Genomic DNA, 225,115 nt, shown 5'->3' on the forward strand with positions numbered 1-225,115 from the left:
GAATGCCGGGCATGCTCATCGGTACGGTGACTTTCCAAAAGGCCCGCCACCGGCTGGCGCCAAGGCTGCGAGCGGCTTCTTCCAGCGAGGGGTTGATGCCCTGGATCACGCCGACAAGCGACAAGATCATGAATGGCAAGGCGAATTGCACCAGCCCGACGACAACGCCGAAGAAGTTGTACATCAACGGCACTCTGTCCCATCCGGCGGATTGCAGGACCTGATTGATCAGCCCGTTGTCACCCAAGAGCACCATCAGTCCAAACAGCCGGATCACCATGTCCAGCTGCATCGCGCTGAGGACGAGGATCATCAGGAAGGTGTTGCGCGCCGGATCTGTGGTCTTGGCGATCACATAGGCCAGCGGATAGCCCAGCAGCAGGGCAATCACCGCAACAAGCGCGGCCAGCCCAACCGACCGCAACGCCGCCTCGTAGTAGATCGAGCGGGTGAAGAACCGTTCATAGTTGCTAAAGTCGAACATCCAGCGAATGTCCACGATCCCGGTGGATGACTTGTCAAAAGAGATCAGAAACAGCGCGCCAAGCGGTACGAGGAAGAACACCAAAAAGAAGGTAAGGCCCGGCATCGCGAGGAGCCAAAGCCTTTTGCTTTCTTCGGTGCCTTGCATGTGGACTGCCCCTTTCTCGCTCTTCAAATGAGAAGCCGAGCGGGCGCCACGCCTCAAGACCAAATGCGGATAGGTCTCAGGTAGAAACGGCTAGGCTGACGCTGGACAACCAGAATGAAGGTGTCAACGTCTTGTTTTTGCAGGCCTCGTCGATCATTGACAAGAGCGACACCGCAAGGCCGCATCAGCAAAGCGTGGAGAACGAACGGAGTCATTGTCCAGGACCTGATCGTGGATGCTGGTTGCGACGCAAGAGCGTTCAGGAGCAGGGACCGGGCCGTGCCGCTATTGGCAGGTCGGGCGAAAATGGTCGCATCGCAACCTCAAAGGTTCTGCAAATGCGAGAGGAGGCTGCCTCGGCAATTGCCGCAACTGCGCAAGTCCCCTTCACCCGCGACGTGTAAATTCGTCGCCCGATTTGTGCCGTGACCATCCGGCATGGCCGCTAGGTCTGCTGGGCGGCCGCATCGCGACCTTCGCTCATCCCGGCTTTTTTGTGCTGCGAGCGCACGCAGCATTAAATCACAATGATCGGGCTGGACTCTTCTTGACGGCGGTCTATTCGGTTTTGCTGGTTTTGGTACTGCATCGCCGCATGACCGCTGAGAGCCCTAAAAGCCAAATTTTGTAGACGGATCGAATGTCGGCTTTCGGGCGTCCGCCTAGTCCTTCCAGTTCGCGACGTCCCTCGCGATCTTGTCCAGAATTGCGTGCAGGCGTCCGGTTTCGATCGGGGTCAGGCTGCTCAGCATGCGCGCCTCGGCGGATTTGAAGCGTTCCATAATCTCGTCATGCACCTTCTGGCCGTCCGCCGTGATGTTCAGGATCTGCTTGCGGGTATCGACGGCGTCCCGCGTCCTTGTCAGAAGGCCCTTTCGCTCAAGCGAGGCGACCCCGCGGCTGACCGTGTTGGACGGTTGCTCGGTGATCTCGCAGATGTCCCGAGCGTTCAGATTGTCCCGAAAGCTGAGGCAAATCAGAACGGTAAGTTCCGGGCGGATGATCCCAAAGTCCTTTTCCATCTGGCGCAGAATCGGCTCGCGCCAGAAGTTGGTGAGGAATGCGATGCGATACCCGATTGGGAAGGGCGTTGCGTCAAGGATGTCGATCAGCTTCATGGGATTCAGCCTAGCGCGAAGAAAGAGATTGCTCCATATAGAAATATATAGTTCCATATGGAGCAAAGTTGGGAGGAATGGTTGCAAGCGCGAGTCACAGATCTTGGCCTGAGAGCGCTGTCCTATGCGCTGCTCGTGTTGATGGGGCTGATCGTGCTGCAGGTCCTCTTCAGCGCGGTTGACCTGAACCCGGTCGCGACGTTCCAAGCCGCCTGGCCGCTCTTGGGCAAGGCAATCACGTTGAACTCTCTGTTGGATGCGCAGTGGCACCTGCTGGTGATCATCGGGCTGATGCCTGCCGGGCTGGTCTGGCTGATGGACCGGCATGTGCGGGTGGATTTCTTCTATCAGAGACGCGCGCTGCGCTGGCAGGCCCGCACAAATCTGCTGGGCAACCTGGCCTTTGCCGCGCCGTTCTTTGTGATGGCCTTGCAGGCGTCATGGAATTTCGCCGCGCGGGCCTGGGCCTCTGACGAGGGCTCGCGCAACGCGGGTCTGAACGATCTGTGGCTGATCAAGGCGGTGCTGCCAATTGGGCTGGCGCTGCTGGCCCTAGCGGTGCTGATCGAGACGGTCCGCCTCATACGGGACGCAAGATGAGCGACGTTATTCTCCCCCTCGCCATGGCGGCGCTGACGCTTGTGGGTATCCTTTCGGGCTACCGCGTGGCCATGGTGCTGGCGGGGTCGGCGGCCTTGTTCATCCTGATCGCCGGGCTGCCCATCGCGTTCTTTAACCTGCTGGTCAGCCGGATCTACGCCAACGTCTTGTCGAACTGGCTCTTGGTTGCGATCCCCATGTTCATCTTCATGGGGCTCATTTTGGAAGGCTCCGGGGTGGCGGAGCGGTCCCTGCGCGCGGCGCAGCGGGCCTTAGGGGGGAGCGCCGCCGGCATGGGCGTCTCGGTCTTGGTGATCGGGGTCCTGCTGGCGGCCTCTTCCGGGATTGTGGGCGCCTCGGTGGTGCTCTTGGCCCTGCTGGCCTTGCCGCGCCTGCAGGAGGCTGGGTTCGACAAGCCCACCTCGGCGGGGCTCATCGGCGCGTCGGGCACCCTGGCGATCCTGATCCCGCCCTCGGTGATGTTGATCGTGCTGGGCGACCAATTACAGACCCCGGTGCCGGACATGTTCGCGGGTGCCATTGGCCCGGGGCTGGTGCTGGTGGCGGTCTATGCCGCGATGGTGGTCTGGCGCGCACGGGGCTTACCGCGACTTCCGCGCAAGGAAGGCCCGTCACCCTTGCGCCTGCTCTTTGACCTGGGGCCATTGCTGGCGCTGGTGGTCTCGGTCCTGGGCTCGATCATCGCGGGCATCGCCACGCCCACCGAGGCGAGCGGGCTGGGCGCCTTTGGCGCGATCCTGATCACCATACTTTACCGCCGCTTTCGCTGGCCCATGCTGATGGAGGCCGCCCGCAAGACGGTGATCACCACCTCGCTGGTGCTCTTTGTGATGATCGGCGCGACCTGCTTTTCGGCCGTTTTCAACCGCATCGGCGGGGACGAGATGGTGGAGGCGGCGATAATGTCCTTCGGGTCCGAGCCCTTCACCGTGCTGGCCGTCGTGATGGGCGCCATATTCCTGTTGGGCTTCGTGCTGGACTGGCTAGAGATCACGCTGATCCTGATGCCGATCTTCGCGCCCATCGTGGCGGGGCTGGACTTTGGCAACGGGCTGTCGGGCGACGCCCTGCTGGTGTGGTTCGGCATCCTGGTGGCGGTGAACCTGCAGACAAGTTTTTTGACGCCGCCCTTCGGCTTTTCGCTTTTCTATTTGCGGGGCGCGGTCGGCGACGCGCTGACGACCCCAGAGATTTACCGCGGCGTGCTGCCGTTTATCGGGCTCCAGATCCTGGTTCTGGTGCTCTTGATCCTATTCCCCGGGCTGATCACCGGATTGATATGAGAGGGAGGAAACTCATGAGAAAGACATTGATGGCCGCCGCGGTGGCGGCGATGGCGACAAGTGCGGCGGCAGAGGAATACACGCTGCAAAGCGCCTTTGGCGGCTTGCCGGTGCTGCATCCCACCGCCGAGCGCTTCGTGGCGAATGTGAACGCGCTGACCGGCGGCGCGGTGGATTTCAGCTACCACAAGGCGGGCGAGCTTTCGCCGCCCTTTGAGATCTTTGACAATGTCAGCGCGGGCGCGCTGGACGCGGCCTGGTCCTACGCGGCCTATGCCAGCGGCAAAGAGCCGGCGGCGGCCCTGTTCGGCTCGGTGCCCTTTGGCGGTGACCCGCTGTCCTATATCAGCTGGCTGCATCACGGCGGCGGGCTGGAGCTCTGGCAGGAGATCTACGCGCCCTACGGTCTGGTGCCGATGGCCTGCGGCGTAATCCTGTCCGAGGCGGGCGGCTGGTACACCAAGCCGATTGAGAGCGTCGAGGACTTCCGGGGCCTCAACATCCGCATCGGCGGGCTGGGCGGGGCGATTGCCGCCAAGCTGGGCGCGAATGCGATGTCGCTGCCTGCGGGAGAGATCTCGACCTCGCTCGAGACGGGCCGCCTGGACGCGACAGAGCTGAGCTTTCCGCTGATCGACAAGCTTCTGGGCTTCGATAAGGTCGCCAAGAACTACTACTTCCCCGGCTGGCACCAGCCCGCGGGCTTCATCGAGTTCTACATGAACAAGGGCAAGTGGGACGCGCTGACCGATGCGCAGCGCACGGCTATCGAGGTCTCCTGCGCCGATGCGAACCTCTACGCGATGGGGATCGCCGCGGGCGCGCAATCCGAGGTGCTGCAGGGCTTCCGCGACAATGGCGTGAACGTGGCCCGCTTCCCGGACGCGGTGATGGACGCGCTGCGGGCCGCGGCGGACGAGGTCTATGCCGAGAAATCCGCCGAGGATGAGATGTTCAAGACGGTGATCGACAGCTACCGCGCCTATGCGGCCAGCTATAACGAGTACCAGGCGCTGTCCTCGCTCGACTGATCCCAAACGCAACCCCGGCCCCGGACCTGATCCGGGGCCTCCAACCTATGCGGAGGCGGCCCCATGCGGCTCAGCCAGGATAGAATATTGACCTCTCACGTGGGCTCTTTGCCCCGTCCGCCGGACCTGTTGCAGATGCTGGAGGCGGCGGAAACAGGCGGCAAAATAGACGCCGCGGAGCTGGAGGACCGGATCACGCAGGCGATCTGCGACATCGTCGAGGCGCAACGCGCGGCGGGCGTCGACATCGTCAATGACGGCGAGAACTCCAAGACCTCTTACACGCTCTACATCCAAGACCGGCTGAACGGCGTGGGCCCGGTCCCGCCCGAGAAGGAACGCCCCAAGACCGCGCAGCATGCCGACCTGATGGAGCATCCCGACCTGGTAGAGCTGATGGCGTCGAAGACGGTGGGGCTGAGCTGGTTCGACCGCATGGCCCCGCCCGCCGCGATTGGGCCGGTGAGCTATGGCGACATGGCGCCGCTGCAGCGGGACTTGGACAATCTCACCGCGGTCTGCGAGGCCCTGGGCGTGCAAGAGGCGTTCATGAACTCCGCCTCGCCCGGCGTGCTGACCAAATTCGTGCCGAACATGCATTACGCCTCTGAGGATGCCTATATCGAGGCCCTGTCCGAGGCGCTGCGCCCGGAATACGAGGCGATCACCCAGGCCGGGTTCATCCTGCAGATCGACGCGCCGGATCTGGGCTCGGCCCGGCACAACCAGTACCAGGACCTTGACGAGGCGGCGTTCCTGAAGATCGCCGCACGCAATGTCGAGGCCCTGAACCACGCCACCCGCAATATCGCGCCGGACCGGATGCGCATGCATATCTGCTGGGGGAATTACGAGGGGCCGCATACCCATGACATCGCCTTTGCCAGCCTGCACCCGGTGGTGATGCAGGCCCGGCCAGCTGGCCTGCTGATCGAGGGCGCGAACCCGGCCCATGCCCATGAATACGAGGACCTCAAGACCCTGGGCCTGCCCGACGAGAAGGTGCTGTTGCCCGGCGTGATCGACACGACGACGAACTTTGTCGAGAACCACCGCCTTGTGGCGCAGCGCATCGAGAAATGGGCCGACGCGGTGGGGCGCGAGCGGGTGATCGCCTCGACCGATTGCGGCTTTGCCACCTTCGCGGGGCCGAACAATCCCGTGGCGCCAACCGTGGTCTGGTCCAAGCTGCGCGCGCTCTCGCAGGGCGCGGCCCTGGCCTCCGAGGCGCTTTGGTGAGTTACAACCTAACCGACTTCGGATCGTATACCGCCGGGGGCCGAATTGCGCATGTGAGCGAGGGCGCGCCGCGCGAGATCAACTTCACCCGGTCCGTCAGCTACCAGGTCGACCCGCGCGGGGATTTCGCGGTCGAACATGCCTATGTGCAATATTTCGTCCCAGAGGCGCGAAACGATGAACCGCCCGTGGTCCTGGTGCATGGCGGCGGCATGTCGGGCAGCTGCTGGGAGACAACTCCGGATGGCCGCCCCGGCTGGCTGCAGCTGCTGCTGAAGCGCGGCTACGAGGTGCATGTGGTCGACGCGGTTGAGCGCGGGCGCGCCGGTTTCGCGCCGGGCCATTGGCAGGGCGAGCCGCTCTTGCGCAGCCTCCAAGAGGCCTGGACCCTGTTCCGCATCGGCCCCCGCGACGGGTTTGCCAGCAGAACGCCGTTCAAAGGACAGCGCTTCCCGGTCGATCACTTTGAAACGCTCGCGCAACGTTTCGTGCCGCGCTGGCTGACAACGACCCAGCTGCAAACAGAGGCGCTCTTGGCCGTCCTAGAGCGTACAGGCCCCGCGATTGTGATCTGCCACAGCCAGGGGGGCGAGGTGACCTTCGACGCTTTGGCGTCCAACTCTGAAAACATCGCCCGCGTCATCGCCCTGGAACCGTCCGGCGTACCCAAGACCCCAGAAGACCTAAATGGCACGCCGTTCACCTTGGCGGTCGGCGACTTTCTCGACTGCGATCCCTTTTGGGAGGCACGGTTGCGGGCTTGGTCCCAGTTCGCAGGCCTTGTCGGGGCCAGACTACTTGGCCCCGGAGAGTTCGGGGCAGGCAGTTGCCACCTATTGATGTCGGACCACAACTCCGACGATGTGCTCTCCGCAGTTTTGCAGCGCTAGGGACTTGGGGGAGACTGGCCCGGCTGGTGAAACCCGACACTAGCCACGTAACGATGAACATCCGCAAAGTCCCGCGATCTGTGAGTTGAACCTTTCCTATTTTCTGCGGTCAGCATGAATGGCTGAAAAGCAGGCTGCACGTGCAGAATCCAAGATCGACAAGCAATGTCGTCTGTGGGTGGCTACTGCATTGCAGATGTTTTCTGGCAATTTCTGCGGTTAGTTCGTCAGTACTGTCGTCTGTCCGGCCTGATTATGTTTTGGCATTGCCTCAACTGGCCTTCCCTCTCGGGACATTGCTGCGCAATGCCCTACCGGGCAGTGGATGAATTCCGCGAGCGAGGTTCCAATCGGCTTATCGACGTTAGAGGGCCGCTGCCATGGCCGGAGTGCCCTTGCTCTTGGTTGACCTAATTCCGCATCATGGTTTCAACGTCTCGCATCTCGTTTGCAGCTGGCGTGGTTAGAACGCTGGCTGCCGGTATTCCTGTTTCTTTGTGAGCATCGCCTAGAGTGAGACATTGACCGCCATTGGTTCGAGAGAAATGCCGAACCCGGGCTGCCTTGTTTGCCATGGCGACTGTTGCCAGCCGGAACGGTTTTTCGGCAATGATCTTGGCTGTCCAGAGATCGACTTTCTCCGGTGAACGTTTCGCCATGACCGCGCGCGATGTCATACCTATGACCAAAAGCTTGCGAATAAAGCGATCACACTGCTTGGTGATCTTTCCTAGACGTTCCTTAACGCCGCTGGATTTGTTGAGAGGCGTCAGTCCGAGCCAGGCCGCCTTCTTCGGTCGTGTACCGGTGTGTCAGCGCCTCGCCTGCCGGGCTGCGATAGACATCCGTCTCTGTGTCATAGGCAAAGTCGGCCTTCACATACATGCCCTTCTTGCGATTGTCCGAGGTCTCAGGCCGGGGGAGGGTCGTGGTGATGCCATCCTCGTGACAGGCCAGGATTTCGCGGCCGCTGAAATAGCCTTTATCCATTGCCCCCTCTCACACATCCTTCAGATGTGTTGCCGGGCAGCGGGCAGGGTATTGCGAAACAATGTCCCGAGCGGGTAGCGACCGCACTCATCTCGTCGCGACCTTGTGCGACCTTCGCCCCCTTGGCCATCGGCGAGAGTTGGTCGCGGTCATGTCCTGCGTTGATGACGTTATGCGCGACGATCAGATGGCCTGTACGGCTGGCGATCTTGCCTTTGGTGAAGTTCTTATCTCGGTTGTTGTCAGCCTTAAACTTGGAACCGTCAATGGCGACGCAATCCCCTTTCAGAACGCCAACCCGCCGACACATTTGGACGAGTTGTGCACAAGTTTGCCGAATGGCGGGGCCGTTATCACGACGAAAGTCGGCGATCGTTTATGATCCGGGGCTAACCGACCCGTCGTTGCCGGAACCGTGCGCCCAAATCCCAACCCCGCAAGGTCAATCTCACCCACGAAAAGGTCGATAACACGGACCAGAATATCCTCACCGATCCAATCCTCCAGCCGGTCTGAAAAAAGCGTCGCCTGACTGCGATCCGCGCCCTTGATTTATCCCGACATACCTGCCTCCGATCTTTGCCGAAAAGTATTCAGCATCCGGCGTGCCACGCTGGTGCGCCACCTTCAGGAGCGGCCCATGCCGGCCATTTGCCACGAGCCGCCGTCAGCGCGCTGCGGCCCGTCAAACCGGGCTTTCGCTGCGCTCGCGAAATCGAACCGACAGCGAACTGGTGATCTGCGGACAAATTGGACATTCGGTAAGCTTCGGCCAATGGCCGCTCTCACTTAGAGAGGCGTCCAGTTAACCTGCGCCGGGGTTGCAGCTTTTTGCGAGCATACTTTCCACAATAAAACGCAACCTACTGGGATGCCGACTAATTACTTGGTTCGTAAGCCCCTCGATCATAGGTTCGGCGGGGCCATTTGGCTCGTTGGCATCAAGATAGTTCTGAAATCTCTCTGAAGCAGTTTTTTGTGCTGGCGGTGCCGCAAAGTCTGCTCCAATAGACCCAACTTCACCGTCAGGAAACCGTACTTCCATCCACTCGGGAAATGCTCGGAAAGAGAAGGCGCTATGTGGGACGAACCCTGCGTTAACGTCGGCGTGAGCTTCAAGCCTGTGTTCTTCGCAGTCTATTGAGAATACGATATCAAAGCTACCCATTTCCTCTCGATGAGAAACGTCGCCACTAACTCGGTTTTCTCCTGCGGCCAATATTCTAAAAGTAGTTCTGCTTTGAACAATATGCCCGTTCGATCTCGAGTACGGCGTTCCGACAAATAGGTAGCCTTGATCGATTCCTGTGACATCTGCGAACGTAGTGGCGCACACCAAGAGGAGCGAACAGGACAGAAAAATCCTCAATCGAATTTTCATTCTGATGAGGTGTGTCAAAATATCTAACTCCGAGGTTTATATTGGGAATGCTTCAATGTTTGGATGAGAAGGTCCTTCCCCGTCTCTTCCCAAAAAGAGACCTTAGCTGCGGCACAGAAAACATGCAATTTGGGCTCTGAGCAGTCCTTCTCTGTGCGGGCTTGGTGACGGCCGGTTTCGTGAGGGCCCCTCGGGTGCGGGGGGCCGGGAGCGGGTCAGCCTCGGTTGTCCACCACGCGGCGGGCCTTGCCCTGGCTGCGTTCCACCCCGCCGGGGTCGCTCAGCACCACCTGCGCCGAGATGCCTACCACGTCCTTGATGCGCTGCCCCAGCGCGGCGGCCAGCGGTGCGGCGTCCCCTGCCGCCAGGGGCTCGCAATGCACCCGCATCGCGTCCATCGGACCGTCCTTGAACAGCTCGATCTGGAAATACGGCGCGAGGCCGGGCGTGGCCAGCAGGCATTCCTCGATCTGGGTCGGAAACACATTCACCCCGCGCAGGATGATCATATCATCCGACCGCCCGGTGACCTTCTCCATCCGCCGCATCGTGCGCGCCGTGCCCGGCAGGAGCCGCGTGAGGTCCCGCGTGCGGTAGCGGATGATCGGCATGCCCTCCTTGGTGAGCGTGGTGAACACCAGCTCTCCCAGTTCGCCGTCAGGCAGCACCGCGCCGGTCTCTGGGTCGATCACCTCGGGCAGGAAGAAGTCCTCCCAGATATGCAGCCCGTCCTTGGTCTCGACGCATTCATTCGCCACGCCCGGCCCCATGATCTCGCTGAGCCCATAGATGTCCACCGCGTGCATATCAAAGGCCTCCTCGACCTCGGCGCGCATCGCGTTGGTCCAGGGCTCGGCGCCGAAGATGCCCACCTGCAGCGAGGACGCGCGGGGGTCCAGGCCCTGCCGCTTGTACTCCTCTAGGATGTTGAGCATGTAGCTGGGCGTGACCATGATCGTGGTCGGCTTGAAGTCCTCGATCAGCGTCACCTGGCGCGGGGTCATCCCGCCCGAGACCGGCACCACGGCGCAGCCCAGCGCCTCGGCCCCGTAATGCGCCCCCAGCCCGCCGGTGAACAGCCCGTAGCCATAAGAGATATGCACCATGTCGCCGGGCCTGGTGCCGCTGGCGCGCATCGAGCGGGCCACCAGGTGCCCCCAGTTCTTCACGTCCTGGCCGGTATAGCCCACCACGGTGGGCTTGCCCGTGGTGCCCGAGGAGGCATGCACCCGCGCGATCTGGTCCTGCGGCACCGCGAACATCCCGAACGGGTAGTTCTGGCGCAGGTCCTCCTTCACGGTGAAGGGGAACTTGGCGATGTCCGCCAGCGTCTGCAGGTCGTCCGGATGCACCCCGGCGGCGTCAAAGCTGGCCCTGTAATGCGGCACGTTGGCGTAGGCGTGGCCGAGCGACCAGCGCAGGCGCTTTAGCTGCAGCGCGGCGATCTCGTCGCGGCTGGCGATCTCGATCGGGTCCAGGCTGGCGCGGTTGGGTGTTAGGTCCTTCATGACTCGTCCTCCTCGGGGAAGTGCTGTCCCTTGACGGTGCGCGAGCAGCCGCGCATCTCGGCCACGACCGAGCCGTCCTGGCGCGTCACGCGCACGTCATAGATGCCGCTGCGGCCCGTACGGCTGGTCTCGCGCGCGGTGGCGGTCAGCACGTCGCCCAGCTGCCCTGGTGCGACGAAGCTGATCGTGTTGTGCTGCGCCACGGCCAGCTGGTTGTAGCTGTTGCAGGCGAAGGCAAAGGCGCTGTCGGCCAGCGTGAAGATCACCCCGCCGTGGCAGATCTTATGCCCGTTGGTGTGGTGCGCCTGGACGGTCATCTGGGTCACCGCCTGGCCCGGCGAGACCTCCTGGAGCGTCATGCCCACCCATTTGGAGGCCTCATCGCTGGCCCACATCGCCGCGGCGGCGCGCGTGGCTCGATCCTTGGGGGTCAGTGTCATATTCTGCTCAACATCGCCTTTGACGCGTTACAAGAGTTGCCGATTGTTGGGGACATCTGTTACACAACAGCACGTCCAGGTCCAGTGTGATCATACCGAGGAGAGTGTCAAATGGGTGTCCAAAAGATCAAAAGCTTTGCAGCCGGGGCATGGGTCGCGCCCGACGCGGGCGCGCGCCCCATCGAGCACGCCGTCACCGGCGCCGTGATGGCCGAGGCCGGGGCCGCCCTGGACATGGGCGCCATGCTCGACCACGCGCGCAATGTCGGCGGGCCGGCGCTGCGCGCCCTGACCTTCCACGACCGCGCCCGCATGCTCAAGGCCCTGGCGATGTACCTGTCGGAGCGCAAGGACCCGCTTTACGACCTGTCCTTCAACACCGGCGCCACGCAGAAGGACCATCTGATCGACATCGACGGCGGCATCGGCGCCACGTTCGTCTTCGCCTCCAAGGGGCGGCGCGAGATGCCGGACGCGCAGGTCTATCTGGACGGCCCCGTAGAGCAGCTGTCGCGCAGCGGCACCTTCCTGGGCCGCCACATCGCCGTGCCCAAGCGCGGCGTGGCCGTGCATATCAACGCCTTCAACTTCCCCGTCTGGGGGATGATGGAGAAGCTCGCCCCGGCCCTGCTTGCGGGCATGCCCTGCATCGTGAAACCCGCCACCGCGACCTGCTATGTCACCGAGCTGGCGGTGCGGATGATGTTGGAAAGCGGCCTGCTGCCGGAGGGCGCGCTGCAGCTGATCTGCGGCGGCACCGGCGACCTGCTGGACCGGCTTGGCGGGCAGGACGTGGTCAGCTTCACCGGCTCGGCGCAGACCGCCGCGATGCTCAAGGCCACCCCGTCGATCCTGGCGGGCTCTGTCCCCTTCATCGCCGAGCAGGACAGCCTGAACGCCGCCATCCTCGGGCCCGACGCCGCGCCGGGCAGCCCGGAATTCGACATCTTCATCAAGGAGGCCACGCGCGAGATCACCGTGAAGGCGGGGCAGAAATGCACCGCGATGCGGCGGCTGATCGTGCCGGACCCCGCGCCGGTGATCGAGGCCCTGTCGGCGCGGCTTGCGGGGGTGCGGATCGGCGATCCGCGATCCTCGGACACTCAGATGGGCGCGATTGTGTCGGCGTCCCAGCGCGACGACGTCGCGGCCAAGGCAGCGATCATCGCAACAGAGGCCGCGCTGGTCTTTGACGGCAGCGCTCCGGAGGGCTTCGTGGCGCCGCGGCTCTTCCACTGCGCCGACCCCGACGCGGCCCAGCAGGTGCACGCCGTCGAGGCCTTCGGCCCCGTCAGCACCGTCATGGGCTATCGCGACCTGGACCACGCCGCAGAGCTGGCCAATCGCGGCGAGGGCTCTCTGGTGGCGTCGGTCTTCACCCGCGACCCGGACGCCGCGCGGCACCTGGCCATCGAGACCGCCAGCCACCACGGGCGGCTCTACTTCAACAACCGCGACAGCGCCAAGGAGGCCACCGGGCATGGCTCCCCCCTGCCCCATATGGTGCATGGCGGGCCGGGGCGCGCCGGCGGCGGCGAGGAGCAGGGCGGCATCCGCGGCGTGATGCATTACATGCAGCGCACCGCCGTGCAGGGCTCGCCCGACATCCTAACCGCCGTTGCGGGCGACTGGGTGCCCGGCGCGCAGGAGATCGACGCGGGCGAGCACCCCTTCCGGCGCGCCTTTGACACGCTTCAGATCGGCGAGACGATCCACACCGCCCCGCGGGTGGTCACGCTGGAGGATATCGAGCATTTCGCGCATTTCACCGGCGACACCTTCTATGGGCATATGGACGAGGAGGCCGCGGCGGCGAACCCGTTCTTCCCGGGGCGCGTGGCGCATGGTTACCTGCTGTTGAGCTTCGCGGCGGGGCTTTTTGTGGACCCCGATCCCGGCCCCGTGCTGGCCAATACCGGGCTGGACAACCTGCGCTTCATGAGCCCCGTCTCGCCCGGGGACGCCATTAAGGCCCGCCTTACGGTGAAGCGCAAGACCGGCCGCAACGAGGAATATGGCGAGGTGCGCTGGCACGTGACGCTGACCAACCAGGACGGCGAGATCTGCGCGGAGTATGAACTCTTGACGATGAACAGCTACTAAAGGGCGGCTCCTTGCGCCCTTGCGGGCCCGCGTCGCGAGGCGCGGCGCGCTACTCCTCCAAATACATAAACGTGGCCGTCGCCAGGGCCGCCGTCTTTGGGCTGCCCTCCGCCATGAAGGTCACCCGGCAGACCGCCAGCTTGCGCCCGTTGCTTTCCAGGTCCACCCGGATGCGCACCGCGCCGCCCGGCAGGGGCCGCGCGAAGCGCACTGACATATCCGTCGTGGTGCAGTTGCGGAACCGCCCGTTCGCGCCGGTCAGCGCATAAACGCAGGCCGTATCCGCCAGCGCCGCGATCGCCTGGCCGCAGATCACCCCCGCGCCGGGCCCGCCGCGCAGCTCTACCGACGGGTGCCCCGGGAACACCAGATCAGCCCCGGCACGGCCGGTCTCCACCAGCGTCAGGCCGAGATCGGCCACCCAGGGCGCGAAGGTGTAATCCACCTGCGCCATTGCCTCTTTCGCCGCCAGGCTCTGCTCTGTCATGTGCCACCCTTTTGCTTGCTCTGTTGTGGCGCAGCGGCCCGGACATGTCTATAACCTAAGGATGGCCGCAAAAACGCCCCCCACCTCGCCCGTTGAGATGATCGCCGCGCTGGCCGCGCTGGGCGAGATGCGGGTCTGGTCCGTGCTGATCACCATCTTCGGCGACGCGGTGGCCGCCCGCGGCGGGCAGGTCAGCGCGATGACGCTGCAGACCATCCTGGACCGGCTGCGGTTCAAACCCGAGGCGATGCGCGTGGCGATCCACCGGCTGGTCAAGGACGGCTGGATCTCGCGCGACAAGCAGGGCCGGCAGAGCTATTACAAGCTCTCCAAGGAGGGCCGGGCCGAGTTCCTTCCCGCCACGCAGCGGATCTACGCGGAGGCGCCCGCGCTTGCGGGGCCGTGGCAGCTCGCCATCCTGCCGCCCATGCCGGAAAAGCAGCGCGGCGAGGCCAAGAAGAGATACAGCGACGCGGGCTATCTTGCCGTCTCGCCCACCTGCTTCATCGCGCCCGCCGGCACCCCGGCGCCCAAGGACGACCAGGCGCTGAACCTTGACGCCCCCCTGGCGCAGGTCCCCAACTGGGTGCGCGAGACGCTTGGGCCGCCGCATCTACAGATAGAGTACCAGCAGCTTGAGCGCATGCTGGAGCGCCTCAGCCGCACCAAAGTCACCCAGGGCGACGAGGCCGCCGCGCTGCGCGTCATTATGATCCACCAATGGCGCCGCGTCTTGTTGCGCCATGCCGACCTGCCCGCAGAGCTGCTGCCCGCAACCTGGCGCGGCGAGGCCTGCCGCGCGCTGGTGCTGCAAGAGCACAAGCGCCTCTCGGCGCTCGCCGACCCCTGGCTAGACAACGAGATTGGTTCGGGGACGGCGGCGCTGGCCTGCTAGGGTCTTTGGGCGCTAGGGCTTTGGGGCATTAGGGCTTTACGGCTTGGGCGCGTATACGAACCGGTCGAACACCGCCGAGGCGCCCCCGCCGGTCAGATCAAACGCGAACATCCCGACAAAGCAGCCGGTAAAGCTGGCATGCGCGCCGCGCCCGCCCTCGTCCGACAATATGGCGTTCGACAGGACCGGGCCAATGGGCTGCCAGTCGCCGCCGGGCACGCGCCAGAAGAACTGAAGCTCGGCGTGATCCACCGCGACGCGCAGCTCGACGGGCCCATCCGGCACCGCCACCGGCGCCTCGGGGTAACGCGTCACCGCGCCGTCCGGCCAATCACCGGCGCAGGACAGGATCGTGAGCGCCCGCCCGCCATCGGCCTCGCAGGACAGCGCCAAGGCATGGAACTTATGCGCGTTATAATAGGCGGTCAGCCCCGCGGCGTGCTGGTAGGTCTCGGGCGCGGAATGCAGGCGCGTCTCGACAGAATAGACCAAGTGCTCTTGGCGGCGCGCGAGCAGCGACTGCTCGAAGGGGCTGCCCAAGCTCTCGCGCCCAAAGAGGGTCAGCCCCTCGGGGCCGGTCGTGAACAGGCGGTCCGGATAGGGGGTGCGCAGCCACTGGAACTCAGGCGGCAGGCCGTCGCGGAAGTCGTGCTCTGACGCCACCGTTGGCGCGGGCTCCGCATCGGCCAGACCCGGCAGCGCCTCGCGCGCGAGCATCCCGCCCTGTTCCAGATAGAGCCAATCATCCTCGCCCCAGACGCAGCGCTCGATCCCGGTCTCGCGCCCCAAGGGGCAGAACCGCCCCGGCAGGGGCCGCCCCATCAGGAAGGTGTGGTAGGCCTGACCGTCGGGCGTCTCGACATATTGCCCATGCCCGGTGCGCTGGATCGCATGGTCCGGGGCGTCCGCGGCGCAGAGCAGGTGGCCATCGGGCTGGGTCTCGTAGGGTCCGGTGATCTCTTTGGCGCGCGCCATGGTCACCGCGTGCCCGTAACCGGTGCCGCCCTCGGCCACGGTCAGGTAGTACCAGCCATTGCGTTTGAAGATATGCGGCGCCTCGGTTAGCCCGCGCGGGCTGCCGTCATAGATGTTCGTGATCGGGCCAAAGAGCCCCGCCTCGGGCGACCATTCCTGCAGCAGGATGCCATCGAAGGCCGCATGCGCGGCGTTGCCGCCCGTGCCGGGCCCGCGGTGGTTCCAGCGCATGTTCATGAACCACTTGCGCCCGTCCTCGTCGTGGAAGAGCGAGGGGTCGAAGCCGGAGGAGTTCACATACCACGGGTCGGACCACTCCCCGTCAATCGTCTCGCAGGTCACGATGTAATTATGGCTGTCCTTAAAGCTGACATCGATCCGCTTCATATCCGTGAAGACCAGCCAGAACTTGCCGTCCGCGTGGCTGAGGCAGGGCGCCCAGACGCCGCCGCTGTCAGGGTTGCCGCGCATGTCCAGCTGGGTCGCCCGGTTCAGCGGGCGGGCGACCAGCGTCCAGTTCACCAGGTCGCGGGAGTGGTGGATCTGCACGCCGGGGTACCACTCGAAGGTCGATGTGGCGATGTAGTAATCCTCGCCCACGCGGCAGATGGACGGGTCGGGATTGAAGCCCGGTAGGATCGGGTTGCGGATCAAGTTTCTTACTCCAGTCTATTAGGGAAGGCTTGGCTGTGCCATGCGCCCGCCGTCGATTGTCCAGACCTGCCCAGGCGTCCGGGCGGCCCCGACGGAGCCGCGCCATTGGATCGGCCGGGCCATGCTCACGGGCGCGCCGGTGCGGCGCATTGGCTGGAGGCCGCCAGCCGCCCCTGTGACCAGGGGCTTTATGCCCGTGAACCTCACGCTAGGCCCATTCGGGCCGGAACGTCACGCGAGAAAAATCGACCAGCATTCAGCAATTCTTCACCGAATCGCCCAACTATAAAGGGCGGTAGGGAGGGGGCAACCCACGCGGTTAACAAACGGTAAATTTCCCCCATAGCCTGTCCCTAGTGATCCTGATTCAACGCCTCGGCGGCCGGAATCTCGCGCTCGCGCCGCGCAATATAGTCCAGCAGCGCCTCGTCCACACCGGGGTCCAGCATTGGTTGCTCATAGTCCTTTAGCAGCGCCTTGGCATAGGCCAGCGCGCGCTCGGTGATCTCGACAGAGCCCTCCGCCGCCCATTGCTCGATCGCGTTATTGTCAAACAGCTCGGGCATAAAGAACGCCCGCTGGAAGTTCTCGAGCGTATGCGGATGGCCAAGGTAATGCCCGCCGGGGCCGATATCCTTAACCGCCGTAAGCGCCTCGTCAAAGTCGTCCCAGCGCACGCCCTCGGCCATGCGGTAGCCCATGGCGCATTGCTCGGCATCCACCACGAACTTGGCCACCGAGCAATGCATGCCCGCCTCGTTCCAGCCCGCCGAATGCCAGACATAGTTGCAGCCCGCATGCAGCACGCTCATCAGCGTTGTGGCGCTTTCATACCCCGCCTGCGCGTCAAAGGTCTTGGCCCCACCCAGCGTGTTCGACGACCGCCACGGCACGCCATAATACCGCGCCATCTGCCCGATCATGTAGTTCATCAGGCTGATCTCTGGGGTGCCCGCCATCGGCGCGCCGGACTTCATCGAGACGGTCGACAGGTAGTGTCCGTAGATCGCCGGCGCCCCCTTGCGCACCACCTGGGTATAGGCCAGCGCGCTGAGCGCCTCGGCGTTCAACTGCGCCACGGTCGGCGCCACGCTGGCCGGCGTGTTGGCCCCGCCCAGCACGAAGGGCGAGCACAGCACCGGCTGCTTGCGCCGCGCAAAGGCGCGCATCGCGCCCAGCATCGTCTCGTCCCACACCAGGGGCGAGTTGCCGTTGCAATTACCGGTGCAGACCGCGTGATCCTCCAGGAAGTCCTCTCCAAAGAGGATGGCGCACATCTCCATCACGTCCTCGGCGTTCTTGGGCGAGGTGGTCATCCCCATGAAGGTCTTGTCGGAATGCCTCATCGAGGAATAGGTGATGCGCAGATGCCGGTGGCTGATCGGGTGGTCCATCGGCTCGACAATGTGATGCGCGCTGGAGTGCAGCGCGGGCAGCATATGGCTGAGCTTGTGGAAATTCGCCAGGTCGTCCAGCGTCGGCGCGCGGCGCACATCGTCGAGGTCGCGCAGATAGGGCGCGCCGGTCATCGGCACGAAGATCGAGCGGTCGCCGCCGAAGGGCAGGCTCTTGTCCGGGTTGCGCGCATGGATCGTATACTGCGCCGGGATCGTGGCGATCAGCTCGCGCACCAGGCCGCGATCCAGATGCACCGTCTCGCCGCGCACATCGGCCCCCGCCCGGCGCCAATCCTCCAGCGCGATCTCGTCGCGGAACACCACGCCGACATCCTCTAGGATGCGCATTGAAGCCGCGTCGATGCGCTCGACCTGCGCGCCGTCCATAAGCTCGGTCAGCGGGATCCGCCGGTGCAGGCTGGGCAGCATCGTGATGTCGCGCGCCTGTCGGATCGCCTTGCGCGCGCGCCGTCCGCGCCGCTCTGTGCCAACTGCATCCACACTCATATTGTATACTCCTTGTATACTTTCAACATGAGCCGAAGGCTGCCTGACGGCAAGCTAGGGACGCTACAAGGATACCGACACCCCACGCCGCAATCAGGCTAGCAGATTTGCGGCCGCCCCTGGCCCCAATGCCTCGGGGCGTTCACAGGTCGTCGACAGATTGACAAACGCGCCCTCCTCGCCAGAGCGCAAGACCGAGGTCATCACGTCCACCGCGTGGATTGCCAGCTCTAGCGAGCAGCGATGCGCCCGGCCCTGGAGGATGCCCTGCGCCATATCCGCAAGCCCGGCGGTGCGGTAATTCGCGGTGCCGCGATCCTCGTTCACGCGCCCGAACGGGTGGTCCCAGGCCTCCACACCGCGGATCTCGCCATCGGTGCCCGCGACCTCCAGATCGCCCCCAAAGAAGTTCGGATCCGGCACGAATAGGCTACCCTCGGTGCCATAAAGCTCCATATTCGCGTGCCGATGCGCCCAGACGTCCCAGGAGGTCGACAGCGTTATGGTCGCCCCCTGCTCGAACTCCAGCAGCGCGTGGATATTCGTGGGCGTGTCCACCGGAATGACCTCGCCATTGCGCGGCTCGGAGGTGATGGTGCGCGTCGGCGTCGCGGCCGAGGCCAGCGCAGCCACGCGCTTTACCGGACCGAGCAGTTGGATCAGGTTCGTCACATAATAGGGCCCGATATCCAACATCGGCCCCGCGCCCGGCTGAAAGAAGAAATCGGGGTTGGGGTGCCACATCTCGATGCCATGGCTCATCACGTGGCAAGTGCCGGCCACGACGCGCCCCACCCCGCCATCATCGATCATGGCGCGGGCCTGCTGATGCGTGCCGCCCAGGAACGTGTCCGGCGCGGACCCCACGCGCAGGCCTTTCTCGGCGGCCAGAGCGCGCAGCTCCTCGCCCTCCTCCAGGGTCAGCACCAGGGGCTTCTCAGAATAGGCGTGCTTGCCCGCCTGCAGGATCTGGCGGGTCACCTCGAAATGCGCCGCCGGGATGGTCAGGTTGACGACGATGTCGATGTCATCGGCACCCAGCAGCCCGTTCACATCATAGGCCGTGACCCCAAACGCCGCGCCCTGCGCCTCGGCCGCCTGCAGGTTGATGTCCGCCACGCCGCGAACCTCGATATCGCGGAACATCGGCGCGAGCCGCAGATAAGCCGATGAAATATTGCCGCATCCGATGATGCCGACGCCAAGTTTGGTCATGTTCTAGCCTCTAATACGTATTCGTGGACGCAATCGAACGCTCGGCAAAGCGCGCGTGGTCGCTGGGATTGTCATGCTCCATGATGAACAGATCGCAGCGCGTCTTTCGCAGCGCGGTCGTCAGACCCGCCCAGTCCATCGTGCCGTGGCCGACATCGGCCCAGCCGTCCTCGTCCTCGCATTCGCCATCCGCGGCGATGTCCTTGATATGCGCGGTGGTGATGCGATCTGCGTAGCGCTCCATCCAGGCCAGAGGATCGCCGCCGCCCTTGACCACCCAGGCCACGTCCATCTCCCAGTCGATGCTGGGGGCCTCTTGCAGCAGGATCTCCATCGCGATGGAGCCATCTGGCAGCGGCATGAACTCCCAATGGTGGTTGTGCCAGCCGAAATCGAGACCCGCGTCGCGGAGCTTGGGCGCGGCGGCCTCAAGCCGGTGCGCGAGCGCTTTCCAATCCTCGGACGTCCCGTTATCGCGCAGGTCGTCCTCTGGCGCGGGGCAGAACACGCGCTTCATGCCCAACGCCTTCGCCGTGGCGAGACTATCTTCCAGCCCGTCCTCAAACGCGCCCGCCGGGAAGAAATGCCCCGACGGCATGGTCAGGCCTGCCGCGTCCAATGCGGCCTTGGTCGCGCCGGCGTCCTCGTAGACGCCGCCGAACCCCTCGACCATCGTGTAGCCGGCCTTGGCCAGCATGGCATAGGTGGCCGCCCAGGGCCCAAAATTGCGCGAAGAATAAAGCTGATAGGAAAATTCGGTCATGTGATTGCAAGCCCTAGATGCGGTTTTCAGAAGATTTGTCGAAAAGAGAGGCGCGCGAGGCGTCGATGCCAATTTGCATCCTATCGCCCTCTTTCACCTCCATTTGCCCGTCGACGAGGAACCGGAAATCGGTGCCCGCAAGCTGCGTCCAGACGAGCGTGTCGGCCCCCATGGGCTCGACGATGGACACGGTGACCTCGGCGGTCAGGCCGGAGACATCCGAGAAACCGCCGGTGAGAACGTGCTCGGGGCGGATGCCGATCCAGGCGGGGCCGCTGGCCTCGGCGGTGAAACCGTAGGTGCTAAGATCAATGACCGTGTCGCCGGTGCGGAAGGCTGTGCCCTCGACCACGCCCTCCAGGAAGTTCATCGACGGAGAGCCGATGAAATCCGCCACGTATTTGTTCACCGGCGCGTTGTAGATCTCGTTCGGGCTGCCCAGCTGCTGGATCAGCCCGTCCTTCATGATCGCGATGCGGTCGGCAAGCGTCATCGCCTCAACCTGGTCATGGGTGACGTAGATCATGGTGTTGTCGAGCGCATGGTGCAGCTTTTTGAGCTCCACCCGCAGATCGGCGCGCAGCTTGGCATCGAGGTTGGACAGCGGCTCGTCAAAGAGGAACACGTCCACGTCGCGCACCAAGGCGCGGCCAATGGCGACACGTTGGCGCTGGCCGCCGGACAGGGCGGCGGGCTTGCGCGCCAAGAGCGGCTCGATCTGCAGGATCTCGGCGGCGCGGGCGACCCGGCGGTCGCGCTCCTCCTTGGGGACCTTGGCGTTCTTGAGCCCGAACTCCAGGTTCCCGCGCACGGTCATCTGCGGGTAAAGCGCGTAGGACTGGAACACCATGCCGATGCCCCGTTTGGAGGGCTCCTCCCAGGTGACATTCTTGCCCGAGATAAAGATCTGCCCGTCGCTGACCTCCAAGAGCCCCGCGATGCAGTTCAGCAGGGTGGACTTGCCGCAACCGGACGCGCCGAGCAGCACCAGGAACTCGCCCTCGTGGATCTCGATATTGAGGTCCTTGAGGACCTCCACGGGACCAAAATTCAGGTCCAGATGTCTGATGGACACGCTCATTCTGCTTCTCCAGGGGCGGCGGGTCTGCGACCCGCGATCAGCCTGTCTTTGCTCACGTTGCGCTTGGTCATTCGCTCACCCCTTGACGGCCCCCGCCGCAATGCCCCGGACGAATAATCGGCCCGAGACGAAGTAGATTGTAAGCGGCACCAACCCCGTCAGGATCGTTGCGGCCATGTTGACGTTATATTCCTTCACCCCCTGCACCGAGTTCACGATGTTATTGAGCTGCACCGTCATCGGGTAGTTATCGGGCTTGGTGTAGATCACCCCGAACAGGAAGTCGTTCCAGATCCCCGTCACCTGCAGGATCACCGCCACCACGAAGATCGGCAGCGACATCGGCAGCATGATGCGGAAGTAGATCCCCCAGAACCCCGCCCCGTCGACGCGGGCCGCCTTAAAGAGCTCCTCGGGGATCGAGGTGAAGTAGTTGCGGAACAGCAAGGTCAGGATCGGCATCCCGAAGATCGAGTGCACGATCACCAGCCCGAAGAGCTTGGTATAAAGCCCCATCTCGCGCAGCATGATCACCAGCGGGTAGATCATCACCTGATAGGGGATGAAGGCGCCGAAGATCAGGATCGTGAAGAACAGGTTCGCGCCCTTAAAGCGCCAATTCGCCAGGGCGTAGCCGTTCACGCTCGCAATCGCGATCGAGACCAGCACCGAGGGCACCGTGATCTGCACCGAGTTCCAGAAGCCCCGGGAGAGCCCGTCGCAGTTCAGACCCGTGCAGGCCTCCCACCAGGCCTTCACCCAGGGCTCGAAGGTGATCTCGACCGGCGGGGCAAAGATGTTGCCCAGGCGGATCTCGGGCATGCCCTTCAGCGAGGTCATCACCATCACGTAAAGCGGGATCAGGTAGTAGACCGCGATCACGATCAGCGTGCCGTACAGCATGATGTTGCGACGGCTCAGCGTCTTCTTTGGCTTCGGCCCGCGGGGGCCGTCCATGATGGCTGCATCAACCACGCTTGCGCCCTCCGAATTCGAGATAGGCCCAGGGGATCAGCACCACCAGCACGCTCACCAGCATCATCGTTGACGCCGCAAAGCCCTGGCCCAAGTTCTGGCCGCCGAACATCAGGTCATAGACGTATTTCGCGGGCACCTCGGACGCGATGCCCGGCCCGCCCGAGGTCTGCGCCACCACCAGGTCGTAGACCTTGATGATCCCCGCCGCGATGATCACCAGCGCGGTCACGAACACGGGCCGCATCATCGGGATGACGATGAAGATATAGGTCTTCCACATCGGGATGCCGTCCACCCGCGCGGCCTTCCAGATCTCTTGGTCGATGCCGCGCAGTCCCGCCAGCATCAGCACCATCACAAAGCCGGTGCCCTGCCAGAGCGCGGCAAAGAGGATCCCATAGATCACCCAATCGGCGTTAAAGAGCGGGTCGAAGGTGAAGTTCTCGAACCCCAGATCGCGCACGATCTTCTGCACGCCGAACTCCGGCGTCAGCAGCCACTGCCAGACCAGCCCGGTCACGATGAAGCTGAGCGCGAAGGGGTAGAGAAAGATGGTGCGAAAGACGCTCTCGAACCGGATCTTCTGGTCCATCAGCGCGGCCAGGACGAACCCGATGACCAGCGAGAAAATCAGCATGCAGATGCCATAGATCGCCAGATTCTCGATCGAGACCAGCCAGCGGTTGGTGCTCCAGAGGCGCTCGTATTGGTCGAGGCCGATGAACTGGCTCTTGGGCAGCAGCTTGGAGTTGGTGAAGCTGTGATAGATCGTCCAGCCGGTCGAGATCACAAAGACCCCGATGGCGGTGAAGGCCATGGGCACGGCGGCGACCTTGGCGGACATGTTCACGGCAAAGGTGCGCTCTAGCCGGCCGGGCTGGTGCATGCCCTTGTCCAGCGTGCCGATGGCCAGAATGCCGATGGCGATCAGAACGAACAGCGCGGCGGCGAAGAGCGCGAAGGGCTCGAACACGTTCCACATCTTGCGGAAGGACTTCAGCGCGGGCCAGGCCGCCTGCACATCCTTCTGCGCCAGCGCCCATAGCCCCATCGCGACCACCGCCGCAACGACCCAGCCAATCGCGTACCATTTGAAGCGGTTGGCCGCCAAGGCCACCCCGCGCGCCTCTACGATCAACAGCACCGCGGCGATGCCAGCGAGCGCGAGAAGCACCCAAGGCGCCGTGACCAGCACCGCATAGTCCAAGCCGATTGTCACCAGAACGAAGGCGACAAAGGCCAGTGCTATGCACCAAAGATAGCCGCGTTCGGCCAGCTCTCGCATCTCAAACCCACCCCTCAAGATTCAGAAAGCGCCGCCGATCCGCAATGGGACCGGCGGCGCATGCACGCGCCAACTAGTCGGCGCTTGCCATGATATCGACGTAAGCCGCCTGAACCGCCTCGACGGTGACAGACTTGTCGTTCCAGAACTCGGTCATCAGCGACTCGATTTGGTTCCGCGTATCCGCGCTAAGCGTGTTCACGCTGTCGGGCAGTACATTGCCATCGGCCAGGATCTTTAGGCCTTTTTTCATGCAGTCATTGGCCGCCGAAAGGTCGATATCGCCGCGGATCGGCAGCGAACCCTTCTTGAGATTAAATGCGACCTGAACCTCTTTGGAGATCAGCAAAGACGCCATCTCCCTCTGCGCTTCTTCGATATCGGGGTCATCGTTCAGCGGGAAGTAGAACGCGTCGCCGCCGGTGGCGATGACCTCGTTAACGCCAAGGCCGGGGAGGCAGGTATAGTCCTCGCCTGCGACCTGCTCGGCCACCTGGAATTCGCCTTGCGCCCAATCCCCGTGGATCTGACCACCCGCTTGGCCGGTGATCACCAGGTTGGTGGCCTGGTTCCAGTCATTGACGTTCGATCCCTCGGACAGCCGGCGCGCGGCGTCGTAAGCCTCGAACACCTTGGTCATCTCAGCGCTGGCTGCGGTATCGGCGTTCTTGTTTGAAAGCACGTCCAGGTACAGCTCTGTTCCGCCAACAGCGACCATAATCGCATTGAAGGCCAGTTCTGTCTGCCAAGCCTGCTGGCCCATTGCCAGCGGCACAACGCCCACTTCTTTCAGCTTGGGTGCGGCGTCTACGAACTCGAACCAGTCGCTGGGCACGTCGACGCCGGCCTTTGCAAAGGCCTCGTGGCTCAGCCACAGCCATTGCGGCGAGTGGATATTGACCGGCACGCAGTAGACGCGGCCATCCAGGGTGCAGGCGTCCAGCAGGCGGACCGGGTTCACGATGTCGCGCCAGCCCTCGGCCTCGGCGATGTCGGTCAGGTCAAGCATCAGGCCCGCCTCGACCAGCTCCTCGGCCTGGCGGCCGTGGTTCAGCTGGGTGGCGCCCATCGGCTCGCCGCCGATGATGCGGCTGATGATGATCGGGCGGGCAACGCCGCCAGAGCCAGCGATGGCCCCGTCAACCCAAGTATGTTCCGTGGCATCAAAGGCCTTTGCGAACTCGGCCACAGCGGCGGCCTCTCCGCCCGAGGTCCACCAATGCGTGACCTCAAGTTCGGCGGCCGAAACCGCGCCCGCGGCACAGATCGCCGCGGCACTCACAAAAGATTTTAGGGCCTTCATAATTTCTCCTCCCATAGAGATCTATAACGTTATAGAATCGAGCTAAAACGATTTAGATTCCAATTTCAATCTAGAATTCTGTGAAATTGCCTGAAAGAATGTGATTCGAAATGAATTGGAACGCAACGGGGCGGCGACGCGAAATGCTGTGCCCCACGACCGCGAGATGGGACGATGCCAGTTACATCCCACGACAATCGCGGAGCCGACATGGCAAAGCGGCCAACGCAAAAGACCATCGCAAAGCTGACCGGCTTGGCGGTGGCCACGGTGTCGCGCGCCTTGGCGGACGCGCCCGATATCGGCGAAGAGACCAAGCGCAAGGTCCGCCAGGTCGCCGCCGAGATCGGCTATCGCCCGGACCGGGCGGGCGTGCGGCTGCGCACCGGCAAGACCAACGTGATCTCGCTGGTGATGTCCACCGACCACGACATGATGAACCACACCGCGCGGCTGATCTCATCGATGGCGGGCGAGCTGCGCGATTCGCCCTATCATCTGATCGTTACGCCCTATTTCTCGTATGAGGACCCGATGGATGCGATCCGCTACATCGTCGAGACGCGCTCGGCCGACGCGGTGATCTTCAACCAGACCACGCCGAAGGATCCGCGGGTCGCTTATCTGCTCAAGCAGAACTTCCCCTTCGCCACCCATGGCCGCACCGACTGGAGCGACGAGCACGCCTATTTCGACTTTGACAACACGCGCTTCGCCGAAATTGCGGTTCACGAGCTGGCCAAAAGGGGGCGCTCACAGCTTTTGTGCGTCCTGCCCCCGATGAACCAGAACTACGCGCAGCACCTGTGGGAGGGCGCTGGCAAAGCGGCGATAGAAAGCGGGATCAGCGTGCACCGGCTGCTGTCGGCGTCCAATGATGACCCGCGCGACAAGCTAGCCTCGGCGCTGAGCGCGGAATTGGCGCTGCAACCCAAGTTGGACGGCATTATCACCGCCGCGCCGAACGCGGCCATGTTGGCCGCGACCGCGGTCGAGGCGCGGGGGCTTGTTATCGGGCAAGACATTGACATCGTGGGCAAAGAGGCCGTTCCATTCCTAACGCATTTCCGCAAAAACATCCTGACCGTACGAGAAGACGTCGCGCGGGCGGGCCGGTTTCTTGCGAATGCCGCGATGCAACAAGCCGCCGAACCCTCTGAGCCGCCAATGCAGTCCCTGGACGTGCCCAAAGGGTTCACCTGAGCGCAGATATCTTCGCGACAGCGGATCGCGAAGAATCTGACTTAGTCTCTGAAGTGGAATGCGGCAGACCCGATTGCCTCAGTCAGCCCGCTCTTGATTTGCGAAGGGCGTCTGCATATGCGCCCTGCCGCCTGCGGAGGCCAAAGCGAAGACGTTTGGGGGCGGCTGCAGTTCCGCAAATTCGCCCGCGGACTTAATGTAGCGCTTCAGCAGCTCCAGATAGAACAACAGCTCGCTTTCCAACTCGGTGAAACGCGAGAGCCTTTCCTGGGCGGAGCGCTGCGCTGTGTCGTCGCCAAACAAGCCACCAAGCACGTTAGAGACCACGTCGAAGACCGGAATGCAGATGTCGTGCAATGCCGCGACCGCCAACGCCTCGCGGTGGTTCACCGATGGCAGGCTGAAATGCGTTTCGATGCCGAATGCGGCCTGAACACCGCCGATGAAATAGGCGAAGCGAATGATCACCTGACGCGCGAGGTTGGCCCCGGTATGAACCAGCATCCTGAGGCGCCCAAGCACCAGCCCAGGAAGCTCGACAACCGTGTCGGGTTCCGAGAAAACCATGGCGTCCTTGTTGATCGATCCCAGCAGCTTTTGGACGTATTTTGCCAGTTTCGGGCTAAGGATCGCGTCAACGCCATTTTGGTTCGAAAAGCTCAAACGGTGGCGAAAGTTCGGTTGCGCGATATCCACAGAGTCCACAATGAAACCAGCGTCGCCCGGAGCCTGGCTGAGCTGGATTGACAGCATATCAGGTTTGTTTTTCTCGACATTCATCCTTCGGCTCTCACAGGTCACAATTTAACGGGGTCCATGATTGCACAAGCCTAGTTAACAAATTCCTACTGATGGTACGCAGGTCGAATAAAATATTAGGCGATCTTAAAAAATCGTTTTGCTTTCGCATCGCTACGGGCGCTCTTCGTCACCGCTATCCGGAGATCTGAGTTTTTCGCAGCCCTGCCAAATACTTGAAGCCAGGATCCACCTCTTCCCCGAGCGCCGCCGCGCCTGGCGAGGTCACGGCGCGCGCCAACAGCTCCAGCCGGAACAAAAGATCGTCGCGACTTCTTAGGATACCGTCCGAGCAGGTCTGAAACACCGCCGGCGCTTCGGCCAGATTAAAATAATTCTCCTGCACGCGCGCCACATCATAGGCGCGGCCGACCACGCGCTCTAACGCGTCTACGGCAATCGCGCTTGGTTCGGTTCTTGTGCGCGAATGCGTGTCGCGCAGCAGGCTCTGGATGTTCCCCGAAACGCTGAGGAACCGGAAACGGTATTGCTGAATACCTTCGTGCGACTTGGTGGCCAGCACATGCAGGCCCTTGAGGGTCAGGGAACCTTTCTGAAAGCACTCCTCGACATTTGTCAAAATGGAGTGCGAAAGTGCGACCTCTTGGACGCGCTGCGCCAAATAGGTCGCAAAATCCTCTGCCAAAACGGATCCGATACCGCGGTCCGTTTTCAACGACGCGACGTGGTGGCGAATGCCCTGGCTTTGAATCTCGAGGTATTCGATCTCCAAGTGACCCGTCCGCTCGGATCGCAACAGTTTAATATTTAAGGTCACCGAACAGGAACTAGTATCGACCATAGCCCGCTTTCGCAAAGGAACGCATTAACAAACAGTTAACCTAAGACTCTTAACGAATCATTACCGCACCGTTCGGCACCGCGACGCAGAACGCCTTAGAGCCTCTTTCATTTCCGGATTAGGGACTTAAGAGATCCTCGCCGTTGCGCTGCGGCACGACCGTGACGTTCATACCAGAGGCCTGCCCCGCCGAATCAGAGAACGGGTGGATCCCCAGCCAATAGTGCTGCCCATCAACATGCACCTCGATCGACATTGCCTTGCGCAGGCGGAAGGCCTCGCTGCAGAGCTTTGCGAGTTCCGGAAAGTCGGGATGCGGCTGGGTCTGCGCCAGATGCATCCCCGTCACCGGCAGCTCGTCAATGCCAAAGAACGCGAGGGCGGGCTCGGACAGTCTTCGTATCAAAAGCGCGGGGTCCACGACCAGGATGGGATAGGGCACGTGATCCAAGACCGCGGTGAGCTCTGAGGTGACGGTCTCTAGCTCATACGTGCCGACATGCATCTCTTCGTTGACCGTGATCAGCTCTTCGTTGGTGGATTCCAGCTCTTCGTTCGAGGTTTCCAGCTCCTCGTTGGTGGCTTGCAGCTCTTCATTGGCCGATTGCAGTTCCTCGTTCACCGATTGCAGCTCTTCGTTCGACGTCTGTAATTCCTCGACGGTTTGCTCCAAAGCCTCACGGGTGGCGACCATCTCTCGTTCCATCTCGAGCACATATTTGGCGCGCTCGGCGGCGGAAAGTTCCGTGACCTTGGGAAGGGCCGCTTTGCCTTCACGGGACTCGACGGCGAACAGGACGTGGTCCTCGCCGCCATCCTCATTTTGGATCGGAAAGGCCCGGATTCGGACTTGTTTATCGCCCGGCTCGCCCATGTCGTGCCAACGGCCCGAGCGAGTCTCATTCATTTTCAACGACACTGAAATCAGGCTGCTGGCCTCGTCGCGCAGACCTTTCAGCAGGATCTTGGTGTCCATGTTCAGCGCGCTGTGTTCCGAAACCTCGACGATGTTCGAGATATTGCCGAAGACCCTAACGATTTCCCCGTTCCTGGTGGTTATGAACCCATTGGGCGCGACAGTACGCGCCAGGGTTTCGAACATCTGCCCGCGCGCGCCCTCCTGTTTGTCGGCGTTGCTGCGCTCCCAGGCCTGGCGCCGGGACCGGCTTAGGTTAAAGTTCGGCTCCTCGTATTTGGTGCGCACGTCGCGCCGGGAAAAGACCTTGTCCAATCCCACGCGCGCCTCGAAGTAAGCATGCGTTGCGCCAACCGTTTCGGAGGTCCCAAGGAACAACCTACCGCTGGGCAAGAGCGCGGAATGCACCCGGCGCAGGACACGCTCTTGCAGACGGGCGTTGAAGTAGATGAGGATGTTGCGCAGGCTGACAAGGTCCACATTCTTGAACGGCGGATCCTGCGCGACATTGTGATACGAAAACAAGATGAGCTTGCGCAGCGCCGGCTTGACGCGCAGGTTCGCTCCATCGACCTCAAAGTACTTCTCTGTGAGGTTGCTTGGGATGTCGCTGGCCGCACTGATCGGGTAGACCCCCTTTCGAGCCACCTCAAGAGCGCGGGAATCGATGTCGGTGGCAAATACCTGCAGGCCCATGCTGGACAGCGCATCCAGACCGCCCAGCGCCTCGGCAAAGAGTATCGCCAGCGAGTAGGCCTCCTCGCCGGTTGCGCAGCCAATGACCCAGACGCGCAACTGACCGCTGGAATGATCCCGAACGAGCTCTTCGATCACACGGGCGAACTGGTCGAAATGCATGGGATCGCGAAAGAACCGTGTCACCGAGATCAACAAATCCCGAAACAGGGCGTCCACTTCGGTCTCGGATCGGCGGCAATAGTCGACGTAATCGTCATACTCATCAATCCCAAGCGCGACCATGCGCCGAGCGATGCGCCTGTTGACCGTGTTCTCCTTGTAGTCACGGAAATCGACCTGGGTCCGCGCAAGAAGGATATGCATCAGATCCGTAAGCCGGACCGTGCGGCGGTTGAGCTGCTGCAGGTCCTGCAAATCGTCCGGCCGCGTCAGAATGCGGTTCAGATGGCGTCCGATTTGTTCGGGCGTCAGCGTCAGATCGACAAAGCCGGTCTCAATCGCAGAAGCGGGCATACCATCATATTTGGCCGAGCTGGGCTCTTGCGCGATCGTGATGCCGCCGGCCTCGCGCACCGATTGCACGCCGTAGCTGCCGTCACTTCCCGTGCCGGACAGAACAATCGCCAGGCATTTTGCGCCGACATTCTTGGCCAAGCTGTCGAATAAGCGATCCGCGCTTGGCTTGGGCGAAGAGGCATGCCCGCTTGGCGCCATCAGCCGCAGCTTGCCGTCCTTTAAGACCACGTCGTGGTTCGGCGGCGTCACATAGATTGTGTTTGCCTTAGGCTCCATCCCATCGGTGATATCAAGAACCGGCAGGCTGGTTTCGCGCGAGATGATCGAGGTAAGCAGGCTATTATGCGTCGGCGACATGTGCTGCGCCAGGATGTAGACAGAGCTCGCCGAGCCCGGCAGGTTCTGCGCGAGAAGGGTCGCGGCCTCCAAGCCGCCTGCCGAGGCCGCTATCCCGACATAGAATAATGGTTTCTCTTCTTTACTCTCCGCGGGCGACGACATCGTGGCAATTGGTTCCGTGCGTTGTTCTTGTTCCATTGATCCAAACCATGATGACGCTTATCGACCCAGGCGTGTAAAGAGGTATGTCGACACACGCAATTTCAAGAGCTCAGGAGTCCCGCCATACTAGGCCGGTATTGGGAATGTTGCGTCCGATCGCGCGCGCAGCGGTCATGGCTCTTTTTCCAAGCTGTTACTCACCCTCATTGGGCGGCGTCTCCGCCCATAAATAGAGGATTGCTTAAGCAGGGTTAACAATTTGTTAACCGCGATGATTCTCTGTGTACCAATTTTTAACGTTTTGGATTGCGGGATATCCGAAGCTAGTTTTTCACCGCATCGCAAGCGCGCGGGCGATCGGCGCCGCACCGTTCGCTCCGGGCAGATCAAAGCGCTAATCCAGCCAGCGGACGGCTTTTCGCCGGCCCTCTGGCTTGCGCCATCGCTGCTTTTTGATGATCCTGCCTGGGATACCTAGCAGGGACACCAGCAAAAATGCCAAGAGACTACATCAAAGCGGCGCCCAAGACGTCTCGTACCGATGCCGCGTCCGTTCGGGATACGGTGGCAGAGCTGCTGGCCGAGGTAGAGGCCGGACGCGAGGACGCCGCGCGCAGGCTCGCCGAGCGGTTCGACAAATACACCGGCGCCGTGGTTCTGGATGCCGAGGCCAAGGCCGCCGCCGCCGCCTTGGTGCCCGAGAAGCTCAAAGACGACATCCGCTTTGCGCATGATAACATCCGCCGCTTCGCCGAGGCGCAGCGCGCCGCGATGCAGGATTTCGAGGTCGAGATCGGGCCGGGCCTGGTGGCGGGGCAGCGCTCGATCCCGGTGCGCTCGGCGGGCTGCTATGTGCCCGGCGGGCGTTATAGCCATGTGGCCAGCGCGATGATGACGGTGACCACCGCGAAGGTGGCGGGCGTCAAGCATATCACCGCCTGCTCGCCGCCCCAGGGGAACGCGGGGATTTCCCCCGCAATCATCTTCGCCGCGGATTACTGCGGCGCGAACGAGGTGCTGTCGATGGGCGGCGTTCAGGCCGTGGCCGCGATGGCCTATGGCCTGTTCGACCTGCCCAAGGCCGACATCGTGGTGGGCCCCGGCAACCAATTCGTGGCCGAGGCCAAGCGGATGCTCTTTGGCTATATGGGGATCGACCTGATCGCGGGCCCCACAGACAGCCTGGTTCTGGCGGACGCGCACGCAGATCCGGCCATCGTGGCGCAGGATCTGGTGGGCCAGGCCGAGCACGGCTATAACTCGCCGGTCTGGCTGGTGACCGATAACCGCGCGCTGGCCGAGAAGGTCCACGCCCTGGTGCCCGATCTGATCGCCGACCTGCCCGAGCTGAACCGCCAAAACGCCGAGGCCGCCTGGCGCGACTATGCCGAGATCGTGGTCTGCGCCAACCGCGAGGAGATGGCCGCCACCAGCGACGACTATGCGCCAGAGCATCTGACCGTGCAGGCCGAGGACCTGGATTGGTGGCTTAACCGGCTGGAATGCTATGGCTCGCTTTTCTTGGGCGAAGAGACCACCGTTGCCTATGGCGACAAGGCCTCGGGCCCGAACCACGTGCTGCCCACGTCCGGCTCGGCGCGCTACACCGGCGGGCTCAGCGTGCACAAATACATGAAGATCGTCACCTGGCAGCGCGCCACCCGCGCCGGTTCCAAGCGCGTGGCCGAGGCCACGGCTCGGATCTCGCGCCTAGAGGGCATGGAGGGCCACGCCCGCACCGCCGACATCCGCCTGGCCAAGTACTTCCCCGGCGAGAATTTCGACCTCGGCGCCGAAGACTGATGAAGGCGCTCGTCTATACCGGCGTCAAGGCGATGACCTATCGCGACGCGCCAGAGCCGAACCCGGATATGGGCGAGAATCTGATCCAGGTCGAGGCCGTGGGCATCTGCGGCTCTGACATGCACGGCTATCTCGGCCATGACGAGCGGCGCCCGGCGCCGCTGATCCTCGGCCATGAGGCGGCAGGCACCGTGATCGAGGGCCCGCTGGCGGGCAAGCGCGTGACGGTGAACCCCATGGTGCCCTGCGGCACTTGCGAGACCTGTACCGAGGGGCGCGAGAACCTCTGCCCCGAGCGCCAACTGATCTCGATGCCGCCGCGCGAGGGCGCCTTCGCCGAGCTTTTGCGTATGCCAAGCGACAACCTGGTGGAACTTCCGGATGGGTTCCCGATGGATAAGGCGGCGATGGCCGAGCCGCTGGCCGTCTGTTGGCACGCGATCAAGCTGGCCGACCGGCTGACCATTCGGCCGCTTGAGCATTCGCGCTGCCTGGTGCTAGGCGGCGGGGCGATCGGGCTAGGCTCGGCGCTATGTCTGCAGGCGTTTGGCGCGGGCGAGATCGTCGTGGCCGAGACCAACCCTTTGCGCCGCACCTATTTGGCCGCGCATGCGCCCGGCGCGGTTGTGGACGCCGCGGATTTGGAGACGGGCTACGACCTTGTTGTCGACGCGGTGGGCTACCGCGGCACGCGCGAGGCCGCCAGCGCGCTCGTGAAACCCGGCGGAGCGATCTGCCATATCGGGCTCGGGGATGCGGATGCCGGACTGGATATCCGCCGCGCGACCCTGCAAGAGATCACCTTCTTCGGCACCTATTGCTACACCAAGGCGGATTTTCGCGAGACCGTGGATGCGATGACCTCGGGGCGGTTGGGCCCGCTGGAATGGACCAGCACGCGCGCATTGTCCGAGGGCTCAGAGGCCTTCGCCGACCTGCTTGCCGCGCGGGTCGAGGCGCCCAAGGTGATCTTGCACCCTTAAGTCTCGGAGCGGACCAAATCCCTTCCAAGGGATTTGCAACTTCCTTGAAAGGAAGTTGGCCCCGCTCGCGGCAAAGGTCTCACCACCCCCCTCTCAAAGGCGGCTCCCCCGGGTCCAAATCCCTTCCAAGGGATTTGCCGATTTCTTGCAAGAAATCGGGTCGCGTTAATCAAAGAGCGCGGTTCGCAAACGCTCGGCGCCCGCCTGTAGCACCGGCAGCTGCGTCACCGCCTCGTCCAGCGCCATGCGTTGCACCGGGCCGTGGAAGGCCAGCGAGGCAAAGTACCGCCCCTGGGTGTCTAGCACCGGCACCGCGATGGCCACCATGCCATCCATGAACTCCTCGTCATCCAGCGCGTAGCCGCGCTTGGCCGTCACGGCCAGCTCGTCCAGCAGGGATTGCGGCTCGGCGACCGTCTGCGCCGTCAGCTTTTGCAGATCCAGCCCCGCCACGAAGGCCCGCCGCGCCTTGGGCGCCATGCTCGCCATGAAGGTCTTGCCGCTGGCCGTGCAATGGAACGGAACGTTTGACCCCACGGGCAGCTGGATGCGGAAGGGCCAGTCGGTCTCCACGCGATCAAGATATGCCATGCCGGTGGTTTCAGGCACCACGTAGTTCACCGTCTCGCGCACCTCGCGCGCGATGTCGATCAGCACCTGATGCCGCGCGATGTGGCTTTGCGAGGTATGCAACAGGCCCGACCCCAGGGCGCGCAGGCGGCGGGCGGGTAGAAACCGGTTGGTGTTGCCCTGCCGGGCCAGAAAGCCTTCGCGCTCCAAGGTGGTGCACAGCCGATGAACCGTCTGCTTGGGCAGCCCCAGCTGCTCGTTGATCTCGGTCGCCGTCATCGCGTGGTCGCTCTTGCCCAGCACCTCCAGGATCAGAAGCGTGCGTAGGTTGGTTGGGATGCGGTCCGGGGCCATGGGCGATTCTTTGTTGTCTTATTGGAGAATCATTGTAACGTCATATTTAAATGAAAATCGAGACAAAAAGTCTCAATAATTGACAAAAGGTAGAGATGGAGTTTGATTTCGTCATAGTTGGCGCCGGTTCGGCCGGCTGTGTTCTGGCGAATCGCCTCTCTGCAAGCGGGCGTTACACCGTTGCGGTCCTCGAGGCCGGGCCACGGGACAGCAACCTCTGGATTCACGTGCCCGTTGGGTACTTTCGCACCATGGGCAACCCCAAGACGGACTGGCGCTACACGACGCAGCCGGACCCCGGGGTCGCGGACCGCGCCATGGCCTGGCCGCGGGGCAAGGTCCTGGGCGGGTCCAGCTCGATCAACGGGCTGCTTTACGTGCGCGGGCAGGCGCAGGACTTTGACCAATGGCGCCAGCTGGGCAATACCGGCTGGGCCTGGCAGGACGTGCTGCCCTATTTCCAGAAGTCCGAGACCTGGCATGGCGAGAATGGCAGCCCCTATCGCGGCACGGACGGGCCGCTCTCGGTGCAAGAGCCGCGCCTGAACCGCGAGATCGTGGACCGCTGGGTCGAGGCCGCTGTGGCGGCGGGCTACAAGCGCACCCATGACTACAATGGCGAGGACCAGGAGGGCGTTGGGTATTTCCAGACCACGATGAAGGGCGGGCGGCGCTGCTCTTCTGCCGTGGCCTATCTGCGCCCCGCCGAGCACCGCCATAACCTAGAAATCCTCACCGACGCGCAGACCGAGAAGGTGCTGCTGCAAGAGGGGCGTGCCATTGGGGTGCGGGCGCGGGTGAACGGTCAGATGACCGATATCCGCGCGCGTTGTGAGGTGGTGCTGTCTGCGGGGGCCATCGGCTCGCCGCAGATCTTGATGCTGTCGGGGGTGGGGGACCCCGACAGCATCTCCTCACACGGCATCGAGACCCGGCACGCGCTGACCGGCGTCGGCAAGAACCTGCAGGATCACCTGCAGGCCCGCCCGATCTATAAGACCGACCTTTCGACCATCAATGTCGAGATCAGCAACATCTTCAAGCAGGCCCTGATCGGGCTGCGCTACGTGCTGACGCAGAGCGGGCCGATGACCATGGCCGCCTCGCTTGGGACCGGGTTCCTAAAGACCGAAGAGCATATGGAGACCCCGGACATCCAGTTCCATATCCAGCCCTTCTCGGCGCAGGACCTGGGCAAGGGTCCGGTGCGGCACGGGTTCTCGGCCTTCACGGCCTCGGTGCTGCAAATGCGCCCTGAGAGCGCCGGGCATCTGGAGCTCACATCCGCCAGCATGGACGACCACCCGGCGATCCACCCCAATTACCTGGCGACCGAGACCGACCGGCGCACCATCGTCAAGGGCATCCAAGTGGCCCGCAAGATTGCGCAATTCGAGCCGCTGAAGTCCCACGTGACCGAGGAGTTCGCGCCGGGGCGCGAGATCGCCTTTGACGACGAGGCCGGCACGCTGGAATGGGCCCGCCAGACGGCGGTGACGATCTACCACCCCACCGGCACCTGCAAAATGGGCAGCGACGACCGCGCCGTGGTTGACGCGCGCCTGCGCGTGCACGGCATCCGGGGCCTGCGCGTGGCGGACGCCTCGATCATGCCGGTGATCACCTCTGGGAACACCAACGCGCCCTGCATCATGATCGGCGAGAAGGCGAGCGATATGATCTTGGAGGACGCTATTTGAAAAGCAGGTTTCGGGATTGCTGAAACTGCAAATAATCCGGCGACATGCTGGGTAGACTATGCCACCCTGGGTGGCAAACGCACGGCCCATTGGCCTTTTGGGGCGGCGCGCAAAATCAAAGACGTAAGGGCCGTGTAACCTATGGGAGGATATCCATGTTTAATTTCAAGACCTTGGCGATGGGGGCTGTGGCGGTTGCCCTGACCGCGTCGACCGCGATGGCAGAGAAGGTGCTGCGCATCCAGTCGGTTCTGCCGACCACCGCTGACGAAGTCGTCATGCTGAAGGCCTTCGGTGACGACGTCGCCGCCCTGACCAACGGCTCGCTGACCATCGAAGTGCTGCCCGCTGGTGCCGTTGTTGGTCCGCGCGACATCATGGACGCGGTAGATGCAGGCCTGGTCGAGGGTGGCTTTGCCTGGACCCACTACTGGGGCGGCAAGCACGTCGCGGCGAACCTCTTTGGCGCGCCCGTTGCGGGCGCCGGGGTTGGCATGGACAACATCGCGTTCCTGTCCTGGTTCCAGTTCGGCGGCGGCAAAGAGCTGTATGACCGCCTGTGGGACGAGATGGGCGTGAACGTCAAAGGCTTCATGCTGCAGCCGGTTGGCCCCGAGGCCCTGGGCTGGTTCCCTGAGCCGATCACATCCATGGACGACTTCCGTCAGATGCGCTTCCGCGCGCCTCCGGGCATGGTTGGCGCGGCCTATGCTGACATCGGCGTGCCTGCCGTGGCCATGGGCGGCGGTGACATCCTCCCCGCGCTGGAAAAAGGCACCATCGACGCGGCCGAGTGGTGCTGCCCAAAGCCGGACTCGGTGTTTGGCTTCCAAAAGGTGCTTAAGCACTACTACCTGCAGGGTCTGCACCAGGTGGTCGTGAACGCCGACATGTATGTGAACGGCGATTTCTACGACGATCTGTCCGATCTTGAGAAGAAGGCCCTGGAGGTCGCCGCAACCGCGTCGCTGTCCAAGTCCATGTCCTACCGTATCTTCGAGAACGGCAAGGCGCTTAAGGACCTGACCGAGAACCACGGCGTGATCCTCGAGGACACCCCGGCTGACTACTTCACCGAGTACTCCGCAGCCGCTGCCAAGGCGCTGCAGGCTGCTGCGGACGACAACGCGTTCTTCGCCGAAGTGTGGGCGTCCCAGCGCGCCTTCGCCGAGGTCGCGGTTCCGTTCTGGGCCGGCGCTCAGACCTCGAACGCGGGCCTTGGCCGCGCCTTCGCGGACACCCTGAAGTAAGAACCCATGCGTAGGATGGGGTTTAACCCCATCCTACCGTTCTTTCTCTCCAAGCGCCCCACCGCGGGCGTTTCGAAAAAAAGAACGCGGATAGCAAATCCACGTCTATGGGAATGGGAGGGAACGCCACATGGCAGAGGAACCGAATCCAGAAGACCTGGAAATCGCTGACGAGCTGATCGCCGAGCGACGCGCCGAGGCCCCCGGTGAAACGCCCGAGGACATGACGCCCTGGCAGCGCCCGATCACGGCGGTCATCGACGTCATAAACTATCGCGCCGGTCAGCTGATCGCGCTGCTGATGGTGCCGCTGATCGCGGTGGTGGTCTACGAGGTCTTCGCGCGGAACTCCTTCGCGATCCTGCAAAACGCGGGCTTTGAGGAGCTGGCGCGCTCGCTGGGGCTTGGGCCGACGCTCTGGGTCTACGACACCAGCCGGATGATCGCGGGCGTGCTCTTTATGGCCGCCGCCGGGTACGGGCTGATGCGCGGCGTGCATATCCGCGCGGATTTCCTCTACCGCAACTGGACGGACAAGACCCAAGCGACGGTGGATGCCTCGCTTTACCTGATGTTCTTCATGCCCTCGATGATCTTCTTCACGATCGTGTCGGCAGAGTTCTGGTGGCTGGCCTATTCGCGCGGAGAGACCATGCAGATCGACAGCGCCTGGGGACCGCTCCTGTGGCCCGCCCGGACGGCGATGCCCGTCGGTGGCCTGCTGCTGATGCTGCAGGGCATTCCCGAGATCTTCCGCGCATTCCACAAGATGGGCAAGGAGCGCGAGCGCATCTTCGTGCGCGCTTTGCCGTTCTATCTGATCGCGCTGGCTTGGCTGATCCTGGCCATCTTCGCGCCGGATTACGTGCCGGGCGGCGAGTGGTTCACCGAGCTGATGAAGGCCCGCCCGGGGCTTGATAAGCCCACCATCGGCCTGATCATGCTGACGGCGATGCTGTTCGTGATCTTCATCGGTTTCCCGATCTCGTTCACGCTGATCTTCCTGGCCTTCGTCTTCGGCATCTGGGGGGCGAATTTCAAGCTCACCACCCTGCTGATGACGCTGAACACCAACTCCACCATGCTGAACGACCAGCTGATGGCGGTGCCGCTCTTCGTGCTGATGGGCATCGTGATGGAGGCCGCGGGGCTGATGGAGCGCCTCTTTGCCTCCATCCAGATGATCATGGCGCGGGTCCGCGGGGCGCTGTTCATCGCGGTGCTGATCGTGTCGACGATCTTTGCCGCCGCGACGGGCATCGTGGGCGCCTCGGTGACGCTGCTGGGCATTATGGCCGGCGCCACGATGAGCCGCGCGGGCTATAACGTGCAGCTCGCGGCGGGCACGATCACCGCGGGCGGCACGCTGGGCATCCTGATCCCGCCCTCGATCATGCTGATCGTGATGGGGCCGGTGCTTGAGGTGTCAACGCTGGACCTGTTCCGCGGCGCATTCGTTCCCGGCGCGATACTTGCGTCTCTGTACCTGCTCTACACCCTGGGCCGCTGCTGGCTGAACCCCAGCCTGGGCCCGATCCTGTCGGAAGAGGACCAGCCGGAGACCTCCAAGTTCTACGGCGCCGAGGTGGCGTTGATCTGCCTAGGCGTGCTGACGATCTGCCGTATCTTCGGGCTCGGCATCGGCGGAGCGTTTGGCGGGGTGGTGCCCTTCGGCGGGCTGATCGTTCTGGCGATCACCCTGGCCGTGGCCTACGCCGCCTATCGCAACCTGAGCATCCTGCGGATCATGGTGCCGGTCGCCGTGCTGTTCCACCTCTACATGATCGTGGCCAATAGCGGCGACGGCGTGTCGATCTGGTCGATCGTCTTCGGGGCCTTCATCGTTCTCCTGGCGGTGCTAGGGCGCACGATCTACAGCAAGGACGCGGACGGTAACTTTTACTTCTCCGACCTGTGGGACGAGTTCTTTGCCGGGCTGATGCCGCCCACGATCCTGATCTCCTTCGCCTTGGGGTCGATCCTGCTGGGCTTTGCAACGCCCGCAGAGGCCGCGGCGATGGGCGCCTTCGGCGCGATCCTATTGTCCATCGGGTACCGCAAGTTCTCGGTCCCCAGCTTCTTTGACAGCCTGATCAAGGCGCTCGAGATCACGGTGCTGATCATGTTCCTGGTGGCGGCCTCGAACTTCTTTGGCGCGCAGTTCAGCGCGCTCGGCACGCCCAAGATGCTGACCGAGTTGCTGCTTGGCCTCGATATGTCGCCCTACCTGATCCTGCTCCTGGTGATGGCGCTGATCTTCCTTCTGGGCTGGCCGCTGGAATGGGTCCCGATCGTGCTGATCGTGGTGCCGATCCTGCTGCCGACGGTCGAGGCGCTCTCGGTGCATGGGCTCAGCCGCTACGACATGATGGTCTGGTTCGGCATCCTGGTGGCGGTGAACCTGCAGACGGCCTGGCTCAGTCCGCCGGTGGCCTTGTCCGCCTACTTCCTGAAGGGAGTGGTGCCGAATTGGGACCTCAAGGACATCTACCTGGGCATGATGCAGTTCATGCTGGTGCAGCTCTTGGGCCTGATCCTGCTCTTCATCTTCCCGCAGCTGGTGCTTTGGCTGCCCAAGGTGATGGGGGGCTAGGCGGCCTTATCATTCAAACAGCTGAGAGCGCCGATCCATCAGGTCGGCGTTCTTGCTTTGGGTGGCGCGGCAATGGGTGGTGGGAGTTTTGGGCTGGAGCGAGCTTCGACTTCAAGCACACCGCCCCAACAACGCTTGCCGACACCAGATGCTTCGGAACCCATACAGCGCAACCGCCCGAGCTTGCCTCGGGCAGCGGCCGACCTCCCCCAGGAGGCCGCTTTTGCCACGTCGCAACTCATTGGAACGCTTGCGCTTTCGAAGACCGCACGCAACACAGAACCGTAGCACAAGCGACCTCCAGGTCGGCCGCAGCCCGGGTTGTACTTGGTTCAAGCCGGAGGCCCCGGATCAAGTCAGGGGCGGCGGATCTTCAAGGCCCACTCCAAGCCAAACTCAACCACACCACAAAACACTCAGACAGAAAAACGGCGCCGGCCTGGGAGAAGGAAACCGGCGCCGTAGCTTACTGAAGCCGCGCTTGGAACAGCTCCAGATGACGCGAGACGATCTCTTGGTATCGGCCGTCTTCGCGCAGTTTGGCGAGACCCGCGTTGACCCGATAGAGATGGGTCGTCCCGCGCCAATGCCGCTTGGAGATCACAACATGCAGCCCCTCTTCCGAGACGGGCTTCTCCAGCTGCACGACCTTATTACGCAGCCCCATTTCCAGGATCACGCTGGCCCCCAGGAAGAGGTTGACCGTCGCGGCATCGACCTCGCCCTGCATGAGCCTGTTGAAGCAATCCCTGGGACTGTCGCCCGCAACGAAGGTGATCTTGCCCTCGCTGATCCACTTGCGGTCCTGCCGGTCCAGGTCGTGGGTGAAGTACCCGGCCGGGCGGCAAAGCGCGCGCCCAAGGATGTCGCTGTCATCGCGGAACTGGAACTGGTTGTCCTCGCGCACGAACAGCATGATCGGCATCAGCATCAGCGGCTCGGAGAACAGGAAGTTCTGGCAGCGCTCGTTTTCCGGCGCGGCGTCGCAGTCCGGCTTGAGCCAGGGAAAGCCCATGTCGAACGCTTTCTCGTCCAAGAGCGGGAAGAGATGCCGCGACCAGTCGTCCTCCCAGGCAACCGAGTAGGTCACCGGGTTGGGCGTGTTGTCGAGCGCGGCATGCAGGAGCTCTGTGACCAGCCCCTGCTCTGGCAGGGTCTTGTCGGTGAACGGGGCGTAGTTCCCACCGGTCAGCAGGCGCAGCTCCGCGTTGGCGGGATAGCTGCGTTCCAGTGGCGCGGCCGGGGCGGTACTTGCCAGCGAGGCCGCGACGTTCTCGGCGACCGTCGGCAGGTCCGCGGGCGGGGTGATTGGGGTGACCGGCGCCGCGGTCGGGGCCACATTCGTGACCTCCACGCTGCCCTCTGCACTGGGCGGTGCTGCCACCACCGCCGCCCCGCCGTCATTCAGGCAGGGGATGTAGAGCTGGTTGCCTGGCAGCAAACCCGGCACACCCGACGCGGCTTGGTTGGCCTGATAGACCAGCTGCCAATGCGCCCGCGTGCCGAAATGCTCTTGCGACACCGAATAATATGTATCACCGGCCTGCACGGTGTAGTCCACGTCACAGGCCGCCGACACCGCGCCCGGAGCCAGCGCCACCGCAAGCGGCGCCAGCAGGGATCGGGCGGGTCGAGAGGTCAGATGCCTCAGCATGGGCACGCCCTTTCGATTAATAGTCCGCATAGATGCGGGCCATGTGGTCCTCGATGATCTTCTGGTAGTCGCCGGACTTGCGGATGCCGCGCAGGCCCTCGTTGGCCATGGCCAGCATCTCTTGCGCCTGCGGGTGCGACTTGTGCACCACCACATGCAGGCCCGCGACGGCCAGCGGCTGCGGCAGGATGCGGATCTGGTCCTGCAGCCCGTGCTCTTTGATCGCGTCGCGCCCGGTGAACTCGTTGATCGCAACGGCGTCCGCCTCGCCCGACAGGACCTTGTCAAAGCAGTCCTTGACGCTGCGCGGCTTCAGAAGGGTAATCTTGCCCTCCTTCAGCCAGTTGCGCCCGTCCTGGTCCATGTCGGTATAGGTGTAGCCAACCGGGCGGCAAAGCGTCTTGCCGACCATGTCGGCGTCGCGGTTGAACACCATCGGGTTGTTCGAGGCGGTAAACAGAAGCTGCAGCATCTCGAACATCGGGTCCGAGAAGAGCAGGTTCTGGCAGCGATAATCCTCGCCCATCGTGGCGCAGTCAGGCTGGCGCCAGGGAAAGCTCAGATCCAAAAGCGCGTTCGACAAAAGCGGCTCAAAATGCGCGGTCCAGTCGTTCACCCAGTGGATCGCATAGCCTTGCTTGGGCGCGGCTTCCGCAAAGGCGGCGTTAACAACATCGGTCAGCATGCCGCCATTGTGCAGCGCCTGGTCGGTGAACGGCGCATAGTCGTTGCCGGTCAGCAGGTTGATCTTTTGGCGCACCGAGGCGTGCCCCGGCTGCACCTGCACCGGGGCAGAGGTCAGCGTGACATCCGTGATCGCCGTGCCTCCCGGCAGCCCGGTGGGCAGGCCGTCGAGGCAGGCCAGCTTCAGCTTCATGCCGATCCGCAGAAGGTTCGGCTTTGGCCCGATGGTCTTGAGATTGTTGTTGTGGATCGCGGTCCATTTGCCGGCATTCTCGTAATGCCGGTTGGCGATGCCGGAAAGCGTATCACCTCTGGCGACGACATATTCTCCGCCGCAGGTCTCGGCAGAGGCGCCCGCCGCGCCCAATCCGGTCAGCGCCACTGCGGCGGCGGCCAATAGGTTTCTCATATCTCTTCCCCCCTGTTGCTTTGATCCGCGCGGCAGGTTGCAGCGATCCGCGCATCTTTTCAGTTCTCTACTACCTTCTCAGTATTTCGCCCTCCGCAGGCAGCGCGCGCACGGGCGTCAGCGCCTTAGTTTCGCGGCAAGGATGGCTCTGCGGCAGGCGCGGCATCAGTTCGCCCCCGCCACGGCCGCGAGCACGGCCGCGGCATCAACGCGTCCGTCCGGGCGCACGAAATTCGGCGGCACATCGACAACGCGATTGCGCTGCGCCGTGGTCAAAAGCTGCTCCAGCCCCTCGGCGGTCTGCCCTTGCCCGATGGCGTCCTGCACGAACCGCACAAGCTCGCCGTCCAGGCCTTGCCCCTCGCTGGCCCCGCCATCGCCACGTAGTGCCGCCACGGTCCCAGAGGTGATCAACTCGATCAGGCTCCATTCTTCGGCGGGCGCGGCCGCTGGCGCCGTGGGCAGGCCAGGCGTCTGTCCGGGCGCCTCCCCTGGCGGGATGACGCTGGGAATGGTGCTCTCAGGAGGCGCGGCCAAGACGGGTTCAGGCAAGACGGGTTCAAGAAGTACTGGCTCTGGCTCGCTGATCGGCCGCGCGGTGGGCCGCAGCGCCACAGCGGGCGCAAACGACGCCACTTCACCGGTCGGACGCGCCGCATCCGCATCAGCAGGCGCGCTCAGCGGCACGACATCCGTCACCCCGACCTGCCCTGGCCTGGCAGACGCGGTATCCGACGATGCCGGGCCCGGCGCCGAGGCTCCGTTCACGTATAGCAGTCCGCACACCAGGACGGTGAGCCCCAACGCGGTAAATCCCAGCTTTCGCAGCGGGCCGCTCTGGTCCGTGTCGGCCTTGCCCTGGGGGGACATAAAGGTGTGCGCCTTGGTGGCGCCCGCAGCCTGAGGTTGATTGGCGACCTGCGCGCCCTCTGCGCCGCTCGGGAGGATTCTAACAGTCGAAGGCGCAATTATTCGGGTAAGCGCAACCGGCTTTGGCGTTTTTGGCTTAGGATTTGGCTCCAACCGCTTCATTATAATACGCTACACTGCTAGATAATTTGACCCGCCAGCGAACCACCATAAGAACAGCGCACACTACCAGATATCCCCGTATGGGTGAAGAATAGACGATGGCTCGCGTCAGGGTCAATATAATGTGGCATTTGCACCGCCCGCGTGCGCATATTGTGGCATTGTCACCTCACGCGGGAAATTATCCCCAGGCGCGGCGCGATTTAGCTCGTAAAATGTGGAAAAGTCGGTAGAAGCTGGCATGAACATGTAAACTATGACTGGACAGGCGGGCTTCAAACATCGCATCATGTGGGTAACTTTGCCAGAGTTTGTGGCGAGCTGGGTGAATGAGCGGCGAATTCTAAAAAGACCGCGCGATCCAGGGTAGTGAGGCGTAAAAAGAGCGGTAAGAAACCATGTTAGCAATCAACTATGTCGTCCGTGACGCGGCAGGCAGCGTGCGCACGGGCGCCTTCCCCGAAGGCAATCCGGCCACAATCTACGCGTCTTATTCTAAGGATGTGTCGCTCAATCTAAGCGCGAGCGCGGTCTCCAGCTACGCGCGTGAGGGCAACGACCTCGTCCTGAATTTGGCCGATGGTCAGGTGCTGGTCGTCAGCGGCTATTTCGACGAGGGAGCAACCGGCCCCAAGAACCTGTTCCTCAGCGAGCAGGGCGACCTGGTCGAGGTCTTTCTCGGTGACGCGCAAGAGGGTCCGCTTACGGCGTCTTATGCCGGGCTGGATGTCAGCGGAAAATGGAGCGCCTACGACGATCTGGTCTTCCTTGATCTTGGTCGTGTCGAGCCCGTGGTGGCGCCCATCGCTGCGCCTCTGTTTGGCGGGCTAAGCGGCCTTGGCGCGGCAGGCGGAGCCCTGGCTGCAGTGGCCGTCATCGGTGGCGGTGGCGGCGGTGATGGCGGCGGCGACAGCACGTCGACCGTGATCCAGCCGACCGTGGACGACCCCAATAGCACGCAGGAGGTCGGCGGCACGACCGGCGTTGCGCCGATTGTGTCCGGCACGGGTGCGCCTGACTCGTCGGTCACGGTCACTGTGGGGGACCAAACGGTGACAACGACCGTAGACCCCAATGGCGTCTGGGTCGCCACGTTCGATCCGAATGATCTGCCGGTGGACGGGGTGCACCCCGCGACGGTCGCGGTCGAGGACCCTGATGGCAACACGTTCGATCTGACCGGCCCGACCATCGACGTGGACACCACGCCACCGGATGTGGCCGTCACATCCGGCGCGCAGTCCTCGGGCGATTTTGTGAATGGCGCCTCGCATAGCGGCGGCGCCGAGATCAGCGGCACCGGCGAGGCCGGGGCCACGGTCTCTGTGACCATCGACGGCACCACGCATGTAACCACGGTAAGCGACAGCGGCACCTGGTCGGTCACGTTTGACGCGGCCGAGATCAAGACCGGCGAATACCAGACCGGCATAACCATTGTCTCGACCGATCCGCGCGGGAACAGCACCACGATCAGCGAAACGCTCGTGGTCGACACCGAGGCGCCGCTGGCGGCGCTGAACGCGGTTGAGGGCGACAATGTCGTGAACGCGGTCGAGGCCTCTGACGGGGTCACCCTTTCAGGCGCCGGCGAGCCGGGCGCCACGATTTCGATCGCGTTTCAAGGGATCACCCGAGAGGTCACCGTCGACGCCTCCGGCACTTGGTCGATGGGTTTCGCGGCCTCCGAGATCCAGCCCGGCACCTATGATAGCGACATCGTGCTGACCACGACGGACCAATACGGCAACTCCAGCAGCTTGACGCAGAGCATTCGGGTGGACACCGAGCAGGTGCTGACCATGGACGTCTCCTCGGGCGGGGATCACGTGATCAACGCCGCCGAGCAAAGCGCCGGTGTCACGGTGACGGGCACGGCAGAGCCCGGCTCGACGGTTGACGTGACGATGGGCACCGTGACGCATCAGATCGTGGCGAACTCCTCCGGGACCTGGGCCGCGACCTTTGCCTCTAACGAGATCCCCACCGGCACCTACGAAACGGTCGTCACCGCGGTTGCGACCGATGACGCGGGCAATGTGGAGACGACGACCAGCACCGTGCAGGTGGATACCGAGAACACGGTTGCCATCGACGCCGGCCAGGCCGGGGGCGATGATGTGATCAACGCCGCTGAGGCGGGCGCGGACATCACGCTCACGGGCTCGACAGAGCCCGGCGCCTCGGTGGATGTGACCGTCGCCGGCGCCACGGTGGCCGCCACGGTCGCCGCCGATGGCACCTGGACCGCGGTCTTCGGCGCGGGCAGCATCCCCTCGGGCGAGTATGACACCACGATCACCGCTGTTTCCACGGATGCGGCGGGCAACTCGGCGACCTCCACGGCCGCGATCACCGTTGATACGGTGGCGGGCGAGGTGGCGCTCTCGCCGCTGCCGATCGAGATCGACGACGTCATCAACGCGGTCGAGCGCGCCGATGGCGTGGACATCAGCGGCACCGCCACGCCGGGGATGACGGTCACCGTCACCCTGGGCAGGGCGGCGCAGGCCGTGGTCGCGGACGCCGCGGGCAACTGGACCACAACCTTCTCGTCCGGCTCGATCCCCACGGGGACGAGCTCGCTGCCAATCAGCGCGTCGATTACCGACGCCGCGGGCAACACGCGGACCGTGACGGACGCGGTGGGCCTGGACACCGAGGTCTTGAACTTCGCCCAGACCCCCGGCGCCATCGAGGGCGACGACGTGGTCAACGCGGCCGAGCTGGCCGACGGCATCCCGCTTTCCGGCACGGTAGAGCCCGGCTCGACCGTCAGCGTCCAGCTGGGCGCGGCCACCCTGCCCGCCTCGGTGGACGCCGCCGGGAACTGGAGCCTCACCTTCCCCGCCTCCAGCGTGCCCGCGGGCACCTATGACGCGGCGATCACCGTTTCGGCCACCGACCCCGCGGGCAACACCGCAACGCTGAGCGACACGATCCGCATCGATACCGAGGCGGCACTGACCGTAGAGGGCGACCAAACCGCCGATGACGTCTTGAACGCGGTCGAGCACGCCAATGGCATCACGCTTGAGGGCACCGCAGAGCCGGGCTCGATGGTCACGGTCGATCTGATGGGCGTGACCCGCGCGGCCTCGGTGGATGCGTCCGGCAACTGGTCGGCCAGCTTCGCCACGGCCGATCTGCCAGAGGGCACCTACACCGCCACCGCCACGATCACGGCAACGGACCCGGCGGGCAACATTGCCACGGTGGCCGAGACCTTCGGCGTGGACACCGAAATCAGCACGCCCGGCGTGGACGCGGTGACCTTCTCGGGCGACGACGTGCGCCGGATCTCGACCGAGGACACCGTCGACAACTACGCGGTCAGCTCGCTGAACAGCGACGGCTCGGTCTCTGCCCCGGCGGCGACGATCTCTAGCGATCCGACATTCGGCACAGAGTTCACCTTTGACACGCCAATCCCGGATGGCACCAACCTGGTGGTCACCCGCAATGACGATGCGGGCAACAACGCCTCGACGCTGCTGGTGCTCGAGGACGACGCGACCTCGATCTCTCATCCGGGCACGGGCAGCTTCGACATCGCCGCGCTGAACCTCGACTATGGCGAGGACACCAGCCTGGTGCTGACCGAGGCGCAGATCCGCTCTATGTCGGACGCCACGGACGAGCTCACGATCCACGGCGGCACCGACGACACGATCACCGTTTCCGGCGCGGTCAACACCGGCACGACCCGCGAGATCGACGGCCAGACCTACAACATTTACACAATCGGATCCGATGGCGCGACCCTGGTGGTCGAACAGGACGTCAACGTGATTATCTAGGCTTTAAGGACACTGCAGCACCCGTAACGAGTAAACACGTATCCCAATAACAGCCCGCCACAAAAATTATAATAAGCGGGCAGTGAGGCAGGTAAGAGCGCGTGATTAAGCGCAACGCATATCCGGCGGCAGACATGTGCCGCCCTCTTCGTGGCATCGCGCTCCTGGGCGCGGTCGGTCTTCTGGCCGGCTGCATGCAGGGGCCCGCTTTGCTTGACAGGTTCTCCGCCAAGAACGACCGGAATGACGCGGGCGCGACGGTGCGCGCCAGCAGTTTTGAGACCATCGAGGGCGAGCAAGGCTCTGACATCATCGACACCCTGCTGGCGCGGCCAACGCTGCTAAAGACCGGTTCGCCCTATCACGTTGTGGCCGAGGCCGCGCTTTCGGCCTCCGCCCGCGCCTCAGAGGCAGAGCTGCGCGCCGCGCGCCTGCGCGCCGAGGCGAAATCAAAGAACTGGCTGCCCACCCTGGGCGCCAGCCTGAGCCTGTCCAGCCTCGGCGATGTGGTCACCAGCCTGCTGGTCGAGCAGGTGCTCCTGGACAATGGCCGCCGCAAGGCCGAACGCGCCTTTGCCGCGGCGGATGTCGAGGTCGCCGCGGTCTCGCTCTCCACCGATATGAACGCGCGGGTCGAGACCGCGCTGGCGCTTTACCTCACCGCGCTGCGCGGCGACGAGAAGGCGGCGTTGAACGGGCGCGCGCTAGGCCAGATGCGCGAGTTCGACCGCATCGTGCGCGGCCGCGTCGAGGGCGGCATCTCGGACCGCGCCGATCTGCGCGTGGTCGAGGCGAAGGTGCATGACATCACCTCGGCCCAGACCAGCGCCGAGGAGGCCGCGCGCACCAGCCGCGCCGAGCTGCAGGCAATGACCGGGCGGAGCTTCCCCGCCGATTTTGCCAAGCTCTCGTTGGACACCCCGCCCGCCGGGTTGCGCAGCCTCGCCGTGCTGAACGCGCTGGCAGAGGCGAACCGCTCGGTGTCGGGCGCCAAGATCGAGCGCGCGGGGCTCCTGCCCGGCATCAGCGCGCAGGCGAATGTCACGGGCAGCGGCACCACCGCCGCGATCACATCGGGCACGGGCACGCCCATTGGCTTTGGCACGCCCGCGGCGCTCAAGGCCGTGGCGCTGGCGCAGGACACCGCGGATCGTTACGTGGCCGAGGCCGAAGAGGGCGCGCGCCGCGACCGCGCGCGCCAAGAGCAACGGCTCGCGTCGTTCCGTCGGCAGGAGACCGAGGCCGCGCGCCTCGCCCAGGAGAGCCGCGAAACCTTCCGGCTGTTCCAGCGCCAGTTCCAGGCCGGGCAGCGCTCGGTGATGGATGTGGTCTCGATCTACGAGACGATGGTGCAGCGCGAGCAGGCGCATGTGGACGCGAAATACGAAGTGATCCTGATCCAGCTTGAGATGGCAAAGGATCTGGGTTTGCTGGCCGAAGGGGGATCGATCTGATGGCGAAACCGACCCTGTCACTGAATACCGCGCGCGGCACGGCGATCGTACCGCGCCAGAAACAGGCGGCGCCAGCCGCTCTGGCGCCCGCACCAGAGTCCAATCCGAAAACCGACGAGGACTTTGTTCACTCGCTGGTCGAGAACGCCGACGCCCGCGTGCAGCACCGCGCCACGCTGATCGCCACCTTCGCCGCGCTGAACGGCAACAAGACACCGGCGCGTGATGTGGCCGAGTTCCTCTGGACCCACGCGCCCAATGACCTGACGATCAATGCGCTGGGCCGCGCGTTGGACACCACCGGCATCCGCCACAAGATCACGCAAAAGGCCGAGATCGCGCCAGAGACCTGGCCCGCCTTGACCATGATGACCAATGGGCAATGCGTGCTGGTGATGAGCCAGATCGACGACATCCTAACGATCTTCGACACGACCTGCGCTGACAATAAGGCCGAGGTGCCCGTGGCAGAGTTCGCGCCCTTCTTCACCGGCACGACCCTAACGGGCCGCACGCCGATGAAGGACGTGGTGGCGCGCAACATCCCGCAATTCGAGGGCATCCACTGGTTCTGGGGCGAGTTCCCGCGCTACCGCCGGCAGGTGGCCGAGATCATGGTGGGCTCGCTGGTGGCGAACCTCTTGGCGGTCGCCGTGGCGCTGTTCAGCCTGCAGGTCTATGACCGGGTGATCCCGCACCAGTCGCAAGCCACGCTTTGGGTGCTGACACTGGGCGTCGTGCTGGCGATCTGCATGGAGGGCGCCTTAAAGCTCGCCCGCGCCCGGCTGACCGACGCGGCGGGCCGCCAGATCGAGATGAACGTGCAAAAGAACCTGATGCGGCGCCTGGTCGGCATGCCCTCTGACAAGCGCCCCCTGCCCCCGTCCGGGCTCTTTGCGGCGATGCGCGAGTTCGGCTCGGTGCGCGAGTTCTTCACCTCCTCGACGCTGTCGACGCTGGCGGATGTGCCCTTCGTGCTGGTGTTCCTGCTTCTGATCGGCTCCATCGGCGGGCCCATCGTCTGGGCCATCGTCGCGGGCGGCATCCTGATGCTGATCCCCGCCTATTTCCTGCAGAAGCGCATGATCGACCTGACCCGCCAGACGCAGGGCGCGAACGCCAAGGCGGGGCGACTTTTGCACGAGGTGGTGACCGAGCTGGACACGCTGAAGACGCAGCGCGGCGAGGAGCGCATGATGCAGGTCTGGGCCGAGCTGACCGAGCTTTCCAGCCATTCCACCGCCGAGCAGCGCCGCCTGTCCAACGGGTTGACCTATTGGTCGCAGGCCGTCCAGCAGGGCACCTATATCGCCGCCGTGGTGATCGGCACCTTCATGGTGTTTGCCGGCGAGTTCACCGTGGGCACGATCATCGCCGTGGGCATTCTGACCAGCCGCACGCTTGCGCCGCTGACACAGCTTGCCTCCACAATGGCGCGCTGGGGCAACGTGAAGACCGCGCTAGAGGGGCTGGACGCCATCGCGCTGGCCCCGCAAGAGAAAGAGCAAGAGCGCTCTTACCTGCGCCGCGAGACCATCAAGGGCGCGTATGAGCTGCACGAGGTGAGCTTTCAGTATGACGAGGACGGCGCGCCGAACCTCGATGTGCCGACGATCAAGATGACCGCCGGGCAGCGCGTCGCGGTGCTGGGGGTGAACGGCTCGGGCAAGTCAACGCTGCTGAAGGTGCTGACCGGGCTCTACGCGCCCGACAAGGGCCGCGTTCTGCTGGACGGCACCGAGATCGCCCAGATCGACGCCCGCGACCTGCGCCGTAACATCGGCTATCTCAGCCAAGAGGTGCGGCTGCTCTCGGGCACGCTGCGCGACAACCTTAACCTGACGATGCTGGAGCGCGACGAAGAGCGCCTGTTGACGGCGCTGGACTTCGCCGGGCTGGGCCCCTTTGTGCGCGGCCACCATAAGGGCCTGGACATGGAGATCCAGGACGGCGGCGCGGGGCTCTCGGTGGGGCAGCGCCAGTCGATTGGCTGGGCGCGGCTCTGGCTACAGAACCCCGGCGTGGTGCTGCTGGACGAGCCGACCGCAGCGCTGGACCAGGCGCTGGAGAAGGCGCTTGTGGCCCGGCTGGACACCTGGCTGCATGGCCGCACCACGGTGATCGCCACGCACCGCATGCCGATCCTGGCGCTGACCGACCGCACGCTGATCCTGCAGGCCGGGCGGCTGATGGTGGACGGCCCGCGGGACCAGGTGCTCTCGCATCTCTCCGGCACTGCCGCACAACAGGCCGCAGCCGCATGACCGCGCTGACCGAGCAAACCCCGCTAGAGGGCGCCACCGGCGCCAGCCGCATCATCCTGCTGGTGGGCGGCGCGCTGGCGCTGTTCCTGGTCTGGGCCTCCGTCGCCTGGGTCGACGAGATCGTGCGCGCCGAGGGCGAGGTCGTCAGCAGCTCGCGCGCCCAGATCGTGCAGAACCTCGAGGGCGGCATCCTCGCCGAGATGCGCGTGCGCCAGGGCGACCGCGTCGAGGCCGGCCAGGTGATCGCGCGGCTGCAAGACACCAAGTTCCGCGCCAAGGTGGACGACCTGCAGGACCAGATCGACGCGCTTGAGATCAAGCGCCTGCGGCTCGAGGCCGAGCTGGCCGGGGCCTTCGACTTTAGCGTGCCCGCCGACCTGGCCCAGCGGTCCCCGGCCATCCTGCGCTCTGAGAAGGCGCTGCTGAACGCGCGCCAGACCGACTTTGCCTCGCGCCGCGACGGCGCCCGCAAGATCCTCGACCAGCTCAACGAGGAACTGGCCACGATGAAGCGGCTCCACAGCGAAGAGATCGTCGCCCTGATCGAGGTCAACCGCGCCCAAAAGGCCGCCTCGGATGCCGAGATCACCTATAACGAGATCGGCACCAAGGGCGAGCTGCAGATCGCCGAGGCCTACTCGGAGACGCTGCAAGACCTGACCTCGCGGCGGCAGGATCTGCGGCTGGCCCGCGACCAGCTGGACCGCACGGTGATCACCTCGCCGATGAACGGCATCGTCAACGCGCTGCAAATCACCACCATCGGCGGCGTGGTGCGCCCGGGCGAGGAGATCCTAGAGATCATCCCCCTGGGCGAAGAGCTCTTTGTCGAGGCCCGCGTGAAGCCCGAAGACATCGCCTCGGTGCAGCCCGGCCAGGAGGCCACGGTTAAGCTCTCGGCCTATGACTACACGATCTACGGCGCGCTGCAGGGCAAGGTGAACTTCGTCTCGGCGGACACGTTCGACGACGAGCACAACCCGCGCCAGGCGCCCTTCTACCGGGTCAGCGTGGAGGTCGACACCAGCGCCTTCACCGAGCGCCAGCGCGACATCGAGATCCGCCCCGGCATGCGCGCCACCGCCGAGCTGCAGACCGGATCCAAGACGATCCTGACCTATCTTTTGAAGCCGCTCTACAAGTCCCAGGAAGCGTTCCGCGAACGGTGATTCGAATTTTTGCGGCCGGGCGGCCCCACCCAATTTCATCTGAACCGCCAATCCCTAAGATTTTCCTAAATATTGCGGCCCTGCGTCATTTTGCCAAAACTGCGCGGGAGCCTCAACCAGGGCCGCGCGCTCCGCGCGTTCGCACCTTGGCGCATCCACCGGGCGCCACATCGCCAAGGCGAACCGGTCTGGCGCTCCGCGCATTCGGACCTTGGTCCGTCCACTGGACGGCCCATCGCCAAGGCGAACCGGTCCTCATTCTTTTCGGCCATAAATACGGGCTGCGACGCAATTGCGGCAGCCGAGCCGCCGATGTTCCGGCGTCGCCGCGCAGCTTGCATAAGAAAGAGCGTGCGGAAGCACACATTTTGGGAACGCCCCCTCAAGAAAAGCGCGACGCCCCACCCAAGCAGCCCCAAAAAAGGCGGGATCCACAGCGCCCGGCTCAAACCGGCAGCGCCGTGGTCTGCCAGACAGTGCGCAGCGAGAACGAGGAATGCATCTGCGCCACGCCCGGCAGGCGCGCCAGGTACCGCCGGTGGATGCGGGCGAAATCGTCGGTATCGCGCGCCGAGAGCTTCAGCAGGTAATCCGCCGTGCCCGCCATCAGGTGGCACTCCTGCAGGTCCGGTATGCGCGCCACCTCGCGCTCGAACGCGTCGAGTATCTCCTCGGACTGCCCGCTCAGGGTGATCTCCACAAAGACCGTCGAGGGCCGGTCCAGCTTGCGCGGGTCCAGCAGCGCCACATATCTGGCGATGATCCCCTCCGCCTCCAGCCGCTGCACCCGCCGGTGGCACGCCGAGGGCGACAGGTTCACCCGCTCGCTGAGATCGGCGTTTGAGATGCGCCCCGACTTCTGCAGCGCCTTCAGTATCCGCCGATCCGTGTCGTCAATTTCAACCATCGTGCAAGATTCTCCGGCCCATTCGGCGATCCACAGCTAACCCTTCGACAAATCTGCCCCGACCGCAGCGGTCTTTGCAACGCAATTCTTACCACTATGCCCGATGATTGGGCGGGATTTAGAGGAGTTTTCGCCATGATCATCGGTTGCCCTAAGGAGATCAAACCGCAGGAGTTCCGCGTGGGGCTCACCCCCAACGCCGCGCGGGACGCGGTGGCGCATGGCCACCGGGTGATCGTCGAGGCCGGGGCGGGCCAGGGCGCGGGCTTTAGCGATGCCGACTACGCCGCCGCGGGGGCCGCCCTGCGCGACACGCCAGCGGAGATCTTTGCCGAGGCCGAAATGATCGTGAAGGTCAAGGAACCGCAGCCCGGCGAGCGCCGGATGCTGCGCGAGGGGCAGCTGCTCTTCACCTATCTGCACCTGGCCCCGGACCCGGAGCAGACAAAGGACCTGCTGGCCTCGGGCTGCACCGCCATCGCCTACGAGACCGTGACCGACGCCGCGGGCGGGCTGCCCCTGCTGGCGCCGATGTCCGAGGTCGCGGGCAAGCTTGCGCCGCAGATGGGCGCCTGGACCCTGCAAAAGGCCAATGGCGGGCGCGGTGTGCTGCTGGGCGGGGTGCCCGGCGTAGGCCCGGCCCGCGTGGTGGTGATCGGCGGCGGCGTGGTGGGAACCCATGCGGCGCGGGTGGCCGCGGGGATGGGCGCTGAGGTCACCGTGCTGGACCGCGCGCTGCCCCGGCTGCGCTATCTCGACGATGTGTTCGCCAGGGACTTCCGCACGGCCTATGCCTCCGCCGGCAACACCGCCGAACTGGTCGAGGCGGCGGATATGGTGATCGGGGCGGTGCTGATCCCGGGCGCCGCGGCGCCCAAGCTGGTCAGCCGCGCGCAGCTTGCGGACATGAAGCCCGGTGCGGCGATCGTCGACGTGGCCATCGACCAGGGCGGCTGCTTCGAGACCTCCCGCGCGACCACCCATCAGGACCCGATCTACGAGGTCGACGGGGTGATGCATTACTGCGTGGCGAACATGCCGGGCGCGGTGGCGCGGACCTCCACCATCGCGCTCTCGAACGCCACGATGCCCTTCATGCTGGCGCTGGCGGATAAGGGCTGGCGGCGCGCCTGCGAGGACGACCCGCATCTTCTGAACGGGCTGAACGTGCATGCCGGCCAGCTGACCTATTTCGCCGTCGGCAAGGCGCTGGGCCTGGATGTGCTCTCGCCAAGCCTCGCGCTTAAGGCGTAAGCGCCGCTCCACAGATTGTCGGTTTGTGCGTTCTGCGCTATGATGGGGTCCTGTTGAGGAAGTTATTGTTATGCCGAAAGCACTGGGAATTGGTGGCTTCTTTATCCGTTCTTCTGACCCAAAAGCCCTTTCGGAATGGTATGAATTGCACTTTGGTATCAACAAGGTACCCCTGGATTATGAGACGCCGGTCTGGCAACAGGAGGCGGGCCCCACGGTCTTCGCCACATATGGTCCGGATGCGGAGGACCTGGGCCGCAAATCACAGCAATGGATGCTCAACCTGCGCGTGGCCGACCTCGACGAGGCGGTCCGCGAGCTGAGGGACGCGGGCATCGAGGTCACGATGGATGCCGAGGATTACCCCAATGGCCGTTTTGCCCAGCTCGAGGACCCGGAGGGCAATCCGATTGAGATCTGGCAACCTGCCAATGAGTGAAGGCTGCTGATCTCATGAACATCTCCGAACGCAGTCTCACTTATCCGGCCCATCAGGGTGCCCGCACCCCGCCACCCTATTGGCGTAAGTACTTAATATAGGCCCAGCCCTCGTCGCCGTACTCATGGAACACGCGCACCCAATTCCCGCGCCGCTCGAGGACTTCCACCCATGATCCATGATACATCCGGGTTATGATGGTAAAGCCAGAGCCCGGCCCGGTGCGCAGGTTCAAAAACCCATCCCCCGGCGAGTAAACAAAGAGCCTGGCGGGCGTCGCAACCGGTCGCACCATGTATTTGCGATGCGCCCAGCCCACCGCGCCGCTCTGATGCTCCACCCGCGCCCAATTCCCGGCGATCTCCAGCGTGTTCACCGAGGTGCCATGCCCCATGCGCATGATCACGTTGAACCCGCCCCCGGGCCCGGTGCGCAGGTTCAAGAACCCATCATTGGGCGAGTTCACATATAAAAGCTCCGCCCGCGCGGAGACCGCCATAACAAGCGCAATGACCAGGAAAGAGATGAAGCGAACCATATGTAGCCCCCCAACGGATAAACTATTCGCGGCGAGTTTAGCATGACTCGGGGCAAAACAAAAAAGGCCCGCCGTAGAACGGCGGGCCCCTGAACAGGTACATTAGGCAAATCGTTACGAAACTTGTTTGGCCAGTGCGTCCCTGATCTCTGCCAGAAGCTCCAGCTCGGTGGGCCCGGCGGGCGCTTCCTCGGCGGGCGCCTCTTCTTCCTTCTTGGCGGTGGCGTCTTTCACCTTGTTGACGTAGCGCACCAGCATGAACACCACGAAGGCGATGATCAGGAAATTGATGATCGCCATCAGGAAGGCGCCGATGGCGAAGACCGAGGCCCCGGCCTCGCGCGCGGCGGCCAGGCTCGTGCCGGCCGCGACCTCGCCCGAGATCACGATGAACCAGTTTGTGAAGTCCACGCCGCCCATGAACAGCCCGATGATCGGGTTGATCAGGTCGTCCACCATGGACTTGACGATGGCCGTAAAGGCCGCACCGATGATGATCCCGACCGCCATGTCCATGACATTTCCCTTGGCGATGAAATATCGGAACTCTTGCATCATATTTAGTCACCCCTAAAGACATGGCACCTAATCATTGTGCGCCAGTGCGCAGCCCATACCACATTTGCGCGCATCTCAAAGACTTTTTGACGCACGTCAAATGTTTACGTAACGTCGGAATTCCCAAAGGAGGCACGTAATGGCCGATCTGTCCGATTTTCCCATCACCAAGCGGTGGCCCGCCAGCAACCCCAATGCGATCCAGCTTTACTCCTTCCCGACGCCCAACGGCGTGAAGGTCTCGACCATGCTCGAGGAGACCGGGCTGGAATACGAGGCGCACCGCGTGACGCTCTCGGATGTGGACGTCAGAAGCCCTGAGTTCCTCTCGCTGAACCCCAACAATAAGATCCCCGCCTTGATCGACCCGAACGGGCCGGACGGCGTGCCGGTCGGGATCTGGGAAAGCGGCGCAATCCTGCTCTACCTGGCCGACAAGACCGGCCAGTTCGGCGGCGCCAACGCCACCGAGCGGGCGCGGATCACCCAATGGCTGATGTGGCAGATGGGCGGCCTGGGGCCGATGTTCGGCCAGCTCGGGTACTTCTCCAAATTCGCAGGCTCCGAGATCGAGGACCCCCGCCCGCGCGAGCGCTACATCACCGAGGGCAAGCGCCTCTTGGCCGTGCTCGATAGCGCGCTAGAGGGGCAGGACTGGATCGCCGGCGGCTATTCCATCGCGGATATGGCGATTGCGCCCTGGCTGCGGGCGCTGGACTATTACGGCGTGAAAGAGATGCTGGGCATTGCCGACAACAAAAACGTTGTGGCCTATCTTGACCGCTTCCTTGCGCGCCCCGCCGTGCAGACCGGCCTGGTGACGCCCCCGCGCGAGGGCTAGCCCGCGCGCATCCCGTCCGAGATCTTCTCGGCCATCATGATCGTGGGGGCGTTGGTGTTCCCCCCGATCAGCCGCGGCATCAGGCTGGCGTCCACGACGCGCAGCCCCTCCATCCCGCGCACGCGCCCCTGCGGGTCGCACACGGCCATCTCATCGGTGCCCATCTTGCAGGTGCCCACGGGGTGATAGATCGTGTCGGAGCGGGCGCGGATATCGGCCTCTAAAGCGGCGTCCGAGCCGTCGTGATCATAAAGCTTCTTACCCCGCCAGGGATCAAACTGCGGCGCGTCCAGGATGTCCTGCATCTTGCGCGCGCCGGTCTTCAGCAGCTCTAGGTCGCGCGCGTCGGACAGGAAACTGGGGTCAATGCGCGGCGCCGCCTTGGGGTTGGTTGAGTGAAGCCCAACGAAGCCCCTGGAATGCGGCCGCAGCACGCAGACATGGCAGGAATAGCCGTATCGGAAGTGGATCTTGCGCATGTGGTCATCGACAATCGCCACCACGAAATGCAGCTGCAGGTCCGGGCGCTCCACCCCGGGCGCGGATTTCAGGAACGCTCCGCCCTCGGCATATGGCGTAGCGAAGAGGCCCGTCCCATCCCGTCTCCACCGCAGCGCGGCGGCCCCAAGTGCCGCAAGGCCTTTCGGCCCAAGCCCGACCACGTCATCGCGCTTCGAGTGGTAGCTGATGATGTAGTCCAGGTGATCCTGCAGGTTCTGGCCCACCCCCGGCAGCTCATGCACCACCTGGATCCCATGGGCGGCAAGCTCGTCGCGCGGCCCGATGCCCGACAGCATCAGCAACTGAGGCGACCCGAAAGCGCCCGCCGATAGGATCACCTCGCGCCGGGCCGTGATCTTCTTGCCACCGGCGAGGATCCCCGTTGCGCGACCGCCATCGGTCAGCACCCGTTCCGTGCGCGTCTTGGTGAGGATCGTCAGGTTCGCGCGCGCCTGCACCTCATCGGGCAGATAGGCCATCGCCGACGAGCATCGCTCGCCCTTGCGCGCGCCGGCATGGAACTGCGTGACTTGGTAGAGGCCTATGCCCTCCTGCTCGGGCCCGTTGAAATCGGCGTTTTGGGGGATCTGCATCGCTTCGCCCGCCTCAACGAAGGCGCGCGAGATCGGGCGCGGCTCGGACTGATCCGCCACCGCCAGGGGGCCCGCAGCGCCGTGCAGCGCGTCGCCGCCGCGCTGGTTGCCCTCGGCGCGTTGGAAGTAGGGCAGCACGCTCTCCCAGTCCCAGCCCTCGCAGCCCAGATCCGCCCATTCGTCATAGTCGCCCCGGTGGCCGCGTATGTAGAGCATCGCATTGATCGCGCTGGAGCCGCCCAGCGCCTTGCCGCGCGGCTGGAACCCGCGCCGCCCGTTCAGGCCCGGCTGCGGCTCGGTCTGGAACGCCCAGTTGTTGATCTTGGGCCGGCCAGAGATCATCCCCGCGACCAGCCCCGGCGCCCGCACCAGGATGCCGCGCCCCGCGCCGCCTGCCTCGACAAGGCACACGCTGACCTTGGGGTCCTCGCTCAGCCGCGCGGCCATCACGCAGCCTGCGGAGCCGCCGCCAACGATCACATAGTCAAATTCCATGGAACCCTCCCGCCCATTGCCGAAAGGCTAGACGGGCTGGCCGCTATGATGCAACCGTAACCTGTCGTCGACGGCGCTATCCCGGCAGCGCGCCCGTCAAGGCGTAGCGCAGGATCTCGGCCACCTGCCCGGGCCTGTCACAGACCGCCAGCGCGGCGGCGTGGACCTCCTTGAGCGCGTGCTGATGCTCGGGCAGATTGATCACGATGATGGATTTGCCCAGCGCGGCGGCATAGCCCGCATCGAAGGCCGCGTTCCACTGCCGGTACTTCTCGCCAAAGCGCACCACCACCACGTCGGCATCCTCGATCCCCTTGCGGGTGCGGATCGCGTTGACCATCGCGCCCTTGTGGTCGTGCCAGTACTTGTTGGGCTCCGCGCCCAGGATCGCGACGCCGCAATCGTCGCTGGCCGCGTGGTCCGTGACGGGGCTGTTAAAGCTCACGTCGAGCCCCGCGGCGCCCTCGATGATCTGCGCGCGCCAATCGGTGTGGATCTCGCCGGAAAGATAAACGTTCAACGTCATTTTGTTCTCCTTGTCGGGGGCCGCTCATCCGCCCTGGCGGGCGTCTTCGCTGCGAGAGGCTACCCCCGCAAGCTCCCGCCGGTTGCCTTCTCGACCTTGGCGACGATCTTGGCGCCCACCGCCTCGATCTCTTCATCGGTCAGGGTCTTGTCCGACGGCTGCAGCCGCACCGCAATGGCGAGGCTCTTTTTGCCCTCGCCCAGGCTGCCGCCGATGAACTCGTCGAACACGCGCACCTCTGCGATCAGCGCCTTGTCGGCCCCGGCGGCGGCGTTCACCAAGGCGCCCGCCTCGACGCCCGCATCCACCACGAAGGCAAAGTCCCGCTCCACCGCCTGCAGGTCATGCAGCTGCAGCGCAGCCCGCGTCGGGCCCTTCGCCTTGGGGAAGGGGATCTTGGCCGGATGGATCGCGAAAGCCACGACATTGCCCTTGAGGCCATAGGCCTGGGTCACTTTGGGGTGCAGCTCGCCAAAGGCGCCCAGCACGTTCTTGGGCCCAAGCGACAGCTTGGCCGAGCGCCCCGGGTGCCACCAGTCGTTCACCTCGCGCAGATGCATCAGCTTGGCGGGCGCGCCTAGGGCCGCCAGCACCGCCTCGGCATCCGCCTTGGCGTCGAAGATGTCCACCGCGCGGCGCGCGCCGAAGCGGTCCCGCGCACCGCCATGCCCCACCAGGATCCCGGTGATCAGCGCCTCTTGGTCCTCGGGCTCGGCGCCATGGTAAACCGCGCCCACCTCGAACAGCGCCAGGTCCATGAAACCCCGCGCCTGGTTGCGCGCCGCCGCCTGCAGCAGCCCCGGCAGCAGCGAGGGCCGCATATGGCTCATCTCCGAGCTGATCGGGTTCTCCAGCCGCGTCGTCTCCTGCCCGCCGCCGAAGCGCGCGGCTGAGGCCGCGTCGATGAACGAGTAGGTCACGCATTCATTATAGCCAAGGGCGGCGCAGCTTCGCCGCGCGATCGCCTCGCGCTTTTGCCCAGGGGTCAGGATCGGGCGCGGCACACCGGGCTGGGTGCGCGCCATGGGCTTGCCCTCCAGCTTGGTCAGCGAGGCGATCCGCGCGACCTCCTCGACCAGGTCGGCCTCGCCTTTGACGTCGCCGCGCCAGCTCGGCGGGTGCGCCATGTCGCCCTCCAGCGTGAAGCCCAGGGCCTCCAGCGTGGCGCGCTGCGTCTCGGCGGGGATCTCCATCCCCACCAGCGAGGCCACGCGGTCGGTGTCCAGCTTATAGGCGCGGGCCACATCCAGCGGCGCCCCGTCCTGCACCACCTCCGAGGCCTCCCCGCCGCAGAGCTCCAGGATCATCTGCGTCGCGGCCTCCAGCCCCGGCAGGGTGTGCTCGGGGTCCACGCCGCGCTCGAACCGGTACTTGGCGTCCGAGTTCACCTTCAGCTTGCGCGCGGTGCCCGCAATGGTCACCGGGTCCCAATAGGCGCTCTCGAGGAAGACGTTCACCGTCTGCTCGGTGCAGCCCGAATGGGTGCCGCCCAGGATGCCCGCGAGGCTCTCAAGCCCCGCATCGTCATAGATGCCCATCATGCCCGGCTCGACCGCATAGGTCTTGTCGTCCAGCCCGGCATATTCCGTCACCTCGTCCACCGGACGGATCACCAGGTCGCCCTGGACCACATCCGCGTCGAAGACATGCAGCGGGCGGTTCTGGTCGTAGGTGAAGAAGTTGGTGATATCCACCAGGGCCGAGATCGGCCGCAGCCCGATGGCCTTCAGCCGCGCCTGCAGCCAGGCCGGGCTCGGCCCGTTCTTGACGCCGCGGATCACACGGCCGGTGAAATGTGGGCAGCCTTTATCTTTCAGCGCCGCATCAATGCGCACCCCAATCGGCGAGGCGAAGGCGCCGGGGACCGGCGCGATCACCTGCGGCTTCAGCGTCCCAAGCCCCCGCGCCGCCAGATCCCGCGCCACGCCGCGCACGCCCAGGGCGTCCTGCCGGTTCGGCGTGATGGCGATCTCGATCATCGGGTCCACCTTGCCGGCGTCGTGCTCGGCCAGCCAGTCGGTGAACTTGGTGCCCACCGCAGGCTCGCCCGGCAGCTCGATGATGCCGTCATGCTCCTCAGAGAGCTCCATCTCCCGCTCCGAGCACATCATGCCGTGGCTCTCGACGCCGCGGATCTTGCCGACCTGGATGGTGGTGTCGATGCCGGGGATGTACATGCCGGGCTTGGCCACCACCACGCGGATGCCCGCGCGGGCGTTCGGCGCGCCGCAGATGATCTGCTTGACGCCCTCGTCGGTCTCAACCTGGCAGACCCGCAGCCGGTCGGCGTCCGGGTGCTGCTCGGCCTCCTTCACGAAGCCCACCGTGAAGGCGCCCAGCGCGTCGGCGGGGTCGACGACCTCCTCGACCTCCAAGCCGAGGTCGGTCAGCGTGTCAGCGATCTCGGCCACCGAGGCGTCGGTGTCGAGGTGGTCCTTCAACCAGGAAAGCGTGAATTTCATCTGCGTTTTACCCTTGCGGTGTCGCGGCGTGACCTAGCGCAGCTTGTGGCGGATGGGAAGGCTAAGCTGTGGGGTGATGGTTCTGGCCTGGAGCGGATGTTGAATTCAAACGCTTCGCCCTAAGAACGCTTGCCGACACCAGACGCCACGGAACCCAAGCAATGCAACCGCCCGAGCTTGCCTCGGGCAGCGGCCGACCTCCCCCAGGAGGCCGCTTTTGCCACGTTGCAAACCATTGGAACGCTCGCGTTTTCAGAAATCGCCTGCACAACAGAACCGTGGCGCAAGCGACCTCCAGGTCGGCCGCTGCCCGCGTTGCGCTTGGCTCAAGGTGGAGGCCCCCGGTCAAGTCCGGGGCGGAAGATCTTCAACGCCCCAACCAAACCCACCGCGCGCACTGTTAACCACGACATTTCCCGACCCCGTGCCCGACGGAAGTCCGACGTTTTGCCGACAAAAGGCCGACACCGGATTTCCCAGCAAAATAAGCCGTTAAGACCTGATTCGCCGCCAATACAGACTCCCAGCGGTAACGATCTGTTAACTCAGTCCCGAATATGCGGCAGGATCGCTGCCGCCAACGCGCGCGCATCCGTGTCCTTGGGGTCCTCCGGCGCGGCCACCGGCACGGCGGCCAGCCAGCGCTCCCACTGCACCGTGCCCTGGGTCACCACGTCCGGCAGGCCCAGGTCCCGCAGCGTCTTGCAGACTTCCTCCATCTCCGCGGCGCGGCGCACGCCATGCACCATGGCGCGCTCGAAATTATAGGTCGCCTGGGCGTCCCAGTCGAAGCCGGGGTAGTTCAGCTCCAGGCTCGGCAGCACCTCGTCCGCCACATCAGCGGCGCTCACCGCCAGCATGAACTCCGCCGTAAGCGCCTCTAATCCCTTGATTAAAACAGAGCGCACCATCTTGATGGTGCTGGCGCGACCGACGTCGCCCGTGACGATGCGGGTGGTCATGGGCAGCGCGTCCAGCAGCGGCTTGACGGCCTCGGCACGCGGGCCAGAGATCAGGCAGGGCACGGCGTTAAGCGCCGGGTGCACCGGCGCCATGACGGCCACGTCCACATAGCGCGCGCCGGCCGCCTCCACCGCAAGGGCGGATTTCTGCTTGGCCGAGGGGGCGCAGGAGTTCAGGTCGCAAAAGAAGGCGCCCTGGTTGAGATGCGGGGCCGCGGCCTCGGCCACAGCGTTGGCCTGGTCCGCCGTTACCACAGAGATCACCAGATCGGCCTCGGCCAAAGCCTCCGAGAGGCTCCCCGCGCCCTTTATTTTCAACGCCTTATAGCGATCCTGCATCTCCTCTCGGGTCGCCGGGTCATCCGTCTTGCGGTCGTAGGCGGCGGTCTCAAACCGCCCCGCGCCCCAGCCGGTGATCAGGGCCGAACCCGCCTCGCCCATGCCGATGAATGCCAATTTCATAAGCGCTCTCCTTCACGGATCGGTGTTCCATGCGGCTCCGCCCTTGGCAAGCCCGGCGGGTCCGCTATCCTCTGGTTATGACGACTCCCCTGGCCCCTGGAGACGCCCTATGTATCGTTTGATTGTCCTTATTTTTCTGGCCGCGACCGCCGCGCAGGCGCAGGACCGCCGCCCCAGCCATTGCATTGCCATCGCGGATGCAGCACCTGGGCTGCAATACCTGCACAAGGCCGCCTTCACCGACCCCGTGCCGCAGTTCAGCGTCCGCATCAGCTATATCGACCACTCGATGTTCGCGATCCAGACCCAAGGCGGGCTGAGCGCGGTCACCGATTACAACGGCTATGTGGGGGCGGATTTCCTGCCCACCGTGATCACCATGAACCACGCGCATGACTCGCATTGGACGATGTTCCCCAACCCCGATATTCCCCATATTTTAAAGGGCTGGGGCGATGGCCCGCAGGGCGCCGAGCACCACCTGGACCTGGGCGAGATGCTGATCCGCAACGTGCCCACGGACATCCGCGGGCGCTTTGGCGGGCCGCCCGAGATCAACGGCAATTCTATCTTCATCTTCGAGGTCGAGGGGCTCTGCATCGGGCACCTGGGGCATCTGCATCACGAGCCCACGGACGCGCAATTCGCGGCCATCGGGCGGCTGGATGTGGTGATGGCCGCCGTGGATGGCGGCATGACCCTCCCGACGGACGCCATGGTGCGGATCATGAAGCGGGTGAAGAGCTCGGTGGTGATCCCGATGCACTGGTTCGGACGGTTCACGCTGGACCAGTTCCTCGTTGAAATGTCAGACGAATTCGCGATCGAGAAGACCGGCGTCTCGGAATACGTGGTCTCGCTGAGGACCCTGCCCCGGACCCCAACGGTGGTCGTCCTGGAACCGGACTACCCGGTGAGTTTTGACGACGACATCTGAGCTTGGCGGGACCAAGGCTTTTCCAAAAGCCTTGCAAGATCCTTGGAAGGATCTTGGCCCGCCCAGCCTCACCGTCGCGGCTTAGACCGCCACGTGTCGAGCCACTGAGAGATGCGCCCCCGCCGGTCCGCCACCTCGTCGCCCACCCGCGCCGCGGCGTCGCTGACGTCCTCGAGCACCGGGTCGATCTTACGCTCGCGGAACTGCCGCCACATCGCCCGCGCCAGGGCCCAGCCGAAGACCAGAAAGATGAAGAAGAAGATGTTGAACCACGGGATCGGATAGACGTTCGGGCCCTCTATGGGGCGGATGCCCACCGCGTTGGGGAAGACCGTAAAGAAGCGATTGCGCCAGCCGTAATGCGTGATCACCACCCATTGCGGTTCTGCCGCGGTAGAGACTACCGCCGCCGCCTCTGCCTGCAGGTCCGAGCTGTCAAACTTGAAGTAGGGCGGCCAGATCCAGCCTGTGTCCTCGTTGCGGAAGACCATCACCCGCTCGGCGTCGCGCGGGATGAACCCCAACAGGAACGAGCGCTTCCTCACCGTGTTGATCAACCGCAGATCGCGGTTCGAAAGCTCCGCCGCGCCGCTATCGGCCTGCGCGTAGAACATCCGGTTATACCAGGAGAAATCCGCCCGGATCACCTCGGTCGAGGTCACCCGCGCCACGTCATGCTGCGGCAAGAGGTAATGAAAAAACGCAAACAGGATCAGAAAGATGATCGTGCGAAAGGCGATGCGAAGACGGCGCATGGGCGCTCCTTTAATTCGTCGTGAACCAGGTGATCGCGATCAGCGCCACCGGCACCACATAGATAAGCCACAGGGCGCGATACCCAAGGCTTTGCTTGAATTCCTCGACGCCCGCTTCGACATCCGCGCTGCGCTCGACCGGATCGCGGCCCGGATGGGCCGCCGCCCATTCCTTTTCCAGCCGCTCGCGGGTGATCGAGCGCAGGTACCAGGCCACGGCCACATAGATGACCGTGCAGATCAGCGCCGCCAAGACGATAAGCCTTACGAAGTTCATCCTTCACCTCCCGCGCTTTACCGCGCCCCAGGGCCCCACAAGCTCTACCATCCGCTGCGGGTTTCTGCGCCGAGGGGGCCGAGCCTGCGGCTCGGGATCCTCCTGCGGCGGGCCGGGGGGCGTCATCCCCGGCTCCGGCCCGAACAGCGCCGCGCGCGTGCCCGCCTTATCCACCTGGTACTCCTCGTCCAGGAAGTCCGCCACAAACCCGCGCTTGCCGTCCTCCCAGCCCTTATAGAGCCCGTAGAACAGCTCCTTGTGGCAGATGAAGAGCTGCCGCACGTCCAGCGGCGCCAGCTCGGCCAGCATCTGGTTCACCAGGTCGCGATACATATGCGCCCCGCCGCGCAGGGTGTAGAAATAGGCCGGGTGCTTGCTGTCGATCTTGGGCCAGTCGCCGCCGCCGTCGATCCAGCGCACCAGGTCGGCGAGCCCCAGATAGGCCTCGGGTAGATCCGCCCCCAGCCCGCGCGCGATCATCCGCAGGTCACGCCGCGTCGCACCCTGCAGCGACTGCCCGGTGCTGGCCGCGGCATCGACCACGATGAAGTCCATCTTCTGGCGCAGGATCGCGCTGGCATCGGTGCCGCGAGCCTTCACGATGGGCTCCACCAGGTGGTTGAGGTCCAAAAACGCCGCCACACGATTGCGCGCGGACATGGAAAACGCCTCGACCCCGCCGATCTCGGGCACGGCACCCGAGGCGATCACCGCCGGATGCTCGACATCGCGCCAAACATAAAGCCCGCCGAAATGCGCCGTCCAGTAATTCGGTACCTCGGTGGTGGTCATCTCCAGGTCCACCGGGTTGCGCGTGACGTCGCCGGTCTCCTTGGCCAGGCCGATCATCTCGGCGATCAGCACGTCGTCCCACCAGGCGTCCTCTTCGGTCTTAAAGCGCTCGATCTTCGCCGTAAGCTCGCGCGCATTCGCCACGTCCCCGCCGGTCGTGTCCGCCTCGGTCACGATGCGGCGGATATCCATCAGCCGCGCGGGCGTGTTCGCCATAAGCACCGAGTTCTGCAGCTCCCCTGCCACCGCGTCGCGGGTGGTCAAAGCGAAAAGCTTGCTCTCGTTCTGCTCGATGAACTCCCGCAGCACCTGGCGCGAGAACGAGAACTTCGCGTTCAGCAGGGGCGCGCGCTTCTGCTCGGTCGTCAGCAGGATGAACTGCCGGTTCACGCCGTTGGGATTCAGATAGAGCGGGTCGTCCAGCTCCATACCGATCTCGGGCGAGTAGCCGGAGATGTCGATGTGGAAATCCGTAAGCGCGGTGTCCTTGCCGGTCAGGTGCCTCAAGGCACGCCGGTAGCGATCCACCAGGGCGGGCGAGGAGACCTCAATCAGGTTGCCGAACATCAGGCCTTTTTCGATGAGCCGCTTCATGCGCCCTTCCCGTCCCGCTTCGCCAAGTCCTGCCCCTTTCGCCTTTCCACGCCTTGCGCCCTCACGAACCACACTAGGGCCAATATGGGCGCCCAGACCACGCTCGTGTAGCCCGAAAGCCTAAGAAAGAACCAGGCGGTGCCGACGGGTGCCTCCGCGAGGAATGCGCCGAGCCCCACGCCGCGCGCCTGATAGGTCAGCGCAAAGACCACGGCCCCGGCCAGCAGGATCAGCCCCGCCGAGGCCCAAATCACCACCGCCACCTCGCGATGCGAGCGGGTGTCACGCCGCACCAAGACCCGCGGCAGGATCACAGCCAGCCCCGCCAAGACCAGCAGCGGGAACCCGGTGTTCCACCAGCCGATGGGCTCTGGCTGGATCATCGCTGCGCCTCCAAGAGCCCGTCGCAGCCCTTGCCGTCATAGGCGGTCTTGGCGGCCTTGATTTGGACGGTGCGGCGGGCCTCGAAGGTCGCGCCCGTGGCGGGCCAGGTGGCCTCATGCGTCGCCTCAGCAAGCTTGGCCCATAAATAGCCCAGAGAGAACTCGGTGGAGGGGCCCGGCGCGTACCATCGCCGGATCTGCGCGGGCACGTGCCGGGTGTTCCAGGAATGCAGCTTGCCCGCGCGCAGGTCCTCTAGGAGTTCCGACAGATCGGCATGCCCGGCCTGGAAAAGCCCGCGAAACTCGACTTCTTTGTCGCCGAGCAACGCCGCATGCGCGGCGCAGTCCCACAGCGCATACCCCTCGCGCCCCAGCGCGTTGTAGTCTTGGGCGGACGCCGAAATCGCGAAGGCCCCAGCGAAAATCCCGGACCCGAGGGCGGGAAAGCAACGCACCCACCCACGGGCGCAGCTCGGGCGCATGGCGGCTTCGCCGCAACGCAATTTCCGAAAGAACCACATCAAATCTCGCGCTCTTCTGAACTGTGCTGACAAGATTGATCGGATTCAAAATTAATTCTACCAAATCGGAATGCGAAAATTGCCGTCAAAAAAGGTATCCCACCAACTAAGCTCAATTGAAGCAGGAAAAACTCCTGCCTTGCCGCGAAATCAGTTACCGTCCCACCAGAATAGGGCGGACCACCTGCAGAAAGAACGACGGCGATCAGGACCACCCCACCCAATACAACTGCAAAAACGAATATGAAGCTCCGGCCATGCGACCCAGCTCTATGTGCGAAGCGACCGCAAAAATAAGCGGCAACAATGCTTATTAAGAGAGGTAGAAAAAAGACAGCTAGTCCAATCACCCCTTCCCCTCCACATACCGCCGCTTCGCCTCCTCGGTCCGGCCAAAGTCGCGGACCATGTTCTCAATGGCGACCTCGTCGGACTTGTCGGCATAGCGGAACTCGCTGTCGGCGTAGCGGTTCACTTCCTGGATCACCATGTCGATGGTGATGGGCTGGCGTAGGGCTGCGATCATGTCCCGCTTCTCGTCGTAGCTCTTGAACAGGAACAGATCGGGTTCCTCCATCCACTCGTCCGGCAGCTCGAAATCCATCGCGCGGACCTTGACGGCGTCGGTGATGTTCTTGATCGCACGGCCGGTGAAGCGCGCGTCCGCCTCCTGGATGCCCTTCAGATAGGTGCCGACCTTGGCGATGGTGTCCAGCGCGCCAAGATCGCTGGACACCCGGTCCCAGACCTCCAGCAAGCCCGCCTCATGCGGGCGCCCATGCCCCTCAAAGGACTTGGCCACCGCGCGCTTGATCTCTTGGGCGGCGTAAAGCTCGTGGTCCCCCAGCGGGATGTCGTGGTTCTTGCCCATCAAGAGCGCCAGGATGTCGATGTAATCCTCGCGCGTGATCGGCCCGTCGACCAGGAACCGCGCCCCGGCGCGCTGCCGCAAGGCGTCGTCCACATTCTCGGGGTAGTTGGAGAACATCCCGAAGGTGCAGTTGCCGCGCACCACCGTGTTGGCGCCGGCGAAGGCCTCCATGAAGACCGCCGTGACCTCCTGCTGGCCCGCGCTGGACTGCCGGTCGCCGCGCTTGCCCGCGATCTGGTCGATGTCGTCGATCGTGCCGAACCCGATCACGGCGGGGTCCAGCACGTTCTGGATAAACGCCTTGGCGTTCTGGCCCGACTTGCCCTGATAGCTGTCGATATTGTCGATGCCGAAGTTCTGATAGCGGAACGGGAAGCCCGCGTTCTGGCAATAGCCATGCACCAGCCCGGCCATCATCTGGATCAGCGTGGTCTTGCCCGTGCCCGGGGCGCCGTCGCCCATGAAGGTGAAGATGAAGCCGCCGAGCTCGGCGAAGGGGTTCAGCTTGCGCTCGAAATCATAGGCCATCAGCATCTTGGCCAGCTTCATCGCCTGATACTTGGCGATGTGGTTGCCCACGACCTCGCCCGGCGCCTTGAACTGCATGGTGATGGTGGACCCGCGCGCCTTATGCGCGGGCGTGAAACCCTGGAGGGTGAAGTCGTCGGCCTCGACGCGGTAGGTGGCGTCGGCGAAGGCGCCCGTGCGCGGGGCGGTCTGCGCGCGCAGGGCGACCTTTTCCATGAGCAGCTCGGTGAAGGCCAACACCGCTGCGACGAGCTTGTCCTCGGTATTGGCGAACCTCTCCAGGTCCTGGTCCAGCTCCCAGAGCGCGCCGTGCAGGGCAAGCTGGGCGTTGTCGGTCAGTACCTCCTCGACGCCGCCGATCTCGACGGTCTGCTCGGTGGCCGAAGAGGCCAGCAGATAGGCGGTGGCATTGGCGAAGCTGTGGAGGACAGCGAGCGCTTCGGCAGACAGGAGTTCCCCGAACTCCGAGGACTTGCCAGAGGGCAGCCGCCCCTCCAGGTTCTCTTTCTTCAGCTCCACCAGCCCGGTGGCCTGGGAGAATGCCTCGCCCACGGCCAGGGATATCGCCAGAGCCCGCCGCAAAGCCTGCAACACGGTCGCCTGCACGGGCGAGACCAAGGCGTCACCCTCATCCGCCGCCTCGATCCGTTCGATCAGCCGCACGCCTTCTGGCCGCGCGGTCGAGCGCCCGACAAGGCCAGGCGTGGTGGACCGGAACCGCCGCCGCGTTGCGATGCCGGGGGACCGCTCTTCCGCCCGAGCGGGCGTCCTCGCTGCGGCAATTCGGGGCGTGTGGTCGATCCCCTCCAGCATTGCCACCGCCGCGTCGTAATGCGCGCGGATCTCCTCCTCGCGCAGCTCCATCTGATCGCCTGAAATGCTCATCTCAAATCCACTTCTTTTCGGCTGAAAATACGGCGGGGGGTTTGGGGGGCTGGCCCCCCATCATCGCACGAAGTGCTAAACCTGCGCGCCGAAGGCGCTCCTTTGGATAACACCCCGCTCACCGATAGCTCACCACTTGCCCGCTGTCGGACACCACGAATTTGCGCACGTCGCGGAAGCCCGGGGGGGTCTTCTCGGCCAACACCTGATAGGGCCGCGCGGGCATGATGATCGCGCGTTCGGTGCGTGTGGCGCCGGTGTCCACGCCGCGGCCCGAGAAGGGATCCAAGGCGAAGATCTCGCGATCCACGGTGCCGAACCAGCCCGAGCGCTCCTGCTCTACGCGGTCGCTTTCCAGCACTTCTTCCGTCCACGACAAGGTCCAGTCCTGGCCCACCGGCGCGCGCGCCTCCTCCAAGACCTCGCGCAGGGGCCCGCGCTGGCGCGTGAAGGCCGAGGAATACATCGGCCCCACATGGAACCGCCGCAGCCGCTTGGGGTGCAAATCGTCGAAGTCCTGGTCGAAGCCTTTCGCAATCGTCACCAGCTTAAGCCCGCCCACGGCCTGCGCCATCAGGTGCCGCTGCACCTCGGGCCAGCGCCGGTCGTCGATGGGCAGGCCGTGGCGGCCGCTATCCTCAAGCTCCATCAAATAAAGCGTCGGCAGGTTCACCTGGCTGTCATAGACCGCCCACCAGATCAGGTAGGTACGCCGCCCGTTCTTGAGATTGCGCAGCCACTGCGCCTGCGGATGGTTCTGCGCCCAGAACAGATCTCCGTCCTGCAACGCCTCATAGTAAAGCCGCTGCGACATGGCGAATTGCAGCTTGGTCGGGATGGTCTGCTCGCCCACGATCTGCGCGATCATGTCGGATTTCAGCTGGTCCGCCCGCTTGAGCCCGCGCAGGTGCCCGTCCACCTGCTGGGCGTCGTTGGACATGGTCAGCACCTCGCGGAACACCGGAAAGCCGCTCTCCACGCGGTCGATGTCCAGCCCGCCAAAGGAGCGATCCGTGCGCCCGGTCATCAGGTACTTCAAGGACAACGCCCGGAAGGTCGCCGAGATCATCTGGACATAGGATCCAATCACCCGGGCCTCGAGCTTGGACAGGCGCTTCTCGCTTTCCATGGTCGCGGCGACGCGGGTCAGGTGGCCGGTAATGGCCTCGAACTTGCGGAAATACCGCCGCGCGGCGAAGGTGTCTGACAGCTCGGCATGGTCGCGGGTCATGTCGATCTCAGTCATCCGTCCGCGCCTTCCGCTGCCCCTTCACCATGCGCCATTTGAGCGCCAAAAGCACCAGTCCCGCGCCGCCCAGGATCGCCGTCACGAGGGTCTCTTGGCCCGTGGAATCGCCCAGCGCCCAGTCGGCACCCAACCAGAGCAGCGCCGCTGGCAGAATGACCAGCGGAAAGAGATGCATCCGCGCGCGCAGCCAGTTCATTCTTTGGGGTCCTTAAGCTGGGCTCGCATCGCATCGCGTTTTGTTGGGTCTCGCTTCAAACCGCTTCGCTGCACCTTCTCTACGCCCCACCATGCGGCACCCAGCACCATCAGCCCCACCATCGCCCAAGACAGCGGCCCATAGGGGCGGAAGAGGTCGGGAAACAGCTCGTCCACTCCAAACAACGGAGCGGCAGAGTAGACGCCGAAAAGGATCAACAGCGCTGTGACAAAAATGGCTAGGGGCATCTACGCCCCATACAGGTTCTTGTCGTGCTTCTCGACGATCGCCTGGAACCGCCGTGCGAAGCGCTCATCCGCCTTGGCCTTCTGCTCCAGCACGGTGCGGGCAAAGACCATGTGGTCCTCGTGGGCCTCCATCATCTCGGCCATGCGCTGGTTCGTGGCCGTGCCGATGGCAGCCATGGCGGCCTGCGCCTCTTTGTCGGTCTGCACCCCGATCTCGTTGATCCGGTGCGCCACGTCCTGCTGCTGCGCGGTCTTCAGCGACTTGCTGAGCGCGTCATAGAGCACCACGCGCTGCTTGGTGTCCGTCTGCAGCTTGTTGATCAGCACCATCTGGGTGGCCGCCTGGTTCTGTAGGCTGTCGACCCAGGTTTTGCCCTTCTCGATGTAGCGCTCCAGCGTTTGCGAGTTCGCCAGCTTGACCTGCTCTTGCTGCACCATCTCGTTGTATTGCTTGTTGAGGTCCGCCAGCTCGGTTTCCAGCTTGGTGCGGGCGGCGGCGTCCTGCTCCACCCCGATCTTGTTCTCTAGCGCGATGATCTTGGGGTCCATCGCCAGGATGTCAGCACGCAGTTTTTCCAGGTCCTGGACCACGAATTCGCGCTCGTCCAGGGTCTCGGTAAGGTTGGCCTCGACCTTCACCTTCTGCTCTTCGAGCATGCGCAGCTGGCCCTCCAAGAGCGCCACGATGGTGTCGGACTTGCCGATCAGGTCCTGCAGCTTGTCGTCGATATTGGCGGTGCGCATGCGCTCCTGGCGCAAGCTCTCGGACTTGCCCGCCGAGAAGATGCCGACGAAGCTTTCCCAGCCCGTCTTGGTGCGCATCTCGTCGAAATCCTTCGAGAAGGCGGCGGTCACGTCGTCGAGCCCCATGATCAGCTCGGCGATGTTGGCGTTCATCAGATCGGTATGGGCGTGCACGTCCTCCAGCGAGGCGTTCTCGATATCGATGGCGATGTCCTCGCCCACATCGAATTTTTCCTTGGCCGCATCAATTCGGCCGGTGAGTTCTGAAATCTTTGCCTGCGCCTTGGCCACTTGTGCCTGGCTCTCGCGCACCTGGGCGTCAAAATCGCTCATCTGTCTCCTCGTTGAGTATCGCGTGACCATTATATGGGTACTGGTTAACGGTTTTGCAGCCCCACGTCACCCCGAAACCGGCGCGTCGGGCTTAGTGCGCCTTTAGCCACGCCGGCGCTACCTGCATGAAAACAAAGCTCTTTCCAAGCCGCGCCTTATCCTTGAGCGATATGGTTATGCGCGTGTCGCCTAGGTCAAAGAGGCGCACGTCATGGGTGTCGGGGTGGTTGACGCGGTGCGGGCTGGGCTGCGGGGCGGCATCGGGGAAGCACTCGGTAAGCTTGGCAACCTGGCGGGCGAAGCCCGCGCGCGCGGCCTCGGAGCGGTAGGCATAGCCCCATTGGCAGAAGCCCCCCGCGCCGGTCTCGGTCAGCGCATCGCGGCAGGTGGCGCCCGAAAGGACCGCGATCGCAGGCCCGGCGATGAAATCGCGCAGCGCCGCACAGCTGCCCGCCGAGGCGGGCTGACCCAAAAGGATCGCGGCGCATAACGCCGCCGCCCCGCGGCCTCCTCTAACCTGTCGCCTCACGCTGGCCTCCTTACTCATATGCCGCAAGCCTAGGCACATCCCGCGCGTTTTCATAGCACGCGCGAGCAAAACCCGGCCAGCACAACCGAATCCGATTGCCCAGGTCCCGTGCCGCGCTATGCTGAGCACCAGGCCGCCGGGAGACGTCACAATGTTCCGTATCATTGCTTTTGTCGCGCTTCTCTGCGCTGCGACCACGCTGGCGCAGGCGCAGTCCACCCCCGATTTCACCCAGACGCTGCGCTCGATCCACCTGGACCCGGGCTTTCGCCAAGGGCTGCGCGAGCGCGGCTATACCGGCAAGAAGTTCGAGGTCATGGTCGACCACACGCGCCTGCTCTACGCCGACCGCGCCATCATGACGGGCATCGCCCGCAAGATCGACGAGGGGCTGCGCGCCAGCGGCAACCGCCCCAACCGGGCCTTCTTCGCGCGGCTCGACCAGGCGCTCAACGTGGCCTACAACACCGGGCTGACGCGGCTCTCGGGCGCCGAGCGGCGGCGGCTCTTCACCACCGATTTCGCCTATATCAACGCGCTGCCCAGCCGCGAGTGCACGCGGCTTCTGACGGGCAGGCTGCCGCCAGAGCGCGCCGCAGAGCTGTTCGACAAGTTCATGGTGCAGCTCTCGGCCGCGCAGATCGCCGAATACCACCGGGTGCTGCGCAAGGCCACGCGGCTGGGGCTGGCGCGCGGGGCCACGCCGCGCAGCCTCTCGGCGGCGGAGGTGCGACGGGTGGAGGAGGCCGTGTTCCCGACCGTCGACACGCTGATCGGCAAGCAGAAGAACGCCAAGGCGCTCTACAAGGCCTGGCGGGACGGCCCGCGCGGCACGCAGCGCTATGTCTGCACCTTCCGCAAGCTCTTTGCCGCCTCGGCGCAGGGCATCCAGGGCTCCACCGGCGACCTGGCGGTGCTGTGGATGATGACGCAATAGCGCGCGCCGCTGTCCGGGACCCCTTGGCCAAAGGCGTAGGATGGGTTTTCAACCCATCTCCCCCGCAAACCAACGAAACCGATCAATCAAAGCGTAGGATGGGTTTCCAACCCATCACCCCCGCGCGCTACCGCAACCGGAACCGATTGCGCAGCCCAAGCCCCAGGAAGAACAACAGCACCACGCCCAGCACAGTCTGCCCAGCGCCCAGGACCTTGAGCCAGGCAGGCAGGCCCTCGAAAAACCCCGACGGGAAATAGAGCCGCCCGAAGCCGAAGAACGCGAAGGTATTACCAAAGGACAGCCCCATCGCGCCCCAGCCGCATTCTTGCATGCTCTGGTCGATGCCGGGCGCGGGGCAATTGCCCACCGCCAACGCCAGGAATCCCAGCACAAAGACCACGCTGAGCAGCGCCAGGGGCCGGGTGACGGAATAGCCGTAATCGCTGACAAACCCATAAAGCCGCAAAAGCAGCTTCGGCAAAGGCTCCTCCAGCACCTGCTTGCATCGCATCTCTTGCCGGCGAAAGAACTGCTCATCATCGGGCTTGTGCAGATCCGACATGACCTGGGCGAGGCGGGAATACAGGAGCTTGAAAACTTCAGCGTTTGTAGCTTTCTCCGAAGGCCAATTTTCTTGCTGAAGAGAAAATACCGTGCCGTGGTAGAATTCCCGCTCGAAGAACTCCGGTACCATTTTAGTAAATCGTGCATTCTCAAAAGAAGTCAAATCCATAAAGGACCCCTTCTTGAACCACACCCCGCCATTGAATTCACACCCTTCAAACCAAGGCGATCCGGCGAACACGGAACCCGTAAAAACCGCGTCCGCTCCAAATTGCGAGTTTGAAAAATTACCTCCCCCTTTGAATTCGGCCCCATCAAAATTCGCAAGCAAACGAAAATTCGTATTCTGAAAGTAGGCTTCGTGGTTGAATACTACACCAAAGAACTCACCACTCGATGTGAATGACGCACCTCGGAAATCCGCATTCCATTGGAAGGCAACTCCTTGAAACGATCCTGTCTCATTAAAAGATGTTCCGCGAAAGTAGGCTGATTGAACAAACTCAACATACCTAAAGTCGACATTAGCCACAAATTCCACTCCCTCGAAACCTGCGATGTCTCGAAATTGGGATCCTTGAAATGTTGTGAAATCTTGGAAACATGAACCCTTAAATAGTACAGCACTTGGAAAGACAAAGCCGCGGGAGAACATCCGACCAGAAAAAAACAAACCCCTGAGATCAATTGCATTGGAAGGGCACGGAATCTCGGTGCCTGGCAAGCGCTGCCCCAGTTCCAACACCACCCGCTCTTTTTCTTCGCTGCTCCAGAGCGATATCTCATCAAGTGCGCAACCAAGTTTCGCGGCAATTTCCAAACGATCTTGGCTCTTGAGTTCGGAACAAGCCCACGCATTCCAAAACCTTCGGTTCTTTGAGATGGTTTCATGGTCATTTGGGTCGCTCGGCGCCCCCGCGATCGTCATCAGCACATACCAGGGGTTCCGCGCGGCGGGCGTCAGCAGCTTGCCGTCATTGCGGATCACCATCCCGTCGTCATCGGTGAACTTCGGATTCCTGTCCTCGTCCAGCTCCACCCATCCGGGCGGCTTTGAGGGGTCGCGCAGCTCGGTCATCAAAACGCTCTTTAACCCAATCCATCTCTGCCCCTAAGCTAGCCGCGAATAGGGAGTGCCCTCAAGCCGCGAAGCGGCAGGGCTTGGAGGAGGAACAATGCGGTTAGAGGGCAAGGTGGCTGTGGTCACGGGCGGCGGCTCGGGCTTTGGCGCGGGGATCGTGGCGAAATTCGCCGCCGAGGGCGCGCGGGTGATCGCGGCGGATGTCAACCTGGAGGCGGCCGAGGCGGTGGCGCAGGCCCATGGCTGCCACGCCGCGCAGGTGGACGTGGCCAGCGCGGCCTCGGTCAAGGAGTTCTCCAAGGAGATGGCGGGCCTCCATGGCACCGTCGACATCCTGGTCAACAACGCCGGGATCACGCATCTGCCCATGCCGATGGAGGAGGTGCCCGAGGCGGAGTTCGACCGCGTCATGGCGGTCAACACCAAGTCGGTCTATCTCTTCGCCAAGTACCTCGTGCCGTCGATGAAGGCGGCGGGGACGGGGGCGATCCTGAACGTGGCCTCCACCGCGGGGCTGTCGCCGCGGCCCAACCTGAACTGGTACAACGCCTCCAAGGGCTGGATGATCACCGCGACCAAGGCCATGGCGGTGGAGCTGGCGCCATTTGGGGTGCGGGTGAACGCGCTCTGCCCGGTGGCGGGGGAGACGCCCCTGCTGAAAAGCTTCATGGGCGAGGACACGCCGGAGGTGCGCGCCAAGTTCCTGTCCACGATCCCGATGGGGCGGTTCTCGACGCCTGAGGACATGGGCAACGCGGCGTGCTTTTTGTGCTCGGACGAGGCCAGCATGATCACCGGGGTCGCAATGGAAGTCGATGGCGGGCGGTGCATCTGATGCCAGCCGGGCCGCGCAACCTGATTACGGACGTGCCGGGGATTTTGGTGGGCAACGCGCAGGACATGGCGCTGCGGAGCGGGGTGAGTGTGCTGACAGCCGCGCGGCCCTTCGTGGCGGGGGTGCATGTGATGGGCGGCGCGCCTGGGACGCGCGAGACCGACGCCCTGGCGCCGGACCGGCTGGTGCAAGAGGCGGACGCCTTGGTGCTGTCGGGCGGCTCGGCTTTCGGGCTCTCGGCGGCCTCGGGCGTGGCGGATGCGTTGCGCGCGCAGGGGCGCGGGTTCGACGTAGGCGGGCAGAAGGTGCCGATCGTGCCCGCGGCGATCCTGTTCGATTTGCTGAACGGCGGCGACAAGGGTTGGGACGAGAACCCCTATGCCGCGCTCGGCGCCGCGGCGTTGGGGGCGGCGTCTGACGACTTCGCGCTTGGTACGGCGGGCGCCGGGACCGGCGCCACCACGGCGGGGCTCATGGGCGGGCTCGGTTCCGCGAGCGAGGTCCTGCCCTCGGGCCATACCGTCGGCGCGCTGGTTGCGGTCAACGCGCTGGGCAGCGCCACGGTCGGCGAGGGCCCGCATTTCTGGGCGGCGCCGTTCGAGGTCGGCGACGAGTTCAGCGGGCTGGGCCCGGCGCCGAGTTATCCAACCGAGCATCCAACGAAACTGGCCGCGCATCGCGAGGCGACCACGATTGCCATCGTGGCCACGGATGCCGCCCTGACCCAGGCGCAGGCAACCCGAATGGCGATTGCGGCGCATGACGGCATGGCGCGGGCGCTGGTGCCAAGCCACACGCCCTTCGATGGCGACCTGGTGTTTGCTGCGGCGACTGGAACGAAACCGCTCGCTGACCCGTTAACCGATCTGCTGACCCTTGGACATGCGGCGTCCACAGCCCTGGCCCGCGCCATTGCCCGCGGGGTATACTTGGCAACAGACGACGGCGGGGCACCGCTGCCGACCTGGTGCGCTCGTCACGCGAATTGATCTTAAAAACGCCCGCCCACCCGGTTCGATTATCCACCCGAATCGGTGAAGAAAAAGTGAACCATCCCGCTTCTTCTTGGCCAAAAATACGGAATCCCCAGCCTAAGCCCAATCGCAACAGGAATGCCGGGGCGTCGCATGGCGGCTTGCCCGCCCGCGCGCGCAAGGCCTTGGCCTGAGCACGTGGGGTAAACATGCGTGAGCGCAGCGAACTCCTTTAGGTCACGCCGCCGATGAGAGCCTCGATGAGGGGGCTTTCCACCTCCTCCATCTCCTCGATCACGTCGAAATGGTGCCTGCCCGGCGCGATGCGATGCGCGCAGCCCCAGGCCTCCGCGAGCCAGCGCGCCTGGTCCAGGAACGCAGGGCGCTCCTCGGCGCCGACCCAGACCGTGCAATCCACTCCCAAACGCCGCCCCAAGAAGGCCGGGCTTTCCGCCTTGGCCTCTGCCGCGTCGATCTTTAGGTCCACGTTCATCTCGGTTTGCATCAGCGGCGCCAGATCGCTGAGCGGCGAGATGGGCACAACGCGGCGCAGCCGCGCCGCAACACCCTCCGGTAACACGCCCTCGCAGGCCATGCGCGCCGATAGATGCCCGCCGGCGGAGTGCCCGGTGATCACCAAGGGCCCCTCGACCAGATCCGCGGCCCGTGTGACGGCGAAAACGATCTCGCGTGTTATCTCGGAGATCCGCGCCTCAGGCGCGAGCGTATAGCTCGGCACCGCCACGGCCCAGCCGCGCGCCAACGGCCCCGCCGCCAGATGCGACCAAAAGGACTTATCGAACTTGCGCCAATAGCCCCCGTGGATGAACACCACGAGCCCCTTGCAGGCGCCTTCGGGCCGGAACACGTCCAGCACCTGCCGCGCGCCAGAGCCATAGTCGATGTCACATTCGGCGCGCGCGCCGAGCGCGGACCGGAACGCGGAGGCCGCGGAGGCCCAGCGCGGCGGGTAGTCCGCGGCGCCCGGAATATGGGCCCCGTTCTCGTAAGCGTCCGTTAGGTCCATAGCTTGCCCCCTCTTGCGTCGCGCCCTATAGCGGTTTTGACCATAGGGAGGATGCCATGCTCGACACAACCACTGATCTCGCCGGGCTGCTGAAAGACCCCAGCCTGCTGGTGACCCAGGCCTATGTTGCGGGCGCGTGGGTCGATGCCGCGGGTGGCAAGACCTTTGCGGTCACCAACCCGGCGCGCGGCGACGTGATCGCCCAGGTGGCGGATCTCTCCCGCGCCGAGACGGCGGATGCTATCGCCAAGGCCGAGGCCGCGATGCCGGCATGGGCGGCGCTGACTGCCAAGGATCGCGCAGCGACCCTGCGCCGCTGGTTCGAGCTGATGGTCGCGAATGCCGATGACCTTGGCACGATCCTCACCGCCGAACAGGGCAAGCCGCTCGCCGAGGCCAAGGGAGAGATCCTTTATGGCGCCTCCTTCATCGAGTGGTTCGCCGAGGAGGCCAAGCGGGTCTATGGCGAGACCATCCCCGGGCACCAGCCGGACAAGCGCATCACCGTACTCAAGCAGCCCATCGGCGTGACGGCGGCGATCACGCCCTGGAACTTCCCCAACGCGATGATCACCCGCAAGGTCGGCCCGGCGCTGGCCGCGGGCTGCCCGATGATCATCCGCCCGCCCACGCTGACGCCGCTTTCAGCGCTGGCGCTGGGCGTGTTGGCGGACCGCGCGGGCATCCCCAAGGGCATCCTGTCGATCATCCCCTCCTCGGACAGCTCCGGCATCGGCAAGGAGTTCTGCGAGAACCCCGCCGTGCGCAAGCTGTCCTTCACGGGCTCCACCGAGGTGGGCCGCATCCTGCTGCGCCAGGCCGCCGACCAGGTGATGAAGTGCTCGATGGAGCTGGGCGGCAACGCGCCCTTCATCGTGTTTGACGATGCGGATCTGGACGCCGCGGTTGAGGGCGCTATCGCCTCGAAATACCGCAATAACGGGCAGACCTGCGTCTGCGCGAACCGCATCTATGTGCAGGCGGGCGTCTATGACGCCTTCGCCGCGAAGCTGCAGGAGCGGGTCTCGGCCATGCCCGTGGGCGACGGGCTGAGCGACGGCATCGCCTTCGGGCCCCTGATCGACGCGGCCGCGGTGGCCAAGGTGCAGGAGCATGTCGATGACGCGGTGGCCAAGGGCGCCTCCGTGGCGCTGGGCGGCAAGCCGCACGCGCTGGGCGGCACGTTCTTTGAGCCCACCATCGTGACCGGCGTGACCCAGGACATGGCCGTGGCGCAAGAAGAGACCTTTGGCCCCCTGGCGCCGCTCTTCAAGTTCGAGACCGAGGAACAGGTCATCGCCCAGGCGAATGACACGATCTTCGGGCTGGCCTGCTACTTCTACGCCCGCGACATCGGCACGATCACGCGTGTGCAGGAGGCGCTGGACTACGGCATTGTGGGCGTGAACACCGGCATAATCTCGACCGAGGTGGCGCCCTTTGGCGGGGTCAAGCAGTCCGGCCTTGGGCGCGAGGGCTCCAGCCATGGGATCGAGGATTACCTGGAGATGAAATACGTCTGCCTCAGCGTCTAGGGCCCAGCCAGTTAAATTTGAGAGGCTTCACCACCTGCGCGCATCAAGTCGCGCCCTGCTCAGCCATGCGCGCGTCGATGAGCTGCGCGTAGATTGCCGCGCCAAGCGCTATCAGCCCCAGGCCCAGCATCAGCGCCAGTGTCAACCACGCCGCGTTGCTTTCTGTCAGCACAAGCCCCGGCAACGCGGTCAGCACTGCGCCGGCGCCCGTGGCGAAGGCCCCCGAGAGGCCCGACGCGCTGCCCGCAAGCTCTGGCTTCACCGCCAGCGCCGCCGCCCGCGCATTCGGGATCGACAGCCCGTTGCCGAAGCCCGCTGCCACTGCGCCCGCAAAGAACACCGCCGGATGCGCCCAGCCCGACAGGAAAAGCACCAAGGACGCCGCCAAGCCAAGCACCGTGGCCCACCGCCCCCAAACGACGAACCGCACCACGCCGATCCGCGCAGCGTATCGCCCCGACAGGAAGGTGCCCACGAAGAAACCCGCGGTGATTATCCCGATCGCAAATCCGATCATTGAGGTGGACAGGCCAAAGACCTTCTGCCCAACCAAAGGCGCTGCCGAGATGAATAGAAAGAAGGCCCCGATGCCCGCGGCCATGACGGTTGAATACGCCCATAGGCGCCGAGAACGGACAAGCTCTGGCAGGCCCTTCAGCGGGTCACTGCCGGCTCCGGTCATCGGCGCGGTCTCTCCTAGGTCGGCCCAGACCAGCCAGAGCATGCCCGCGCCCATCGCGGTGTAAAGCCAGAACCCTGACCGCCATCCGTAAAGCTCGTCCAACGCGCCGCCCAGCATCGGCGCCAGCATCGGCGCCACAGCCATGGCCATCGCGATCAGCGACATCCGGCGGGCGGCCTCGTCGCGCTTATAGAGGTCCGTGACGACTGCCGAAGCCACGACAGAGCCTGCGATAATGCCCGCTTGGACCACCCGCGCGGCCAGGAACACCCAGATGCTCGGCGCCACGGCGGCAACCAGCGATGCCACCACGAACAGCCCGACTGCCGATAGGATCACCGGGCGGCGCCCAAGGCGATCCGACATTGGCCCAAGGGCGAGCTGCAGGACCGCGTTGATCGCCAAAAACCCTGAAACCGATAGGCTCGCCAGCGCGTAGCTGACCTCGAACTCCGCCGCGATATTGGCCAGCGATGGCAGGAACATGTTCAACGACAGCACCGACAACGCCGTCAGCAGAATCAGCGTGGAGAGGCGTGGCGGAGAAGATGCGGCGGAGAACATGAGGGCGGTCCCAGATACGGCCCGTCACCTTGCACGCGATCAACAGCCAACCGCAAGCGCAAAAGAAAGGCCCGGCGAGAGCGCTCCCGCCGGGCCGTTGATCTTGTCCCGCGCGGCCTAGCGCGGCTCGGTCTTGAGCGCCTGGTAGACCGTGTAGCACATCAAGAGCACCACGATGGTGAACGGGATACCCGTTGACACCGCCGCGCCTTGCAAGGCCGCCAATCCGCCACCAAGCAGCAGCGCAATCGCCACCAGACCCTCCAGCGTGCACCAGAAGATGCGCTGCACCACCGGCGCGTCCATCTTGCCGCCCGCGGTGATCGTGTCGATCACCAGGGAGCCGCTGTCCGAGGACGTGACAAAGAAGATCACGATCAGGATCAGCGCGATGGGCGCAACGATGCCGTAAAGCGGCAGCTCTTTGAGCAACCCAAACAGCGCGCCCTCAGGCTTATAGGAGTCGATCACGGTGGCCTTCACACCTTCGGCGCCGCCCGTGTTCAGCATGTCGATGGCGGCTCCGCCAAAGGTCGACATCCATAGCGCGCAAACAAGCGTCGGTGCGATCAGGGCGCAAAGGATGAACTCGCGCACGGTGCGGCCCTTGGAGATGCGGGCGATGAACATGCCCACAAACGGCGACCATGCGATCCACCAGGCCCAGTAGAAGGTCGTCCAGCCGTGGAAGAAGCTGGTGTCTTCACGCCCGAACGGGTTCGACAGCGCCGGCAAGAGCTGCACGTAATCCACCATAACGCTCCCGTAGCGTGCGATCGCCGTGCCCACTCCGGTCACGAACAGCACGAATAGGAACAGCGCCACCGCCATGACCATGTTGATCTCAGAGAGCCGCTTGACGCCCTTATCCATGCCCATCAGCACCGAGCCCAGCGCAACGATCGTGATGCCAATGATCAGGAACACTGTCAGGGCCGGGGTCTGTTCCAGGCCAAAGACCTCGTTGAGGCCCGCCGCGATCTGCTGCGCGCCAAGGCCCAGCGAGGTGGTCAGGCCGAAGAGCGTGGCGAACACCGCCAGGATGTCGATGGTATGGCCCCACCAGCCCCAAATCCGCTCGCCCAGGATCGGGTAGAAGGCCGAGCGCAGGGTCATCGGCAGGCCCTTGTTATAGGCGAAGATCGCCAGGGTCAGGCCGACCACCGCATAAACACACCAGCCTGCCAGGCCCCAATGGTGTATGGTGCCAACCACGCCGACATATTCATTGCCGGGCAGGGACTGATCAATGCCAAGGGGGCTTGCATTCCCACCTTCAGAGAACTGGTAGTACACCGGCTCCAGCACGCCAAAGAACAGCAGGCCAATGCCGATGCCTGCCGCGAACATCATCGCGATCCAGCCCGCATAGGAATAGTCCGGCTTGGCGTCCTTACCGCCGATCCGGACAGAGCCCACGGGCAGCACGATCAGCACCAGACAGAATAGAAGCATGATGTCGACCGAAATCACCAGGAACCAATCAAACTGGCTAGTAAGTGTCGGCCTGAGCCAGCCAAAAAATTCGGCGGACGCCTCTTGGAACATCAGCGCCAAGAGCACGAATGCGATGATGACAAGGCTCGAGATCACAAAGACCGGGTTGTGTATGTCCAGCCCGAATGGCCGAATATTGTCACTCCCCATTTCGTAAGTAGTTATTGGTTCTATTATGTTTTCTGGTTCGTTTTCGCCTGCGACAGACATAAACACACTCCCTTATATTTTCACCCCGCCACCGAACAACCAGGAATGAAGCTATCCCCGCGCCCGCCTAATCGGTAACAGATAAGTAACGATACGAAACAAAACTCCACCTGTCACCAAATGAGTTGCATCGCAAAAGCGGCGCTCATGAAAACGCATACGATCACCGCATGGCTTTGCGCCCAATTTTTGGGCGGATTTTGTAATCTTGTTACAAGTATTTACGCGCTGACACCGGTTATCACCTGCCCCGCAGCCACGCGGGCCCGCCGGCTGCTTGCTCTCAAGACATCCACTTCCGCGCGGGGATAGTTTTCCCCGCAGGAAAACTCGTGCTCTGGGGGCTCACAACCCGCCGAGGCTTCCCCTGGCTGATTGCAATCGGACCGCGCATGCCTGCGCATGCTCTTTCCGTGCGCGGCCTAGTCTGGAAAATCCTGCAATCGACTAAAATGCAATCGACTATAAACGTGCGTTTTGAGCTCGATCCGTACACACTGCATTAACGGATGGGGGCATCCGACGAGAGAGCTGATCATGACGTTCGAACCGCGCCCGAACCGTTCCATAGACTACCATCCCTGCCGCTACGGCGCCTCCAAGATCCTGTTCCGCAGCCCGGCCAGGCGCATACGCGGCGACTATGTGGCCTTCATAGGGGGCACAGAGACCTTTGGTCGGTTTGTGGAAACACCATTCCCCGAACTTGTAGAGAACGCGACCGGCGTGCCTTCGATCAATCTGGGCTGCCTGCGCGCAGGGATCGATGCGTTCAATACCTCGCCTGGCTTGATCGACATATGCTCGATGGCGAAGGTCACGGTGGTGCAGATCCTGGGCGCCGCCAGCATGTCGAACCGCTTCTTCACGGTAGACCCGCGGCATAACGAGCGGTTCATGCGGGCCTCTAAGCTGTTCAAAGAGATTTACCCCGAGGTCGATTTCAGCGAGTTTGATCGCACCGACCATATGCTCACGGCGCTGGCGCAGATCGGGCGCGACCGGTTGCATCTGGTGCGCCAAGAGATGCAATGCGCCTGGGTCGCGCGGATGCGCACCCTGCTGGACCAGATCGACGGCAAGAAGGTGTTGCTTTGGCTGGCGGACCACGCCCCGTATTCGAACGAAACCGGGGGCACGATCTGTCGCGAACCTCTCTTTGTCGACCGGGCCATGTTGAACGCCGTCGCGGGTCACGCCGACGCGCTGGTCGAGGTGGTCGGCAACCCTCAGGACATCACCACGGGGTGCGGGCATCTGGTGTTCTCTGACTTCGAACGGGCGGACGCAGAAGAGATGCTGGGCCCGTTGGTGCATGATCAATGCGCGCAGAAGTTAGAGCCCGTGCTGTTGTCGCTGCTTTCCGATGGCGCCGTACCAGAGGTCCCCTCAATGATGGGCGAGGCGTTGATGGCCTGCTAATGCCCACGCAGCGGAGGGCCGCGGCAAAGACTCCGCCTCTAAACCCACCCAATAGCTAAAGCAAAAGGGCGCGCCGAAACCGGCGCGCCCTTATTACTCACTACCACCGACAGTTAGGCGGCTTTTTTCTTGGACTTATGCTCAACGGCCTTGGCGTTCAGCGTCTTCGCGTTGGCGATCTCGATCCGGCGCGGTTTCAAGGCTTCCGGCACTTCGCGAACCAGATCGATATGCAGCATGCCGTTCTCATGTGCCGCTCCGGTCACCCGGATGTGGTCGGCGAGCTGGAAGCGACGCTCGAACGCGCGGGTCGCGATGCCGCGGTGCAAATAGGTCACGTCGCCAGCGGCATCCCCCCTCTTGGCGGCCACAACCAGCGAGTTTTCTTTCACCTCAACCGAGAGCTCGTCTTCGGCAAAGCCCGCCACGGCGAGCGAGATCCGATAAGCGTCATCGGCGGTTTTTTCGATGTTGTAAGGGGGGTAGCTGGGTTGAGCCACTTCCGTGCTCAGGACCCGGTCCATCAGGTCGGCGATGCGATCAAAGCCAACGGTGGCGCGGTAAAGTGGTGCAAGGTCATAAGTGCGCATAGGTCATCCTCCATTGAGCGACAACTTAGAGTTAAGCCCTCCCATCATGGGCAGGGCGGTGATGTATCGGCCCCATCTTTGGCGACCGATGACAGATAGGTGGGAAGCGGGTATCGCGCTTTCAAGGGGTGCTAATGTCGGCCCAGATTGCCTCGATCTTTGACTTGATCGTCAGGGCCTCGTCCCAACGGTTCGACATCTCTTTGCCGTCGGGTCCGGTCATCGCGTATTCAGGCGGTCCCAGCTCGCACAAAAAGACCAGGTCGCCGCTTTCGTTGCGGTGGCACCAGTCGGTCAGACCGCGGCGCCAAAGATCCTCGAACAGCGCGACCCATTTGGCATGCTGCGGAAAATCGAGCTGCAACTGGACCTGCTGACGGCTGGCGACGCGGCCTTGAAAACTGTCGCACCGCGCGATGCAGCGGTCCAGAAGGCGCTGCTCCCAAGCGGTCAGAGGCAGTTTGAACTCACGGTCCACGATGTAATGCGAGAAATCCCCCGCCAGTCGCATCTCCGGCACCGCGTCCAGCAGGCTGAGCGTGGCGAAAAGGTCGTTGGTGATGCAGTTGCGATGGGTCTCGAACTGCACCGGCATGCCCTCTTCCAGAGACATATCGATCCATTGCCGGATCACAGGGATCGCGCCCTCCACCGTCAGCGGAAAGACCTGTCCGATCACGTTCACAAAGGGCGAGCCAAAGTCCTTTGCCATCTTCAACGTGTCGCGCAGGCTCTCCACAGAGCGCGGGAAGGCCACGATCAGCGGCGTCAGGCCTTCCTTTTCGATATGCGGGCGGACGGCATGGGCGGTCTCTACATCCGCCGCGCCAAGGTCTATCGCCAGCCCGTCAAAGCCCGCGTCCCGGACCATGCCGCAGATCCGGTCATAGGGCAGGCTCACGCCGGTCTGGTCATGTGGCTGCATCGCCCAAAGCGATTGAAAAACCTTGAGATCACGGCTCATTTCAATATCCCAGCGATTTGCGCGCAACTTTGCCAGAACCGGCGGATTGATGGAGGCTAAACTGTATCTTCACCGAATCGCCGAAGGATAAAGGGCGGTAGGGAGGGGGTAACCTGAAACGGGGCGTTAACCCGTTGTTAAGCTGCTTCAAAGCTGCGCACCCCGCGATCCGTCGACACGATCCAGACCTCGTCATAGGGGTATTGGCTCTCGTCCTTTTGCGCCAAGGCTTTGATCACGGCGACCTGGAACTCGATCCAGCCCATCGCGTGGGGCTCTGCGCCGTTGCCCTTTAACTCGGCGTCCAACTCCTTGAGCTGCCAGAACGGCACCGATGGGAAGGCGTGATGCGCCGTGTGGTAGGGCATCTGCCAGCAGAGCCAGCGCAGCACCGCGTTGGTGCGGGTGGAGCGGGTGTTCTTGAAGATGTCGCTCTCGTGGCTGAGACCCAGATGTTCGATTGTGTTTTGCAGCTGGTGCACGGGCTTCATGATCATCATCGGCGCAAGCCATAGCAGGATCGCCGCCCAGCTTTGCAAGACGACCGAGAGCAGCGCGATCAAGGCGTATCCGGCCAGGTGCCACCGCGCCTCGCGGGTCACCTCGCCATGCTGATCGGGACGCACATAGGGCTCTAGCACGATGCCGCGCGCGTGGCGCAGCAGACCCGCGATGCGATTGCGCCAGTAGGTGGTGCCGCTCATCCACAGCAGGTAACTGCGCAGCGTGTAGGGCTGCCGCCGCAGCTCGCCGTCTTTCTCCCAATTCGCGGTGTGCTGGTGGTGTGCCGAGTGCATGATCCAGTCGAAGTCGCGCGGGAACAACTGGATGAACCCCACTAGGCGACCGAAGACCATATTCGGCCATTTGGTCTTGAAGACCGAGCTATGGCTCAGCTCGTGCTGCGCCGCGTAGAGAAAGTTCAGAAGCACGCCATGCAGCATGAACACCGGCAGCGACCACCAGGACCCCCAGCTGACCCAAAGAAGCGCGCCAGATATCACGATGGCGCCGAAATGCGACGCAAGCTGTAGCGCGCCCCGCAGATCAGAGCGCTGCATCAGCCCGCGCAGCCGATCCGGAGCGATCAAGTCCCTACGGCTAAAGCTTGCCTGCATGTCATCTTCTCCCTTGCTTACCGCCGGACGCTACCGCGCATCGCCCCAATTGGGCAAGATATGGCACGATTTTCCTGGATTTCGGCGCTTCCCACCCATATGTGGCTGGCGTATAAGTGCTGCAACGAGGGAAAAGCCCGCGCTAGACGGGCACTACAAGGCCGGAGATCCCATGACCACAGACCAAAGCGACGGCGCGCCGAAGCCGGACAATGCCTCTGACATCGCCTTTGTAAAGGCCTTAGCGGAGGTCCTGCGCGAGAACGACCTGGGCGAGCTAGAGGTCGAGCGCGGCGTTAAGTCGGGATCGAAGCTCTCGGTCCGCATTTCCAAGAACGCACCCGCGCCGGTGATCGCGAATGTCGCGGCTCCGGCCGCGCCGCAAGCGCCCGCGGCCCCAAGCGCGCCGACAGCGCCCGCGGCGGCAGCGGCGCCAGAGGCCGGCTCTGACGACGAGGATCCCTCCAGCCTTCCTGGCATCGTCAACTCTCCGATGGTCGGCACCGCCTATCTTTCGGCCGAACCCGGGGCGGCGGCGTTCGTCAACATCGGTGACACCGTATCAGAGGGCCAGACCCTTATGATCGTCGAGGCGATGAAGACCATGAACCATATTCACGCGCCCCATGCCGGTACGGTCAAGCGCATCCTGGTCGAGGACGGTGCTCCGGTGGAATACGGCGCGCCGCTGATGGTCGTCGCCTAATGTTCGACAAGATCCTGATCGCCAACCGCGGCGAGATCGCGCTGCGTGTTATCCGCGCCTGCCGCGAGATGGGCATTCAGTCCGTGGCCGTGCACTCTACCGCAGACAGCGACGCGATGCATGTGCGCATGGCGGACGAGGCGATCTGCATCGGCCCGCCTTCGGCCATGCAAAGCTATCTTTCGGTGCCTGCGATCATATCGGCCTGCGAGATCACCGGCGCGCAGGCGATCCATCCGGGTTACGGGTTCCTGTCTGAGAACGCGAACTTCGTGCAGATCCTGGAGGACCACGACATCACGTTTATCGGCCCCTCGGCCGAGCATATCCGCGTGATGGGCGATAAGATCTCGGCCAAGGACACGATGAAGAAGCTGGGCGTGCCCTGCGTGCCCGGCTCTGATGGCGGGGTGGACACGGTCGAGGACGCGCTCGCCGTGGGCATCGACTTTGGCTACCCGGTGATCGTGAAGGCCACCGCTGGCGGCGGCGGGCGCGGCATGAAGCTGGCCAATTCCGCTGACGAGATGGAGACCGCCTTTCGCACCGCGCGCGCCGAGGCCAAGGCCGCGTTTGGCAATGACGAGGTGTATATAGAGAAGTATCTCGGCAAGCCGCGTCATATCGAGATCCAGGTCTTCGGCGACGGCAAGGGCAACGCCGTGCATCTGGGCGAGCGGGACTGCTCTTTGCAGCGCCGTCACCAGAAGGTCTTTGAAGAGGCCCCCGGCCCCGCCATCGACCCCGAGACCCGCGCGCGCATTGGCAAGGTCTGCGCCGACGCCGTGGCCGCGATCAACTATATCGGGGCGGGCACGATCGAGTTCCTCTATGAGGATGGCGAGTTCTACTTCATCGAAATGAACACCCGCCTGCAGGTCGAGCATTCCGTGACCGAAGGCATCTTTGGCGTGGACCTGGTGCGCGAGCAGATCCGGGTCGCCTCAGGGCTGCCGATGTCCTTCGCGCAGGAGGATCTGCAGATCAACGGCCACGCCATCGAGGTGCGCCTGAATGCCGAGAAGCTGCCGGATTTCGCGCCCTCGCCGGGCACGATCACGCAGTACCACGCGCCGGGCGGGCTGGGCGTGCGCATGGACAGCGCGCTCTACGATGGCTATTCGATCCCGCCCTATTACGACTCGCTGATCGGCAAGTTGATTGTGCATGGGCGCGACCGCGAAGAGGCGATTGCTCGCCTGTCGCGTGCGCTCGGCGAACTGGTCGTCGAGGGTATCGAGACCACCACGCCGCTCTTTGACAGGCTGCTGATGGAGGACGACATCCATACGGGCAACTACACGATCCACTGGTTGGAGAAGTGGCTGGAGGCGGGCGGGCTGAACCGCGAATAGGGCCTCTCCGCGGCAAATCATCCTGGGTAACAATTCCGCGCGCTTGTTTCATGTGAACTAGCGGCCATCTTTGACACGCTCTAAAATCCGTTGTGCCTCCACAGCGGAGCGGGAACCGTGATCATAAGAGCCTTCCTCGCGATTATTCTGGGTTTGGGCCTCACCCTGCCTGCTTCTGCGGACAAGTTCACGTCGCCCACGATCCTGGTTCTGGGCGACAGTCAGCTGCAATTCGGCGCGGGGCCGGTCTTTCTGGAGTTCTTCGAGCAGCTCAAGACCAACTGCCCAACCGATGCGCAGCGCGCGACGGCGCTCGAGGTGCTATCGGATATGAAGGTCGCGGTGATCGGCGTGCGCTCCACATCGCTGCGGTCTTGGACGGTGACAAAGGGCGCCACCAAACGCGCGCTCTGCGAGGTCGACAAGAAGTGGAAGGTCAACGCCAGCGCCTTTGGCTTCATCAACACCACCGGCAATAGGTACCTTCAGATCGGCCAGGGCGACGCATATCAGTTCTGCGCAAAGGGCAAGACGGCCTTCGAGGTCATGTTCCGGCCCGACTATTACGACCCAAAGCTGATCTTCCTGAATTTCCTAGGCAACGGCGCGCAGCGGTGGGCGAACCGCTATGAGAAGGCGGTGGAGGACGTCCTGCGCATGAACGCGCAGCTTCCGCCGGGCGTGCCTTGCGTCTTCATGACCACGGCGCCCAGCTATTCAAAGAAGGTAACAGACCTGCGGCACCGGGCGCAGGAGAACCTCAAACGCGCCTTTGAGACCACGCACAGCCATTGCAGCTTTGTCGAGGGTTACTCGGCCGAGACGATGGCCGCCAATCTGGGCAACAAGCGCTATTTCAGGCTCAAGAAATCCGGCGCGGTGAAGGACCCCTATCACCCCAATGAGCGGGCGGCGAAAAACTTCTTCCAGATAGAGACGGCGAACATCTGCAACGCCCTTTACGATCAGGTCATGCGCAAGCAACCAAGCTGGGCCGCGCCGCCGCCCATGGACCTGGCCGGAAGCACCCATTCGATCCACGCGCGACTGCCCGGGCCAAGATGAAGGAAATTCGTCGCGAGTGATTCAGTTCGGCGCCGAAGTGCCGTAGTCTGCCCCCATGAACGCGATCACCCCAGAGCTGCTCTTATATGCCTATGGCAATGGGATCTTTCCGATGGCGGAGACCCGCGACGACGAGGACGTGTTTTGGGTCGATCCAAAGCGCCGCGGGATCATCCCGCTTGATGGGTTCCGTATCTCGCGCTCGCTGGCGCGGCGCATGCGGCGGGGCGGCTACGAGGTGGCGCTCAACCGCGATTTCGCTGGCGTGGTGGAGGCCTGCGCCGACCGCGATGAGACCTGGATCAACGACACGATCTTTGACCTCTACCGGGCGCTGCACCGGATGGGGCATGCGCACTCGCTCGAGATCCGCACCGACGGCGCGCTGATTGGCGGCGTCTATGGCGTCACGCTGGGCGGGGCTTTCTTTGGCGAGAGCATGTTCTCGCGCGCGACGGATGGCTCCAAGATCGCGCTTGCGCATCTGGTGGATCACCTCAGCCAGACGGGCTTTCGGCTCTTTGATGCGCAGTTTCTAACCGAGCATCTCGCGTCGCTCGGAGCGATTGAGATCAGCCGGGCGGATTACCACACACGCTTGAATGACGCCCTGCAGGTCGAGGCCGACTTTCTGAGCGGTCCCGGGCTGGGCGCCCCTCAGGACGTGATACAGCGCAACAACCAAAGGTCATAGCGGGGATGGTCCATCGCGTTAAGCGCCGGGCTCGACGCGACCATCCAGCCCTGGAATAGCGTATCCCCGTCGGACTTGTTCCGAATCGCAAGATAGCCAAACGCATTGCTCGCGGGGTTGCTTTCCGGGTACCGGCACTCCCCCAGCGTCACAAAAAGCCGCCCATAGCCGATGGTCTGCCCGCTCATCATCTCGATATCCGACAGGGCGCCTGAAACCCGATCAAGCGCGCGCACAACGGCGCCGGACGCGGTGACAACTTTTTCTTGCTCTTCCTCAATGACGAAGCCAAAGCTGCCGTCTTCTCCGGCGCCGTCGACGTCCAGTTCAGGCTCAAGCGTGAAGCCGCCATTGTCGCCATCGGAGTTGTTCGGATCAAGCTGCTGCGCCATTGCGGGAGCGGCAAGCAAAAGCACCAACAAGAACGCGCGCATCATTGCGTGCTGCCCTCAACGCTCCCCGAGACGAACCGCAGGAGCAGCGTGATGAGACTGACAGAGCTTTGCGTGTCTTCTATCTCGGCCCCTGGCTCTAGCTCGAAGGGCGAGCCGCCGGGCAGAAGCTCTACGAATGACCCGCCCAACAGCCCCTCTGACGAGATCAAGACCGAGGTATCTTCGGGCAGCCTTATGTTCTTGTCGACACTAAAGCTGGTATCCGCCAGGAAGGTCTGCGGGTTCAGGCTAAGCGCGGTCACGGTGCCGACTTTGACGCCGCTCATGCGGACATCGGTTCCCACGGTGACGCCCTCGACCGAGCCAAAGCTGGCCTTGTAGTTTGACACAGCGCCCGCCGGTCCAGAGCCGGTCACCTGCGCGGCGTAGGCAAAAAAGCCAACCGCTGCCGCCAGAACGACGCCTCCTACCAGGACTTCTGTGGTCTGGTTCGCCATCTTATTCCGGAGACCACGCCTCGTAGTCGCTGCGCGGTGCGGGGTCGCCCGCGCGGATCGAGCCCGGCGGCGCATAGGCCAGCGCGGTGCCCGTCAGGTTCTCTTGGTGCGGCTTCTCCCACGCCTTGCGTTTCAGCGGCGCTTTGGTGGGCGGCTCTTGATAGGTGCGGTGCAACCAGCCGTGCCACTCGGGGCTCACGCGGCTGGCCTCCGCCTCGCCCTGGAAGATGACCCAGCGCCTTTTTCCATCGCGGGTCTCAAAGAATGCGTTGCCGTCCTCGTCCTCGCCGACTTTCACGCCCTTGCGCCAGGTGTAGAACTGGGTGTTCAGCGTCTGGCCGTTCCACCAGGTCGCGACCCGCAGGATAGAGTTCAGGATGCCCATCGGCGCCTCCGCATCTGTTGCCCATGATATGGACCAAGCCCGGGCCAAGGTCCAGGGACAAGGAGGCGCATGTTTGCATGAGAATATCCTTAAAATCGCCGATCCGCGCCCATTTTCCGCCGATTGCGCATGCGAGCAAGGGCTGGAGAACACAAGTTTGGGCGTAATGCCGCCCCATGACCCCGGCAATCCCGGCGCGCGAAGCGAGGCCCAGCTAGCCATGAACCTCGTTGGCGGCGGGCGCCGCATGTGCCGCACGGATCAGCTCGGCCCAGGCGGCGTAGATCTCTGGCCCCGGGTGGAATCCGTCAGCGGCCAGAAGGTCCGGATCCAAGGGCACATCCAGCGAGATATGCGTTGCGGCGGGGGTCTCTGCGGCAATGCCCACCAGGGCGCGGTCGAAGGCCTCAGCGCGGCGGCCCAGCACCCAGCGCAGCGGTTGCGGCAAGATCGTGAAGCCGCGGATATGCGGAATGCCCGAAGCGATGATCTGCTTAGCGCCCCAATCGGCGCGCAGATCCTCCAGCAGCCGCGCGTAGTGCCGCCGCCACAGCGCCAACGGCACGCCGTTCTTGACGTCGTTTACGCCCAGCGCGATCACCGCCAGGTCGACATGCTGTGGCATCTCTTGCTTAAGCAGCCGGGTGAACCCCGCCGTCGTAACACCGTTCCGCCCAATCACCCGCCAGGTCACGCTATGGGTCGCGGCCAGCGCACGCACGGTGTGGCCCGCAAGCGCTTGGTCCTGCGTGGCGACGCCCACGCCAACGCTAGAGCTGTCGCCCACGATCAGCAGGTTTAGCGGCGGACCCGCTCCGGTCACGCCCTGGCGCGGGCCGGAGGCCTCGGGAAAGCGCTTGGCCTTGGTCACCACCCACAGCGCCTGGAACGCCAGCAAGGGCGCCAACAGCACGCGCGCGGCCAAGTCCAAAAGCATCAGCGCCCCCCGCTATCCGCGTGGGGGCGCTGCAATACGTTCCGCATCGTAGGCGACTTAGGCGCTGGCGCCTTCGGCCTTCTGGTCGGAGTAAATCATCAGCGGCGCGGTTTCAGAGTTAACCGCTTCTTCATTGACCACGACCTCGTCCACCGCATCCATCCCGGGCAGATCGAACATGGTATCCAGCAGGATATCCTCCATGATCGAGCGCAGGCCCCGCGCGCCGGTCTTGCGCTCGATGGCGCGCTTTGCAATCGCGCCCAGCGCATCCTCGGTGAAGGTCAGCTGCGTGTCCTCAAGCTCGAACAGGCGCTGATACTGCTTGACCAAGGCGTTCTTCGGCGCGGTGAGAATCGTCACCAGCGCGTCTTGGTCCAGATCCTGCAGCGTGGCGATCACCGGCAGACGGCCTACGAATTCCGGGATCAGCCCGAATTTCAGCAGGTCCTCCGGCTCCAGCTCGGCGAACATCTCGCCCACGCCGCGGCTGTCTTCCTCTTTGACGTCGGCGCCAAAGCCGATGGCGGACCCTTTGCCGCGCTGGCTGATGATCTTTTCCAGCCCGGCGAATGCGCCACCGCAGATGAAGAGGATATTCGTGGTGTCCACCTGCAGGAATTCCTGCTGGGGATGCTTGCGTCCGCCTTGGGGCGGCACGGAGGCCACGGTGCCCTCCATAATCTTAAGCAGGGCCTGCTGCACGCCCTCGCCCGACACATCGCGGGTGATCGAGGGGTTGTCGGACTTGCGGGTGATCTTGTCGACCTCGTCGATATAGACGATGCCGCGCTGCGCGCGCTCGACATTATATTCGCTGGCCTGCAGGAGCTTGAGGATGATGTTCTCGACATCCTCGCCCACATACCCGGCCTCAGTCAGCGTGGTCGCGTCGGCCATGGTGAAGGGCACATCTAGGATGCGCGCCAAGGTCTGCGCCAGCAGGGTCTTGCCGCAGCCGGTGGGCCCGATCAGCAGGATGTTTGACTTCGCCAGCTCGATATCGCCGGACTTGCCCGCGTGGTTCAGCCGCTTGTAGTGGTTATGCACCGCCACAGACAGGACCCGCTTTGCGTGGGCTTGCCCGATCACGTAGTCGTCAAGGACCTCGCAGATCTCCTTTGGAGTCGGCACACCCTCGGAGGATTTCAGCCCGCTGGCCTTCGTCTCTTCCCGGATGATGTCCATGCACAGTTCGACGCATTCGTCGCAGATGAACACCGTTGGTCCTGCAATCAGCTTGCGCACTTCATGCTGGCTCTTTCCGCAGAAGGAGCAATAAAGTGTGTTTTTGCTGTCGCCGCTTGAGTTATTCGCCATCACACAACCTTCCAAGCCGGCCCTGGCGCCTGCTCTGATTGATCTTTTAGCCCGATATGCCCTGCCATAAAGTTAAACCTAGGACAGAGCATTCGCGGGCACAACGCCAAAATGCGTTTTTGGGCGCGGTGCGCCCAATCGCTTAGGCTTCCGCATCATCGTCTTTTGCGCGGTTCTCAACAATCTCGTCCAGATGGCCCCATTCAAGCGCCTCCTGGGCCGACATGAAGTTATCACGCTCCAGCGCAGACTCGATCTCGGCCACGTCCTGTCCGGTGTGGCGGGCGTAGATCTCGTTCAGGCGCTGCTTGAGCTTCTTGGTCTCTTCGGCGTGGATCAGTATGTCAGTGGCCTGGCCCTGATAGCCGCCAGAGGGCTGGTGCACCATGACGCGGGCATTCGGCAGGGCATAGCGCATGCCCGCCTCGCCGGCGCAGGCAAGCAGCGACCCCGCAGAGGCCGCCTGCCCCACGATCAGCGTCGACACTTTGGGCCGGACGTATTGCATCGTGTCATACATCGACAGCGCCGATGTCACCACGCCGCCGGGGCTGTTGATGTACATCGAGATCTCTTTCTTCGGGTTCTCGGATTCCAGAAACAGAAGCTGCGCCACGACCAGGCTGGACACGCCGTCGTGGATCGGGCCGTTCAGGAAGATGATCCGCTCCTTCAGGAGGCGCGAGAAGATGTCATAGGCGCGCTCGCCCCGGCTGGTCTGTTCGACCACCATCGGCACGAGGTTGTTGGTAAAGTGATTGTACTGATCGATGGGGTCTTGCATGTGGCCTGCCTCGCTAGGTCATGCCGGGTATACACCCGGGGAGATTTACAGAGTCTTAGTGTCGCGTCGGGGGGGCTGCAAGGGCGCGACGGAATACATATTTGGGTTGACATTTATGTTAGTCAAGGCTTACCGTAAGTCATGGCTTACGAAATGCAGATCGCGGCCCTTGCCGACCCCACCCGGCGCGCCATCCTGGCCGAATTGCGCGAGGCGCCATGCACCGTGGGGCGCCTCGCCGCCGGGCTTCCGGTGAGCCGACCGGCGGTCTCTCAGCACCTCAAGGTGCTCAGCGATGCCGGCCTTCTTGCGGTGGAGCCGCATGGCACGCGCCGACTGTACCGGCTTGCCCCCGGCGGCATCGACGAGCTGCGCGCCTATCTGGACGCATTATGGAGCGACGCGCTGTCCAGTTTCGCCCGCCGCGCCGAAGAGGTGGCCCGTATCGAAGGAAAGGACAGCTAAATGGCAGAGCCCGTCACCAAGACCGTCACCGTCCCGCTTACGCCGGAGCGCGCGTTCCGGCTGTTCACCGAAGAGATGGCGAGCTGGTGGCCCCTGGATCGCCACGCGGTATCGGCAGAGGATGGCGGCGCCAAAGACGTGACCGTGCCCGCCGAGATCGGCGCGCAGATCTTTGAGACGACGCCGAGCGGCAAAAAGGTGCCTTGGGGCCGGGTGACCGAGCACCGGCCCGGGCACCGTTTCGCCACCTCCTGGCATCCCGGCCGCCCTGAGGCGGAGGCCACGCAGGTCGAGGTCACGTTCGATGCCGTGGCCGATGGCACAAGGGTCACGCTGGTGCATAGCGGCTGGCAGGCGCTCGGCGCGCAGCAGACGAGCCTGCGCGACCAGTATCAGAACGGCTGGGACACCGTGTTCGTGCAGCTTTTTGCGGCGCAGGCGCGACGGTGCGCCTTGGAACCCACCCACTGACACCGGCCAAGAATCCGCTGCTGCGGCAAGCGCTTGGGCTCACGCGAAGGCCGCCGCGCGCTCTTGCTGCAACATGCGCGCGCAGCCCGGACAAACGTCATGCACGACCTCCGGCGGGCAACCGGAGCGCAACTCCGGCCTGACCCCGCTGGCCTCCAGCACCGGCAGCCAATTCTGGTCAAGCTTCACCGCCTTGCACCAAGAACATGCGATCACAAGCTCGGAGCTGCGCGGCAGCGACCTGTCCCAAAGCGGGCTGTAGCTTACCGCTCTTTCCCGGACGACGCGCGACTCGACCTTCAAGGATTGGCGCGGCTCGGGGGTGATCGAGATCTCCAAGAGCGTTTGCCTGTTGGGTCCATCGGACCGCATGCGGAACTGCGCGGGGGCGCCGGTCTGACGCACGGTCTCGAATATCTGCGCGTAGTGGTAGTTTACCGCCGCCCCATCCAGGAAGGCCCAGATCGGCCGCCCGATCACCATCTTGGGCAGAAGGCCCCTTGCCTTGTTCCGCTCGGCGTAAACTTCCCAATCCGCGCTTAACTCTGCGACGCGATCCACCGCGTCAATTCGATACCACATACCAACTCCTACGCAGCGCGGGCCCTACAGCCGTGCCGGACAGGATCCAGAGTGGATCAGACGTGGTTAATTAAATGTAAACGTGGTCAAGCCATTGAAGCAAAGCGGTTTTCCAGGAGAATACCGCTTTGCTTGGGGTTCATGGGGCCGCTTGATCAGCCAACATCCTTGTAGCTGACGGACTTCTCATCATAGCCCACCCGGCCCATTTTGCGCCGCTCGATCAGCCGGTTGAGCGCGTTCACATAGGCCTTGGCGCTGGCCACCACCGTGTCGGTGTCGGCGCTCTCGCCGGTGGCGATGGTGCCGTCCTCGTTCAGTCGCACGCTGACCGTGGCCTGGGCGTCGGTGCCTTCGGTCACGGCGTGCACCTGGTAGAGCTCCAGCCGCGCGTTATGCTCAAAGAGCGCCTTGACCGCGTTAAAGGCCGCGTCCACGGGGCCGTCGCCGGTGGCCTCGACGCGCTGGTCGGCGCCGTCGACCTCCAGCACCATCTCGGCGCTCTGCGGACCCTCGGTGCCACAGACCACGCGCAGGAGCTTGATCTTGAGATGCTCGTTGGCCTGCTCGGCGGAGCTGTCGCGCATCAGGGCGATCAGGTCCTCGTCAAACACCTCTTTCTTTTGGTCCGCCAGCGCCTTGAACCGCACGAACACGTCCTTGAGCTGGTTATCGGCCAGCTCAAAGCCCAGCTTCTCCAGCTTGTCGCGCAGCGCGGCGCGGCCCGAATGCTTGCCCAAGGGCAGCGAGGTGCCAGAGAGCCCGATATCCTCGGGGCGCATGATCTCGAAATTCTCGCGGTTCTTCAGCATGCCGTCCTGGTGGATGCCGCTCTCATGGGCGAAGGCGTTCTTGCCCACGATGGCCTTGTTGGGCTGCACCAGGAAGCCCGACACGGTGGAGACCCGGCGCGAGATGGCCATGATCTTGGTGGTGTCGATCTCTGTAAAGTACGGCATGATATCGCTGCGGGTCTTCATCGCCATGACGACCTCTTCCAGCGCGGTGTTGCCGGCGCGTTCGCCCAAGCCATTGATCGTGCACTCGATTTGCCGCGCGCCGCCGTCAACTGCGGCCAGCGAGTTCGCCGTCGCCATGCCCAGGTCGTTGTGGCAATGGGTGGCGAAGACGACGTCTTCGCCGCCGGGCACCTCGGCGATCAGGCGCCGGATCAGATCGGCGCTTTCCACCGGCGCGGTGTAGCCCACCGTGTCCGGGATGTTGATCGTGGTGGCGCCCGCCCTGATGGCGATCTCAACCACGCGGCAGAGGTAATCCCATTCCGTCCGCGTGGCATCCATCGGCGACCATTGCACGTTGTCGCAGAGGTTGCGGGCGTGGGTCACCGTGTCGTGGATGCGGTCGGCCATCTCGTCCTGCGTGAGGTTCGGGATCGCGCGGTGCAGCGGCGAGGTGCCGATGAAGGTGTGGATGCGCGGCGCCTTGGCGTGTTTGACCGCCTCCCAGCAGCGGTCAATATCCTTGTAATTTGCGCGGCTTAGCCCGCAGATCACGGAGTTCTGCGCGGCCTTTGCGATCTCGGAGACGGCGGCGAAATCGCCCTCGGAGGCGATGGGGAATCCCGCCTCGATGATGTCGACGCCCATCTCGTCGAGCATCTCTGCGATCTCCAGCTTCTCGGAATGGCTCATGGTTGCGCCGGGCGATTGCTCGCCGTCGCGCAGGGTGGTGTCAAAAATCAGGACGCGGTCCTTGTCGGTGCTCATATCAGTAACTCTTTGGATGTCTTAGCTTTTAGGTCTGGTGCGGGGCGCTGGTCACCTCTGAGCGGTCGCGCCCATGGGCACGCTCAGAGGCGGCTAAGAAGGAGTAGGCCAAGGCTGGCTGCCGCGCGGGGCGCGGGTGATAGTTGGGATATGGTGGCCTTGGGGTCCATGGCCGCGACTATACCCTGCAAAAAGGAAATGAAAAGTGGATTTTGGGGCCTGCTCCTCTGCCCGCTGGGCGGGGAGACCCGTTCTGGGCAGCCTCGCGGCACTTGGTCCCTCGCCGGACAAGGAATTCGGGCTAGGATTAGGCCGAAGCAAAAGGGAACGGGCATGCGAGCTTTGATCATTGGCGCGTCCGGCGGGATCGGCGCGGGATTGTGCGGCGAGGCCGCGCGGCGGGGCTATGCGGTCACCGCGCTGTCGCGCTCGGGCGACGGGCTGGACGTGACGGATGGCGCCTCGGTCGAGGCGCATCTGGGCGGATTGGAGGGGCCGTTCGAGTTGATCTTGGTGGCCACAGGCGCGCTGGAGGTCACCCATCCGCCAGAGAAATCGCTGCGCGCCTTGACCGCCGAGGCCCTGGTGGAACAGTTTGTGATCAATGCCTTAGGCCCGGCTATGGTGCTGCGCCACGCCGCGCGATTGCTGCCCAGGGACCGGCGCGCGGTCTTCGCGGCGCTCTCGGCCAGGGTGGGCTCCATCGGGGATAACCGCCTGGGCGGCTGGACCAGCTACCGCGCGAGCAAGGCCGCGCTGAACCAGATCCTGCGCACCGCGAGCATCGAGATCGCCCGGACCCACAAGGAGGCCATCGTTGCGGCCTTGCACCCCGGCACGGTGGCCACGCCCTTCACGGCGAAATACGTGGCCGCCGAGAAGGCCACCCCGCCGGGCGAGGCCGCCGCGATGCTCTTGGATGTCTGCGAGGGGCTGACGCAGACCGGCGGGTTCTTTGACTATGCCGGCAAGCCGGTCCCATGGTGAGGCGGGGACGGTTACTCAGGTCCTAACGCACCGCGCGGCGGATTCGTGGCGGGCTGCGGCGAATCGGGGGTTAACGACAATATTTCTTGAGGTTTCGGCGTGTCGGCAAAGCGTCGGCAAACCGTCGGCCTTGCGTATGGCACCTTGTCGGGCAAACCGGTGGATTAACAGAGCGCGCGGTGGTGCGGGGGGTGTGGCGTCGTTGGGGGGGTGCGTGAGATCATGCACTCGTCGCTTGCGTCGAAGGAGTGGTGCTCTTTGGTCGCGGTGGGCAGATTGCCCACCCTACGGATCGCTTTTCGCAATCCCATTGCGAGAGATGGGTTCAAAACCCATCCTACGGCTTGCGTCAAAAGATTGGTGCCTTGGGGTCGCGGTGGGCAGATTGCCCACCCTACAGGTCGCTCGAGACTACCTTTCAGCCGAAGCGAGATGGGTTAGAAACCCATCCTACCTTGCTTGATTCAGGTCGTCTGGTTGGGCCGGATAGCGGTTCGTGAAAGGGCCGCACCACCGTGCGGCCCAGCGATTCTCGGTCTACAGGATGGCCTCCAGAAGCGCGCGTGTGTTCGCTTCGGTCATCGCGACCGGGTTGCCGCCGGTGGAGGGATCGCGCAGGGCGTCGGCCACCAGCCGGTCGATGTCGGGGTCTTTCACCCCCAGCTCGGTCAGCGTCTTGGGGATGCCCATGGATGCGTTCAGATCGTCCACGAAGGCGCAGAACCCGTCAAAGCCGCCATCGATGCCAAGATAGGCGGCAGCTCTGTCGAACCGGTCACGGATGGCGTCTGCGTTGAACCTTAGCACTTGGGGCATGCAAACGGCGTTGGACGTGCCGTGATGGGTGTGGTGATGCGCGCCAATGGGGTGCGACAGGGCATGGATGGCCCCGAGCCCCTTCTGGAACGCCGTGGCCCCCATGGCGGCGGCGCTCATCATATGGCCGCGGGCCTCGATATCCGTGCCATCCGCATAGGCGCGCGGCAGGTAGTCCTTAACAAGCCGCATGCCTTCCAGCGCGATGCCCTGGCTCATCGGGTGATAATGCGGGCTGGAATAGGCCTCGACGCAATGGGCAAAGGCATCGAGCCCGGTGCCGGCGGTGATGTGTTTCGGCATGCCCACGGTCAGCTCTGGGTCGCAGATCACCACCGCAGGCAGCATCTGCGGGTGGAAGATAATCTTCTTCTCGTGGCTCGCCGAATTGGTGATGACCGACGCGCGGCCGACCTCTGATCCGGTGCCCGCGGTGGTCGGCACCGCAACAATCGGGTGAATGCCCTCCGGGTCCGCACGGGTCCACCAATCCCCAACATCCTCGAAATCCCACAGCGGGCGGGTTTGCCCCGCCATGAAGGCCAGCGCTTTGGCCAGGTCGAGGCCGGAGCCGCCGCCAAAGGCGATCACCCCGTCATACCCGCCATCGCGGTAGACCTTGAGGCCGTCCTCGACGTTCCGGTCACTCGGATTGGGATCGACCTCGGCAAACATCGCGCGGCCAAGCCCGGCCTCTTCCATCAGGTCGCGGGTGCGATCGGTGATCTCCATCGCGGCGAGGCCACGGTCGGTGACCAGCAGCGGCTTTGAGATGCCAGCCGAGGCGCAGGCCTCTGCAATTTCACGAATGCGGCCGGCACCAAAGCGCATCGCGGTGGGGTAGGACCACTGGGCGGTCAGAGACATCAGACTTTCCTCATGTGATAGGATTTGGGTCGCGTCAGCGACTGGTAGGCGAGCTTTGACAGCCCCGCGCCGCGCCCGGTGTCCTTGCAGCCGGTCCAGCAGAGCGCCGGGTCAAGATAGTCGCAGCGGTTCATGAAGACGGTGCCGGTCTCGATGGCATCGCCGATCCGTTCGGCGGCGGCGCGGTCCTCGGTCCAGATGCTGGCCATGAGACCGAACGGGCTGTCATTCATCAGGCGGATGGCCTCGGCGTCGCCCGGGACGCGCATGATACCGACAACCGGGCCAAAGGTCTCGTCGCGCATCACCCGCATATCATGGGTCACCCCTGTCAACACCTGTGGAGTGACATAGCAGTTCTCTCCGTCATCTGCGTCCAGCTGCGGGATATGGGCCGTGGCCCCATCGGCGACGGCCTCGGCGACCTGGGCGCGGACCTCGCGGGCAAAGCGGATGTTGGCCATGGGGCCAAGGGTGGTCTCGGGGTCCAGCGGGTTGCCAAGTTTCTGGGCGCCCGCCCAGGCGACGGCCTTTTCGACGAAGGCGTCGTAGAGCGCTTCGTGCACGTAGATCCGCTCGATCCCGCAGCAGCACTGGCCCGCGTTGAACATCGCGCCATCCATCAGCGTGTCGACCGCGGCATCGAGGTTGGCATCGGCCCGCACATATCCCGGGTCCTTGCCGCCCAGCTCGGTTGAGACCGGGATGAACGTCCCCGCCGCCGCGCGCTCCATCGCCTGACCGCCACCAACGGAGCCGGTGAAGTTCACGAAATCCACCGCCCGCCCGGCGATCAGCGCATTGGTGGTGTCGTGGTCGATCACAACGTTCTGGAACACCTCCTGCGGCACACCGGCCGCATAGAGTGCTTCGGCCAGCCGCTCGCCCACCTGCAGAGTCTGGCTGGCGTGTTTCAGAATGACCGTGTTGCCCGCGATCAGAGCCGGGGCCACGGTGTTGATGGCGGTCATGTAGGGGTAGTTCCAGGGAGCGACCACCAGCACGACGCCCCAGGGCACCCGCTTGATCTGACGCCGGAAGGCCTCGCTGTCCTCGATGACGTCCGGGGCGAGGCCCTGCTCGGCCACCTCGGCCATGTAGGTCAGCCGCTCGCTGAAGCCGCCATATTCGCCGCCATAGCGCACCGGGCGGCCCATCTGGTGCGCCAGTTCGGTTGCCATGCTGTCGGTGGTCTGCCCGACGATCTCGTTGGCCTTCAGGACCAGGTCGATACGCTCCTGCAGCGGGCGGCTGGCCCATTCGGCCTGCGCGGCGCGGGCCTTGGCGGCGGCCTGCAGCGCCGCGTCACGGCTTAGCACCGCGCGGCTGAGATAGACCGAACCGTCGATGGGGGAGATGAGGTCAATGGAGTTCATGTTCTAGGCCCTTTCGAATCCGCGCGCGACTTCCCAGTCGGTGACGACCGCGTCAAACGCTTCCTGCTCGACCTCTGCGGCGCGGGTGTAATGGTCCACCACCCAATCGCCCATAGCCGTGCGCAGCATGGTCGAGCCGCGCAGTATGTCCGTGGCCGCGCGTAGCGTGTGGGGGATCGATGGGACCTCCTCCATCGCATAAACATCGCCGGTCACCGGGTCATCGAGGGTCAGGCCCTCTTCGATCCCCGAGAGGCCAGCCGCCAGTTGCGCGGCGCAGGCCAGGTAGGGATTGATGTCCGAGCCAGGGATGCGGCACTCGATCCGGACGCCCTTGGTGCCGTCGCCCACAAGGCGGTAGCCCGCGGTGCGGTTATCGATGCTCCAGGCGATCTTGGTGGGCGCGAAGGTGCCCGGCAGGAAGCGCTTGTAGCTGTTGACATAGGGCGCGAGGAAAAACGTGATGTCGGCGGAGTATTTCAGCAGGCCCGCCACGTAGGACCGCATGGTGCCCGACATGGTGAGTTCAGCATCCCCGTCGTAGAAGGCAGGCCCGTCGCTGGCCATCAGCGACTGGTGGATATGCGCGGCAGAGCCGACCTTGTCGTGGTGCCATTTCGGCATGAAGGTCGCGGCATGGCCCCGCTGGTCGGCGATCTCCTTGATCGCCTGCTTGGCCAGCGTGTGATGATCCGCGCATAAAAGCGCCTCGGCATAGCGGATGTTGAGCTCTGCCTGCCCCGTCTCGGCCTCGCCCTTGGAGTTTTCAACCGGCACCCCCGCCGCCACCAGCAGATTGCGGATAGGGCGCATGACGTGCTCCTCCTTGCTGGTCTGCAGGATGTGGTAATCCTCGTTATAGCCCGAGATCGGTTTGAGATCGCGAAAGCCCGCGCGGCGGATGTCGTCAAAGGAGTTCTCGAACAGAAAGAACTCTAACTCGGTCGCCATCATCGGCGTGAAGCCCAAGCCTTGGGCCCGCCTGATCTGCTCTTTCAGGATCTGCCGCGGCGTGTGCGGCACCGGTTCGTGCGTGTGGTGATCGATGATGTCGCACAGAACAATCGCGGTGCCCTCCAGCCACGGCACGGGGCGCAATGTGGCCAGATCGGGCTTCATGACGTAGTCGCCATAGCCCTTCTCCCAGGATGTGGAGGCATAGCCATCGGGGGTCGCCATCTCGATGTCGGTGGCAAAGAGGTAGTTGCAGCAATGGGTCTCTACGTGGCCGCTTTCGAGGAAGTTCGACACGTGGAAGCGTTTGCCCATAAGCCGCCCCTGCATGTCGACAAGGCAGACAAGGACGGTGTCGATCTCGCCTTGGTCTGCGAGGCCTTTGAGGGCGTCTAGTGTAAGGTTTGCGGTCATCATCATCTCGCTGTCAGGATTTCTGCGGTTCTGTCATCGGTTCTGTCATCGGGTCGGTCATCGGCCGGGTGTCGCGCACCTGGCCGGAGCGAAAGAGGATCGGATAGGCAACGGCGGCAAGAGGACGTTGCAGGCCGGCGCGTGACGGACAAAAAGCGGCAGCATCGCTGCCGCCGCAATCTCGACGATGAACCCCAGGATCGCCATACAGCGCGCCGCCTTGTGTCTGTGTGCGGTCCCCGCCGCGGGGGCGGGAACCGCGTGTCGTGTCAGCCGTAGCGATAGGGCCGTCCGGCCTTTTCCATGACGGCGTTGTAGGTCTTGAAGATCTCGACAACCTTGGCCTTGGTCTCGCTCTCTGCCGCGACCTCGTCCCAGAAGACGCGCGCAGCGGCTTCGACCTGGGCCCATTCGGCATCCGGGATCGAGGTCAGCTGCATCTTCGGCCCGTTCACCCGCAGGTCGGCCTCGCCGCCCCAGTACCAGTGCTGGCGATAGTAATGCGACTGCTCGCAGCAGAGCTTGAAGAGCGCCTGCAGGTCCTCGGGCAGCTCGTTCCAGCGGTCCATATTGGCAAAGAAGTGGCCGATCCAAGCGCCAGAGATGTTGTTGGTCAGGAAGTAGTTGGTCACATCCGCCCAGCCGACCGTGTAGTCCTCGGTGATGCCCGACCAGGCGATGCCGTCAAGCTCGCCCGTCTGCACCGCGACCTCGATGTCCTCCCAGGGCAGGGTCACCGGCACCACGCCGAACTGCGCCAGGAAACGCCCCGCGGTTGGGAAGGTGAAGACCCGCTTGCCGCGCAGGTCCGCCAACGAGTTGATCGGGTCCTTGGTGGCGAAATGGCAGGGATCCCAGGCGCCCGCCGAGACGTGCTTGACGCCGACCTTGGAGTACTCGGCGTCCCAGATCTCGTTCAGGCCATACTGGTTGAACAGCACCGGCACATCGAGCGAATAGCGCGACGCGAAGGGGAAGTAGCCGCCGAACACCGTCACCTCGGTGGGCGATGCCATGGAATCGTCATCCGACTGCACCGCGTCGATGGTGCCGCGCTGCATGGCCTGGAAGAGCTCGCCCGTGGGCACGAGCTGGTCGGCGTAAAAGGTCTCGATCTGCATCCGGTCGCCGGCGATCGTGTTGAACATCTTGATCGCGGGATCGAGCACATGCTCGGCCAGAGCCGCCCCGGCATAGGTCTGCAGCCGCCACTTGATCGTGGATTGCGCAATTGCGGGCGTCGCCAACGGAGCCGCCGCGGCCCCCATCGCCGCGGTGGTCAAAAACTTACGTCTGGTCGTCATAGCACGTTCCTCTCTATTGGTTGGTTGAATGGACCCTTCTGCGGGTCGCTTGGTTTAGTTTCCGTACACGTATCCAGGCAGCCAGAGGGCGATGCTTGGGAAGGTCATGATGGTGGCCAGCGCCAGCACCATCACCAGCACAAAGGGCAGGATGGAGCCGTAGATGTCGCGCAGCGTGATCTCGGGCGGCGCCATGGCGCGCATCAGGAACAGGTTATAGCCGAACGGCGGAGTCATATAGGCGATCTGGGTGGTGATCGTATAAAGCACGCCGTACCAGATCAGATCGAACCCCAGCGCATCCACCAGCGGCACATAGAGCGGCGCCACGATCACCAGCATGGCGGTGTCGTCCAGGAAGGTGCCCATCAGGATAAAGCTGAGCTGCATCAGGATCAGGATCGCCCAGGGGCCAAGCCCCAACTGCTCGGTAAAGACCGCCTCGATGGCGCGCACGGCCCCCAGCCCGTCGAACACCGAGCCAAACGCCAACGCGGCGAGGATGATCCACATGAACATGCAGGAAATCCCCAGCGTCTTGCGCACCGAGGTCTCGAACACGGCGCGGGTCATCCGGCCCTTGACCACCGCCGCGCCAAAGGCGGCCAGCGCGCCTATGGCGGAGGATTCCACCAGGCTGGTCCAGCCGTTCACGAAGGGCACCATCATCGCAAAGAAGATGAAGAGCGGCAGCAGCCCCGCCCCCAGAAGCCGCAGCTTTTCGGGCATCGGCATCGCCCGCTCCTCGGCGGGCAGCGCCGGGCCAAGGGCCGGGTTCAACCGGCATCGGATCACGATGTAGAGCACGAACATTGCCGCCATCATCAGCCCCGGCACCACTCCGGCAAGCCAAAGCTGCCCGACGGGCTGGCGCGCGATCATCGCGTAAAGCACCAGCACCACGGAGGGCGGCACCAGAATGCCCAGGGACGATCCGGCCTGTATCACCCCCGTCACCATGCGCTTGTCATAGCCCCGCCTGAGCAGCTCCGGCAGCGCGATGGTGGCCCCGATTGCCATGCCCGCAACGGACAGCCCGTTCATCGCCGAGATCAGCACCATCAGCCCGATGGTCCCCACCGCCAGCCCACCGGACAGCCCGCCCATCCAGACGTGGAACATCTTATAAAGATCGTCCGCGATCCGGCTCTCCGACAGCACGTAGCCCATGAAGATGAACATCGGCAGGGTCAGCAGCGGGTACCACTTCATCAGCTTCATCGCGGCCGCGAACCCAAGGTCATAACCGCCCCGGTCGCCCCAAAGAAAGAACGCCGCGATGACCGCGACAAAGCCGATGGCCCCAAAGACCCGCTGGCCGGTCAGCAGCATGAGCATCATCGACGCAAACATCAGCGTTGCGATCACTTCATAAGCCATCAGGCCGTACCCTCATGTGTTTCGGCCTCGTCGGTGTCCTTGGGGCCCATGTCGTGCCCCATCAGACGCAGGATGTCCTTGAAGAGCTCGCTGATCGCCTGCAGCAACATCAGGAAGATGCCCAGCAGCATGATCGCCTTGATCGGCCACAGGTAGGGCCGCCAGGCCGTTGGGCTGCGCTCGCCGCCATATCTCAGGGAATAAGCGAAGCTATCCCACCCGCCCCAGAGCAGGAAAACAAGATAGGTGATCAGAAACAGCACCGTGATCGCATCGATCTGGGCCTTCCGGCGGTCGCTCCATTCGCCGTAGAGCAGGTCCATCCGCACGTTCGAGCCCATCTGGATCGCATAGGGGCCGCCGAGGATGTAATAGGCGACCATCGCAAACTGCGCCATTTCCAGCGTCCAGAGCGAGGGCAAAAAGAAGGTCTTGGAGATCGAGGACCAGAGCAGGATGCCCATCATGACGAAGATGCCATACATCACGACGCGCCCGATCCAGCGGTTCATCCGGTCCACCAGCCTGACATATCGCTGCATCATCGACGTCACGCGGACACCTGCATCGACACCTGCATCAAGGCTGCCTCGAGCATGGGGCAGAGAAGATCGGCGATTTTCCGGACGTCCATTTCATCCGCCAGCAGATCGTTGCGCACCTCGATCATCACGTTGTCGCGCCCCCGCGCCGTCCCGTGCCGGGCAAGCATATGTGTCACCCCGTCGGCGGCGGAATAGGGCTGGTTGAGCTCGATGCGCGGACCGGGTGGTGCTGCGGCCAGCATGGCCCTTGCCAAGCGGGGCTCGGCGTCATGCAACAGGCCGATTTCCGTGGCGCGGGGCTTTCCGTGCCAGAATGGCGTGAAGGAATGGATCGTCACCAGCACCGGCGATGCGCCCATGCCGTCCAATGTGTCGGTCACCGCGCGATGAAACGGCTCGTAAATCTCGCTGACGCGCGCGGCCCGGTGCTGCGGCGAGAGCGCCCGGTTGCCCGGTATCTCGACCTCTTCGGTCCGGTCCGGCATGGCGTCGGGGCGCTCGGGGGGCCGGTTGCAGTCATGAACCAGCCGAGACACCCGTGACAGCACCAGCGGCGCGTCCAGCATGTCCGACAGGGCACGCGCCAGGTCCGCCGCACCGGGATCCCAGACCGCATGGCTGGATCGGTCGGCGGCACGCAAACCGAGCGCCCCGAGGCTTGCCGGGATCATGGCGCTTGCATGCTCGCACACCAGACAGACGCAAGACCGCCCGCCGGGGTTCACAACCTCGGCAACGGGCCCCTCCTCGGGGCGCAGAATCTGATGTGTTTCGGGATTTGTCATCCGGTCATTAGGGCGGTGCGGCCGGGGGCTGTCAAGAAAAAATTGTAGACGAAGTTACGGCGGATATGTAGCATGTAACAAAAGCTTCAAAAGGCCGCACATGGTGAGCAAGCGCGAGATCGTCAAAGACCTGCTGAACGACCGCAAGGCCGACCTGACCCCGGCCGAACGGCAGCTGTCCGACATTCTTCTGCGCGATTATCCGGTTGCCGGCCTGCAATCGATCACCAAGCTGGCCGAGGCGGCCAGCGTATCCTCGCCAACGGTGATCCGGCTTGCGCGCAAGCTGGGCTTCGACGGCTACCCCGAACTTCAGGCCGCGCTGCGCGAAGAGGCCAGCGCCCAGATCAAGCAGCCGATCCTCAAGCGCGAGGGCTGGCCGGAGGGCCGCAAGGATTCGCCGGCCTTCCGCGGCTTTGCCGAGGCTGTCTTTGACAACCTGACCCGCACAATCGAACGCCTCGACCCTGATAGCTTCAACGCGGCCGCAGGATGCCTGGCCGATTCCCGGCGCGAGATCTTCCTTTCGGGCGGGCGGATCACCCGGTCGAACGCCGACTATTTCTTCAACCACCTCCAGATCATCCGCCCCAAGGTCACGCTGCTGTCGCAATCCCCCAACGTTTGGCCGCAGCATCTGCTCGACATGGGGCCGGAGTCCGTGCTGGTGATATTTGATATCCGACGCTACGAGCGCGACCTTGGCAAGCTGGCCGAACTGGCCAGCGAGAAAGGGGCCGTGATCGTCCTGATGACGGATCAATGGGGCTCGCCGATCTCCGCGACGGCCGACTACACGTTCAATTCCGCGGTGGAAGTGCCGTCAAGCTGGGATTCGACGCTTGGCATCAACCTGATCGTCGAAGCGCTGATCGCAGAGATACAGGCTCGGCGCTGGAAAGAGTCCAAGGACCGGATCGAGGCGCTGGAGGATATGTTCCGGGAAACGCGGCTCTTCAGGAAGTGATGTGCCGGGATTGCGCGTGCCGGGTTGATCCCGCAGGCGCGGTGCGGACCATCCTCACGCCGCCGCCTTCACTGCGGCTTCGACAATGGCAAGCGCGGTGCTGAGGTCTTCTTCCGCAATGGTCATGGGCGGGGAGAGGGTCAGCACGTTGCCGGCGCTGAGCTTGAAGGACAGGCCCTCGGCAAGGCAAGCGTAAAGGATGCGTTCCGCGCGGTCCGGGTCGGGCATGCGGCTGTCGCGGTCCGAGACGATCTCGACCCCGAACATGCAGCCGCGGCCACGGATATCGCCGACAATTGCGCATTGGCCGAGGGTCTGATGAAGCCGTTCCAGGGCCAGGGCGCCAAGATCGGCGGCGCGGTCGGCAAGCCCCTCATCCTCAATGATATCCAGCGTGGTCAGGGCCGCGCGCGCCGTTACCGGGTTCTTTTCGTGGGTGTAATGCCCAATCGCGAAATCCCCGGCCACGTCCAGATCGGCCCTGGCCAGCACCGCGGCAATCGGCAGGACGCCGCCGCCCAGCGCCTTGCCGAGCACGATTATGTCGGGCGTCACGCCGTCATGGTCATGGGCAAAGAAGCGGCCGGTCTTGCCCAGCCCGGTGGGAATCTCGTCGATGATCAACAACGCGCCAGTGGATTGCGCGCTGGCCGAGACCGACTGCCAGTAGCCCGGCGGCGGCACGACGGGGACGGCGCGCATCGGCTCGCCCACCACGGCGGCCATGTCCCCTTCGCGTCGCAGCACGAAATCCGCCATGTTCGCGCAGGCCAATCCGCAGCTATCCGGGCCGGCATGACCATATGCGCAGTGGTAGCAGTGAAACGGAGCCACATGTTCTGCCCCGGGCAGCAGCGGCCCGGCGATATGGCTGCGAAATGTCGCCTCGCCGCCGACCGAGGACGCGCCGAAACCCGCACCGTGAAAGCTGTCCCAGAATGACAGCGTCTTGAACCGGCCCGTGGCGGCGCGGGCGATCTTCATGGCGACCTCTATGGCGTCAGAACCGCCAGTGGTGAACAGCACCTTGGCAGGCCATGGCGCTAGCGCGCCCAACCGTTCGGCCAATTCGACCGAGACCGCATTGGTAAACCGCCTTGGCGAAAACGGCAGGCTGTCCAGCTGATCCTTGAGCGCCGCAATCAAGCGCGGGTGGCCATAACCGATATGATGCACCGAGTTCCCGTGGAAATCCATGAACCGGTTCCCGGTGGTGTCTTCGATCCAGATACCCTCGGCCTTGGCTATGGTCGAGGCGCAGGGGGAGGACAGAGACTGGTGGAGAAAGGCGTTTGCGTCGCGCGACAGCAGCGCGCTGTTGGCAGCGCCCTGCGTTGCCGCAACCCAGGCGGTGCGGGCCGCAGAGGTGTTGGATTCACCTTCGGTATGTCGCATCAGGGTGCCTCCTTAGGGTCTACGGTCTGCACAGGCCCGCTGGCCGTCAGATCTGGGCCGCTGATCCAGGCGATCCTGGGCGCGCGCGCCACAACCCTATGGCCAGGGCAGTGAGTAGGTCTTGACGTTGGTGAAGAACTTCATCGCCTCGATCACCCCTTCCTTGATGCCATTGCCGCTATCCTTGATGCCCCCGAAGGGCGACATCTCGATCCGGTAGCCGGGCTGCTCCCAGATGTTGCAGGTGCCCACGTCCAGCCCGTTGATATAGGCGATCGCGCGATTGAGATCGTTGGTGCAGACACCGGAGCTGAGCCCGAACTGCGTGCCGTTCGAGATCTTCATCACCTCGGCGTCGTCATCAGGCACGCGCACGATGGGGATAATGGGGCCGAAGGTTTCCTCCATCACCAACTCGCTGTCATGGGGCACATGATCGACCACGATGGGCGGCAGAAGCGCGCCACGGCGCTTAGGATGATAGAGGATCTCCGCGCCTGCATCGGCGGCCATCAGCACCCGGGTTTCGAACAGTGCGGCGGCCTCTGCGTGGATCACGCAGCCAAGCTCTGTGGCCGGGTCCTGCGGGTCGCCGAACTTGATCTTCTTGGCCTTCTCCACCACCAGCGGCACGAATTCATCGGCCACGCTTTCCTGCACAAGAATGCGCTTGATCGCGGTGCAGCGCTGGCCGGAGTTGCCGGTGGCCCCCGCGACGGCAATGCTCGCGGCCTTGTCCAGGTCAGCGCCCGAAAGATCATTGCAGACGATCAACGGGTCATTGCCGCCCAGCTCCAGCGCGGTGCGCTTGTAGCCCGCCTTGCCCGCGATGATCTTGCCCACCGGGACGCCGCCGGTGAAGGTGATGATGTCGATGTTGTCGTTCGTCACCATCTCGTCGCCGATATCGGCGGGCATGCCGGTGACAATCTGGAACATCTCAGGCGGCAGCCCCGCCTCATAGAGAATGTCGGCCAGCGTGATCGCGGTCAGGGGGGTCAGCTCGGTCGGCTTGCAGACCATGCAGTTGCCCGTCGCAATTGACGGCGCGATCTTGTGGCTGACCATGTTCAGCGGGTGGTTGAAGGGGGTAATGGCGCTGATCGCCCGCACCGGTTCGCGCATGGTGAAGATCTTGCGCGCCTTGCCGTTATGGGTCAGGTCGCAAGAGAAAATCTCGCCGTCATCCTTCATCGCCTCGGCGGCGGCGAATTGGTAGACGTCCTGCGCGCGCTTGGTTTCATAGATCGCGTGCTGATGGCAGATGCCAAGCTCCAGCGTCAGCCATTTGGCCAGGTAGTCGCGCTTTTGCCCGATGATCTCGCCGGTGCGCTGGAGGATCTGGCTGCGCTCGTAACGGGTCAGGCTGGACGTGTAATTCGCCGCGATCTCGAAGGCGCGGGCGGCGTGTTCTGCGGTGCCCGCAGGCACGGTGCCTATGACCTCGTCAGTGTAGGGATAGCGGACCTCGATCACATCGTTGGTGGTCACCTTTTCGCCGCCGATGCGCATGGCCTCGTGACGAATGTCTGTGACTGGTTTGTTCATGCGGGCATCTCCTCGAGCGCGGCGGCGGTGCAGGCGTAGAAAAATGCGTCGAAGTTCCGCAGGGTCGGCGCGCCCGGCAGGTCGATCACCCGGTTCACGATAAAGGGGACCTCTTGTTCCGTCAGGCCGCCATGGCTGCGCAGCGGCTCCTTCAGCGCGGCAAGATCGTGGCGGTGGGCCGAGGTGCCGATGGTCATGTTCTCGGTCGAGACCATCACCACATCCCCGATCCGGTCCGGCGGCAGGTCGTATTTCTGCACGGCTTCTTCGCGGGTGGTCACCTCTAGCATCTCCGGCAGCGCCTTCAGGCGCGCGACGATGCTGGCGCGGTCAGCGCCCTCCGGCAGATAGGCCGTGGCGAAGGAGCCAAGCGCCCCATGGTGAACCACATACGGGTCGGTGATCGGCAGGATCACGCGGGCCGCTGCCGCGCCCAGCCAGTCGTCCATCACGTCCTGCAGGTAGATCACCGCCGGAGCGCCCTGGGCGTCATGCTTGGGTTTCATGCCGTGGTCGGCGGTCACGACGACGGCGGCCCCCATGGCATAGAAATCCTTGGCCCCCTGTTCGTCCGGCGCGAACTTGTGCTGGACGTAATCGGTCGTCGATAGATACATCACATCCGGCTTCCACTCGCGCAGCAGCTTGACGCCCGCCGCAAAGACGAACTCTGACAGCTCGGCCGAGTAAACCTCGGGCACCGGCATGCCGAGCCAGTCGCTGGCGCGGTCGATCCCATGCTCGGCCACGGTGGTGTCGCCGGAGCGTTCCGAGGAGAAGGCGATCGCGCGGTCCTCGTCAAACTTCAGGCCAGAGCCCAGAAGCGCGCGCAGCTTGTCCTTGGCCGTGACCATCGCCACCCGCGCCCCGGCCTCGTAGAACTTTGAAAAGATCGTCGGAGCCCGCAAGAAGCGCACGTCGTTCATCATCACCTCTTCGCCGGTATCCGGGTCATAGAGGAAGTTGCCGCAGATGCCGTGAACCACGGGCGGGCGGCCGGTGGCAATCGACAGGTTGTTGGGATTGGTGAAGGAGGGGATCACCGAATGGGCCAGCCGGTCGGTGCCGGTTTCGCGCATCTTCTTGAGGTGCGGCATCAGGCCCTCGGCGATGGCGACCTCCAGGTATTCCGGCTCGCAGCCATCAAGGCAGATGGCAATCGCGCAGGTCCTGGGCGCGGCATAGGTGCGGTCGTTTACGGTGACGTCTTGCATTTACGTGTCCTTCAAGCAGCGAGTTTCTTGCGTTCTTCGAGGGCGGCAGCGGGCGGGGCGGCGGAGTTCACGCCCATCTGCGACAGGGCGAAACCGGCGGCCTTGACCACCCGGCGCATCACATCTTCATCCATCCGCCCGATGCAGCCAATGCGGAAACTGTCCACCACAGTCAGCTTGCCCGGATAGATGATGAACCCCTGCCCCTTCATCAGCTCGTAGAACCGGCTGAAATCAAAGGCAGGGCTTTCGGGGCAGAAGAAAGTGACGATGATCGGAGAGAGCCAGCGGTCGGCCAGCAGGGTCTCAAAGCCGAGCCCGCGCAGCCCCTCGACGACCACATCGCGGTTCCGAGAGTAGCGCGCCAGCCGGGCCGGTGCGCCGCCCTCGGCCTCGTGCAGGTCCAGCGCCTTCAGGAACGCCGCCACGGTATGGGTCGGAGGGGTAAAGCGCCACTGGCCGGTCTTGTTCATGGTCTCCCATTGCGCATGGACATCCAGCGACAGGGAATGGCTGTTGCCTTTCGCCGACGCGATTTCATCCTTGCGGGCAATGACGAAACCGAAACCGGGCACGCCCTCGATGCATTTGTTGGCCGACGAAACGAAGGCGGTACAATGCAAGGCGGCCACATCCAGCGGCAGGGCCCCGAAGGCGGACATCGAATCGATCAGCAGCTTGCGCCCGGCGGCATGGGTGGCCTCGGCGATCTCCTCAACCGGGTTCAGGATGCCCGACGATGTCTCGCAATGGACGGCCAGCACATGGGTGATGGCGGGGTCCGAGGCCAGGATGCCGGCCACTTCCGCCCCGCGCGGCGGCAGATAGTCGCCCTTGTCCAGCAGATGCAGCCCCCGGCCAAGATATTGCAACGTCTTGGCGGCGCGCAGCCCATACGCGCCGTTCGCCAGCACCAGCACCTTGCCGTCCTTCGGCACGAAGCTGCCCAGCATGGCCTCGACGCTATAGGACCCCGAGCCCTGGATGGGCACACAGTCATAGGCGGGCGCGCCGTCCCCGACCATGGCCAGCAGGCGGCTTCGCAGGTCGCGGGTCATCGCGCGAAACCCGTCATCCCAGCTGCCCCAGTCCCTGAGCATGGCGTCTTTGACCTCCCATGCCGTGGACAGGGGGCCGGGTGTCAGCAGGAAAGGTTCACCAAGGGCGGGGTCGGGAAAGGCTGGCGACATGGGCGTCATCTCTGGGCTAGCTTCGGGCCCAATCTGCGCAGATTACCCTATATGTAAAATCTTTCTTTTCTATTGATTAATAGGTACAGCCTATAGGCATGAGATACGCCCAGCTTCGCGCCTTTCACCATGTCGCCCTGTCGGGCGGGTTCTCCCGCGCCGCGGCGACGCTGAACCAGTCGCAACCCTCCATCTCGGACCAGGTTCGCAAGCTGGAAGAGGCGCATGATACGCTACTGTTTCACCGCGACACCCGGCAGGTGCGCCTGACGGAGGCGGGACAGGGATTGCTGCGGTTGACCCGGCGGTTCTTCGAGACCGAGGAGGAGATTGCCGAATATCTTGACCGAAACCGCGCCGTGCCAACCGGTCAGTTGCGGATCGTGGCCGACAGCGCTGCCCATGTCACACCCGCCATTGGCCGGTTCCGGGCGGCGCATCCGGGGGTGAATGTCTCGCTCTGGACCGGCAACACGCAGGAGGTCCTGGCGCGGCTTCGCAACTACGACGCAGAGATCGGCGTGGCTGGCAACCTGGGCGCGGCAAAGGGCCTTGACCGGGTCGAACTGGAGCGCTCGCCGATTGTCGCCATCGCCTCGCATGGGTTGATCCCCGAGGCGCAGGATAAGATCGCCTTTGCCGATCTGACAAACTGGCCGCTGATCTTCCGCGAGCCGGGCTCACGGACCAGAGAGCATTTGGAGGCGGCCTCAGAGGTGACCGGAGTGAAGTTGGTGCCATCGGTCCAGGTCGAAGGCCGCGAGGCGATGCGCGAGCTGGTGGCGACCGGGGCCGGCATCGGGTTCCTGTCGGAGGCCGAGTTCGGCCATGACCGGCGCCTGCGCAAATTCGCAATCGCGGGGGTTGATCTGGGCATGTCCGAAACGCTGGTAACATTGTCGGCGCGGCGGGACGTACCGGTGATCAGGGCGTTCCTTAGGATCTTGGCCTGAGCGCGGCGCACAATCTCGCGGAATTTCCTCTCTGAAGTGCGGGAATGGAACGAGCGCCCATTCTTCATGCCTTTTCATAGCCTTGTGACAGTTTGTATTCACTCATCTGGGCAAGATCCGTGCCAAATTGCGTCCCCTACGCTTACGCCGAAAGGTTGTGCTTTTGCGGTCGCGGTGGGCAGATTGCCCACCCTACGGCGCGCTCGAGATTACCTTTCAGACGAAGCTGGGCCACCGCTTGGATGACCCAGCCGGAATCGTTTCAGCCCGTGGCCATCGCCTTGATGTCGGCGGCGCTTGGCGTGTTTCCACCAATGCCCCATTGGCCGCTCCGAACCTCTTTGACCCGCACCCAGGTCACTTGGCGCATATTCTCGCCTTCGACTTCGACCATCGCGTTGGTCACTTTTTCAATCATTTGCGCCTTTTGCTCATTGTCAAAAACGCCTTCAATCACTTCAATATCTACCAATGGCACATGTGCCTCCTTTGTTTGAAAATCTTGTGGGATCAGCATGCCACGGGAAATTGAGTCCCGATAGTTCAGTAAATGGAGCAAATCCACTATAGTTTCTGAAGTGGACCGAGGCATCCGTGATGTGCTTGTTTGGATTCGGAGGTGCTGTGATGGCGGAGCCAACCTACCCGAAATTCTGCCCGGTTGCGATGGCTGCAAGCCTGCTTGAGCCGCGCTGGACGATGCTTGTGCTGTGCGAGTTGTGGGCCGGGTCGAGCCGCTTCAACGAAATCCAACGCGGCGTACCGGGCATGTCGCCAGGACTGCTGTCCAAGCGCTTGAAAGGGATGGAGGCCAACGGCCTTGTCACGCGAAGTGGCGCAGGCCCGGGTGCACATGCCGAGTATTTCACAACGCCAATTGCCGATGAACTTGAGCCGCTGATCTGTGGCCTCGGCGAGTGGGCTCACCGCAACATCGACCACGAGGTGACCCTGCGGGACATCGATGCACAATTCCTAATGTGGAGCATTCGCCGCAAGATTGACCTTCTGCAACTCCCCAAACGCAAGAATGTCATCCAGTTCATCCTCAACGATCCACCAAATGAAACCGCCAGTTTCTGGTTGGTATCGAAGCCGGGTGAAGAGACCGACCTTTGCTATGTCGATCCGAAATTTGATGTTGATCTCTATGTCGTCTGCGAACTTCGCGCCCTTACCTCTGCGTGGATGGGGCACTCCACCTTCGATGCTGAAATCGACGGGGGGCGGATTTCTCTTACAGGTCACGAATTGATGGCGAGGACGCTGACAAAATGGTTGGTGCGCAGCAGCTACGCCGATATTGCGAAGGTCAAATCAGGCGGCGAGCTTAGCGGCACAGCGTAACTCCAGTACCGGGATTCGCCCTGGCGCGCGCCTAACACCACACCATTCGGATCCAACTCTGACTGGCGCTGAAATCGCAGCACTAAAAGTCCGTTTCTGCGCGTGGATTATGCCTACTGCGGACATTTAGGGAAGCTGCAGCGATAGCTGCACTTCTCTAATCGGGCGTTTGGGTCAAGTTCATTTCATCGTTTCGATTCCGTGCTTTGGGATCTTTGTCTCTCATCCGGGTCACACTTCTCTTCGCAGTCATTTGTGGCCCGGTTCGGTTGGGTCGCTGCATGCATGTGTCGGAATGGACGTGGCGCGCGCCGCTTAGTCTCGCGCTTCAAGTTGCGCAGTGAGCTTTTTTGGCGTCATCCACAGACCTCGTCCGGTGAGGGGCGATCCCGTCATTGGTTTTTGGTGGGTCAGATCGTACAGCGCCCTCCACTTTCCCATGACGGAACTCAGTGTTGTCGGCCCACATGCGATGCGGGGGGCGCTCACCGCCGCTACCCGGCTCAGGTGAGGTTTCGTCCAAATTGAGTTCCATTCGGACATCACTCGCCTTGTGGAGAAAAGAGATATTCTTGCCGTTTTTTTCTAGGGCCGATCAATGAAGAAATTTCTATAATCTACTTCTTTTAAAATTTCGCTTTCAAAAAACAAATTGTATTCTCTGTACCCGGTACGTGATCCAAAAAACCAAGCGTTGCTTTTATGCAGCCAATTATTTCCCTCAAGGTCAGCCTCAATCTCTTGTGGATTTATCCAAAAATTCGACAAACCCGCGCCAAACCCCCTTCTCTGAGCGGTAACCACCAAGTCATTTCTTGTTTTTAGTTCACTCCTCAAGATGTTAGTGAGGTCATCTACACGCTCTCCGACAGTTATTGCGCCGCTTAAGAGCTCCCCAGAAATCTGAAAATGCTCTGTCACCAACCCACCGGAATAGAATAATTTAATTAATAGACCAGGCGCCGAAATTGCGATGCCATCGGCCACCTCTAAATCTATCTCGTCCAACTGCATCGCCGAAGTCACTTCAAAAAAGGTCGAGGGGATCGTGGTCACCGCATTGACGCCTTTTGTTTTTATGACATCAAAGGCTTCCGACTTTGTCATACCTATCTCGAACCCACGAAAATGTCCGCTGGTTATTACCCGGTGGTGCGCTCGCCAAAGAAATACTGCACACAGAATACAGAGTGTTACTATTGCCAAGAGCCCGTTTTTCATTGGCTGTACCCAATTTTAGTCAGATTTTCGTACTTAATCGCTACAGTCTTGCCCCTCAGCTCCCGCGCACGGCATAATGCCTCCTGAAAACTCGATCAGGTTGTCGACGGCGGTATTCGAATTTGGGCCACCGTAGGCACTATATGAGCCTTGATCCGGGAAGTTAATTCCCGTTTGAACAACATGTCGGTCATACTCGCAAGTGTTCATCCCGTTGGGTGCAGCTATGACCCGAGTTGTTACTTTGCACCTTTTTCCTGTCCAATTCCGTTCATTTCGCCGGTTTACAAACCAATCTCGGTCGCTCTTATAGACAGAACTCGGTTTGTCTGGGTTGTCGAAATTTCGCGCTCCGCCGCGCATAGAAAACTGTCGGACTATCCCATTCGGATCACCGGCCAAATCACAGCCACATGGTTTAGGTTCTTGAACTAAAAAAAACAGCACATTGACGACGCCTACGTCCCCCACCTATCCAACTATCCAGAGGGCGGCACATGACAACAACTTTTCCCCCTCAAAACCAACATTCCGCCCCGGATTTTGCAACGCATACCCATACACGCTTGCCCCATCCACCAGCCCCAGCGGGTCGGCCTGGATGTACCGGCCAGTGGTGAGGTCGTAGTCGCGCATCCAGCTCTGGTGCAGGCCGGACTCGGTTTGGAACCACTGTCCGGGGAAGCGGGGCTCGATATTCGGGCCAAAGCTCGCATACACCCCGCCAAACGGCAGATAGACAGCAACCACAGCGTCAACATCGCGCCGAACTTGCTGAACCGGCTGGGCGAGAAATTGAACTCGGGGATCTTGCCATAGAGGGCCAGCAGCGGGTTGGTCAGCGCGTTGGTCGCGGGGCTCGTGACCAAGGGGTTAACCCTGCGCGCGGCGGATCCGGGGGCGGGGCCGCGAATCGGTGGGTTAACGCCTTATTTTGTGGAAGATCCGCCGGTCGGCAAAGCGTCGGCAAAGCGTCGGCCTTGCGTATGGCACCTCGTATGGCAAATGGTGGGGTTAACAGACCGCGCGGTGGGTTTGGGGTTTGTTGGGGATGCGAGGGATCACGCAGCTTACGTTTGCTGGGAGATGTTTGGGTGCGGCTATTGAGGGTGGTGGGCACATTGCCCACCCTACGCTTTCTTAGATGGCCGCTCTGCGGGACAAAGCTGACAATACCTTTTGGCGGGCTAAGGTCGCAGCATCCACTGATCTTTTGTCAGCGCATAGCAAACATGATTTACGAATTCACCATAAAGGTCTTCGGCGTCGACTTTCACGCCCTCACTAACGAGGCCAAGACGTTCGCATACTGAGCGACTTTTGAAGTTTTCTTCAGCCACAGGTATTTGCACCTTTTCGATACCAAGATGCTCAAACGCATACTCGATAAAGAAATCTGCAGCGCGCGTAATTATACCGTTTCCTTGTGCGTCCTCGGACAGCCAGTAGCCGATTTCAACGGACTGATTAGTTTTATCAATTTCGTTGTAGCCACACATTCCCACAAGCTCACCTTCGACAAAAATACCGCAAACGAGGCTCTCACCAGCTTCCAGTTGCCTTTGCATCTTCCGAATGAAGAACGCCGAATTCGTTTCCTCGGTTTCGTAGTCGAGCCAAGGTAACCAGCTTCGAAGATAAGATCTATTTTTATCTATCAGCGAAAAAAGCACCTTGGTATCTTGCGACTGCAAAACTCTTAACTTTTGATTTTGGTCTATCTCAAATTCCATGAAATCTTATAGCCCGCTACCAACTAAATTGAATAGAAATCTGGCAGGTTTGGGCTCAGAGTTGCCATCCAAGCCCAAACTCAACCGGCCGTTCTGGCTCTCCGTCGCGGTGCCCCGCGATCGCTACTCCGCCGCTATCGCCTCTGCCTTGCTGACCCGGTTGGCCGAGAACTTGATCCCGGGGATCTTGCCATAGGGGTCCAGCCGCGCGGCGGGGTCGGGATTTGTTGGGGTTTTGATGGGCGGCGCGTGAGAGCACGCGCCGCGTGTGACTTGGTGGCGCGCGGCCACTGCCATTCCGGACAGGGCAACCGATCGGCTTTAGAAGCCCACCGCCTGCCCGTCCTTGCGCGAGTCTGATCCGGCCGCGTAGGCGCCGCTGTCCAGTTTGGCGATCAATTGCGCGCCTCCGAAGCCAAACGCGTTGTCCGGTGCCTCGCGCCCCACGACATGCCCCATATCGGCCAGGCTTTGCAGGGTCGCCTCTGGGAAGGAGGTCTCGCAGGCCAGGCCGAGACCACCGAGCACCCGCCAGCGCGGCGCGTCGACCGCCATCTGGACGTCCTGGCCCCAAAGCTGGGTGCGCAGGGTCATTTGCACGTGCCCCTGCGCCTGCATCGGCCCGCCCATCACGCCGAAGCTCATCAGCGGCGCGTCGCCCTTCATCAGAAAGGCAGGGATGATCGTATGGAACGGGCGTTTGCCCGGGGCGACCGCGTTCTGGCTCTTGGGGTCCAGAGAGAAGCCCGCCCCGCGGTTCTGCAGGTGAATGCCGGTGCCCGGAACGGTCACTCCGGACCCGAAGCCGGCGTAATTGGACTGTATGAAGGACACCATCATGCCCGAGGCGTCCGCCGCGGAGAGATACACCGTCCCGCTGCCCGGGGGCTTGCCGGTCTTGAAGTCGGTGGCGCGGTCCGGGTCGATGAGCGCGGCCCGCTCCGCAAGGTAGGCGGGGTCCAGCATGGCGTCGGGCGTGACGCGGTTCATGTAGTCGATATCCGCCACGTAGGCTTCGGTATCCTTGAGCGCGAGCTTCATTGCTTCCATCTGCAGATGCAGCGCCCGCGGGTCGTCCGCATCCAGATCGCGGATCGCGGTGTGATCCAGGATGCCCAGCGCCATCAGCCCGGCGATGCCCTGCCCGTTGGGCGGGATCTCGTGCAAGGACACCCCGTCAAAGCTCTGGCTGATCGTGCCGCACCAATCCGCCTTATGCGCCGCCAGGTCGGACACCCGCATCGCCGCGCCATGCGCCATGGCAAAGGCCTCGATCTTTTCGGCCAGCTCGCCCTCGTAGAAGGCCTTGCCGCGGGTCTGCGCAATCAGGCGCAGACTGCGGGCGAAATCGCGGTTCGAATAGATCTCACCGGCCGCGGGCGCCCGCCCGTCCGGCAGGAAGTTGGCAGCAAAGCCGGGCTGTTCGGCCAACATATCCTCGCCGCGCTTCCACAGCCTGGCGACGATCGGGGAGACGGCGAAACCGTTCTCTGCATAGCCGATGGCAGGCTCGAACAATGTCTCGAAAGGCAGCTTGCCGAACCGTTCCGAAAGCGCGACCCAGCCTGACACCGCGCCGGGGACGGTGACGCTGTCCCAGCCGTGGAAGGGAACCGTGTCGTGGCCCTTGAAATACTCCGGCGTCCATGCGGCGGGCGCCCGGCCCGACGCGTTCAGACCGTGCAGCTCCTTGCCGTCCCAAAGGATACAGAACGCGTCCGAGCCCAAGCCGTTGCCCGTCGGCTCTACCAACGGCAGGGTGATTGCCGCGGCCAAGGCCGCATCGACGGCATTGCCCCCGCGCGCCAGCATCGAAAGCCCGGCCTGGGCGGCAAGCGGCTGAGACGTGCTGACCATGTTGTGGGCCAGCACCGGCGAGCGCCGCGAGGGGTAGGAGTGGTAGGGAAGCAAGTTCATGTCATGTCCTTTCCGGTCATGCGGCAGGCGGCGTGGCCTGAGATTGTGATCCGATGCCGGTTTCCGCCAAGTGGCGCTCTCTTTCGGCGATGGCCTGGTCCAGCGGCCCGCGATCCAGCATGCCCGATGGGTTCTCGCGCGTGGGCATGGCCGGGCGGAACAGGGCGAAGCGTTCCTGCGAGACCGCCAACAGGCGGCGCAATTCGCCGAGCGGGTCGGCGTGATCATCGACGCGCAGATCGAGCGCCGGGTATGGCTGGCCCTCGTGCACCACAAGTCCGGCCGCCTGCCGCCCGCGCTTGTCGCCGCCGGCGGCCTCGCCCGCCTCCATCGCCGTCAGAAGGCGCGTGACCAAGGGCTGATCCGCCGCCGCCTGCCATGCTTGCAGCATGTCTTCGATCACGGCCGGGCCAGCCAGCATATTGCCGGCGATCGAGACGTTCTCGGCCCTGCAATGCCCCGCCCAGGGCACGCATTGCGCGCCGGTATGCTGGGCAATGCGGCCATCGGGGGCGATCATGTGAGCTTGCCGATTCGCCTGGCCCTGGTCCTGCGCGATGAGATCGGCGAGCACCTGGTCGGGCGATTCGTCCTTGTCCAGGCGCTGCAACCCGTCGAGCCCCCAGAGCGGGTTTATGAAGGCCTGGCTTGCAAAGGCCGAGCGGGCTGACACGTAAGGCACCATGGCGCCACAGGCAAAGAACCTGCTGGCCACCGCGATCCCAATCGCCCCCGTGGAAGGGTCCCGTGCGGCTATGGAATAGGTCATCTTTCTGCGCCTCCTTCTTTTATTCGCTTCGCCTTGCCTGCTCCACACGGGCGACACAAGACAGCGGCTCTAGAGCACCGCCCTTTCGAGACAGCGTCCGCCTAAAAATTATGCAAACACTCATAAGTTACCGAACCAAAGCATAATTGGTTCGCATCGCCGGAAAAACAAGTCTAAAGTTTCGGGGCAGCCCCTCCCATCGGGGCGCCCACCGCATAGGTGGCTATTTAACTACGCAACCAGCGCAAAGGTGACCGCATTCGTGCCACTGCTCGAAATTGAAAATCTAACCGTATCGCTGTCCCAAGACGGGACGGAAACGACATTGGTGCACGACATCTCATACAGCGTGGAGCGGGGGGAGATCCTCGCCCTGGTGGGGGAGAGCGGATCTGGCAAGTCTGTTTCATCGCTGGCAGTGATGGGGCTTCTGGCTAAAGCGCTGCGCGTTACCTCCGGGACAATCCGCTTTGACGGCAACGACCTTCTGGCCCTGAAAAACGAGGAGATGCGCCAGCTTCGCGGGCGCGACATCTCTATGGTGTTTCAGGAGCCTATGACCTCGCTGAACCCGGTGCGTAGCATCGGATCGCAGATCATGGAGAGCATCGAAGAGAACCTTGGCCTGTCGCGGGCAAAGGCGCGGCAGCGCGCCATCGAATTGCTCAAGGAGGTGGGCGTGGCGGATGCCGAGCGCCGGCTTAAGCAGTATCCGCACCATTTCTCGGGAGGGATGCGCCAGCGCGTGATGATCGCCATCGCGCTTGCCGGCAATCCCAAGCTGATCATCGCCGATGAGCCGACCACCGCGCTGGACGTCACCATTCAGGCGCAGATCCTCGACCTCATGGCGCGCATCTGCCGCGATCACGGCACCGCGATGATCCTGATCACCCACAATCTGGGGATTGTGGCGCGCTATGCGCAGCGGGTGAACGTGATGTATGGCGGGCGGATCGTGGAATCCGGATCGGCGCGGGCCATCTACGCAGAGCCCCGGCACCCCTATACCGACGGGCTGCTGCAATCCGTGCCGCGGCTCGATCAGGACCGCAAAGTGCCGTTGCGGCCCATCCAGGGCAACCCGGCGGACCCGTTCACGCCCATCCCGGGCTGCCGCTTCCATCCGCGCTGCCCCTATACCACGCAGATTTGCCGCGAGGAGGCGCCCGGCTTTGACGACGGCCTCGCCTGCCATTTCCCGCTCACCACCGAAACCCGGGAGGCCGTGTGATGTCCGCCCTTTTGCGTATCGAGGACCTGTCGGTTCATTTCCCAATTCGAAAGGGGCTTTTGCAGCGGCAAGTGGCGGAGGTGCGTGCGGTTGAGCAGGTGACGCTTTCGCTGAACCGCGGGGAGGCCTTCGGGCTTGTCGGCGAGTCGGGCTGCGGCAAGACCACGCTGGCGCGCACTGTGCTTCGGCTGGTGGACCCCACATCCGGTGAAATCTGGTTCGACGGCAAGAATGTGAGCGGGCTTAAGGGCAAGTCGCTCGCCCCCTACCGCAAGCAGGTCGCGGCGATCTTTCAGGACCCGTTCTCGTCGCTCAATCCACGCATGACCGCGGGCAAGATCCTGTCCGAGGTGCTGTATGTGCATCGCTACGAGGGCAGCATTCCGGGGCGCGTGGCCGAGCTATTGTCGCTCTGCGGGCTCGCGCCGCGCTTTGCGGATCTCTATCCGCATGAGATGTCGGGCGGGCAGCGCCAACGCGTCGGCATCGCCCGCGCGCTGGCGCTGGACCCCGAGCTCATCGTCTGTGACGAGGCCGTCAGCGCGCTCGACGTGTCCATTCAGGCGCAGATCATCAACCTCCTGGAGGAGCTGCGCGCCAAGTTCGGGCTGACCTACCTGTTCATTGGGCATGACCTGTCAGTGGTACGGCACCTGTGCGACCGCCTTGCGGTGATGTATCTGGGGCGGATCGTCGAGACCGGCACCTCTGAAGAGCTGTTCTCGTCGCCGCGCCATCCATACACCAAGGCCCTCATCGACGCGGTGCCCGCGCCGGACCCGGATGACGACAACACAAACAAGCATGGGGCGCTGGCCGGGGAGATCCCCAGCCCGCTGAACCCACCCCCGGGCTGCGTGTTCCACACACGGTGCCCCGTTGCCATGGATCACTGCAAAAGCACCGTACCGCCCCTGTCACAGCTTGGCGGTCACCACGCCGCAGCGTGCTTTGCCGTCGAGCCAAGCCAAGACGCCCAACGATAACAACAAACCAACTCCGACGACCGACAATCCAAGAAAGGGAGAAACGACATGGAAAAAGATGACCTGATCAAGAAAGCGCAGGCAGAGCTGAAGGACGCGTATGATTTTGACCCGCGCGATCCCCTCTTTGGCCTGAACCGCGCCGAGATGAGCGGCCCGAAAATGTCACGCCGGGCCACAATGCGCCTGCTTGCGGCGGGCGGCGCACTGGGCCTGTCACAAGTGATACCTGGCCTGCGCCCGACGGCGGCAATGGCCGCCGGCCATGCCGGCGGAGAGCTGCGCTGCGCATGGGCGGGCGTTGCCGAAATCACCACGCTGGACCCGGCCCAGATCGCCCAGGTGCTACAGTTCCAGATCACGTCCAACGTGCTGTCCGGCCTGATGCACATCAACAACGATCTGGTGGCCGAGGGCGATCTCGCCGAGGCGTGGGAGGTTTCCGAAGATGGTCTGGTGTACACGATCAAGCTGCGCGAAGGCGTGACCTTCCACAATGGCGATGCGTTCGACGCAGAGGACGTTCTGTTCACGTTCAATCGCTCCTCCGACCCCGAGAAGTCGCGCCACAGCCGCGTGATCGGCAACGTGGCCAGCCTTGAAAAGCTGAACGACTACGAGGTGAAATTCACGCTCAAGGCTCCGCAGGCTTCGTTCCTGACCAAGGCGCTGGAGCGCGCCTCGGGCCGTGCCATGACCATCGTGTCTCGCGGCGCCCTGGCGGAGATGGGTCTGGCGAAATACGGCTTGGCCCCCGTCGGTACCGGCCCCTTCAAGATCACCGAGCACGAATTGGGCGGCCGTGTCGTTCTCGAAAAGAACGAGAACTACTGGGACCCCGAGCGCCCCGCGCTGGATCGCGTGATCATCACCCCCGTCGACGGCACCGAGCCGCTGGCGGCCGCTATTGAGGCCGGCGATATCGACTATATCGGAGGCAACCCGGTACCGGCCGAACTTGTCGACCGCTTCAAGTCCAATGGCGATCTGGCCGTCGACATCAAGCCGGGACCGGGCTTTCAGGCGATCTGGATGAACCCATGGCGGGAACCGATGAAGGTCACCGACTTCGACAAGCCTCTGGACGAGTTGAAGACCGAGAGCGGTTTCAAAGTGCGGCTGGCGCTGGCCAAGGCGCTGAACCGCGACCTGTTCATTCAGCAAGCGCTGTTTGGCAATGGCGTTCCGGCCTATGGCTCGATCAACGCCGCGATGGGCTTTTACTATGACGAGGCCCTGGCGGAGACATCCGAGCAGGCATACGACCCGGAAGGCGCGGCACAGCTTCTTGCGGAAGCGGGCTATCCGGGCGGCGAAGGCTTCCCCACGCTCAAGCTGCAAACCACTCCGAACACGCGCCGCCAGGGCCTTGTGATCGCCAACATCTACAAGCAGGTGCTGGGCATCACGGTGCAGGTCGATCCAAAGGAGTTCTCGGTCGGCATCGAGGAAATGCAGAAGATGGAGTTCGACCTGCGTCTCGGCGGTTCGGGGGGTGACTATGACCCCGATGACGGCCTTGTGGACTGGATGCAGACCGCGTCCAAGTTCAACGGCCCGACCCGAAACAAAGAAGAAATGCCCTTTGGGTACTACTCGGAGGCAGAATCGGATGCCGCCGCCGATCTTCAGTCCGTGACGGCGGACCCGGCGGCAAGGAAGGCTCTGGTGCAGAAGGCCAACAAGATCACTTCCGACAAGGTGGCTTGCGGGTTCCTGTTCCACCCCGTGGACATCCTCGTGCATTCCACAAAGGTCACCGTGCCGCCGGAGAGCCGCATCCCCGGCCTGCATGATTTCGACCGCGTGACCCTGTCCTCGTAATCCTTGAAAGGGGGCGGGCCGCATCAGGCCCGCCCAATACCCCATGCTCGCATATGTGACACGAAGGCTTGTTGGCGCCGCGCTTGTTATGCTCGCCGTCTCCACGCTGGTTTTCTTCATGATCCGGCTGGTGCCGGGCGACCCCATCGCGGCCATGCTGGCCGATAGCGGCAGCCCCGAGGCGCGCGAGGCGTTGATCCGCAGGCTGGGCCTGGACCAACCGCTTTTGGTGCAGTTCTGGAAGTGGTTCACCGGCGTCTTGCAAGGGGATTTCGGCGCGTCAATCTATGGCTCCAACCAGCCGGTGGCCAATATCCTGATGACCGCGCTGCCGAAGACGCTGTCGCTGGCGTTTCTGTCCTTCGTCATCGCCATTGTAATCGCAGTGCCCGCCGGGATCATCTCGGCCACGCGCAAGAACTCGGCCGCCGATGTGGGCGTGTCGCTTTTTGCCTTCCTAGGCTTGTCGATGCCGGATTTCTGGCTCGCCATCATTCTCATCATTATCTTCGCGGCCAACCTGCAATGGCTGCCGGCGATCGGCTATACGCCGCTGGCCGAGGGGCTCTGGCCGTGGCTGAGCCACCTCATCCTGCCGTCCATCGCCATCGGCACCGGCTTTTCAGCGATTATCGCCCGAATGATCCGGTCCTCCATGCTTGAAGTGTTACAGGCCGACTACATGCGCACCGCTGCGGCCAAAGGGCTGACGCAGCACGCCATGCTGATACGCCACGCGCTTCCCAACGCGCTGATCCCGGTGGTCACGGTGATCGGCATCGCCTTTGCTCTGCTGATCTCCGGCGCCGTCGTGGTCGAGAACGTGTTCTCGATCAAGGGGCTGGGCCGGGTGCTGATCCAGGGCATCCAGAACCGCGATTACCCGGTCGTGCAGGGCGCCGTCCTGCTGGTGTCGGCCTTTTTCGTCCTCTCCAACCTGGTGGTTGACCTGCTCTATGCGGCGATCGACCCCCGCATTCGGTATTCCTAATGAGCGATCTGACCGTTAATCCCGCCAACGCCACGGTGGCCGACGCGCCGAAGCGCAAGAACCGCTTCCGCGCTGTCTTTGCCCGTGACCGAAAGGCGCAATTCGGCCTGATCGTGCTGGGGCTGTTCACGCTGGGCGCAATCCTGGCCCCGTTCCTGTCGCCCTATGATCCCAATGAGATGACGCTCAACATGATGAGCGGACCCTCGGGCGAGAACGTATTGGGCACTGACGATCTGGGGCGGGACCTGTTTTCGCGCATCCTGTGGGGCACTCAGATATCGCTTTTCGTTGGCGTCGCGACCGTTGGCCTGGCCCTGGTGCTCGGCGTGTTACTTGGGGTGCTCGCGGGGTATTACGGCGGCTGGATCGACATGATCATCATGCGGTATATCGACCTGCAGTGGGCCTTTCCGAACTTCATCATCGCGGTCTATCTGGTGGCGGTCTTCGGCACCGGGCTTTTGAACGTGATCGTGGCCATCGCGCTGGCCTTTCTGGATGATTTCGCCCGCATCGCGCGGTCCATGGTGCTGACGCTCAAGGAAGAGCAGTTCATCGACGCCGCGCGTGTCCAGGGGTACTCGGACCTGCGGATCATGCTGCGGCACATCCTGCCGAATGCCATGGCGCCGGTCATCGTACAGGCCACCGTGTCGGTGTCCTATGCGATCCTTGCCGAGGCATCGCTGTCCTTCCTTGGGCTCGGGGTGAACCCGGTCACGCCGACATGGGGCCTGATCCTGTCGGATGGCCGCAGCTTCATCAGCCGGGCCTGGTGGCTGGGCGTGTTCCCGGGGCTTGCAATTATGCTGGTTGTATTGTCCATAAACTTCATCGGCGACGCACTGAGGGACGCCCTGGATGTGCGCGAGACCGACGTATGAATATCGATCGCGACGGTGAGCTGTGGCACCCGTCCTCTTACCCAATGTTGAGTGTACCGTGACCCAACCGACTGTTTTTGACGTCCGCAACCACCTGCTCGAGCTCCTAAACAAAGGAGGGCTAGGACCGGACGGGCGCCTGCCCACGGAACGGGAATTGAGCGAGACCACCGGCGCATCCCGGCGCCTTATCCGCCGCGTTCTTGGCGCGCTAGAAGCCGAGGGCCTGATCTGGAGGCGGCAAGGCAAGGGCACTTTTGCCGGCCAGCCCGCCGAGCCGGTGAGCGCCTTGGCGGCCGAAATCAACGGCACCGCTGGCCCCGTCGAGGTGATGGAGGCGCGGCTGTGCATCGAGCCGGAGATCGCCGCGCTCTGCGCGACCCGCGCGACCCCGGATGAAGTTTCACGAATGTGGACGCTCGCGCGCCACGTCTACGAGGTGGAGGATGACGAGATGACCGAGCTTTGGGACTCAGCCTTGCACCGCATGATCGCGCAATGCGCCGGCAACCGGCCGCTGCAAACGGCGCTTGCCTTGCTGGACGACACCCGCTCGACCGCGGACTGGCAGGACGCGCGGACGCGGGCGCGGTCAGACCAGTCTTTGCAGGAATCGCATGAAGAGCATATCGCCATCGTATCCGCCATAGAAACCGGCGATGCGGTCGGCGCGCGTGCCGCAATGCGCGCGCATCTCATGACGCGCATCACGGCGTTGTCCGAGGCTATGGGCATCATAAGCAGCCCGCCGCCCGATGCCCCTGACCACAGCCCAGCATAAGCAGAAAATTAAAGGGGGTTTGCATGTCTGACACACCTATCACAGAAGCAGACATCGAAGCCGCAGAGCGCCTTGCCGGTTTGAGCTACACAGCCCGGGAACGCGCTCAGATGGTGGGCAACCTCGAAGGGCAGATCGATTTGGCCAGGGCGCGGCGGCAGGTCGAGCTGGCCCACAATGTGCCGATGGCGTCTCGCTTTGATCCGCGGCTTCCAGGGTTCGCAATGCCAACGCAAAGCGGGGTCAGGGTTGCGGCAGAGGACGCCGCTTTGCCCGGCTCGGACGCCGATATTGCCTTTGCCAGCCTGCCGCAGCTCTCTGGATGGATCGCGTCAGGTGCGCTGAGCAGCCGGCGCCTGACCCAGATCTATCTCGATCGCATCGCCAAGCTGAACCCGCATCTGCACTGCTTTGCCTGTGTTACGACTGATCTGGCCCTATCCGAGGCGGACGCGATGGATGCGCTCACGGCGCAAGGCCGTCATCTGGGCCCGCTGCACGGCATTCCCTACGGAGTGAAGGACCTGTTCGACACCAAGGGCATCGCGACCGGCTGGGGCGCCGAGCCCTACCAGCATCGCCTGCCCGAGACAAATGCACATATCGTGACCTTGCTGCGCGAGGCCGGCGCGGTGTTGCTTGGAAAAACGACCCTTGGCGCGCTGGCCTATGGCGACGTCTGGTACGGTGGCGTCACGCGCAACCCGTTCAACCTGAACGAGGGATCCTCTGGGTCGAGCGCCGGGTCGGCGTCGGCCACGGCGGCGGGGCTTTGCGCGTTCTCTATTGGCACCGAGACGCTTGGCTCCATCACCTCGCCCAGCCAGCGTTGCGGGACGACGGGCCTGCGCCCGACATTCGGCCGGGTGGGTCGTTCGGGCGGCATGGCGCTGTGCTGGTCGCTCGACAAGGTCGGACCGATCTGCCGCGGCGTGGAGGACACGGCGCTTGTGCTCGACGCGCTGAATGGGCCGGACATCAACGACCTTTGCTCAATTGCCGCCCCCTTTGCCTATGACGCCGGCAGAGACATCAGCGGGTTGAAACTCGGCTACCTCCCCGACGCTTTTGGCGAGGGCGCGACGGCGGTTGATCACGCCGCTCTGGCCGCGGCGAAAGAGCTTGGCATCGAAGTGGTCGAGGTGCACCTGCCGGACCTGCCCTATGGCGCGCTGTTGAATGTGCTCTATTCCGAGGCCGCCGCCGCGTTCGAGCACCTGACCCTCAGCGATCTCGACGATGCGCTGACACGCCAGGATGATGGCGCGTGGCCCAACATCTTCCGAAAGGCGCGGTTCCTGTCGGCGGTTGATCACGTCCAGCTCGACCGGCTGCGATACCTGGTTATGCAGGCGTTGGACGGGCTGTTCCAGGAGGTGGATGCGCTTATTGGGCCGTTCTCGACCGGGCCGATGCTTGTGGCATCAAATTTCACCGGGCATCCCTGCCTGCACCTGCGCGCTGGTTTCGAGATGCTGAGCACGCGCGGGTCGGGTTCGCTTGCGACCGGCAGACTGACCGCGGCGCCGAAAGATGAGGCCGGGGAGAAATTCCGCGTCCCGCAGGGCATTTCCCTGTGGGGCCGCCTGTTTGACGAGGGCACCATCCTTTGCCTGGGGCGTGCGCTTGAAGCCAAGCTCGGCGTTGCGTCAGAACGCCCGTCGTTGGCGGAATGACCCTTGCGGCCCTTGGGGTCGCGGTTCCGAGGGCCAGGGGGCGCAAAACCGAGCGCTAAAGGATCTCACTGCCTGTTTAGGGCCGTCTCCCGACGCCGCAACGCCGGGCTACCCGTTCCCGGTGCAGCGTGGAACAGTTGGGCATGAGTAGGCATGTGCGTCCAGCCTTTGGTTACATCGCGCCCCATTCCAAATCGAACTTTGCAAGGTATTTTCGCAGCCGATCTGCATCGTTCTGGGTCTTGCGCTTGCCTCGGGACACGGCAAACAAGGCGCGCCCGGCGGCGCTCAGGCTGGAGGAGTTTCGGCAGGTCCGGATCACCTCGGCCAATTGCACAAAGTCGAACGGGTCAACGTCAGACACCGCATCCCCCATCACATCTGCAACCAGCTTGAAATCATCATTGGACTGCGCCGATTTCCAATCCGCTAGGAGTGTTTCGATTTCGGTTGCGACCATCGCCCGCGTGATCCGCCCACGCGGCGCAAGTGTGCACAGCCTGCGGATCGAGCCCGAGAAGTCGCGGAAGTTCCCCGGCCAGGCGGTGGCCGGGTCCTTGGCAAATTCTAGATACTGCGCGCGGGCATCGGAGTTGAAGCCCACCTTGCTGCCCAGATCCCGCTCGCAGCGATCCAGTTCGTGCCGCAAATTCGCCTCTATGTCCTGGGGGCGGTTGCGCAGCGCGGGCAGCGTAAAGCTCCATGTGTTCAACCGGGCCAGCAGATCCGGGCGGAACTGTCCCGAGGCGGTCAAACTGCGCAGATCGCGGTTGGCGCCGGCGATCAGGTGGAACCGGCTTGAGATCTCGTGGTCAGAGCCCAGCGGGTAGAAGCGCCCGGTCTCAATGGCATGCAGAAGAACCGACTGCATGTTGGCATTCAGCTCGTCCACATCATCCAAAAACAAGACACCGCCATCGGCCTCTCGCAACAAACCGCTTCGCTCAGTCCCCGCGGCCCCCAGATAGGAGCGGCGCTGACCAAATAGCGTTGCCATGGCATCGGGCCCGTTCAAAGTCGCGCAGTTCACGTGGACAAGGCGGCCTTTGACGCGGCGCCGATCGAGCTTGAGGATGTGAATGCGCTCGGCCAGCTCTGTCTTTCCGGTGCCGGTCTCGCCAAGCAATAGGATGGGTTCGTCGGAGTTGCTGGCGACAAGCTCTACCCGATCGATCAGGGTGTTGTATCCCGGGTGCCGCGTCTCGATGCCGCCTTTCAATTGATCGCTATATTCCCGCGACAATTGGTCGAACCGTTGTTGCAGGGCGTTGTATCGGCTCAGGTCCAGGTCGATGACATCGAATTTCGCGGTTTCCTCGTCCGGGCCGGGCGGGCCGGTCTGGATCAGACGGGCGGGCACGTGGCGGCTTTCGGTCAGCAGGAACCAGCAGATCTGGGCGACATGCGTGCCGGTGGTCAGGTGCACGTGATAGCGCTCGCGATCATCGTCGAACCCATAGGACCGCGCGAAGTCAAAGAGCTTGCCATAGACCTCCTGAAAATCCCAAGGGTCCTTCAGGTCAAGCCGCTGAAGCAGCACCTCTGTGTCCGGCGATGCGTGCTCGATCTCGCGCTGAACGCGGTTGGCAAGACGGTTGAACCGCATGTCGAAAAGGATCTCGAGCCGATCCACCTTGAAGTGGTCATGGGTGACGAGGCTTACGGTTGGTTTCCAGCGCCTTTTCTTGCCCATATCCAACTGGGTTCCGAGAAAACCAATGACCACGTTCTTCATGCCATATCCAATGCTATAAAAGCCGATACGCACGGATAGTAAATGAGCGCCCCGGGAAACTCAATTCACGGTTTATTACTTCAAAATCAGCTATTTGCGCCGGATTCCGAATTTCTTTCGGATGGGGCGGCCGACATGCCAAAACTCCCCCACAACAAATGAGGAACGAAGAAATGGCGAACAAATCCGTGTTTGCATCGATCAAAGGCCGGTTGCTGCCGAAGGCGACCGCAAGGAACGCCCACGCGGCACCGGCCTACGCTTATTCCGATGCCCATGCCCTGGCGCAGGTCGCTGTTACCGGCACTTTCGGGGGCATGTTCTATCAGTCGCCGCAGGACGAGCTGGAATATGTTCTGGACGTGGCCGAAGCCGTTGACCCGCGCTACCTGGCGCAGGCGGCCATCTATGCCCGCCGTTCGGGGTACATGAAGGACATGCCCGCCGTGTTGCTGGCTGTTCTGGCGCGGCGTGATCCGGTTCTGTTCCGAGCGGTTTTCGCCCGCGTCGTCGACAACGGCAAAATGCTGCGCAACTTTGTGCAGGTTATCCGTTCCGGCCAAACCGGTCGTAAGTCACTGGGCTCCGCGCCCAAGGCAATGGTGCAGAACTGGCTGAACACCGCGTCTGACCGAGCGCTGCTGAACGCCAATATCGGGAACGACCCGTCGTTGGCGGATGTGATCAAGATGGTGCACCCAAAGCCGGCCTCGGCCGAGCGCGAGGCGCTGTTTGCCTGGATTGTCGGGCGGCCGTGCGATCTGGCGCGGCTGCCGCAGGCAGTGCGAGACTGGATGGCGTTCAAGGAAACCGGCAAAGGCCCGGTGCCCGACGTGCCGTTCCAGATGCTGACGCAGCTGGAGCTGTCCACCGCCCATTGGGCACGGATCGCGCGCAAGGGCTCCTGGCAGATGGTGCGCCAGAACCTGAACACGTTCCGACGTCACGGCGTTTTCGGCGTGACCAAGAACGTGGATCACGTGGCGGCGTTGCTGCGCAACCCGGAGGCCATCGCCAAGGCGCGTGCGTTTCCGTACCAGCTTATGGTTGCGGCGCAGAACGTGAACAGCGAGATGCCGCGCCCGATCGTGGACGCCCTGCATGACGCGATGGAAATCGCGGTGCAGAACGTGCCGAAAGTGGCGGGTCAGGTCGTTGTGTGCCCGGACGTGTCCGGGTCGATGACCTACGCTGTGACCGGGTACCGCCCGGGGGCGACCTCGGCCGTGCGTCACGTGGATGTGGCCGCGCTTGTGGCGGCGGCGTTCCAGCGCGTGAACCGTGGATGCCAGGTTCTGCCGTTCGATACGCGGGTGCGTGATGTGCGGTTGGAGCCGCGCGACACGATCCTGACGAATGCCGAGCGCCTGGCCGCTTTGGCCGGTGGCGGGACAAACTGTTCCGCGCCGCTGCGGTGGCTGAACGATCGCGGGCGCAGCCCGGATCTGGTCGTGTTCGTGTCTGACAACCAGTCTTGGGCGGATGCCCGTTCTGGTGGTCAGGGAACGGCGATGTTGAAGGAATGGGAGGCGATCAAGCGTCGCAACCCAAAGGCCAAGCTGGTCTGCATCGACATCGCGCCCTACGGGACCACGCAGGCCCAGACACGGCAAGACGTGTTGAATGTCGGCGGGTTCTCGGATGCGGTCTTTGACCAGATCGCGGCGTTCGCCAACGGTCAGACCGGCCCGGACCACTGGGTCGGCGAGATCGGACAGATCGAAGTATAAAACAAAGGGTCAGGCGGAATGCCTGTGGGACTACATTTTTCCATGATGTCGTCGTCTCACAATCAGACTTGTCCGCCTGACCCACCCGAAACGAAACAGAAAGGAACGACATCCGCGTTTAATGCAGACATGGCGGGGGCACGATCAGAGGAACTTGGCGGTTCGACTCCGTCACTCTTGCGGGCGCTCTCTGGCAGGGGCGGGACCTTATACCGCCATGTCCGCCTTAAACGCGAAACATCTTGGCGAATGCCGGTGAAAATACATCGTCCAACCACACGGATAGGGGTTCGATTCCCTGAACCGGAGTAAATCCCGGTGCTCTGGCAGAGCTCTTCACCAACAGCCTTGTCGCTAAGTCAAACAAAGAAAACACCTCGGCGAATGCCGGTGGAACTACAGATCAAAATCTCCATGTCGCGGGTTCGAATCCCGCCATCGCATCCGCGGTGTAGCTCAGTCAGGTAGAGCGGGTTCGTTTCACCAAGGTCGTTCTTTGCTCGCAAAAACGGCCAACTTGTCGTCGGGGTTCGCGCCCGTAGCTCAGTGGTAGAGCAACCGCCTTTTAAGCGGTGCGCCGTGGGTTCGACCCCCACCGGGCACACCAGAAACACATGCAGGAGGAATGCCTGCGGGACTACACTGGTTTGCCTGTTCGACTCAGGCCCGTTCGCAAGGACAAGACGTCTCGCACCATTTTGTCCTCCTGAGAGGAAAAGAAAGGAACTCCCCGGCGAATGCCGAAGGAACTACATTGCAGCACCCTTCCGGGGTAACCGAGCGGGTTCAATTCCCCTCCTCGCAGGCGCCCAGACGGCAAACGCATCCGCCTATTCGGATGCGGGGCGGGTCCCGGGTTGTTTCTTCCCCCTTGTCGCCGGGGGCCAAATTTTCGGCTGTAGCTCAGCGGTAGAGCGCCTGACTGTTAATCAGGATGTCGTTGGTTCGATGCCAACCAGCCGAGCCAGAAAAGAAAGGAAAACGTCCGGGGGAATGCCCGTGGGAGTACATCGCTTGAGACGACTGCCGAAAGGCCTCTCACGATCCCTTGTCCCCCGGACTCAAGTCATCACGGCGAATGCCGGTGGAACTACATTAATCATCTGGTCGCGGGTTCAAGTCCCGCCATCGTATCCCGCGATGTAGCTCAGTTGGATAGAGCAGTTGAAAACGTTTCACCCCGGTCGCTGTTTGCACGCAAAAGCGACCAACTTGTCGCCGTGACTGATGTTAGAATGAGATGGAAAGATGAGCGACGAAAACACCAACTACCCGGTAACAGGCGAGCACCTGAAGGAATGGGGGCATCGCCCCGGCAAGCAATTCCCCGCGCTGCTGGCACGGGCCAATGAGATGCGCTCCGAGGGGCTCGGGTTGGTGCGGATCCGCCGTGAGCTGGAGGCAGAGATCCCCGCCGTTCCGGTGACGATGGACCTGCGCGCGCCTGGTGAGGTTCCGTTCTACGAGAACATCAAGGCGGGTCACCCAGACGAAGAGGATAACGTCATCAAGGTGCGTGAAACCATGACCGCTCTGATGCGCACGCCGACCATTGAGGCGGGAGCCATCATGCCCGATGCCTGCCCGGCGGGTCCTGTCGGGACCATTCCAGTGGGCGGCGTGGCAGCCGCGCGCAACGCGATCCATCCGGGGATGCACTCGGCTGATATCTGCTGCTCGGTCATGATCACCGACCTGGGCAATGCTGATCCAAAGACCGTGCTGGACGCGGCGCAGTCGGTCACGCATTTCGGCCCGGGCGGTCGCCCGCAGGGCAAGCGGTTCACCACTTCGGTAAAGTTGCTTGATGCGTTCCGGGAAAACCCGTTCCTGGACAGCCCCAAGATGCTGCGCATGGCGCAAGAGCATATGGGGACTCAGGGTGACGGGAACCACTTTCTGTTCGTCGGGCGCTCGCGCAGAACCGGGCGCACCGCCGTTGTGACCCATCACGGGTCGCGCGGGCCCGGGGCGGTTCTCTATAAGCACGGGATGCATGTGGCCGAGAATTTCCGCCGGGAACTGTCGCCCGAGACGGCCAAGCAGAACGCCTGGATCCCAGCGGACACCGAAGAAGGCCGCGACTATTGGGAGGCCCTGCAACTGATCCGCAAATGGACCAAGGCCAACCACATTGCCATCCATCAGGCGACGGTCGAGGCCGCGCGTGCGGGCGATGTAGGAGAGCGTTTCTGGAACGAGCACAACTTTGTCTTCAAACGGGGTGATCTGTTCTATCACGGCAAGGGCGCGACCCCGGCCTGGGGGGATTACGCGGCGGACGCAACGGGGCTGACGCTTATTCCGCTGAACATGTCCGAGCCGGTACTTGTTGTGCGCGGCAAAGACGCCGATCACGGTCTTGGCTTTAGCCCGCATGGAGCCGGGCGCAACTTCTCGCGCTCTGAACATAAGCGCCGCATGGGGTCGGTCACGCCTGAGCAGATGCTGAGGGCCGAGACCGAGGGGCTGGACGTGCGCTTTCATGCCGGTGGTGTGGACGCGTCGGAACTGCCGTCGAGCTACAAAAACGCCGGCAATGTGGTCGCCCAGATAAAGTCTTACGATCTGGCCGAGATCGAAGACTATATCGACCCTTGCGGCTGTATCATGGCGGGCGACGTGCCACCGTTCTGGCAAAAAAAGAAGAAAAGTCGCCGGTAGTCCCCGGCGAGTTTGGCGACGTGTTCCCGGGCGCGTGCTTGATCCTAGGACCAAACCCAGATCAAATGCGGCAGCCTTTTCCCCACCCGATCGGCCAATACGCCTTATATTTCAAATTACTCTTGAGTGACCAAACTATGCAGCTCGAAATCACCCTAACCGCACCCAAAGATGCTGATTACGCGGCAAGTGATCTTGGATTCTTGCTGCATAAGCATCCTGATCACTTGCATAGGCGGGAAATCTCGGCCGGAGAGGTCATGATTTTCTATCCCGAGAGATCTCAGGACCGCACGACGGCTGTGATGCATCTCGATCTCGACCCGGTCGCGCTGGTGCGGGGAAAGAACCAGCAAAGCGATGGCCTGCTGGCGCAATACGTCAACGACCGGCCCTTTGTGGCAAGCTCATTTCTGTCGGTTGCGATGGGGCGGGTCTTTGCCCAAACCATGGCCGGAAAGTCAAAGGATCGGCAGGACCTGGCAGACCGCGCGCTGTCGTTTGAAGTCCGCGTTGTTCCGGTTGCTTTGTCGGGTGACCTCGATTTGGTCAAACGCCTGTTCGAGCCTCTGGGTTACACGATCCTGTCTCCGTCAGAGACCATCCAAGAGCAGGTCGTCGATCTGCGCCTGTCCGCGACTATGCGCTTGGCTGACATTCTGAGGCATATCTACGTGCTGGTTCCCGTCCTGGATAACTTCAAGCACTACTATGTGAGCGAAGAGGAAATCGACAAGCTTCTGGCGAAAGGTGACGGGTGGTTGTCCGAGCATCCCGACAAGGAGCTGATCACGCGCCGCGCCCTGAAGCACCGCAAGTCGCTGATGAACATGGCCCTTGCCCGCCTCGAAGAGGCGGCACCGCCGGACGAGGCGCCAGAGGGCGCTCCGAAATTGAGGCCTGAAGAGCAGCTTGAAAAACCAATGCGCTTGCATGCCCTGCGGCTGGATGCGGTGGCAGAGGTGCTTAGGCAGAACAATATCGCCTCGGTCCTTGATCTGGGATGCGGCGAAGGCAGATTAATGTCGCGGCTCATCAAAGAGCGCGGTCTGGCGCGCATTGTCGGCGTGGACGCGTCGGTGAGAACCCTGGAAGCCGCTCATCGCAAGCTGCGGCTGCATCAGGCAGGGGACGCCATGGCCAAGCGCGTCACGCTACAGATGGGCAGCCTGACCTATGGGGACCGGCGCTGGCAGGGATTTGACGCGGCCACGCTGGTTGAGGTGATCGAACATATCGAACCGCACCGCCTGTCAGCGCTGGTGCTGTCGCTCTTTGCGGATGCCCGCCCGGGTTTGGTGGTGATGACGACGCCCAACCGGGAATACAACGTGCTGTTCGAGGGCCTCAAGGATGGCAAGCTGCGCCACCCGGATCACCGGTTCGAATGGACCCGCGCAGAGTTCGAAAGCTGGGCCGATACTGTGGCCGGCGAACATGGCTATGACGTCAGCTTCGCCCCCTTGGGGCCGGTCGATGACACCCATGGCAGCCCGTCGCAGATGGCTGTGTTCAAACAGAAAGGCGTCGCATGAACTTGCCTGCATTCATCCCATCCGTCGCGCCAGAGATCGAAGCGGCGATCCAATCCAAGCTGACCGCTTTGGAGACCGATCACGACGTGCGCATCCTCTTTGCAATTGAAAGCGGCAGCCGCGCCTGGGGATTTCCGTCGCCGGACAGCGACTATGACGTCCGCTTCGTCTATGCCCACCCGCCCGACTGGTATCTCAGCATCGAACCGGGCCGCGATGTCATTGAACTGCCCATCGAGGGCGATTGGGACATCAATGGCTGGGACATTCGCAAAGCGCTTGGGCTATTGATCAAGCCCAATCCGGTCATGCTGGAATGGCTGTCGAGCCCGATCCGGTACCGCTGGAATGACGCCCTATGCGACCGCCTGATCCGTTTCGCGGACAAAACCACATTTGGCGAAAGCTGCCTGCATCACTATCGCAATCTGGCCGTAAAACAGTGGGACAAGCATGTCGGGGACAACCCGGATGTGTCGTTGAAGAAGTACTTCTACATCCTGCGCCCCGCCCTGGCGATTTCGTGGATCAGGCAGAACCCCTTGGTGCAACCGCCAATGAACATGCAGGCGTTGGTGGAGGGTTTGTCTTTGGATCCCGAACTGATCGCGCATATTGAGAAACTCCTGATCCTGAAATCCGCCGCGAAAGAGATCGGGCGCGGCGCACGCATTCCGATGATCGACGCGTTTATCCAGGATCAAATCACCTGGGCCGAGGTTGTGGCAAAGCGCGATGAGCGGCCGGATTTGATGAGCGAGGGCAATGAGCTGCTGCGGTTGATTGTGAATGGCGGACGCTTTGAAGGGGATGCCGCATGACCAAGATAGCCATCCCCGATTTTGCGCTTGTCGTCCTGGTCGGCGCCACCGGCTCGGGCAAGTCCAGCTTTGCGCGCAAGCATTTTCTGGAAACCGAGATTGTGTCCTCGGATGCCTGCCGCGCAATCGTGTCGGATGATGAAACCGATCTCGCGGCGACGGGTGACGCTTTTGACCTGCTCCACTACACCGCGTCCATTCGGCTGAAACGTCGCTTGTTGACCGTAATTGATGCCACATCAGTGAAACGCGAGGATCGAGCGAAGCTTGTGCAGCTGGCGCGGAAATACCATGCGCTCCCCGTGGCGCTGGTGTTGGATATCGATCCTCAGATTTGCCATGAACGCAATCAAGACCGCCCGAACCGTGACTTTGGCGAACACGTACCGCGCAACCACTCACGGGCGCTTGGGCGTGGATTGCGCGGCCTGCAAAAGGAAGGCTTTCGCCAGGTTCAGATCATGAAATCCTCTGAAGACGTGGATGCGCTGGAGATTTCCCGTGAGCCGCTTTGGACGGATAACCGCACCGATCACGGACCTTTCGACATTATCGGTGACATTCACGGCTGCTTTGATGAGCTGACCGAGCTTATGGGGGAGCTCGGATATCAGATTGATCCATTCGAAGCCGGTTGCGAGGACCTGATCCGCGCCCGTCACCCAGAGGGTCGCACGGCGTTCTTCGTCGGCGACATCACGGACCGGGGGCCGCGCAATCTGGATGCTTTGCGGCTTGTGATGGGCATGTGCGATGAGGGCTCTGGCCGCTGTGTGATCGGCAACCATGACTTCAAACTGAACAAATGGCTAAAGGGCCGGAACGTGACGCAGGCGCATGGGCTGGACCTGACCGTCGCCGAGCTTGAGAAGACCTCGGAGGCCTTCCGCAAGCAGGTCTCGGATTTCATTTGGGACCTGCGCTCTCATGCCTGGCTGGCCGATGGCAATCTGGTCATTGCCCATGCCGGCCTGAAAGAGGAACTGCACGGGCGCGGCTCCAGCCATGTGCGCAACTTCGCCATGTTCGGAGAAACAACCGGCGAGGTCGACGAGTTTGGTCTGCCGGTGCGTTTGGAATGGGCCCGAGATTACCGCGGCAATGCAGATGTCGTCTTTGGCCATACGCCGATGGCCGAGGCCGAATGGCTGAACAACACCATGTGCGTCGACACCGGCTGTGCCTTTGGTGGCAAACTGACGGCGCTGCGTTGGCCCGAGCGAGAGACGGTTTCTGTCCCGGCGAAAGCGCAATACGCCATCCCCGCAAAGCCCTTGGATGCAGATCAATCCCTGTCCGCGCAGCAGGACCATGACCGTCTGCTTTACTTCGATGATTACGCAACGAAAATGCGCATCGAGACCCGGTTCAAATCCACCCTGCAGATCCCCGAGGAAAACAGCCTTGCCGCGCTGGAGGTGATGAGCCGCTTCGCGGTGGATCCCAGGTGGCTGATCTATCTGCCGCCCACCATGGCCGCCTGCCCGACGGCGCCTGAGGGCCCGTTTCTGGAACATCCCGATCAGGCGATGGACCATTTCGCCAGCCGGGGCGTGACGGACCTGGTTGTCGAAGAAAAGCACATGGGCTCGCGCGCCTTGTTGGTGCTCGCCAAGGATGCTGACGCCGCCCAGGTCCGTTTTGGCATAGAGGACGGCAAAGCGGGCGTTATCTACACGCGCACCGGGCGCCCCTTCTTCAAAGATGAGACCGAGGAAGCCGCGGTTGTCGCACGAATGCGGGCAGCCATGCAATCGGCGGGTCTGTGGCAAGAGCTTCAGTCCGAATGGGTGCTGCTTGACGCCGAATTGATGCCCTGGTCCGCCAAGGCGCAGGACTTGCTCAAACGGCAGTATTTTCCGACCATGACCGCGGCAAAATCCTCTGCTTCGGCGCTGCTGGAGGCCATTGCGACGTCTGGCGCAATCGAGGGGTTGGACGCCCTCCGCGCGCGTGCAACCAACCAGCTCTCCAATGCAGAGCGGATGGGGCAGACAATTGACGGCTATTGCTGGGCGGCAGACCGCATTGACGAATATCGCATAGCGCCCTTCCACATCCTGGCGAGCGAAGGCAAGGTACATGCGGATCAGCCCCATACCTGGCATATGGAAACCCTGGGCAAGCTGGCCGAGGCCGATCCGATCCTGCAAATGACGGGTTGGAAACGGGTCGATCTGAACAGTGCGGCTGATCGCGAGGCGGTTGTCAGCTGGTGGATGAAACACACCGGCGCTGGCGGTGAGGGGCTGGTGTTGAAGCCCAACGCCTTCACCCTGCGCGGTGATAAGGGCCTGATCCAACCGGCAATGAAGGTGCGCGGGCGCGACTATCTGCGCATCATTTATGGCCCCGACTATGACTTTCCCGAGAATATCGAACGCCTGCGCCAACGTGGTCTGGGGCGCAAATTTTCACTTGCAGAACGTGAGTTCAAGCTCGGCTTTGAAGGGCTCAATCGGTTTGTCGAAGGGCGACCGCTCTCCAAGGTACATGAATGTGCTTTGGCGGTGCTTGCGCTGGAGAGTGAACCTGTTGATCCACGTCTGTGACTACAAATACCCGCCGTTCAGACATCATGCAGCATAAGTCCATTTGGGCTCTGCGCGGTCGACCAAGCAGATCTCGGCGATGGCCAGCCGCGGATGCGAAGGGCGTGCCCTAGAACTCCACGCCGATCTGCGCCTTCACGCCGGACCGGAACGGGTGCTTGATCAGCTCCATCTCGGTCACCAGGTCGGCGATCTCGATCAACTCGTCCTTGGCGTTGCGGCCCGTCAGCACCACATGGGTCATGTGCGGCTTCTCGGTGGCCAGGAACTCCACCACGTCGGCGATGTCCACGTAGTCATAGCGCAGGGCGATGTTGATCTCGTCCAAGAGCACCATGTGGTTGCTCTCGTCGCGGATCAGCTCCTTGGCCTTCTCCCAGGCGGCCTGCGCCATCTCGGTGTCGCGGGTCTTGTCCTGGGTCTCCCAGGTGAAGCCCTCGCCCATCGTGTGGAAGGCGCAGCTGTCGGAGAACTTGTCGAGGATCATGTCCCGCTCGCCCGTCGACATCCCGCCCTTGATGAACTGCACCACGGCGCATTTGCGGCCGTGCGCGATGTGGCGAAAGATCATCCCGAAGGCGGCGGTGGACTTGCCCTTGCCCTTGCCGGTGTGGACGATGATCAGGCCCTTCTCCTCGGTCTTGGTGGCCATGATCTTGTCGCGGGCGGCCTTCTTCTTGGCCATCTTGGAGGCGTGGCGGCCAAGATCTTCGGGTGTGTCGTCGGTCATGGGACGGGGTCCTTTCGCGGGAGGGTCGGTGCAGAGTATCCGGCTCGGCGGGGGGTGCAAGGGTAACCATTCATTAACCAAGCGGCGGGATAGTCGCGATATGCGTCTCGTCCTGCTCTTAGCGCTTCCCGCGCTCGCCGCCTGCGACAGCCCCAGCCCGCGCTATATCGGGCTGGAGCCCACGCGCGTCACCATCGAGGGCACCACCTTCTCGATCCGGCAGAAGGCGGGCGAGGTCGAGGCGATCCGCGTCAACGCAGAGGCCGCGCCGCGCGAGGGGCTGATCATGGTCAAGGCCGCCGCAGCGATAGAGCAGGCCACCGGCTGCCCGCCCGTGTCCTACACGATGCGCGGCGACACCAACGTGATCCGGGCGGTGCTGGACTGCTAGGTCGCTCGCGCCCGGCGCGGCGGCAGTTTTGGCGGGCCCTTCGCGGCGAAAGCGTGTAACGATACGGGCAGACCCTTCGGCGCGCGCAGAGGCTAACCACCGCTTGTCCCTTGTTTTGATCCTCTCCAGCTCCGTCGCCTATGGCCATGTCGGGCTATCGGCGGGGATGCCCGTGCTGCAGCGCCTCGGGCATGCGGTGACCGCGCTGCCGACGGTGACGCTGTCGAACCATCCGGGCTGGACGCATGTGGCCGGCGCGGCCACGGAGCCGAAGCAGCTGCGCGGGATGATTGACGCGCTGGACGCCAATGGCTGGCTTGCCGCGCATAGCGCCCTTCTGGTGGGGTACATGCCGTCGGTAGAGCACGTCGCGGTCGCCGAAGAGCTTATACCGCGGATGCGCAGCGCCAGCCGCGACTTGCGCGTGACCGTGGACCCCATCCTTGGCGACACGCCTCAGGGGCTTTACGTGCCACAGCACGTCGCCGAGGCGGTGCGCGACCGCCTGCTGCCCCTGGCCGATACCGTCACGCCCAACCTCTTTGAGCTGGAATGGCTGAGCGGCCGGACCTGCCCGGATGTCACCACGGCGGCGCATGCGGCGCAGAGCCTGGGCCCAGAGCGGGTGATTGTGACATCTCCGCCCCTGCCACAGGACACCGGCGTGCTGTCGGTCTCGCCCAGCGCTTCCGATCTTTACCAGACCCCGCGCTACGCTGACATGCCGCATGGGGTGGGCGACGTCTTTGCGGCGCTGGTCGCGGCGGGACTTCCTGTGGGCCAGGCGCTTGGGCATCTTGAGGCCCTTGCGCGCCTGTCGCAGGGCGGCGATCATTTGGACATCACCGGCGGCGCCTCGATCTGGACCGCGGCCCCGCCGATCGCCGCGCAGAGGATTTAGGCCATGGGCTTTGATTTCATCTTAATGCTGACCGAGAACGACCGCACGATAGCGGATGCGCGGGCGCGGCTTGAGGAGGCGCTGGAGGGCGGCGCCCGCCATATCGGGTTCAAGGATGTGGGCCTGCCGCTGGAAGAGCTTCGAGGGCTGGCCGCGGCGATTCGCGCGGCGGGCGGACGGTCCTACCTAGAGGTGGTGAGCCTCGATGAGCAGAGCGAGTTGGCCTCGGCCCGCGCGGCGGTGGCGCTGGATGTGGATTGCCTGCTGGGCGGGACGCGGGCGGCGGCGGTGACCGAGGTTACCCGCGACCACCCGCTGCGCTACTACCCGTTCCCGGGGCGGATCACCGGCCACCCCAGCGTGCTGGAGGGCCCCGACCGAGACATTGTGGCCTCGGCCCGCGCGCTGGCGGATCTAGAGCATGTGCACGGGCTGGACCTGCTGGCCTATCGGTTCGAAGGGGACGTTGAGAGCCTGATGCAGCGGGTCTCTGCCGCCGTGAGCAAACCGGTGATCGTGGCCGGCAGCATCGACAGCGAGGCCCGGGTGCGCGCGGTGGCCCAGGCGGGCGCCGCGGCGTTCACCGTGGGCACGGCGGCCTTTGCCGGGGCCTTTCCGGGGGCGGAGGGGTTCGTGGATCAGGTGCGCTCTATCCTGGCGATCACGGCGCGCGCTAGGGACGTGGCCACGGCCCCGCGGCGCCTGGCCCTGGTGGCGCATGACGGGCGCAAGGCGCATCTGCGGGCCTGGGTGCTGCGCCATCAAGAGGCGCTGGCGGGGCATCGGCTGGTCTGCACCGGCGGCACTGGAGCCATGCTGCGCGAGGCCGCAGAGGGCCTCAATATCGAGCGCCTACAGCGCGGCGCACGGGGCGGCGACCAGCAGCTGGGCGCGCTTGTGGCGACGGGCGAGCTGGACGCGGTGGTGTTCTTTGCCGATCCCTCTGCATCGCATGGCAGCGACGTGGACCTGCAGGCGCTGACCCGGCTGGCGATCATGCATGACATCCCCATCGCGTTAAGCCCAGCGGCGGCGGATATGACCGTTGCGGCGCTGTTCTGAGCGGGCGCCCAAGGACAAAAGGCCAAGGCCATCGCCTGGGCAGCCAACGGTCAGCATATGCACCGTGACTTACCCGGTCTCCGTTAATGCTCGCTGGATTAACTCTGCCAGCATCTCCCGGGTGAACGGCTTTGAGAGAACCGCGGCATTTCGAAGGGCGTCGGTTTTGGCGCTCTGTAGCTCTTCGGGTTGGCCGGACACAAAAACGACCTTCGTTGACGGCGCGGTTTCCAGCAATTCCGCCGCGAATTCCGGCCCTCGCACGCCGCCGGGCAGCATTATGTCCGACACCAGCAGGTCAATTTCCCGCCCCGAGCGAAGGACCTCTCGCGCCGCCTTCGCATCACCCGCCTCCAGGGTCCGATAGCCCAGGGATTCAATCAGCCGGATCAGGTAGTTTCGGACATCCTGGTCGTCTTCCAGGACGAGTATAGTCTGTCCGGCGCCCAGAGCGACGGGTTCCGAGTTCGCCATGCGGTCGCGCTCTGGCAGCGCCATTTTTGAGCGCGGCAGGTAAAGCGACATCGCGGCGCCCTCGCCGGGCGTGCTTACGATTTGCAGCGTGCCCCCGGATTGCTTGGTGAAGCCATAGACCATCGAAAGCCCTAGGCCGCTTCCTTTGCCGACTTCCTTGGTCGTATAAAATGGCTCGAACGCATGCTTAATCACGTCAGCGGACATGCCGATGCCGGTGTCCTTCACCGTAAGGATGACATAGTCGTCGGGCTCTAGTTCCAGGTCGTTCTCGGCGCCGACGGTTGCGTTGCGACAGGCGTAAGAGACCGTGCCGCCGTCCGGCATCGCGTCGCGCGCATTCAAAGTCAGGTTCAAAAGCGCGGCCTCGACTTGGCCCGGATCGGCGAGCGCCGGCCAAAGATCGTCATGGATATCGATGGAAATTGTGCTGTCGTCGCCCAGCGAGCGCTGCAAGATCTGCGCCATGCCGGTCACCAGGTCGCCCAGGTCGATCGGCTGCGCCGAGAGCGGCTGTTTTCGCGAGAACGCCAACAGGCGCTGGGTCAGCTCGGCGCCGCGTTGCACGGCGTTCAGGATCGGATCCGCAAGCTCAGGATCAAGCTCGGCGGTGGAGCTTAGCAGGTCCATATTGCCGCGGATCACGGTCAAGAGGTTGTTGAAGTCATGTGCCACGCCCCCGGTAAGCTGACCCACGGCCTCCATTTTTTGGGCTTGCCGTAACGCTTCCTCGGCCGCCAATCGCTCGGTCAGATCGACCGAGCATAGAAGGATGCGCGCATAGCTTTCCTCGTAGCCGGGCAGCACAGACCATGTTGCCGTAACGGTGCGACGCTTGCCATCGGCGCGGATGATCTGGGTCTCGTATGTCGCGCCAGGGCTGCCCTGGTGGATGGCCATGGCAGTCAAACGCACGATCTTCTTGGCCGCGGGCGAGAGCGTTCTAACCACTTTGGCCAGCATCTCTTGCCGATCCGCGTAGCCATGCTGGGCGAGGGATGCGCGATTGGCGTCCACGACCACGATCTGCGTGGCGCAGGCATCGAGGAATTCGGGGTGCGCGTCCAGATAGGCCGTGAATTCGTCGGGGTCGGTCAGGCCAGTCGCATCCACGAGGCGCTTGATCCCGGAGAGGTCTTCCTCGCGGATCGGGATGGGCGCGCCTTCGAATAGGCTCTTAAAGCGCGTCTCGCTTCTTTCCTTAGCGATTTCGGCGTTCTTGCGTTCCTCGATCTCGCTGCGCAGCATGGCTTCGCGCTGGATCAGAGCCTGCTCGCGCCTGCGCCGTTCAACGTAATTGGCGCGAAAGACCATGGCGTTGATCACAAAGAAGAAGGACGCCGAAAAGGATGTGACGAGAACGACGATGGCCAGGAACTGCCGCTCGGGAGGTGCCGTGAATAGGTCGAGCCCGCCAAGGATAAGGAACCCAACGACATAGACCGCCGTTCGCGCAATGAGCACAGGCTTGACCGGGTGGTTGAAGATCGTCCCGTAAAGTGCCGCCGAGAAGAGATAGATCAGCGGCACGAATAGAAACGCGTCCTCGCCCATCTGCGCAACGATGATGCCATACGCGCTGACGGCGACGGAGCTTAGCGCGCCGACGATTGTCTCCCACCGCACAAATCGATCTACGGCAGCCTCGCTTAGCTCCTTGGCCGAAAGGATCCGCCGGGCCAAAAATATCTCGGCCATCTCAGGAGCGAGGCATGCAAAATAGCACGCGATCGGTATCGCGCTTTGCAGGTAGATGGTCGTGACAATCGTCGCCCCCACGAACATGACCTGCCGCAGCCAATACAGCCTCAGCCCAAGGCGGGCGAAATTAACCAGAGCTATGGAGTCCGTGCGCACCGCGTAAAACTGCCGATCATTATACCACTTGAAGCAGGAGACACGGGAAACACGTGCAATGTCAAAACTCTTTTGGATGAATGAGCCTAGGGGAGATTTCGCCGCTTCCCGAACAACCTTAGGATCAGATTATCTGCGCCCCATGAGTTTTGGTTTCACTTGCGGGACATGCAGCGCGCACGCCTCCGGTATCACTTAAATATGCGCTGAATGTTCACGGCGGTTTCCAAAAGAGCCTTCTCGATCATGCGGCGCTGACCGCTGAACCGCGAGGACGGGACGGGCACGGAAATCGCATGCAGCTCGCCGCCCCAATTGGTGAACGCAAAGCCAATCGCCGAGACGCCCGATGAGTGTTCGTCGAGGTCATAGGCAAGCCCGGTGCGCCGGATCTCGGCCAGCTGCCTCAGCAGCGCGTCCACGTCGGAAGTCACGCCATTGCGGGTCCATTCGTTCGTGATCAGCTTGGCCGCCTCGTCTTCGGGCAGCTGTGCCAGACAGGCCTTTCCGTTGGCGGTGGTGGTCAAGGGGAAGACCTCGCCGACCTTGGAAACCGTCGTCAGCCGATGCGAGCCGGGCACCTGATCAAGGAACACCATGCCAATCCCGCGCATGACCGCCAGATCCGTCGTCTCGCCGGTCTTCTGCGTGAGCTCGTTCAACAGCAACCGGCAATGCTCGACGATGTTGTATTGGGCGGCGCCGGCGAGCGCGCTGAGCTCCGGCCCAAGGCGCAGGCCGCCGCCATGGGCGTCGGTTATCACATAGCCCTCCTCGGCGAGCGCGCTGGTGATTCTCTGTACCGTAGAGCGGGGCAGGCTGACCCGCGCCGCAATATTGCCGAGGCTCATCCCGGATTGCGTTTCCTTCAAGACGCGCAGAATCGAAGCGGCACGCGAGATGACCTGTATGCCGCCTTTATCATACTTCTCAGACATTTAACTCTCTTTCACCTGCTGGTGGCGGTCGTTTGATCGCCGCATGCGCACATGCACTAGTGTCCCGCGATGCGATACATGTCAACCGCATTGCAGGCTCATTGTTGACCGCATCGCGGTGCATATGTATCACTATGCAGGACGGGTGGGAGGAGCCACCGGGACATTCCAAAATCAGAACCGCCGGGCATTCGGCGAACAAAGGAGTTTTGCCTGATGGTCGAAATTCGCGGCATCGCGTTCCAGGACAACACCGACAACGATATGGGTCTGGAGTTCTTCAACCTCAGCCACCGTTTCGGTTTTCAGTGCCCGAACTGGCCCTATTTCAAAGACGTCCAGATCGACCGCAAGCACTACATGGCAAAGTCCGGCGTGCTGTCGCAAACCATCACCACGACAATGCATGTCACCACCCATATCGACGCTCCGGCGCATGTGGTGCAGGGCACGCCCTTCATTGACGAGGTGCCGCTGCCGCATTTCTTCGGCACCGGGCTCGTAGTGTCCATCCCCAAGAAGAAGTGGGAGCAAATCACCGGCGATGACCTGGAGAAGGCCTGCGGGCATGCGATCCGCAAGGGCGACGTGCTGATCATCAACACCGGCTGGCACAAGCAATATGAGGACGGTGACTATTTTGCCTATTGCCCGGGTCTGGTACCGTCGGCGGCGGACTGGATGATTGCCAACAAAATCAAGGTGGTGGGCCATGACACCCAGGCCAATGACCACCCGCTGGCCACGGCCATTGGTCCGCAGCGCAACGGCCCGATCCTGCCGCATCTCGAGCAGGAATACCTGGAATGGTCCGGCGGCACCCCCTGGGAGGTCGACTTCCCAGAATGGGAGCCCGTGCATAACATGCTGTTCTCGCAGGGCATTCTCGGCATTGAGAATGTCGGCGGCGATCTGGATGCCGTGACGGGCAAGCGCTGTACCTTCGCTTTCTTCCCGTGGAACTGGGACCGCGGCGACGGCTGTATCATTCGCCTCGTGGCGATGATCGACAGGGGCCAGCAGTACCGGATTGAGGCGGGCGAGAGCTTTTAGAGCGGTCAAAACCCATGTCGGTATCACGTCGGTATCACCTCGGCGCGGCCAGGGCCCCAGCCCAAGGAGGAGCCAATGCGGATCAAACGATTTGAAGAGGCCGAACCCTACGAGGCTCCCAATCATTGGGGCGTCAATGGGCTGCGGCTTCAGGGGTTCGAGGATGGCGGGCCAGAGAACCAATGGGTGGGCTTCAGCCAGTTCCTGCCCGGCGGCGGCGCGGGGCCGGACGCGACCCCGTTCGAGAAGGTCTATGTGGTGCTGGACGGCGAGATCACGATCGAATGGGACGGCCAAACCGAGGTGCTGCGCGCGCTGGACAGCTGCACCGTCCCGCCCGGCCAGGTCCGCCGCATCGAGAACCGATCCAACCACGTCTGCAAGATGCTGGTGGTGATCCCCTATCCCGAGGGAGGGCGCCCGAAATGAGCGCATTGGATAACCCCCTCAGCATGTTCGATGTGGGCGGCAAGGTCGCGCTGATCACTGGCGCGTCCGGCGCCTTTGGAGCCGTCGCCGCGCGCTGCCTCTCTGGCGCGGGCTGCAAGGTCGCCTTGGCCGCGGGCAACGCCGAGGCCATGGCCGAGACCGCCGCCGCCTGCACCGGCGACACCCATCAGATGGTTGGCCGCCCCGACAGCGAGGCCGCCTGCGCCGAGCTGGTGGCCAAGACCGTGGACGCCTTTGGCGCGCTGGACATCCTGGTGGTGGCCTCCGGCATGAATAGGGTCGCCAAGATCGACGAGATGGCGCCCGACACCTTCGAAAGCGTCATGGACGCGAATGTCACCCAGTCCTGGCTGATGGCGCGCGCCGCCACCAAGCAGATGAAGGCGCAGGGGCGGGGCGGCAAGATCGTGCTGATGTCCTCGGCCCGCGGGCTGCTGGGGCATCCGGCGGGGTACACCGCCTATTGCGCCAGCAAGGCAGCCATCGACGGCATCACCAAGGCGCTGGGCTGCGAGCTGGGCGCCTTTGGGGTCACCGTCAACGCCATCGCGCCGACCGTGTTCCGCTCGCCCCTGACCGCCTGGATGTTCGAGGAGACCGAGGCCGCCACCGATGTGCGCAATGGGTTTCTGGCCCGCGTTCCCAAGGGGCGGCTGGGCGAGCCAGAGGACCTGGCCGGGCCGCTGCTATTCCTTGCCTCCAAGGCGTCGGATTTCTACACCGGCCACATCCTATACGCCGATGGCGGGTACACCGCCGGATGAGCCGGATCGCGGTCATCGGTGGCGGTCTCATGGGCCACGGCATCGCCCTGACCCTGGCGCGCGCCGGTCACCAAGTTGCGATCACTGACCCGGTCACGGAGGCGCGTGACAGTGTCCTGGCCCGGATGCGTCAGAGCATGCACGCGATGGGCGCGGCCGATGATGCCATCGCCCTGGCACTGGGGATGACCGAGATCTTCGACACCACCGCCGATGCGGTGCGCAAAGCGGATGTGGTCTTCGAGGCCGCGCCCGAAAAGATGGCGCTAAAGCAGAGCATATTCGCCGAGATCGAAGCGCATGCGCCCACGGATTGCATCCTGGCGTCGAACACGTCCGTCATGCCGATCACCCAGATCATGTCGGGCCTGCGCCTGCGGCACCGGGCGCTTGGGACGCATTGGTGGAACCCGCCGCACATGATCCCGCTGGTTGAGGTCATCAAGACCGAATGGACCGATCCGGATGTGGCCCGGGCGATGCTCGACCTGCTCGACGGCGCGGGCAAAACCCCGGTCATGGTCGAAAAGGACGTGCCTGGCTTCATCGGCAACCGCCTGCAGCACGCGCTTTGGCGCGAGGCGGTCAGCCTGGTCGAGCATGGCATCTGCAATGCCGAGGCCGTTGACACGGTGATTAAGTCCAGCTTTGGCCGCCGCCTTGCGGTGCTTGGCCCGCTGGAGAACGCCGACCTCGTAGGCACGGATCTTACGCTCGATATTCATGAGAACGTGCTGCACGACATCGAGGCGCGGCGTGGGCCCTCGCCCTACTTGCAGCAACTCGTCGCCGAGGGACGGCTGGGGATGAAGACCGGCGAGGGGTTCCAGAAATGGACCAGCGCCAAGGCCGAAGCCACCCGCGCGCGCGTCGCCAACCACCTGAGGAAACTTGAAACGATTTTAGAAAACTAAGTCGCTGGCCGCACAGTCAGCAAAAGGGAGGAAGAACCATGCAAAAGACATTAGCCGCATCCAGCCGCCGGGGGTTCCTTGCCGGTGCGGGCGCAATGATCGCCAGCCCTGCCATCCTGTCGACCACTCGCGCCTACGCCGCCACGCCGTCCCTGCGCATTGGCCATGTCAGCCCGCGCACCGGCCCCTTGGCCGGGTTCGCCGAGGCCGACGAATTCGTGCTGGCCGGGATCCAAGAGGCCTTTGCCGGAGGCATCGAAAACAACGGCAGGGCCTGGAGTATCGAGATCATCTCGAAGGACAGCCAGTCGAACCCAAACCGCGCCGCCGAGGTGGCCGCCGATTTGATCCTGGGCGACGAGGTCGACATCATCGTTGCGGCCTCGACGCCCGACACGGTGAACCCGGTCTCGGATCAGGCCGAGGTCAACGAGGTGCCCTGCATCACCACTGACTGCCCCTGGCAGCCCTATTTCTTTGGTCGCAACGGCGTTCCGGGAGAGGGCTTTGCCTCGACCTACCACTTCTTCTGGGGGCTAGAGGACGTCATCGGCGCCTTCCTGGACATGTGGGGCCAGTCGGGGGCCGCCAGGACCGTCGGCGGGCTGTTCCCCAACGATGCCGACGGCAACGCCTGGGGGCATCCCGAGCTGGGCCTGCCAAAGCCCTTGGCGGCGGAGGGCTACGGCCTGATCGACCCCGGGCGGTATCAGCCGCTATCGGATGACTTCTCGAATTACATCGCTGCCTTCAAGGAGGCCGGCTGCGAGATCGTGACCGGCAATATGATCCCGCCGGACTTCGCCACCTTCTGGGCTCAGGCGGCACAGCAGGGCTTTCGCCCCAAGGTCGTGACTATCGGCAAGGCGCTTTTGTTCCCATCGGTGATCGCGTCGCTTGGGGAGCGCGGCGACGGCCTGTCGTCCGAGGTTTGGTGGTCGCCGAACCACCCCTTCGCCTCTTCTCTGACGGGGGCGTCGGCCAAGGAACTGGCCGAGGGGTACTCGGTCGCCTCCGGACGCCCCTGGACCCAGCCGATCGGCTTCAAGCACGCGCTGTTCGAGGTAGTCGCCGACGTGATCAAACGCGCCGAAGACCTGGAAGACCCAGAGGCCATCGTCGCCGCAATCACCGGCACCAATATCGACACGATTGTCGGCAACGTGAACTGGGCCAATGGGCCGATCAACAACGTCACCAAGACGCCTCTGGTCGCAGGGCAGTGGCAGAAGGATGGCGACGGGTTCGATCTAAAGATCGTGGCCAATGCCTCTGCCCCTAACATCCCGAGGACCGGTGATCTGAAGCTGCTCGGCTAAGCAAACTCGGCGGCGGCGGCGCGGGCGCCGTCCTAACAAACGCCGGGCGAAGAGCGAGGAGACCATGGGCACCATCCTTAGACTTCACGATCTGAGCAAAGCCTTCGGTGCCGTGACCGTCGCCGATGCCCTCAGCTATGAGGTGCAAGAGGGCGAGGCGCTGGGCGTGATCGGCCCCAACGGCGCGGGCAAGACCTCGATGTTCAACCTGATCACCGGCACACTGCGCCCCAGCCACGGGCGCGTGGAGTTCGACGGCAGGGATGTCACCACCATGAGCCCCGCCAGGCGCAGCCATGCGGGCATCGCGCGCTCCTTTCAGGTGCCCCAGCCCTTCTCTGGCATGACCGTGTTTGAGAACGCCATGATCGCCGCCACGCAGTCGGCGGGGCTATACGGGCACCATGCCGAGCGCTTTTGCATCGAGGTGCTGGATCAGACCGAGCTTTTGCCCAAGGCCAATGCGCAGGCCGCAAGCCTGACCCTGCTTGAACGCAAGCGGCTAGAGATGACGCGCGCGCTCTGCGCCAAACCCAAGCTGCTATTGCTGGACGAGATCGCGGGCGGGCTGACCGAGGCGGAATGCAGCTCGCTCGTTCAGACCATCAAGAGCATACATGCTGGCGGGGTCACGATCATCTGGATCGAACATGTCGTGCACGCGCTTATGGCGGTGGTCGAGCGCCTGATCGTGATCGATTTCGGCAAGAAGATCGCCGAGGGCGAAGCGCGCGCGGTCATGGAGAGCCCCGAGGTGAAAGAGATCTATCTGGGGATCGAAGCGGATGCCTGATCCCATCCTTCAGATGCGCGGGCTCACGGCCCATTACGGGGATTTCCAGGCGCTTTATGGCATCGACATGCATGTCGACCCCGGAGAGGTCCTGGCCATCATCGGGGCGAACGGCGCCGGAAAGACCACGCTGATGCGCTCTGTCACCGGGCTGTTGCGCAACGGCGCGAACCAAATCCGCTATCGCGGGCAAGATATCAGCCGCCTGCGCGCGGATCAGGTGGCACGGCGCGGGCTGGCCATGGTGCCGGAGGGGCGGCAGCTCTTCCCGTCGCTTTCGGTCAAAGAGAACCTGATGATTGGGGCGCAGGTCGGGCGCAAGGGGCCATGGGATCTGGGCGCCGTCTATAGGCTGTTCCCGATCCTGGACGAGCGCAAAGACCAGCAATCCATCTCGCTATCCGGCGGGCAGCAGCAAATGGTCGCCATCGGCCGCGCGCTGATGTCGAACCCCGACCTCCTCCTGTTTGACGAGATCAGCCTTGGGCTGGCGCCCATCGTGATCAAGGACATCTACGCCGCGCTGCCGGGCATCATCAAAGACGGCATGAGCGCCATCATCGTCGAGCAGGACATCGCCCAGGCCCTGAAAGTCTCTGGCCGGGTCTATTGCCTGCAAGAGGGGCGCGTCTCGCTGGAAGGCGCATCGGACAAAGTCACGCGCGAGGAGATCTCTCGCGCCTATTTCGGGATCGCGTGAAATGGACTGGCTGAACGCAATCGTGCAGGGCACTTTGCTGGGCGGGCTTTATGTGCTGTTCGCGGCCGGCTTGTCGCTGATCTTCGGGGTGATGCGGCTGGTGAACATCGCGCATGGCGACCTGATCGTGCTGGGGGCCTATTTGGGCCTGACGGTCACAACCACGGTGGGATTGCACCCGTTAGCGGCGCTGGTGATCGTGGTGCCCGCGATGGGTTTGATTGGCTACGCCCTGCAGCGCGGGCTGCTGAACCAGACCCTTGGGGATGACCTGTTGCCGCCGCTTTTGGTGACGTTCGGGCTGAGCGTGATCCTGCAGAACGGCCTGCTGGAGCTCTACACCGCCGACCCGCAGAAGATGGATGCCGGGGCGTTAGAGACCGCCAGCGTCACGGTGGGTGGCTTGACGCTTGGGGTTCTGCCGCTGCTGACATTCGGTTTCGCGGTCGCGGTGATCTGGGGCCTGCAATGGACCTTCTACCGCACCGGCCTTGGCCGGGCGTTCCGGGCGGTGTCCGACAACCAGGACATTGCGCAGCTGATGGGTTTGAACCGCCGCCACATCTTTGGGCTCGCCATGGCGCTGGCGCTGGCGGTGACGGCGATTGCGGGCATTCTTCTTGGCATCCGCACCAGCTTTGATCCCTCGATTGGCGGCGGGCGCCTGATCTTTGGCTTTGAGGCGGTCATCATCGGCGGCCTGGGCAATCTCTGGGGGACCTTGGCCGGCGGCGTGATCCTTGGGGTCGCGCAAACCCTGGGCGCCAAGATCGACCCGGGCTGGCAGATCCTATCCGGCCACCTGGCCTTCCTTATCATCCTGGCCATTCGCCCCAATGGTCTGTTCCCGAGGATCGCGGCATGAGCCTGCAGGACTACACCGTCACCCGATCGTCGCAGGCCGCGCGCGTGGCCGCCGTTCTGGGCGCGCTGGCCCTGATCGTCCTGGTATGCGCGCCCTGGTGGGCGGGCCGCGCCGACATGCGCCTGATGGGAGAGCTGTTTCTCTACCTCGCATTGGCCTCGCTGTGGAACCTTATGGCGGGCTATGCCGGGTTGGTCTCGGTCGGGCAGCAGGCCTTTGTCGGCTTTGGCGGCTACGTGCTGTTTGCGCTGACCATGTTCGGTGGGCTGCATCCCCTGGCCGCCATCGGATTGGCGGGCCTCCTTGGGGCGCTGGTCTCAATGCCCGTTGCGGTGCTGATCTTTCGCCTGCGCGGGGCCTATTTCGCGATTGGCACCTGGGTCATTGCCGAGGTCTTCCGGCTTGGGTTCGCGCAGATCTCGGCGCTGGGCGGCGGCTCGGGGTCGTCGCTTCCGGTCGCCATCGTGAAATCGCTCGCCTCCAAGCGCGCGATGCGTGAGTCGATCAGCTATTGGTTGGCGCTTGGGGCCGCGGTTCTGGTCGTCGGCTGCGTCTATCTTTTCTTGCGCTCGCGCAAGGGGCTGGCCCTGACCGCGATCCGCGACAACGAGCTGGCCGCGGCCAGCCTGGGCATCGACATCTGGCGCGCCAAGTTCACCGTCTACGTGGTGACCTCGGCCCTGACGGCGATGATCGGTGCGCTGATCTTTCTGCAAAAGCTGCGCATCTCGCCGGACGCGGCGTTCAGCGTCAACGACTGGACGGCCTTTGTGATCTTCATCGTGGTCATCGGCGGGATCGGCACCATCGAGGGGCCCATCATTGGGACGCTGGTGTTCTTTGCGCTGCGCGAGACCCTGGCCGATCTTGGGACAATCTACCTGATCGTGCTTGGCCTTGTTGCGATCGTGATGATGCTGCGCGCGCCCAAGGGCATCTGGGGGCTGGTGCGCAGCCGGTTCGATCTGCAGCTCTTCCCGCTGGGCTATCGCGTGATTGCCCCGAAACCCGAAAAGGAGGCCTGAGCCATGGCGCGTCAGAGGAAGACGGTGATCACATGCGCGGTCACCGGGGCGATCCACACGCCCACCATGTCAGACGCCCTGCCCTACAGCTATGACGACATCGCCCAGCAGGCGATGGACGCGGCCGAGGCCGGGGCCGCGATCCTGCACCTGCATGCGCGCGACAACCAGACCGGAGCACCTTCGGTCCGCCCCCATGACTTCGCGCCCTTCCTGCCGCGCATCAAGCAGGCCACGGACGCGGTGGTGAACATCTCGACCGGCGGCTCGCTGACGCTTTCGATCCAGGACCGCATCACCCCGGCCAAGACCTTTTCGCCCGAGATGTGCTCGATGAATATGGGGTCGATGAACTTCTCGTTTCATCCGCTCGCCAACCGCTACGGCGATGACGATTGGAAGTTCGATTGGGAAAAGGACTATGTGGCGGGGTCCGATCAGAACATCTTTCGCAACACCTTTCGGGACATCAAAGAGGCGGCAGAGACCCTGGCCCCGCATGGCATCAAGTTCGAGCATGAATGCTACGATGTCGGCCATCTCTATAATCTGAGGTTCTGCATGGATATCGGCCTCTTCAAAGCGCCGATCTTCATCCAGTTCATCTTTGGCATTCTCGGCGGCATCGGCCCCGAGGTCGACAACCTGATCTTCATGAAGCGCACCGCGGACCGCCTGTTCGGCGATGACTATCGCTGGTCTGTTCTGGGGGCCGGGGGCGCGCAGATGCCGCTGGCCGCGACGGCCAGTCAGATGGGGGGCCATGTGCGGGTTGGCCTTGAAGACAGCCTGTTTATCTCGCGCGGGAAACTGGCAGAGAGCAACGCGCAGCAGGTGACCAAGATCCGCCGCATCGTCGAGGACCTGGGCAACGAGGTCGCAACGCCCGATGAGGCGCGCGAAATCCTGGATCTGAAAGGTGGCGACAGGGTCGCGTTTTGACGGCGGCGCGTGCGACGCGGGTACGCGCCGCTTTAAGCAGGCTAGAAGTCCACCGAGACCCCAGGCAGTTCCAACGCCACCATCATGTCGCGCAGCTCCTGGCGCGCGGCGACCATCGAGATGTTCATCCGTTCCACGCCGATATCCTTGAGGTCCAAAAGCGTTAGACCGCGCGGGAACAGCTCGCGGAAGGTCACCCTCTCGGAGAAGCCCGGCGAAAGGCGGAAGCCGATCCGCCGTGCCAGCTCGTCCAGCGCGTCGCCGATCTTCTTCTTGTTCACCATGGCCTGCGCGCCAAGGCGGTTGCGCACCACCACCCAGTCGCTGGGCTTCAGCCCGGCCTGCGCGCGCAGCTGGCGCGCGGACCAGACCATCTCGGAGTAGACCGAGGGGCCCAGGATCTCGTTGGTTTCGGAATCCACCCGCGCCAGCAGGTCAAAGTCGATGAAGCTGTCATTCATCGGCGTGATCAGCGTGTCGGCCAGCGAGTGCGCCACCTGGCTCAGCCGCGTGTGCGAGCCCGGGCAGTCGATTAGAACGAAATCCGCCACGCCCTCTAGCCCGGCGACGGCGATGCTCAGCCGGCGGTCATAGATGTTCTCGCCCGGGGCAAGCTCGCGCTTTTCTACCTCGGGCAGCTCGCGGAAGTCCGGCGTGGGCAGGTCCAGCCCCTTCTTGGACAGAAATGTCAGGCGGTTCTCCAGGTAGCGGGCCAGCGTTTTCTGCCGCAGGTCCAGGTCGATCACCCCGACCTTATGCCCCATCCGCGACAGCGCGGTGGCCACATGCATGGAGACGGTGGACTTGCCAGCCCCGCCCTTTTCGTTCCCAACGACGATGATATGCGCCATCGCCCACCCTCTTTTTTGTTGACTGCTCGTGTCCGCGCCCTGTGCAGACACTATATGTGGGGCCGCGTCAATTGGGAAGCGCTGGATTTTCGGGCGATTATTGCGTTGAAAACAGTGCCAAGCCGACCACACCCAGCATCGCCAGCGCCATGGCGATGTTGATCGCGCGCTGAGTGCGCGCGGGCAGGTTCAGCCGCTCCAGCGCCACGCCCGCGTAGAGCCAGGCGATGTGGATCGGGATCCAGATCGCGTTCAGCACGATCAGCTTTATCACCACCTCTGACCAATAGGCGTCCGACCAGATCACGAAGCCCGAGAAGAAGGTCATGCCGACCACATAGGCCTTGGGGTTGATGATCTGCAGCAGCACCGCCGCCCGTATGCCCGGCTGCGCCTGCGCCTGAATGAAGGCCACCTTGCTGCCCGCCAGCGCGATGCGCGCCGCCATGTAGAACAGGTACCCCGTGGAGGCCACAAGCAGCACCATGCGCACCGCCGGCACCGCCAGCAAGAGCGCCGCAAGCCCCGAGATCACCGCCAGCATCACCAGGTTGCTGCCCAGAAACAGCCCCGTCACATAGGCCACCCCGGCGCGCGCGCCAAAGGCCGCGCCCACGCCCGCCGTGGACAGCACCCCCGGCCCGGGCGTGGACAGCATCAGCGTGACGGCGAGAGCAAATTCCAACATGAGGAAGGGCTACGGCACCGCGGCGGGAAGGTCCAGCGGGCCCGGCCGTGCCTCAAGGCAGTTTCACACGGCGCCGGTCTGCGGCGGCTTGGCTCACCACAGGGTCCGCCAAGGCGCTGGCGCGGCCCTTGCCTCCCCGCCGCAGCACGCGTAGGAAAACCGGGACAACCGCAAAGGCCGAAACGCCCATGGATGACCCAAAAACTCTTGTATCGACCGACTGGCTGGCGGCGCATCTCAACGACCCGGACCTTCGGATCCTGGATGCCTCGTGGTACCTGCCCGCGATGGGCCGCAACGGGCGCGCCGAGTACGACGAAGCGCATATCCCCGGCGCGCGCTACTTTGACATCGACGATGTCAGCGACGCGCGCTCGGCCCTGCCGCATATGGTGCCCGAGCCCGAAAAGTTCATTAGCCGCATGCGCGCCATGGGCGTGGGCGACGGACACCAGGTGGTGGTCTATGACGGCGCGGGGCTGTTCAGCGCGGCGCGGGTCTGGTGGCTGTTCCGCCTGATGGGCAAGACCGATATCGCGGTGCTCGATGGCGGCTTTGCAAAATGGCAGGCCGAGGGGCGCGAGACCGAGGACCTGCCGCCGGTAATGCGCGACCGCCACATCACCGTGAGCCGACAGAACCACCTGGTGCGCGATGTCACCCAGGTCGCCGCGGCCTCCAAGCTGCGCGATCACGAGATCCTTGACGCCCGCGCGCCGGAGCGCTTCCGCGGCGACGCGCCCGAGCCCCGCGAGGGGCTGCGCGCCGGTCATATCCCGAACTCAAAGAACGTGCCCTACAAGACGCTTCTGAACGCGGACGGCACCATGAAGGCGCCCAACGCCCTGCGCGCGGCGTTCGAGGGTGCCGGGGTGGACCTAAGCAAGCCCGCGATCACCACCTGCGGCTCCGGCGTGACCGCCGCGATCCTCAGCCTCGCCCTGGAGCGCCTCGGGCATGACAGGCACGCGCTTTATGACGGGTCCTGGTCCGAATGGGGCATGTATAACGACCTTAAGGTCGCAACCGGAGACGAATAGACGATGCTGGAGACGCTGGTTCCGCAACCCGAGGATAAGATCCTCAAGCTGATGGGCATGTTCAAGGCCGACGACCGCCCGAACAAGATCGACCTGGGCGTCGGCGTCTACAAGGACGCCTCTGGGGTAACCCCGATCATGGGCGCTGTGAAGGCCGCCGAGCAGCAGCTTTGGGGGGCCGAGACGACCAAGAGCTATACCGGGCTGGCGGGCGATCCAGGGTTCTCGACGGCGATGCGCGAATTGGTGCTGGGCGATGCCGTCGCCAGCGACCGCGTTGCCGCCGCAGCCACCCCCGGCGGCACCGGCGCGGTGCGCCAGGCGTTCGAGCTGATCCAGATGGGCAACCCCGAAGCCACGATTTGGACCTCGCGCCCAACCTGGCCGAACCACCTGTCGATGCTCAAGCATCTGGGCGCAAAGACCCGCGAATACGCCTATTTCGATACCGAGACCTGCGCGGTCGAATTCGACGCCATGATGGCCGACCTGGGCGCGGTTGCCCCCGGCGACGTGGTGCTGCTGCATGGCTGCTGCCACAACCCCACCGGCGCGAACCTGAACGCAGCGCAGTGGCGGGCCGTGGCCGATCACCTGGTGGCGAAGGGCGCGATCCCGATGATCGACATTGCCTATCAGGGCTTTGGCGACGGGCTGGAGGAGGACGCGTCGGCGACGCGGCTTCTGGCGCAGACCTGCCCCGAGATGATCATCGCGGCGAGCTGCTCGAAGAATTTCGGGATCTACCGCGAGCGCACGGGGCTGTTGATGGCGATCTCGCCCAGCGCCGGGGCGACCGGGGTCGCGCAGGGCACGCTGAGCCACCTGAACCGGCAGAACTTCTCTTTCCCGCCGGACCATGGCGCTCGGCTGGTGACGATGATCCTGAACGACGACACCCTGCGCGGGCAGTGGCAGGACGAGCTAGAAGCGATGCGCACCGGGATGCTGACGCTGCGCAAGCAGCTCTCTGACGAGCTGCGCGCGCGCACCGGCTCGGATCGGTTCGGCTTCATCGCCGAGCATCGCGGCATGTTCAGCCGGATCGGTGTGACACCCGAACAGGTGGACCAACTGCGCGAGAAGCACGCCGTCTATGCGGTGGGCGACAGCCGGATCAACATCGCGGGGATGAACGCCGAGACCGTGCCGGTGCTGGCGGAGGCGGTTGCTGAGGTGATCAAAGGCTGACAATGCCGCGCCACCCAATTTCTTTCAAGAAATTGGCGAAACTCTTCCAAGAGTTTCAGCGCCTAGCCTCGACCTATCCGAACCGATCTGGAGCCTTCCGGTGCGGCCGGGGGCACTTTCCTTTCAAGGAAAGTGGCAAATCTCTTATTTAAGAGATTTGCGACCTGGAGTTGTCTGACGCGCAAACTCTGCCGGACGGTGAAGCCGGACAAGCACCCCGAGCGCAGCGCGGATCAGAATCTGCATATCTTGGGCGTCTAGGCCTTCGGCGCGATGGGGCGCATCAGCCCCTCCTGCGCGGTGCTGGCCACGAGCCGCCCGTCCCGGGCGTAGATTGAGCCGCGGTTGAACCCGCGCGCACCGCCAGACCAGGGGCTGTCCATCGCGTAAAGGTGCCAGTCCGAGAAGTTCAGCGTCCCGTGAAACCACATTGCGTGATCCAGGCTGGCCGTCATGGTGCGCCCGGTGAACCAGCTCTCGCCGTGGGGCCGCATCGCCGAGCCCAGAAGCAGCATATCAGAGGCATAGGTCAGCAGACAGTGGTGGAAGACCGGGTTCTCGGGCACCGGCCGGATCAGGCGGAACCAGGCCTGGTTGGCGTCCGAGGCGGGTTTGGGCGAAAGGTGATTGTAATCCCCCACGAGGCGCACATCCACCGGCGAGGGGCGCAGGAAATCCGCGCGCCGCTCCTTGGGCACTAGATGCACCATCCTCTCGCGCAGCTCCTCGCGGCTGGGCAGGTCCTCGGGCGCGGGCACGTCGGGCATCTGGTGGTGGTGATGCAGCCCCTCCTCGGCCACATGGAACGAGGCCGCGAGGTTGAAGATCTGCCGCCCCTTCTGGATCGCGACCACCCGGCGGGTGGTAAAGCTGCCGCCGTCCCGGGCCTGGTCGACCTCGTAGAGGATCGGTATCGACGGGTCGCCCGCCCGCAAGAAGTAGCTATGCAGCGAATGACAAGCCCGGTCCTCGACCGTGCGATAGGCCGCCGCCAGCGCCTGGGCCACGACCTGCCCGCCGAAGACGCGCCTGGAGGTCTCGCCGCCATGGCCGATGCCGCGAAACAGGTTCACTTCGAGCTGCTCCAGCTCCAACAATTCGAGCAAGGGGGTCAATGCATCCATGAACCTTCCATGAAACTTGGCGGAGGCGAGGTCAACAGCCCCTTGTCGCGGCAAAGTGGCTCTGCCATTTTGGGACATGGTTGATTCCCCTAAATCCTGGGCCGAGCTGGCCCCCCATCTGATCGCCGTGGCCGCGGGGCGCGCGGCGGCGGATCTGGTGATCCGCGATGCTCGATGGGTGAACGTGCACACCCGCGAAGTTCTGGCCGGCCACGACATCGCCACCGCCGCCGGGCGCTTCGCCTATTGCGGGCCGGACGCCGCGCATTGCATCGGCGAGGGCACGCAGGTGATCGACGCGGGCGGCGCCTTCGCCATCCCCGGGCTCTGCGATGGGCATATGCATATCGAGAGCGGCATGCTCACCCCCGCCGAGTTCGCCCGCGCGGTGATCCCGCATGGCACCACCACCATGTTCACCGACCCGCATGAGATCGCCAACGTATTAGGCCTGCGCGGCGTGCGGCTGATGCATGACGAGGCCTTGCTGCAGCCGGTGAACATCTTCACCCAGATGCCGTCTTGCGCGCCCTCGGCGCCGGGGCTGGAGACCACGGGCTTCGAGATCACCCCCGCGGAGGTATCAGAGGCGATGACTTGGCCCGGTATCATCGGGCTGGGCGAGATGATGAACTTCCCCGGCGTGATGGCGGGCGATGACAAGATGCTGGCCGAGATGGCCGCTACCGCGGCCGCGGGCAAGACCATCGGGGGGCATTACGCCTCGCCGGACCTTGCGGGCTTCCACGCCTACGCGGCGGGCGGGCCTGCGGATGACCACGAGGGCACCTGCGAGGCGGATGCCATCGTGCGGATGCGCGCGGGGATGCGGTCGATGATCCGGCTGGGCTCAGCCTGGTACGACGTCGAGAGCCAGATCACCGCGATCACCGAGAAAGGGCTGGACCCGCGCAACATGATCCTGTGCACGGATGATTGCCACTCGGGCACGCTGGTCAATGATGGGCATATGAACCGGGTGGTGCGCCACGCCATCGAATGCGGCTGCGACCCGCTGGTGGCGCTGCAGATGGCGACGATCAACACGGCGACGCATTTCGGGCTGGAGCGCGAGCTGGGCTCTATCGCGCCGGGGCGGCGCGCCGACCTGATCCTAACGTCGGACCTGCGGAGCCTGCCCATCGAACGGGTCTTTGCCCGCGGCAGGGAGGTCGCCGCAGGCGGCGAGATCCTGGTGGAGTGCCCGCATCTCGACTGGCCAGCCGACACCCGCAGCACCGTTCATCTGGGCAAGGTCCTGGCGGCGACGGATTTTGAGGTTCCGGCACAGGGCCGCAACACAGTGCGCGCCAAGGTGATCGGCGTGGTCGAGAACCAGGCCCCCACCAAGGCACTGACCGCGGACCTGCCCGTTGTGGACGGCGTGGTCCAGGGCGCGGAGGGCACCTGCCAGATCGCCCTGGTCGAGCGGCACCGCGCCACCGGCGCCGTGACGAACGGCTTCGTCAGCGGGTTCGGCTATACCGGCGAGATGGCCGTCGCCTCGACCGTCGCCCACGACAGCCACCACATGATCGTGGTGGGCACCTCGCGCGCCGATATGGCCCTGGCGGCGAACCGGCTGGGCGAGGTCGGCGGCGGCGTGACCGTCTGGCGCGACGGGCAAGAGCTTGCCCTGGTCGAGCTGCCCATCGCGGGGCTAATGTCTGACGCGCCCGCCGCGCAGGTCGCGGCCAAGGCGCAAAAGATGGTCGAGGCAATGCAGGCTTGCGGGTGCTCGCTAAACAACGCTTACATGCAGCATTCTCTGTTGGCCCTGGTGGTCATCCCAGAGCTGCGGATCAGCGACCTTGGGCTGGTGGACGTCACCAAGTTCGAGATCACGGAACTTTTTGAGGCCGAAACATGACCTATGCCGACATCTCTGCCCCCGCGCTGACGCCGGATATCCACGGACATGAGAACTTTGACGACCCCAAGGCCGCCGTGGCGCGCCTGCGCGAGATCTACGACATTGGCACGCGGTTCCTGCAGGAGACCTTCCAAGCCGCGATTGACGGCGGCCATCCGGGGCGGCGCTATCGGGCGTTCTACCCCGAGATCCGGTTGGTCACCTCGAGCTTCGCCCAGGTCGACAGCCGCCTGAGCTTTGGCCATGTGGCGGAGCCGGGCACCTACGTGACCACGGTGACGCGCCCGGACCTGTTTGAGGCCTATCTCGAGCAGCAGATCGGCCTTTTGCTGGAGAACCACGGGATCCCGGTGCGCATCGGCCTCTCCACCACGCCGATCCCGGTGCATTTCGCCTTTGGCGTCGGCTCGGGTATCGTCGTGCCGGAAGAGGGAGAGCTGGCCTTCACCCTGCGCGACGTCTTCGACGTGCCGGACCTTTCGACGACGAACGACGATATTGTGAATGGCTATGGCTCGCCCTACTCCGACGGGGTGGAGCCCCTGGCGCCCTTCACCGCGCAACGGGTGGACTACTCGCTGGCGCGGCTCAAGCACTACACCGCGACCAGCCCCGAGCATTTCCAGAACCACATCCTGTTCACCAACTACCAGTTCTACGTGGAGGTGTTCGAGGACTACGCCCGCACGATGCTGGCCGATCCAGAAAGCGGCTATACCAGCTTTGTCGGCCCTGGGGATGTCGAGATCACCGGCGCCAAGGACCCCTGTGAGGCGCCAGCGAAGCTGCCGCAGATGCCGACCTATCACCTCAAGCGGCCGAATGGCGGCGGGATCACGCTGGTCAATATCGGCGTGGGGCCCTCGAACGCCAAGACCGCCACGGACCACATCGCCGTGCTGCGCCCGCATGCCTGGCTGATGGTGGGGCATTGCGCGGGGCTGCGGAACTCGCAGCGGCTAGGGGATTTCGTGCTGGCGCATTCCTACCTGCGCGAGGACCATGTGCTGGACGACGACGTGCCGGTCTGGGTGCCGATCCCGCCGCTGGCCGAGATCCAGGTCGCCCTGGAGCTTGCCGTGGCCAGCGTGACCCAGTTGAAGGGCTATGACCTCAAGCAGATCATGCGCACGGGCACCGTGGCCACATATGACGACCGCAACTGGGAGCTGCGCGACCAGTCCGGCCCAACGCAGCGCCTAAGCCAGTCCCGCGCCATCGCGCTGGACATGGAGAGCGCCACGATTGCTGCCAACGGCTATCGCTTTCGGGTGCCCTATGGCACGCTTCTTTGCGTCTCGGACAAGCCGCTGCATGGCGAGCTAAAGCTGCCCGGAATGGCTAGCAAGTTCTACAAGGGTCAGGTCTCGAACCACCTGCAAATCGGCATCCGCGCGATGGAGATCCTCCGCGAGATGCCGCTGGAACGAATCCATTCGCGCAAGCTTCGCAGCTTCGAAGAGACCGCGTTCCTCTAAAATTGGGCGATTTCGGCCACAAAATGCAGGAAAACTTGGGGATATGTCACACTAAGAGTTGTGTCGCTCCCAAATATTCCGTTAGATTCGACTAATGACCCGCAACAGCGGGCGAGACCGAGGAGACAATACATGGCAAAACCCATGACAAAGACCCAGCTCTTGGCGGCCCTGGCGGACGCGATGGGCTCCGACAAGAAATCCGCATCGGCTGCGCTGGACGCGGTTTGTGGTGTGATCACCAGCGAAGTGTCCGCGGGCGGTGCCGTGACCCTGCCCGGTGTTGGCAAGATCTACTGCCGCGAGCGCCCCGAGCGCATGGTGCGTAACCCGGCCACGGGCGAGCAGATCAAGAAGGACGCCGACAAGGTGGTGAACATGACCATCGCCAAAGCGCTGAAGGACAGCGTGAACGGCTAAGCTTGATCTCTTAGAGTTTGAGTCTAGGGTCGCCCTTCGGCGGCCCTTTTCATTTTGCAGGGGCCGCTCATGCCCTTGCGGGCCCTCCTCGCCAGGAGTCGCAACGATGGACCTCCGCGCAATCGCCATGGGCGTTGCCTTTGCCTTTATGTGGGCCTCGGCCTTTAGCTCGGCGCGGATCATCGTCGCCGAGGCGCCGCCGCTGACGGCGCTGGCGATCCGGTTCTTCCTGTCGGGGCTGATCGCCATCGGCATCGCCTGGGCGCTGGGGCAGTCCTTGCGGCTGACCCGGGCGCAGTGGATCGCCACGGCGATCTTTGGGCTCTGTCAGAACACGCTCTATCTGGGGTTCAACTTCGTCGCGATGCAGTGGATCGAGGCCGGGCTGGCCACGATCATCGCCGCGACCATGCCTTTGCTGGTGGCCTTCGCGGGCTGGGCATTCCTGGGCCAGCGGGTGCGCCCTCTGGGCGCGGTGGGCCTGGCAGCAGGGTTCGCGGGCGTGGCGATCATCATGGGGGCGCGGCTCAGCCAGGGCGTCGATCTCTTTGGGGTGCTGCTGTGCGTGCTGGGCGTCGTCTCGCTGACCGCGGCCACAATGCTGGTGCGCAGCGCCTCCTCGGGCGGCAACATCGTGATGATCATCGGCCTGCAGATGGTGATCGGCTCGGCAGGGCTGGCCCTGGCCGCGGTGCCGCTGGAGACCTGGGAGGTGAACTGGACCTGGCCGCTGGCTCTGGCCTTCCTTTACACGCTCTTCGTGCCCGGGCTGATCGCCACCTGGGTCTGGTTCCTCTTGGTGGCCCGCATAGGGGCCGTCCGCGCCGCGACCTTCCACTTCCTCACCCCGCCCTTCGGTGTCGGCGTCGCCGCCCTCCTGCTGGGAGAGCGGCTAAGCTGGCTGGATGCCCTGGGCGTCGGCGTGGTGGCGGTGGGCATCCTGGCCGTGCAGCTCTCGAAAGAGCCTCAGCCGTCCTTGTCATAGTCGCTGTAGCCGTTCGGCCCGGGCGCGCCGCCCAGATGGGCGAACCTGACGGGGTTGTGATCGTTTGACATGTGAGAATTGCTGACAGCGCCAGCAATTTCGGACACATAGCAAGGATGGAATTCGTATTCGCATATCTCGCGGGCCTGCTGACGCTGATCAATCCCTGCGTCTTGCCGGTCCTGCCGATCGTGTTGGCCTCGGCCGTGCAGGCCAGCCGCCATGGGCCGCTGGCTGTGGCCGCGGGGATGAGCCTGTCCTTCGTGGTGCTCGGCCTTGCCGTCACCGTGCTAGGGCGCAGCGTCGGGTTGACGCCCGAGATGATATCGGACGCGGGCGCGGTACTGATGATCCTGTTCGGGCTGGTGCTGCTGGTGCCGCGGCTCTCGGCGCGGTTCGCCACGGCGACCGCGGGCTTTTCGGAGCGCGCAGATGCGGGAATGGACGGGTTGCAGGGGTCCGGTCTGTCAGGGCAGTTCTTGGGCGGCATGCTGCTTGGCGCGGTATGGAGCCCCTGCATTGGCCCGACGCTTGGCAGCGCCATCGGTCTGGCCAGCCAGGGGGAGAGCGTGGCCCGCGCGGGCGCCATCATGCTGTTCTTCGCGTTAGGCGTATCATCAATCATCCTGGCGCTCGGCTATGGCGCGCGCTCGGTGATCCAGCGCCGCCAGGCCTGGATGCGCGGCATTGCCGCCAAGGCGCGCCCCATCCTGGGCGCGGTCTTCATTGTTGTTGGTGTGGGGCTTTTGCTGCGCGTGCACCACATGCTCGAATTCTGGGCCATCCAGATGCTGCCCACCTGGCTGATCGATTTATCCGTCCGTTTCTAACCCACGAGGTCTGATATGAACCGTCGCACTTTCCTAATCACCAGCACCGCCGCCGCGGTGGCCCTGCCTGCCTTCGCGGGCAGCATCGACTACACGCCCGGTCTGGTTGACCGGCATCTGGCCGCCGGGGACACCGTGTTTCTGGACTTCACCACGCAGTGGTGCACGACCTGCAACGCGCAGAAGCGGGTGCTGGGTAAGCTCAAGGGGCAGAACCCCGCCTACGAGCAGAACATCGTCTTCATCACGGTGGATTATGACGACTACCGCCGTGACCCGCTGACGGTCGGGCTGAACATCCCGCGGCGCTCTACGCTGGTGGCCCTGAAGGGCGATAAGGAGCTGGGTCGCATCGTTGCGGGTACCTCGACGGCGCAGATCCAGGGGCTGATGGACGCCGCGCTGAGCGCGTCGGTCGCTTAGACCTTAGGCGCTGTGCTGCCGCCGCCCCGCGCGGCGCGCGCCGAGAGGGCGATTGTGACGGCGCAGAGCGGCAGCAGTGCCGCGAAGCTCCAGCGGAGCCCAACGGCCTCGGCCAGCCAGCCAAAGACAATGGGCGTGACCACGCCGGTGGCGCTGATCAGCAGGATCGCCGCCGCCACGGCCTCTTCCGCCGGGCGGTGGGGGCTGCGCCCCGCAGCCGACACCATAAGCGGGAAAAGCGGGCCCGTTCCGAGCCCGACCAGCGCAAAGCCTAGGATCGCGACCCAGACACTGGGCGCCAGCACCAGGGCCACCGTGCCGACCGCCGTGACCGCCGCCAGGATGCGGCCCATCCGCGCCGCACCGTAACGCTCGACCCACCGATCCGCATAGAGCCGCCCCACGGTCATCGCCAGCAGAAACGCCGGCAGCGTCAGCGTGTCGATCCAATCCGCGGCAGCGAAATTGTCCCGGGCGAAGATCACCGCCCAGGTATTGGCCGCCATATGGGCGGTGCCCGCGACAAAGGCAAAGAGCACCAGCACCACACTCGCCATGTCCGGGCGCGCCAGTTGGGAACCTGGCGTATGGGTGTTCCCCCGGCGCGGCGCCGGGCGGACCTGCGGCTGCAACCACAGCAGCGCCATCGCGACAACCGCCAACATCACCAGCATATGCCAAAGCGTCGGCACCGGCATCGCGCGGGCCCCCACGCCAAGCCCCGTAGACGCCAGAACGCCGATGCTCCACATCCCGTGGCAGCGGTTCATAATGCGCGTGCCCGTTGCGGCCTCAAAGCGATCCGCCTCTAGGTTCATGGCCACGTTGCTGAAACCAAACATCACGCCGCTGGCGCAGAAGGCAGCGCTGATGCCCAGCGGGCCCGTGCCAAGCGCGGCAAACACCGCCGCGACGGCCAACGCGATGATCGACCAGCCATTCACGCGCTTGGTCCCAAAACGCAGCGCCGCGTTGCCCGCGATCATCGAGCTCAGGATGCTCCCCAGCGCGCCCAAGGTGAAGGCGAGCCCCAGTTGCGTCTCGGACAGGCCCGCCTGGACCTGAAGGTCGGGAACGCGCGTCAGGACCGCGCCGCTGGCGAAGGCCTGCAGCGCAAATGTGGCGTAGATCGCGCGCTCGGAACCCGGCGGAGGCGCGCCCGCCGTCACCCGATAGGGCCGCGTATGCCGCCGGTTTGTGCCCGGTCGAGAAGCAGGTGATCCAGGATCACCGCGGCCATCATCGCCTCGCCCACCGGCACCGCGCGGATGCCCACGCAGGGATCATGGCGCCCCTTGGTGACAATCTCGGTGGTCTCGCCGGATTTCGTGATCGTGGCCCGCGGCGTCAGGATCGAGCTGGTCGGCTTCACTGCAAACCGAACCACGATGTCCTGACCGGTGGAGATGCCGCCCAGGATCCCCCCGGCGTGGTTGGAGCTGTAGCGCGGGCCATCATTGCCCATGGTGATCTCGTCGGCGTTGCCCTCTCCGGTCAGCGCGGCCGCGGCCATGCCCTCGCCGATCTCCACGCCCTTCACGGCGTTGATCGACATCATCGCGGCGGCAAGGTCGGCGTCCAGCTTGCCATAGACCGGCGCGCCGAGCCCCGCGGGGATGTTGCGCGCCACAACCTCGATCACCGCGCCGACAGAGCTGCCCGACTTGCGCAGCCCGTCCAGGTATTCGGCCCAGTCCTGCGCCGCCTGGGGATCGGGGGTCCAGAACGGGTTCTGCTCGATCTGGTCGGCGTCAAAATTGCTGCGGTCGATCTGATGCGGTCCCATCTGGACCATGTAGCCCTGGATCTCAGCGCCAGGGGCCAGTTGCTCCAGCGCCGCACGGGCGACCCCGCCCGCGGCCACACGCGCCGCCGTCTCGCGCGCCGAGGAGCGCCCGCCGCCGCGGTAGTCGCGAATGCCGTATTTCTGCCAATAGGTGATGTCGGCATGTCCCGGGCGGAACTTCTCCATGATCTCGGAGTAATCCTTGGAGCGCTGGTCCTGGTTGCGGATCTCTAGGTGGATCGGCGTGCCGGTGCTGACGCCCTCGAAGACGCCCGAGAGGATCTCGACCTGATCGGGCTCGCGCCGCTGCGTGGTGTAGCGGTTCTGGCCGGGCTTGCGACGGTCGAGCCAGCGCTGCAGGGCCTCGGCCGTGATCGGCACGCCGGGCGGGCAGCCATCGACAACAGCGCCGAGGCCAGGCCCGTGGCTCTCACCCCAGGTCGTGACCCGAAAGATATGTCCGTATGTGTTGTGGCTCATCGCGGCGCCCTCCGTCCGGGCGGTCTACCCGGAGCATCGTGGAAGGGGAAGGGGTAAGGCGCGCCGCGGCTCCCACCCGGATCTATGATCCGGGGCGACTCACCAAGATTTTCTTAATTTCGTCCAAGATCGCCAAAAAAGAAACGCGCCCGGATCAGGGGCGCGTCTCAAAATTCACGTCAGGCGGCGGTGATTACTCCGCGGGCTGACCCTTGGCCGCGCGCTTCACCGGCGCCCAGATCTTTTTGTTGGTCAGGTAGAGCAGCACCGTCAGCAGCGCCAGGAACAGCACCGCAACGAAGCCGGCCTGCTGGCGGGCCATCATCTTGGGCTCTGCCGTCCACATCAGGAAGGCCGAGATATCCTCGGACAGGTGATGCAGGTCGTTGGCGTGCTCTGGGTCGAACTCAACGCGGCCATCCTCGAGCGGCGGCGCCATCGAGATCCAGCCGCCAGGGAAGGCGGTGTTCTCGTAGAGGGTCGTGCCCGCCTCTTCCTTGGTCTTGCCGGTGTAGCCGGTCAGCAGCGAGTAGATATACTCCGCGCCGCCCATGCCCTGGAAGAGCTGCGCCAGGCCGGTACCCGCCGGACCATGGAAACCCGCGCGGGCCTTGGCCATCAGGCTGAGATCCGGGGCGCCGGCATTCTCGACCGCGGGGAAGTTATCGGTGGGCAGCAACCCGCGCGCCGCGCCTTCCTCGAAGTCGTAGAGATGCGCGTTTGCGCCCTCGTCGGCCACAAACAGCACGTCACGCGCATAGGCCCGCACCTGATCGGCCGGCAGGCCAACCCCGCCGGGGTCGCTGAGCGTGCGGATCGGCACGAATTTAAGCCCATGGCAGGCTGCGCAGACATCGGTGTAGATCTGCAGCCCACGCTGCAGCTGCAGCTGGTCGAAGGTACCAAACGGCCCCTCGAAGCTAAAGTTGATGTCCTCGACATGGCCCGCGCCACCGGCAGCATGCGCCGCCGATCCGAGGCCCAGCACCAGAGCGGCGGAAAGGGTAAGTTGCTTGATCATCTCTTTTCCCTCGCTCACTCGGCAGGCTGCGTGGCGCCGTCAGCGTCCGCTTTGCCGTAGTGCTCTTTGAAGTCGTCTTCGATGGTGGCCGGGATCGCCGTTGGTTTCTCCAGCACGCCCAGAAGCGGCAGGATCACCAGGAAGTAGGCGAACCAGTAGGCGGACGCGATCAGCGAGATCCAGTCATGCGGCCATTCGGTGTCGCGCGCGCCGACCCACATCAGGACGATGAAGTCGACCACGAGCAGCGCGAACCACCACTTGAACATCGGGCGGTAGCGGCCCGAGCGCACGCTGGAGGTGTCCAGCCAAGGCGCCAGCGCCATCACCGCGATCGCGCCGAACATCGCCAGCACGCCAAAGAACTTGGCGTCGATGATGCCCCCGGTCACGAAGCTGACCAGCTGCACCAGCCAGACATCCGCGGTGAAGGCCCGCAGGATCGCGTAGAAGGGCAGGAAGTACCATTCCGGCACGATATGCGCAGGCGTCGCCAGCGGGTTGCCCTCGATATAGTTGTCCGGGTGGCCCAGGTAGTTCGGCATGAAGCCGACCACGGCAAAGAAGATCAGCAGGATCAGCGACAGCGCGAAGAGGTCCTTGATCACGAAGTAGGGCCAGAACGGCAGGGTGTCCTTCTCGGCCTCGGCCTTGGAGCCGCGGCGCACCTCAACCCCGGTGGGGTTGTTGTTGCCGGTGGAGTGGAAGGCCCAGATATGCACCACCACGAGCCCGGCGATCACGAAGGGCAGCAGGTAATGCAGCGAGAAGAAGCGGTTCAGCGCGGGCTGACCCACTGCGGAGCCGCCCAGCAGCCAGGTCTGGATGCTCTCGCCCACGAAGGGGATCGCGCCGAACAGGCTGGTGATAACCGCGGTGCCGTGCAGCGACATCTGCCCCCAGGGCAGAACGTAGCCCATAAAGGCCGTACCCATCATCAGCAGGTAGATCAGCATGCCGATCACCCAGGTGACCTCGCGCGGCTCCTTGTAGGAACCATAGTAGAGGCCGCGGAAGATGTGCAGGTAGACCGCGAAGAAGAACAGCGAGGCGCCGTTCATATGCAGGTAGCGGATCATGTGCCCGCCATTCACGTTCCGCATGATGTGCTCGATCGAGGCAAACGCCATGTCGACATGCGGCGTGTAATGCATCGCCAGGACAACCCCGGTGGCAATCTGCAGCACCAGGCAGAAGGCCAGCACGATGCCCCAGATCCACATCCAGTTCAGGTTCTTCGGCGTCGGGATCATCAGCGTGTCATAGATGATCGCGCCCGCGGGCAGGCGGCGATGAAGCCACTTCTCAAGGCCCGTCTTAGGTTCGTAATGGTCGTGTGGGATACCGGACATGTCTATTACTCCTCACCCAGAACGATAGTGGTCTCGTCCGCGAAGGCTGCGATCGGAACCGGAAGGTTCTCTGGCGCGGGGCCTTTGCGGATGCGGCCCGATGTGTCGTAGTGCGATCCGTGGCAGGGGCAGAACCAACCGCCGAAATCACCGGCGCCGTCGCCGAGCGGCACGCAGCCCAAATGGGTGCAGATGCCCATCATGACCAGCCATTCGCCGTTCTCGCCCAGGGCGCGGTTCTCATCTGCGGCGTCGGCGCCCTCGTTATTCTCGTTGCGCGACAGCTGATCCGGCAGATCCGCCAGCGGCGTTTCGCGCGCGTCGTTGATCTCATCCTGGGTGCGGCGGCGGATGAACACCGGCTTGCCCTGCCATTTCACGGTCAGCTGGGTGCCCTCGGCGATGCCGCTGACATCCACCCGGATCGAGCTAAGCGCCAGAACGTCCGCGGAGGGGTTCATCTGGTTCACAAGCGGCCAAACGGCGGCGCCGGCCGCAACGGCCCCCGCACCACCCGTGGCGTAGTATAGAAAGTCGCGGCGTGTGCCTTCGTGGTCTTCTGCGTGGGACACGTATATCTCCATTCCATGGCCGGGCCCGGCCACACTGAATTTGGTGCGTGAGTCGCGCACCTTTTCCCGCGTGCGTTTTAAGATGGAGTGAAAACCACGTCCAGCGGACAATCCATCGCAGGCATAGGCGCATTGTCGCGGGTATTTCCGCCTAGTCGCAATCACGAATTCGGCAAAGTACTGCGAATCAGTGACTTTCAGTGAAATAAGGTTTGAACTCGGGGCGGGAAAAGGCCAGTTACGGCACAGGCCTTGGCTAAAGGATGGGGCATATGCGCCACTCATTTATGTGTTCGATCGCGGCTCTGGGCGTCGCCGTCTGCGCGACCGCCGCGCAGGCAGAGAGCGAATTGAGCTTTTACACCGGCATCCAAGAGGCGCCGCATAGCCGCGTCGAGGGCAACGATCCCGGCGGGGTTGGGGCGTTCAGCTTCTTGTCGACCTGGGAGGGCCGCTCGTTTGAGGCGCCCCCGCATTATGGCTTCCGCTACACCTACTGGACCAGCGAAACGCTGGGCTTTGGCGTCGACTTCAACCACACCAAGGTCTACGCGGACGACGCGACCCTGGCCTCCAGCGGGTTCACCAATCTGGAGTTCACCGATGGGTTGAACATCCTGACGGCGAATGTCTGGCGGCGCTGGCCGGATGCCTGGATGAACGGTCAGGTCACGCCCTACGTGGGCGCGGGTATCGGCCTGGCGATCCCGCATGTGGATGTGTCCTCGGCCGGGGGCACGACCTTTGAGTACCAGATTACAGGCCCTGCGGCGATGTGGGCGCTGGGCGCAAAATATGAGTTCAACGAGCGCTGGGGCGTCTTTGGCGAGTACAAGGGCACCTACTCGGTGAACGAGGCCGAGCTGACCAATGGCGGCACGCTGAGCACCGATATCATCACCAACGCGCTGAACTTTGGGGTGTCGTTTAGCTTCTAGGGCCTGTGCCTGAGCGCGGGATACCCCCCGCGCTCGCAATCCTTTCTTGCCGGGTTAAGCGGACGGCGCGGTGTCCTTCATGCTTTCGCGCGTGGCGAATCCCTCGAACCACGCGGATAGGTTCGGGCGACCCGCCCGCCAATCGCGATCTGCATGGCGGAAGTCGAGATAGCCAAGCGCGCAGCCCACGGCGATATGGGTGATGTTCATCGGCGCGGCCAAATGGCCCATCCAACGCGCCTCGATCGCATCCAGAGCCCTTGTGACCTTAGCCCATTGCCCCTCGACCCAATCCTTTGAATAGGCCTCTTCCGGGCGGGCGCGCCACTCGTAGACCATCAGCACGGCAGCATCCATGATCCCATGCGCCGTGGCCTCCAGCGTCAGCGCGTCCCACAGAGCGTCGCCGTCGGGGTACATTCCGCCGGACACCCGGGCGTCGAGGTAGCGGCAGATCACGCGGCTGTCGTAAAGCGCGGGGCCCTCCTCGCGCGACAGCGTGGGGATCTTGCCCAGCGGGTTCTGCGCGACGGGCATCTTCTCGCTGGCCAGGGGGTGCCCGATGGCGGGATCGATTTCGACGTCGTTCGCCTGGCCGGTCTCGCGGATCAGGACCTGCACGATGCGGCAGAAGGGCGAGGCGGGATTGTCGTGGAGTTGCATCACGGGGGAGGTTCCTTACGTCTGTTCGGGGGGTGTTCGCATGAGGGCGCCAAGCGCATCCAGCTCGGATCCGATGCCCCGCGCGGTGACCGCATCAGCGGCGCGCAAGCGCACGTCATCGTCCTTATTCTGGTTCAGCTTCCAGGTACCGTTAATCGCCTCGACCTGCATCCGGCAGGGCACGATCTGGCGCATCAGCTTTTCAAGCGCCTCCGGCGTCATCTTATCCGCGATCCAGGGGGGCTTGGGCGCAAGGCGCGGTTCGAAATGCGCGGCCAGGCGGTCCAGCAGGCCGCGAAGCTCCCCCTGCGGCAGGCGCTCTAGCGGGCCGCGCAGATGCACGGCGACGTAGTTCCAGGTCGGCACCTGGTCGTCGATGCCGTACCAGTCTGGAGAGATGTAGCTGTCCGGCCCCGGGATGGCGATCACCGCCGGTTGCGGCGCGTCCAGCAGGCGCAGGATCGGGTTCGAGCGCACCAGGTGCAGCTCGACAAAGCCGCCATCCTCGGCAAGAACGAAAGGGATGTGGCTGATAAGCGGCCCGCCTTCGGCGTTCAGCGCCAGCGTGCCAAAGCCGCGCGCGCGAGCGAACGCGATGTTGCGCGCCGTGTCCGGCTTTCTGAATGCGGGGTTAGGGTGCACCTGTGCCCTCCTTTGGAAATGCCACATTGCCCCCCGCGTCAAGGAATGCCAATATGGGTTCGTTCTCAGGGCGGGGTGAAATTCCCCACCGGCGGTGATAGCCCGCGAGCGCCCCGTATCACGCGGGGGTCTAGCAGATCCGGTGGAATTCCGGGGCCGACGGTCATAGTCCGGATGGAAGAGAATGCGCGCGGGCCCGGCTGGGCGCGTTGCGTGACGCCTTGGGTGACGTGTCTGTTATCGAAAGGAGTCACACATGACACACACCCGATATGCCTTTATCAAAGCGCGTTGGCATTCCAAGATTGTCGACGGGGCCTTGCAAGGTTTCACCGAGTTGATCCCGGCCGCGCAGGTGGACGTGTTCGACACGCCCGGTGCGTTCGAGATGCCCCTACTGGCGCGCGATCTGGCCGCCTCTGGGCGCTATGCTGCGGTCGCCGCGGCGGCGTTCGTGGTGGATGGCGGGATATACCGGCATGACTTCGTGGCGCAGGCCGTTGTCGACGGGCTCATGCGGGCCGGGCTGGACACCGGCGTGCCGGTGCTGTCGGTGTCGTTGACGCCGCACCAGTATCAAGAGACCGCCCATCACGACGCGATCTTTGGCGAGCATTTTGTCCAAAAGGGGCGAGAGGCGGCCGAAGCGGCGCTGATGATCGGAAAAACCCGCGCGGCCTTGGCGGCGTAGCGTTTCTGCACGATCCCTAATTGATTTCGGGGGCCCGCGATTGGGCCCCCCCTGCCCTGTCGCGCGTGGCCTAGGCGCTGTCGGTCGGGAAAACTGTCGCCGGGTCCTTCGATTGCCAGACCTGGTATTTCAACATGATGCGTTCAAAGTCCTGCGAGGCAAGGAACGCTTCGAGCCAGCGCTGCAGGTGCGGCCAGGGCTCGGCATCAAAGCGGGGTTTGTCGATGAACGCGAACTGCCGCACGAAGGGTAGGATGGCCATGTCGGCGATGCTTGGATTGTCACCGTAAAGCCAGGCTTTGCCCGCAAGCTGCGTGTCGAGCTTGGCAAGGAACACGCCGGCCCGAGCGCGTTCTGCCTCTGGGTCGCTGTCGTAGCGCGTGTGGTATTTGGTGCGGTCCAGCGCCTGTTTGAACGACCCATCGGCCTCTGTGATCACGTCACGCCCAGAGCGCGGCACCAGCAGCCACCCCGCCGGGTCGTTGCGTTCCAGCGCCCAGATCATGATCTCGAGGCTCTCATCCAGCACCGTCTCGCCGTCTTTCAGGCAGGGCACCGTGGCGCTGGGTGAGGTCTCCAGGAACTCCGTCGCCTTGTCCCGTAGCAGGACCTCGCGCAATTCTACCTCTTGCGCTGCGGCCTGGATCGCCAGGCGCGCGCGCATTGCGTAGGGACAGCGGCGGAAAGAATACAGGATCGGGCGCATTTTTAGACAGAACCAAGAGCCGCCGCCGGTGTCAAATGCGCAGAGCCAGGAAGGCCGGCGCGCTGCTCGTTTGGCGGTGGGCGGCTAGCTGGGGCCACGGGCGCTCAAGGTGCGGCCCTGCTGCGGGCGCAGGGCGCTCGGCTCAGCAGTTTGGCACGTTCACGGCCAGGCCGCCCAGCGCGGTCTCTTTGTACTTCTCCGACATATCCTGGCCGGTCTGGCGCATGGTCTCGATGCAGGCGTCCAGCGGCACCAGATGCGTGCCATCGCCGCGCAGGGCCAGGGACGCGGCGCTTACCGCCTTGATGCAGCCCAGCCCGTTGCGTTCGATGCAGGGCACCTGCACCAGGCCCTTGATCGGGTCGCAGGTCATGCCAAGGTGGTGCTCTAGCGCGATCTCGGCGGCGTTCTCTACCTGCTCGGGCGTGCCGCCCATGACGGCGGCCAGCCCGGCGGCGGCCATGGCGGCCGCGCTGCCGACCTCGGCCTGACAGCCGCATTCCGCGCCGCTGATCGAGGCGTTGTGCTTGACCAACCCGCCGATTGCCGCCGCGGTCAAAAGGAACTCGCCGACCTTAGAGGGCACGGCGCCGGGCACATGGTCCAGCCAATAGCGGATCACCGCAGGCACCACGCCGGCGGCGCCATTCGTGGGCGCGGTCACCACCTGCCCCCCGGCGGCGTTCTCTTCGTTGACCGCCATGGCGTAGACGCTCATCCAGTCGTTGATGGTGTGCGGCGCGGGCAGGTTCATGCCGCGCTCGGCCAGAAGCGCCTCGTGGATGCCCTTGGCCCGGCGCTTGACGGAGAGCCCGCCGGGCAGGATCCCTTCGCCCGCCAGCCCCCGGTCGATGCAGGCGTTCATCACGTCCCAGATGCGCAGCAGGCCCTGGTCCAGGGTCGCCGGGCCCATCCGAGACAGCTCGTTGGCGCGCTTTAACGCGGCGACGCTCTGGCCGGTGGCGGAGCACATCTCCAGCATCTCGGCGGCGGATTTGAACGGGTGCGGCACCGGCGGGCCGTCATCGGCGTCCTTGCCCGCGGCCAGCTCCGCCTCGGTGAGGACAAAGCCCCCGCCGACCGAGTAATAGGTCTCTTGCAGGATCACGTCGCCCTGGCTGTCCGTGGCGGCAAGGATCATGCCGTTGGCGTGGCCGGGCAGCGGGGCGTCATAGTCAAAGACCAGATCCTGCTTGGGCGAGAACTGCAGCTCTGGCAGGCCATCCGGCGACACGAGGCCGGTCTCGTGGATCTTCGCCAGGGCGGTGGCGGCCTTTTCGGCGTCATAGTCGTCGGCCCGGAACCCCGCGAGCCCCAGGATCGTGGCGCGATCCGTCGCATGCCCAATCCCGGTGAAGGCCAGCGAGCCGTAAAGCGTCGCGCGCAGCCCGGCGAAGGTGAAGGGCGAGGCGCGCATCAGATCCAGGAACCGCGCCGCCGCCACCATCGGGCCGATTGTGTGCGACGATGAAGGGCCGATGCCGACCTTGAACATATCGAAGACAGAGATGAACATGCCGGGGTCCTTTTGAGTGCTCGGGCGTTTGTGTCAGACGGCGCGCGCCGTTGCGGTGCCGAATGCGACCAATCCCTGCCGTATTGCGGTTCAGGTGGTGACCGCGAAGGTCCTGGAAAACTCCGCGCGCCCCTTGGGCGAGAAGTGAACAGCGCGGGAGTTTGCGTCGCGTGTCGCCCATCCAAGATCAAGGAAGGCCGAAAGATAGGCCCGGCCCAATTTGCCCGCCAAATGCGACCGGCGTTCAGACCAATCCAAGCACTCCCGGCACATCGGTGCCCGCGTTGCCTCTAGCTCGGACATCTTTATCCCGAAACTCTCGGCGAACGCATGCCCCTTGGCCGTAAGGGAAATTTGATCCTTCTGGGTCGCAATTTGCCCTTCAGAGATCATCGCATCAAACATCGCGATCCCCATCGTGCCGGCAAGATGGTTGTAGCACACCCGCGCCTCGCGCAGCGCCGTATCGCGGGGCCCCAATCGGGTGCGCAGGTGCCCGGACCCCGCCGCAAGCCCCATCAGAGCCTCAAGCACCGCCGCGACCTCATCAGAGGCGATCGCGAAATACTTGTGCCGCCCTTGCTTTCGACCGCGCAGCAGATCGCCCTCGGACAGCTTCGCGAGGTGCCCGCTGGCGGTTTGCAGAGTCACGCCCGCCTCAGCAGCCAACTCAGTTGCGGTCAGAGCGCGCCCGCTCATCAAAGCGGTCAACATGTTTGCGCGGGCGGGATCGCCGATCAGGGCCGCCACGCGGGCGATATCCGGGCCTTCTCTCATAGTTCGATCATAGCCGAAGCATGGCCCTCACGAAACCCTCTATATCTCCGGCAATCATGCAATGGAGAAAATCATGCTGACCTGCTTTATTCGCTACCAAATCGACCCAACCAAGAAGGCCCAGTTCGAGCAATATGCGCGCAATTGGGGCGAGGCCATTCCGCGCTGCGGCGCCGATCTTATCGGCTACTTCGCCCCGCATGAGGGCTCTTCGACACTGGCCTACGGCGTCTACAACATTGAGAGCCTTGCGGCATACGAGGCCTATCGGAGCCGCCTGGCAAACGACCCAATCGGGCAAGAAAACTACGCATTCGCCCAACGGGAGAAGTTTCTATTGCGAGAGGATCGAACCTTCCTCAAACTTGCCTCCGCAGCAGTTGGGAGGGGCGCATGATCGCCGTCATATTCGAGGTCCAGATCGCCGAGGGCAAGCAAGACGCCTATTTGGATGTCGCCGCAGCGATGCGGCCCCTTGCCGAGCAGGTGGATGGGTTCATCTCTGTCGAGCGCTTCCAAAGCCTGACAACGCCGGGCAAGCTGCTGTCGCTGTCCTACTTCCGGGATGAGGCCGCCGTCGCCGAATGGCGCAAGCTTACAGAGCACCGCTCGGCGCAAAGGAAGGGTCGCAGCGGGATTTTTGCGGATTACCGGTTGAAGGTCGTCCAGGTGCTGCGCGACTACGGCATGCATGACCGATCCGGCGCGCCCCAGGACAGCAAAGAGACCCACGGCTGAGGCGGGCCGGGTCTTAGGGGCTTTCCCTTGGTGCCGGGCGCGTCAGCACAAAGCTGCCGGCCGCCAATAGGCACACCGCCTGTATCGCCAGCACCCACCAGGCCACACCAAAGTAAACCGACAAGCCGAACACCAAAGCCATCATCGCGACGGCCAGCAGCTTGGCCCTTGTGCTGATGGCGCCCTCGGCCTCCCACGCCTTAATATGCGGGCCGAAAACGCTGCGTTCGACCAGCCATTCCCGGGCGCGCGGCGATCCCTTGGCAAAGAAATAAGCGGCCAGGATCATAAAAACGGTCGTGGGCAGAACCGGTAGAACGGCGCCCACCAGGCCCACGGCAACGCAGAGCCAACCCAATAGCAAGTAAACCACCCGAAGCATGTTCCGGAGATAGGACGCCAGGGGGCGACTGAACAGATGCGACTTGGACAATTGCCAATAATTCCCTCTGTCCTTGACTGCCGGGGCTGGTATAACCCCAAAAAGTTAAGATGGAGCAGCCAAATGTCCGGAGCATTGTCGCCGATCGACACCGCGAAATTCGTGGCCGCCAAGCGCGCGGTGGAATTCGTCGAGGACGGCATGAAGGTTGGCCTCGGGACGGGCTCGACGGCGGCCTGGATGGTGCGCTGCCTGGCCGAGCTGGTGCATGATGACGGGCTCAAGGTGGTGGGCGTTCCGACCTCCACCCGCACCGCGGACCTGGCCCAGAAGCTGGGCTTGAAGACCGCGACCTTGGACGAGGCCAAGTGGCTGGACCTGACCATTGACGGTGCCGACGAGTTTGACCCCGACCTCAACCTGATCAAGGGCGGCGGCGGGGCGCTGTTGCAGGAAAAGATCGTGGCCACCGCCAGCGACCGCATGATCGTGATCACCGACGCCTCGAAAAAGGTCGAGAGATTAGGGGCTTACCCGCTGCCGGTCGAGGTCGTACCCTTCGGCTGGCAGACCTCCAAGGCGCTGATCGAGGAGACGCTCGGCGGGCTGGACGTGCTGGGCGACAACGTCACCTTGCGGCTGAATGGCGACGCGCCCTTTGTGACCGACGAGGGCAACTTTATCGTCGACCTGCACCTGCATCGCATCGCCAACCCGCGCCAGATCACGCTGATCCTGAACCAGATCCCCGGCGTCGTTGAGAACGGCCTGTTCATCGACATCTGTGACGTCGTGGTGATCGGCCATGGCGACGGGCGCGTGGAGGTGAACGACATCAATTCCGGCACCCACGAGGAAGACCGGATTGAGTTCTCTGAGAGCGACAACATGTTCTCGGACCTCTCCGACTAAGCAAACCACGTCAGGTTAACGACATCTTACCGATGCGCGGCGCAATTGCCGCGAATCGGGGGTTAATCCCTTATTCTTATGACAAATCCGGTGTCGGACTTTTGTCGGCAAAACGTCGGACTTCCGTCGGGCACGCCGCCCGAAAACGGCATGGTTAACACACCGTGCGCAGCCCCGCTGCGACGGCACCCTGCGCCGACGCACCGAACTCGCCGCCCGCGCCGGTTGCTTTCGCAGATGGCCGTTCATAGGTTGCGCCCGTCTCGCATTGGCCGCAGGGGCCGAAAAAGGAGCGCAGCATGAGCTTTGACTATGATCTCTTTGTGATCGGCGGGGGCTCGGGCGGCGTGCGCGCGGGCCGCGTGGCGGCAGAGACCGGCGCCAAGGTCGCCCTGGCCGAGGAATACCGCATGGGCGGCACCTGCGTGATCCGCGGCTGCGTGCCCAAAAAGCTGATGGTCTTCGCCAGCGGCTATTCCGAGCGCATGGACGAGGCCGCGAAATACGGCTGGGACGTCACGGGCGGCGAATTCGACTGGCAGAAGTTCTGGCCGCATATGCGCTCGGAGCTCGACCGGCTAGAGGGGATCTATCGCACCAATCTGGGGCGCCCCGGGACCACGATATATGACCAGCGGGCGACCATTGTGGACCCGCACACCGTGCAATTGGCGGACGGCTCGCGCCACACCACCAAGCACATCCTGGTTGCCACCGGCGGCACCCCGTTCAAGCCCGCCGAGACACCGGGCATCGAGCTGGCGGGCACCTCGAACGACGTGTTCCTGATGGAGGAGCTGCCCAAGTCGATCCTGATCGTCGGCGGCGGTTACATCGCCTGCGAGTTTGCCTGCATCTTCAACGGGCTGGGCGTGGCCACGACGCAGTATTACCGCGGCGCGCAGGTGCTGCGCGGCTTTGACGAGGAGGCGCGCGGCCATATCGCCGAGCTGATGCAGGGCCGCGGGGTGAACCTGCATGTGGGCACCGATGTGATGGCCATGGAGCAGCGCGACGGCGGCATCTGGGTGAAGGCCAGCAACGGAGACCAGGCGGTCTATGACAAGGTGATCTACGCCACCGGGCGCACGCCCAACACGCAAGGCCTGGGCCTGGAAGAGGCGGGCGTAAAGCTGGGCCGCGGCGGCAAGATCCTGGTCGATGACTACTCGCAGACCAACATCCCCTCGATCTTCGCTGTCGGAGACGTGACCGACCGCGTCAATCTGACACCGGTGGCGATCCGCGAGGGCGCCGCCTTCGTCGAAACCGTGTTCAAGGGCAACCCAACCAAGGTCGATCACAGCAATGTCGCCTCCGCGATCTTCACCCAGCCGGAATACGGCGCGGTGGGCCTGACCGAGGAGCAAGCCGCCGAGCAGGAGGAGATCGAGGTCTACTGCGCCGCCTTCCGCCCGATGCAGAACGCCTTTATTGGTAAGGAGGAACGCGTGCTCTTTAAGCTCATCGTCTCCAAGGCCAACCGCAAGATCCTGGGCGCGCATATCATCGCCGATGGCGCGGGCGAGCTGATCCAGATGGTGGGCGTCGCGGTTAAGATGGGCGCCACCAAAGAGGACTTTGACGCCACCGTCGCGGTGCACCCCACCATGTCCGAGGAAGTAGTTTTAATGAAGACTCCTACCCGTACCGCTTGATTTTTGGACTCAATAGGCACAGTTAGCAACCCAAACCCATATACTTGGCGAAGGGAAATCGATGTCCGGCAATAATGGTGGACCCTGGGGCGGCGGCGGTGGCAATCGCGGCGGCGGGGATGACGACCGCGGTGGCAGGAACAACGGCGGTGGCCGTCGGCCTGGCCAGGGCGGCGGCGACGGGCCGCAGATCCCTGAGATCGACGAGATCATGAAGAAGGGCCAAGAGCAGCTGCGCGTCCTGATGGGCGGCCGCGGCGGCAATGGCCGCGACAACGGCACCGGCGGCGGCGGTGGCCCGCGCCTGACGCGCGGCACGATCGGCCTTGGCGTGCTGGTGCTGGTGGTGCTTTGGCTGTTCCAGAGCTTCTACCGCGTGGACACCTCGCAGCAATCAGTAGAGCTGCTGTTCGGCGAATACGTGCAGACCGGCAACGAGGGTCTGAACTTTGCGCCTTGGCCCATCGTGACCAAGGAGATCCGCTCGGTCACGACCGAGAACACCCTGGAGATCGGCGCCCGCGCCGGCGAAGGCCTGATGCTGACCGGGGACGAGAACATCGTGGATATCGACTTCCAGGTGGTCTGGAACATCGCCGATCTGCAGAAGTTCACCTTCAACCTGGCCGCACCGGAAGAGACCATCACTGCGGTGTCCGAATCGGCGATGCGCGAGATCATCGCGCGCTCGAACCTGGCGCCGATCCTCAACCGGGATCGCGGGATCATCGTGGCCGAGCTGGCCGAGCTGATCCAGGCGACGCTGGACAGCTACGAGAGCGGCGTGAACATCGTCCGGGTGAACTTTGAGAAAGCCGACCCCCCGCGCGAGGTGATCGACGCCTTCCGCGAGGTGCAGGCCGCCGAGCAGACCCGCGACACGCTTGAAAAGCAGGCCGACCGCTACGCCAACGAGCGGCTGGCCGCCGCCCGTGGTGAGGCCGCGCAGCTTCTCGAAGAGGCCGAAGGCTATCGCGCCCGGGTTGTCAACGAGGCCGAGGGTGAGGCCGCGCGCTTTATCGCGGTCTATGACGAGTACTCCAAGGCCGAGGAGGTGACGCGCAAGCGCCTCTACCTCGAGACGATGGAACGCGTGCTGTCGAACGTCGAAAAGATCATCATTGACGAGGGCGCCAGCGGCTCAGGCCAGGGCGTCGTGCCCTACCTGCCCCTGAATGAACTTCGCCGCGGAGGGAACAACTGATGCGCCGTACCACCTTTATCCTGCCGATCCTCGTGGTCATCGGCGCAGTTCTGATCAGCGCGCTCTATATCGTGGACGAGCGCCAGAAGGCCCTGCGGCTCTGGTTCGGTGAGGTCACCGCGGTGATCGAAGAGCCCGGTCTCTACTTCAAGATCCCGGTGCTGCACGAGATCGTCTACTATGACGACCGCATCCTGCCCCTGGACACCCAAGAGCTTGAAGTCACGCCGCTGGATGACCGCCGTCTGCGCGTGGATGCCTTCGCGCGCTGGCGCATCAACGACCCGGTGCGGTTCCGCCGCGCCGTGGGCACCGGCGGCGAGGCCGCGGGCGCGTCCCGCCTGGAGCGCATCCTCAACGCCGAGCTGCGCGAGGTGCTGGGTTCGGTGAACTCCGGCGCGGTGCTTAGCTCTGACCGTGTTGCCCTGATGAACCGGATCCGCGACCAGTCGCGCGGTCAGGCCCTGTCGCTGGGCATCGAGGTTGTCGACGTGCGGATCAAGCGCGCCGACCTGCCAGAGCAGAACCTCGCGGCCACCTTCGAGCGGATGCGCGCGGAGCGGGAGCGCGAGGCCGCCGACGAGATCGCCCGCGGTAACGAGGCCGCGCAGCGCGTGCGCGCCCAGGCCGACCGGACCGTGGTCGAGACCACGTCCGAGGCCGCCAAGAACGCCTCGATCATCCGCGGTGAGGCCGACGCGCGCCGGAACGCGATCTTTGCGGACGCCTTCGGCCGCGATCCAGAGTTCTTCGCCTTCTACCGCTCGCTCTCGGCCTACGAGAATTCGCTGGACGGCTCGAACTCCACGCTGGTGATCTCGCCCGACAGCGAGTTCTTTGACTACCTGAAGTCGAATACCGGGGTGCCAGCTCAGTGAGCTGGCTGCTCTTGGGCCTCGGCCTGGTGCTTGTGATCGAGGGGCTGGTGTTCGCACTGGCCCCTTCGCGTTTGGAGGACCTGCTGGAGGCGCTGCGCTCTGTTCCGCCAGAGGCGCGGCGGCTGATCGGGCTGACCGCGCTGGCCTTAGGCGTGGCGCTGGTGTCGCTTGCCCGGTGGTGGGGGCTCTAGAGGGCTCGAATGGCGTGGCGTTTGGCCGCTCGCGCGCAATGGAGCGCCGCAATTTTCTTGCAAGAAAATTGCGAAACTCTTGCAAGAGTTTCTTCGACACCTCCAGAGTTGATGCTTTAGCCGCAACCTTTCACCGGCCCGCAGGCCGGACTTTCCTCGCAAGGAAAGTGCAAGACTCTTGCAAATGACCTCTGCCAAGCGGAGGTGTTCCTGAAGGAATACACTGTACGTAGGATCGGTGTTTGTTCATCTGTGCCGTATCGTTTCGGGCCTTGGCTCTTGGCTGCGGTAAATGCCCGTTCGGCAAAAGCCTCTTCGGACCCCTCCGCCCTTCCAGAGGTTCCATCCGAGGGAGGCGAGTGTACGATAGAATGAGCTCCAGATTGCCGTACCCAGGATGCCAAAAGAGCGCCCCTCTTTGGATTGCGTAGGGTGGGCAATCCTGCCCACCGCCCCGCTCAACAATCGGTGTCGCACTTGAAATGTGAATCAAGCACCCTCGATCTGGTCGCAGGTGAAGACGTCGCCGCCCAGCAAGAAGCCCATGTCGACCCCCGCCTCCCCCATCGCCTCGCACAGGGTGGCGCAGGCGGTAGGGATGCGGGCCGAGACCTTAACAGTGTCTGAACCCGCCGAGCCGCTCCGACCTCCGAGTCGGGGGTTAACGCCTTATTTCATTGGCGAAAGCAGTGTCGGACTTTTGTCGGCAAAACGTCGGACTCCTGTCGGGTGGGGTGTCGGCAAAGCCCATGGTTAACAGCCCGCGCGGTGGGGAGCTTAGATGGCAGCTTCGCGGACTTAACTGCCGTTTACTATGCCTGCGCCGATGTCCGCTTTTTGGGAAGATCGCAATAGGCGGCGGTTTTATGGAAGCAACGCCTCAGCACGAAATTGTACTTCGGTTGAAGGTAAACAACGACGGTGCGTTGCAGCGTTCGAGTGTGTGGGGTACTCGTCCGCTGCTAAGTAAAAATGGATCACCCGGCAGGGCGGCTACGATTGTGCGCTGCGAAAGAGCTAGGCTCTGACATGCAAACGCGCCGCCTTGCGTGCGAGTCACCGGGTTATAGCTGTTGGAAGGATGTCTCCAACAGATGGCGTCTTGTCCTGAGACCACATCCTGTTTGTACTCTTCTGGTACCCCGCGTTGGTTTCCGGGGTACCAAAGCCAAGCTTTTCCTTGTGGTGCCAGGTAATTTACCTGAAACCCATGCGCCTGAGAAAAAGACAAATAGGTTGTGTTAGGTTTAGGGTAATCGGGGAATTTGTTTTCGCGAGACGTTACTTCGGCAATCGCACTGGCAACATCAGAATTCGGTTGCTGACCCGTACAACCCGTGACCAAGAAGGCAATGGCTAATATCGTTCCCGACCTCATGACGTGCATGATTAGCAGGCTAGACTTACTGCCCAGCCATCAAAGCGGCCCGAAACTTTGGTGCGCAAATCGGCAAGGTCAGTCGTTGCTATGTTTCCACCTAAAAAAGCCAGAACTCCAGCATTAAATGTACCATTGCATCCTGTTGCCGCGCGTGATGCAGCCTCTACATCGGCAACGAAATATGGAATAGATGCTCCAACAAGCTCAACAAGCGCTTGATTTCGTTGGGTCACGTGCGCAACGCGGAATGTCTTGCCATTTACGCTTACAGTCCGAGCCGTAGCCAATGCTGCATCCGTGTTTGCGATATTGGTGGCCCGCTGTGCCCTTTGTTCGGACGACAGTTGTGGCCCACCGCAAGCCGAAAGAAACGTGGCGGCAATCAAGAGAGGTGCGGTATATCGCATGAGAAATCCTTGGCGTTGGTTTTCACAATCTCTAGATGCACTTAAAGGGGATGTAAACTTTAGTCTGGGCCAGAATATATACGTCTTTGGAGAACTGAGTTTTCCGCAACATATATCCAGTGCTGCGTCCATGTTCTGGGGTGACTTCCCACCGCCCCCTCGATCTGAAGTAAAGCCGCCGTTCATGCTTCTTGCAGCATCGGACACGTTTGGCTCGAAGCGGACTTGCGGTGCTGTAGAGGTTTGATCATTGGCTAGGCTGTAGGGGTCCCCTCTCAGTTTGGGGCGGGAGCGCTTTCGAGGCCTCAAAGAACTGCGGTCTTCCGCCACTTCCAAAAGGAAAAGGCGCCCCGGTTGGGACGCCCTTTGTGTCTTGGAACGCAGGCGGGACAAGTCCCGCCCTACGAGATGTTGCGCTGTGCCGCGTAGGGTGGGCAATTCTGCCCACCGCCTAAGCTTAGCAGCTGTAGTACATCTTGAATTCCATCGGGTGTGGCGTGTGCTCGTAGGCGTAGATCTCTTCCCACTTGAGCTCCATGTAGCCCTCGATCTGGTCGCGGGTGAAGACGTCGCCGGCCAGCAGGAAGTCCATGTCGGCCTCCAGCTCCTCCATCGCCTCGCGCAGGGACGCGCAGACGGTGGGGATGCCGGCCAGTTCCTCTGGCGGCAGGTCGTAGAGGTCCTTGTCCATCGCCGGACCCGGGTCGATCTTGTTCTGGATGCCGTCCAGGCCCGCCATCAGGAGCGCCGCGAAGCACAGGTAGGGGTTCGCCGCCGGGTCGGGGAAGCGGGCCTCCACGCGCTTGGCCTTGGGGCTCTCCGTCCACGGGATCCGCACGCAGCCGGAGCGGTTCCGGGCCGAGTAGGCGCGCAGCACGGGCGCCTCGAAGCCCGGGATCAGGCGCTTGTAGCTGTTGGTCGACGGGTTGGTGAACGCGTTCAGCGCCTTGGCGTGCTTGAGGATGCCGCCGATGAAGTAGAGCGCCTCCTGGCTGAGGTCGGCATACTTGTCGCCCGCAAAGAGCGGCTTGCCGTCCTTCCAGATCGACATGTTCACATGCATGCCGGTGCCGTTGTCGCCCGCGATGGGCTTGGGCATGAAGGTGGCCGACTTGCCATAGGCCTGCGCCACGTTGTGGATCACGTATTTGTACTTCTGCAGGTGGTCGCCCTGCGCGGTCAGCGACGAGAAGATCAGGCCCAGCTCGTGCTGGCAGCTCGCCACCTCGTGGTGGTGCTTGTCGACCTTCATGCCCATGCGCTTCATGGTGGACAGCATCTCGGAGCGGATGTCCTGGCCGTCATCCACCGGCGGCACGGGGAAGTAGCCGCCCTTGATGCCCGGGCGGTGGCCCATATTGCCCATCTCGTACTCGGTGTCGGTGTTCCAGGAGGCGTCCAGCGCGTCCACCTGGTAGCTCACCTTGTTCATCTCCACGCTATAGCGCACGTCGTCGAACAGGAAGAACTCGGCCTCGGGGCCGAAATAGGACACGTCGCCGATGCCGGTCGACTTCAGGTAGGCCTCGGCCTTCTCGGCGGTGCCGCGCGGGTCGCGGTCATAGGCCTCGCCGGTGTCGGGCTCCACGATCGAGCAATGCACCGCCAGGGTCTTCTCGGCGAAGAACGGGTCCATATAGGCGCTGTCGCAGTCGGGCATCAGCTTCATGTCGGACTGGTCGATCGACTTCCAGCCGGCGATCGACGAGCCGTCGAACATGAACCCCTCGTCGAGGAAGTCCTCGTCCACCTGGTCGCTCATCACGGTGACGTGCTGCAGCTTGCCGCGCGGGTCGGTGAACCGGATGTCGACGTATTCCACGTCCTCATCGCGGATCGTCTTAAGAACGTCTGCTTTGCTCATTTCCCTATCGGTCCTTTCACAGTTCGCCCCGGATGGCAGATCCGGGGGTTTAGAGGGTCAATTCGATTAGAGGCCCCGGGTCTCAGGCCCGGGACGGTGTTACAGCGCGTCCTCGCCCGCCTCGCCGGTCCGGATGCGGATCGCCTGCTCAACGGAGGACACAAAAATCTTGCCGTCGCCGATCTTGTCGGTCTTGGCGGCGCCCACGATGGCCTCGATGGCGGGTTCGACCTGGTCGTCGCCCAGCACCACCTCGATCTTCACCTTGGGCAGGAAGTCCACGACATATTCCGCGCCGCGATAGAGCTCGGTATGGCCCTTCTGGCGCCCGAAACCCTTCACCTCGATCACCGAAAGGCCCTGCACGCCGATCTCCTGGAGCGCCTCCTTCACCTCGTCAAGCTTGAACGGTTTAATGATCGCTTCGATTTTTTTCATGTGGCGGCTCCTAATACGTTTCTCGACTTTCCGATCATCTCTGCCCGCGCGGGACAACTCGGGCCTTGGCGTGCGGGCCGGGCATATCGGTCATTTCCCACATAACGCCTAAATTTTGGGCACAATGCCAAAGATCGGGGCAGATTGCGAAAAGCCCCGCGCCGCGACGGCCCCATCCGCCCCGGCGGGGCGCAAAGACGGGCACAAAATCGCAACGCGGGCGCCGTGCTTACGCCGCTTTTACCTGCTCAAATCGGAACGCGATAGGGCCCGAAGGCCCGCATTTTAGCAAAGGTCACTGCCATGAACCTTGGGAATTTGATCATTGGAATTCTGACCGGAGGCGTCGCCTTTGGCGTCGCCGGGCAAAACACGGGCTACCTGCCCAAAACCTCAGAGGCGTTCTCGGCTAGCCTCGCCGCGCCAGAGGCCCCGGCGGTGGAGCCAGGCGCCGACCCCGCCCCGGCGACGGCCGCGTCCCTGTCGGCGCGCCGCAGCCTGCCGCTCTTCCTGGCGGCCGCCAAGACCCCGCCCGAGGGCTGGTCGCGCGTCTCGCTAAGGGTCGCGCTGCAGGGCGAGAGCGCCGTAGAGGACATCTGGGTGCGCGACCTGGAGGGCGACGCGGAGGCGGGCCTTAGCGGCGCCCTGGACGCCGCGCCCGCGGATCTGCCGGGCCTGTCAGAGGGCAACCGGGTGGAGTTCGCATACGCGCAGATCACCGATTGGGGCTTTGCCGCGGACGGCAAGGGCTACGGTTTCTACTCGATCCGCGCCACGATCGGCGACTTGCCCGAGCAGGAGCAGGCCGGGTTGCGCGCCTGGCTGGCCGAGCCCGCAGAGCCCGCCGTCTGGCCCGTGGCCGCGCCCTTTCCGACGCCCGGCCCGACGCCCGGCCCGACGCACGGCCCGACGCCCGGCCCGACGCCCGGCGATGACGACAGCGCCGCGGCCCCTGAGGCGCTCGACGCGATGCACTGGGGCCTCGGCGTCGGCGCAAGCTGAACCACCGCGCCGCCCAACAGAGGTGCGTAACGATTGCTTTGAGTGCAGGGCCGGTGCAAGTTGTACCGGTCCTTTAAGCTTGGAGCGTGCGCCATGGAGACCATCACCGCCGCCGAGATGCGCGCGCTTGAGCAGGAGGCCATCGCCAGCGGGCGCGTCACCGGGCTGGAGCTGATGGAGCGCGCGGGGCGGGGCGTGGTGGAGGCGATCCTGGAGGAGTGGCCCGAGTTGGAGAGCGCGGAGCGAGGGGCCAGCCCCTCGCGCTCCCCGGGATATTTAGAAACCAGAGAAGATCAGGGCGCGCCACGGGCCGTGGTGCTCTGCGGACCGGGCAACAATGGCGGCGACGGGTTCGTCGTCGCGCGCCTGTTGCACGGGCGCGGCTGGAAGGTGGAGGTGTTCTTTTACGGCGATCCTGAGCGGCTGCCGCCGGATGCCCTGGAAAACTACCAACGTTGGAACGCAATTGGGCAGAGCGTCCCTTGGGACGATGCAGCAATTGCGCAGAGCTGGGACTATGATTGGCCACAGGAGCCACGCTACGTTGTCATAGACGCGCTGTTTGGGATCGGAATGTCTCGCGAGATGCCGGCTGACACAGAGAATGTCTGGCGCGCCCTGATGCCTGCGGGCCTAAACGATCCCAGGGATCACCCGCAGTCAGACCTCTTTGTTGCGGTTGATATTCCGAGCGGTATTCATTCTGACACCGGAGAAAACTTCGGGCCCTGGGCGTCGCATCTAACAGTCACGTTCCACAAACTGAAGCCGGGCCATCTGATGGGTGATCGAGTCGGATATTGCGGTAAAGTCGTCGTAAAGGATATCGGACTTTGAGCTTCACCTTGTTCCAAATACGCAAATGCTGACGCCCGAAATCATCTCCAGGCTCGCCAAGGCAGAGCACCAGCATAAATACGACCATGGGCATGCGCTGGTGCTGGCGGGCGGCGTGGGCCGCGGCGGGGCAGCGCGGCTGGCCGCGCGCGGCGCGCTGCGCATCGGGGCGGGGCTGGTCACGCTCGGCTGCCCCCCGGCGGCGCTGATCGAGAACGCCGCGCAGCTTAACGCCATCATGCTGACCCGGGTGGACGGCGCCGAGGGGCTCGGCGCGATCCTTCAGGACAACCGCATCAACGCGCTATGCATCGGGCCGGGGCTGGGCACCGGCGAGGAGGCCCGTCGCCTCGTAGAGGCCGGGCTGAGGAGCGCGCGGGCCACGGTGCTTGACGCCGACGCGCTGACCCTTGTGGCCCAGCATGACGACCTGCGCGCCCTTCTGCACAAAAGCTGCGTGCTGACGCCCCATGGCGGCGAATTCGCGCGGCTCTTTCCCGACATCGCCGCGCGGCTGGCCGCGCCCGCCGCCGAGGGCCCGGCCTACTCCAAGCTCGACGCCACGCGGGCGGCGGCGCGCGCGGCGGGCTGCACGGTGCTGCATAAGGGCGCGGACACCGTCATCGCCGATCCGGAGGGGCGCGCCAGCACGAGCGCCGCGCGCGACGCGGATGCGGCCCCCTGGCTGGCCACCGCGGGGGCGGGAGATGTGCTGGCAGGCTTCATCGCCGGGCTCCTGGCGCGCGGCTTTGAGCCCCGCACCGCCGCCGAGACCGCGGCCTGGCTGCACGCCGAATGCGCCCGCGCGTTTGGTCCCGGCCTGATCGCCGAGGATCTGCCGGAAACCCTACCGCATGTGCTGCAAAGCCTGCTCTCCCAGGCGGGGAAACCGGCCGCGCATTAGTCAGCCGTAAAGGGAATCGCGCTAAGTTTAGGCGCGGATAGCCAGGTGATTGAGCGATGCAATACAGAGAACCAAGGTGGCCCACGCACGCCGATACGCGCATTGAGAAGGGCAAGGGCGCCTTCGATGGGACAATCGTGAACGTTGGCGCGCGGGGCGTTGGCATCTCCAGCGCGATGGAGGTGGCGCGCGGCGACCGGATCCAATGCGAGGTGCTTTCGCGCAAAGCCGCCGGGACCGTCTGTTGGGCCGCCGATGGCGTCTTTGGCGTATGGCTGGACGAGCCCATCCCAGAGGCCGTTCTGGCGCAGCTGCGCGGCATGCGGCGCAAACTGTTCGACGGGTCGGAGCTGGACGGCATTGGCAAGCGACCAAGGGACGCCAGTGCAGGACGCCCCCGCGCCTAGGGCGCTTGGCCGGGGCGCCGGTTTGTGGGCCAAGCTTCGGGGCACCGATGGCCTGGGCCCGGCATGGCGCAAGAACGCCGCCCTGCGCGGAGTTTGCTTGCAAGGGCAAAGCCGTTCGAAGCAACGCCACGCCGCGATGCAAGTTGGACCGCTGCGGCCTGCAAGGGCGGGCGGCGTGGGAGATGGAGAGGTGCTGTGGCGGTTTGTGGACCGAGTGGCTGGGCGTAGACGAGATGCGCGGCGTGATCCGCGCCTATGCGCGCCCCGGCTTTGCTTGAGATCGCAGCCTAAAGCCCGGACGCCATAAAGTGAGAGGCTCTCTTATGAAGTTTCGCAAACCCCGCTGGCCGGTCGACTTCAAATTGGTGCTCTTTAGCGCCGATGGAGAGCAGCTTGTGACGGTCAGGAACGTCGGGCGCCACGGGCTCTGCCTCACCGATTGCCAGGACCTTAGGAAGGGCCAGGACGTGAAGCTGCTTTTCGCGGGCACCGGGCGCCAGGGTCGGGTGGAATGGGTGCGCAAGAGCCTGGCGGGGGTCCATGTTGATCGCGCGCTTGGAGAGGTAGAGCTGGCGATGCTGCGCCAGCTCCCCAGGCGTGCCGGGGCTGCGGGCGCCGCTGAGGGCCTCGGCTCTGGTACGCCCGCGGGCCGGTCCCGCGAGACGTGAAGGCGCGCCCCTGTAGGGCGCGCCCATGAGGCGTTTGGTCCGGTTCCAGCGGGCTATTTATGCCAGATCGCGGCGTAGCGGGCCTGGCCGCCCTGGTTGTAGCCAGAGACGTCCACCAACCGGTAGCCCTTGGCCCGCCAGGTGTCGAACTCGGCCTGGTAGCCGGATCCGGTCAAGCCGTGGCGCGCGACATAGGCGCCGCCCTGCTTGGCCCAGATCGCCGCGAAGCGCGGCTGCCCGCCGACGGAGAACCCGTCAACATGCACCGGCTTGTAGCCCTGCGCGGTGAACGTGTTGGAGGCCTGCTGGTACTGCGCCGGGCTCATGTCGTGGCGGGCAACATAGGCGCCGCCGGGCTGCTTTTTCCAGATCGCGGCGTAGCGCGCCTTGCCTCCGGCCTGGTAGCCGGACACGTCCACCAGCCGGTAGCCCCTGGAGGTCCATTTGGTGAACTCGGCCTGGTATTGCGCGGAGGACAGGCCATGGCGCGCCACGAAGGGCGCGCTGTTCTTTTGCCACATCGCCGCAAAGACACCCGCGCCGCCGCCCATGCCGTCCAGGAAGGCCGGGGCGTAGCCGCGCGACGCCAGCGCATCGAAGGCCTTCTGATACTGGGCCGCGCTCAACCCGTGGCGGGCCTGCCAGGCGGGGCCGCCCTGCTTGGCCCAGATCGCCGCGTAGCGGGCCTGGCCGCCGACGTTATAGGCGCTGACATCGGTCAGCCGGTAGCCCTTGGCGGTAAACGTGTCGAAGGCGCTTTGGTATTGCCCGGCGGACATGCCGTGGCGCGCCACCCAGGACTGCGCCGCGGCGGGCAGGGACAGCCCCGCGAGGGTGGCGGAGGCAAGCGCCGAGAGAATAAATTTGCGAACCATGGTGGTCTCCTATCTGGAATATCTGCGCAGCGAAAATCTCTGCTGAGGTGGCCATGGGTCGCGCGGGGAGCGCATAGGGTTCAAACAAAAGCAAAGCGGGCCCGGATTGCTCCGGCCCGCCTGTGTCGGTCGAGAGTCGATGAAGGTCTAGGCCGCGAAGGGCAGCCCGCTGTCGCTATAGACCTGGCCCTCGGCCAGGAAGACCACCTGCGGCTTGTCGAAGTCCAAGCAGAAGCTGTCCGCGGCGCGCCGGGACACCCCGCGCAGCGTGCGCGCGCCGGTGCGCGTGACGATCCGATCGCCCTCGTGCAGCGTCTCGACGCGGCGAATGCCGTCCAGCGTCATCACTTCCGTGCCGCGGGCCAGGCCAAGCGCGGCGACCGCGGTGGCGTTGGACATCTCGAATTGCGACTGAGGGTGCATCATATTATCGACTCCACTTAATTGCTTGCGCCGAGCATGCGATCCGATTTGGGCAGAAATAAGACATCGATTTGCCCGCGAAGCGGCGGATTTTCCGCTCGCATCCCCTTCAGGGCTTTGCTATGAGCCGCCACGCGCGGGCGTGGCGGAATTGGTAGACGCACCAGATTTAGGTTCTGGCGCCGCAAGGTGTGGGAGTTCGAGTCTCCCCGCCCGCACCACGACTAACAGACGGGTCGGAAACCCCCTAAAGCCTTGTATGGAAGAGTTATTTTCGGAGTCCCGGCACCCTCATTTGGGGTCTAATCGATGCGGCCCCGGACGAGTTCAGTGGAGCGCGGTCCTTTGAACCGCGCAGGCCCCAATGCCGCTTCCCCGGACCGCACTCGGCCGCGGGCCGAACCGGCCCAGCGCGCGCATCGCGGGGTGCTCAAACAGCTCCTGCAGAGCAAACAAGGCGGGGCGGGTCGTGCTGCGCGTTGATTCGGGCCCGCAACATCGCCCAAGCACAGCCTGAGAGGCCCCTTGATCGAACCGCGCCAAAGCGTTGCGGCGCCCGGCAGATGCGAATTGCCGTCCATCGCGGCGGCATTTTGCGCAATCCCCGATAAACCTCTGGTATATGCTTCGGTGCTAAAGGATGATTGTAACACGACGCTCACGTGGCTTTGAGCGAACGAGATCGGGATTGTGTTGTGCTCGAGCAGCCCTATCTAAATGCTGAGCCACATGAGAACGCCCGCGCTCATTGCCATCGCGGGTGCAACAGAATGGAGAGAAAACGTGACACCTCAGGCACTCCCCATACCAGCCCAACCGCCGCTGCAGCTGCGCGCGCTTTGGGCGGCCCTGATGGGCCTGGCGATCCTAATCGCGCAGTCCACCATGGCGCCGGCGCAGAGCCGCCCCGACAGCTTTGCCGACCTTGCGGAGACGATCAGCCCCTCGGTGGTGAACATCACCACGGCGACCAATGTGGCCGCCTCGACCACCCCTGAACTTAGCGTCCCCGACGGCTCGCCCTTCGAGGATTTCTTCCGCGACTTCATGGACCGCAACCAGGACAACCCGCGGCGCCCCCGGCGCTCGTCGGCCCTGGGCTCGGGCTTTGTGATCTCCGCGGACGGCTTCATCGTGACCAATAACCACGTGATCGAGGGCGCCGATGAGATCACCATCGAGTTCTTCTCGGGCGAGGAGCGGGACGCGACGCTGATCGGCCGCGACCCCAACACCGACATCGCGCTGTTGAAGGTCGAGGTCGACGCGCCGCTGGAGTTCGTGGAATTCGGCGACAGCGACGGCGCCCGCGTGGGCGACTGGGTGATGGCCATGGGCAACCCGCTGGGCCAGGGCTTCTCGGTCTCGGTGGGCATCATCTCGGCCCGCAACCGCGCGCTGAGCGGCAGCTATGACGACTACATCCAGACCGACGCGGCGATCAACCGGGGCAACTCGGGCGGCCCGCTGTTCAACATGGACGGCGACGTGATCGGCGTGAACACGGCGATCCTATCGCCGAATGGCGGCTCGATCGGCATCGGCTTCTCGATGGCCTCCAACGTGGTAACCAAGGTGGTGGACCAGCTGCAGGAGTTCGGCGAGACCCGCCGCGGCTGGCTGGGCGTGCGCATCCAGGACGTGGACGAGGACACCGCCGAAGCGCTTGGCCTGGTCAAGGCCTCCGGCGCGCTGGTCACCGACGTGCCCGATGGCCCCGCCAAGCAGGCGGGCATCGAATCCGGCGACGTGATCATGACCTTCGACGGCACCGAGGTCGAGGACACCCGCCAATTGGTGCGCGTCGTGGGCGCCACGGCCGTGGGCAAGGCGGTTGACGTGATCATCTTCCGCGGCGGCGAGGAGGTCACCCTTTCGGTGACGCTTGGGCGCCGCGAAGAGGCCGAGGGGGCGATCCCCGCCACCGCGCCCGCCGCCCCGGAGGAGCCCGTTGAGAAGGACGTGCTAGGCCTGACCGTGACCGGCATGTCCGACGAGCTGCGCCAGCAGCTGGGCCTTGCCGAAGACGCCGAGGGCCTCGTCGTGCGCGAAGTGGACGAGACCGCCCAGGCCTATGAAAAGGGCCTGCGCGCGGGCGACGTCATCACCGAGGCCGGCCAGCAGAAGGTCAACGTCGTCACCGACCTAGAGGACCGCATCGCAGAGGCGAAGGACGCGGGCCGCAAGTCCCTGCTGCTGCTGGTGCGCCGCAACGGCGAGCCGCGCTTTGTGGCCTTGACGCTGGACGGCTGAACCTAGGCCTCAGTCGAAGAATGCAGGGGGGGCGTCCGGTTCGGGCGCCCCTTCTTCTTGTCGCCCCCGGCGCCCGCGATCCAAAGCCCAAGCGCCGGGAACAGCACCAGCTCGGCGAAAAGAGACGGCGCGATCTTGGCGCTGGCCAACAGGGCAAAATCACCCGCGGATAGCCGCATCAGCCCACCCACAAACACCATCGCCGTCAGCGCCACCAGCACGCCGCGCAGCTGCTGAAACGCGATGGCCCCGGCGATCATCAGCAGCCCGACAGCGGTCCAGACCCCGGCGATGAACCGGACATGGTTGTCCTGCACCGCATAGACCCGCGCGTCTGTCGCGGCGACAAAGTTCGTGGCGCCCTGCCACCCGAGGGTGGCGATGCCGCCCAGCCCAACATTCAGGCCAAGCCAAACAATGATCGAGCCGGCTATCAGCAAGGTGGCTTTGAGTGCGGTCATGGGGATCTTCTCCGATTATTTGATATACGCGTATATTTTTATACGCGCCTTGTAAATTAAAAATTACGCGTACACATTAATTTGACTGACGACCCGCCTGACCCGCAGGAGCACCGATTGACGCAAGACGCGAAACCCAAGCGCGGCCGCCCCGTGCTGACCGCCGAGCAGCACGCGCAGACCCGCGCGCGCATCGCCGAGGCGGCGCTGCGGCTCTTCCTGGAGGAGGGCTTTCATTCCGTGTCGATGCGGCGCCTGGGTAAGGAAGTTGGCCTGACGCCGATGGCGCTCTACCGTTACTACGACAGCAAGCTTGGCATCCTGGCGAGCCTTTGGGGGCACGTGCTGGGCCTGGCCTTTCAGCGGGTCGCCCAGGCCGCGGATCCCGAACAGGCGCCAAGGGACCGGCTTCTTGCGATCAGCCAGGCCTATGTCGGGTACTGGCTGGACAATGTCGACCATTACGGCCTGGTCTTCATGAGCGCCGGAGTCAGCAACGCGGATGTGAAGGGTTTTGTGGCCCAGCCCGAGGTTCTGGCCCGCTTCCAGGTCTTTTTTGACATGGTCGCGCGATCCCGCGGCCTGCCGGCGGAGGCCGAGGGGGTCAAACGCGCGACTGACGGGCTGCTCAGCCACCTGCACGGCATTACGCACTCGTCGATCACCATGCAGGGTTACCCTTGGACCGATGCGGGCACGCTTGTGCGCGACGCGGTAGATGCCGCCGCCGAGGGGCCGGGCGCATGACGCAATGCGGGTACCGAACCGGTTTGGTATTGGATGACAGCCGCCAGGACTGGGATGCGACCGGCCCCCGGCCCATCGCCTGGTCCGCCTGGTATCCGACCGCCGCCACGGAGGCCGCCGCGCCTGGGCACCCGCTCTTCGATACGGGCCCCGTGCTGCGCGACGCCTCACCGCGCGGCGGCGCGCATCCCGTGGTGTTGCTCTCCCACGGCACCGGCGGCATAGCCGAGAGCCTCGGCTGGATCGCGCGGGAACTGGCACTGGCCGGGCATGTGGTGATCGGCGCGAACCACCACGGCAATACCGGGCTGGAGCCTTACCGCGCCGAGGGGTTCCTCTGCTGGTGGGAGCGGGCGCGCGATCTGACGCTTCTGCTGTCAGAGCTGTCCCGCGCCGGCGCGCTGGCGGGGCATCTGGACATGGGCCGGGTCGCCGCGCTGGGCTTTTCATTGGGGGGCTACAGCGCGCTGGCCCTGGCGGGCGGGCGCACCCGCATGGAGGCCTTCCAGCGCTGGGCCGACACGCAGGGCGGCGGCATGACCGGCCCGCGGGAGTTCCCGGATCTTTGGGCCCAGATGCCGCGCTTGATGCAATCCTCCGAGGTGTTCCGCCGCTCTTGGGCGGCGCATGGGGACGACTATTGCGACCCGCGCATCCGGCGCGTAGTGACCATGGCCCCGGCTCCAGGCGTGCGCGGCTTTACTCCGTCCTCGATCCGGGCGGTGACCGTTCCGGTCACGATCCTATCCGCCGGCAGTGACAGCGAGGCCCCGGTCGCGCAATGCGGCGACTGGCTCGCCGAGCAGAACCCGGGCTTTGACCACATCAACCTTGGGCCACATGTCGGCCACTACACGTTCCTCTGCCCACCGATGCCCGGCGCGGCCGAGGCGGCGCCGGATCTCTTCACGGACCACGCAAGCATCGACCGTAGAGCCGTGCACGCGCGCTGCCGCGAGCTGGTGCTGGCCGCGCTGGGCTAGCCGTTGGTCGGCCAGGCGTGGTGCTCGTCGTCGATGACGAAGGCATGGGCGTGCACCCAGGCCCCGGCGACCCGCCGCGCGCCGCGCAGATGCGGGTGGCCCGGCGGCAGGTCGTCATGGCTGTGCTCGATGGGCTCTGCGGTGTTGGGCGGCCAGACGACAAGCGCCAGGATCACGCCGCCCGCCCCGATCGCGCCCATCAAAGACATCGTGACGCCCAGCCCCAGATGGGCCCCCAGAAGCCCCGCCAGCGGATAGGCCAGCAGCCAGCAGGCGTGGCTGAGCGCGAACTGCGCGGCGAAGATCGCCGGGCGGTCCTCGGCATGCGCCGAGCGGCGCAGCAGCCGGCCCGATGGCGTCATGATGGCCGCGTTGCAGGCCCCCAGGGCGGCCCAGACCAGCAGCACCGCGCCCCAGCCCGGCCAGCCCGCCAGCAGGACCGTAAGCCCCGCCAAAAGCATCACCGCCGCCAGCCCGACCGCGCCGAGCATCATCACCACCCGGTCGCGCAGGCGATCCAGCACGCGCGGCAGGCAAAGCGCCACCAGCACCGAGCCCAGCCCGTAGGCGCCCAGCAGCACGGCCAGATCCCGCGCGCTGCCCCCGAAGGCGCCGCGCGCGACCACCACGCTCTGCACCAGCACGATGGCGCCCACCGCCGACACGGTCACGTTCAGCGCCAAGAGGCCGCGCAGCCGCGGCGTGGCCAGGTAGATGCGGCTGCCGCGGGTCACGCGCTCTAGGAAGGGCCGGTCGCGAGAGGCCGCGCGCGCCGGCAGCGCCGTGCCGAGCACCAGCCAGGCGGAGGCCAGAAAGCCAAGCACCGTGCCCGCGAACAGCCAGGACGGCGCCAGCACCGTCAGCAGCAGCGCGGCCAGGGCCGGGCTGGTGAGGTTCTCGATGTCATAGGCCAGGCGCGACAGCGACAGCGCCCGCGTATAGTCGCCCTCGTCGGGCAGCACCTCTGGGATCACCGCCTGGAACGTGGGCGAGAAGGTCGCCGAGGCGGCCTGCAGCACAAGGATCAGCACATAGATCTGCCAGGCCGCGTCGATGAACGGCAATGCCAGCGCCGCGCCCGCGCGCACCATGTCGGCGGCGATCAGCACCCGGCGGCGGTCCATGCGCGCCACCAGCGCGGTGATCAGCGGCGAGAGCCCCACATAGGCCACCATCTTGATCGTCAGCGCGATGCCCAGCACCCGCCCGGCCTGGGCGCCCGCGATGTCAAACGCCAGGAGCCCCAGCGCCACGGTCAAGAGCCCGGTTCCCACAAGCGCAATCACCTGCGCCGCAAAAAGGCGCCGAAAGATCGGGTGGCTCAGGACTTGCTGCATAACTGGCGGGCTCCAATGGCCCTAGATCAGCATAGGAGCGCCCTGCGCCGCAAGCCCTACCGGGCGCCCGCCTCCGGCCCCGGAAATCCCGTGACAGGGCGCGCGGCGGCGCGCTAGACTTGCCTCAGCTGGATCCTTTTTGACGGTGGTATTTATGGGCAAGCCAATTAAGAGCGTGACGATTGTGGGCGGCGGCACCGCCGGTTGGTTGACCGCGGCGCTGCTTCAGGCCTTCGGGCGGGCGCAGTCCAAGGACGCAAAGCCGCTGCAGATCAACGTCATCGAGAGCCCGGACATCCCCACGGTGGGCGTTGGCGAGGCGACCACCCCCGGCATCGTGCGCACGCTGCAAAACGCGGGCCTCTCGGAGAAGGAGTTCTTCAAGCGCTGCAACGCCTCGTTCAAGCTGGGCGTCAGCTTTGACGGCTGGAACGTGGACGCCAAGGGCAAGCCGATCTCTTACATCAACCCCTTCGTGAAGGCGCCCAACATTCGCGGCATCGAGATCGCCAACTACTTTGCCAAATTCGGCGCCGGCGATCAGGACTATGTCGGCAGCTATGCCATCACCAACGACCTGGTGCGGGGCCTAAAGGGCCCCCGAACGCTGGGGTCCAAGGAATACGACCAAAGCACCGGCTTCGCCTACCACCTGGACGCCGGGCGCTTCGCGGGGCTGCTGACCGAGCATTGCAAGGCCCGGGGCGTGCGGCACATCGCCGAGAACGTGCTGGAGGTCAAGCAGGACGAGAGCGGCAACATCTCTGAGCTGATCCTCGACAAGACCGGCAGCCACGCGGTCGAGCTGGTCATCGACTGCACCGGCTTCCGGGGGCTGATTATAAACCAGGTGCTGAAAGAGCCGTTCATCGACTACTCGAAATACCTGGCCAACGACCGCGCCATGGCGGTGCAGATCAAGCACAAGGACCAGACCAAGATCGAGCCGGTGACGCGCTCGACCGCACTGGGGGCCGGATGGTCCTGGCGGGTGCCGCTCTATAACCGCATCGGCACGGGCTATGTGTACTCGTCCGCCCATCGCACCGATGACGAGGCGCGCGACGAGTTCCTGGCGCATCTGGGCAACCCCGAGGGCGCCGAGCCGCGCATCATCCCGATGCGGATCGGGCGCAACCGCAACGCCTGGGTGAAGAACTGCGTGGCGATCGGCCTGTCGGGCGGGTTCATCGAGCCCCTGGAATCCACCGCGATCTACATGATCGACCTGGCCGTGCGCTGGCTGCTGACCTACTTCCCCGAGGCCGATTACGCCGACCCGCTGCGGGACCGCTACAACAAGCTGGTCGACAACCTCTATAACGAGGTGCGCGACTTCATCTGCGTGCATTACCGCCTCGGCAACCGCACGGATTCGCAGTACTGGATCGACGCGCGCGAGGAGCTGGAGCTGCCCGACGGGCTGGCCGAGAACCTAGAGCTCTGGCGCTATAACTTGCCCAGCTATTACGACGTGCCCTTCAACACGATCTTTGACGCGCAGGTCTATGCCGCGGTGCTGATGGGCAAGCAGGTCTACAAGACGGGCTATGCCAAGGGCAATATCGGCGCGGGGCTGAACCTGGACCAGAAGCTCTGGCGCGAGGCGCACAAGCAGATCCGGCAGAACAACCTGGCCCGCGCCCAGCGCGCCGCGGATCACCGGACATTGCTGGCCGAGTTACGGGGGTAACTGGAACCCGCCACAGCAGGGAACCCGCCGCCCGCGTTCATGGCGCCGCCCGGTGCGGGTGTGATGGCGACGGTGCCCCTGCCCGGCATGGCCGCGCCCAAGATCAAGGTGCAGGCCGCCGCGCCAAAGCTGGACCCGCTGGAGGATGACAGCGCGATGCTCTGAAGGGCGTCTTCGCTGCGAGGAGCCTTACCTCAGTGCCACTTCGCCACGGGCGGAAGGCTCATCAGCACCGCATTCGCGTCATGCCCCGTGGCCAGCCCGAACTTGGTGCCGCGGTCATAAACCAGGTTATACTCCGCGTAGAGCCCGCGGTGGCGAAGCTGCGCTTCGCGATCCTCCTCGGTCCACGGCTGTTCCAGTCGACGTTCGGTGATCGGCAGGAACGCGGGCAGAAAGGCCCGCCCCACGTCTTTGGTAAAGGCGAAATCCGCCTCCCAATTGCCGGTGTTGAGATCGTCATAAAAGATCCCGCCCACGCCCCGGGCGCGGCCCCGGTGCGGGATGTAGAAATACTCATCCGCCCAGTCCTTGAAGCGCGGGTAATACCCGACATCATGCCGGTCGCAATGCGCCTTCAGCACCGCATGGAAAGCATCGGTGTCCGCGTCGTATTCCAAGGCGGGGTTCAGATCGGTGCCGCCGCCGAACCACCAGGCATGCGGGGTCCAGAACATGCGCGTGTTCATATGCACCGCCGGGCAGTGCGGGTTCTGCATATGTGCGACCAGGCTGATGCCCGCCGCCCAGAACCGGGGGTCGCTGTCCATGCCGGGCACGCCCCGCGCGGCCATGGATTTCTGCGCGGCCGCGCCCAGCTCTCCGAACACGGTCGAGACGTTCACGCCGACCTTCTCGAACACCTGCCCGCCGCGCATCACGCTCATAAGGCCGCCGCCCGCGTCCGAGCCGTCATCGGCGTCGCGCTTGGTCTCGGTTACCTCGAACGCGCCGGGGGCGCCGCCGCTCTTGGTCTCTAATGCCTCAAAGGCGGCGACGATCTCGTCGCGGAGCTGGCGGAACCAGGCGGAGGCGCGGGCTTTTTCTTGGTCGAACATGGCGCCCTATGTCGCGCCACCGCGCGGCAAGGTCAATCGTCAAGCCAGATCGGATTCGACCAGGCCCGCCGCCCGGCGGCATCGATGACGGTGACCCGGATGTAGGGCGAGGCCGCGAACTTGGCCAGCGGGACTTGCGCGCGCGTCATCGACAGCCCGTGCTGGGCCTTGACCTTGTTGCCGTGCCCCTGAACCACCACCGACACCACGGCAGAGCTTTCCACCACAACCTCGGCATCGGTCACCACGATGTTGCGCAGCTCGGGGCCCTGGCTGGAATAGAACGCGCCCGCCTTGAGGCTGTCCAGCAGGGCGTCGGGGTCGTTCTCTTGCGCCTTGACCATGACCCAGCCGCCAAAGTGATCGGGCTCGGTGAAATGCGCGTCATCGGTGGCGATCAGATCCAGGCGGCGGCCCTGCTCCAGAAGCTGCTCGAGCGCGTGGAACCCATCGGGCCGGTCGGCACCGTTGGCGCAGCCGTGGTTATAGGTCTCGACCGCATGGGCGACCTGGATGGATTCGGCGTCGCGCTGCGTCAGGCCGGACCATTGCGGGTGCGCGATCGAGACATAGGCCCCGGCGGCCACGGCCCGCGCGGCCAGGCTCTGGGCGCTTTCCTTGGAATCCTTGGCAAAGAAGGTCGGCGACTCCGGCGGCTCGAAATCAAAGGGCAGCCCGTTGGCCACCAGGTGCCACAGCTCGCCATTGTCCTGCGCGCCCGCGTGCACCTCGGCGCCGATGATTGTGGTGAAATCCGGCGTGCGAAAGGGGCGCGTATCGGCAAGTGGATAGCCATATTGCCCCAGCAGGTGGTCGGTCAGCGACAGGAAGTCATAACCCTCGTCGCGGTATCGGCGGCAGACCTCTTCGGGCGCCAGCGCGCCGTCGGAGAGCGTGGAATGCGTGTGAAGGTTCCCGCGAAAAAACCGCCCCGGGGCGGCGAAGTAGTCGGTCATAATGTTCCCGCCATGTTTGCGTGACGCTTGTGTTGATCCTTAGCGCAGCACCCATCGCAGGTGAACGCAAATTCTCTGTGACAGATCCGACCGCAATCCCCCGGAATGTGGTGCCGGGGCCGACCATGGCCCGTTTGCCGACCGCCCGCCCGTGTTCTAGCCCGAAGGCGGAAATGCTCTCGCCTTGGTTAGTTTCATCAATGCCGTTTCACATGCGCCCGGGCTGGCGGGGCCGAAAGACTTGCCAAGGCGCTCATCAAATACTAGAGTTGATGTAATTTAGCTCGTCCTTTGGTAGATTACTGAATTGCAATATGAACGCGCCACAAATCCCCTCCCGAAAGAATACACGCGTTGCGCCGCATGAGCGGGTGATGTGCGACTGCTGATTTAAAAGAACCACCACTCACGTAAACTTCGGAGCGCCCTCGGGCGCTCCGCATTACTTTTCAGGTCCCTCCGGCCTATGGATGGTGATGGGCGTCTCAAACCAATGCTCCTCAAGGTTTGGACCTGCGCCGATGCGGTCGACCACCGCGAAGGTGCCGCTGCCGCTGATCGGCGCCAAGACCCCGTGCCATGTGTTGCGCAGGATGTTCACGCCCTGCCCCCGCGCCGCGAGGAACGCCTGCGGAGCGCCGGGTCGCCCGCCCGCATCCGGGGCCACGGTGACCAGATACTCCGCGCGGTCCATGGGCAGGAACGCCTGCGCGCCGTCGGGGTGCCGCTCCAGAAGCTCTAGCGCATAGGGGAACATGCGCAGCTCGGCCTGAAACAGGCTGATGCCGGCATGCCCGCCCGGGCCAAAATCCAAGCGGGCGAGGTCGTGGTACCGCCCGCACCGGCCCTGGTTTATGATCTTATCCGGGGCGCCCGCGACCTCGATGACATCCCCAAAGGGCGCAAAGCTGGTCGCCGTCAGCGGCTGGGCCACAAGGGTCATGCCAGCACCTCCGCCACCCATTGCGGCACGATCTCGGTCGCCGGACCGTGCCGTGCCGCGTCAAAGAGGCTCGCGCCCTCCGAGGGCTCCAGGTTCAGCTCCAGCGTCTGGGCGCCCGCGCCCGCCGCCACCTGCACGAAGCCCGCGGCGGGGTAGACATTGCCCGAGGTGCCGATGGACACGAAGAGATCCGCCGCCTCCAGCCGGGCGTATATCTCGTCCATCAGATAGGGCATCTCGCCGAACCAGACCACGTCGGGCCGGGTAGCCGGAGCGCCGCAGCCGGGGCAAGGGTCCGAGGGCGCCATCTGCTCCGGCGCGTCCCAGCGGTGCCCGCAGGCCGCGCAGAGGGCGCCGTTCAGCGCCCCGTGCATGTGCCAGACCTCATCGCTGCCGCCGCGCTCATGCAGGTCGTCAACGTTCTGCGTCACCAGGGTCACCCGCCCGGGATGCTCCCGTTGCAGCCGCGCCAGGGCCCGATGCGCCGCGTTGGGTGCGGCCCCTCGGCAGTTCGCCCGCCGCGCGTTGTAGAAGTCATGCACCAGGGCGGGGTCGCGCGCGAACCCCTCCGGCGTGGCCACGTCGTTCAGGTCGTATTTCGTCCAAAGCCCGTCCACATCGCGGAACGTCCCCAGCCCGCTCTCGGCCGAGACCCCCGCGCCGGTCAGGATAACGACGCTAGCCACATTGCCGCTCGGCGGCCTCGGCGTAGACCTTGTAGGCCCGCCAAAAGCGCTCGTTGCTGGGCCGGTCGGACTGGCGCACCACCTGCGCCTGATGCGGGTCGGCGTAGAACGAGGCCGCCAGCGAGATGTCCCCGCCGCGCAAGTGTTGGTTAGCCACCGCCTGCACGCAGCCGCATAAGCTGCGCGAGGCCGCCTTGCGGTCCGCCCGCAGGCAGGCCGCGTAAATCGGCCCCGTGGCGAACAGCGTGCGCGGCGTGCTGAACCGGTCGACGGAGCGATAGCCGCCCCCGCCGCAGGCCGCCAACACCAGCGCCGCGATGATAAAAAGTCCTGCCGTCCTCATGCCGTCAGCCTCCGCCGATCTCGATTGGCCTGACTTATCTACAATTTGGGTGGAAAGCGCAATTCACGATGCGGTTGATGGGGCACCGCCCCAATCCGCAGGATCGGATCTCCCCCTCCCGTCCCAGGGCAGGGGCCACACTTACAAAACGCCAAACGCTCGAAGGCCAATTCCAACGATAATCGACAACCACCCCGCCACGGTGAGCCCGCGTTTCACGATGCCAACTGTTTTGTAGGCAGGGCTCTTTTCAATCTTCTCAACAATCACTGGGTATTTGCGAACCAACTCAGCCATCTTGGATGTTCGGTAGAAGATGCGGGTGGCGGGATCAGCACCCGACAAGCGAGGTGCGCCTTCGGAAGGCGGCAAGATGGCGTCGTTTAGCAGAACCGGAATGTCCTCCGAGAAGTCTTCCGCCATCACGCCTTCAGTGAGCGCGGCATAAACCTCTTTCGCCTGATCCATTTCCTTTTTGTCGGCTTGCGGCAGTTCTTTAAGCGCTTGCTCAGCCAGGATTTTGCGGTTCTCAGCAACCTCCGGATGCGTCGCGCGAATGCCGCGCACCGCCTGTTCAACCACATCTTGGAGAACTAAGTTCTCTTCGGTCTTAGGAAGTTCTTCGGTCGTTTCGAGTTGTCTGCGCAAACCAGTCGCAACAGTCGTCAGGTTCATCTCAATCCGCTGCGGATCGTTCGCGTAACGGGTCAAGGTGCGCCGAATGTCGCGTGTCTCGCGTGATCTATCGGATAGACCATTCGACGGGTGAGCCAGACAATCCTCTAACGCATCCTCAACCTGCGACAGCGTCGCGCCGAGTAGTTCGGGCTTGGCGATGGGCTGCGGGACGGTATTGAACTTGCCGGTAACTTCGTTGAATTCGACCTTCTCGGCGAGCGGGGATTTCTCGACGAGGAAATCGGCTTTGATCTTCTCGATCTCTTCGGCGACTGCTTCGGGCCCGGCCTCCCAGACCCAAGAGCCAATTGATGCCACTTTCTTTTGTAACTCCCAATCAATTGGGGTCCCGTGCAGAACACCTTGATACCACTCCCGCCAAAACTCGAAATCATCGCCGAATTGCTCGATCATCAGATTTGTCGATTGCCCGCTTTCGACTGCCTCGGAACGCATACCGCGCCAAAGTGAATCAGAACGTTTCCCCAACGAGCGTTCGTCAGCCAAGTATTTTGACGACGCATTTGTTCCGCGTTGTACTTCGGATAACTCATGAAGAAACAAGTCGAACCCTCTTTTGATTTCCATTGAGCTGTCGAGAGAGTACCTATCCTCGAAGCCAAAATGCTTACTGAAGTAGGTTAGCGATAACTCGCCCTCGGGAATTTCCTGAATTCTAAAGGTATAATCTGCAGTTCGGTTTGAGAGCGACAATGTGTAGGGCCGTTTTTGCGGGTTTATCGGAGAGGTCAATACTCCTGCCGCAAGAGTTTCATTAGTCTGGACGAGCATGCATGTTCGGAAAGTATCAAGCGCGATCTGACTTACCATCTTTTGGTTTACTTTAACGTGTCGTGACACCGATGGTCCCAACAATCTGAGAGCAAGCCTCGCCAATAGCGCTTGCCTAGTGAATGAGTTGGTGAAGCTGAGCTTACTCATCAATCTAAAATCAAGCATAAAAATACCTATCCTTAATCCGGGATTTCGTGGGCACTGCACCCATTGATCAGCCCCCAAAACCCTTCCATACCCCCCACGATGACCGAGCTCGCGCAAATCCGCAACTTCGCGATTGTCGCCCAAATCGAACACGGGAAATCTACCCCAGCGAGATCATCGGTAGGGTGCGTGAATGCAAGCACCGTCCGACCACGCACCGCCCCTCAATGCAGCCTTGCGTGGGTCAAATACCCCTCCACCGTCTCCTCCCCCAAAGCCCGCAGCGCCTCCAGCCGGTGCAGCCCCTCCAGCAGCACGTAGCGCCCCTTGCCCGCCCGGATGCGGATCGGCACCTGCTGGCCGTTCTCCAGGATGTCCTCGGCCAGCGCCTCCACCTTGCCCGCGTCCAGCGTCTTGGCGCGCTTGGCGGGCACGTATATCTGCTCTATCGGGTAGCTCTTCTTTTCAAGCATGCGCGGGCGCTCCTATTCGGCTTGACGCCCCGCCGTCCGGGCGCGATATCCCCACCATGACCGAGCTTTCGCAAATCCGCAATTTTTCCATCGTCGCCCATATCGACCATGGCAAGTCCACCCTGGCCGACCGGCTGATCCAGTCCACCGGCACGGTGAAGGACCGCGACATGCAGGAGCAGCTGCTCGACAGCATGGATATCGAGCGCGAGCGCGGCATCACCATCAAGGCCAACACGGTGCGCATCGACTACATTGCCAATGACGGGCAGGCCTATGTGCTGAACCTGATCGACACGCCGGGCCATGTGGACTTCGCCTATGAGGTCAGCCGCTCGATGCGCGCGGTCGAGGGCTCGCTGCTGGTGGTGGACGCCACCCAGGGCGTCGAGGCGCAGACCCTGGCGAACGTGTACCAGGCCATCGACGCCGACCACGAGATCGTGCCCGTGCTCAACAAGATCGACCTGCCCGCCGCCGAGCCAGAGCGCATCGCCGAGCAGATCGAGGACGTGATCGGCATCGACGCCACGGATGCCTGCCTGATCTCCGCCAAGACCGGCATCGGCATCCCCGACGTGCTGGAGGCCATCGTCACCCGCCTGCCCGCCCCCGAGGGCACCCGCGACGCGCCGCTGAAGGCGATGCTGGTGGACAGCTGGTACGACCCCTATCTGGGCGTCGTCGTGATGATCCGCGTCATGGACGGCGTGATCAAGAAGGGCGACCGCATCCGCATGATCGCCACCAACGCGGTCTACGGGATCGACAAGCTGGCGGTGCTCAAGCCCGCGATGGTGGACATCGCAGAGCTCGGCCCCGGTGAGATCGGCGTCATCACCGCCTCCATCAAGCAGGTGCGCGACACCAAGGTGGGCGACACGATCACCCATGAGCGCAAGGGCACGGACGACCCGCTGCCGGGCTTCGCGCCCTCCGTCCCGGTGGTCTTCTGCGGGCTCTTCCCCGTCGACGCCGCCGATTTCGAGGACCTGCGCACCGCGATCGAGAAGCTCTCGCTCAACGACGCCTCCTTTAGCTCCGAGATGGAGACCTCCGCCGCGTTGGGCTTCGGCTTCCGCTGCGGCTTCCTGGGCCTGCTGCACCTGGAGGTGATCCGCGACCGCCTGGAGCGCGAGTATGACATCGAGCTGATCACCACCGCGCCCTCCGTGGTCTACCACATCTACATGCGCGACGGCACGATGACCGAGCTGCACAACCCCGCCGACATGCCCGACATGACCCATGTCGAGCACCTGGAGGAGCCGCGCATCAAGGCCACGATCATGGTGCCGGACGAGTACCTGGGCGACGTGCTCAAGCTCTGCCAGGACCGGCGCGGGATCCAGCTGGACCTGACCTACGCGGGCAGCCGCGCGATGGCGGTCTATGACCTGCCGCTGAACGAGGTGGTGTTCGACTTCTACGACCGGCTGAAATCGGTCACCAAGGGCTATGCCAGCTTCGACTACCAGATGGAGGGCTACCGCCAGGACAACCTGGTGAAGATGTCGATCCTGGTGAATGACGAGCCGGTGGACGCGCTCTCGATCATGGTGCACCGCGACCGGGCCGAGCAGCGCGGGCGGGCGATGTGCGAGAAGCTCAAGGACCTGATCCCGCGGCACATGTTCAAGATCCCGATCCAGGCCGCGATAGGGGGTAAGGTCATCGCCCGCGAGACCCTGGCCGCCCTGCGCAAGGACGTCACGGCTAAGTGCTACGGCGGCGACGCAACCCGGAAGCGCAAACTCTTGGACAAGCAGAAGGCCGGGAAGAAGAAGATGCGGCAGTTCGGGAAGGTGGAGATACCGCAGTCAGCTTTCATCAGTGCATTAAAGATGGATTCCTAGTCTGACCGCGTTTTTTTGGGGGGATGTGATGAATGGCTGACTTCGTGCTCGTAAGGAGTGTATCGAGCGACCAATAATACAACCTTTTGGCCCGTTTCGAAGTTAACGTTTGTCCTCTTACTTGTTAGGAGTGCCAATTCTCGCATTGGGTTTGGAAATTTGCCGCGGCGCACCAGTCGAGAAGCATCCAGCCAAGCTCCCTCGGATCCATCCTAATGGCATCTCTTTCTCCCAGATCAATTTAGGAGACATGGAAACATAACTCTTATCAAGGGCCTAATTTTGTGGCGAACTAGTCACATTGAGTCTGTATAAAATTTTTTTGTAACCGCTTAACATACTGTTTAAGTTTGACCAATAAACATTTGGATGCTAACTGGTTCTGAGAGATTATAAAGGTACTTCGCAATTATGCCTGACGAATCGATTTCGGATGAAGATGTATCTCGTATAGTAGATGCAATTAAAAAGGATTTAAAAGCGGGTGATTCCACTGGTAGGATGCGTGACAGAATTCTATTTTGGATGGGAAGCGCGCTATTCATCGTCATTGCATCAGTGGCCGGATACTTCGCCGTAACCACGCTCAATATTATTCGAGCAGATGCTAGTGCAGCAAGAGCGCTGTCGGCGGCCAATAAGGCTTCTTTCGAAAATTTTCCAGGGACGTTGCCGATAATGATTGACGATCACTTAGCTTCTGATTCAAGCGCCTTTTTCCAAAGATTCAAGTCTCTGAGTGAAAAATTTGCTGAACTAGAAGGCGAATTTGACGAAATGGACTCCACCCTGGCCGACGTCGAGGCTATCGAGCCGGAAAAAGTTCAGGAAATAGTAGACGGTGCGATTGAATCCGTCGGGACTTCCGTCGCAGGACTGAGGAACACGCTAGAAACGCTTGATATTAGATACGCAGGTCTGAATGAACAGCTTGCCACTGCTTCCAATATTGCGATCTCATTAGGTGAGCGCGTGGGTACGATGGAGTCTCGAGTTGAAGGTGTAGCTTCAGACTTTGAAACTCTGTCAGGAGTGCTTGATTCCGATCTAATTAGAAACTTGGATGAGATAGTAGACAGCCAAGAGTTTTCTCGTCGCTTGTCCGAGTTTTGCAGATCGATCGCTTCTCAAGAGGCAAAGCCGTTAGAAACAGTGGAGTTTTCCCAATTGGGAAACATCGCGGATTTGGTTGCGGGGCTTAAGGCCACAGGGCTTTCTAAGCAAATTCACGTGTCTTTTACATGCGATCGTGAATATTTAGTAATTGAAAATCACAACAATGTGCAAGAATCGGCTTCTTACCCGGCGGTCTTAGACTTGAAGAATGAATTGGGAGCTGAAATTGTTGAGATGAGAAGCTCAAGCTTTTGGCGCAAATGAGAATGACTTAACTGCAAGCGCGGGGTGTATGCTCACGGGTATCAGCCGCCCCAATATCTTCATCCCTGACCCGACCTCAACGCAAGGCGCATTGAGGTCTGTCACTTCTCTCACGTTTCGCCGTCACCCAGCCTCCGCCACACCTTTTTTCGCACAGACGCGATACCCAAAATCCGCTGATCTGCCCCATTCTGGACAAACAGCATCAACCCTTGTATTTCACGTTTTAGTTAATTAATATGGGCAACGCAATGACCATTGAACACACCTATCTGCTTCTCACCGCCGTTCTGACCGGGCTTCTATGGATCCCCTCTGTGATGGGGCAGGTCGCCAGCCGCGGTTTCCTGAATCCCGACAACTACGTCACCCTGCCCGAGGGCGGGCTCAGCGATTGGGCAAAGCGGGCCGATCGCGCGCACCGGCAAACGTAGGGTGGGCAATGTGCCCACCGCCCTTCGATCTCCTCAAAACCGGTTCCACTAAACCTCGCATTCACACCCTGCGCCGAACACTCCCTAAACCAACGAAAGCCCTATCACCCATCCGGCGTAGGATGCGCGCTCGCACACACCGCCCGCCCCAAAATCAACATCCCTCACCAAACCCCTAACCCACCGCGCGCAGGGGTCCGACAAAAGTCCGACCTTTTGCCGACGTTTTGCCGACGCCGTTTTCCGGCCATTTCTGGGCCGGTTGTGTGGCTTTCCGGATGGCCTGAGGGCATGATCAGGCGGCTTCTAAACTGAGGGTTTGACCTGCTTCCTCCTGGTCGATTTGGGCGAATGCTTCGACCTACATGTAGCCGCTTGCGGTCCGCCATTCGGGCGCATCTCTGCTAGCGCAATGGCGGAGTTTGGACGCAGGACTGAGTGAATTTGCCCTGTACACGAAAGGTTTAGGAATATCTGGAATCCTCTGCGCGAACACGAGATGGGGATTCTGATACATGTGTAAACAGTGGATTTATATGGTGGTCTTGCTGCTCGGGATGTCTCCGACAGACGCAACCAGCAAGACCCCGAACCATGTCTTCCAAATCACGGAAAAGATCCTGATCCACTTGACCGAAATTAATGAGCGGAACTTCTCCCAAACCAATTTTAACCCAGCAGAGAAGATCCCCGCCCTGCCGCGCCATGTGTATTTTTTGGCGCGAGAACAATGGCGTAAGGTGCAGTTGCTGCGTTTTATGAATGGTCTCGACACCTCAAGCCTGCCCGGGATCACCATCAGCGAAATCACGCCCGGCGACGTACTTAGCGTCACCGAGGCATTGCTGCAGGACATTCGGGAACTTGGCCCGGCCTATGGTCTGGCGGATCACGCGGCAAGTGCCCCCCTCCCCAGTGGGAAGAAACCGGCAGATGTCTATGAGAATCTGCTGCGGATTTCTGCGCAGCTGGATGCGCTGGGGATACCGGCGACTGTGCCCAACGATGTCTATCGGGTTGCGGACACGCTGCTCTCATCAATGGAGCGGGTCACAAGCGAGGCTGGAGTGCGCGTCAATATCGACGATGTCGCCGAGTCCAACGGTCGCTCGCCCAGCGATGTCTACAACGCGGTGCGCGATCTGTCCGAGGCGCTGGAACGCGTCACGAAGGAGAACGCGTCGCTGGCGATCAAGAACGGTGTCCTCGAAATTCCGGCAAAAAACGAGGCCGTGACGCCCTCTGACGTCATCGTCGCCCTGAATCTTGTGCTCGCCGACACGGTCTCGTTGATGGCCGTTCAGAAAACGTCCGATACATTGGAGATGGCCTCCTATTCCGGTGGGAAAACTCCATCGGATGTCTATCGCCTGGTCCGTCAGTCGCATCTTCTGATCGACAGCATGGGTTCCGGCACCCCGTCCTCTTTCTAGCCAGATTCTGGGGTGTTGCGATGATTAACCCATTCTCTAAAACTCTGAAGGCCAGCCTTCAACTGCGGCTGATGGGGCGCATTCTTGTGCTGGTCATCACGCCAATTGTCATGCTGACACTGGTGAGCATCTACACCGTAAATAACGGGGTGAAGCGTGCGGATGCATTGGTTGCCAATCAGAATACCCTTATCGAGGATTCCGGGCGGGTGACCGAAGGCAATGCAGCGATTGTGCAGGCCATATTGGAGTTGAACTCCCGGATTGTGGCCATTGGCGAATCTAGGCGGCGCGGCCTCGAGCTCGGCAAACTCGATCCGGCCAAGGAAATCATCCTGCGCGATGATGTGCAGCAATCGATCCGCGACTACCTCGGCGGCATGGTGCGGTTATCGGCAACGCTGGAACGCCTTGAGCAGAATGACGCAGAGATCGATCAGTATGTCGTCTACCTAACGGGCGCCGCGATCAGGATCGACCGCCTGTTCTCACTCTATGTCAGCGCCAACAGACGGACGCTGAACCTTGCCCAAAGCGGGGCTTATGCGGCGGCCTCAAACAATTTTAGCTTCGAGGAGATGCCACTTATCAACTCGCTCCGTCGCATGATCGACCAGACGAGTTTTCGCTTCACAGAACTGCTGCTGATCGTATCCGACACCCAAACAGCGGCCAATGAAACCTACGTAGCCTCAGTAATCGAAGAGCAAGATGCGATGGAGCTGTGGCTCTATGGCCTTCTGTTTTTCATCGCATCACTGACAATCATCGTGACGCTGATTTCGGTGCGGCGCAGCATTATTCTCCCGATCCGTGATGTTCCCGAACGCATCCGCCGTATCGACGAAGTAAGCGCGGAAAACGATGCAGAATCTGGGAAACGCCGAGATGACGAAATCGGGGACATCCTATTGTCGGTTAAGGTATTTGGAGACCGGATCAAAGCCGGGCAGAAAGAGCGGGAGTTTAAGGCGGAAGAGCGGCGGCTGAAGACGCAAGAACAAATCGAAAGCCAAACGAAGGCCGTCAAAGCCGTGGCAGCTGCGCTTAAACGCCTCGCGAAAGGCGATCTTTCCACGCGCATCGACACGCCCTTGCCCGATGGCTACGAGGCATTGCGCAGCGATTTAAACACCGCCGCGCAAAGCCTTTCCCGCTCGATTACGGAAGCGATCCGGGTTTCGGAATCTCTCAAATCCGGCATTGCCGCGATTTCCAGCTCAAGCGAAGACCTGTCCAGTCGCACAGAGGGTCAGGCCGCAACGCTTGAGCAGACGGCAACGGCGATCCACCAGCTTACCACCAGTATCGAATCCACGGCCGAAGACTCCAAAGAGATCGAGACGACCATGCAGCAGACGGCGGGCAAGGCCGATGCCGGGCAGGACATCGTCCGCGATGCGGTCGGCGCCATGGATAAGATCAAAGCCAGTAGTACCGAGGTCGAGCGCATCCTCGATGTCATCGACGACATCGCCTTCCGGACCAATCTCCTTGCCTTAAACGCTGGCGTGGAAGCTGCCCGTGCGGGGGATGCCGGACGCGGCTTCGCTGTTGTGGCGGCGGAAGTCAGATCTCTGGCGTTGCGCTGCACGGAATCGGCAACGGAGATCAAGAACCTAGTCGCGACCAGTTCCAGCGACATCGCGCAAGGCGTCGACCTCGTCAATCAATCGGGCGTGGCCTTGCAGTCGATTGCGGAGGGCGTGAAAGAAATCATCGCGAATGCGACGACGATGATGAGCGCGATATCCGAGCAATCCAGTGCAACGTCGGAGATAAACGCGGCAGCGCTTCAGCTCGACAGCGCGACCCAACGCAATGCGGCGATGGCCGAAGAGACAGCGGCGGCTTGCAAGGAAATCGACGCGGAGTCCAAAAAATTAGAGAGCGTCATTTCGTTCTTTCAGGTCGACAGCGTGCAAGACGACTTACGCGAAGACAGTTCTTCTCAACGCGTGAAAGACGTCGCATGAAACAGGCGAACGTGTTGGTTGACGCTTTTGAAGCCGAGACAATTTCGCGATATGGATTTCATGATCCAGACGATGTCGTCGATCTCTGCGTCGGAATATGTTGAGCGATCTGTCTTGCGTGGTAGTTCCTCCCGGACACGTCCGTTTGCGTTTGTCACCCCGCCGCGTCGCCACGGCGAATGCGGGTCGCAGATCTAGGCCTGCAATTTGAGAGTTCGTTGACCTTGGTGGGCCGTGCGAATTCGCCGCCGGTACATCGGTGACGCAGTTGGAATTGGGATCCAGCGAATCTTAGTGAAGGGCGGTAAGCTCGCCTATTTCGATGTCCGGCCGTAAGCGCCGGTGCTTTCGCGCACGATGAGGCTGGGAGTGAGCTCGACAATGCTCTCAGGTAATTCCGGGCTTTCGCAGCGGCGCTGCAACAATGCGCGCGCTTCGGTGCCCATATTGAGGCGGGGATATGTAATTGTGGTTAGCGAGACGAATTCATTGGAGGTCAGAGAGATGTCATCGAACCCCATAACGGAAATGTCGGAGCCGATGGAAAGCCCTAGTTGGTGCGCGGCCCCGAGCACCCCTAGCGCCATCAGGTCATTGGCCGCGAAAATGGCCGTCGGCGGGGCGTCGCGACTAAGCAATATCTGCGCCCCCAGGTAACCGCCTTTTTGGGTGTAATCTCCCTCCAGGGATTGGACTTCCACGCCCGTGGCATTTCGCGCGGTCTGCTCAAAGGCCGCCGCTCGGCGCGCGGCACCGGCGCCGGTGCCGCCGCTAACATGCGCCAACCGCTTGTGCCCTAGCCCGGTTAGGTGCTTGGCGGCAAGGCGCCCGCCCAGCTCGCTATTGACGTAAACACAGTCCAGCCCGGGGATCTGCCGGCCAACCACCACCGTCGGCACCGTTTGTGCGAGCTCTTGGATTTCTTTTTGGTCCAGAAGGGAGCCGATCAAGACGACACCGCGGACCCGATGCGCCAGTAGGGAGTTTACCGCGACACGCTCTCGATCCGCAGAGTTGAAGCCCGCGCATAGATGCATGTCGAACTCTTGCTGCTGCTGCTCGCCTTGAACAAAGCCGTCAAGAATGTCAGCGGTGATCGGGTTGTGGAGGTCAGAGACCATGACGCCAAACGTGTTCGGTGTGGCCTGGGCCAACCGACTAGCATTCATATTGACCCGGTACCCGAGATCCTTTGCGACATCGAGGATCTGCTTGGTCCGTTTGGCTGAAATCTTGGGTGATCCGCGTAAAGCCAGACTGACAGCGCCGCGCGACACACCTGCCGCGCGCGCAATGTCGTCCATCGTTACGGATTTTCCCATGTAATGCCTTTGGCCCCGAGAGTCCTTCTTGGTTTAATCATTCACAACATGATGCGAATTCTAAGGCAAGTTCTGCGATGCGGCTTCGATCAATATCCAATTGCGCGCAGTGGAAGGAGTGCGTCAGCCAGCCGATCTCTTTGCGCTTCGAAGAGGCGTTCGCGTAGATGATGTCCGCGTTCTTGGGGCTCACGATGGTGTCGCTCTTTGACTGGAGCACCAGAAGCGGCACCTCAATCCGTGGCAAAAGCTCTCGTGCCAGGGTGCAGACACTTAGTAGGTCTGCGGCGCTCTTGCGGCGGCGATCCTGGTAGGAAATCTCAGGCACGGCGTCCCCCATGAACATGGGAGCGCTCCATCCTGGCAAGGGTGCGTCGGCTGGACCGCTCAACACGGCTTCAGCAAAGCCCGGATCGTCGAAGGCAACCGGCGCGTTGACCGTGATCGTCGAAGTCACCCGTTCCGTCTCGAGGGCGGCCAATTGCAAAGCAATCGAGCCGCCCATGGATACGCCCAGCACGTGCACTTTGCTGTATTTCTCGCAGAGCAACTCGAGGGCCTCGCGGGCAGCGTTGAACCAGTCAACGGGGCCAAAACGGACCTGATCGAGCGCGTCTGTGCCATGCCCAGGCAGGACCGGGACCAGAACCCCAAACTCGGCGTCAGCGAGATGCTTTGTCAAAAAACGCACGCTCTCAGGCGACGCGCTCCAGCCGTGCACCAAGAGAAAGGCCTCATCCTTTGTTCCGGGTACAAAGACCGGCGCACTTTCCGAAATCGTAACGCTGGCGCGTTGAGCGTCGAGGCAAGATTCTATACTCTTAAAAACATTCATACCGCTTCTTCCGATGATGCAGGCCTATTCTGCACTGGTTCGGTCTCTGGGCTTTCGTCGAGATAGGCTTGGATCTCTTGCTCCAACTCAGCCATGGCTTCGCCCCCGGCCATAAGATCTGTAATCTCTTCGCGGGTCTTTTCACCTTTACGGAAGTCCGCCGCAAGAGCCCCGCGGATGAGCACGGCGAAATGGTCGCCGACCGTCAGAGCGTGCATCACTTGGTGGGTGATGAAAATGACCGCAAGACCGCGCCGGCGTGCCTCAAGCACGATCCGCAACACGTGGGCCGCCTCTTTGACGCCAAGAGCCGCTGTTGGCTCGTCGAGGATCAGAACCCGCGCGCCAAAGTGAACGGCGCGGGCAATGGCCAGGGATTGCCGCTCACCGCCGGAAAGCCCGCCGATCAATCGATCACCGTCATCAATCCGGGTAATGCCGAATTCTTGGACCGCACTCACTGCAATCTCATTGGCTTTCTTGCGGTCAAATACCTTGAGCGGCCCGAATTTCTTGGTCGGCTCCACACCGACAAAGAAAGAGCGCCCGATCGACATCAAGGGGAAGGTGCCCCCGAACTGGTGGACCGTCGAAATGCCACGGTTTTGCGCGTCTTTCGGGCGCGCAAAGCGGACGGGCTGACCATCCAATAGGATCGATCCTCGCGTGGGCTCATATACGCCCGACAGGGTCTTGATCAGGGTGGACTTGCCCGCCCCGTTATCCCCAAGAAGGCAGAGAACCTCGCCCTCTCGCACCTTCAACGAAATGTCGTGCAGGACTTCGACGGGCCCGAATGACTTGTCGACATTGCGAAGCTCTAGCACCGGAGGTTTACTGTTATCGCTCATTCCGCTTTCTCCGCTTTCTTTTCGGCCTTCTTGGGCGCGTATGTCAGTGCCATCTGGCGGAAGCTGTTGTTCATGACGACGGCCGCCAGCGTCAAAACGCCGATGATCAGAGATGCGAGATTGGCGTTGAACGAGGTGAAGTAGATGCCCTGGTTCACGATGGAGAACGTCATGGTTCCCAACACGATCCCAACCACCGTGCCGTAACCACCGGTCAGCAAGACCCCGCCCACAACGACGCAGACGATGGTGTTGAAGATGTAGGACATACCCGCGGAGACTTGCGCAGAGTTGAACAGGATCGCCTGGTTCACGCCAACGAATGCGGCGCTAAAAGACGAGAGCGCGAACAGGCCAATCGTCAGGCGCTGCGTCGGAATGCCGGCATTTCGCGCGCTTTCCTTGTCGCCGCCAAGCGCCAGGATCCAGTTGCCGATGGGCGAGAAGTGCAAGACAAATCCCAGAACGATGGCCCAGAGCATCCACCAGAAGATCGTCACCTGATAGATGCCGTTGATGAAATCACCCATCGTTGCCTTGATGAAGGGCGGGGACTGGACCGCAACGCTGGTGGTGCCTGTCAGGGCCACCGACATGGTCAGCGTGAGCCCCGCCACCGCAAACAAGGTGCCAAGCGTCACGATTAGGGAATGCACGCCGGTGCGGAGCGTCAGGTATCCGTTGATGAAGCCTACGAGCAACCCAAAGCAAAGCGCGGCGGCGATGCCGACCCCGATGGGCAATTCGAAATAGCCCGACGAGATCGCAAAGATCATCGAGCTTGCGGGGATCATCGAGCCGATCGAGATGTCGAGCTCGCCCGCGATCATCAAGAGGCCCACCGGAAGGGCAACGATGCCGATGGTTGCAGCAACGTTCAGCCAACTCGCAGCGCCAGCCGCCGATAGGAACGTGATCTGCCCAAAGATTGCGAAGAAGAGGAAGACAGCCACCAGTCCGATGACTGATCCAGTCTCAGGACGTCTTACGATGCTGCCCAACGATAGGCGTTTTTTATCCGCGCTCATGCCGCGTGGTCCCTTGTACTTGTGATTTTGAGGTGGGTGTTGGGTATAAAGATGCCCCGCCGTTTCGGACGGGGCATCTTGTATTCGCGTGCGATCAACGCGCGCCGTTTTGCACGCCGGCCAGGGTGGCATCGATGTTGGATGCGTCGACAATACCTGGGCCGGTGAGAACGGGCATGGTTGGGAGGGTAAGCCCATACTCAAGATAGCTGTTGAGCAATGTCACTGCCAAAAAGCTCTGCAGGTAGGGCTGCTGGTCAATAGCGAACAGCTGGGTGCCATCTTTGATGCGGTTCAGACCGGCTTCGTTCATGTCGAACGAGCCAAACGCGACCGAGTTGGTCTTGCCCGCTTGCATGATGCCGCTGGCGGCCCAATCCGCAACCGCGGGGTTCAGCGTCAGGATGGCATCGATGGATGGGTCAGTCAGCAAGGCGGCCTTGATGGCCTGCGCGACGGATGCGGCGTTGTCCGCCTGCGTGGGCGGCAAAGGCAGCTGCTCGCTTGCAGCACCCGCCGCTTTGGCGGCCTCTAGAACGCCGTTGCAACGCGTCTCAAGGGGGAACGATCCCGGGACGTGGTTCACGCACAGGATATTCTTGTAACCAAGATCGGTAAAGTAGACGCCAGCGCCCAGACCCGCCTGGTATTCGTCGCTGCCCACATAGTTGATCGCGCCGAGTTCATTGGCCTTCTCAATGTTGCCGGAGTTGTAGAGCATCACGGTCACACCGGCCGCGATGGCCTCCTTGATCGCCACGTCCATCGAGTCTGGCACCCAATCCGCAATGACCAGGCCGTCAACACCTTGCCCCACCGCCGTGCGGATCAGGTTGGCGGCATCAGGTCCAAGATTGTCATAGTTGACCAGCTGCATGTAATTGACGGTGCCACCTGTCAGCTCGACCACGGTGCGCGCATCATCGACGCCCTTTTTGACAGGCTGAAAGAACGTGTCGTCCGGCTTGCCCGAGATCAGCGCGATATCAGCCGCCACCGCCATGTGCGCAGCAGCGACAAAGCTTCCAGCTGCAAGTGTGGCCGCCGCCACCAAGTTCTTCATTCGCATATTTTCCTCCCTTTGGATTCCCAGTGAGCGCCAAACCTCGCGAGGTTCTCAGCGCGTCTAGGAATTAGTAAAGCGCTTTACCTTTTTGTCAACAACTTAGGCAGATTGCGTACCGCGTGAGTTTTAATACCCTTGCGAATTCATATGATTCGCGGCGGCTCCTAGCTGGAGGTCAGCGCCATTCCCAACATAAATAATTGATATTCAACATTAAAATATATTGGCCTCCTTCTCCCGAATCTCTTGGCGTGACACGGAATCGTGGCCGGTGCGCCTAGGGGGCTTTGGTAACGGCTTTTAGCTGCTTCGGCGATCACGCAACCAAAAGAGGTGTTGGATGGATGCATTTACCGCTAATTGATAGCGGCGCGGTTCACCGCAACTTCATCCAGCGGAACCTCAAACGCCGACTGCTTGAACACTATCTTCGCCAAACGGAGGTTTGCCACTGACAGCAGAACCATTGCGCTCCGAAACTGGAGCCTCGTTGCGCGCATGACGGCGCGCCCGCCTAGGCCCCTATGCGCATGCGCCACCGATCCAGGTCGCGACGTGGTTCAGCCCGCTTCCCAGCACAGCGAAATCCGCCCGAGCGCCGGGTTTTAGATGGCCGTGATCGGCTTCGATTCCAACCGCTTGCGCTGGATAGAGCGCGGCCATACGCAGGGCCTCGTCCAGTGGCACATTCACCTGATCCGTCAGAACGCGCAGGCTCGACAGCATGTCGACATCGGCCCCGGCCAGGGTGCCATCGGGCAGCGTCAAACGCCCGTCCCGTCGCAGAATGCGGCGCCCGTTCAATTCGAATTCGCGGGCCTTGGTGCCCAGCGGCGCCATGGCATCCGTCACCAGGAAAATGCGCCCCGGCCCCGCCTTTGAGTCTAGCGCGACCCGCATAGCCATGGGGTCCACATGCACGCCATCCGCAATCATCCCGGACCATAGCCGCCCATCCGTCAGCGCCGCGCCGACAAGCCCGGGGGCGCGATGCGAAAGCGGGCTCATCGCGTTGTAGAGATGCGTCACCAGCCGCGCGCCAGCGTCGGCGTATCTTTGGGCCGTTTCGGCGCTCGTGTCACTGTGGCCAAGGCTGATCACTATGCCTTTTTCGTGCAGGATCTGCACCTGATCAGCGGTGACATTCTCCGGCGCAATCGTGAGTTTCAGCACCCCGACACGGTCCACGAACTGAACAAGCTGATCCATGTCCGCATCAGTCATCGGCCGGATCAGATCCGCATCATGCGCCCCTTTGCGCGCAACCGAAAGATGCGGGCCCTCGAGATGCAGACCAAGATATCCCGGCACCGCGGCCAAACTTGCCGCCTCCCCGGCGGAAAGCGCCGCCGCGGTCACGTCCGGCGTGTCGGTGATCAGGGTCACCATGACTTTAGTGGTGCCGGTCCGCGCATGCGCCGCGGTGATCCGGCGAATGTCATCGACAGACGTATGCGACCCACCGAACTGCACAGCGTCACCGCCATTGACCTGCAGGTCGATGAAACCGGGCACGATCTGGTGATCCCCGTAATCCGCCACGACATGGGCCGCCGCCACATCGCCCCCAGGAACGATGGCGCTGATGCGCCCGCCCGATGTGACCAGAGCGCTCTGCTCGTGCCAGCGCTCTCCGTCAAATATCCGACCTGCCCGTATCGCCTGGTCTGGCATTACATGGTTTCCGTCACCTTTTTGAGCGCTTCTGGATTGTCGGGGTCCAGACCCCGTTGGCGCGACATGGCCTCTACAAATCCATAGAACGGCACGATCAGCGACAAGGCGTCTGTCAGAGTTGCTCCGGTTTCGACCCTGTCGAGCTGCGTCGTGCCGGCAATGCCACCAGAGGTCACAAAAACATCTGACCCGCGTGCGGACATGGCCTCGGCTGTCTGGCGGATGGACTGTTGTGCCGCATCGGGGCTTGCCATTATCAGAACCGGTAGCCCGCGCCCCGCCAGGGCCAGTGGCCCATGCATCGCCTCTGCCGCCGAATAGGCCTCGGCATGAAGCCCGCAGGTTTCCTTGAATTTCAGCGCCGCCTCGCAGGCCATCGCAACCCCCGGCCCGCGCCCCAATACATAGAGCGACGTTGCATCGCTGAGCGCGTCGCCCAGCGGGTCCCAGCTCAGCGCTAGCGCCTCGCTCAACTTGTCCGGCAGACCGGCCAGCGCCGACTGCAGGGCCTGGTCCTCCTGCCATTGCGCCAATAGGGCCAACCCGGCCACGGCTGAACAGACAAAGCTCTTGGTGGCCGCAACCGCCAGCTCTGGTCCGGCTTGCATATCAATGCCGTGTTCCGCCTGCTGCCATAAGGGGGACCCAGCGTTGTTCGTCACCGCCACCGTCAACGCGCCCGCCGCATGGGCTGCGGCAAGGCTGCTGACCAGATCCGGGCTGCGACCGGATTGCGACAGGCCCAGCACGGCGGCTTTCGCAAGCCGCGGCGTAACGCCGTAGACAGATGCAACCGATGGGCCAAGCGATGCCACCGCATGCCCGCTTGTCAGCTCGATTGCGTATTTCAGAAACAGGCAGGCGTGATCGGACGATCCCCGCGCGATTGTGGCCACAAAAGCCGGGTCCCTTTCGCGCAGCGCCTTGCCGCATTCCGCAATATCTGCTGCCGACTGATCCAGAAGCCGAGCAACCGCTTCGGGGATTTCGTTGATTTCCTGTCGCATGTGCGTTGTGGTCATTGGGCGCTGTCCATTGTCTTTCTAAAGGGTCAGATTTGCGTAGCGGGTTCGGCAAGTTGCGTCTTGATGGCACGGATTTTCGTCGGGTCTGTGAACCGCGCCTCGGCCGCACCAAAACCAAGCTCTACAATTGTTGAGCCGTTGCGACGCTTACCCGAGCAAGAGGCATGCAGCCAGGGCGCGCCGGTATGGGCGGCCAGTTGGTGGGCGTTTTCCTGGGTCACACCGCTGCCAGCCATGATCGCGATGCGACCAGCGGCATGCTGCACGAGGCCAGCCACCACGTCCTGCCCCAGAGGCGCCGTCAGCGCCTTGCCGGAGGTCAGGATCGTATCAAAGCCCAGGCCAATTGCGGCCTCTACAGCGGCAACAGGATCGTCAAGCGTATCCACGACCCGGTGCAGCGTCACGCCCATGCCCTCTGCTGCGTTGCACAGTTGCTGCAAAGTCGGAAGGTCAAGCGTGCCACCCCCAGCGGAGGCGCCAAACACAACGCCGTCCAGCCCCATCTGGCGCGCGACGCCTATGTCTTGGCACATGGCCTCGACCTCCTGCGCCGTATAGCTGAAATCGCCCGGGCGCGGACGGATCATGGCCCGCACTGGAACCTCCACGGAGGCGGCAGCCTGCATGAACCCGTAGGACGGCGTCAGCCCCCCCAGATCAAGTGCCGAGCAAAGCTCGATGCGGTCGGCACCACCTGCCACACAGGCCTGCAGACCCGCGATATCATCAATGCAGACCTCAAGTTTTGGCGCGCTCATCCTAGCTGCTCCCGCATATGGGCCGTGGCGCCAATCAGACCTTTTTCAGGACCGATCTCGGTGGCGATACACAGCGGTTCTTTGCGCGGGTTTAGCACCCGTTTGCGCAGTTCCTGGTCAAGTGCGGGTACCAGGCCGTCGGCCTTGGACAGCCCCCCGCCGACCAGCACGATATCGGGGTCAAACATATTGACGGCATTGGCAAGGGCACCGCCCAGCACGTCAAGATACACATCCATTGTGGCAGCCGCCGCGGGATCCTGCTGCGCCCAGCTCTGCAACAGCGACACGCTATCCAAGGACGCGCCACTCAGATGCCGATGCAGGTTCTCCAGCCCACGCGCGCCGGTCAATGCGTCAACGCATTGCATCTGCCCGCAGCCGCAACGCACCAGTGGAAGATCAGCCCCACTGCGCACCGCCGCGGCCGGGCCGTGCCCCCATTCGCCAGCAGATCCCGTGGCGCCGATCAAGAGCTGACCATTCAGCACGACCGCGCCGCCAATCCCGGTGCCAAGGATGATCCCAAAGACCGTCGCGTGCCCGCGCCCCAGGCCCACTTTGGCCTCAGACAGAACAAACGCCTTTGCGTCATTGAGCACATGCACCGGGCGGCCCAGATCCTGCTGCAGATCCGCGGCCAGCGCGCGGCCCGAGATGCAGGGAATATTCGCCGACCGTAATATCCCGGTGACCGGGTCAATCACCGCCGCAATCGAAATCGCAACCGGGTCATCCCCTGTCCCGGCATGCGCGGCAATGGCCTGACGAAAGCTATCATAGTCCTCTGTTGGCGTGGCGATACGGGCCTTTTCCTCAAGTTGCAGACTCGCGTCGACTTCTGCCGAAACGATCTTTGAACCGCCGATATCAAATGCGATAGTCATGTTGAAACTTCAGACCGAAAGAGCGGTGCGCCCGATATGGACAAGACTGACACGCCAGCAAAGAGATCGAAACCCGGCAAACGGCCGACGATTTCTGATGTTGCGCGCCTGGCCGGGGTCGCGCCGGCGATTGTGTCTCGGGCGCTCTCACCGCAGCGCCGCCCGGTCTCTGCAGAAAAGAAGGAACGCGTGCTCAAGGCGGCGGATGAACTGGGGTATCGCCAGAACCCGTTGGCGCGTGGCCTGGCCACCCAGTCCATTGACCTGGTTGCGATTATTATCAACCACATGACCGACCTCTCCGATCTCGATCTGTTTGATTCACTGCTAGACGGCGTGCAGATGCTGGGCAAGCAGGCGATTATGATCCGGGTCGGCAGCAACCAGAGAATTGATGAGTTCCTACGCAACTCGCTGTCCTATCATGTGCATGCGGCGGTCGTGTTTTCCGATTTCGCAGATGCCGGTGAGGTGCGCGAGCTGTTTCACAGCGATAACGTTCTGATGCTGAACGGGCGCTTTGACGCCCAGAGCCACTACATCACCATCGACGAGGACAGCGGCATCCGCGACCTGATCCGTTTTGCGCGTAGCCGCGGCGTGTCTTCTGCGGCGCTGCTCACCGGGCGCAGCAGCTCGATCGTCGAACAGACGCGCATTGCGGCCTATAGATCGGCCTGCGCCATTGAGGGCATCGAGATCCAGCGCGAAATCAGCGGCGACTATTCCTATCAATCGGGCCTTGAAGCCGATTTTGGCGCAGCTACGCCAGATGCGGTGTTTTGCACGTCTGACACTATGGCGATGGGCGTCATGGATCAGCTGCGCGCGCAGGGCAAACACCCGCCGCGGGATTACTCTCTGTTCGGGTTTGACGCGATCGAAAGGGGCAATTTCGGCGCTTACGACATTTCCAGCGTTGGCTTTGACCGGGCAGATTTTATCCAGGCCATCCTGTCGTTTCTGCAAGAGCCCGAGGCTTTTCCGGAAACCGGCCTCTGCATTCCCACCCGCTATATTGCCCGCAGCACGGGCTAGCAGACGGGCTTTGAGCAAAACACCCGGAGGGAAAGCCCCCCGGGTGATGTGCTTAGTCGACCATTTGGCCTTAGTTACCAAAGTGGGATCAGGGTCGGAGGATTGGCATCCGCACCCCACCACTTTTTGTAGTTGGATTCGTAGGCGCCCGACTGGATGTAGCTGGAGACGAACATGTCGACCCAACGCAGGAAGTCTCCGTCGCCATGCGCGATTGCGATGCCAATCGGATCGTTGGAGTGCAGACCCGGTACGGTCACCAGAGAGTCTTCGTTGGTGGCCAGGTAATCCAGCAGAGAGCTGTCTTCGATGCCTGCGTCTACGCGCTTCTGGCGCAGCAGCAGAACGCCGTCAGGAGAGAACGTATCGGTATAGACCAGCTCTGCACCCGGAACTTCACGCTTCAGGAACGCCTCGCCGGTGGTGCCACGACCTACGACGACCTTTTTGCCGTCCAGATCCGCCAGCGACGAGATCCCGCTGTCAGCCTGAGCGATCACGCGCAGACCCGCACGGTTGTAAGGGATCGAGAAGGCCACGGATTTCGCGCGCGGCAGAGTTGCCGACGTATTAGCAACCACCAGGTCCAGCTGATCTGCGACCAGCATGGAGACGCGCGCATCACCGGACACATCGGTGAATTCCGGCGTCACGCCCAGGGCTTCGGCCAGCATGGTGGCCACATCCACGTCATAGCCGACGGGGTTGTTGCGATCATCGCGGAAACCAATCGGCTCGCCGCCAAGCGATACCCCAATGCGGATCACCCCAGCATCAAGGATTTCCTGCAGCTTTGATTCCGCAAA

The 225,115-nt window shown here is 63.3% G+C and carries 207 protein-coding genes, 3 tRNA genes, 3 pseudogenes and 1 riboswitch (2 of these 214 running past the window's edge); of the genes and pseudogenes, 96 read left to right on the plus strand and 117 right to left on the minus strand.

Annotated features, from left to right (window positions below; all coding sequences use genetic code 11):
• On the minus strand, positions 1-631 hold the 5' portion of the coding sequence (locus AIOL_RS02175; RefSeq protein ID WP_053101152.1) for an ABC transporter permease. The gene continues 230 nt to the left of window position 1, outside the view; 631 of the gene's 861 nt are visible here — the first part of the coding sequence; the start codon lies at positions 629-631; the stop codon falls past the left edge of the window.
• Positions 632-1,293: 662 nt separating this feature from the next.
• The gene (locus AIOL_RS25365) at positions 1,294-1,749 is read right to left on the minus strand and encodes a MarR family winged helix-turn-helix transcriptional regulator (protein ID WP_049641378.1); all 456 of its coding nucleotides are present in this window, start codon (positions 1,747-1,749) and stop codon (positions 1,294-1,296) included.
• An 81-nt stretch (positions 1,750-1,830) separates the two neighbouring features.
• Here AIOL_RS25365 and AIOL_RS02185 point away from each other — a divergent pair, with 81 nt between their 5' ends.
• The 5 genes from AIOL_RS02185 (at position 1,831) to AIOL_RS02205 (ending at position 6,813) form a co-directional block, all read left to right on the plus strand.
• Positions 1,831-2,349 carry a TRAP transporter small permease subunit gene (locus AIOL_RS02185; protein ID WP_160314388.1) on the plus strand — a complete coding sequence of 173 codons (519 nt, stop codon included), beginning with the start codon at positions 1,831-1,833 and terminating at the stop codon, positions 2,347-2,349.
• Positions 2,346-3,653 carry a TRAP transporter large permease gene (locus AIOL_RS02190; protein WP_235438833.1) on the plus strand — a complete coding sequence of 436 codons (1,308 nt, stop codon included), beginning with the start codon at positions 2,346-2,348 and terminating at the stop codon, positions 3,651-3,653. The genes AIOL_RS02185 and AIOL_RS02190 overlap by 4 nt, the downstream gene beginning before the upstream one ends.
• A 14-nt stretch (positions 3,654-3,667) precedes the next feature.
• Positions 3,668-4,684 (plus strand): TRAP transporter substrate-binding protein, encoded by a 1,017-nt coding sequence (locus AIOL_RS02195; protein WP_235438834.1) that lies wholly within the window; start codon positions 3,668-3,670, stop codon positions 4,682-4,684.
• A 99-nt stretch (positions 4,685-4,783) separates the two neighbouring features.
• On the plus strand, positions 4,784-5,923 hold the full coding sequence (locus AIOL_RS02200; protein WP_235438835.1) for a cobalamin-independent methionine synthase II family protein: 1,140 nt from the start codon (positions 4,784-4,786) through the stop codon (positions 5,921-5,923).
• Positions 5,920-6,813, plus strand: coding sequence for an alpha/beta fold hydrolase (locus AIOL_RS02205; protein WP_152912313.1), 894 nt, complete (start codon positions 5,920-5,922; stop codon positions 6,811-6,813). Before AIOL_RS02200 ends, AIOL_RS02205 begins: the two co-directional genes overlap by 4 nt.
• A 463-nt stretch (positions 6,814-7,276) precedes the next feature.
• Here the strand turns inward: AIOL_RS02205 and AIOL_RS26435 are convergent.
• From AIOL_RS26435 to paaI, 5 genes and pseudogenes are all read right to left on the minus strand, one after another.
• Positions 7,277-7,601 (minus strand): annotated as a pseudogene (locus AIOL_RS26435) (transposase); the annotation flags it as partial.
• Positions 7,594-8,355: pseudogene (locus AIOL_RS24195) on the minus strand (hypothetical protein); the annotation flags it as partial. The pseudogenes AIOL_RS26435 and AIOL_RS24195, both read right to left, overlap by 8 nt.
• Positions 8,356-8,608: 253 nt before the next feature.
• Complete coding sequence (locus AIOL_RS25800; RefSeq protein WP_152912314.1) at positions 8,609-9,184, minus strand: hypothetical protein; 576 nt, start codon at positions 9,182-9,184, stop codon at positions 8,609-8,611.
• 215 nt (positions 9,185-9,399) lie between these two features.
• Positions 9,400-10,692 carry a phenylacetate--CoA ligase PaaK gene (gene paaK / locus AIOL_RS02220; protein WP_049641386.1) on the minus strand — a complete coding sequence of 431 codons (1,293 nt, stop codon included), beginning with the start codon at positions 10,690-10,692 and terminating at the stop codon, positions 9,400-9,402.
• Complete coding sequence (paaI, locus tag AIOL_RS02225; protein ID WP_200898728.1) at positions 10,689-11,126, minus strand: hydroxyphenylacetyl-CoA thioesterase PaaI; 438 nt, start codon at positions 11,124-11,126, stop codon at positions 10,689-10,691. Before paaI ends, paaK begins: the two co-directional genes overlap by 4 nt.
• A gap of 117 nt (positions 11,127-11,243) precedes the next feature.
• On the opposite strand from paaI, the gene paaZ reads away from it, so the two are divergent.
• Entirely contained in the window at positions 11,244-13,235 is a 1,992-nt protein-coding gene (gene paaZ / locus AIOL_RS02230) for a phenylacetic acid degradation bifunctional protein PaaZ (protein ID WP_049641388.1), read from the plus strand.
• Between the two features lie 49 nt (positions 13,236-13,284).
• Here paaZ and AIOL_RS23880 read toward each other — a convergent pair whose 3' ends face one another.
• Positions 13,285-13,722, minus strand: a complete 438-nt coding sequence (locus tag AIOL_RS23880) for a PaaI family thioesterase (protein WP_053101155.1) — start codon at positions 13,720-13,722, stop codon at positions 13,285-13,287.
• A gap of 61 nt (positions 13,723-13,783) precedes the next feature.
• Between AIOL_RS23880 and AIOL_RS02240 the strand changes: the two genes are divergently transcribed.
• Entirely contained in the window at positions 13,784-14,617 is an 834-nt protein-coding gene (locus tag AIOL_RS02240; RefSeq protein WP_160314390.1) for a PaaX family transcriptional regulator, read from the plus strand.
• A 36-nt stretch (positions 14,618-14,653) separates the two neighbouring features.
• Here AIOL_RS02240 and AIOL_RS02245 read toward each other — a convergent pair whose 3' ends face one another.
• The 8 genes from AIOL_RS02245 to AIOL_RS02285 form a co-directional block, all read right to left on the minus strand.
• Complete coding sequence (locus AIOL_RS02245; protein WP_049641390.1) at positions 14,654-16,246, minus strand: glycoside hydrolase family 43 protein; 1,593 nt, start codon at positions 16,244-16,246, stop codon at positions 14,654-14,656.
• A gap of 353 nt (positions 16,247-16,599) precedes the next feature.
• Positions 16,600-18,150: a trimethylamine methyltransferase family protein gene (locus tag AIOL_RS02255; protein WP_049641392.1), complete on the minus strand. Its 1,551-nt coding sequence runs from the start codon at positions 18,148-18,150 to the stop codon at positions 16,600-16,602.
• A 93-nt stretch (positions 18,151-18,243) separates the two neighbouring features.
• Positions 18,244-19,365 carry a Gfo/Idh/MocA family protein gene (locus AIOL_RS02260; RefSeq protein WP_049641393.1) on the minus strand — a complete coding sequence of 374 codons (1,122 nt, stop codon included), beginning with the start codon at positions 19,363-19,365 and terminating at the stop codon, positions 18,244-18,246.
• A gap of 10 nt (positions 19,366-19,375) precedes the next feature.
• A complete protein-coding gene (locus tag AIOL_RS02265; protein ID WP_049641394.1) occupies positions 19,376-20,128 on the minus strand; it encodes a sugar phosphate isomerase/epimerase family protein in 753 nt (250 codons plus the stop codon).
• 13 nt (positions 20,129-20,141) lie between these two features.
• Entirely contained in the window at positions 20,142-21,209 is a 1,068-nt protein-coding gene (locus AIOL_RS02270) for an ABC transporter ATP-binding protein (protein ID WP_049641395.1), read from the minus strand.
• Between the two features lie 75 nt (positions 21,210-21,284).
• Complete coding sequence (locus AIOL_RS02275) at positions 21,285-22,166, minus strand: carbohydrate ABC transporter permease (protein WP_082152387.1); 882 nt, start codon at positions 22,164-22,166, stop codon at positions 21,285-21,287.
• 10 nt (positions 22,167-22,176) lie between these two features.
• Entirely contained in the window at positions 22,177-23,073 is an 897-nt protein-coding gene (locus AIOL_RS25660; protein WP_049641926.1) for a carbohydrate ABC transporter permease, read from the minus strand.
• A gap of 472 nt (positions 23,074-23,545) precedes the next feature.
• Positions 23,546-24,775: an ABC transporter substrate-binding protein gene (locus tag AIOL_RS02285; RefSeq protein WP_049641397.1), complete on the minus strand. Its 1,230-nt coding sequence runs from the start codon at positions 24,773-24,775 to the stop codon at positions 23,546-23,548.
• Positions 24,776-24,985: 210 nt separating this feature from the next.
• Here AIOL_RS02285 and AIOL_RS02290 point away from each other — a divergent pair, with 210 nt between their 5' ends.
• Positions 24,986-25,978, plus strand: coding sequence for a LacI family DNA-binding transcriptional regulator (locus tag AIOL_RS02290; RefSeq protein ID WP_049641398.1), 993 nt, complete (start codon positions 24,986-24,988; stop codon positions 25,976-25,978).
• A 78-nt stretch (positions 25,979-26,056) separates the two neighbouring features.
• Here the strand turns inward: AIOL_RS02290 and AIOL_RS02295 are convergent, their stop codons facing one another.
• The 3 genes from AIOL_RS02295 to AIOL_RS02305 form a co-directional block, all read right to left on the minus strand.
• Positions 26,057-26,758, minus strand: a complete 702-nt coding sequence (locus AIOL_RS02295) for a hypothetical protein (RefSeq protein ID WP_049641399.1) — start codon at positions 26,756-26,758, stop codon at positions 26,057-26,059.
• A gap of 154 nt (positions 26,759-26,912) precedes the next feature.
• A complete protein-coding gene (locus AIOL_RS02300; protein WP_049641400.1) occupies positions 26,913-27,509 on the minus strand; it encodes a hypothetical protein in 597 nt (198 codons plus the stop codon).
• Between the two features lie 187 nt (positions 27,510-27,696).
• Positions 27,697-30,210: a CheR family methyltransferase gene (locus AIOL_RS02305; protein WP_049641401.1), complete on the minus strand. Its 2,514-nt coding sequence runs from the start codon at positions 30,208-30,210 to the stop codon at positions 27,697-27,699.
• A 495-nt stretch (positions 30,211-30,705) separates the two neighbouring features.
• Here AIOL_RS02305 and hisD point away from each other — a divergent pair, with 495 nt between their 5' ends.
• Positions 30,706-32,013, plus strand: coding sequence for a histidinol dehydrogenase (gene hisD / locus AIOL_RS02310; protein WP_049641402.1), 1,308 nt, complete (start codon positions 30,706-30,708; stop codon positions 32,011-32,013).
• On the plus strand, positions 32,013-32,996 hold the full coding sequence (locus AIOL_RS02315; protein ID WP_049641403.1) for a zinc-dependent alcohol dehydrogenase: 984 nt from the start codon (positions 32,013-32,015) through the stop codon (positions 32,994-32,996). Before hisD ends, AIOL_RS02315 begins: the two co-directional genes overlap by 1 nt.
• Positions 32,997-33,161: 165 nt before the next feature.
• Here AIOL_RS02315 and AIOL_RS02320 read toward each other — a convergent pair whose 3' ends face one another.
• The gene (locus AIOL_RS02320; RefSeq protein WP_049641404.1) at positions 33,162-33,920 is read right to left on the minus strand and encodes an IclR family transcriptional regulator; all 759 of its coding nucleotides are present in this window, start codon (positions 33,918-33,920) and stop codon (positions 33,162-33,164) included.
• Positions 33,921-34,015: 95 nt separating this feature from the next.
• Here AIOL_RS02320 and AIOL_RS02325 point away from each other — a divergent pair, with 95 nt between their 5' ends.
• The 3 genes from AIOL_RS02325 to AIOL_RS02335 all read left to right on the plus strand — a co-directional run bounded on the left by AIOL_RS02325 (position 34,016) and on the right by AIOL_RS02335 (position 39,463).
• Positions 34,016-35,620, plus strand: a complete 1,605-nt coding sequence (locus AIOL_RS02325) for a GMC family oxidoreductase (RefSeq protein WP_049641405.1) — start codon at positions 34,016-34,018, stop codon at positions 35,618-35,620.
• A 155-nt stretch (positions 35,621-35,775) separates the two neighbouring features.
• Positions 35,776-36,870 carry a C4-dicarboxylate ABC transporter substrate-binding protein gene (locus AIOL_RS02330; protein WP_049641406.1) on the plus strand — a complete coding sequence of 365 codons (1,095 nt, stop codon included), beginning with the start codon at positions 35,776-35,778 and terminating at the stop codon, positions 36,868-36,870.
• A 130-nt stretch (positions 36,871-37,000) separates the two neighbouring features.
• Positions 37,001-39,463 (plus strand): TRAP transporter large permease subunit, encoded by a 2,463-nt coding sequence (locus AIOL_RS02335; RefSeq protein WP_049641407.1) that lies wholly within the window; start codon positions 37,001-37,003, stop codon positions 39,461-39,463.
• 466 nt (positions 39,464-39,929) lie between these two features.
• On the opposite strand, the gene AIOL_RS02340 is transcribed toward AIOL_RS02335, so the two are convergent.
• The 3 genes from AIOL_RS02340 to AIOL_RS02350 form a co-directional block, all read right to left on the minus strand.
• Positions 39,930-41,117: a transporter substrate-binding domain-containing protein gene (locus tag AIOL_RS02340; protein WP_082152389.1), complete on the minus strand. Its 1,188-nt coding sequence runs from the start codon at positions 41,115-41,117 to the stop codon at positions 39,930-39,932.
• A gap of 16 nt (positions 41,118-41,133) precedes the next feature.
• Positions 41,134-42,210, minus strand: a complete 1,077-nt coding sequence (locus AIOL_RS02345) for a LysM peptidoglycan-binding domain-containing protein (protein WP_049641408.1) — start codon at positions 42,208-42,210, stop codon at positions 41,134-41,136.
• 165 nt (positions 42,211-42,375) lie between these two features.
• Positions 42,376-43,080, minus strand: a complete 705-nt coding sequence (locus tag AIOL_RS02350; RefSeq protein ID WP_049641409.1) for a hypothetical protein — start codon at positions 43,078-43,080, stop codon at positions 42,376-42,378.
• 560 nt (positions 43,081-43,640) lie between these two features.
• Here AIOL_RS02350 and AIOL_RS02355 point away from each other — a divergent pair.
• The 4 genes from AIOL_RS02355 to AIOL_RS02370 all read left to right on the plus strand — a co-directional run bounded on the left by AIOL_RS02355 (position 43,641) and on the right by AIOL_RS02370 (position 51,929).
• Positions 43,641-47,042: an Ig-like domain-containing protein gene (locus tag AIOL_RS02355; RefSeq protein ID WP_049641410.1), complete on the plus strand. Its 3,402-nt coding sequence runs from the start codon at positions 43,641-43,643 to the stop codon at positions 47,040-47,042.
• Between the two features lie 134 nt (positions 47,043-47,176).
• Entirely contained in the window at positions 47,177-48,496 is a 1,320-nt protein-coding gene (locus tag AIOL_RS02360) for a TolC family protein (protein WP_049641411.1), read from the plus strand.
• Entirely contained in the window at positions 48,496-50,760 is a 2,265-nt protein-coding gene (locus AIOL_RS02365) for an ATP-binding cassette domain-containing protein (RefSeq protein WP_049641412.1), read from the plus strand. Before AIOL_RS02360 ends, AIOL_RS02365 begins: the two co-directional genes overlap by 1 nt.
• A complete protein-coding gene (locus AIOL_RS02370) occupies positions 50,757-51,929 on the plus strand; it encodes an HlyD family type I secretion periplasmic adaptor subunit (protein WP_049641413.1) in 1,173 nt (390 codons plus the stop codon). The genes AIOL_RS02365 and AIOL_RS02370 overlap by 4 nt, the downstream gene beginning before the upstream one ends.
• A gap of 445 nt (positions 51,930-52,374) precedes the next feature.
• On the opposite strand, the gene AIOL_RS02375 is transcribed toward AIOL_RS02370, so the two are convergent.
• A complete protein-coding gene (locus AIOL_RS02375) occupies positions 52,375-52,836 on the minus strand; it encodes an Lrp/AsnC family transcriptional regulator (protein ID WP_049641414.1) in 462 nt (153 codons plus the stop codon).
• A 135-nt stretch (positions 52,837-52,971) separates the two neighbouring features.
• Here AIOL_RS02375 and ald point away from each other — a divergent pair, with 135 nt between their 5' ends.
• Positions 52,972-54,090 (plus strand): alanine dehydrogenase, encoded by a 1,119-nt coding sequence (gene ald / locus AIOL_RS02380; RefSeq protein WP_049641415.1) that lies wholly within the window; start codon positions 52,972-52,974, stop codon positions 54,088-54,090.
• A gap of 70 nt (positions 54,091-54,160) precedes the next feature.
• Positions 54,161-54,529, plus strand: coding sequence for a VOC family protein (locus AIOL_RS02385; RefSeq protein WP_049641416.1), 369 nt, complete (start codon positions 54,161-54,163; stop codon positions 54,527-54,529).
• Positions 54,530-54,605: 76 nt separating this feature from the next.
• Here AIOL_RS02385 and AIOL_RS02390 read toward each other — a convergent pair whose 3' ends face one another.
• A complete protein-coding gene (locus AIOL_RS02390) occupies positions 54,606-55,067 on the minus strand; it encodes an SH3 domain-containing protein (protein ID WP_049641417.1) in 462 nt (153 codons plus the stop codon).
• 114 nt (positions 55,068-55,181) lie between these two features.
• A complete protein-coding gene (mscL, locus tag AIOL_RS02395; protein ID WP_049641418.1) occupies positions 55,182-55,625 on the minus strand; it encodes a large conductance mechanosensitive channel protein MscL in 444 nt (147 codons plus the stop codon).
• 139 nt (positions 55,626-55,764) lie between these two features.
• On the opposite strand from mscL, the gene AIOL_RS02400 reads away from it, so the two are divergent.
• Entirely contained in the window at positions 55,765-56,466 is a 702-nt protein-coding gene (locus AIOL_RS02400; protein ID WP_049641419.1) for a glutathione S-transferase family protein, read from the plus strand.
• Here the strand turns inward: AIOL_RS02400 and AIOL_RS02405 are convergent.
• From AIOL_RS02405 to AIOL_RS02420, 4 genes are all read right to left on the minus strand, one after another.
• Positions 56,463-58,055: a GMC family oxidoreductase gene (locus AIOL_RS02405; protein WP_049641420.1), complete on the minus strand. Its 1,593-nt coding sequence runs from the start codon at positions 58,053-58,055 to the stop codon at positions 56,463-56,465. The genes AIOL_RS02400 and AIOL_RS02405 overlap by 4 nt on opposite strands.
• A gap of 76 nt (positions 58,056-58,131) precedes the next feature.
• Positions 58,132-58,581 (minus strand): YtoQ family protein, encoded by a 450-nt coding sequence (locus tag AIOL_RS02410; RefSeq protein ID WP_049641421.1) that lies wholly within the window; start codon positions 58,579-58,581, stop codon positions 58,132-58,134.
• Positions 58,582-58,640: 59 nt separating this feature from the next.
• Positions 58,641-61,043: a phenylalanine--tRNA ligase subunit beta gene (gene pheT, locus AIOL_RS02415; RefSeq protein WP_049641422.1), complete on the minus strand. Its 2,403-nt coding sequence runs from the start codon at positions 61,041-61,043 to the stop codon at positions 58,641-58,643.
• A gap of 545 nt (positions 61,044-61,588) precedes the next feature.
• Positions 61,589-62,467, minus strand: a complete 879-nt coding sequence (locus tag AIOL_RS02420) for an NAD(P)-dependent oxidoreductase (protein WP_049641423.1) — start codon at positions 62,465-62,467, stop codon at positions 61,589-61,591.
• 109 nt (positions 62,468-62,576) lie between these two features.
• Between AIOL_RS02420 and AIOL_RS02425 the strand changes: the two genes are divergently transcribed.
• Positions 62,577-63,404, plus strand: a complete 828-nt coding sequence (locus AIOL_RS02425) for an MBL fold metallo-hydrolase (protein ID WP_049641424.1) — start codon at positions 62,577-62,579, stop codon at positions 63,402-63,404.
• A gap of 68 nt (positions 63,405-63,472) precedes the next feature.
• Here AIOL_RS02425 and AIOL_RS02430 read toward each other — a convergent pair whose 3' ends face one another.
• The 12 genes from AIOL_RS02430 to AIOL_RS02480 form a co-directional block, all read right to left on the minus strand.
• On the minus strand, positions 63,473-64,159 hold the full coding sequence (locus AIOL_RS02430) for a DUF1523 family protein (RefSeq protein ID WP_049641425.1): 687 nt from the start codon (positions 64,157-64,159) through the stop codon (positions 63,473-63,475).
• A gap of 10 nt (positions 64,160-64,169) precedes the next feature.
• Positions 64,170-64,436, minus strand: coding sequence for a hypothetical protein (locus AIOL_RS02435; RefSeq protein WP_049641426.1), 267 nt, complete (start codon positions 64,434-64,436; stop codon positions 64,170-64,172).
• A gap of 3 nt (positions 64,437-64,439) precedes the next feature.
• Entirely contained in the window at positions 64,440-65,822 is a 1,383-nt protein-coding gene (locus tag AIOL_RS02440) for a DUF6638 family protein (RefSeq protein ID WP_049641427.1), read from the minus strand.
• A complete protein-coding gene (locus AIOL_RS02445; RefSeq protein WP_049641428.1) occupies positions 65,819-66,205 on the minus strand; it encodes a hypothetical protein in 387 nt (128 codons plus the stop codon). The genes AIOL_RS02440 and AIOL_RS02445 overlap by 4 nt, the downstream gene beginning before the upstream one ends.
• The gene (locus AIOL_RS02450) at positions 66,202-66,660 is read right to left on the minus strand and encodes a hypothetical protein (RefSeq protein ID WP_152912317.1); all 459 of its coding nucleotides are present in this window, start codon (positions 66,658-66,660) and stop codon (positions 66,202-66,204) included. The genes AIOL_RS02445 and AIOL_RS02450 overlap by 4 nt, the downstream gene beginning before the upstream one ends.
• Positions 66,661-66,725: 65 nt before the next feature.
• Complete coding sequence (locus AIOL_RS24805; RefSeq protein ID WP_152912318.1) at positions 66,726-67,076, minus strand: hypothetical protein; 351 nt, start codon at positions 67,074-67,076, stop codon at positions 66,726-66,728.
• Positions 67,073-69,010, minus strand: coding sequence for an AAA family ATPase (locus AIOL_RS02455; protein ID WP_049641430.1), 1,938 nt, complete (start codon positions 69,008-69,010; stop codon positions 67,073-67,075). The genes AIOL_RS24805 and AIOL_RS02455 overlap by 4 nt, the downstream gene beginning before the upstream one ends.
• Positions 69,011-69,128: 118 nt before the next feature.
• Positions 69,129-70,256 carry a hypothetical protein gene (locus AIOL_RS02460; protein WP_049641431.1) on the minus strand — a complete coding sequence of 376 codons (1,128 nt, stop codon included), beginning with the start codon at positions 70,254-70,256 and terminating at the stop codon, positions 69,129-69,131.
• A complete protein-coding gene (locus AIOL_RS02465; protein ID WP_049641432.1) occupies positions 70,249-70,455 on the minus strand; it encodes a hypothetical protein in 207 nt (68 codons plus the stop codon). The genes AIOL_RS02460 and AIOL_RS02465 overlap by 8 nt, the downstream gene beginning before the upstream one ends.
• Positions 70,452-70,703, minus strand: coding sequence for a hypothetical protein (locus tag AIOL_RS02470; RefSeq protein WP_049641433.1), 252 nt, complete (start codon positions 70,701-70,703; stop codon positions 70,452-70,454). Before AIOL_RS02470 ends, AIOL_RS02465 begins: the two co-directional genes overlap by 4 nt.
• Positions 70,704-71,780: a hypothetical protein gene (locus AIOL_RS02475; protein ID WP_049641434.1), complete on the minus strand. Its 1,077-nt coding sequence runs from the start codon at positions 71,778-71,780 to the stop codon at positions 70,704-70,706.
• Between the two features lie 91 nt (positions 71,781-71,871).
• Entirely contained in the window at positions 71,872-72,309 is a 438-nt protein-coding gene (locus AIOL_RS02480; RefSeq protein WP_152912319.1) for a hypothetical protein, read from the minus strand.
• Between the two features lie 151 nt (positions 72,310-72,460).
• Here AIOL_RS02480 and AIOL_RS02485 point away from each other — a divergent pair, with 151 nt between their 5' ends.
• Positions 72,461-73,246, plus strand: coding sequence for a hypothetical protein (locus AIOL_RS02485; protein ID WP_049641436.1), 786 nt, complete (start codon positions 72,461-72,463; stop codon positions 73,244-73,246).
• 127 nt (positions 73,247-73,373) lie between these two features.
• On the opposite strand, the gene AIOL_RS24810 is transcribed toward AIOL_RS02485, so the two are convergent.
• The gene (locus AIOL_RS24810; RefSeq protein WP_152912320.1) at positions 73,374-74,891 is read right to left on the minus strand and encodes a pentapeptide repeat-containing protein; all 1,518 of its coding nucleotides are present in this window, start codon (positions 74,889-74,891) and stop codon (positions 73,374-73,376) included.
• Between the two features lie 97 nt (positions 74,892-74,988).
• Between AIOL_RS24810 and AIOL_RS02500 the strand changes: the two genes are divergently transcribed.
• The gene (locus AIOL_RS02500) at positions 74,989-75,729 is read left to right on the plus strand and encodes a glucose 1-dehydrogenase (RefSeq protein WP_049641439.1); all 741 of its coding nucleotides are present in this window, start codon (positions 74,989-74,991) and stop codon (positions 75,727-75,729) included.
• Positions 75,729-76,718 carry a P1 family peptidase gene (locus AIOL_RS02505; protein ID WP_049641440.1) on the plus strand — a complete coding sequence of 330 codons (990 nt, stop codon included), beginning with the start codon at positions 75,729-75,731 and terminating at the stop codon, positions 76,716-76,718. Before AIOL_RS02500 ends, AIOL_RS02505 begins: the two co-directional genes overlap by 1 nt.
• Positions 76,719-76,935: 217 nt before the next feature.
• On the opposite strand, the gene AIOL_RS02510 is transcribed toward AIOL_RS02505, so the two are convergent.
• Positions 76,936-77,730, minus strand: coding sequence for an alpha/beta hydrolase (locus AIOL_RS02510; RefSeq protein ID WP_049641441.1), 795 nt, complete (start codon positions 77,728-77,730; stop codon positions 76,936-76,938).
• Between the two features lie 56 nt (positions 77,731-77,786).
• Between AIOL_RS02510 and AIOL_RS02515 the strand changes: the two genes are divergently transcribed.
• Positions 77,787-79,265, plus strand: coding sequence for an NAD-dependent succinate-semialdehyde dehydrogenase (locus AIOL_RS02515; protein ID WP_049641442.1), 1,479 nt, complete (start codon positions 77,787-77,789; stop codon positions 79,263-79,265).
• Positions 79,266-79,308: 43 nt separating this feature from the next.
• Here AIOL_RS02515 and AIOL_RS02520 read toward each other — a convergent pair whose 3' ends face one another.
• Together AIOL_RS02520 and AIOL_RS02525 are read right to left on the minus strand one after the other, a co-directional pair.
• Positions 79,309-80,511, minus strand: coding sequence for a Bcr/CflA family efflux MFS transporter (locus tag AIOL_RS02520; protein WP_049641443.1), 1,203 nt, complete (start codon positions 80,509-80,511; stop codon positions 79,309-79,311).
• 117 nt (positions 80,512-80,628) lie between these two features.
• Positions 80,629-82,158 (minus strand): BCCT family transporter, encoded by a 1,530-nt coding sequence (locus AIOL_RS02525; protein WP_235438839.1) that lies wholly within the window; start codon positions 82,156-82,158, stop codon positions 80,629-80,631.
• Between the two features lie 597 nt (positions 82,159-82,755).
• Here AIOL_RS02525 and AIOL_RS02530 point away from each other — a divergent pair.
• Positions 82,756-83,640: a DUF6473 family protein gene (locus tag AIOL_RS02530; RefSeq protein ID WP_049641445.1), complete on the plus strand. Its 885-nt coding sequence runs from the start codon at positions 82,756-82,758 to the stop codon at positions 83,638-83,640.
• 113 nt (positions 83,641-83,753) lie between these two features.
• Here the strand turns inward: AIOL_RS02530 and AIOL_RS02535 are convergent, their stop codons facing one another.
• The 3 genes from AIOL_RS02535 to AIOL_RS02545 form a co-directional block, all read right to left on the minus strand.
• Positions 83,754-84,230 carry an Hsp20 family protein gene (locus AIOL_RS02535; protein WP_049641446.1) on the minus strand — a complete coding sequence of 159 codons (477 nt, stop codon included), beginning with the start codon at positions 84,228-84,230 and terminating at the stop codon, positions 83,754-83,756.
• A gap of 121 nt (positions 84,231-84,351) precedes the next feature.
• Entirely contained in the window at positions 84,352-85,194 is an 843-nt protein-coding gene (locus AIOL_RS02540; protein WP_235438841.1) for a sugar phosphate isomerase/epimerase family protein, read from the minus strand.
• A gap of 137 nt (positions 85,195-85,331) precedes the next feature.
• The gene (locus AIOL_RS02545) at positions 85,332-86,312 is read right to left on the minus strand and encodes a fatty acid desaturase (RefSeq protein ID WP_049641447.1); all 981 of its coding nucleotides are present in this window, start codon (positions 86,310-86,312) and stop codon (positions 85,332-85,334) included.
• A 172-nt stretch (positions 86,313-86,484) separates the two neighbouring features.
• Here AIOL_RS02545 and accB point away from each other — a divergent pair, with 172 nt between their 5' ends.
• The 4 genes from accB to aat all read left to right on the plus strand — a co-directional run bounded on the left by accB (position 86,485) and on the right by aat (position 90,132).
• A complete protein-coding gene (accB, locus tag AIOL_RS02550; protein ID WP_049641448.1) occupies positions 86,485-87,018 on the plus strand; it encodes an acetyl-CoA carboxylase biotin carboxyl carrier protein in 534 nt (177 codons plus the stop codon).
• On the plus strand, positions 87,018-88,373 hold the full coding sequence (accC, locus tag AIOL_RS02555) for an acetyl-CoA carboxylase biotin carboxylase subunit (protein ID WP_049641449.1): 1,356 nt from the start codon (positions 87,018-87,020) through the stop codon (positions 88,371-88,373). The genes accB and accC overlap by 1 nt, the downstream gene beginning before the upstream one ends.
• Before the next feature lie 117 nt (positions 88,374-88,490).
• Positions 88,491-89,438 (plus strand): SGNH/GDSL hydrolase family protein, encoded by a 948-nt coding sequence (locus tag AIOL_RS02560; protein WP_200898720.1) that lies wholly within the window; start codon positions 88,491-88,493, stop codon positions 89,436-89,438.
• A gap of 55 nt (positions 89,439-89,493) precedes the next feature.
• Positions 89,494-90,132 (plus strand): leucyl/phenylalanyl-tRNA--protein transferase, encoded by a 639-nt coding sequence (gene aat, locus AIOL_RS02565; RefSeq protein WP_049641450.1) that lies wholly within the window; start codon positions 89,494-89,496, stop codon positions 90,130-90,132.
• Here the strand turns inward: aat and AIOL_RS02570 are convergent.
• From AIOL_RS02570 to AIOL_RS02595, 6 genes are all read right to left on the minus strand, one after another.
• Complete coding sequence (locus AIOL_RS02570) at positions 90,096-90,524, minus strand: DUF2155 domain-containing protein (RefSeq protein WP_082152426.1); 429 nt, start codon at positions 90,522-90,524, stop codon at positions 90,096-90,098. The two genes, aat and AIOL_RS02570, sit on opposite strands and share 37 nt — an antisense overlap.
• 41 nt (positions 90,525-90,565) lie before the next feature.
• Complete coding sequence (gene mlaD, locus AIOL_RS02575; protein WP_049641451.1) at positions 90,566-91,024, minus strand: outer membrane lipid asymmetry maintenance protein MlaD; 459 nt, start codon at positions 91,022-91,024, stop codon at positions 90,566-90,568.
• Position 91,025: 1 nt separating this feature from the next.
• Positions 91,026-91,409: an NADH:ubiquinone oxidoreductase subunit NDUFA12 gene (locus AIOL_RS02580; RefSeq protein ID WP_049641452.1), complete on the minus strand. Its 384-nt coding sequence runs from the start codon at positions 91,407-91,409 to the stop codon at positions 91,026-91,028.
• A gap of 214 nt (positions 91,410-91,623) precedes the next feature.
• Positions 91,624-92,346 (minus strand): SGNH/GDSL hydrolase family protein, encoded by a 723-nt coding sequence (locus tag AIOL_RS02585; protein ID WP_053101157.1) that lies wholly within the window; start codon positions 92,344-92,346, stop codon positions 91,624-91,626.
• Between the two features lie 57 nt (positions 92,347-92,403).
• Entirely contained in the window at positions 92,404-93,666 is a 1,263-nt protein-coding gene (clpX, locus tag AIOL_RS02590) for an ATP-dependent Clp protease ATP-binding subunit ClpX (protein ID WP_049641932.1), read from the minus strand.
• Positions 93,667-93,808: 142 nt separating this feature from the next.
• Complete coding sequence (locus AIOL_RS02595; RefSeq protein ID WP_049641453.1) at positions 93,809-94,450, minus strand: ATP-dependent Clp protease proteolytic subunit; 642 nt, start codon at positions 94,448-94,450, stop codon at positions 93,809-93,811.
• Positions 94,451-94,591: 141 nt separating this feature from the next.
• On the opposite strand from AIOL_RS02595, the gene AIOL_RS02600 reads away from it, so the two are divergent.
• Together AIOL_RS02600 and AIOL_RS02605 are read left to right on the plus strand one after the other, a co-directional pair.
• Complete coding sequence (locus tag AIOL_RS02600) at positions 94,592-94,915, plus strand: ArsR/SmtB family transcription factor (protein ID WP_049641454.1); 324 nt, start codon at positions 94,592-94,594, stop codon at positions 94,913-94,915.
• Entirely contained in the window at positions 94,916-95,386 is a 471-nt protein-coding gene (locus AIOL_RS02605; protein WP_049641455.1) for an SRPBCC domain-containing protein, read from the plus strand.
• A gap of 39 nt (positions 95,387-95,425) precedes the next feature.
• Here AIOL_RS02605 and AIOL_RS02610 read toward each other — a convergent pair whose 3' ends face one another.
• Both AIOL_RS02610 and AIOL_RS02615 read right to left on the minus strand, forming a co-directional pair.
• A complete protein-coding gene (locus AIOL_RS02610; RefSeq protein WP_152912321.1) occupies positions 95,426-95,968 on the minus strand; it encodes a hypothetical protein in 543 nt (180 codons plus the stop codon).
• Positions 95,969-96,123: 155 nt separating this feature from the next.
• Entirely contained in the window at positions 96,124-97,695 is a 1,572-nt protein-coding gene (locus AIOL_RS02615) for a 2-isopropylmalate synthase (RefSeq protein WP_049641457.1), read from the minus strand.
• Between the two features lie 333 nt (positions 97,696-98,028).
• On the opposite strand from AIOL_RS02615, the gene AIOL_RS02620 reads away from it, so the two are divergent.
• Positions 98,029-98,682, plus strand: coding sequence for an SDR family NAD(P)-dependent oxidoreductase (locus AIOL_RS02620; protein ID WP_049641458.1), 654 nt, complete (start codon positions 98,029-98,031; stop codon positions 98,680-98,682).
• A gap of 537 nt (positions 98,683-99,219) precedes the next feature.
• On the opposite strand, the gene AIOL_RS02625 is transcribed toward AIOL_RS02620, so the two are convergent.
• The 7 genes from AIOL_RS02625 to AIOL_RS02655 all read right to left on the minus strand — a co-directional run bounded on the left by AIOL_RS02625 (position 99,220) and on the right by AIOL_RS02655 (position 107,123).
• Positions 99,220-100,365: an iron-containing alcohol dehydrogenase gene (locus AIOL_RS02625; protein ID WP_049641459.1), complete on the minus strand. Its 1,146-nt coding sequence runs from the start codon at positions 100,363-100,365 to the stop codon at positions 99,220-99,222.
• Positions 100,365-101,741, minus strand: coding sequence for an aldehyde dehydrogenase family protein (locus AIOL_RS02630; protein WP_049641460.1), 1,377 nt, complete (start codon positions 101,739-101,741; stop codon positions 100,365-100,367). The genes AIOL_RS02625 and AIOL_RS02630 overlap by 1 nt, the downstream gene beginning before the upstream one ends.
• Before the next feature lie 3 nt (positions 101,742-101,744).
• Positions 101,745-103,109 (minus strand): glutamine synthetase family protein, encoded by a 1,365-nt coding sequence (locus AIOL_RS02635; protein WP_049641933.1) that lies wholly within the window; start codon positions 103,107-103,109, stop codon positions 101,745-101,747.
• A 269-nt stretch (positions 103,110-103,378) separates the two neighbouring features.
• A complete protein-coding gene (locus AIOL_RS02640; protein WP_049641461.1) occupies positions 103,379-104,413 on the minus strand; it encodes a TRAP transporter substrate-binding protein in 1,035 nt (344 codons plus the stop codon).
• 54 nt (positions 104,414-104,467) lie between these two features.
• On the minus strand, positions 104,468-105,793 hold the full coding sequence (locus AIOL_RS02645) for a TRAP transporter large permease (protein ID WP_049641462.1): 1,326 nt from the start codon (positions 105,791-105,793) through the stop codon (positions 104,468-104,470).
• Positions 105,793-106,335, minus strand: a complete 543-nt coding sequence (locus AIOL_RS02650; RefSeq protein ID WP_082152427.1) for a TRAP transporter small permease subunit — start codon at positions 106,333-106,335, stop codon at positions 105,793-105,795. Before AIOL_RS02650 ends, AIOL_RS02645 begins: the two co-directional genes overlap by 1 nt.
• A gap of 8 nt (positions 106,336-106,343) precedes the next feature.
• The gene (locus AIOL_RS02655) at positions 106,344-107,123 is read right to left on the minus strand and encodes an N-formylglutamate amidohydrolase (protein ID WP_049641464.1); all 780 of its coding nucleotides are present in this window, start codon (positions 107,121-107,123) and stop codon (positions 106,344-106,346) included.
• A gap of 100 nt (positions 107,124-107,223) precedes the next feature.
• Between AIOL_RS02655 and AIOL_RS02660 the strand changes: the two genes are divergently transcribed.
• Complete coding sequence (locus tag AIOL_RS02660; protein ID WP_394298917.1) at positions 107,224-108,090, plus strand: MurR/RpiR family transcriptional regulator; 867 nt, start codon at positions 107,224-107,226, stop codon at positions 108,088-108,090.
• Between the two features lie 54 nt (positions 108,091-108,144).
• Here the strand turns inward: AIOL_RS02660 and pbfA are convergent, their stop codons facing one another.
• The 4 genes from pbfA to AIOL_RS02680 all read right to left on the minus strand — a co-directional run bounded on the left by pbfA (position 108,145) and on the right by AIOL_RS02680 (position 113,437).
• Complete coding sequence (gene pbfA / locus AIOL_RS02665; RefSeq protein WP_049641465.1) at positions 108,145-109,485, minus strand: (R)-1-hydroxy-2-aminoethylphosphonate ammonia-lyase; 1,341 nt, start codon at positions 109,483-109,485, stop codon at positions 108,145-108,147.
• A gap of 96 nt (positions 109,486-109,581) precedes the next feature.
• Complete coding sequence (gene phnY, locus AIOL_RS02670) at positions 109,582-111,033, minus strand: phosphonoacetaldehyde dehydrogenase (protein ID WP_049641466.1); 1,452 nt, start codon at positions 111,031-111,033, stop codon at positions 109,582-109,584.
• Positions 111,030-112,247 (minus strand): phosphonoacetate hydrolase, encoded by a 1,218-nt coding sequence (gene phnA, locus AIOL_RS02675; RefSeq protein ID WP_049641467.1) that lies wholly within the window; start codon positions 112,245-112,247, stop codon positions 111,030-111,032. Before phnA ends, phnY begins: the two co-directional genes overlap by 4 nt.
• An 11-nt stretch (positions 112,248-112,258) precedes the next feature.
• Positions 112,259-113,437, minus strand: a complete 1,179-nt coding sequence (locus AIOL_RS02680; RefSeq protein WP_200898721.1) for a 2-aminoethylphosphonate--pyruvate transaminase — start codon at positions 113,435-113,437, stop codon at positions 112,259-112,261.
• 98 nt (positions 113,438-113,535) lie between these two features.
• Between AIOL_RS02680 and AIOL_RS02685 the strand changes: the two genes are divergently transcribed.
• Positions 113,536-114,390: a LysR substrate-binding domain-containing protein gene (locus AIOL_RS02685; RefSeq protein ID WP_049641469.1), complete on the plus strand. Its 855-nt coding sequence runs from the start codon at positions 113,536-113,538 to the stop codon at positions 114,388-114,390.
• Between the two features lie 262 nt (positions 114,391-114,652).
• On the opposite strand, the gene AIOL_RS02690 is transcribed toward AIOL_RS02685, so the two are convergent.
• A complete protein-coding gene (locus tag AIOL_RS02690) occupies positions 114,653-114,907 on the minus strand; it encodes a tautomerase family protein (RefSeq protein WP_235438844.1) in 255 nt (84 codons plus the stop codon).
• Positions 114,908-115,017: 110 nt separating this feature from the next.
• On the opposite strand from AIOL_RS02690, the gene AIOL_RS02695 reads away from it, so the two are divergent.
• The gene (locus tag AIOL_RS02695; protein WP_049641936.1) at positions 115,018-115,737 is read left to right on the plus strand and encodes a winged helix-turn-helix transcriptional regulator; all 720 of its coding nucleotides are present in this window, start codon (positions 115,018-115,020) and stop codon (positions 115,735-115,737) included.
• Positions 115,738-116,322: 585 nt separating this feature from the next.
• Here AIOL_RS02695 and AIOL_RS02700 read toward each other — a convergent pair.
• From AIOL_RS02700 to AIOL_RS02720, 6 genes are all read right to left on the minus strand, one after another.
• The gene (locus tag AIOL_RS02700; RefSeq protein WP_049641470.1) at positions 116,323-116,844 is read right to left on the minus strand and encodes a hypothetical protein; all 522 of its coding nucleotides are present in this window, start codon (positions 116,842-116,844) and stop codon (positions 116,323-116,325) included.
• 585 nt (positions 116,845-117,429) lie between these two features.
• A complete protein-coding gene (locus AIOL_RS02705; protein ID WP_082152390.1) occupies positions 117,430-117,708 on the minus strand; it encodes an RHS repeat-associated core domain-containing protein in 279 nt (92 codons plus the stop codon).
• Positions 117,709-118,145: 437 nt separating this feature from the next.
• Complete coding sequence (locus AIOL_RS02710; protein ID WP_049641472.1) at positions 118,146-118,691, minus strand: GNAT family N-acetyltransferase; 546 nt, start codon at positions 118,689-118,691, stop codon at positions 118,146-118,148.
• Between the two features lie 123 nt (positions 118,692-118,814).
• Entirely contained in the window at positions 118,815-118,988 is a 174-nt protein-coding gene (locus AIOL_RS25375; protein WP_160314392.1) for a hypothetical protein, read from the minus strand.
• A gap of 24 nt (positions 118,989-119,012) precedes the next feature.
• Entirely contained in the window at positions 119,013-120,608 is a 1,596-nt protein-coding gene (locus AIOL_RS02715) for a gamma-glutamyltransferase family protein (protein ID WP_049641473.1), read from the minus strand.
• 16 nt (positions 120,609-120,624) lie between these two features.
• On the minus strand, positions 120,625-121,377 hold the full coding sequence (locus AIOL_RS02720) for a DUF1028 domain-containing protein (protein WP_049641474.1): 753 nt from the start codon (positions 121,375-121,377) through the stop codon (positions 120,625-120,627).
• Positions 121,378-121,639: 262 nt separating this feature from the next.
• On the opposite strand from AIOL_RS02720, the gene AIOL_RS02725 reads away from it, so the two are divergent.
• Genes AIOL_RS02725 through AIOL_RS02755 form a run of 7 tightly spaced genes read left to right on the plus strand, consistent with a single transcriptional unit; the run spans position 121,640 to position 129,756 of the window.
• A complete protein-coding gene (locus tag AIOL_RS02725) occupies positions 121,640-122,611 on the plus strand; it encodes an ABC transporter ATP-binding protein (protein WP_049641937.1) in 972 nt (323 codons plus the stop codon).
• On the plus strand, positions 122,611-123,597 hold the full coding sequence (locus AIOL_RS02730) for an ABC transporter ATP-binding protein (RefSeq protein WP_049641475.1): 987 nt from the start codon (positions 122,611-122,613) through the stop codon (positions 123,595-123,597). Before AIOL_RS02725 ends, AIOL_RS02730 begins: the two co-directional genes overlap by 1 nt.
• Positions 123,598-123,645: 48 nt before the next feature.
• Positions 123,646-125,421 (plus strand): ABC transporter substrate-binding protein, encoded by a 1,776-nt coding sequence (locus AIOL_RS02735; protein WP_049641476.1) that lies wholly within the window; start codon positions 123,646-123,648, stop codon positions 125,419-125,421.
• Positions 125,422-125,464: 43 nt separating this feature from the next.
• Positions 125,465-126,412, plus strand: coding sequence for an ABC transporter permease (locus AIOL_RS02740; RefSeq protein WP_049641477.1), 948 nt, complete (start codon positions 125,465-125,467; stop codon positions 126,410-126,412).
• Positions 126,412-127,299: an ABC transporter permease gene (locus AIOL_RS02745; protein ID WP_049641478.1), complete on the plus strand. Its 888-nt coding sequence runs from the start codon at positions 126,412-126,414 to the stop codon at positions 127,297-127,299. Before AIOL_RS02740 ends, AIOL_RS02745 begins: the two co-directional genes overlap by 1 nt.
• Positions 127,300-127,357: 58 nt before the next feature.
• Positions 127,358-128,080 carry a FadR/GntR family transcriptional regulator gene (locus AIOL_RS02750; RefSeq protein ID WP_160314393.1) on the plus strand — a complete coding sequence of 241 codons (723 nt, stop codon included), beginning with the start codon at positions 127,358-127,360 and terminating at the stop codon, positions 128,078-128,080.
• Between the two features lie 23 nt (positions 128,081-128,103).
• The gene (locus AIOL_RS02755; RefSeq protein ID WP_049641480.1) at positions 128,104-129,756 is read left to right on the plus strand and encodes an amidase; all 1,653 of its coding nucleotides are present in this window, start codon (positions 128,104-128,106) and stop codon (positions 129,754-129,756) included.
• A 172-nt stretch (positions 129,757-129,928) separates the two neighbouring features.
• Here AIOL_RS02755 and rtcR read toward each other — a convergent pair whose 3' ends face one another.
• Entirely contained in the window at positions 129,929-131,491 is a 1,563-nt protein-coding gene (gene rtcR, locus AIOL_RS02760; protein ID WP_049641938.1) for an RNA repair transcriptional activator RtcR, read from the minus strand.
• Positions 131,492-131,649: 158 nt separating this feature from the next.
• Here rtcR and AIOL_RS02765 point away from each other — a divergent pair, with 158 nt between their 5' ends.
• The 7 genes from AIOL_RS02765 to AIOL_RS02795 all read left to right on the plus strand — a co-directional run bounded on the left by AIOL_RS02765 (position 131,650) and on the right by AIOL_RS02795 (position 140,793).
• Complete coding sequence (locus tag AIOL_RS02765) at positions 131,650-133,221, plus strand: vWA domain-containing protein (protein ID WP_235438849.1); 1,572 nt, start codon at positions 131,650-131,652, stop codon at positions 133,219-133,221.
• 532 nt (positions 133,222-133,753) lie between these two features.
• A tRNA-Lys gene (locus AIOL_RS02770) sits at positions 133,754-133,828 on the plus strand.
• Positions 133,829-134,113: 285 nt separating this feature from the next.
• Positions 134,114-134,188 (plus strand) — tRNA-Asn (locus AIOL_RS02775).
• Positions 134,189-134,469: 281 nt separating this feature from the next.
• Entirely contained in the window at positions 134,470-135,885 is a 1,416-nt protein-coding gene (locus AIOL_RS02780; protein WP_049641482.1) for an RtcB family protein, read from the plus strand.
• Entirely contained in the window at positions 135,819-137,420 is a 1,602-nt protein-coding gene (locus tag AIOL_RS02785) for a 3' terminal RNA ribose 2'-O-methyltransferase Hen1 (RefSeq protein WP_200898722.1), read from the plus strand. The genes AIOL_RS02780 and AIOL_RS02785 overlap by 67 nt, the downstream gene beginning before the upstream one ends.
• Positions 137,417-138,241, plus strand: a complete 825-nt coding sequence (locus AIOL_RS02790; RefSeq protein WP_049641484.1) for a nucleotidyltransferase domain-containing protein — start codon at positions 137,417-137,419, stop codon at positions 138,239-138,241. Before AIOL_RS02785 ends, AIOL_RS02790 begins: the two co-directional genes overlap by 4 nt.
• Positions 138,238-140,793 (plus strand): polynucleotide kinase-phosphatase, encoded by a 2,556-nt coding sequence (locus AIOL_RS02795; RefSeq protein ID WP_049641485.1) that lies wholly within the window; start codon positions 138,238-138,240, stop codon positions 140,791-140,793. Before AIOL_RS02790 ends, AIOL_RS02795 begins: the two co-directional genes overlap by 4 nt.
• 109 nt (positions 140,794-140,902) lie before the next feature.
• Here the strand turns inward: AIOL_RS02795 and cobO are convergent, their stop codons facing one another.
• Complete coding sequence (gene cobO / locus AIOL_RS02800; RefSeq protein ID WP_049641486.1) at positions 140,903-141,523, minus strand: cob(I)yrinic acid a,c-diamide adenosyltransferase; 621 nt, start codon at positions 141,521-141,523, stop codon at positions 140,903-140,905.
• A gap of 100 nt (positions 141,524-141,623) precedes the next feature.
• Here cobO and AIOL_RS02805 point away from each other — a divergent pair, with 100 nt between their 5' ends.
• The 3 genes from AIOL_RS02805 (at position 141,624) to AIOL_RS02815 (ending at position 143,877) form a co-directional block, all read left to right on the plus strand.
• A complete protein-coding gene (locus AIOL_RS02805) occupies positions 141,624-141,914 on the plus strand; it encodes a hypothetical protein (protein WP_049641487.1) in 291 nt (96 codons plus the stop codon).
• A gap of 103 nt (positions 141,915-142,017) precedes the next feature.
• Positions 142,018-142,815: a PfkB family carbohydrate kinase gene (locus tag AIOL_RS23885; protein ID WP_152912322.1), complete on the plus strand. Its 798-nt coding sequence runs from the start codon at positions 142,018-142,020 to the stop codon at positions 142,813-142,815.
• Positions 142,816-142,818: 3 nt separating this feature from the next.
• Positions 142,819-143,877 (plus strand): methylglyoxal synthase, encoded by a 1,059-nt coding sequence (locus AIOL_RS02815; protein ID WP_049641488.1) that lies wholly within the window; start codon positions 142,819-142,821, stop codon positions 143,875-143,877.
• Positions 143,878-143,946: 69 nt separating this feature from the next.
• Here AIOL_RS02815 and AIOL_RS02820 read toward each other — a convergent pair whose 3' ends face one another.
• Positions 143,947-146,049 (minus strand): ATP-binding protein, encoded by a 2,103-nt coding sequence (locus tag AIOL_RS02820; RefSeq protein ID WP_235438850.1) that lies wholly within the window; start codon positions 146,047-146,049, stop codon positions 143,947-143,949.
• 350 nt (positions 146,050-146,399) lie between these two features.
• The gene (locus AIOL_RS02825; RefSeq protein WP_049641490.1) at positions 146,400-147,146 is read right to left on the minus strand and encodes an IclR family transcriptional regulator; all 747 of its coding nucleotides are present in this window, start codon (positions 147,144-147,146) and stop codon (positions 146,400-146,402) included.
• A gap of 216 nt (positions 147,147-147,362) precedes the next feature.
• On the opposite strand from AIOL_RS02825, the gene AIOL_RS02830 reads away from it, so the two are divergent.
• The 10 genes from AIOL_RS02830 (at position 147,363) to AIOL_RS02875 (ending at position 155,971) form a co-directional block, all read left to right on the plus strand.
• Positions 147,363-148,199 carry a cyclase family protein gene (locus AIOL_RS02830; protein WP_049641491.1) on the plus strand — a complete coding sequence of 279 codons (837 nt, stop codon included), beginning with the start codon at positions 147,363-147,365 and terminating at the stop codon, positions 148,197-148,199.
• Between the two features lie 75 nt (positions 148,200-148,274).
• On the plus strand, positions 148,275-148,628 hold the full coding sequence (locus AIOL_RS02835; RefSeq protein WP_049641492.1) for a cupin domain-containing protein: 354 nt from the start codon (positions 148,275-148,277) through the stop codon (positions 148,626-148,628).
• Positions 148,625-149,413, plus strand: a complete 789-nt coding sequence (locus AIOL_RS02840) for an SDR family NAD(P)-dependent oxidoreductase (RefSeq protein WP_049641493.1) — start codon at positions 148,625-148,627, stop codon at positions 149,411-149,413. Before AIOL_RS02835 ends, AIOL_RS02840 begins: the two co-directional genes overlap by 4 nt.
• Positions 149,410-150,327 carry a 3-hydroxyacyl-CoA dehydrogenase family protein gene (locus AIOL_RS02845; protein ID WP_049641494.1) on the plus strand — a complete coding sequence of 306 codons (918 nt, stop codon included), beginning with the start codon at positions 149,410-149,412 and terminating at the stop codon, positions 150,325-150,327. Before AIOL_RS02840 ends, AIOL_RS02845 begins: the two co-directional genes overlap by 4 nt.
• 38 nt (positions 150,328-150,365) lie before the next feature.
• Positions 150,366-151,646 (plus strand): ABC transporter substrate-binding protein, encoded by a 1,281-nt coding sequence (locus AIOL_RS02850; protein ID WP_053101162.1) that lies wholly within the window; start codon positions 150,366-150,368, stop codon positions 151,644-151,646.
• Between the two features lie 64 nt (positions 151,647-151,710).
• Positions 151,711-152,439, plus strand: a complete 729-nt coding sequence (locus tag AIOL_RS02855) for an ABC transporter ATP-binding protein (RefSeq protein ID WP_049641496.1) — start codon at positions 151,711-151,713, stop codon at positions 152,437-152,439.
• Positions 152,432-153,139, plus strand: a complete 708-nt coding sequence (locus tag AIOL_RS02860; RefSeq protein ID WP_049641497.1) for an ABC transporter ATP-binding protein — start codon at positions 152,432-152,434, stop codon at positions 153,137-153,139. Before AIOL_RS02855 ends, AIOL_RS02860 begins: the two co-directional genes overlap by 8 nt.
• Position 153,140: 1 nt before the next feature.
• The gene (locus AIOL_RS02865; protein WP_049641498.1) at positions 153,141-154,004 is read left to right on the plus strand and encodes a branched-chain amino acid ABC transporter permease; all 864 of its coding nucleotides are present in this window, start codon (positions 153,141-153,143) and stop codon (positions 154,002-154,004) included.
• Positions 154,001-155,029 (plus strand): branched-chain amino acid ABC transporter permease, encoded by a 1,029-nt coding sequence (locus tag AIOL_RS02870; RefSeq protein WP_049641499.1) that lies wholly within the window; start codon positions 154,001-154,003, stop codon positions 155,027-155,029. The genes AIOL_RS02865 and AIOL_RS02870 overlap by 4 nt, the downstream gene beginning before the upstream one ends.
• A gap of 3 nt (positions 155,030-155,032) precedes the next feature.
• Positions 155,033-155,971 carry a BKACE family enzyme gene (locus AIOL_RS02875; protein WP_049641500.1) on the plus strand — a complete coding sequence of 313 codons (939 nt, stop codon included), beginning with the start codon at positions 155,033-155,035 and terminating at the stop codon, positions 155,969-155,971.
• Positions 155,972-156,012: 41 nt separating this feature from the next.
• On the opposite strand, the gene AIOL_RS02880 is transcribed toward AIOL_RS02875, so the two are convergent.
• Both AIOL_RS02880 and AIOL_RS02885 read right to left on the minus strand, forming a co-directional pair.
• On the minus strand, positions 156,013-156,822 hold the full coding sequence (locus AIOL_RS02880; RefSeq protein WP_049641501.1) for a division plane positioning ATPase MipZ: 810 nt from the start codon (positions 156,820-156,822) through the stop codon (positions 156,013-156,015).
• 97 nt (positions 156,823-156,919) lie between these two features.
• Positions 156,920-157,510, minus strand: coding sequence for a LysE family translocator (locus tag AIOL_RS02885; protein ID WP_049641502.1), 591 nt, complete (start codon positions 157,508-157,510; stop codon positions 156,920-156,922).
• Between the two features lie 188 nt (positions 157,511-157,698).
• Between AIOL_RS02885 and sseA the strand changes: the two genes are divergently transcribed.
• Positions 157,699-158,550, plus strand: a complete 852-nt coding sequence (sseA, locus tag AIOL_RS02890) for a 3-mercaptopyruvate sulfurtransferase (protein WP_049641503.1) — start codon at positions 157,699-157,701, stop codon at positions 158,548-158,550.
• Positions 158,551-158,553: 3 nt separating this feature from the next.
• Positions 158,554-159,741, plus strand: a complete 1,188-nt coding sequence (locus AIOL_RS02895; RefSeq protein ID WP_049641504.1) for an amino acid aminotransferase — start codon at positions 158,554-158,556, stop codon at positions 159,739-159,741.
• A gap of 257 nt (positions 159,742-159,998) precedes the next feature.
• Here AIOL_RS02895 and AIOL_RS02900 read toward each other — a convergent pair whose 3' ends face one another.
• Complete coding sequence (locus AIOL_RS02900) at positions 159,999-160,865, minus strand: acyl-CoA thioesterase (protein WP_049641505.1); 867 nt, start codon at positions 160,863-160,865, stop codon at positions 159,999-160,001.
• 76 nt (positions 160,866-160,941) lie between these two features.
• Here AIOL_RS02900 and ade point away from each other — a divergent pair, with 76 nt between their 5' ends.
• From ade to AIOL_RS02930, 6 genes are all read left to right on the plus strand, one after another.
• Entirely contained in the window at positions 160,942-162,735 is a 1,794-nt protein-coding gene (ade, locus tag AIOL_RS02905; RefSeq protein ID WP_049641506.1) for an adenine deaminase, read from the plus strand.
• Entirely contained in the window at positions 162,732-164,216 is a 1,485-nt protein-coding gene (locus AIOL_RS02910) for an AMP nucleosidase (protein WP_152912324.1), read from the plus strand. Before ade ends, AIOL_RS02910 begins: the two co-directional genes overlap by 4 nt.
• 132 nt (positions 164,217-164,348) lie before the next feature.
• Positions 164,349-164,636: an HU family DNA-binding protein gene (locus tag AIOL_RS02915; protein WP_049641507.1), complete on the plus strand. Its 288-nt coding sequence runs from the start codon at positions 164,349-164,351 to the stop codon at positions 164,634-164,636.
• A gap of 106 nt (positions 164,637-164,742) precedes the next feature.
• Positions 164,743-165,621: a DMT family transporter gene (locus AIOL_RS02920; protein WP_049641508.1), complete on the plus strand. Its 879-nt coding sequence runs from the start codon at positions 164,743-164,745 to the stop codon at positions 165,619-165,621.
• A gap of 116 nt (positions 165,622-165,737) precedes the next feature.
• Positions 165,738-166,451 (plus strand): cytochrome c biogenesis CcdA family protein, encoded by a 714-nt coding sequence (locus tag AIOL_RS02925; protein WP_049641509.1) that lies wholly within the window; start codon positions 165,738-165,740, stop codon positions 166,449-166,451.
• 15 nt (positions 166,452-166,466) lie between these two features.
• Entirely contained in the window at positions 166,467-166,874 is a 408-nt protein-coding gene (locus AIOL_RS02930; protein WP_049641510.1) for a thioredoxin family protein, read from the plus strand.
• On the opposite strand, the gene AIOL_RS02935 is transcribed toward AIOL_RS02930, so the two are convergent.
• From AIOL_RS02935 to petA, 5 genes are all read right to left on the minus strand, one after another.
• The gene (locus AIOL_RS02935) at positions 166,871-168,043 is read right to left on the minus strand and encodes an MFS transporter (RefSeq protein WP_049641511.1); all 1,173 of its coding nucleotides are present in this window, start codon (positions 168,041-168,043) and stop codon (positions 166,871-166,873) included. The two genes, AIOL_RS02930 and AIOL_RS02935, sit on opposite strands and share 4 nt — an antisense overlap.
• Positions 168,040-169,140, minus strand: coding sequence for a chorismate synthase (gene aroC / locus AIOL_RS02940; protein ID WP_049641512.1), 1,101 nt, complete (start codon positions 169,138-169,140; stop codon positions 168,040-168,042). Before aroC ends, AIOL_RS02935 begins: the two co-directional genes overlap by 4 nt.
• 193 nt (positions 169,141-169,333) lie before the next feature.
• Positions 169,334-170,161, minus strand: a complete 828-nt coding sequence (locus tag AIOL_RS02945; protein ID WP_049641941.1) for a cytochrome c1 — start codon at positions 170,159-170,161, stop codon at positions 169,334-169,336.
• 14 nt (positions 170,162-170,175) lie between these two features.
• Entirely contained in the window at positions 170,176-171,513 is a 1,338-nt protein-coding gene (locus tag AIOL_RS02950) for a cytochrome b (RefSeq protein WP_049641513.1), read from the minus strand.
• Between the two features lie 5 nt (positions 171,514-171,518).
• Positions 171,519-172,085, minus strand: coding sequence for a ubiquinol-cytochrome c reductase iron-sulfur subunit (petA, locus tag AIOL_RS02955; RefSeq protein ID WP_049641942.1), 567 nt, complete (start codon positions 172,083-172,085; stop codon positions 171,519-171,521).
• A 272-nt stretch (positions 172,086-172,357) separates the two neighbouring features.
• Between petA and AIOL_RS02960 the strand changes: the two genes are divergently transcribed.
• Entirely contained in the window at positions 172,358-173,023 is a 666-nt protein-coding gene (locus AIOL_RS02960; protein ID WP_049641943.1) for an outer membrane protein, read from the plus strand.
• Between the two features lie 54 nt (positions 173,024-173,077).
• On the opposite strand, the gene AIOL_RS02965 is transcribed toward AIOL_RS02960, so the two are convergent.
• Both AIOL_RS02965 and AIOL_RS02970 read right to left on the minus strand, forming a co-directional pair.
• Positions 173,078-173,686, minus strand: coding sequence for a glutathione S-transferase family protein (locus AIOL_RS02965; RefSeq protein WP_049641514.1), 609 nt, complete (start codon positions 173,684-173,686; stop codon positions 173,078-173,080).
• A 15-nt stretch (positions 173,687-173,701) separates the two neighbouring features.
• Complete coding sequence (locus AIOL_RS02970; protein ID WP_049641515.1) at positions 173,702-174,328, minus strand: FMN-binding negative transcriptional regulator; 627 nt, start codon at positions 174,326-174,328, stop codon at positions 173,702-173,704.
• 57 nt (positions 174,329-174,385) lie between these two features.
• Positions 174,386-174,518: riboswitch (FMN riboswitch) on the plus strand.
• 66 nt (positions 174,519-174,584) lie between these two features.
• On the opposite strand from AIOL_RS02970, the gene AIOL_RS02975 reads away from it, so the two are divergent.
• Positions 174,585-175,019 (plus strand): 6,7-dimethyl-8-ribityllumazine synthase, encoded by a 435-nt coding sequence (locus AIOL_RS02975; protein ID WP_049641516.1) that lies wholly within the window; start codon positions 174,585-174,587, stop codon positions 175,017-175,019.
• A 70-nt stretch (positions 175,020-175,089) separates the two neighbouring features.
• Here AIOL_RS02975 and AIOL_RS02980 read toward each other — a convergent pair whose 3' ends face one another.
• The 3 genes from AIOL_RS02980 to AIOL_RS02990 form a co-directional block, all read right to left on the minus strand.
• Positions 175,090-175,725, minus strand: coding sequence for a glutathione S-transferase (locus AIOL_RS02980; RefSeq protein ID WP_049641517.1), 636 nt, complete (start codon positions 175,723-175,725; stop codon positions 175,090-175,092).
• Positions 175,726-175,867: 142 nt separating this feature from the next.
• Positions 175,868-177,241: an L-serine ammonia-lyase gene (locus AIOL_RS02985; RefSeq protein ID WP_049641518.1), complete on the minus strand. Its 1,374-nt coding sequence runs from the start codon at positions 177,239-177,241 to the stop codon at positions 175,868-175,870.
• 90 nt (positions 177,242-177,331) lie between these two features.
• Positions 177,332-178,018: an ArsR/SmtB family transcription factor gene (locus AIOL_RS02990; protein WP_049641519.1), complete on the minus strand. Its 687-nt coding sequence runs from the start codon at positions 178,016-178,018 to the stop codon at positions 177,332-177,334.
• Between the two features lie 73 nt (positions 178,019-178,091).
• Here AIOL_RS02990 and AIOL_RS02995 point away from each other — a divergent pair, with 73 nt between their 5' ends.
• Together AIOL_RS02995 and AIOL_RS03000 are read left to right on the plus strand one after the other, a co-directional pair.
• Positions 178,092-178,415, plus strand: a complete 324-nt coding sequence (locus AIOL_RS02995; RefSeq protein ID WP_049641944.1) for an NIPSNAP family protein — start codon at positions 178,092-178,094, stop codon at positions 178,413-178,415.
• Entirely contained in the window at positions 178,412-178,756 is a 345-nt protein-coding gene (locus AIOL_RS03000) for an antibiotic biosynthesis monooxygenase family protein (protein ID WP_049641520.1), read from the plus strand. Before AIOL_RS02995 ends, AIOL_RS03000 begins: the two co-directional genes overlap by 4 nt.
• Before the next feature lie 13 nt (positions 178,757-178,769).
• Here AIOL_RS03000 and AIOL_RS03005 read toward each other — a convergent pair whose 3' ends face one another.
• Entirely contained in the window at positions 178,770-179,138 is a 369-nt protein-coding gene (locus AIOL_RS03005; protein ID WP_049641521.1) for a YbaN family protein, read from the minus strand.
• Positions 179,139-179,261: 123 nt separating this feature from the next.
• On the opposite strand from AIOL_RS03005, the gene rpiA reads away from it, so the two are divergent.
• The 5 genes from rpiA to AIOL_RS03030 all read left to right on the plus strand — a co-directional run bounded on the left by rpiA (position 179,262) and on the right by AIOL_RS03030 (position 183,981).
• The gene (gene rpiA / locus AIOL_RS03010; protein ID WP_049641522.1) at positions 179,262-180,050 is read left to right on the plus strand and encodes a ribose-5-phosphate isomerase RpiA; all 789 of its coding nucleotides are present in this window, start codon (positions 179,262-179,264) and stop codon (positions 180,048-180,050) included.
• A gap of 299 nt (positions 180,051-180,349) precedes the next feature.
• Entirely contained in the window at positions 180,350-181,708 is a 1,359-nt protein-coding gene (gor, locus tag AIOL_RS03015; RefSeq protein ID WP_049641523.1) for a glutathione-disulfide reductase, read from the plus strand.
• Positions 181,709-181,769: 61 nt separating this feature from the next.
• On the plus strand, positions 181,770-182,912 hold the full coding sequence (hflK, locus tag AIOL_RS03020) for an FtsH protease activity modulator HflK (protein WP_049641524.1): 1,143 nt from the start codon (positions 181,770-181,772) through the stop codon (positions 182,910-182,912).
• Entirely contained in the window at positions 182,912-183,790 is an 879-nt protein-coding gene (gene hflC, locus AIOL_RS03025) for a protease modulator HflC (protein ID WP_049641525.1), read from the plus strand. The genes hflK and hflC overlap by 1 nt, the downstream gene beginning before the upstream one ends.
• Entirely contained in the window at positions 183,787-183,981 is a 195-nt protein-coding gene (locus AIOL_RS03030; protein WP_049641526.1) for a DUF2065 domain-containing protein, read from the plus strand. The genes hflC and AIOL_RS03030 overlap by 4 nt, the downstream gene beginning before the upstream one ends.
• Positions 183,982-185,370: 1,389 nt before the next feature.
• Here AIOL_RS03030 and AIOL_RS24815 read toward each other — a convergent pair.
• The 3 genes from AIOL_RS24815 to AIOL_RS03040 all read right to left on the minus strand — a co-directional run bounded on the left by AIOL_RS24815 (position 185,371) and on the right by AIOL_RS03040 (position 188,071).
• Entirely contained in the window at positions 185,371-185,769 is a 399-nt protein-coding gene (locus AIOL_RS24815) for a hypothetical protein (RefSeq protein ID WP_152912327.1), read from the minus strand.
• A gap of 457 nt (positions 185,770-186,226) precedes the next feature.
• Complete coding sequence (glnA, locus tag AIOL_RS03035; protein ID WP_049641527.1) at positions 186,227-187,633, minus strand: type I glutamate--ammonia ligase; 1,407 nt, start codon at positions 187,631-187,633, stop codon at positions 186,227-186,229.
• 99 nt (positions 187,634-187,732) lie between these two features.
• The gene (locus AIOL_RS03040; RefSeq protein WP_049641528.1) at positions 187,733-188,071 is read right to left on the minus strand and encodes a P-II family nitrogen regulator; all 339 of its coding nucleotides are present in this window, start codon (positions 188,069-188,071) and stop codon (positions 187,733-187,735) included.
• 303 nt (positions 188,072-188,374) lie between these two features.
• Between AIOL_RS03040 and AIOL_RS03045 the strand changes: the two genes are divergently transcribed.
• The 4 genes and pseudogenes from AIOL_RS03045 to AIOL_RS03060 all read left to right on the plus strand — a co-directional run bounded on the left by AIOL_RS03045 (position 188,375) and on the right by AIOL_RS03060 (position 191,889).
• Entirely contained in the window at positions 188,375-189,073 is a 699-nt protein-coding gene (locus AIOL_RS03045) for a DUF2314 domain-containing protein (RefSeq protein WP_049641529.1), read from the plus strand.
• 93 nt (positions 189,074-189,166) lie between these two features.
• Positions 189,167-190,814, plus strand: a pseudogene (locus AIOL_RS26400) (NAD(P)H-hydrate dehydratase).
• Positions 190,815-190,870: 56 nt separating this feature from the next.
• Positions 190,871-191,221: a PilZ domain-containing protein gene (locus AIOL_RS03055; protein ID WP_049641530.1), complete on the plus strand. Its 351-nt coding sequence runs from the start codon at positions 190,871-190,873 to the stop codon at positions 191,219-191,221.
• A gap of 323 nt (positions 191,222-191,544) precedes the next feature.
• Complete coding sequence (locus AIOL_RS03060) at positions 191,545-191,889, plus strand: hypothetical protein (RefSeq protein ID WP_049641531.1); 345 nt, start codon at positions 191,545-191,547, stop codon at positions 191,887-191,889.
• A 53-nt stretch (positions 191,890-191,942) separates the two neighbouring features.
• On the opposite strand, the gene AIOL_RS03065 is transcribed toward AIOL_RS03060, so the two are convergent.
• Together AIOL_RS03065 and AIOL_RS03070 are read right to left on the minus strand one after the other, a co-directional pair.
• Entirely contained in the window at positions 191,943-192,764 is an 822-nt protein-coding gene (locus AIOL_RS03065; RefSeq protein WP_053101164.1) for a hypothetical protein, read from the minus strand.
• A gap of 147 nt (positions 192,765-192,911) precedes the next feature.
• On the minus strand, positions 192,912-193,190 hold the full coding sequence (locus AIOL_RS03070; RefSeq protein WP_049641532.1) for a Hint domain-containing protein: 279 nt from the start codon (positions 193,188-193,190) through the stop codon (positions 192,912-192,914).
• 133 nt (positions 193,191-193,323) lie between these two features.
• On the opposite strand from AIOL_RS03070, the gene AIOL_RS03075 reads away from it, so the two are divergent.
• Together AIOL_RS03075 and AIOL_RS03080 are read left to right on the plus strand one after the other, a co-directional pair.
• Positions 193,324-193,408, plus strand: a tRNA-Leu gene (locus tag AIOL_RS03075).
• Positions 193,409-193,970: 562 nt separating this feature from the next.
• On the plus strand, positions 193,971-195,440 hold the full coding sequence (locus tag AIOL_RS03080; protein WP_049641946.1) for a Do family serine endopeptidase: 1,470 nt from the start codon (positions 193,971-193,973) through the stop codon (positions 195,438-195,440).
• Positions 195,441-195,442: 2 nt separating this feature from the next.
• Here the strand turns inward: AIOL_RS03080 and AIOL_RS03085 are convergent, their stop codons facing one another.
• Complete coding sequence (locus tag AIOL_RS03085) at positions 195,443-195,901, minus strand: DUF4345 domain-containing protein (RefSeq protein WP_049641533.1); 459 nt, start codon at positions 195,899-195,901, stop codon at positions 195,443-195,445.
• A 117-nt stretch (positions 195,902-196,018) separates the two neighbouring features.
• Between AIOL_RS03085 and AIOL_RS03090 the strand changes: the two genes are divergently transcribed.
• Together AIOL_RS03090 and AIOL_RS03095 are read left to right on the plus strand one after the other, a co-directional pair.
• Positions 196,019-196,648: a TetR/AcrR family transcriptional regulator gene (locus AIOL_RS03090; protein ID WP_049641534.1), complete on the plus strand. Its 630-nt coding sequence runs from the start codon at positions 196,019-196,021 to the stop codon at positions 196,646-196,648.
• On the plus strand, positions 196,645-197,631 hold the full coding sequence (locus AIOL_RS03095; protein WP_152912330.1) for an alpha/beta hydrolase family protein: 987 nt from the start codon (positions 196,645-196,647) through the stop codon (positions 197,629-197,631). Before AIOL_RS03090 ends, AIOL_RS03095 begins: the two co-directional genes overlap by 4 nt.
• Here AIOL_RS03095 and AIOL_RS03100 read toward each other — a convergent pair.
• The gene (locus tag AIOL_RS03100) at positions 197,628-198,968 is read right to left on the minus strand and encodes an MFS transporter (protein ID WP_049641536.1); all 1,341 of its coding nucleotides are present in this window, start codon (positions 198,966-198,968) and stop codon (positions 197,628-197,630) included. The genes AIOL_RS03095 and AIOL_RS03100 overlap by 4 nt on opposite strands.
• Before the next feature lie 154 nt (positions 198,969-199,122).
• On the opposite strand from AIOL_RS03100, the gene AIOL_RS03105 reads away from it, so the two are divergent.
• Both AIOL_RS03105 and AIOL_RS26085 read left to right on the plus strand, forming a co-directional pair.
• Positions 199,123-200,661, plus strand: a complete 1,539-nt coding sequence (locus tag AIOL_RS03105; RefSeq protein ID WP_049641947.1) for a tryptophan halogenase family protein — start codon at positions 199,123-199,125, stop codon at positions 200,659-200,661.
• A 39-nt stretch (positions 200,662-200,700) separates the two neighbouring features.
• Positions 200,701-200,826, plus strand: a complete 126-nt coding sequence (locus AIOL_RS26085; protein ID WP_268760174.1) for a hypothetical protein — start codon at positions 200,701-200,703, stop codon at positions 200,824-200,826.
• Positions 200,827-200,855: 29 nt separating this feature from the next.
• Here the strand turns inward: AIOL_RS26085 and hemF are convergent, their stop codons facing one another.
• From hemF to AIOL_RS03140, 7 genes are all read right to left on the minus strand, one after another.
• A complete protein-coding gene (gene hemF, locus AIOL_RS03110) occupies positions 200,856-201,719 on the minus strand; it encodes an oxygen-dependent coproporphyrinogen oxidase (RefSeq protein WP_049641537.1) in 864 nt (287 codons plus the stop codon).
• Positions 201,720-201,751: 32 nt separating this feature from the next.
• A complete protein-coding gene (locus tag AIOL_RS03115) occupies positions 201,752-202,675 on the minus strand; it encodes a PHP domain-containing protein (RefSeq protein ID WP_049641538.1) in 924 nt (307 codons plus the stop codon).
• Positions 202,676-203,117: 442 nt separating this feature from the next.
• Complete coding sequence (locus AIOL_RS03120; RefSeq protein WP_049641539.1) at positions 203,118-203,618, minus strand: ureidoglycolate lyase; 501 nt, start codon at positions 203,616-203,618, stop codon at positions 203,118-203,120.
• Positions 203,615-204,304, minus strand: coding sequence for an NAD-dependent deacylase (locus AIOL_RS03125; protein WP_049641540.1), 690 nt, complete (start codon positions 204,302-204,304; stop codon positions 203,615-203,617). The genes AIOL_RS03120 and AIOL_RS03125 overlap by 4 nt, the downstream gene beginning before the upstream one ends.
• Entirely contained in the window at positions 204,297-204,647 is a 351-nt protein-coding gene (locus AIOL_RS03130; RefSeq protein WP_049641541.1) for a hypothetical protein, read from the minus strand. The genes AIOL_RS03125 and AIOL_RS03130 overlap by 8 nt, the downstream gene beginning before the upstream one ends.
• A gap of 141 nt (positions 204,648-204,788) precedes the next feature.
• The gene (locus AIOL_RS03135; protein ID WP_235438851.1) at positions 204,789-206,156 is read right to left on the minus strand and encodes a hypothetical protein; all 1,368 of its coding nucleotides are present in this window, start codon (positions 206,154-206,156) and stop codon (positions 204,789-204,791) included.
• 335 nt (positions 206,157-206,491) lie between these two features.
• Positions 206,492-206,740, minus strand: coding sequence for a ParB N-terminal domain-containing protein (locus tag AIOL_RS03140; RefSeq protein WP_049641543.1), 249 nt, complete (start codon positions 206,738-206,740; stop codon positions 206,492-206,494).
• A gap of 56 nt (positions 206,741-206,796) precedes the next feature.
• Between AIOL_RS03140 and lepA the strand changes: the two genes are divergently transcribed.
• The 5 genes from lepA to AIOL_RS03165 all read left to right on the plus strand — a co-directional run bounded on the left by lepA (position 206,797) and on the right by AIOL_RS03165 (position 213,819).
• The gene (gene lepA / locus AIOL_RS03145) at positions 206,797-208,596 is read left to right on the plus strand and encodes a translation elongation factor 4 (RefSeq protein ID WP_049641544.1); all 1,800 of its coding nucleotides are present in this window, start codon (positions 206,797-206,799) and stop codon (positions 208,594-208,596) included.
• A 411-nt stretch (positions 208,597-209,007) separates the two neighbouring features.
• Positions 209,008-209,976 carry a hypothetical protein gene (locus AIOL_RS03150; RefSeq protein ID WP_152912332.1) on the plus strand — a complete coding sequence of 323 codons (969 nt, stop codon included), beginning with the start codon at positions 209,008-209,010 and terminating at the stop codon, positions 209,974-209,976.
• Positions 209,977-210,227: 251 nt separating this feature from the next.
• Positions 210,228-210,410, plus strand: a complete 183-nt coding sequence (locus tag AIOL_RS03155) for a hypothetical protein (RefSeq protein WP_152912333.1) — start codon at positions 210,228-210,230, stop codon at positions 210,408-210,410.
• Between the two features lie 515 nt (positions 210,411-210,925).
• The gene (locus AIOL_RS03160) at positions 210,926-211,843 is read left to right on the plus strand and encodes a hypothetical protein (RefSeq protein WP_152912334.1); all 918 of its coding nucleotides are present in this window, start codon (positions 210,926-210,928) and stop codon (positions 211,841-211,843) included.
• Between the two features lie 20 nt (positions 211,844-211,863).
• On the plus strand, positions 211,864-213,819 hold the full coding sequence (locus AIOL_RS03165) for a methyl-accepting chemotaxis protein (protein WP_049641548.1): 1,956 nt from the start codon (positions 211,864-211,866) through the stop codon (positions 213,817-213,819).
• A gap of 314 nt (positions 213,820-214,133) precedes the next feature.
• Here the strand turns inward: AIOL_RS03165 and AIOL_RS03170 are convergent, their stop codons facing one another.
• The 9 genes from AIOL_RS03170 to AIOL_RS03210 form a co-directional block, all read right to left on the minus strand.
• Positions 214,134-215,141: a LacI family DNA-binding transcriptional regulator gene (locus AIOL_RS03170; RefSeq protein WP_082152394.1), complete on the minus strand. Its 1,008-nt coding sequence runs from the start codon at positions 215,139-215,141 to the stop codon at positions 214,134-214,136.
• Between the two features lie 37 nt (positions 215,142-215,178).
• Positions 215,179-215,976 carry an alpha/beta hydrolase gene (locus AIOL_RS03175; protein WP_049641550.1) on the minus strand — a complete coding sequence of 266 codons (798 nt, stop codon included), beginning with the start codon at positions 215,974-215,976 and terminating at the stop codon, positions 215,179-215,181.
• Positions 215,973-216,827, minus strand: a complete 855-nt coding sequence (locus AIOL_RS03180; RefSeq protein WP_049641551.1) for an ATP-binding cassette domain-containing protein — start codon at positions 216,825-216,827, stop codon at positions 215,973-215,975. The genes AIOL_RS03175 and AIOL_RS03180 overlap by 4 nt, the downstream gene beginning before the upstream one ends.
• Positions 216,824-217,780: an ABC transporter permease gene (locus AIOL_RS03185; protein WP_200898723.1), complete on the minus strand. Its 957-nt coding sequence runs from the start codon at positions 217,778-217,780 to the stop codon at positions 216,824-216,826. Before AIOL_RS03185 ends, AIOL_RS03180 begins: the two co-directional genes overlap by 4 nt.
• Before the next feature lie 169 nt (positions 217,781-217,949).
• A complete protein-coding gene (locus tag AIOL_RS03190; RefSeq protein WP_152912335.1) occupies positions 217,950-218,918 on the minus strand; it encodes a substrate-binding domain-containing protein in 969 nt (322 codons plus the stop codon).
• A 525-nt stretch (positions 218,919-219,443) separates the two neighbouring features.
• Positions 219,444-220,595 (minus strand): N-acetylglucosamine-6-phosphate deacetylase, encoded by a 1,152-nt coding sequence (gene nagA, locus AIOL_RS03195; protein WP_049641554.1) that lies wholly within the window; start codon positions 220,593-220,595, stop codon positions 219,444-219,446.
• On the minus strand, positions 220,595-221,605 hold the full coding sequence (locus AIOL_RS03200; RefSeq protein WP_235438852.1) for an SIS domain-containing protein: 1,011 nt from the start codon (positions 221,603-221,605) through the stop codon (positions 220,595-220,597). Before AIOL_RS03200 ends, nagA begins: the two co-directional genes overlap by 1 nt.
• Before the next feature lie 44 nt (positions 221,606-221,649).
• Positions 221,650-222,384 carry a copper homeostasis protein CutC gene (locus tag AIOL_RS03205; protein ID WP_049641556.1) on the minus strand — a complete coding sequence of 245 codons (735 nt, stop codon included), beginning with the start codon at positions 222,382-222,384 and terminating at the stop codon, positions 221,650-221,652.
• Complete coding sequence (locus AIOL_RS03210) at positions 222,381-223,271, minus strand: ROK family protein (RefSeq protein ID WP_049641557.1); 891 nt, start codon at positions 223,269-223,271, stop codon at positions 222,381-222,383. The genes AIOL_RS03205 and AIOL_RS03210 overlap by 4 nt, the downstream gene beginning before the upstream one ends.
• A gap of 36 nt (positions 223,272-223,307) precedes the next feature.
• Here AIOL_RS03210 and AIOL_RS03215 point away from each other — a divergent pair, with 36 nt between their 5' ends.
• Positions 223,308-224,309 carry a LacI family DNA-binding transcriptional regulator gene (locus AIOL_RS03215; protein WP_049641558.1) on the plus strand — a complete coding sequence of 334 codons (1,002 nt, stop codon included), beginning with the start codon at positions 223,308-223,310 and terminating at the stop codon, positions 224,307-224,309.
• Positions 224,310-224,383: 74 nt separating this feature from the next.
• Here AIOL_RS03215 and AIOL_RS03220 read toward each other — a convergent pair whose 3' ends face one another.
• A protein-coding gene (locus AIOL_RS03220; protein WP_152912336.1) for a transporter substrate-binding domain-containing protein crosses the window boundary here: on the minus strand, positions 224,384-225,115 show its 3' portion. Its footprint extends 66 nt past the window's final position; the window shows 732 of its 798 coding nt (coding positions 67-798); its start codon lies off the right edge, out of view; the stop codon is at positions 224,384-224,386.

This window comes from Candidatus Rhodobacter oscarellae, assembly GCF_001078595.1.
Lineage (GTDB): Bacteria > Pseudomonadota > Alphaproteobacteria > Rhodobacterales > Rhodobacteraceae > Rhodobacter_B > Rhodobacter_B oscarellae.

What these genes read in the sequence shown, in the direction of transcription:
- AIOL_RS25365 (WP_049641378.1), bottom strand. Translation starts at nt 1,749, where the DNA reads ATGAAGCTGATCGACATCCTTGACGCAACGCCCTTCCCAATCGGGTAT.
- AIOL_RS02190 (WP_235438833.1), top strand. Translation starts at nt 2,346, where the DNA reads ATGAGCGACGTTATTCTCCCCCTCGCCATGGCGGCGCTGACGCTTGTG.
- AIOL_RS02195 (WP_235438834.1), top strand. Translation starts at nt 3,668, where the DNA reads ATGAGAAAGACATTGATGGCCGCCGCGGTGGCGGCGATGGCGACAAGT.
- AIOL_RS25800 (WP_152912314.1), bottom strand. Translation starts at nt 9,184, where the DNA reads ATGAAAATTCGATTGAGGATTTTTCTGTCCTGTTCGCTCCTCTTGGTG.
- paaK (WP_049641386.1), bottom strand. Translation starts at nt 10,692, where the DNA reads ATGAAGGACCTAACACCCAACCGCGCCAGCCTGGACCCGATCGAGATC.
- paaZ (WP_049641388.1), top strand. Translation starts at nt 11,244, where the DNA reads ATGGGTGTCCAAAAGATCAAAAGCTTTGCAGCCGGGGCATGGGTCGCG.
- AIOL_RS23880 (WP_053101155.1), bottom strand. Translation starts at nt 13,722, where the DNA reads ATGACAGAGCAGAGCCTGGCGGCGAAAGAGGCAATGGCGCAGGTGGAT.
- AIOL_RS02240 (WP_160314390.1), top strand. Translation starts at nt 13,784, where the DNA reads ATGGCCGCAAAAACGCCCCCCACCTCGCCCGTTGAGATGATCGCCGCG.
- AIOL_RS02255 (WP_049641392.1), bottom strand. Translation starts at nt 18,150, where the DNA reads ATGAGTGTGGATGCAGTTGGCACAGAGCGGCGCGGACGGCGCGCGCGC.
- AIOL_RS02260 (WP_049641393.1), bottom strand. Translation starts at nt 19,365, where the DNA reads ATGACCAAACTTGGCGTCGGCATCATCGGATGCGGCAATATTTCATCG.
- AIOL_RS02265 (WP_049641394.1), bottom strand. Translation starts at nt 20,128, where the DNA reads ATGACCGAATTTTCCTATCAGCTTTATTCTTCGCGCAATTTTGGGCCC.
- AIOL_RS02270 (WP_049641395.1), bottom strand. Translation starts at nt 21,209, where the DNA reads ATGAGCGTGTCCATCAGACATCTGGACCTGAATTTTGGTCCCGTGGAG.
- AIOL_RS02275 (WP_082152387.1), bottom strand. Translation starts at nt 22,166, where the DNA reads ATGGACGGCCCCCGCGGGCCGAAGCCAAAGAAGACGCTGAGCCGTCGC.
- AIOL_RS25660 (WP_049641926.1), bottom strand. Translation starts at nt 23,073, where the DNA reads ATGCACCAGCCCGGCCGGCTAGAGCGCACCTTTGCCGTGAACATGTCC.
- AIOL_RS02285 (WP_049641397.1), bottom strand. Translation starts at nt 24,775, where the DNA reads ATGAAGGCCCTAAAATCTTTTGTGAGTGCCGCGGCGATCTGTGCCGCG.
- AIOL_RS02290 (WP_049641398.1), top strand. Translation starts at nt 24,986, where the DNA reads ATGGCAAAGCGGCCAACGCAAAAGACCATCGCAAAGCTGACCGGCTTG.
- AIOL_RS02295 (WP_049641399.1), bottom strand. Translation starts at nt 26,758, where the DNA reads ATGAATGTCGAGAAAAACAAACCTGATATGCTGTCAATCCAGCTCAGC.
- AIOL_RS02305 (WP_049641401.1), bottom strand. Translation starts at nt 30,210, where the DNA reads ATGTCGTCGCCCGCGGAGAGTAAAGAAGAGAAACCATTATTCTATGTC.
- hisD (WP_049641402.1), top strand. Translation starts at nt 30,706, where the DNA reads ATGCCAAGAGACTACATCAAAGCGGCGCCCAAGACGTCTCGTACCGAT.
- AIOL_RS02315 (WP_049641403.1), top strand. Translation starts at nt 32,013, where the DNA reads ATGAAGGCGCTCGTCTATACCGGCGTCAAGGCGATGACCTATCGCGAC.
- AIOL_RS02320 (WP_049641404.1), bottom strand. Translation starts at nt 33,920, where the DNA reads ATGGCCCCGGACCGCATCCCAACCAACCTACGCACGCTTCTGATCCTG.
- AIOL_RS02325 (WP_049641405.1), top strand. Translation starts at nt 34,016, where the DNA reads ATGGAGTTTGATTTCGTCATAGTTGGCGCCGGTTCGGCCGGCTGTGTT.
- AIOL_RS02330 (WP_049641406.1), top strand. Translation starts at nt 35,776, where the DNA reads ATGTTTAATTTCAAGACCTTGGCGATGGGGGCTGTGGCGGTTGCCCTG.
- AIOL_RS02335 (WP_049641407.1), top strand. Translation starts at nt 37,001, where the DNA reads ATGGCAGAGGAACCGAATCCAGAAGACCTGGAAATCGCTGACGAGCTG.
- AIOL_RS02340 (WP_082152389.1), bottom strand. Translation starts at nt 41,117, where the DNA reads ATGCTGAGGCATCTGACCTCTCGACCCGCCCGATCCCTGCTGGCGCCG.
- AIOL_RS02345 (WP_049641408.1), bottom strand. Translation starts at nt 42,210, where the DNA reads ATGAGAAACCTATTGGCCGCCGCCGCAGTGGCGCTGACCGGATTGGGC.
- AIOL_RS02350 (WP_049641409.1), bottom strand. Translation starts at nt 43,080, where the DNA reads ATGTCCCCCCAGGGCAAGGCCGACACGGACCAGAGCGGCCCGCTGCGA.
- AIOL_RS02355 (WP_049641410.1), top strand. Translation starts at nt 43,641, where the DNA reads ATGTTAGCAATCAACTATGTCGTCCGTGACGCGGCAGGCAGCGTGCGC.
- AIOL_RS02360 (WP_049641411.1), top strand. Translation starts at nt 47,177, where the DNA reads ATGTGCCGCCCTCTTCGTGGCATCGCGCTCCTGGGCGCGGTCGGTCTT.
- AIOL_RS02365 (WP_049641412.1), top strand. Translation starts at nt 48,496, where the DNA reads ATGGCGAAACCGACCCTGTCACTGAATACCGCGCGCGGCACGGCGATC.
- AIOL_RS02370 (WP_049641413.1), top strand. Translation starts at nt 50,757, where the DNA reads ATGACCGCGCTGACCGAGCAAACCCCGCTAGAGGGCGCCACCGGCGCC.
- AIOL_RS02375 (WP_049641414.1), bottom strand. Translation starts at nt 52,836, where the DNA reads ATGGTTGAAATTGACGACACGGATCGGCGGATACTGAAGGCGCTGCAG.
- ald (WP_049641415.1), top strand. Translation starts at nt 52,972, where the DNA reads ATGATCATCGGTTGCCCTAAGGAGATCAAACCGCAGGAGTTCCGCGTG.
- AIOL_RS02385 (WP_049641416.1), top strand. Translation starts at nt 54,161, where the DNA reads ATGCCGAAAGCACTGGGAATTGGTGGCTTCTTTATCCGTTCTTCTGAC.
- AIOL_RS02390 (WP_049641417.1), bottom strand. Translation starts at nt 55,067, where the DNA reads ATGGTTCGCTTCATCTCTTTCCTGGTCATTGCGCTTGTTATGGCGGTC.
- mscL (WP_049641418.1), bottom strand. Translation starts at nt 55,625, where the DNA reads ATGATGCAAGAGTTCCGATATTTCATCGCCAAGGGAAATGTCATGGAC.
- AIOL_RS02400 (WP_049641419.1), top strand. Translation starts at nt 55,765, where the DNA reads ATGGCCGATCTGTCCGATTTTCCCATCACCAAGCGGTGGCCCGCCAGC.
- AIOL_RS02405 (WP_049641420.1), bottom strand. Translation starts at nt 58,055, where the DNA reads ATGGAATTTGACTATGTGATCGTTGGCGGCGGCTCCGCAGGCTGCGTG.
- AIOL_RS02410 (WP_049641421.1), bottom strand. Translation starts at nt 58,581, where the DNA reads ATGACGTTGAACGTTTATCTTTCCGGCGAGATCCACACCGATTGGCGC.
- pheT (WP_049641422.1), bottom strand. Translation starts at nt 61,043, where the DNA reads ATGAAATTCACGCTTTCCTGGTTGAAGGACCACCTCGACACCGACGCC.
- AIOL_RS02420 (WP_049641423.1), bottom strand. Translation starts at nt 62,467, where the DNA reads ATGAAATTGGCATTCATCGGCATGGGCGAGGCGGGTTCGGCCCTGATC.
- AIOL_RS02425 (WP_049641424.1), top strand. Translation starts at nt 62,577, where the DNA reads ATGTATCGTTTGATTGTCCTTATTTTTCTGGCCGCGACCGCCGCGCAG.
- AIOL_RS02430 (WP_049641425.1), bottom strand. Translation starts at nt 64,159, where the DNA reads ATGCGCCGTCTTCGCATCGCCTTTCGCACGATCATCTTTCTGATCCTG.
- AIOL_RS02435 (WP_049641426.1), bottom strand. Translation starts at nt 64,436, where the DNA reads ATGAACTTCGTAAGGCTTATCGTCTTGGCGGCGCTGATCTGCACGGTC.
- AIOL_RS02440 (WP_049641427.1), bottom strand. Translation starts at nt 65,822, where the DNA reads ATGAAGCGGCTCATCGAAAAAGGCCTGATGTTCGGCAACCTGATTGAG.
- AIOL_RS02445 (WP_049641428.1), bottom strand. Translation starts at nt 66,205, where the DNA reads ATGATCCAGCCAGAGCCCATCGGCTGGTGGAACACCGGGTTCCCGCTG.
- AIOL_RS02455 (WP_049641430.1), bottom strand. Translation starts at nt 69,010, where the DNA reads ATGAGCATTTCAGGCGATCAGATGGAGCTGCGCGAGGAGGAGATCCGC.
- AIOL_RS02460 (WP_049641431.1), bottom strand. Translation starts at nt 70,256, where the DNA reads ATGACTGAGATCGACATGACCCGCGACCATGCCGAGCTGTCAGACACC.
- AIOL_RS02465 (WP_049641432.1), bottom strand. Translation starts at nt 70,455, where the DNA reads ATGAACTGGCTGCGCGCGCGGATGCATCTCTTTCCGCTGGTCATTCTG.
- AIOL_RS02470 (WP_049641433.1), bottom strand. Translation starts at nt 70,703, where the DNA reads ATGCCCCTAGCCATTTTTGTCACAGCGCTGTTGATCCTTTTCGGCGTC.
- AIOL_RS02475 (WP_049641434.1), bottom strand. Translation starts at nt 71,780, where the DNA reads ATGAGCGATTTTGACGCCCAGGTGCGCGAGAGCCAGGCACAAGTGGCC.
- AIOL_RS02485 (WP_049641436.1), top strand. Translation starts at nt 72,461, where the DNA reads ATGTTCCGTATCATTGCTTTTGTCGCGCTTCTCTGCGCTGCGACCACG.
- AIOL_RS24810 (WP_152912320.1), bottom strand. Translation starts at nt 74,891, where the DNA reads ATGACCGAGCTGCGCGACCCCTCAAAGCCGCCCGGATGGGTGGAGCTG.
- AIOL_RS02500 (WP_049641439.1), top strand. Translation starts at nt 74,989, where the DNA reads ATGCGGTTAGAGGGCAAGGTGGCTGTGGTCACGGGCGGCGGCTCGGGC.
- AIOL_RS02505 (WP_049641440.1), top strand. Translation starts at nt 75,729, where the DNA reads ATGCCAGCCGGGCCGCGCAACCTGATTACGGACGTGCCGGGGATTTTG.
- AIOL_RS02510 (WP_049641441.1), bottom strand. Translation starts at nt 77,730, where the DNA reads ATGGACCTAACGGACGCTTACGAGAACGGGGCCCATATTCCGGGCGCC.
- AIOL_RS02515 (WP_049641442.1), top strand. Translation starts at nt 77,787, where the DNA reads ATGCTCGACACAACCACTGATCTCGCCGGGCTGCTGAAAGACCCCAGC.
- AIOL_RS02520 (WP_049641443.1), bottom strand. Translation starts at nt 80,511, where the DNA reads ATGTTCTCCGCCGCATCTTCTCCGCCACGCCTCTCCACGCTGATTCTG.
- AIOL_RS02525 (WP_235438839.1), bottom strand. Translation starts at nt 82,158, where the DNA reads ATGGGGAGTGACAATATTCGGCCATTCGGGCTGGACATACACAACCCG.
- AIOL_RS02530 (WP_049641445.1), top strand. Translation starts at nt 82,756, where the DNA reads ATGACGTTCGAACCGCGCCCGAACCGTTCCATAGACTACCATCCCTGC.
- AIOL_RS02535 (WP_049641446.1), bottom strand. Translation starts at nt 84,230, where the DNA reads ATGCGCACTTATGACCTTGCACCACTTTACCGCGCCACCGTTGGCTTT.
- AIOL_RS02540 (WP_235438841.1), bottom strand. Translation starts at nt 85,194, where the DNA reads ATGAGCCGTGATCTCAAGGTTTTTCAATCGCTTTGGGCGATGCAGCCA.
- AIOL_RS02545 (WP_049641447.1), bottom strand. Translation starts at nt 86,312, where the DNA reads ATGCAGGCAAGCTTTAGCCGTAGGGACTTGATCGCTCCGGATCGGCTG.
- accB (WP_049641448.1), top strand. Translation starts at nt 86,485, where the DNA reads ATGACCACAGACCAAAGCGACGGCGCGCCGAAGCCGGACAATGCCTCT.
- accC (WP_049641449.1), top strand. Translation starts at nt 87,018, where the DNA reads ATGTTCGACAAGATCCTGATCGCCAACCGCGGCGAGATCGCGCTGCGT.
- aat (WP_049641450.1), top strand. Translation starts at nt 89,494, where the DNA reads ATGAACGCGATCACCCCAGAGCTGCTCTTATATGCCTATGGCAATGGG.
- AIOL_RS02570 (WP_082152426.1), bottom strand. Translation starts at nt 90,524, where the DNA reads ATGGCGCAGCAGCTTGATCCGAACAACTCCGATGGCGACAATGGCGGC.
- mlaD (WP_049641451.1), bottom strand. Translation starts at nt 91,024, where the DNA reads ATGGCGAACCAGACCACAGAAGTCCTGGTAGGAGGCGTCGTTCTGGCG.
- AIOL_RS02580 (WP_049641452.1), bottom strand. Translation starts at nt 91,409, where the DNA reads ATGGGCATCCTGAACTCTATCCTGCGGGTCGCGACCTGGTGGAACGGC.
- AIOL_RS02585 (WP_053101157.1), bottom strand. Translation starts at nt 92,346, where the DNA reads ATGCTTTTGGACTTGGCCGCGCGCGTGCTGTTGGCGCCCTTGCTGGCG.
- clpX (WP_049641932.1), bottom strand. Translation starts at nt 93,666, where the DNA reads ATGGCGAATAACTCAAGCGGCGACAGCAAAAACACACTTTATTGCTCC.
- AIOL_RS02595 (WP_049641453.1), bottom strand. Translation starts at nt 94,450, where the DNA reads ATGCAAGACCCCATCGATCAGTACAATCACTTTACCAACAACCTCGTG.
- AIOL_RS02600 (WP_049641454.1), top strand. Translation starts at nt 94,592, where the DNA reads ATGGCTTACGAAATGCAGATCGCGGCCCTTGCCGACCCCACCCGGCGC.
- AIOL_RS02605 (WP_049641455.1), top strand. Translation starts at nt 94,916, where the DNA reads ATGGCAGAGCCCGTCACCAAGACCGTCACCGTCCCGCTTACGCCGGAG.
- AIOL_RS02610 (WP_152912321.1), bottom strand. Translation starts at nt 95,968, where the DNA reads ATGTGGTATCGAATTGACGCGGTGGATCGCGTCGCAGAGTTAAGCGCG.
- AIOL_RS02615 (WP_049641457.1), bottom strand. Translation starts at nt 97,695, where the DNA reads ATGAGCACCGACAAGGACCGCGTCCTGATTTTTGACACCACCCTGCGC.
- AIOL_RS02620 (WP_049641458.1), top strand. Translation starts at nt 98,029, where the DNA reads ATGCGAGCTTTGATCATTGGCGCGTCCGGCGGGATCGGCGCGGGATTG.
- AIOL_RS02625 (WP_049641459.1), bottom strand. Translation starts at nt 100,365, where the DNA reads ATGTCTCTGACCGCCCAGTGGTCCTACCCCACCGCGATGCGCTTTGGT.
- AIOL_RS02630 (WP_049641460.1), bottom strand. Translation starts at nt 101,741, where the DNA reads ATGAACTCCATTGACCTCATCTCCCCCATCGACGGTTCGGTCTATCTC.
- AIOL_RS02635 (WP_049641933.1), bottom strand. Translation starts at nt 103,109, where the DNA reads ATGACCGCAAACCTTACACTAGACGCCCTCAAAGGCCTCGCAGACCAA.
- AIOL_RS02640 (WP_049641461.1), bottom strand. Translation starts at nt 104,413, where the DNA reads ATGACGACCAGACGTAAGTTTTTGACCACCGCGGCGATGGGGGCCGCG.
- AIOL_RS02645 (WP_049641462.1), bottom strand. Translation starts at nt 105,793, where the DNA reads ATGGCTTATGAAGTGATCGCAACGCTGATGTTTGCGTCGATGATGCTC.
- AIOL_RS02650 (WP_082152427.1), bottom strand. Translation starts at nt 106,335, where the DNA reads ATGCAGCGATATGTCAGGCTGGTGGACCGGATGAACCGCTGGATCGGG.
- AIOL_RS02655 (WP_049641464.1), bottom strand. Translation starts at nt 107,123, where the DNA reads ATGACAAATCCCGAAACACATCAGATTCTGCGCCCCGAGGAGGGGCCC.
- AIOL_RS02660 (WP_394298917.1), top strand. Translation starts at nt 107,224, where the DNA reads ATGGTGAGCAAGCGCGAGATCGTCAAAGACCTGCTGAACGACCGCAAG.
- pbfA (WP_049641465.1), bottom strand. Translation starts at nt 109,485, where the DNA reads ATGCGACATACCGAAGGTGAATCCAACACCTCTGCGGCCCGCACCGCC.
- phnY (WP_049641466.1), bottom strand. Translation starts at nt 111,033, where the DNA reads ATGAACAAACCAGTCACAGACATTCGTCACGAGGCCATGCGCATCGGC.
- phnA (WP_049641467.1), bottom strand. Translation starts at nt 112,247, where the DNA reads ATGCAAGACGTCACCGTAAACGACCGCACCTATGCCGCGCCCAGGACC.
- AIOL_RS02680 (WP_200898721.1), bottom strand. Translation starts at nt 113,437, where the DNA reads ATGTCGCCAGCCTTTCCCGACCCCGCCCTTGGTGAACCTTTCCTGCTG.
- AIOL_RS02685 (WP_049641469.1), top strand. Translation starts at nt 113,536, where the DNA reads ATGAGATACGCCCAGCTTCGCGCCTTTCACCATGTCGCCCTGTCGGGC.
- AIOL_RS02690 (WP_235438844.1), bottom strand. Translation starts at nt 114,907, where the DNA reads ATGCTGATCCCACAAGATTTTCAAACAAAGGAGGCACATGTGCCATTG.
- AIOL_RS02695 (WP_049641936.1), top strand. Translation starts at nt 115,018, where the DNA reads ATGGCGGAGCCAACCTACCCGAAATTCTGCCCGGTTGCGATGGCTGCA.
- AIOL_RS02700 (WP_049641470.1), bottom strand. Translation starts at nt 116,844, where the DNA reads ATGACAAAGTCGGAAGCCTTTGATGTCATAAAAACAAAAGGCGTCAAT.
- AIOL_RS02710 (WP_049641472.1), bottom strand. Translation starts at nt 118,691, where the DNA reads ATGGAATTTGAGATAGACCAAAATCAAAAGTTAAGAGTTTTGCAGTCG.
- AIOL_RS25375 (WP_160314392.1), bottom strand. Translation starts at nt 118,988, where the DNA reads ATGGCAGTGGCCGCGCGCCACCAAGTCACACGCGGCGCGTGCTCTCAC.
- AIOL_RS02715 (WP_049641473.1), bottom strand. Translation starts at nt 120,608, where the DNA reads ATGAACTTGCTTCCCTACCACTCCTACCCCTCGCGGCGCTCGCCGGTG.
- AIOL_RS02720 (WP_049641474.1), bottom strand. Translation starts at nt 121,377, where the DNA reads ATGACCTATTCCATAGCCGCACGGGACCCTTCCACGGGGGCGATTGGG.
- AIOL_RS02730 (WP_049641475.1), top strand. Translation starts at nt 122,611, where the DNA reads ATGTCCGCCCTTTTGCGTATCGAGGACCTGTCGGTTCATTTCCCAATT.
- AIOL_RS02735 (WP_049641476.1), top strand. Translation starts at nt 123,646, where the DNA reads ATGGAAAAAGATGACCTGATCAAGAAAGCGCAGGCAGAGCTGAAGGAC.
- AIOL_RS02740 (WP_049641477.1), top strand. Translation starts at nt 125,465, where the DNA reads ATGCTCGCATATGTGACACGAAGGCTTGTTGGCGCCGCGCTTGTTATG.
- AIOL_RS02745 (WP_049641478.1), top strand. Translation starts at nt 126,412, where the DNA reads ATGAGCGATCTGACCGTTAATCCCGCCAACGCCACGGTGGCCGACGCG.
- AIOL_RS02755 (WP_049641480.1), top strand. Translation starts at nt 128,104, where the DNA reads ATGTCTGACACACCTATCACAGAAGCAGACATCGAAGCCGCAGAGCGC.
- rtcR (WP_049641938.1), bottom strand. Translation starts at nt 131,491, where the DNA reads ATGAAGAACGTGGTCATTGGTTTTCTCGGAACCCAGTTGGATATGGGC.
- AIOL_RS02765 (WP_235438849.1), top strand. Translation starts at nt 131,650, where the DNA reads ATGAGGAACGAAGAAATGGCGAACAAATCCGTGTTTGCATCGATCAAA.
- AIOL_RS02780 (WP_049641482.1), top strand. Translation starts at nt 134,470, where the DNA reads ATGAGCGACGAAAACACCAACTACCCGGTAACAGGCGAGCACCTGAAG.
- AIOL_RS02790 (WP_049641484.1), top strand. Translation starts at nt 137,417, where the DNA reads ATGAACTTGCCTGCATTCATCCCATCCGTCGCGCCAGAGATCGAAGCG.
- AIOL_RS02795 (WP_049641485.1), top strand. Translation starts at nt 138,238, where the DNA reads ATGACCAAGATAGCCATCCCCGATTTTGCGCTTGTCGTCCTGGTCGGC.
- cobO (WP_049641486.1), bottom strand. Translation starts at nt 141,523, where the DNA reads ATGACCGACGACACACCCGAAGATCTTGGCCGCCACGCCTCCAAGATG.
- AIOL_RS02805 (WP_049641487.1), top strand. Translation starts at nt 141,624, where the DNA reads ATGCGTCTCGTCCTGCTCTTAGCGCTTCCCGCGCTCGCCGCCTGCGAC.
- AIOL_RS02815 (WP_049641488.1), top strand. Translation starts at nt 142,819, where the DNA reads ATGGGCTTTGATTTCATCTTAATGCTGACCGAGAACGACCGCACGATA.
- AIOL_RS02820 (WP_235438850.1), bottom strand. Translation starts at nt 146,049, where the DNA reads ATGGCCGAGATATTTTTGGCCCGGCGGATCCTTTCGGCCAAGGAGCTA.
- AIOL_RS02825 (WP_049641490.1), bottom strand. Translation starts at nt 147,146, where the DNA reads ATGTCTGAGAAGTATGATAAAGGCGGCATACAGGTCATCTCGCGTGCC.
- AIOL_RS02830 (WP_049641491.1), top strand. Translation starts at nt 147,363, where the DNA reads ATGGTCGAAATTCGCGGCATCGCGTTCCAGGACAACACCGACAACGAT.
- AIOL_RS02835 (WP_049641492.1), top strand. Translation starts at nt 148,275, where the DNA reads ATGCGGATCAAACGATTTGAAGAGGCCGAACCCTACGAGGCTCCCAAT.
- AIOL_RS02840 (WP_049641493.1), top strand. Translation starts at nt 148,625, where the DNA reads ATGAGCGCATTGGATAACCCCCTCAGCATGTTCGATGTGGGCGGCAAG.
- AIOL_RS02845 (WP_049641494.1), top strand. Translation starts at nt 149,410, where the DNA reads ATGAGCCGGATCGCGGTCATCGGTGGCGGTCTCATGGGCCACGGCATC.
- AIOL_RS02850 (WP_053101162.1), top strand. Translation starts at nt 150,366, where the DNA reads ATGCAAAAGACATTAGCCGCATCCAGCCGCCGGGGGTTCCTTGCCGGT.
- AIOL_RS02855 (WP_049641496.1), top strand. Translation starts at nt 151,711, where the DNA reads ATGGGCACCATCCTTAGACTTCACGATCTGAGCAAAGCCTTCGGTGCC.
- AIOL_RS02860 (WP_049641497.1), top strand. Translation starts at nt 152,432, where the DNA reads ATGCCTGATCCCATCCTTCAGATGCGCGGGCTCACGGCCCATTACGGG.
- AIOL_RS02865 (WP_049641498.1), top strand. Translation starts at nt 153,141, where the DNA reads ATGGACTGGCTGAACGCAATCGTGCAGGGCACTTTGCTGGGCGGGCTT.
- AIOL_RS02870 (WP_049641499.1), top strand. Translation starts at nt 154,001, where the DNA reads ATGAGCCTGCAGGACTACACCGTCACCCGATCGTCGCAGGCCGCGCGC.
- AIOL_RS02875 (WP_049641500.1), top strand. Translation starts at nt 155,033, where the DNA reads ATGGCGCGTCAGAGGAAGACGGTGATCACATGCGCGGTCACCGGGGCG.
- AIOL_RS02880 (WP_049641501.1), bottom strand. Translation starts at nt 156,822, where the DNA reads ATGGCGCATATCATCGTCGTTGGGAACGAAAAGGGCGGGGCTGGCAAG.
- AIOL_RS02885 (WP_049641502.1), bottom strand. Translation starts at nt 157,510, where the DNA reads ATGTTGGAATTTGCTCTCGCCGTCACGCTGATGCTGTCCACGCCCGGG.
- sseA (WP_049641503.1), top strand. Translation starts at nt 157,699, where the DNA reads ATGGATGACCCAAAAACTCTTGTATCGACCGACTGGCTGGCGGCGCAT.
- AIOL_RS02895 (WP_049641504.1), top strand. Translation starts at nt 158,554, where the DNA reads ATGCTGGAGACGCTGGTTCCGCAACCCGAGGATAAGATCCTCAAGCTG.
- AIOL_RS02900 (WP_049641505.1), bottom strand. Translation starts at nt 160,865, where the DNA reads ATGGATGCATTGACCCCCTTGCTCGAATTGTTGGAGCTGGAGCAGCTC.
- ade (WP_049641506.1), top strand. Translation starts at nt 160,942, where the DNA reads ATGGTTGATTCCCCTAAATCCTGGGCCGAGCTGGCCCCCCATCTGATC.
- AIOL_RS02910 (WP_152912324.1), top strand. Translation starts at nt 162,732, where the DNA reads ATGACCTATGCCGACATCTCTGCCCCCGCGCTGACGCCGGATATCCAC.
- AIOL_RS02915 (WP_049641507.1), top strand. Translation starts at nt 164,349, where the DNA reads ATGGCAAAACCCATGACAAAGACCCAGCTCTTGGCGGCCCTGGCGGAC.
- AIOL_RS02920 (WP_049641508.1), top strand. Translation starts at nt 164,743, where the DNA reads ATGGACCTCCGCGCAATCGCCATGGGCGTTGCCTTTGCCTTTATGTGG.
- AIOL_RS02925 (WP_049641509.1), top strand. Translation starts at nt 165,738, where the DNA reads ATGGAATTCGTATTCGCATATCTCGCGGGCCTGCTGACGCTGATCAAT.
- AIOL_RS02930 (WP_049641510.1), top strand. Translation starts at nt 166,467, where the DNA reads ATGAACCGTCGCACTTTCCTAATCACCAGCACCGCCGCCGCGGTGGCC.
- aroC (WP_049641512.1), bottom strand. Translation starts at nt 169,140, where the DNA reads ATGAGCCACAACACATACGGACATATCTTTCGGGTCACGACCTGGGGT.
- AIOL_RS02945 (WP_049641941.1), bottom strand. Translation starts at nt 170,161, where the DNA reads ATGATCAAGCAACTTACCCTTTCCGCCGCTCTGGTGCTGGGCCTCGGA.
- AIOL_RS02950 (WP_049641513.1), bottom strand. Translation starts at nt 171,513, where the DNA reads ATGTCCGGTATCCCACACGACCATTACGAACCTAAGACGGGCCTTGAG.
- AIOL_RS02960 (WP_049641943.1), top strand. Translation starts at nt 172,358, where the DNA reads ATGCGCCACTCATTTATGTGTTCGATCGCGGCTCTGGGCGTCGCCGTC.
- AIOL_RS02965 (WP_049641514.1), bottom strand. Translation starts at nt 173,686, where the DNA reads ATGCAACTCCACGACAATCCCGCCTCGCCCTTCTGCCGCATCGTGCAG.
- AIOL_RS02975 (WP_049641516.1), top strand. Translation starts at nt 174,585, where the DNA reads ATGACACACACCCGATATGCCTTTATCAAAGCGCGTTGGCATTCCAAG.
- AIOL_RS02980 (WP_049641517.1), bottom strand. Translation starts at nt 175,725, where the DNA reads ATGCGCCCGATCCTGTATTCTTTCCGCCGCTGTCCCTACGCAATGCGC.
- AIOL_RS02985 (WP_049641518.1), bottom strand. Translation starts at nt 177,241, where the DNA reads ATGTTCATCTCTGTCTTCGATATGTTCAAGGTCGGCATCGGCCCTTCA.
- AIOL_RS02990 (WP_049641519.1), bottom strand. Translation starts at nt 178,018, where the DNA reads ATGAGAGAAGGCCCGGATATCGCCCGCGTGGCGGCCCTGATCGGCGAT.
- AIOL_RS02995 (WP_049641944.1), top strand. Translation starts at nt 178,092, where the DNA reads ATGCTGACCTGCTTTATTCGCTACCAAATCGACCCAACCAAGAAGGCC.
- AIOL_RS03000 (WP_049641520.1), top strand. Translation starts at nt 178,412, where the DNA reads ATGATCGCCGTCATATTCGAGGTCCAGATCGCCGAGGGCAAGCAAGAC.
- AIOL_RS03005 (WP_049641521.1), bottom strand. Translation starts at nt 179,138, where the DNA reads ATGCTTCGGGTGGTTTACTTGCTATTGGGTTGGCTCTGCGTTGCCGTG.
- rpiA (WP_049641522.1), top strand. Translation starts at nt 179,262, where the DNA reads ATGTCCGGAGCATTGTCGCCGATCGACACCGCGAAATTCGTGGCCGCC.
- gor (WP_049641523.1), top strand. Translation starts at nt 180,350, where the DNA reads ATGAGCTTTGACTATGATCTCTTTGTGATCGGCGGGGGCTCGGGCGGC.
- hflK (WP_049641524.1), top strand. Translation starts at nt 181,770, where the DNA reads ATGTCCGGCAATAATGGTGGACCCTGGGGCGGCGGCGGTGGCAATCGC.
- hflC (WP_049641525.1), top strand. Translation starts at nt 182,912, where the DNA reads ATGCGCCGTACCACCTTTATCCTGCCGATCCTCGTGGTCATCGGCGCA.
- AIOL_RS24815 (WP_152912327.1), bottom strand. Translation starts at nt 185,769, where the DNA reads ATGCGATATACCGCACCTCTCTTGATTGCCGCCACGTTTCTTTCGGCT.
- glnA (WP_049641527.1), bottom strand. Translation starts at nt 187,633, where the DNA reads ATGAGCAAAGCAGACGTTCTTAAGACGATCCGCGATGAGGACGTGGAA.
- AIOL_RS03040 (WP_049641528.1), bottom strand. Translation starts at nt 188,071, where the DNA reads ATGAAAAAAATCGAAGCGATCATTAAACCGTTCAAGCTTGACGAGGTG.
- AIOL_RS03045 (WP_049641529.1), top strand. Translation starts at nt 188,375, where the DNA reads ATGAACCTTGGGAATTTGATCATTGGAATTCTGACCGGAGGCGTCGCC.
- AIOL_RS03055 (WP_049641530.1), top strand. Translation starts at nt 190,871, where the DNA reads ATGCAATACAGAGAACCAAGGTGGCCCACGCACGCCGATACGCGCATT.
- AIOL_RS03060 (WP_049641531.1), top strand. Translation starts at nt 191,545, where the DNA reads ATGAAGTTTCGCAAACCCCGCTGGCCGGTCGACTTCAAATTGGTGCTC.
- AIOL_RS03065 (WP_053101164.1), bottom strand. Translation starts at nt 192,764, where the DNA reads ATGGTTCGCAAATTTATTCTCTCGGCGCTTGCCTCCGCCACCCTCGCG.
- AIOL_RS03070 (WP_049641532.1), bottom strand. Translation starts at nt 193,190, where the DNA reads ATGATGCACCCTCAGTCGCAATTCGAGATGTCCAACGCCACCGCGGTC.
- AIOL_RS03085 (WP_049641533.1), bottom strand. Translation starts at nt 195,901, where the DNA reads ATGACCGCACTCAAAGCCACCTTGCTGATAGCCGGCTCGATCATTGTT.
- AIOL_RS03095 (WP_152912330.1), top strand. Translation starts at nt 196,645, where the DNA reads ATGACGCAATGCGGGTACCGAACCGGTTTGGTATTGGATGACAGCCGC.
- AIOL_RS03100 (WP_049641536.1), bottom strand. Translation starts at nt 198,968, where the DNA reads ATGCAGCAAGTCCTGAGCCACCCGATCTTTCGGCGCCTTTTTGCGGCG.
- AIOL_RS03105 (WP_049641947.1), top strand. Translation starts at nt 199,123, where the DNA reads ATGGGCAAGCCAATTAAGAGCGTGACGATTGTGGGCGGCGGCACCGCC.
- AIOL_RS26085 (WP_268760174.1), top strand. Translation starts at nt 200,701, where the DNA reads ATGGCGCCGCCCGGTGCGGGTGTGATGGCGACGGTGCCCCTGCCCGGC.
- hemF (WP_049641537.1), bottom strand. Translation starts at nt 201,719, where the DNA reads ATGTTCGACCAAGAAAAAGCCCGCGCCTCCGCCTGGTTCCGCCAGCTC.
- AIOL_RS03115 (WP_049641538.1), bottom strand. Translation starts at nt 202,675, where the DNA reads ATGACCGACTACTTCGCCGCCCCGGGGCGGTTTTTTCGCGGGAACCTT.
- AIOL_RS03120 (WP_049641539.1), bottom strand. Translation starts at nt 203,618, where the DNA reads ATGACCCTTGTGGCCCAGCCGCTGACGGCGACCAGCTTTGCGCCCTTT.
- AIOL_RS03130 (WP_049641541.1), bottom strand. Translation starts at nt 204,647, where the DNA reads ATGAGGACGGCAGGACTTTTTATCATCGCGGCGCTGGTGTTGGCGGCC.
- AIOL_RS03135 (WP_235438851.1), bottom strand. Translation starts at nt 206,156, where the DNA reads ATGGTAAGTCAGATCGCGCTTGATACTTTCCGAACATGCATGCTCGTC.
- AIOL_RS03140 (WP_049641543.1), bottom strand. Translation starts at nt 206,740, where the DNA reads ATGCTTGAAAAGAAGAGCTACCCGATAGAGCAGATATACGTGCCCGCC.
- lepA (WP_049641544.1), top strand. Translation starts at nt 206,797, where the DNA reads ATGACCGAGCTTTCGCAAATCCGCAATTTTTCCATCGTCGCCCATATC.
- AIOL_RS03150 (WP_152912332.1), top strand. Translation starts at nt 209,008, where the DNA reads ATGCCTGACGAATCGATTTCGGATGAAGATGTATCTCGTATAGTAGAT.
- AIOL_RS03155 (WP_152912333.1), top strand. Translation starts at nt 210,228, where the DNA reads ATGACCATTGAACACACCTATCTGCTTCTCACCGCCGTTCTGACCGGG.
- AIOL_RS03160 (WP_152912334.1), top strand. Translation starts at nt 210,926, where the DNA reads ATGTGTAAACAGTGGATTTATATGGTGGTCTTGCTGCTCGGGATGTCT.
- AIOL_RS03165 (WP_049641548.1), top strand. Translation starts at nt 211,864, where the DNA reads ATGATTAACCCATTCTCTAAAACTCTGAAGGCCAGCCTTCAACTGCGG.
- AIOL_RS03170 (WP_082152394.1), bottom strand. Translation starts at nt 215,141, where the DNA reads ATGGGAAAATCCGTAACGATGGACGACATTGCGCGCGCGGCAGGTGTG.
- AIOL_RS03175 (WP_049641550.1), bottom strand. Translation starts at nt 215,976, where the DNA reads ATGAATGTTTTTAAGAGTATAGAATCTTGCCTCGACGCTCAACGCGCC.
- AIOL_RS03180 (WP_049641551.1), bottom strand. Translation starts at nt 216,827, where the DNA reads ATGAGCGATAACAGTAAACCTCCGGTGCTAGAGCTTCGCAATGTCGAC.
- AIOL_RS03190 (WP_152912335.1), bottom strand. Translation starts at nt 218,918, where the DNA reads ATGAAGAACTTGGTGGCGGCGGCCACACTTGCAGCTGGAAGCTTTGTC.
- nagA (WP_049641554.1), bottom strand. Translation starts at nt 220,595, where the DNA reads ATGCCAGACCAGGCGATACGGGCAGGTCGGATATTTGACGGAGAGCGC.
- AIOL_RS03200 (WP_235438852.1), bottom strand. Translation starts at nt 221,605, where the DNA reads ATGCGACAGGAAATCAACGAAATCCCCGAAGCGGTTGCTCGGCTTCTG.
- AIOL_RS03205 (WP_049641556.1), bottom strand. Translation starts at nt 222,384, where the DNA reads ATGAGCGCGCCAAAACTTGAGGTCTGCATTGATGATATCGCGGGTCTG.
- AIOL_RS03210 (WP_049641557.1), bottom strand. Translation starts at nt 223,271, where the DNA reads ATGACTATCGCATTTGATATCGGCGGTTCAAAGATCGTTTCGGCAGAA.
- AIOL_RS03215 (WP_049641558.1), top strand. Translation starts at nt 223,308, where the DNA reads ATGGACAAGACTGACACGCCAGCAAAGAGATCGAAACCCGGCAAACGG.